The organism is Rhodovulum sp. PH10 (assembly GCF_000293785.1).
Lineage (GTDB): Bacteria > Pseudomonadota > Alphaproteobacteria > Rhizobiales > Xanthobacteraceae > Rhodoplanes.
The window spans coordinates 1-166,277 of the sequence record NZ_AKZI01000036.1 but is presented as its reverse complement, the minus strand read 5'-3'; the positions used below and the strand labels follow the sequence as shown (position 1 = coordinate 166,277).

Annotated in this window: 152 protein-coding genes and 1 riboswitch; of the genes, 110 read left to right on the top strand and 42 right to left on the bottom strand. The window is 69.0% G+C overall.

What is annotated here, in order from left to right:
- Both A33M_RS07745 and A33M_RS07740 read right to left on the bottom strand, forming a co-directional pair.
- Window positions 1-3,271 (bottom strand): two-partner secretion domain-containing protein (locus tag A33M_RS07745; protein WP_157223374.1); only part of this gene is annotated, 3,271 nt, incomplete at its 3' end.
- Between the two features lie 244 nt (window positions 3,272-3,515).
- A complete protein-coding gene (locus tag A33M_RS07740) occupies window positions 3,516-4,406 on the bottom strand; it encodes a polyphosphate kinase 2 family protein (RefSeq protein ID WP_008385458.1) in 891 nt (296 codons plus the stop codon).
- Between the two features lie 1,198 nt (window positions 4,407-5,604).
- Here A33M_RS07740 and rplJ point away from each other — a divergent pair.
- The 55 genes from rplJ to A33M_RS07465 all read left to right on the top strand — a co-directional run bounded on the left by rplJ (window position 5,605) and on the right by A33M_RS07465 (window position 59,287).
- Window positions 5,605-6,123, top strand: coding sequence for a 50S ribosomal protein L10 (rplJ, locus tag A33M_RS07735; RefSeq protein ID WP_008385456.1), 519 nt, complete (start codon window positions 5,605-5,607; stop codon window positions 6,121-6,123).
- Between the two features lie 48 nt (window positions 6,124-6,171).
- A complete protein-coding gene (rplL, locus tag A33M_RS07730; protein ID WP_008385454.1) occupies window positions 6,172-6,546 on the top strand; it encodes a 50S ribosomal protein L7/L12 in 375 nt (124 codons plus the stop codon).
- A gap of 270 nt (window positions 6,547-6,816) precedes the next feature.
- Complete coding sequence (gene rpoB / locus A33M_RS07725) at window positions 6,817-10,938, top strand: DNA-directed RNA polymerase subunit beta (RefSeq protein ID WP_008385451.1); 4,122 nt, start codon at window positions 6,817-6,819, stop codon at window positions 10,936-10,938.
- A gap of 162 nt (window positions 10,939-11,100) precedes the next feature.
- Window positions 11,101-15,312, top strand: coding sequence for a DNA-directed RNA polymerase subunit beta' (gene rpoC / locus A33M_RS07720; RefSeq protein WP_008385450.1), 4,212 nt, complete (start codon window positions 11,101-11,103; stop codon window positions 15,310-15,312).
- Between the two features lie 177 nt (window positions 15,313-15,489).
- Complete coding sequence (gene bla / locus A33M_RS07715; RefSeq protein ID WP_008385448.1) at window positions 15,490-16,434, top strand: class A beta-lactamase; 945 nt, start codon at window positions 15,490-15,492, stop codon at window positions 16,432-16,434.
- A gap of 126 nt (window positions 16,435-16,560) precedes the next feature.
- Window positions 16,561-18,168 (top strand): alpha-amylase family glycosyl hydrolase, encoded by a 1,608-nt coding sequence (locus A33M_RS07710; RefSeq protein WP_008385446.1) that lies wholly within the window; start codon window positions 16,561-16,563, stop codon window positions 18,166-18,168.
- A gap of 395 nt (window positions 18,169-18,563) precedes the next feature.
- The gene (rpsL, locus tag A33M_RS07705; RefSeq protein WP_008385443.1) at window positions 18,564-18,935 is read left to right on the top strand and encodes a 30S ribosomal protein S12; all 372 of its coding nucleotides are present in this window, start codon (window positions 18,564-18,566) and stop codon (window positions 18,933-18,935) included.
- Window positions 18,936-18,950: 15 nt separating this feature from the next.
- Window positions 18,951-19,421, top strand: coding sequence for a 30S ribosomal protein S7 (rpsG, locus tag A33M_RS07700; protein WP_008385440.1), 471 nt, complete (start codon window positions 18,951-18,953; stop codon window positions 19,419-19,421).
- A 43-nt stretch (window positions 19,422-19,464) separates the two neighbouring features.
- Complete coding sequence (fusA, locus tag A33M_RS07695; protein ID WP_008385438.1) at window positions 19,465-21,537, top strand: elongation factor G; 2,073 nt, start codon at window positions 19,465-19,467, stop codon at window positions 21,535-21,537.
- 59 nt (window positions 21,538-21,596) lie between these two features.
- On the top strand, window positions 21,597-22,787 hold the full coding sequence (gene tuf / locus A33M_RS07690) for an elongation factor Tu (protein ID WP_008385435.1): 1,191 nt from the start codon (window positions 21,597-21,599) through the stop codon (window positions 22,785-22,787).
- Between the two features lie 123 nt (window positions 22,788-22,910).
- Window positions 22,911-23,219, top strand: coding sequence for a 30S ribosomal protein S10 (rpsJ, locus tag A33M_RS07685; protein WP_008385434.1), 309 nt, complete (start codon window positions 22,911-22,913; stop codon window positions 23,217-23,219).
- A 38-nt stretch (window positions 23,220-23,257) separates the two neighbouring features.
- Complete coding sequence (gene rplC, locus A33M_RS07680) at window positions 23,258-24,001, top strand: 50S ribosomal protein L3 (protein WP_008385431.1); 744 nt, start codon at window positions 23,258-23,260, stop codon at window positions 23,999-24,001.
- A gap of 1 nt (window position 24,002) precedes the next feature.
- The gene (rplD, locus tag A33M_RS07675; protein WP_008385429.1) at window positions 24,003-24,623 is read left to right on the top strand and encodes a 50S ribosomal protein L4; all 621 of its coding nucleotides are present in this window, start codon (window positions 24,003-24,005) and stop codon (window positions 24,621-24,623) included.
- On the top strand, window positions 24,620-24,919 hold the full coding sequence (locus A33M_RS07670; protein WP_008385427.1) for a 50S ribosomal protein L23: 300 nt from the start codon (window positions 24,620-24,622) through the stop codon (window positions 24,917-24,919). Before rplD ends, A33M_RS07670 begins: the two co-directional genes overlap by 4 nt.
- Before the next feature lie 10 nt (window positions 24,920-24,929).
- Entirely contained in the window at window positions 24,930-25,766 is an 837-nt protein-coding gene (gene rplB, locus A33M_RS07665; RefSeq protein ID WP_008385425.1) for a 50S ribosomal protein L2, read from the top strand.
- A gap of 11 nt (window positions 25,767-25,777) precedes the next feature.
- Window positions 25,778-26,056, top strand: a complete 279-nt coding sequence (gene rpsS / locus A33M_RS07660) for a 30S ribosomal protein S19 (RefSeq protein ID WP_040619652.1) — start codon at window positions 25,778-25,780, stop codon at window positions 26,054-26,056.
- A gap of 19 nt (window positions 26,057-26,075) precedes the next feature.
- Complete coding sequence (rplV, locus tag A33M_RS07655) at window positions 26,076-26,459, top strand: 50S ribosomal protein L22 (protein WP_008385420.1); 384 nt, start codon at window positions 26,076-26,078, stop codon at window positions 26,457-26,459.
- 11 nt (window positions 26,460-26,470) lie between these two features.
- Window positions 26,471-27,172, top strand: coding sequence for a 30S ribosomal protein S3 (rpsC, locus tag A33M_RS07650; protein WP_008385417.1), 702 nt, complete (start codon window positions 26,471-26,473; stop codon window positions 27,170-27,172).
- A gap of 37 nt (window positions 27,173-27,209) precedes the next feature.
- Window positions 27,210-27,623: a 50S ribosomal protein L16 gene (rplP, locus tag A33M_RS07645; RefSeq protein WP_008385415.1), complete on the top strand. Its 414-nt coding sequence runs from the start codon at window positions 27,210-27,212 to the stop codon at window positions 27,621-27,623.
- A gap of 10 nt (window positions 27,624-27,633) precedes the next feature.
- Window positions 27,634-27,840 carry a 50S ribosomal protein L29 gene (gene rpmC, locus A33M_RS07640; protein WP_008385414.1) on the top strand — a complete coding sequence of 69 codons (207 nt, stop codon included), beginning with the start codon at window positions 27,634-27,636 and terminating at the stop codon, window positions 27,838-27,840.
- Window positions 27,841-27,853: 13 nt separating this feature from the next.
- On the top strand, window positions 27,854-28,099 hold the full coding sequence (gene rpsQ / locus A33M_RS07635; RefSeq protein WP_008385412.1) for a 30S ribosomal protein S17: 246 nt from the start codon (window positions 27,854-27,856) through the stop codon (window positions 28,097-28,099).
- Between the two features lie 37 nt (window positions 28,100-28,136).
- Window positions 28,137-28,505 (top strand): 50S ribosomal protein L14, encoded by a 369-nt coding sequence (gene rplN, locus A33M_RS07630; RefSeq protein ID WP_008385410.1) that lies wholly within the window; start codon window positions 28,137-28,139, stop codon window positions 28,503-28,505.
- Complete coding sequence (gene rplX, locus A33M_RS07625; protein ID WP_008385408.1) at window positions 28,505-28,822, top strand: 50S ribosomal protein L24; 318 nt, start codon at window positions 28,505-28,507, stop codon at window positions 28,820-28,822. Before rplN ends, rplX begins: the two co-directional genes overlap by 1 nt.
- The gene (gene rplE / locus A33M_RS07620; protein WP_008385407.1) at window positions 28,815-29,501 is read left to right on the top strand and encodes a 50S ribosomal protein L5; all 687 of its coding nucleotides are present in this window, start codon (window positions 28,815-28,817) and stop codon (window positions 29,499-29,501) included. Before rplX ends, rplE begins: the two co-directional genes overlap by 8 nt.
- Window positions 29,502-29,545: 44 nt before the next feature.
- A complete protein-coding gene (rpsN, locus tag A33M_RS07615; RefSeq protein ID WP_008385405.1) occupies window positions 29,546-29,851 on the top strand; it encodes a 30S ribosomal protein S14 in 306 nt (101 codons plus the stop codon).
- Window positions 29,852-29,864: 13 nt separating this feature from the next.
- The gene (rpsH, locus tag A33M_RS07610) at window positions 29,865-30,257 is read left to right on the top strand and encodes a 30S ribosomal protein S8 (RefSeq protein WP_008385403.1); all 393 of its coding nucleotides are present in this window, start codon (window positions 29,865-29,867) and stop codon (window positions 30,255-30,257) included.
- An 11-nt stretch (window positions 30,258-30,268) separates the two neighbouring features.
- On the top strand, window positions 30,269-30,802 hold the full coding sequence (rplF, locus tag A33M_RS07605; RefSeq protein WP_008385401.1) for a 50S ribosomal protein L6: 534 nt from the start codon (window positions 30,269-30,271) through the stop codon (window positions 30,800-30,802).
- Between the two features lie 11 nt (window positions 30,803-30,813).
- A complete protein-coding gene (rplR, locus tag A33M_RS07600; protein WP_008385399.1) occupies window positions 30,814-31,176 on the top strand; it encodes a 50S ribosomal protein L18 in 363 nt (120 codons plus the stop codon).
- Window positions 31,177-31,213: 37 nt separating this feature from the next.
- A complete protein-coding gene (gene rpsE / locus A33M_RS07595; protein ID WP_008385397.1) occupies window positions 31,214-31,771 on the top strand; it encodes a 30S ribosomal protein S5 in 558 nt (185 codons plus the stop codon).
- 20 nt (window positions 31,772-31,791) lie between these two features.
- Window positions 31,792-31,992: a 50S ribosomal protein L30 gene (gene rpmD, locus A33M_RS07590; protein WP_008385395.1), complete on the top strand. Its 201-nt coding sequence runs from the start codon at window positions 31,792-31,794 to the stop codon at window positions 31,990-31,992.
- 114 nt (window positions 31,993-32,106) lie between these two features.
- Window positions 32,107-32,595, top strand: a complete 489-nt coding sequence (gene rplO / locus A33M_RS07585) for a 50S ribosomal protein L15 (RefSeq protein ID WP_008385393.1) — start codon at window positions 32,107-32,109, stop codon at window positions 32,593-32,595.
- A 93-nt stretch (window positions 32,596-32,688) separates the two neighbouring features.
- Window positions 32,689-34,020, top strand: coding sequence for a preprotein translocase subunit SecY (gene secY, locus A33M_RS07580; RefSeq protein ID WP_008385390.1), 1,332 nt, complete (start codon window positions 32,689-32,691; stop codon window positions 34,018-34,020).
- Entirely contained in the window at window positions 34,017-34,643 is a 627-nt protein-coding gene (locus tag A33M_RS07575; RefSeq protein ID WP_008385388.1) for an adenylate kinase, read from the top strand. Before secY ends, A33M_RS07575 begins: the two co-directional genes overlap by 4 nt.
- A gap of 242 nt (window positions 34,644-34,885) precedes the next feature.
- A complete protein-coding gene (rpsM, locus tag A33M_RS07570) occupies window positions 34,886-35,254 on the top strand; it encodes a 30S ribosomal protein S13 (RefSeq protein WP_040619651.1) in 369 nt (122 codons plus the stop codon).
- A gap of 87 nt (window positions 35,255-35,341) precedes the next feature.
- Window positions 35,342-35,731, top strand: a complete 390-nt coding sequence (gene rpsK, locus A33M_RS07565) for a 30S ribosomal protein S11 (RefSeq protein ID WP_008385385.1) — start codon at window positions 35,342-35,344, stop codon at window positions 35,729-35,731.
- 109 nt (window positions 35,732-35,840) lie between these two features.
- Complete coding sequence (locus A33M_RS07560; protein WP_040619650.1) at window positions 35,841-36,878, top strand: DNA-directed RNA polymerase subunit alpha; 1,038 nt, start codon at window positions 35,841-35,843, stop codon at window positions 36,876-36,878.
- A 128-nt stretch (window positions 36,879-37,006) separates the two neighbouring features.
- Window positions 37,007-37,426 carry a 50S ribosomal protein L17 gene (gene rplQ / locus A33M_RS07555; protein WP_008385380.1) on the top strand — a complete coding sequence of 140 codons (420 nt, stop codon included), beginning with the start codon at window positions 37,007-37,009 and terminating at the stop codon, window positions 37,424-37,426.
- A 214-nt stretch (window positions 37,427-37,640) separates the two neighbouring features.
- Window positions 37,641-39,038 carry a DegQ family serine endoprotease gene (locus tag A33M_RS07550; protein ID WP_008385379.1) on the top strand — a complete coding sequence of 466 codons (1,398 nt, stop codon included), beginning with the start codon at window positions 37,641-37,643 and terminating at the stop codon, window positions 39,036-39,038.
- A 13-nt stretch (window positions 39,039-39,051) separates the two neighbouring features.
- Window positions 39,052-40,392 (top strand): replication-associated recombination protein A, encoded by a 1,341-nt coding sequence (locus A33M_RS07545; RefSeq protein WP_008385376.1) that lies wholly within the window; start codon window positions 39,052-39,054, stop codon window positions 40,390-40,392.
- A 97-nt stretch (window positions 40,393-40,489) separates the two neighbouring features.
- Window positions 40,490-40,708, top strand: coding sequence for a hypothetical protein (locus A33M_RS07540; protein WP_008385374.1), 219 nt, complete (start codon window positions 40,490-40,492; stop codon window positions 40,706-40,708).
- Window positions 40,705-40,980, top strand: a complete 276-nt coding sequence (locus A33M_RS07535; protein ID WP_040619649.1) for a type II toxin-antitoxin system RelE/ParE family toxin — start codon at window positions 40,705-40,707, stop codon at window positions 40,978-40,980. Before A33M_RS07540 ends, A33M_RS07535 begins: the two co-directional genes overlap by 4 nt.
- A gap of 8 nt (window positions 40,981-40,988) precedes the next feature.
- Window positions 40,989-42,902 carry an RluA family pseudouridine synthase gene (locus A33M_RS24820; RefSeq protein WP_008385371.1) on the top strand — a complete coding sequence of 638 codons (1,914 nt, stop codon included), beginning with the start codon at window positions 40,989-40,991 and terminating at the stop codon, window positions 42,900-42,902.
- Between the two features lie 317 nt (window positions 42,903-43,219).
- Window positions 43,220-43,501: a hypothetical protein gene (locus A33M_RS07525; RefSeq protein ID WP_040619648.1), complete on the top strand. Its 282-nt coding sequence runs from the start codon at window positions 43,220-43,222 to the stop codon at window positions 43,499-43,501.
- A gap of 169 nt (window positions 43,502-43,670) precedes the next feature.
- The gene (locus A33M_RS07520) at window positions 43,671-44,663 is read left to right on the top strand and encodes a sensor histidine kinase (protein ID WP_008385365.1); all 993 of its coding nucleotides are present in this window, start codon (window positions 43,671-43,673) and stop codon (window positions 44,661-44,663) included.
- Between the two features lies 1 nt (window position 44,664).
- Complete coding sequence (locus A33M_RS07515; protein WP_008385364.1) at window positions 44,665-45,054, top strand: response regulator; 390 nt, start codon at window positions 44,665-44,667, stop codon at window positions 45,052-45,054.
- A gap of 248 nt (window positions 45,055-45,302) precedes the next feature.
- Window positions 45,303-48,152, top strand: a complete 2,850-nt coding sequence (locus A33M_RS07510; RefSeq protein WP_040619647.1) for a bifunctional transaldolase/phosoglucose isomerase — start codon at window positions 45,303-45,305, stop codon at window positions 48,150-48,152.
- A 10-nt stretch (window positions 48,153-48,162) separates the two neighbouring features.
- Complete coding sequence (gene gnd, locus A33M_RS07505; protein WP_008385357.1) at window positions 48,163-49,182, top strand: phosphogluconate dehydrogenase (NAD(+)-dependent, decarboxylating); 1,020 nt, start codon at window positions 48,163-48,165, stop codon at window positions 49,180-49,182.
- 24 nt (window positions 49,183-49,206) lie between these two features.
- Entirely contained in the window at window positions 49,207-50,742 is a 1,536-nt protein-coding gene (zwf, locus tag A33M_RS07500; RefSeq protein ID WP_008385355.1) for a glucose-6-phosphate dehydrogenase, read from the top strand.
- 13 nt (window positions 50,743-50,755) lie between these two features.
- A complete protein-coding gene (gene pgl / locus A33M_RS07495; RefSeq protein WP_040619678.1) occupies window positions 50,756-51,538 on the top strand; it encodes a 6-phosphogluconolactonase in 783 nt (260 codons plus the stop codon).
- Window positions 51,535-52,173: an MBL fold metallo-hydrolase gene (locus A33M_RS07490; protein WP_008385351.1), complete on the top strand. Its 639-nt coding sequence runs from the start codon at window positions 51,535-51,537 to the stop codon at window positions 52,171-52,173. Before pgl ends, A33M_RS07490 begins: the two co-directional genes overlap by 4 nt.
- Before the next feature lie 221 nt (window positions 52,174-52,394).
- The gene (locus tag A33M_RS07485; RefSeq protein WP_008385349.1) at window positions 52,395-53,063 is read left to right on the top strand and encodes a protein-L-isoaspartate O-methyltransferase family protein; all 669 of its coding nucleotides are present in this window, start codon (window positions 52,395-52,397) and stop codon (window positions 53,061-53,063) included.
- 193 nt (window positions 53,064-53,256) lie between these two features.
- On the top strand, window positions 53,257-54,642 hold the full coding sequence (locus A33M_RS07480; protein ID WP_008385347.1) for a TolC family outer membrane protein: 1,386 nt from the start codon (window positions 53,257-53,259) through the stop codon (window positions 54,640-54,642).
- A gap of 403 nt (window positions 54,643-55,045) precedes the next feature.
- A complete protein-coding gene (locus A33M_RS07475) occupies window positions 55,046-55,840 on the top strand; it encodes a PopZ family protein (RefSeq protein ID WP_040619646.1) in 795 nt (264 codons plus the stop codon).
- 146 nt (window positions 55,841-55,986) lie between these two features.
- Window positions 55,987-58,755, top strand: coding sequence for a valine--tRNA ligase (locus A33M_RS07470; protein ID WP_008385343.1), 2,769 nt, complete (start codon window positions 55,987-55,989; stop codon window positions 58,753-58,755).
- Window positions 58,756-58,948: 193 nt separating this feature from the next.
- The gene (locus A33M_RS07465; protein ID WP_008385339.1) at window positions 58,949-59,287 is read left to right on the top strand and encodes a P-II family nitrogen regulator; all 339 of its coding nucleotides are present in this window, start codon (window positions 58,949-58,951) and stop codon (window positions 59,285-59,287) included.
- Between the two features lie 122 nt (window positions 59,288-59,409).
- Here A33M_RS07465 and A33M_RS07460 read toward each other — a convergent pair whose 3' ends face one another.
- Window positions 59,410-60,075, bottom strand: coding sequence for a DNA-3-methyladenine glycosylase (locus A33M_RS07460; protein ID WP_083850355.1), 666 nt, complete (start codon window positions 60,073-60,075; stop codon window positions 59,410-59,412).
- Between the two features lie 893 nt (window positions 60,076-60,968).
- On the opposite strand from A33M_RS07460, the gene A33M_RS07455 reads away from it, so the two are divergent.
- The 4 genes from A33M_RS07455 to A33M_RS07440 all read left to right on the top strand — a co-directional run bounded on the left by A33M_RS07455 (window position 60,969) and on the right by A33M_RS07440 (window position 63,239).
- A complete protein-coding gene (locus tag A33M_RS07455; RefSeq protein ID WP_008385332.1) occupies window positions 60,969-61,856 on the top strand; it encodes a tetratricopeptide repeat protein in 888 nt (295 codons plus the stop codon).
- 134 nt (window positions 61,857-61,990) lie between these two features.
- Window positions 61,991-62,293 carry a hypothetical protein gene (locus tag A33M_RS07450; protein WP_008385330.1) on the top strand — a complete coding sequence of 101 codons (303 nt, stop codon included), beginning with the start codon at window positions 61,991-61,993 and terminating at the stop codon, window positions 62,291-62,293.
- Between the two features lie 110 nt (window positions 62,294-62,403).
- A complete protein-coding gene (locus tag A33M_RS07445; protein ID WP_008385328.1) occupies window positions 62,404-62,772 on the top strand; it encodes a hypothetical protein in 369 nt (122 codons plus the stop codon).
- A 110-nt stretch (window positions 62,773-62,882) separates the two neighbouring features.
- Window positions 62,883-63,239 (top strand): hypothetical protein, encoded by a 357-nt coding sequence (locus A33M_RS07440; RefSeq protein WP_008385325.1) that lies wholly within the window; start codon window positions 62,883-62,885, stop codon window positions 63,237-63,239.
- Window positions 63,240-63,266: 27 nt separating this feature from the next.
- Here the strand turns inward: A33M_RS07440 and xth are convergent, their stop codons facing one another.
- Window positions 63,267-64,061 (bottom strand): exodeoxyribonuclease III, encoded by a 795-nt coding sequence (gene xth / locus A33M_RS07435; RefSeq protein WP_008385322.1) that lies wholly within the window; start codon window positions 64,059-64,061, stop codon window positions 63,267-63,269.
- 269 nt (window positions 64,062-64,330) lie between these two features.
- On the opposite strand from xth, the gene A33M_RS07430 reads away from it, so the two are divergent.
- Both A33M_RS07430 and A33M_RS07425 read left to right on the top strand, forming a co-directional pair.
- On the top strand, window positions 64,331-65,482 hold the full coding sequence (locus A33M_RS07430) for an efflux RND transporter periplasmic adaptor subunit (RefSeq protein WP_040619645.1): 1,152 nt from the start codon (window positions 64,331-64,333) through the stop codon (window positions 65,480-65,482).
- Window positions 65,479-68,679, top strand: coding sequence for an efflux RND transporter permease subunit (locus A33M_RS07425; protein WP_008385317.1), 3,201 nt, complete (start codon window positions 65,479-65,481; stop codon window positions 68,677-68,679). Before A33M_RS07430 ends, A33M_RS07425 begins: the two co-directional genes overlap by 4 nt.
- A 195-nt stretch (window positions 68,680-68,874) precedes the next feature.
- Here A33M_RS07425 and erpA read toward each other — a convergent pair whose 3' ends face one another.
- Complete coding sequence (gene erpA, locus A33M_RS07420; RefSeq protein WP_008385315.1) at window positions 68,875-69,249, bottom strand: iron-sulfur cluster insertion protein ErpA; 375 nt, start codon at window positions 69,247-69,249, stop codon at window positions 68,875-68,877.
- 151 nt (window positions 69,250-69,400) lie between these two features.
- Between erpA and A33M_RS07415 the strand changes: the two genes are divergently transcribed.
- From A33M_RS07415 to surE, 11 genes are all read left to right on the top strand, one after another.
- Complete coding sequence (locus A33M_RS07415) at window positions 69,401-70,642, top strand: deoxyguanosinetriphosphate triphosphohydrolase (RefSeq protein ID WP_040619673.1); 1,242 nt, start codon at window positions 69,401-69,403, stop codon at window positions 70,640-70,642.
- Window positions 70,643-70,737: 95 nt separating this feature from the next.
- Window positions 70,738-72,537, top strand: a complete 1,800-nt coding sequence (gene argS / locus A33M_RS07410) for an arginine--tRNA ligase (protein ID WP_008385311.1) — start codon at window positions 70,738-70,740, stop codon at window positions 72,535-72,537.
- A 90-nt stretch (window positions 72,538-72,627) separates the two neighbouring features.
- Window positions 72,628-74,568: an SPOR domain-containing protein gene (locus A33M_RS22225; RefSeq protein WP_008385309.1), complete on the top strand. Its 1,941-nt coding sequence runs from the start codon at window positions 72,628-72,630 to the stop codon at window positions 74,566-74,568.
- 193 nt (window positions 74,569-74,761) lie between these two features.
- Window positions 74,762-75,790 carry a beta-N-acetylhexosaminidase gene (gene nagZ / locus A33M_RS07400; RefSeq protein WP_008385307.1) on the top strand — a complete coding sequence of 343 codons (1,029 nt, stop codon included), beginning with the start codon at window positions 74,762-74,764 and terminating at the stop codon, window positions 75,788-75,790.
- A complete protein-coding gene (locus tag A33M_RS07395; protein ID WP_008385305.1) occupies window positions 75,787-76,788 on the top strand; it encodes a segregation and condensation protein A in 1,002 nt (333 codons plus the stop codon). The genes nagZ and A33M_RS07395 overlap by 4 nt, the downstream gene beginning before the upstream one ends.
- A gap of 11 nt (window positions 76,789-76,799) precedes the next feature.
- The gene (gene scpB / locus A33M_RS07390; protein ID WP_237718311.1) at window positions 76,800-77,867 is read left to right on the top strand and encodes an SMC-Scp complex subunit ScpB; all 1,068 of its coding nucleotides are present in this window, start codon (window positions 76,800-76,802) and stop codon (window positions 77,865-77,867) included.
- A gap of 177 nt (window positions 77,868-78,044) precedes the next feature.
- A complete protein-coding gene (locus A33M_RS07385) occupies window positions 78,045-78,296 on the top strand; it encodes a twin-arginine translocase TatA/TatE family subunit (protein ID WP_040619644.1) in 252 nt (83 codons plus the stop codon).
- A gap of 192 nt (window positions 78,297-78,488) precedes the next feature.
- On the top strand, window positions 78,489-79,148 hold the full coding sequence (tatB, locus tag A33M_RS24570; protein ID WP_008385300.1) for a Sec-independent protein translocase protein TatB: 660 nt from the start codon (window positions 78,489-78,491) through the stop codon (window positions 79,146-79,148).
- Complete coding sequence (gene tatC / locus A33M_RS07375; protein ID WP_008385298.1) at window positions 79,145-79,966, top strand: twin-arginine translocase subunit TatC; 822 nt, start codon at window positions 79,145-79,147, stop codon at window positions 79,964-79,966. Before tatB ends, tatC begins: the two co-directional genes overlap by 4 nt.
- Before the next feature lie 137 nt (window positions 79,967-80,103).
- Window positions 80,104-81,525, top strand: coding sequence for a serine--tRNA ligase (serS, locus tag A33M_RS07370; RefSeq protein ID WP_008385296.1), 1,422 nt, complete (start codon window positions 80,104-80,106; stop codon window positions 81,523-81,525).
- A 216-nt stretch (window positions 81,526-81,741) separates the two neighbouring features.
- Window positions 81,742-82,524: a 5'/3'-nucleotidase SurE gene (surE, locus tag A33M_RS07365; RefSeq protein WP_008385294.1), complete on the top strand. Its 783-nt coding sequence runs from the start codon at window positions 81,742-81,744 to the stop codon at window positions 82,522-82,524.
- A 236-nt stretch (window positions 82,525-82,760) separates the two neighbouring features.
- Here the strand turns inward: surE and A33M_RS07360 are convergent, their stop codons facing one another.
- Entirely contained in the window at window positions 82,761-83,150 is a 390-nt protein-coding gene (locus A33M_RS07360) for a response regulator (protein ID WP_202801814.1), read from the bottom strand.
- 388 nt (window positions 83,151-83,538) lie between these two features.
- On the opposite strand from A33M_RS07360, the gene A33M_RS07355 reads away from it, so the two are divergent.
- The 4 genes from A33M_RS07355 to A33M_RS07340 all read left to right on the top strand — a co-directional run bounded on the left by A33M_RS07355 (window position 83,539) and on the right by A33M_RS07340 (window position 87,811).
- On the top strand, window positions 83,539-84,192 hold the full coding sequence (locus A33M_RS07355) for a protein-L-isoaspartate(D-aspartate) O-methyltransferase (RefSeq protein ID WP_008385290.1): 654 nt from the start codon (window positions 83,539-83,541) through the stop codon (window positions 84,190-84,192).
- Window positions 84,193-84,327: 135 nt separating this feature from the next.
- Window positions 84,328-85,269 (top strand): ABC transporter ATP-binding protein, encoded by a 942-nt coding sequence (locus A33M_RS07350; protein ID WP_008385288.1) that lies wholly within the window; start codon window positions 84,328-84,330, stop codon window positions 85,267-85,269.
- Window positions 85,266-86,033 carry an ABC transporter permease gene (locus tag A33M_RS07345; protein ID WP_008385287.1) on the top strand — a complete coding sequence of 256 codons (768 nt, stop codon included), beginning with the start codon at window positions 85,266-85,268 and terminating at the stop codon, window positions 86,031-86,033. Before A33M_RS07350 ends, A33M_RS07345 begins: the two co-directional genes overlap by 4 nt.
- 233 nt (window positions 86,034-86,266) lie before the next feature.
- Window positions 86,267-87,811 carry a peptidoglycan DD-metalloendopeptidase family protein gene (locus A33M_RS07340; protein WP_008385284.1) on the top strand — a complete coding sequence of 515 codons (1,545 nt, stop codon included), beginning with the start codon at window positions 86,267-86,269 and terminating at the stop codon, window positions 87,809-87,811.
- 287 nt (window positions 87,812-88,098) lie between these two features.
- On the opposite strand, the gene A33M_RS07335 is transcribed toward A33M_RS07340, so the two are convergent.
- Window positions 88,099-89,004 (bottom strand): ATP-binding protein, encoded by a 906-nt coding sequence (locus tag A33M_RS07335; protein WP_008385282.1) that lies wholly within the window; start codon window positions 89,002-89,004, stop codon window positions 88,099-88,101.
- A 228-nt stretch (window positions 89,005-89,232) separates the two neighbouring features.
- Between A33M_RS07335 and yajC the strand changes: the two genes are divergently transcribed.
- The 4 genes from yajC (at window position 89,233) to A33M_RS07315 (ending at window position 92,687) form a co-directional block, all read left to right on the top strand.
- Window positions 89,233-89,580 carry a preprotein translocase subunit YajC gene (gene yajC / locus A33M_RS07330; RefSeq protein WP_008385281.1) on the top strand — a complete coding sequence of 116 codons (348 nt, stop codon included), beginning with the start codon at window positions 89,233-89,235 and terminating at the stop codon, window positions 89,578-89,580.
- Between the two features lie 75 nt (window positions 89,581-89,655).
- On the top strand, window positions 89,656-91,263 hold the full coding sequence (gene secD / locus A33M_RS07325) for a protein translocase subunit SecD (RefSeq protein ID WP_008385279.1): 1,608 nt from the start codon (window positions 89,656-89,658) through the stop codon (window positions 91,261-91,263).
- A gap of 16 nt (window positions 91,264-91,279) precedes the next feature.
- Complete coding sequence (secF, locus tag A33M_RS07320) at window positions 91,280-92,278, top strand: protein translocase subunit SecF (RefSeq protein WP_008385277.1); 999 nt, start codon at window positions 91,280-91,282, stop codon at window positions 92,276-92,278.
- Window positions 92,279-92,303: 25 nt separating this feature from the next.
- On the top strand, window positions 92,304-92,687 hold the full coding sequence (locus tag A33M_RS07315) for an Mth938-like domain-containing protein (protein WP_008385275.1): 384 nt from the start codon (window positions 92,304-92,306) through the stop codon (window positions 92,685-92,687).
- A gap of 17 nt (window positions 92,688-92,704) precedes the next feature.
- On the opposite strand, the gene A33M_RS07310 is transcribed toward A33M_RS07315, so the two are convergent.
- The 4 genes from A33M_RS07310 to gltX all read right to left on the bottom strand — a co-directional run bounded on the left by A33M_RS07310 (window position 92,705) and on the right by gltX (window position 97,928).
- Entirely contained in the window at window positions 92,705-93,496 is a 792-nt protein-coding gene (locus tag A33M_RS07310; protein WP_008385273.1) for a DUF2189 domain-containing protein, read from the bottom strand.
- Window positions 93,497-93,780: 284 nt separating this feature from the next.
- On the bottom strand, window positions 93,781-94,635 hold the full coding sequence (locus A33M_RS07305; RefSeq protein WP_083850353.1) for a HAMP domain-containing protein: 855 nt from the start codon (window positions 94,633-94,635) through the stop codon (window positions 93,781-93,783).
- 339 nt (window positions 94,636-94,974) lie between these two features.
- Window positions 94,975-96,282, bottom strand: a complete 1,308-nt coding sequence (gltA, locus tag A33M_RS07300; RefSeq protein ID WP_008385264.1) for a citrate synthase — start codon at window positions 96,280-96,282, stop codon at window positions 94,975-94,977.
- A gap of 173 nt (window positions 96,283-96,455) precedes the next feature.
- Window positions 96,456-97,928 (bottom strand): glutamate--tRNA ligase, encoded by a 1,473-nt coding sequence (gene gltX / locus A33M_RS07295; RefSeq protein WP_008385260.1) that lies wholly within the window; start codon window positions 97,926-97,928, stop codon window positions 96,456-96,458.
- Window positions 97,929-98,206: 278 nt separating this feature from the next.
- On the opposite strand from gltX, the gene A33M_RS07290 reads away from it, so the two are divergent.
- From A33M_RS07290 to A33M_RS07275, 4 genes are all read left to right on the top strand, one after another.
- Window positions 98,207-99,217 (top strand): daunorubicin resistance protein DrrA family ABC transporter ATP-binding protein, encoded by a 1,011-nt coding sequence (locus tag A33M_RS07290; protein ID WP_040619665.1) that lies wholly within the window; start codon window positions 98,207-98,209, stop codon window positions 99,215-99,217.
- Complete coding sequence (locus A33M_RS07285) at window positions 99,214-100,038, top strand: ABC transporter permease (RefSeq protein ID WP_008385255.1); 825 nt, start codon at window positions 99,214-99,216, stop codon at window positions 100,036-100,038. The genes A33M_RS07290 and A33M_RS07285 overlap by 4 nt, the downstream gene beginning before the upstream one ends.
- 165 nt (window positions 100,039-100,203) lie before the next feature.
- Entirely contained in the window at window positions 100,204-101,883 is a 1,680-nt protein-coding gene (locus A33M_RS07280; RefSeq protein ID WP_008385253.1) for a glutamine--tRNA ligase/YqeY domain fusion protein, read from the top strand.
- Window positions 101,884-102,114: 231 nt separating this feature from the next.
- Window positions 102,115-104,496: a ComEC/Rec2 family competence protein gene (locus tag A33M_RS07275; RefSeq protein ID WP_008385251.1), complete on the top strand. Its 2,382-nt coding sequence runs from the start codon at window positions 102,115-102,117 to the stop codon at window positions 104,494-104,496.
- A 488-nt stretch (window positions 104,497-104,984) separates the two neighbouring features.
- Here A33M_RS07275 and lexA read toward each other — a convergent pair whose 3' ends face one another.
- From lexA to A33M_RS07230, 9 genes are all read right to left on the bottom strand, one after another.
- The gene (gene lexA, locus A33M_RS07270) at window positions 104,985-105,692 is read right to left on the bottom strand and encodes a transcriptional repressor LexA (RefSeq protein WP_008385249.1); all 708 of its coding nucleotides are present in this window, start codon (window positions 105,690-105,692) and stop codon (window positions 104,985-104,987) included.
- A 199-nt stretch (window positions 105,693-105,891) separates the two neighbouring features.
- Window positions 105,892-107,109, bottom strand: a complete 1,218-nt coding sequence (locus A33M_RS07265; protein ID WP_237718312.1) for a molybdopterin molybdotransferase MoeA — start codon at window positions 107,107-107,109, stop codon at window positions 105,892-105,894.
- A gap of 5 nt (window positions 107,110-107,114) precedes the next feature.
- A complete protein-coding gene (gene moaC / locus A33M_RS07260) occupies window positions 107,115-107,642 on the bottom strand; it encodes a cyclic pyranopterin monophosphate synthase MoaC (RefSeq protein ID WP_040619663.1) in 528 nt (175 codons plus the stop codon).
- Between the two features lie 17 nt (window positions 107,643-107,659).
- A complete protein-coding gene (gene trpC / locus A33M_RS07255) occupies window positions 107,660-108,469 on the bottom strand; it encodes an indole-3-glycerol phosphate synthase TrpC (protein WP_008385242.1) in 810 nt (269 codons plus the stop codon).
- Between the two features lie 8 nt (window positions 108,470-108,477).
- Window positions 108,478-109,494, bottom strand: coding sequence for an anthranilate phosphoribosyltransferase (gene trpD, locus A33M_RS07250; protein WP_008385239.1), 1,017 nt, complete (start codon window positions 109,492-109,494; stop codon window positions 108,478-108,480).
- A gap of 10 nt (window positions 109,495-109,504) precedes the next feature.
- Window positions 109,505-110,119: an anthranilate synthase component II gene (locus A33M_RS07245; RefSeq protein ID WP_008385237.1), complete on the bottom strand. Its 615-nt coding sequence runs from the start codon at window positions 110,117-110,119 to the stop codon at window positions 109,505-109,507.
- A gap of 50 nt (window positions 110,120-110,169) precedes the next feature.
- Window positions 110,170-110,577 carry a PIN domain-containing protein gene (locus A33M_RS07240; protein ID WP_008385235.1) on the bottom strand — a complete coding sequence of 136 codons (408 nt, stop codon included), beginning with the start codon at window positions 110,575-110,577 and terminating at the stop codon, window positions 110,170-110,172.
- Window positions 110,564-110,797 carry an AbrB/MazE/SpoVT family DNA-binding domain-containing protein gene (locus A33M_RS07235; protein ID WP_008385234.1) on the bottom strand — a complete coding sequence of 78 codons (234 nt, stop codon included), beginning with the start codon at window positions 110,795-110,797 and terminating at the stop codon, window positions 110,564-110,566. The genes A33M_RS07240 and A33M_RS07235 overlap by 14 nt, the downstream gene beginning before the upstream one ends.
- A 79-nt stretch (window positions 110,798-110,876) precedes the next feature.
- Window positions 110,877-111,989 carry a calcium:proton antiporter gene (locus A33M_RS07230; RefSeq protein WP_008385231.1) on the bottom strand — a complete coding sequence of 371 codons (1,113 nt, stop codon included), beginning with the start codon at window positions 111,987-111,989 and terminating at the stop codon, window positions 110,877-110,879.
- Window positions 111,990-112,310: 321 nt separating this feature from the next.
- Here A33M_RS07230 and icmF point away from each other — a divergent pair, with 321 nt between their 5' ends.
- Both icmF and A33M_RS07220 read left to right on the top strand, forming a co-directional pair.
- Window positions 112,311-115,616 carry a fused isobutyryl-CoA mutase/GTPase IcmF gene (gene icmF / locus A33M_RS07225; RefSeq protein ID WP_083850352.1) on the top strand — a complete coding sequence of 1,102 codons (3,306 nt, stop codon included), beginning with the start codon at window positions 112,311-112,313 and terminating at the stop codon, window positions 115,614-115,616.
- Window positions 115,617-115,753: 137 nt separating this feature from the next.
- The gene (locus A33M_RS07220) at window positions 115,754-116,092 is read left to right on the top strand and encodes a hypothetical protein (RefSeq protein WP_040619643.1); all 339 of its coding nucleotides are present in this window, start codon (window positions 115,754-115,756) and stop codon (window positions 116,090-116,092) included.
- A gap of 150 nt (window positions 116,093-116,242) precedes the next feature.
- Here the strand turns inward: A33M_RS07220 and A33M_RS23755 are convergent, their stop codons facing one another.
- The 3 genes from A33M_RS23755 to A33M_RS07210 form a co-directional block, all read right to left on the bottom strand.
- Window positions 116,243-116,467 (bottom strand): hypothetical protein, encoded by a 225-nt coding sequence (locus A33M_RS23755; RefSeq protein WP_157223372.1) that lies wholly within the window; start codon window positions 116,465-116,467, stop codon window positions 116,243-116,245.
- A gap of 44 nt (window positions 116,468-116,511) precedes the next feature.
- Window positions 116,512-118,029 (bottom strand): anthranilate synthase component I, encoded by a 1,518-nt coding sequence (gene trpE / locus A33M_RS07215; RefSeq protein WP_008385222.1) that lies wholly within the window; start codon window positions 118,027-118,029, stop codon window positions 116,512-116,514.
- A gap of 136 nt (window positions 118,030-118,165) precedes the next feature.
- Window positions 118,166-120,076, bottom strand: a complete 1,911-nt coding sequence (locus A33M_RS07210; protein ID WP_040619660.1) for a SurA N-terminal domain-containing protein — start codon at window positions 120,074-120,076, stop codon at window positions 118,166-118,168.
- A 390-nt stretch (window positions 120,077-120,466) separates the two neighbouring features.
- On the opposite strand from A33M_RS07210, the gene tpiA reads away from it, so the two are divergent.
- The 10 genes from tpiA to A33M_RS07160 all read left to right on the top strand — a co-directional run bounded on the left by tpiA (window position 120,467) and on the right by A33M_RS07160 (window position 131,040).
- Window positions 120,467-121,219 (top strand): triose-phosphate isomerase, encoded by a 753-nt coding sequence (gene tpiA / locus A33M_RS07205; RefSeq protein WP_008385217.1) that lies wholly within the window; start codon window positions 120,467-120,469, stop codon window positions 121,217-121,219.
- Window positions 121,220-121,549: 330 nt separating this feature from the next.
- Window positions 121,550-121,954, top strand: coding sequence for a preprotein translocase subunit SecG (gene secG / locus A33M_RS07200; protein WP_008385215.1), 405 nt, complete (start codon window positions 121,550-121,552; stop codon window positions 121,952-121,954).
- A gap of 221 nt (window positions 121,955-122,175) precedes the next feature.
- Window positions 122,176-123,804, top strand: coding sequence for a CTP synthase (locus A33M_RS07195; RefSeq protein ID WP_008385213.1), 1,629 nt, complete (start codon window positions 122,176-122,178; stop codon window positions 123,802-123,804).
- Between the two features lie 126 nt (window positions 123,805-123,930).
- Window positions 123,931-124,428 carry a DUF29 domain-containing protein gene (locus A33M_RS07190; protein WP_008385211.1) on the top strand — a complete coding sequence of 166 codons (498 nt, stop codon included), beginning with the start codon at window positions 123,931-123,933 and terminating at the stop codon, window positions 124,426-124,428.
- 981 nt (window positions 124,429-125,409) lie between these two features.
- Complete coding sequence (kdsA, locus tag A33M_RS07185) at window positions 125,410-126,336, top strand: 3-deoxy-8-phosphooctulonate synthase (RefSeq protein WP_008385209.1); 927 nt, start codon at window positions 125,410-125,412, stop codon at window positions 126,334-126,336.
- A 55-nt stretch (window positions 126,337-126,391) separates the two neighbouring features.
- Window positions 126,392-127,597 carry an MFS transporter gene (locus A33M_RS07180; protein WP_040619642.1) on the top strand — a complete coding sequence of 402 codons (1,206 nt, stop codon included), beginning with the start codon at window positions 126,392-126,394 and terminating at the stop codon, window positions 127,595-127,597.
- Window positions 127,598-127,691: 94 nt separating this feature from the next.
- Window positions 127,692-127,791, top strand: a riboswitch (TPP riboswitch).
- On the top strand, window positions 127,780-128,958 hold the full coding sequence (gene thiO / locus A33M_RS07175; protein WP_008385205.1) for a glycine oxidase ThiO: 1,179 nt from the start codon (window positions 127,780-127,782) through the stop codon (window positions 128,956-128,958). It overlaps the preceding riboswitch by 12 nt.
- Before the next feature lie 30 nt (window positions 128,959-128,988).
- The gene (gene thiS / locus A33M_RS07170; protein ID WP_008385203.1) at window positions 128,989-129,213 is read left to right on the top strand and encodes a sulfur carrier protein ThiS; all 225 of its coding nucleotides are present in this window, start codon (window positions 128,989-128,991) and stop codon (window positions 129,211-129,213) included.
- Window positions 129,214-129,218: 5 nt separating this feature from the next.
- Window positions 129,219-130,022 carry a thiazole synthase gene (locus tag A33M_RS07165; protein WP_008385201.1) on the top strand — a complete coding sequence of 268 codons (804 nt, stop codon included), beginning with the start codon at window positions 129,219-129,221 and terminating at the stop codon, window positions 130,020-130,022.
- Between the two features lie 307 nt (window positions 130,023-130,329).
- On the top strand, window positions 130,330-131,040 hold the full coding sequence (locus A33M_RS07160) for a thiamine phosphate synthase (protein WP_052026919.1): 711 nt from the start codon (window positions 130,330-130,332) through the stop codon (window positions 131,038-131,040).
- A gap of 64 nt (window positions 131,041-131,104) precedes the next feature.
- On the opposite strand, the gene queF is transcribed toward A33M_RS07160, so the two are convergent.
- Window positions 131,105-131,578 carry a preQ(1) synthase gene (queF, locus tag A33M_RS07155; protein WP_008385196.1) on the bottom strand — a complete coding sequence of 158 codons (474 nt, stop codon included), beginning with the start codon at window positions 131,576-131,578 and terminating at the stop codon, window positions 131,105-131,107.
- A gap of 135 nt (window positions 131,579-131,713) precedes the next feature.
- Between queF and eno the strand changes: the two genes are divergently transcribed.
- The 8 genes from eno to A33M_RS07115 all read left to right on the top strand — a co-directional run bounded on the left by eno (window position 131,714) and on the right by A33M_RS07115 (window position 140,017).
- A complete protein-coding gene (gene eno / locus A33M_RS07150; protein WP_008385194.1) occupies window positions 131,714-132,997 on the top strand; it encodes a phosphopyruvate hydratase in 1,284 nt (427 codons plus the stop codon).
- 305 nt (window positions 132,998-133,302) lie between these two features.
- A complete protein-coding gene (locus A33M_RS07145) occupies window positions 133,303-133,620 on the top strand; it encodes an FtsB family cell division protein (protein WP_008385192.1) in 318 nt (105 codons plus the stop codon).
- Between the two features lie 173 nt (window positions 133,621-133,793).
- Window positions 133,794-134,858, top strand: a complete 1,065-nt coding sequence (gene pdhA, locus A33M_RS07140) for a pyruvate dehydrogenase (acetyl-transferring) E1 component subunit alpha (RefSeq protein WP_008385188.1) — start codon at window positions 133,794-133,796, stop codon at window positions 134,856-134,858.
- 57 nt (window positions 134,859-134,915) lie between these two features.
- A complete protein-coding gene (locus tag A33M_RS07135) occupies window positions 134,916-136,340 on the top strand; it encodes a pyruvate dehydrogenase complex E1 component subunit beta (RefSeq protein ID WP_040619640.1) in 1,425 nt (474 codons plus the stop codon).
- Window positions 136,341-136,432: 92 nt separating this feature from the next.
- On the top strand, window positions 136,433-137,836 hold the full coding sequence (locus A33M_RS07130) for a pyruvate dehydrogenase complex dihydrolipoamide acetyltransferase (protein WP_008385185.1): 1,404 nt from the start codon (window positions 136,433-136,435) through the stop codon (window positions 137,834-137,836).
- Between the two features lie 63 nt (window positions 137,837-137,899).
- Complete coding sequence (locus tag A33M_RS07125; RefSeq protein ID WP_040619639.1) at window positions 137,900-138,184, top strand: hypothetical protein; 285 nt, start codon at window positions 137,900-137,902, stop codon at window positions 138,182-138,184.
- 72 nt (window positions 138,185-138,256) lie between these two features.
- Window positions 138,257-139,693: a dihydrolipoyl dehydrogenase gene (gene lpdA / locus A33M_RS07120; protein ID WP_008385181.1), complete on the top strand. Its 1,437-nt coding sequence runs from the start codon at window positions 138,257-138,259 to the stop codon at window positions 139,691-139,693.
- A gap of 108 nt (window positions 139,694-139,801) precedes the next feature.
- The gene (locus tag A33M_RS07115; RefSeq protein ID WP_008385178.1) at window positions 139,802-140,017 is read left to right on the top strand and encodes a dodecin; all 216 of its coding nucleotides are present in this window, start codon (window positions 139,802-139,804) and stop codon (window positions 140,015-140,017) included.
- A gap of 150 nt (window positions 140,018-140,167) precedes the next feature.
- Here the strand turns inward: A33M_RS07115 and A33M_RS07110 are convergent, their stop codons facing one another.
- Entirely contained in the window at window positions 140,168-140,728 is a 561-nt protein-coding gene (locus A33M_RS07110) for a CinA family protein (RefSeq protein WP_008385177.1), read from the bottom strand.
- A 424-nt stretch (window positions 140,729-141,152) separates the two neighbouring features.
- On the opposite strand from A33M_RS07110, the gene A33M_RS07105 reads away from it, so the two are divergent.
- Both A33M_RS07105 and mazG read left to right on the top strand, forming a co-directional pair.
- Complete coding sequence (locus tag A33M_RS07105; protein ID WP_008385175.1) at window positions 141,153-141,683, top strand: MaoC family dehydratase; 531 nt, start codon at window positions 141,153-141,155, stop codon at window positions 141,681-141,683.
- A complete protein-coding gene (gene mazG / locus A33M_RS07100; RefSeq protein WP_008385173.1) occupies window positions 141,680-142,492 on the top strand; it encodes a nucleoside triphosphate pyrophosphohydrolase in 813 nt (270 codons plus the stop codon). The genes A33M_RS07105 and mazG overlap by 4 nt, the downstream gene beginning before the upstream one ends.
- A gap of 151 nt (window positions 142,493-142,643) precedes the next feature.
- On the opposite strand, the gene hflX is transcribed toward mazG, so the two are convergent.
- From hflX to dusB, 8 genes are all read right to left on the bottom strand, one after another.
- Complete coding sequence (gene hflX, locus A33M_RS07095; RefSeq protein ID WP_008385170.1) at window positions 142,644-144,041, bottom strand: GTPase HflX; 1,398 nt, start codon at window positions 144,039-144,041, stop codon at window positions 142,644-142,646.
- Complete coding sequence (hfq, locus tag A33M_RS07090; RefSeq protein ID WP_008385166.1) at window positions 144,042-144,296, bottom strand: RNA chaperone Hfq; 255 nt, start codon at window positions 144,294-144,296, stop codon at window positions 144,042-144,044.
- A 179-nt stretch (window positions 144,297-144,475) separates the two neighbouring features.
- Entirely contained in the window at window positions 144,476-145,333 is an 858-nt protein-coding gene (locus A33M_RS07085; protein ID WP_008385164.1) for a D-amino-acid transaminase, read from the bottom strand.
- A gap of 18 nt (window positions 145,334-145,351) precedes the next feature.
- On the bottom strand, window positions 145,352-146,719 hold the full coding sequence (ntrX, locus tag A33M_RS07080; protein WP_008385162.1) for a nitrogen assimilation response regulator NtrX: 1,368 nt from the start codon (window positions 146,717-146,719) through the stop codon (window positions 145,352-145,354).
- On the bottom strand, window positions 146,709-148,973 hold the full coding sequence (locus A33M_RS07075) for a sensor histidine kinase NtrY-like (RefSeq protein WP_008385160.1): 2,265 nt from the start codon (window positions 148,971-148,973) through the stop codon (window positions 146,709-146,711). Before A33M_RS07075 ends, ntrX begins: the two co-directional genes overlap by 11 nt.
- Window positions 148,974-149,154: 181 nt before the next feature.
- On the bottom strand, window positions 149,155-150,597 hold the full coding sequence (gene ntrC / locus A33M_RS07070) for a nitrogen regulation protein NR(I) (protein WP_008385158.1): 1,443 nt from the start codon (window positions 150,595-150,597) through the stop codon (window positions 149,155-149,157).
- A 2-nt stretch (window positions 150,598-150,599) separates the two neighbouring features.
- Window positions 150,600-151,787, bottom strand: coding sequence for a two-component system sensor histidine kinase NtrB (locus tag A33M_RS07065; RefSeq protein WP_040619638.1), 1,188 nt, complete (start codon window positions 151,785-151,787; stop codon window positions 150,600-150,602).
- On the bottom strand, window positions 151,784-152,770 hold the full coding sequence (gene dusB, locus A33M_RS07060) for a tRNA dihydrouridine synthase DusB (protein WP_008385154.1): 987 nt from the start codon (window positions 152,768-152,770) through the stop codon (window positions 151,784-151,786). The genes A33M_RS07065 and dusB overlap by 4 nt, the downstream gene beginning before the upstream one ends.
- Window positions 152,771-153,022: 252 nt before the next feature.
- Between dusB and A33M_RS07055 the strand changes: the two genes are divergently transcribed.
- Both A33M_RS07055 and A33M_RS07050 read left to right on the top strand, forming a co-directional pair.
- Entirely contained in the window at window positions 153,023-154,201 is a 1,179-nt protein-coding gene (locus A33M_RS07055; RefSeq protein ID WP_008385152.1) for a bifunctional 2-C-methyl-D-erythritol 4-phosphate cytidylyltransferase/2-C-methyl-D-erythritol 2,4-cyclodiphosphate synthase, read from the top strand.
- Window positions 154,198-154,710, top strand: a complete 513-nt coding sequence (locus A33M_RS07050) for a CinA family protein (protein WP_008385150.1) — start codon at window positions 154,198-154,200, stop codon at window positions 154,708-154,710. The genes A33M_RS07055 and A33M_RS07050 overlap by 4 nt, the downstream gene beginning before the upstream one ends.
- Window positions 154,711-154,864: 154 nt before the next feature.
- On the opposite strand, the gene A33M_RS07045 is transcribed toward A33M_RS07050, so the two are convergent.
- Window positions 154,865-155,353, bottom strand: a complete 489-nt coding sequence (locus tag A33M_RS07045) for a type II toxin-antitoxin system RatA family toxin (RefSeq protein ID WP_008385148.1) — start codon at window positions 155,351-155,353, stop codon at window positions 154,865-154,867.
- Between the two features lie 2 nt (window positions 155,354-155,355).
- Complete coding sequence (lipA, locus tag A33M_RS07040; protein ID WP_008385146.1) at window positions 155,356-156,312, bottom strand: lipoyl synthase; 957 nt, start codon at window positions 156,310-156,312, stop codon at window positions 155,356-155,358.
- A gap of 165 nt (window positions 156,313-156,477) precedes the next feature.
- Here lipA and A33M_RS07035 point away from each other — a divergent pair, with 165 nt between their 5' ends.
- A complete protein-coding gene (locus A33M_RS07035; RefSeq protein ID WP_008385142.1) occupies window positions 156,478-157,941 on the top strand; it encodes an ATP-binding cassette domain-containing protein in 1,464 nt (487 codons plus the stop codon).
- A 28-nt stretch (window positions 157,942-157,969) separates the two neighbouring features.
- Here A33M_RS07035 and A33M_RS07030 read toward each other — a convergent pair whose 3' ends face one another.
- From A33M_RS07030 to A33M_RS07000, 7 genes are all read right to left on the bottom strand, one after another.
- On the bottom strand, window positions 157,970-158,221 hold the full coding sequence (locus tag A33M_RS07030) for a hypothetical protein (RefSeq protein ID WP_008385140.1): 252 nt from the start codon (window positions 158,219-158,221) through the stop codon (window positions 157,970-157,972).
- Window positions 158,218-159,072 (bottom strand): MBL fold metallo-hydrolase, encoded by an 855-nt coding sequence (locus tag A33M_RS07025; RefSeq protein ID WP_008385138.1) that lies wholly within the window; start codon window positions 159,070-159,072, stop codon window positions 158,218-158,220. The genes A33M_RS07030 and A33M_RS07025 overlap by 4 nt, the downstream gene beginning before the upstream one ends.
- A 76-nt stretch (window positions 159,073-159,148) precedes the next feature.
- Window positions 159,149-159,943, bottom strand: a complete 795-nt coding sequence (locus A33M_RS07020; RefSeq protein WP_008385137.1) for a TatD family hydrolase — start codon at window positions 159,941-159,943, stop codon at window positions 159,149-159,151.
- A gap of 283 nt (window positions 159,944-160,226) precedes the next feature.
- Window positions 160,227-162,131 carry a TRAP transporter permease gene (locus tag A33M_RS07015; protein ID WP_008385135.1) on the bottom strand — a complete coding sequence of 635 codons (1,905 nt, stop codon included), beginning with the start codon at window positions 162,129-162,131 and terminating at the stop codon, window positions 160,227-160,229.
- Between the two features lie 25 nt (window positions 162,132-162,156).
- Window positions 162,157-163,095 carry a TAXI family TRAP transporter solute-binding subunit gene (locus A33M_RS07010; RefSeq protein ID WP_008385133.1) on the bottom strand — a complete coding sequence of 313 codons (939 nt, stop codon included), beginning with the start codon at window positions 163,093-163,095 and terminating at the stop codon, window positions 162,157-162,159.
- Between the two features lie 197 nt (window positions 163,096-163,292).
- Window positions 163,293-164,168 (bottom strand): polysaccharide deacetylase family protein, encoded by an 876-nt coding sequence (locus A33M_RS07005; RefSeq protein ID WP_008385131.1) that lies wholly within the window; start codon window positions 164,166-164,168, stop codon window positions 163,293-163,295.
- Between the two features lie 29 nt (window positions 164,169-164,197).
- Window positions 164,198-164,980 carry an SDR family oxidoreductase gene (locus tag A33M_RS07000; RefSeq protein WP_008385129.1) on the bottom strand — a complete coding sequence of 261 codons (783 nt, stop codon included), beginning with the start codon at window positions 164,978-164,980 and terminating at the stop codon, window positions 164,198-164,200.
- A gap of 317 nt (window positions 164,981-165,297) precedes the next feature.
- Here A33M_RS07000 and A33M_RS06995 point away from each other — a divergent pair, with 317 nt between their 5' ends.
- A complete protein-coding gene (locus A33M_RS06995; RefSeq protein ID WP_008385128.1) occupies window positions 165,298-166,083 on the top strand; it encodes a GntR family transcriptional regulator in 786 nt (261 codons plus the stop codon).
- Window positions 166,084-166,277: the final 194 nt, after the last annotated feature.

Genomic DNA, 166,277 nt, shown 5'->3' with positions numbered 1-166,277 from the left:
GCCCCGGCGGGGGAGGCGGCGGAGGTGGTGGCGGAGGTGGTGGCGGCGGAGGTGGTGGTGGCGGCGGAGGCGGAGGTGGTGGCGGGTCCGGATCGTCCGGCGGCACCGGCACGTAAGGATAAGGGGTGCCGGCGAGGAAGGGATAGCTCTGGCCCGGCAGCGAGCCCCAGGTGGCGGGGTCGAAGCCCGCCGGCAAACCCTGCACCAGCGCTGCGGTGGTCATCGGCGTGCCGGCGGCGCTCGTCGAAAGGCCGCTCGTTCGAGTGTCCCAATAGGAGTTTTGGACGTCGCCGACAAAAAGGCCGCTGCCCTCGACCGGTGTGATGGCGTTGCGGCCGATCAGCCCGCCCGCCGTGCCGCCCTCGCCGCTGCTCACGGCGCCGACCGCATAGGTCTGGTCGACAAACCCGCCATTGGTGCCGATCAGCCCGCCGGCGACCGCGCTGCCGGTGCCTGTCACCGCCGCGGTGGCGTAGGACTGCGAGACGGTCGCCTCGGCGGCGTACCAGGGCGTGCCGTTGATGCCGACGAGGCCGCCGATGGTGGTGCCGTCGTCGCCGGACACCGGGCCGGCGCCGAACGACTGCGAGACGCTGCCGATGTTCTGGCCGACCAGCCCGCCGGCCGCGCCGCCCGGCCCGGTGGTCGACACCGCCGCGAAGGCGCCGGAGGTCTCGACCGTGCCGTCGTTCAGGCCGACCAGCCCGCCGACCGTGCTGCCTGACCCTCCGCTCGCGGCGCCGTAGGCGAGCGAGCCCGTGACCGTGCCGAAATTGGACCCCGCGATCCCACCGACCCGCGAGAAGGCGCCGCCCGACACGTCGCCCCAGGCGAGCGCGAGATCGATGGTGCCCTCGTTGGCGCCGACCAGCCCGCCGAGTGTCGCGCCGCTCGCATCCTCTCCGGCAGAAATGTCGCCGAGCGCGACGCTGCCGGTGATGGTGCCCTCGTTGCGGCCGACCAGCCCGCCCACGGTGCCGTATGCGCTGTCGGCGGCGATCGCCACCAAGGCGTTGGAGAGACGAATGTCGCCGGTGTTGAGCCCGACCAGCCCGCCGGCGGTCGCCTCCTCGGCGGTGCCGGTCGCGAGCGTGCCATAGGCGTGGACGTTGTCCACGAGGCCTTCATTGGTGCCGGCGAGCATGCCGACCGGATTTGCGCCGTTGCCGGTGACCGTGCCGGTCAGCACGAGATTCTGGACGAGGCCTCCGGTGCCGATCGTCTCGAACAGGCCGGCGCTCGGCGTGCCCGAGCCGAGCCCGGTGATCGCATGGACCGGGCCGACCTCGCCGCCGTAGCCGTCGAACAGGCCGGTGAAGGTGCCGGCGATGCCGGCGAAATCGGTGACGCCGGAAAGGTCGATGTCGCGGCCGAGCGCATAGGTGCCGGCGAGGTTTTGCGAGATCGCCGCGAGATCTCGGGCGTCGTTCACCAGCATGGAGGCGGTCAGGGCCGTGCCCGGCGCCACCAGCGTGGCGAACGACTGCGGCTCGGCATAGCCGTCGGTCGGATTGTAATAGATCGAGACCGACCGGCTGCCGTCGGAAAAATCGATCACCGGGGCGGTGCCGTCGTAGACCACGGTTCCCGTGCCGGTGCCGGTGTTGTCGGCCCGCAGCACCAGCGCGCCGCCGCCGCTGCCGGTGATCAGTGCGCCGCTCTCGAACACGATGTTGCGGTAGGCGCTGAAGATCAGCGTCGCGCTGGTGCTCCAAGCGATGGAGACGTTTTCCTCGACGCGGATGTCACCGTCGCCGACGACGCCGTCGACATAGGTGGTCTGGATGACGTCGGTGCCGGCCTGGAGGCTCGCCTCGATGCTCTCCGCGAGCGACGGCCCGATCACCAGATCGGCGGGGTCCAGCAGCCAGGTGCCGCCGAGCCCCGCATTCACCCGGCCGGACACGGCGAGCGTATGGCCGGAGGTTTCGACGAAACCGCCGCCGGCGGTGCCGGTCGCGGAGATGGTGCCGTCGAAGCGGGTGGCTCCGTCCGACCACAGGACGACGCTGCCGCCGCTGCCCGCCATGCCGTCGGCGCGGATGGTGGCGCCCGCCGCGACGGTCACCGTCTCGGCGGCCGGGATGGCGTAGTCGAGGAGGCGGGTCGTAAAATCGTGGCCGCCGGTGCGGTCGCCGCCGATCAGCACGAGGCCGCCTGTGGTGCCGCTGGCGTCCAGCGCCGCGACCGGCTCGAGCGCGATCGTCCTGCCGGCGACGACGATTTTTCCGCCGGCGTCGCCGTCGCCCGCCGCGTCGAGCGTGCCGGATATCGAAACCGCGTCGGCCTCGATCAAGATGTCGCCGCCGGCGACAGGGAGGCTGGCGCCGCTCGCGGTTTTGGTCGACCCTTTCCGCGCGACCATCCGCTGGGTCGCCGTGACCTTGCCGCCCTCGGCGGTGAGGAAGATGCGGCCGCCCTTGTTGGCGACCCCGGTCGCCTTGACGATGCCGTTGGTGTTGCCGGCGAGCGCATAGACGTTGCCGCCATTGGCGCGCAGCTCCACCTCGGCGGCGGCGATGGTTCCGCGGTTCACCACCTTGCCGCCGGGGCCGGCGACCCGCACCTGCACCTTGCCCTGGCCGAGCGAGCCGTCGCTCACCAAGACCTCGCGGCCGGCGGCGAGCGCGACGGTGCCGTTCGGGGCGGTGAGGGCGCCGTCGTTCTCGACGGTGCGGCCGATCAGGATCACGTCGCCGCGGGCCGAGCCGATCCGGCCGAGATTGACCACCGCTGCGGTGCTTCCGCCGTCGAAGGTCAGCGCGCCGCCGGCGAGGAAGTCGGCGTCCGGCACGTCGAGGGTCGATCCGACGAAGCTACCGCCGGTCTCGATCACGCCGGTCGGGCCGACGGTGATGCCGGCCGGGTTGATCAGGTAGACGCTGCCGGTGGCGGTCAGAAGGCCGTCGATCGACGAGGGCAGGGGGCCGGTCACCCGGTTCAAGGTGGCGCCGCTGCCGTTGTCGAAATGCACCTGGTGGCCGGCGCCGATCGAGAAGGAGCTCCAGCCGACGATGCCGGTCGGGCTGGTCTGGGTGACCAGGAGGCCGGTCGGCGAGGGCTGGCCGATCGAGACGGTGCCGGCGGTCGGCGTGCCGCCGGTCGGCAGCGACTGGGCGGCGGCGGGAGTTGTCGGGGCTGTCGGGGCGGCGAGGAGGGCGAGGCCGGCGGCGAGGCACCCCGCCGTCCGAAGAGCGCGCGCAAAGAACGGCAGTGGCCCCCGGCGGGACCGAACCGTGCGCTGCGTCCCGTCGGCGGCTCCTCTCGTCATTCCGGCATCGTCCTGCTGCGTGCGCCCCGTCGTCGATCGCCCGCCGATGCCGGGCACACCCCGGCGCGGGTAAACGAGATGTAAACGCTAGCAGACGCGGTTTCCGGCCGCCAAGGAAGCGGGCGCCGAAATGGTCGCAAAACGACGGATTTACGGGCCGGCGTTGCGGAACTGCCGCATGGTCTCGGCCGGCCTGTTCTTTCGGGATCCGAAGAAGGGCGGTGTCACCGGCCGCCCGTCTTTCTCACTTCTTCTCTTTCAGGAGCTTGGTGCGGGCCTTTTCCAGCTCGGCGCGCTGCGCCTTCGAGACCTTCGGGAAATGCAGGTCGAGCTTGTCGAGCGCCTCGACGATGGTCTCGACGATCACCAGCCGGGCGAACCACTTGTCGTCGGCCGGCACCACGTGCCAGGGCGCATACGGGGTGGCGGTCGCGCGGATCGCGTCCTCGTAGGCCTGCATATAGTCCTTCCAGTGAGCGCGCTCGGCGATGTCCGCGGCGGAGAACTTCCAGTTCTTCGCCGGCTCCTCGAGGCGGTCGAGGAAGCGCTTCTTCTGCTCGTCCTTGGAGACGTGCAGGAAGAATTTCAGGATCAGCGTGCCGTTGCGGGAGAGGTACCGCTCGAAGGCGGCGATGTCCTCGTAGCGCTCCTCGAACAAATGCCGTCCGACCAGCTTCTGCGGCAGCTTCTGCTTCTCGATCACCTCCTGGTGGACGCGGGCGACCAGCACCTCCTCGTAATAGGAGCGGTTGAAGATGCCGATCCGGCCGCGCTCGGGCAGGCGGATCGCGCAGCGCCACATGAAGTCGTGGTCGAGCTCGTTGGCGGACGGCTGCTTGAAGGAAAACACCTGGCAGCCCTGCGGGTTGATGCCCGACATCACGTGCTTGATGGCGCCGTCCTTGCCGGCCGCGTCCATCGCCTGGAAGATCAGCAGCACCGACCAGCGATCCTGGGCGTAGAGCTTCTCCTGCAGCTCGGAGAGGCGGGTCACCCCGGCGGCGACGAAGACCTTCGCCTCCTCCTTCTCGAGGTCGATGCCGCGGGTGTCGTCGGGGGCGATCTCCGACAGCTTGAACCGGCTGCCCTTGGTGATGCGGTAGGGGGCGGTCAGCGCGGTCGGCTTCAGCGACATGGGAGGTCTCCGGCGGGAATGGACGACACGGCAATCGGCGGCGCGACGATCGGCGGGGCGACCGGCGCCGAGCCGATGCGAAGAATCCGCCTTTTATAGCAGAGGTCTTTCCGCATCGTATCGGCCCAGCGGCGGGTTCCTCCCGGCGATCGGCCAGGCAGGCACCGGAGCGGGCGACCGGCGCGGAAGAGAGCGCGGAAAAAAGACGCGGGATCGAATCGATTTCGACCGGCCGGCTTAAGACGACCGTGAGAGCCGGAAGGTAAGGTCGTCGACGAACGATCGAGAGGGCACTGCCGGCCCGCGATCGTCGGGTCGCATCGTCCTGAGCGTGCGGTCCGTGGCTGCCGGACGTCCGGGTCCCACGCCCCCGGATACGGTCTGAACCATGGTGGCACCGGCGTTCGGGTCCCTGCTCCGGGACGCCGGATGCCGCCATGGCCGTTTTTTTCCCCGGCCGAGCCCCGTCCGGCTCCCCCCGTCCGTCTGCGCCGTCCGCTTCCCTCGCGATCACTTCGCCGGTCGACCGCCTCGTTGGTCGCCGTGCTTCGCTGTTCGTCGCCGCGCTTCGCTTCCCGGCCGATCCGTGCTATCGACGGTGCACCGCAACTGCAACCGAAACGCGTGCCGGCGCCGCGCCGACGCTCCGCCGCCTTCCCTGGCCGCCCGACCACCCTCGGGCTTGGCAAACGACTTGCAAGGAAAACTCGCGCGGGGGGTTGGCAAACGGTTTGCAGCGGGCTACATAGCGAGAACGGGCGTGCCGGCCCTCTGCCGGCGCGCCCTTGCGTGCTCTCGGAAAACACGGTGGTACAGGACTCTGTTCCTTTTAGGCATCCGATCGGATCGATCTGAAGGGAACCGGGACCGACGCTGCCGCTCCGCTGGCACGTGGCCGCCCCTCGTGGGCGGTCGGTCCTGTCCGAGACTGCAGGTGCCCGCGCCCGAACGCCCAGTGCCCACGGCAACGGCTTAATTCCTGGATCGGCTTCCGGTTCCAAGGGCCTGCACAGACGGGGAAGATCGATACGGGGGAGACCCCGCATGGTTCCGACTCGGGTTCGACCCGCGAGCGTTCGCGCGCTTTCGGGGGACAGGGCATGAGGCGTCGTTCTCCGGCGGGCTCCGGCCCCAGGGAGAATGGCTCGACGCAACCGGCGGCTCCTTACCGGGGGTCGCCAACCAGAAAGAGCAAGACGTGGATCGAGCGGCAAAGAAGGAGCTCGTCACGACCCTGAACGAGGTGTTCAAGGCCTCGAACGTGGTCGTGGTGGCCCACTATGCCGGCCTCACCGTCGCCCAGATGCAGACCCTGCGCAGGCAGGCGAAGCAGGCCGGCGCGTCGGTGAAGGTCGCCAAGAACCGTCTCGCCAAGATCGCTCTCGACGGCACCGACGCGGCGATCGTCGCGCCCCTCCTCAAGGGGCCGACCGTTCTCACCTATTCGGGTGATCCGATCGCTGCACCCAAGGTCGTTTCCGACTTCGCCAAGGCCAACGACAAGCTCGTGATCCTCGGTGGGGCGATGGGGACGACCGCCCTGAACCCCGACGGCGTCAAGGCACTCGCCTCGCTGCCGTCGCTCGACGAACTGCGCGCCAAGATCGTCGGCCTGATCCAGGCCCCGGCGACCAAGGTGGCCCAGATCGTCGTCGCCCCGGCGGGCAAGCTCGCTCGGGTGGTTCAGGCCCATGCCGACAAGGGCGAGGCGGCGTGACGCCCTCGCAAACCCGAACTATCGCGAACCGAGAAGGAATTATCGCAAATGGCTGATCTCCAGAAGATCGTCGACGACCTGTCGAGCCTCACCGTTCTCGAGGCGGCCGAGCTGGCCAAGCTGCTCGAGGAGAAGTGGGGCGTGTCGGCGGCCGCCGCCGTCGCCGTCGCCGCCGCTCCGGGCGCCGCCGCCGCGGCTCCGGCCGAGGAGAAGACCGAGTTCACCGTCGTTCTCGCCGCCGCCGGCGACAAGAAGATCGAGGTGATCAAGGAAGTCCGCGCGCTCACCGGCCTCGGCCTCAAGGAAGCCAAGGACCTCGTCGAGGGTGCTCCGAAGCCGGTCAAGGAAGGCGTCAGCAAGGACGAGGCCGAGAAGGTCAAGGCCCAGCTGGAGAAGGCCGGCGCCAAGGTCGAGCTCAAGTAAGCGGTGGAACTCGAGTAAACGTGAGCTTTTGCTCGGCGATTCCGCACCCATATTGCGGAATCGTCGCCGCCGCCTCAGGGTGAGCGGCCGCAGTGCGGTCCGGGTCCGCCCGGATCGCCGAATTTCGGACGGTGGACCCGCCGGATCCGGCCGCAGTGCGGCACCGGATCGTGCGAGGGTCGCCGAGATGCCTGCTTCCGGCCCGCGGTCCTGCACCCGTCGGAAGCCCCCCGCTGCCGTTTTGGCCGGCGGAGGAAGCGAGAGGCCACGATGGCAGAGACGTTCACCGGTCGCAAACGGGTCCGCAAGTTCTTCGGTAAAATCCAGGAAGTCGCAGAGATGCCGAACCTCATCGAGGTTCAGAAGGCGTCCTACGACCAGTTCCTGCTGGTTCAGGAACCGAAAGGCGGGCGGCCCGACGAGGGGCTGCAGGCCGTCTTCAAGTCGGTTTTCCCGATCTCGGACTTCTCCAACACGGCCCAGCTCGAATTCGTCCGCTACGAGTTCGAGCCGCCGAAATACGACGTCGACGAGTGCCGCCAGCGGGGCATGACCTATGCCGCGCCGCTGAAGGTGACGCTGCGCCTCATCGTGTTCGACGTCGACGAGGAGACCGGTGCCAAGTCCGTCAAGGACATCAAGGAGCAGGACGTCTACATGGGCGACATCCCGCTCATGACGAACAACGGCACCTTCATCGTCAACGGCACCGAGCGCGTCATCGTCTCGCAGATGCACCGCTCGCCGGGCGTGTTCTTCGACCACGACAAGGGCAAGACCCACTCCTCGGGCAAGCTCCTGTTCGCCGCCCGCATCATCCCGTATCGCGGCTCCTGGCTCGACATCGAGTTCGACGCCAAGGACATCGTCTATGCCCGCATCGACCGCCGCCGGAAGATCCCGGTGACGTCGCTGATGTATGCGCTCGGCATGGACGGCGAGGAGATCCTCAACACCTTCTACAGCCAGGTGCTCTACAAGCGCACCAAGGACGGCTGGCGCGTGCCGTTCGACGCCAACCGGATGAAGGGCTACAAGGCGATCAACGACCTGGTCGACGCCGACACCGGTAACGTGGTGGTCGAGGCCGGCAAGAAGATCACCGTGCGGCAGGCGCGCCTCCTTCAGGAGAAGGGGCTGCAGGCGCTGCGCATGACCGACGACGAGCTGCTCGGCGCCTACATCGCCGAGGACCTCGTCAACGTGAACACCGGCGAGATCTATGTCGAGGCCGGCGAGGAGATCACCGAGAAGACCCTCAAGCTGCTGGCCGAGGTCGGCTACAACGAGGTTCCGGTGCTCGACATCGACCACGTCAATGTCGGCCCCTACATCCGCAACACGCTCGCGGTCGACAAGAACATGCGGCGCGAGGACGCCCTGTTCGACATCTACCGGGTGATGCGGCCGGGCGAGCCGCCGACCATCGACACCGCGAGCGCGATGTTCGAGTCGCTGTTCTTCGACAGCGAGCGCTACGACCTCTCCGCGGTCGGCCGCGTGAAGATGAACATGCGCCTCGACATGCAGTGCCCCGACACCATCCGGGTGCTGCGCAAGGACGACATCCTCGGCGTCATCAAGACGCTGGTAGATCTGCGCGACGGCAAGGGCCAGATCGACGACATCGACCATCTCGGCAACCGCCGGGTGCGCTCGGTCGGCGAGCTGATGGAGAACCAGTACCGCATCGGCCTTTTGCGCATGGAGCGCGCCATCAAGGAGCGGATGTCGTCGGTCGACATCGGCACCGTGATGCCGCAGGACCTGATCAACGCGAAGCCGGCGGCCGCCGCCGTGCGCGAGTTCTTCGGCTCGTCGCAGCTCTCGCAGTTCATGGACCAGACCAACCCGCTGTCGGAGATCACCCACAAGCGCCGCCTGTCGGCGCTCGGCCCGGGCGGCCTGACGCGCGAGCGCGCCGGCTTCGAGGTGCGCGACGTGCACCCGACCCATTACGGCCGCATCTGCCCGATCGAGACGCCGGAAGGCCCGAACATCGGCCTGATCAACTCGCTCGCCACCTATGCGCGCGTCAACAAGTACGGCTTCATCGAGGCGCCGTATCGCCGCGTGCGCGAAGGCTGCGTGACCGACGAGGTGGTCTATCTCTCCGCCATGGAGGAGGGCCGCTACTACGTCGCCCAGGCCAACCAGACGGTCGACGGCGAGGGCAAGTTCACGGAAGACCTGATCGTCTGTCGCCACGCCGGCGACGTCTTGATGATGCCGCCGGACCGCGTCGACTACATGGACGTGTCGCCCAAGCAGCTGGTCTCGGTCGCCGCGGCGCTGATCCCGTTCCTCGAGAACGACGACGCCAACCGCGCGCTGATGGGCTCGAACATGCAGCGCCAGGCGGTGCCGCTGGTTCGCGCCGAGGCGCCGTTCGTCGGCACCGGCATGGAAGGCGTGGTCGCCCGCGACTCGGGCGCCGCCATCGCCGCCCGCCGCACCGGCGTCATCGACCAGGTGGACGCCACCCGCGTCGTCATCCGGGCCACCGAGGATCTCGATCCGACCAAGTCGGGCGTCGACATCTATCGGCTGCAGAAATTCCAGCGGTCGAACCAGTCGACCTGCGTCAACCAGCGCCCGCTGGTGAAGGTCGGTGATCACGTCGCCAAGGGCGACATCATCGCCGACGGTCCGTCGACCGAGCTCGGCGAGCTGGCGCTCGGCCGCAACGTGCTGGTCGCGTTCATGCCGTGGAACGGCTACAACTTCGAGGACTCCATCCTCCTCTCCGAGCGGATCGTGAAGGACGACGTCTTCACCTCGATCCACATCGAGGAGTTCGAGGTGATGGCCCGCGACACCAAGCTCGGGCCGGAGGAGATCACGCGCGACATTCCGAACGTGTCGGAAGAGGCGCTGAAGAACCTCGACGAGGCGGGCATCGTCTATATCGGCGCCGAGGTGCATGCCGGCGACATCCTGGTCGGCAAGATCACCCCGAAGGGCGAGAGCCCGATGACGCCGGAGGAGAAGCTCCTGCGCGCCATCTTCGGCGAGAAGGCCTCGGACGTGCGCGACACGTCGCTCCGCGTGCCGCCCGGCGTGCAGGGCACCATCGTCGAGGTGCGGGTGTTCAACCGGCACGGCGTCGAGAAGGACGAGCGTGCGCTGGCGATCGAGCGCGAGGAGATCGAGCGGCTCGCCAAGGACCGCGACGACGAGCAGGCGATCCTCGACCGCAACGTCTACGGCCGTCTCGCCGAGCTGCTCGACGGCAAGGTCGGCATCGCCGGCCCGAAGACCTTCAAGAAGGACTCGACGATCACCCGCGCGGCGCTCGACGAGTATCCCCGCTCGCAGTGGTGGCTGTTCGCCACCGACGACGACCGGCTGATGACCGAGATCGAGGCCATCCGCAAGTCGTACGAGGAGAGCAAGAAGGGCCTCGAGCAGCGCTTCCTCGACAAGGTCGAGAAGCTGCAGCGCGGTGACGAGCTGCCGCCCGGCGTGATGAAGATGGTCAAGGTCTTCATCGCCGTGAAGCGCAAGATCCAGCCGGGCGACAAGATGGCCGGCCGGCACGGCAACAAGGGCGTGGTGTCGAAGATCGTGCCCGCCGAGGACATGCCGTTCCTGGAGGACGGCCAGCCGGTCGACATCGTGCTGAACCCGCTCGGCGTGCCGAGCCGCATGAATGTCGGCCAGATTCTCGAGACGCATCTCGGCTGGGCCTGCTCGGGCCTCGGCAAGAAGATCGGCCAAGCGATCGACGCCTATTACGGCGGCGGCGGCCTCAAGCCGCTCCAGACCACGCTGCACGAGGTCTACGGCGAGGAGGAGACCATCCAGTCGATGGGCGAGGGCGAGCTGGTCGAGCTCGGCTCCAACCTGCGCAAGGGCGTGCCGATCGCCACCCCGGTGTTCGACGGCGCCAAGGAGCAGGACATCGAGCGGTTCCTCAACATGGCGGGGCTCGATCGCTCCGGCCAGGTGACGCTGTTCGACGGCCGCACCGGTGATCAGTTCGATCGCAAGGTGACGGTGGGCTACATCTACATGCTGAAGCTCCACCACCTGGTCGACGACAAGATCCACGCCCGCTCGATCGGCCCGTACTCGCTGGTCACCCAGCAGCCGCTCGGCGGCAAGGCGCAGTTCGGCGGCCAGCGCTTCGGCGAGATGGAGGTGTGGGCGCTCGAGGCGTACGGCGCGGCCTACACCCTGCAGGAGATGCTCACCGTGAAGTCGGACGACGTCGCCGGCCGCACCAAGGCGTACGAGTCGATCGTGCGCGGCGACGACACCTTCGAGGCCGGCATCCCGGAGAGCTTCAACGTGCTGGTGAAGGAGATGCGCTCGCTCGGCCTCAATGTCGACCTGCACAACTCCAAGCAGTCGCGCGGTCCGGGCGACACGGCGGAGGCGGCCGAGTAAGCCGATGCGGGCCGGGCACGACCCGGCCCTCCCGCCGCGGCTCCCCGGCCGCGGACGGGATCGCGCGACGCCACCCCGCGGCGCGAACGAGAAACGAGACGGCTGCGCGAAGTTTCAGCGCGTGAAGTTCGGCGGTCGCACCCACCAAGCGTGGAGATGAGTATGAATCAAGAGGTCATGAACCTTTTCGGGCCGCAGGCGCCGGCCCAGGTGTTCGATCAGATCCGCATCTCGATCGCCAGCCCGGAAAAGATTCTGTCGTGGTCGTACGGCGAGATCAAGAAGCCGGAGACGATCAACTACCGCACCTTCAAGCCGGAGCGCGACGGCCTGTTTTGCGCCCGCATCTTCGGCCCGATCAAGGACTACGAGTGCTTGTGCGGCAAGTACAAGCGCATGAAGTACAAGGGCATCATCTGCGAGAAGTGCGGCGTCGAGGTCACCCTCTCGCGGGTGCGCCGCGAGCGCATGGGCCATATCGAGCTCGCCGCTCCGGTCGCCCACATCTGGTTCCTGAAGTCGCTGCCGAGCCGCATCGGTCTCTTGATGGACATGACCCTCAAGGACCTCGAGCGGATCCTGTACTTCGAATACTACGTGGTGCTCGAGCCCGGCCTGACGCCGCTGCAGAACCGGCAGCTGCTCTCCGAGGAGGAGTATCTGCGGGCGCAGGACGAGTACGGCGCCGACAGCTTCACCGCGATGATCGGCGCCGAGGCGATCCGCGAGATGCTCAAGGCGATGGATCTCGAGAAGATCGCCGCCGATCTGCGCAAGGAGATCGCCGAGTCGACTTCGGACCTGAAGCCGAAGAAGCTCGCCAAGCGCCTCAAGCTGATCGAGGCCTTCGTCCAGTCCGGCAACCGGCCGGAATGGATGATCCTCACCGTCGTGCCGGTGATCCCGCCGGACCTGCGCCCGCTCGTCCCGCTCGACGGCGGCCGCTTCGCGACGTCCGATCTGAACGACCTCTATCGCCGCGTCATCAACCGTAACAACCGCCTCAAGCGGCTGATCGAGCTGCGCGCGCCCGACATCATCATCCGCAACGAGAAGCGGATGCTGCAGGAGGCGGTCGACGCGCTGTTCGACAACGGCCGGCGCGGCCGCGTCATCACCGGCGCCAACAAGCGTCCGCTGAAGTCGCTCGCCGACATGCTGAAGGGCAAGCAGGGCCGGTTCCGTCAGAACCTGCTCGGCAAGCGCGTCGACTATTCCGGCCGCTCGGTGATCGTGGTCGGTCCGGAGCTGAAGCTGCACCAGTGCGGCCTGCCGAAGAAGATGGCGCTCGAGCTGTTCAAGCCGTTCATCTATTCGCGGCTCGACGCCAAGGGCCTGTCGACCACGGTGAAGCAGGCGAAGAAGCTGGTCGAGAAGGAGAAGCCGGAGGTCTGGGACATCCTGGACGAGGTGATCCGCGAGCATCCGGTGCTGCTCAACCGCGCGCCGACGCTGCACCGCCTCGGCATCCAGGCGTTCGAGCCGACGCTGATCGAGGGCAAGGCGATCCAGCTGCATCCGCTGGTGTGCGCGGCCTTCAACGCCGACTTCGACGGCGACCAGATGGCGGTCCACGTGCCGCTGTCGATCGAGTCGCAGCTCGAGGCCCGCGTGCTGATGATGTCGACCAACAACATCCTGCACCCGGCCAACGGCTCGCCGATCATCGTGCCGTCGCAGGACATCGTGCTCGGCCTCTATTATCTCTCGATCGTTCGCGAGAACGAGCCGGGGCAGGGCAAGGCGTTCGGCAATCTCGCCGAGATCGATCACGCGCTGGGCCAGAAGGTCCTCACGCTGCACTCCAAGATCCGGTATCGCTGGGAAGGTCTCGACGAGAACGGCGAGGAGGTGTCGCGGGTGATCGAGACGACGCCGGGCCGCGTCGTGCTCGCCCAGGTGCTGCCGCGCCACAAGAAGATCCCCTTCGAGGTCGTCAACAAGCTGATGACCAAGAAAGAGATCTCCAACATGATCGACACCGTCTACCGCCACTGCGGTCAGAAGGAGACGGTGATCTTCTGCGATCGCATCATGGCGCTCGGCTTCTATCACGCGTTCAAGGCCGGCATCTCGTTCGGCAAGGACGACATGGTGGTGCCGAGCTCGAAGTGGCAGATCGTCGAGAAGACCCGCACGCTCGCGAAGGAGTTCGAGCAGCAGTTCCTCGAGGGTCTGATCACCCAGGGCGAGAAGTACAACAAGGTGGTCGATGCCTGGTCCAAGTGCACCGAGCAGATCGCCGACGAGATGATGCGCGAGATCTCGGCCGTGCGTAAGGTCGAGGACGGCTCGGGCCGCGAGGTGCCGATCAACTCGATCTACATGATGGCCCACTCCGGGGCGCGCGGTTCGCCGGCCCAGATGCGCCAGCTCGCCGGCATGCGCGGCCTGATGGCCAAGCCGTCGGGCGAGATCATCGAGAGCCCGATCATCTCGAACTTCAAGGAGGGCCTGTCGGTTCTGGAATACTTCAACTCGACCCACGGCGCCCGCAAGGGCCTCGCGGACACCGCGTTGAAGACCGCGAACTCGGGCTATCTCACGCGGCGTCTGGTCGACGTGGCGCAGGATTGCATCATCACGAGCAACGACTGCGGCACCGAGAGGGGCATCAAGGTCCGGGCGATCATCGACTCCGGTCAGGTGGTGGCCTCGCTCGGCAGCCGCATCCTCGGCCGCACCGTGGCGGAGGACGTGCGGGCGCCGGCGACCGGCGAGCTGATCGTGCCGCGCAACACGCTGCTCGACGAGCGCGACGTCGATCGCATCGTCAAGGGCGGCGTGCAGGAGCTGAAGATCCGCTCGGTGCTGACCTGCGAGAACACCTCGGGCGTGTGCGGCGCCTGCTACGGGCGCGATCTCGCCCGCGGCACGCCGGTCAACATGGGCGAGGCGGTCGGCGTCATCGCGGCGCAGTCGATCGGCGAGCCGGGCACCCAGCTCACGATGCGCACGTTCCACATCGGCGGCGCGGCGCAGATCTCGGAGCAGTCGTTCGTCGAGTCGAACTTCGACGGCACGATCCGGATCAAGAACCGCAACATGATGCGCAACTCCGATGGCGACATGATCGCCATGGCGCGCAACATGGCGGTGATCGTGGTGGATCAGGACGGCACCGAGCGCGCCATCCATCGGATCCAGTACGGCTCGCGCGTGAAGGTGGACGAGGGCGCCAAGATCACCCGCGGCGACCGCATCGCCGAGTGGGATCCCTACACCCGGCCGATCCTCACCGAGGCGGAGGGCGTGGTCGACTTCGAGGATCTGGTCGAAGGCCAGTCGATGTCGGAAACGCTCGACGAGTCGACCGGCATCGCCAAGCGCGTGGTGATCGACTGGCGTGGTGCGGGCTCGGGACGGGGCCCGGATCTGCGCCCCTCGATCGTCATCAAGGACGACCAGGGCCACATCCTGAAACTCGCCCGCGGCGGCGACGCACGTTATCAGCTCGCGGTCGACTGCATCCTGTCGGTCGATCCGGGCACGCGGGTGAAGGCGGGCGACACCATCGCCCGCATGCCGACCGAGAGCGCCAAGACGCGCGACATCACCGGCGGTCTGCCGCGGGTGGCGGAGCTGTTCGAGGCGCGGCGGCCGAAGGAGGCGGCGGTGATCGCCGAGATCTCCGGCACCGTGCGGTTCGGGCGCGACTACAAGAACAAGCGTCGCCTCACCATCGAGCCGAGCGAGAAGGACGAGGAGGCCAAGGAGTATCTGATCCCGAAGGGCAAGCACATCCACTTGCAGGACGGCGATCTGATCGAGAAGGGCGACTACATCGTCGAGGGCAACCCGGCGCCGCACGACATCCTGGCGGTCAAGGGCGTCGAGGAGCTCGCCGCCTATCTCGTCAACGAGATCCAGGAGGTCTACCGGCTCCAGGGCGTCGGCATCAACGACAAGCACATCGAGGTGATCGTTCGCCAGATGCTGCAGAAGGTCGAGGTCGACGACGCCGGCGAGACCGATCTGATCCAGGGCGAGCAGATCGACTGGGTCGAGCTCGCCGCCGTCAACGAGCGGGCCCGCGAGGAGGGCAAGCGGGAAGCGAAGGGGCATCCGGTGCTGCTCGGCATCACCAAGGCCTCGCTGCAGACCCGCTCCTTCATCTCGGCGGCGTCGTTCCAGGAGACCACGCGGGTGCTCACCGAGGCCGCCGTCGGCGGCAAGTGCGACACCCTCGACGGCCTCAAGGAGAACGTCATCGTCGGCCGGCTGATCCCGGCGGGCACCGGCGCGCAGATGAACACGCTGCGTGAGGTCGCTTCCAAGCGCGACTCGCTCATCCTCGAGGAGCGCGAGAAGGAGCGGGTGGAGCAGCCGCCGGAGCCCACCGAGCCGCCGCCGGCGCTGCCCGCCGCGGAGTGACGGACGCCCGCGTGACGGACGCCGTGTGAGGACTCGCCCGGGCCGCGTCTTCGAGCGTGCGGGCCTCGAACAAACATTGGAAGGCCGCCTTCGGGCGGCCTTCTTGCCGTGTGGCGAGGAGCGGTCACGGACGTCGGCGGCGCTGTCGTCGGTCGTCGTGCCGTGGAGGAGGCGACCATGCCGAGCCGAGCCCTTCCGAGCCTGCTGCGCCCGAGCCTGCCGTCACCGAGCCTGTCGTCACCGAGCCGGCGACGTGTGCTGACCGGGCTCGCCGCGGCCGCCGGCTGGTTAGTCGGGGGGCGGGGCAGGGCGGGTGCCGCCGCCTTTCCGGGGCCGCTCGCCGAAACGTTCGCCGCGCTCGAGCAACAGAGCGGCGGCCGTCTCGGCGTCGCGCTCTTGGACACGCGCACCGGCGCACGCGCGGGCCACCGTGCCGACGAGCGCTTTCCGATGTGCAGCACCGTCAAGCTGCTCGTCACCGGCGCCACCTTGGCAAAGGTCGACCGCGGCGACGACCGGCTCGACCGCACGATCCCGGTCGCCGAGAGCGATCTCCTCGCTCATGCCCCGGTCACCCGGCGGCACGCGGGCGGCGACATGACGGTCGAGGCGCTGTGCGCGGCGGCGATGACCGTGAGCGACAACACGGCGGCCAACCTTTTGCTCGACGCGCTCGGCGGGCCGGCGGGCGCGACCGCCTTCGTCCGCTCGCTCGGCGACACGGTCACGCGGCTGGATCGCAAGGAGCCCGCGCTCAACGAGGCGCTGCCGGGCGATCCGCGCGACACCACGACGCCGAAGGCGATGCTCGCCGATCTCGATGCGCTCGCTCTCGGCAACGCACTGGCACCGCCCTCGCGCGAAAAGCTGGTGGGCTGGATGGTCGCCAACGAGACCGGCGGGGCGCGGCTGCGGGCCGGCGTGCCGGACGGCTGGCGGGTCGGCGACAAGACCGGCGCCGGCGGCAACGGCACCAGCAACGACGTCGCGATCTTTTGGCCGCCGGGGCGGCCGCCGGTTCTGGTCGCCGTCTTTCTCACCGGCTCGTCGGCTCCACCGGCGCGGCGCGACGAGATCATCGCCGCGGTCGGCCGGGCGATCGCTGGCCTCATCCGCGACTGAGAAACCATTTTCCCCGTGAGCGGTTTATGCCCCCGGGGGGTGGCCGCCTGGCGGCGTCGGCCGGCGTGGCGGGCGGGCGGACGAGGGCGGCGAGCAAAAGCCCCTGGACAAGACGCGAGGGGCAAGATGGCCGATCGGTGGTGGCAGGCCGGCATTCTCTATCAGGTGTATCCGCGCTCGTTTCAGGATTCCGACGGCGACGGCATCGGCGATCTTCCGGGCATTCTCGCGCGCCTGCCGCATCTCGTCGAGCTCGGCGTCGACGCCTTGTGGCTGTCGCCGATCTATCCCTCGCCGATGGCCGACTTCGGCTACGACATCTCCGACTACACGGCGATCGACCCGGTCTTCGGCACCATGGCGGACTTCGACGCGCTGTTGTCGGCCGCCCACGCGCACGGCATCAAGGTTTTGCTCGACCTCGTGCCGAACCACACCTCCGACCGGCATCCGTGGTTCGAGGAGAGCCGCGCCTCGCTGCACAACCCGAAGCGCGAGTGGTACATCTGGCGCGACCCGGCTCCCGACGGCGGGCCGCCCAACAACTGGCTGTCGGAGTTCGGCGGCAGCGCCTGGGAGTTCGACCCGGCGACCGGCCAGTACTACTACCACGCCTTCCTCGACAAGCAGCCGGACCTCAATTGGCGCAACCCCGCGGTGCGCGAGGCGATGCACGATGTGATGCGCTTCTGGCTGCGCCGCGGCGTCGACGGCTTTCGCGTCGACGTGATCTGGCATTTGATCAAGGACGACCAGTTCCGCGAAAACCCGCCCAACCCGGACTGGCATCCGGGCCGCCCGCCGGCGGAAAAGGTGATCCCCCTCTACACCGCCGACCGGCCGGAGGTGCACGACGTCATCGCCGAGATGCGCAAGGTGATCGAGGAGTTCGACGAGCGGGTGCTGATCGGCGAGATCTACCTGCCGATCGAGCGGCTCGTCACGTATTACGGCGCGGACCTCTCGGGCGCCCATCTGCCGTTCAATTTCGCACTGCTCAACGCCGAGTGGCACGCGGAAACCCTCGCCCGGCTGATCGAGGAGTACGAGACGGCGCTGCCGGAGGGCGGCTGGCCGAACTGGGTGCTCGGGAATCACGACCGGCCGCGGGTCGGCACGCGAGTCGGCCGCGACCAGGTGCGAGTCGCGGCGATGCTGCTGCTCACGCTGCGCGGCACGCCGACACTCTATTATGGCGAGGAGATCGGCATGGCCGACGTCGCGGTGCCGCCCGAGCGGGTGCGCGACCCCTACGAGAAGAACGTGCCGGGGATCGGCGTCGGCCGCGATCCCTGCCGCACGCCGATGCAGTGGGAGCCGGCGCCCCACGGCGGATTCTCGACCACCGAGCCGTGGCTGCCGCTGGCCGCCGACTTTCGCCAGGAAAACGTGGCGAATCAGCAGGATGATTCGACCTCGGTGCTCAATTTGTACCGCCGGCTGATCGCGCTGCGGCGGCAGAATCGGGTGCTGACGCAGGGAAGCTACGAAAAGATCGCCGCCACGGGCGATATTCTCGTTTATGTACGTACACTTTCCGGTGATCGCGTGTTGGTGGCCCTGAATCTGTCCGGCGAGCCGGTCTCGATGGCCCTGGAGGGCCGTGCGACTCGGGGCAGGGTGCTGGTTTCGGCCTTCGGTGACCGCGACGGCGAGTCGGTGGACGGCGAAATCGCCTTGCGAGGACACGAAGGAGTGGTGATCGCCCTCGACCGCACCCCCGCCGGCGCCTAACGGCTGCGCGCGCTGCCACGAAAATGGCCGCATCCGGTAGGGGCGCTTGACTTCCCCGACTGTGGCCGCTAAAACCCGCCCACTTTTCGGCAGGCGGTGAGCTTCGCTGGTCGGTACGGCTCGTCTCGCGACACGGTTTTTTCGCAGCCCCGGTGCTGCAAGAAAATCAGCGGGACACCAGCAGCCTCGACGAATGATGCTCAAACGCTGCCTCTGACACACGACTGTCAGGTTTGGTGTACACGAGCGCGGGACCTCTTTGTCTCGTGTTCCTCTGTCGACGGTGCGCCACCTCCTCGGGGGATGGCGCACGGTGCGTTTTCGCGTGTGAGCGCGACGCGCAGCGGAATTCGGCGCGACGGGCGAGAGCCCGCACAGGAGACTGAAGGCGAGCGATGCCGACCATCAATCAGCTGATCCGTAATCCGCGGGTCCCGCAGCGGGCGCGCAAGAAAGTTCCGGCCCTTCAGCAGAGCCCGCAGAAGCGGGGCGTCTGCACGCGCGTCTACACGACTACGCCGAAGAAGCCGAACTCGGCGCTCCGCAAGGTCGCCAAGGTCCGGCTGACCAACGGGTTCGAGGTGATCGGCTACATCCCCGGCGAGGGCCACAATCTGCAGGAGCACTCGGTGGTGATGATCCGCGGCGGCCGCGTGAAGGACCTGCCCGGCGTTCGCTATCACATCCTGCGTGGCGTCCTCGACACCCAGGGCGTCAAGAACCGCAAGCAGCGCCGGTCCAAGTACGGCGCCAAGCGCCCGAAGTAATCGCGGAGAACGATCATGTCCCGCCGTCACCGTGCAGACAAGCGCGAGATCTTGCCGGATCCGAAGTTCGGCAACGTCGTCGTCACCAAGTTCATGAACTCGATCATGTATGCCGGCAAGAAGTCGGCGGCCGAGGCGATCGTCTATGGTGCCTTCGACATCATCGAGGGCAAGACCAAGACCAACCCGCTGTCGGTGTTCCAGTCGGCGCTCGACAACGTGATGCCGGCCATCGAGGTGCGCTCCCGCCGCGTTGGCGGCGCCACCTATCAGGTGCCCGTCGAGGTGCGCACCGACCGCCGTCAGGCGCTCGGCATCCGCTGGCTGATCTCGGCCGCGCGCGCCCGTAACGAGAAGACCATGACCGAGCGCCTCTCCTCCGAGCTGCTCGACGCCTCCAACAACCGCGGCAACGCCGTGAAGAAGCGCGAGGACACGCACCGCATGGCGGAAGCGAACCGCGCCTTCTCGCACTATCGCTGGTAGCCCTGCGACCTGCCGCTCGCACGACATCGAAGGAAGACCCCCCATGCCCCGCGCGCATCCCATCGAGGACTACCGCAACTTCGGCATCATGGCCCACATCGACGCGGGCAAGACGACGACGACCGAGCGGATCCTCTATTACACGGGCAAGAGCCACAAGATCGGCGAGGTCCACGAGGGCGCCGCCACGATGGATTGGATGACGCAGGAGCAAGAGCGCGGCATCACCATCACCTCGGCGGCGACGACGGCCTTCTGGAAGGGCAAGCGGCTCAACATCATCGACACCCCCGGGCACGTCGACTTCACGATCGAGGTGGAGCGTTCGCTGCGCGTGCTCGACGGTGCGGTATGCGTGCTCGACTCCAACCAGGGCGTCGAGCCGCAGACCGAGACGGTCTGGCGCCAGGGCGACAAGTACAAGGTTCCGCGGATCGTCTTCTGCAACAAGATGGACAAGATCGGGGCCGACTTCTTCAAGTGCCTCGAGGACATCAAGACCCGCCTCGGCGCCCGCCCGGTCGCGATCCAGCTGCCGATCGGCTCGGAGAGCAATTTCAAGGGCGTGATCGACCTCATCCGCATGGTCGCGGTGTTCTGGGACGACGACGCACTCGGCGCGCACTATCGTGACGACGCGATCCCGGCCGACCTCGCCGACAAGGCGAAGGAATATCGCGAGTACATGATCGAGGCCGCCGTCGAGCTCGACGACGAGGTGATGACCGCGTACCTCGAGGGCAACGAGCCCGACGAGGCGACGCTGCGCCGCCTGCTGCGCAAGGCGGTGGTCACCGGCGCCTTCTATCCGGTGCTGTGCGGCTCGGCCTTCAAGAACAAGGGCGTGCAGCCGCTGCTCGACGCCGTGGTCGATTTCCTGCCGTCGCCGCTCGACGTGCCGGCGATCAAGGGCGTCGACGCCGACGGCAACGAGGTCGTTCGTCATCCCGACGACAACGAGCCGATGGCGCTGCTCGCCTTCAAGATCATGGACGACCCCTTCGTCGGCACCATCACCTTCTGCCGCATCTATTCGGGCATCCTGCAGAGCGGCACCGGCGTGATCAACTCCACGCGCGAGCGCAAGGAGCGGATCGGCCGCATGCTGCTGATGCACGCGAACAACCGCGAGGACATCAAGGAAGCCTATGCGGGCGACATCGTCGCGCTGGCCGGCCTGAAAGAGGCCCGCACCGGCGACACGCTGTGCGACCCGAACAAGCCGGTCATCCTCGAGAAGATGGAGTTCCCGGACCCCGTCATCGAGATCGCGATCGAGCCGAAGTCGAAGGCCGACCAGGAGAAGCTGGGCGTGGCGCTGGCCAAGCTCGCGGCCGAGGATCCGTCCTTCCGCGTGTCGACCGACACCGAGTCCGGCCAGACCATCCTCAAGGGGATGGGCGAGCTGCATCTCGACATCAAGGTCGACATCCTCAAGCGCACCTACAAGGTCGACGCCAATATCGGCGCGCCGCAGGTGGCCTATCGCGAGAAGCTCACCAAGTCGGTGACGATCGACTACGTCCACAAGAAGCAGACGGGCGGCTCCGGCCAGTTCGCCGGCGTCAAGATCGTGGTCGAGCCGGCCGAGCCGGGCACCGGGTTCGTGTTCGAGAACGCGATCATCGGCGGCGCGGTGCCGAAGGAATACATCCCCGGCGTCGAGAAGGGCCTGAACTCGGTCCTCGGCTCGGGCGTCATCGCCGGCTTCCCGGTGGTGGACCTGAAGGTCACGCTGGTGGACGGCAAGTTCCACGATGTCGACTCGTCGGCGCTGGCCTTCGAGATCGCGTCGCGGGCGGCGCTGCGCGAGGCGCTGCAGAAGGGCGGCTCCGTGCTGCTCGAGCCGATCATGAAGGTCGAGGTGGTCACTCCCGAGGAGTACACCGGCTCGGTGATCGGCGACCTCAATTCGCGTCGCGGCCAGATCCAGGGCCAGGACATGCGGGGGAACGCCAACGTGGTGAACGCCATGGTGCCGCTCGCCAACATGTTCGGGTACGTCAATACGCTGCGGTCGATGTCGCAGGGACGTGCCACCTTCACCATGCAGTTCGACCATTACGAGCAAGTTCCGCAGAACGTGGCTCAGGAGGTTCAGGCGAAGTTCGCCTGACCTCAGCCTGACCGTCACGACCGCAACGCCAAAACGACTGAAGGCAACGGAGAGTCCCGATGGCCAAAGAGAAGTTCGAACGTAACAAGCCGCACTGCAATATCGGCACGATCGGACACGTGGATCACGGCAAGACGACGCTGACCGCCGCGATCACCAAGGTCCTCGCCGAGGCGGGTGGCGCGACCTTCACGGCCTACGACCAGATCGACAAGGCTCCGGAAGAGAAGGCCCGCGGCATCACCATCTCGACCGCGCACGTCGAATATCAGACCGCGACCCGCCACTACGCGCACGTCGACTGCCCCGGGCACGCCGACTACGTGAAGAACATGATCACCGGCGCGGCGCAGATGGACGGCGCCATCCTGGTGGTGTCCGCTGCCGACGGCCCGATGCCGCAGACCCGCGAGCACATCCTGCTCGCCCGTCAGGTCGGCGTGCCGGCGCTGGTCGTGTTCATGAACAAGGTCGACATGGTCGACGATCCGGAGCTGCTCGAGCTCGTCGAGCTCGAGGTACGCGAGCTCCTGTCGAAGTACAACTTTCCCGGCGACAAGATCCCGATCGTCAAGGGCTCGGCCCTGATGGCGCTCGAGGGCAAGGAAGACAAGATCGGCCGCGAGGCGATCCTCGAGCTGATGAAGCAGGTCGACGACTACATCCCGCAGCCGGATCGTCCGAAGGATCAACCCTTCCTGATGCCGGTCGAGGACGTGTTCTCGATCTCCGGCCGCGGCACCGTGGTGACCGGCCGTATCGAGCGCGGCGTGATCAAGGTCGGCGAGGAAGTCGAGATCGTCGGCATCAAGCCGACCGTCAAGACCACCGTGACCGGCGTCGAGATGTTCCGCAAGCTGCTCGACCAGGGCGAGGCGGGCGACAATGTCGGCTGCCTGCTGCGCGGCACCAAGCGCGAGGACGTGGAGCGCGGCCAGGTGCTGTGCAAGCCCGGCTCCGTCAAGCCGCACACCAAGTTCAAGGCCGAGGCCTACATCCTGACGAAGGAGGAGGGCGGTCGTCACACCCCGTTCTTCACCAACTATCGTCCGCAGTTCTACTTCCGCACCACCGACGTGACCGGCGTCGTTCATCTCCCCGAGGGCACGGAGATGGTGATGCCGGGCGACAACTGCGCGATGACCGTCGAGCTCATCGTGCCGATCGCCATGGAGGAGAAGCTCCGCTTCGCCATCCGTGAGGGCGGCCGCACGGTCGGCGCCGGCGTCGTGGCGAGCATCATCGAGTAAGTTCGAACGGCGAGCAGGGGCGGCGCGCGGAATTGTCCGCTCGCCGCTTCCCGCTCCCTTCGGCCCTACTCACCATTCGCTATTCGCTATTCGCCCGTAGCGACGGCGATCGAGGCAGAAGACATGAACGGCCAGAACATCAGAATTCGCCTCAAGGCGTTCGATCACCGCATTCTCGATGCCTCGACGCGCGAGATCGTGGCGACGGCGAAGCGGACCGGCGCGCAGGTGCGCGGTCCGATTCCGCTGCCGACCAAGATCGAGAAGTTCACGGTCAATCGCTCGCCGCACGTCGACAAGAAGAGCCGCGAGCAGTTCGAGATGCGCACCCACAAGCGGCTGCTCGACATCGTCGATCCCACTCCGCAGACCGTCGACGCCCTGATGAAACTCGACCTCGCCGCCGGCGTGGACGTCGAGATCAAGCTCTGAGGGCGCTGCCGGGCACGGCGCAGAAAAGGACGAGAACGATGCGTTCCGGTGTGATCGCACAGAAGGTCGGGATGACGCGCGTCTACACGGACGCGGGAGAGCACGTGCCCGTCACGGTGCTCCGGCTGGCGAATTGCCAGGTCGTCGCCCACCGCACCAAGGAAAAGAACGGCTACGTCGCGATGCAGCTCGGCGCGGGTGTCCGCAAGCCGAAGAACACGCCGAAGGCCGAGCGCGGACATTTCGCGGTCGCCAAGGTGGAGCCGAAGCGCGAGGTGGTCGAGTTTCGGGTCGACGACGGCGGGCTGATCCCCGTCGGCGCCGAGATCACGGCGGACCATTTCGTCGTCGGCCAGTTCGTCGACGTGACCGGCACCTCGGTCGGTAAAGGCTATGCCGGCCCGATGAAGCGCTGGAACTTCGGCGGTCTGCGGGCCACCCACGGCGTGTCGATCTCGCATCGCTCGCACGGGTCGACCGGTGGCCGTCAGGATCCCGGCAAGACCTTCAAGAACAAGAAGATGGCCGGCCACATGGGCGTCGAGCGCGTCACCACCCTGAACCTCAAGGTGGTGCAGACCGACGTGACGCGTGGGCTGATCCTGGTCGAAGGTGCGGTGCCGGGCGCCAAGGGCGGCTGGATCACGGTGCGCGACGCCGTGAAGAAGTCGCTGCCGAAGGACGTCCCGATGCCCGGTAAGTTCCGTCTGCCGAACGGCGACGGCGCAGCGGGTGGCGTGGCGGCCGAGACGGCCCCGGAAGCGCCGGCCGAGGGAGCGTGACATGCAGCTCGACGTCAAAACCCTTGAAGGCGAGGCCGCCGGGTCGATCGATCTCGACCAGGAGATCTTCGGTCTCGAGCCGCGCGCGGATCTGATCCAGCGCTGCATCGTCTGGCAGCTCTCGCGCCGTCAGCGCGGCACTCACGCGGTCAAGAACCGCGCGGAGATCTGGCGCACCGGCAAGAAGATGTACAAGCAGAAGGGCACCGGCAGTGCCCGCCACGGCTCGGCGCGCGCGCCGCAGTTCCGCGGCGGCGGCCGCGCCTTCGGCCCGCAGGTTCGCAGCCACGCGATCGACCTGCCGAAGAAGGTGCGCGCGCTGGCGCTCCGTCACGCGCTGTCGGCCAAGGCGAAGGACGGCGGCATCGTCGTGCTCGACAAGGCGGCGCTCGACGACGGCAAGACCAAGACGCTGAAGACGCGGTTCGCCGCGCTCGGCCTCGACAACGCGCTGATCATCGACGGGGCCGAGCTCGAAGCGAAGTTCTCGATGGCGGCTCGCAACATCCCGAACATCGACGTGCTGCCGGTGCAGGGGATCAACGTCTACGACATCCTGCGGCGGACCAAGCTCGTTCTGACCCGGGCCGCGCTCGATGCGCTGGAGGCGCGCTTCAAATGACGACGAGGGATCCGCGCCACTACGACGTCATCGTCAGCCCGATCATCACCGAGAAGGCGACCCAGGCGTCCGAGCACAATCAGGTGCTGTTCAAGGTCCGCAAGACCGCCACCAAGCCGCAGATCAAGGAGGCGGTGGAGAAGCTGTTCGACGTCAAGGTGAAGGCGGTGAACACGCTGATCCGCAAGGGCAAGACGCGACGCTTCAAGGGCGTCAAGGGCGAGCTCTCGGACGTCAAGAAGGCGATCGTGACCCTCGAAGAGGGCCACCGCATCGACGTGACGACGGGGCTCTAGGGGAACCGCGATGGCACTCAAGACTTTCAAGCCGACGACGCCGGGCCAGCGCCAGCTGGTCATCGTCGATCGCTCGGCCCTCTGGTCGGGCAAGCCGGTCAAGGCGCTCACGGTCGGCAAATCGTCGAGCGGCGGCCGCAACAACACCGGCCGCACCACGGTTCGTTTCCGCGGCGGCGGCCACAAGCAGGCGCTGCGTCTGGTCGACTTCAAGCGTCGCAAGGCCGACGTGCCGGCGTCCGTCGAGCGGATCGAGTACGATCCCAACCGCTCGGCGTTCATCGCGCTGATCAAGTACGAGGACGGCGAGCTCGCCTACATTCTCGCGCCGCAGCGGCTCGCCATCGGCGACACCGTGGTGTCGGGCGAGAAGGTCGACGTGAAGCCGGGCAACGCGATGCCGCTGGCCAGCATGCCGATCGGCACGATCGTGCACAATATCGAGCTGAAGATGGGCAAGGGCGGTCAGCTCGCCCGCTCGGCCGGTACCTACGCACAGATCGTCGGTCGCGACCGCGACTACGTGATCCTGCGTCTGAGCTCCGGCGAGCAGCGCCTGGTGCACGGCCGCTGCATGGCCACCGTCGGTGCGGTGTCGAACCCGGACCACATGAACACCTCGATCGGCAAGGCCGGTCGCTCCCGCTGGCTCGGCCAGCGCCCGCACAATCGCGGCGTGACGATGAACCCGGTCGATCATCCGCACGGCGGCGGCGAAGGCCGCAGCTCGGGCGGTCGGCATCCGGTGTCCCCGTGGGGTTTCCCCACCAAGGGCAAGCGGACCCGCAAGAACAAGACCACGACCAAGTTCATCGTTTCCAGCCGCCACGTGCGGAAGAAGAAATAAGGAAGCACGAGATGGCGCGCTCCGTGTGGAAGGGTCCGTTCGTCGACGGCTATCTGCTGAAGAAGGCGGATACCGCCCGCTCGTCCGGCCGGCACGACGTGATCAAGACGTGGTCGCGTCGTTCGACGATCCTGCCGCAGTTCGTGGGCCTCACGTTCGGGGTCCACAATGGGCACAAGCACGTCCCCGTGCTGGTGACCGAGGAAATGGTCGGGCACAAGTTCGGCGAGTTCTCGCCGACCCGGACCTTCCACGGCCACTCCGGCGACAAGAAGGCCAAGCGGGGCTGAGGCGAGGAGCCTGGACATCATGAGCAAGAATTCGCATCCGCGCAGCCTCGCCGACAACGAGGCCAAGGCGGTCGCCCGGATGCTCCGGGTTTCACCGCAGAAGCTCAATCTCGTCGCACAGCTCATTCGCGGCAAGAAGGTGCAGACTGCGCTCGCCGACCTCGAGTTCTCGCGCAAGCGGATTGCCCGCGACGTGCGCAAGTGCCTGCAGTCGGCCATCGCCAACGCCGAGAACAACCACGATCTCGATATCGACGATCTGGTGGTGGCGCAGGCGCACGTGGGCAAGGGGCTGGTGATCAAGCGCTACGTGCCGCGCGGCCGGGGCCGCTCCGGCAAGATCATGAAACCGTTCTCGCACCTGACGATCGTCGTTCGTCAGGTCGAAGCCAGCGCATCCTAAGGAGGCCTTTCATGGGTCAGAAGGTCAATCCGATCGGCCTCAGGCTCGGCATCAACCGGACCTGGGATTCGCGCTGGTACGCGGGCAAGACCGAGTACGGCAAGCTGATGCACGAGGACATGGCGATCCGGCGCGAGCTGATGAAGCAGCTCAAGCAGGCGGCGGTGTCGCGCATCGTCATCGAGCGCCCGCACAAGAAGTGCCGCGTCACCATCCACTCGGCCCGACCGGGCGTGGTGATCGGCAAGAAGGGCGCCGACATCGAGAAGCTGCGCCGCAAGGTCGCCGCGCTGACGCATTCCGACGTGGTGCTGAACATCGTCGAGATCCGCAAGCCCGAGCTCGACGCGCAGCTCGTCGCGGAATCGATCGCCCAACAGCTCGAGCGTCGCGTCGCCTTCCGCCGCGCGATGAAGCGCGCCGTGCAGTCGGCGATGCGTCTCGGCGCCGAGGGCATCCGCATCAACTGCTCCGGTCGGCTCGGCGGCGCCGAGATCGCCCGCATGGAGTGGTATCGGGAGGGCCGGGTGCCGCTGCACACGCTGCGCGCCGACGTCGACTACGGCGTCGCCACCGCCTTCACGACCTACGGCACGTGCGGCTGCAAGGTGTGGATCTTCAAGGGTGAGATCCTCGAGCACGACCCGATGGCGCAGGACAAGCGCGCGGCCGAGGCCGACGCGGGCGGCCGTCCGCCGCGTCATGCGGCCTGAGGTCGGCGGCGCGAGAGAGAACAGGAAGGGTTGATCCATGCTGCAACCGACCCGCACGAAATTCCGCAAGGCGCACAAGGGTCGCATCAAGGGCGTCGCGACCAGCGGGACGACCCTGGCGTTCGGCCAGTTCGGCCTGAAGGCGATGGCCCCGGAGCGGATCACGGCTCGTCAGATCGAGGCCGCCCGCCGGGCGATGACGCGCCACATGAAGCGCGCCGGCCGCGTCTGGATCCGGATCTTCCCGGACGTGCCGATCTCCAAGAAGCCCCTCGAGGTGCGCATGGGATCGGGCAAGGGCGCGCCGGAATACTGGGTGGCCCGGGTGAAGCCCGGCCGCGTGCTGTTCGAGGTGGACGGCGTGACCAGCGAGATCGCGCGCGAGGCGCTGACGCTCGCGGCCGCCAAGCTGCCGATCAAGACGCGCTTCGTCGAGCGCCTCGGGGAATAAGGAGCGAACGATGGCGAAGCTCGACGACATGCGCACGATGACGGTCGACCAGCTCGACGACGAGCTGCTGAAGCTGAAGAAGGAGCAGTTCAACCTGCGCTTTCAGAAGGCGACCGGTCAGCTCGAGAACACGTCGCGCGTGCGCCAGGTGCGCCGCGACATCGCCCGGATCAAGACGGTCGCGCAGGGCAAGCGCGCTGCCGGCGAGACCAAGTGAGGAGACGACAGCGATGCCGAAGCGCATGCTGCAAGGGACCGTCGTGAGCGACAAGCTCGACAAGACCGTGGTGGTCAGGGTCGATCGTCGATTCACCCATCCGGTGATGAAGAAGACGGTCCGGCGGTCGAAGAAGTATCACGCTCACGACGAGCAGAACGAGTACGCGGTCGGCGACACCGTGTGGATCGAGGAGCATCGCCCGATCTCCAAGCTGAAGCGGTGGGCGGTCGTCCAAGGCGAGAAGCGCGCGAAATAGCCGCGCGCTCCAACAGGAAAAAACAAGGCGGCTCATCATGATCCAGATGCAGACCAATCTCGACGTGGCGGACAATTCCGGCGCGCGCCGCGTCATGTGCATCAAGGTGCTGGGCGGCTCGAAGCGCAAGTACGCGACCATCGGGGACGTCATCGTGGTGTCCGTGAAGGAGGCGATTCCGCGCGGCCGCGTGAAGAAGGGCGACGTCATGAAGGCGGTCGTCGTGCGGGTGGCCAAGGACATCCGCCGTGCCGACGGCTCGGTGATCCGGTTCGACCGCAACGCCGCGGTCCTGATCAACAATCAGGCCGAGCCGGTCGGCACTCGCATCTTCGGCCCGGTGCCGCGCGAGCTGCGCGCCCGCAACCACATGAAGATCATCTCGCTCGCCCCGGAGGTGTTGTGATGGCTGCGAAGATCCGCAAGGGCGACAAGGTCGTCGTGCTCACCGGACGTGACAAGGGCCGCACCGGCGAGGTGATCGCGGTGCGCCCGTCCGAGAATCGCGCGCTGGTGCGCGGCGTCAACATCGTCAAGCGTCACCAGCGCCAGACCGCCCAGCAGGAGGGCGGCATCATCTCCAAGGAAGCGCCGATCCACCTGTCGAACCTCGCGCTCGCCGATCCCAAGGACGGCAAGCCGACCCGTGTCGGGTTCAAGATTCTGGAGAACGGCACCAAGGTGCGGATCGCCAAGCGTTCGGGAGCCGAGATCAATGGCTGACAAGGACAAGAAGGCCGACGCCAAGAAGCCCGAGAAGGGCGCCAAGGGCGCGCCGGCCGCGGCCGACAAGGCCGTGCAGGCCAAGGCCAAGCCGAAGGCGAAGGCAGCGCCGACCGTCGCGTTCGACGAGCCGAAGGGTCCGTCGCGGCTGCGCGTGCAGTACGACGAGGTGGTCAAGAAGAAGCTGACCGAGGAATTCGGCTACAAGAACCAGTTCCAGGTCCCCAAGATCACCAAGATCGTGATCAACATGGGCGTGGGCGAGGGCGTGGCCGACCGCAAGAAGGTCGAGCAGGCGGCCGACGACCTCGCGCTGATCTCCGGCCAGAAGCCGGTGATCACCAAGGCGCGCAAGTCGATCGCCACCTTCAAGGTGCGCGAGGGCCAGGCGATCGGCTGCAAGGTGACGCTGCGCAAGGACCGGATGTACGAGTTCGTCGACCGGCTGATCAACATCGCGCTGCCGCGCGTGCGCGACTTCCGCGGGCTCAACCCGAAGAGCTTCGACGGCGGCGGCAACTACACGCTCGGCATCAAGGAGCACATCATCTTCCCGGAGATCGACTACGACCAGGTGGCCGAGGTCTGGGGCATGGACATCACGGTCTGCACCACGGCGCGTTCCGATGCGGAAGGGCGCGCGCTGCTGCAGGCTTTCAATTTCCCGTTCCGGCAGTGAGCCGGGTCGAACGACCGGCTCAGACGCGGAGTTAGGAGCAGCGAATGGCGAAGAAGAGTGCTGTCGAGAAGAACGAGCACCGGCGCAAGCTCGTGTCGCAGCAGGCAGCGAAGCGGGCGCGCCTGAAGGCCGCCGCGAGCGACAAGAACAGCCCGATGGAGGAGCGCTTCGCCGCGGCGCTCAAGCTCGCCGAGATGCCGCGCAACGGCTCGGCGACCCGCATCCGCAACCGCTGCGACGTGACCGGCCGCCCGCGGGCGTTCTACCGCAAGCTCAAGATGAGCCGTATCGCGCTGCGCGAGCTGGGGTCCAAGGGCTTGATCCCGGGCCTCCTGAAGTCGAGCTGGTGAGAGGGTCGAGACGATGAACGATCCGATCGGTGACATGATCACCCGCATCCGCAACGCGCAGATGCGCTCCAAGACGCGGGTCTCGACCCCCGGCTCGAAGCTGCGCGCGAGCGTGCTCGAGGTCCTCAAGACCGAAGGCTACATCCGCGACTACTCGATGACCGAGCACGCCGACGGGCGCACCGAGTTCGACATCGAGCTGAAGTATTTCGACGGCGCTCCGGTGATCCGCGAGATCGCCCGCGTGTCGAAGCCCGGCCGGCGGGTCTATGCGTCGGTCAAGACGCTGCCGCGGGTCAACAACGGCCTCGGCGTCGCGATCGTGTCGACCCCCAAGGGCGTGATGGCGGACCATGCGGCCCGCGACGCCAATGTGGGCGGCGAAGTTCTCTGCACGGTGTTCTAACGAGGGCCAGCATGTCTCGCATCGGCAAGAGGGCGGTGCCGGTCCCCTCCGGAACCACCGCCGACATCAAGGGCCAGACGGTCAAGGCCAAGGGGCCGAAGGGTACGCTCGATCTCGTGCTGCCCGACGAGATCGTCATCGCCATGGAAGAGGGCGCCATCAAGGTGACGCCGCGTCACGAGACCAAGCGGGCCCGCTCCATGTGGGGCACCTCGCGCACGCTCGTGTCGAACCTCGTCACCGGGGTCTCGAAGGGCTTCGAGGAGAAGCTGGAGATCACCGGCGTCGGCTACCGCGCCCAGGTGCAGGGCAAGAACCTGCAGCTCGCGCTCGGCTACAGCCACGACGTGGTCTATCCGATCCCCGAGGGGATCGTGATCACGACGCCGAAGCCCACCGAGGTGGTGATCGCCGGCATCGACAAGCAGCGGGTCGGCCAGGTGGCCGCCGAAATTCGCGCGTTCCGCGGTCCGGAGCCCTACAAGGGCAAGGGCATCAAGTACGCGGGCGAATACATCTTCCGCAAGGAAGGCAAGAAGAAATAACGGGGCGCACGATGTCCAGGCTCAGCATCAAGACGGCACGGCGCGCCGGCCGCGTGCGGCGTGCCCTCAAGGCGGTGGCGGGCGATCGGCTTCGGCTGTCCGTCCACCGGTCCTCCAAGCACATCTACGCCCAGGTGATCGACGACCTGAAGGGCGAGACGATCGCGGCCGCCTCCTCGCTGGAGAAGGCGCTGCGCGAAAGCCTCAAGACGGGCGCCGACAAGGAAGCCGCCAAGACGGTCGGCAAGCTGCTCGCCGAGCGGGCGGCCGCCAAGGGTGTCAAGGACGTGGTCTTCGACCGCGGCGGCTACATCTATCACGGCCGCGTCAAGGCGCTGGCCGACGGCGCCCGCGAGGGCGGGCTGAATTTCTGACGGGGCAGCGGGCGCGCGCCCGAACGGAGATTATGACATGGCACGTGAGCGCGAACGCGATCGGGACGAGCGCGACAACGAGTTCACCGATAAGCTCGTTCACATCAACCGCGTCGCGAAGGTCGTGAAGGGCGGCCGCCGGTTCGGCTTCGCCGCGCTGGTGGTGGTCGGCGACCAGAAGGGCCGCGTCGGCTTCGGCCACGGCAAGGCCCGCGAGGTGCCGGAGGCGATCCGCAAGGCGACCGATGCGGCCAAGCGCGGCCTCATCCGGGTGCCGCTGCGCGAGGGCCGCACCCTCCATCACGACGTCACCGGCCATCACGGCGCCGGCAAGGTGCAGCTGCGTGCGGCGCCCGCCGGTACCGGCATCATCGCCGGCGGCCCGATGCGCGCCGTGTTCGAGACGCTCGGCATGCAGGACGTGGTGGCGAAGTCGCTCGGCTCGTCGAACCCGTACAACATGGTGCGGGCGACCTTCGATGCGCTGAAGAACCAGGATTCGCCGCGCTCGGTCGCGGCGCGCCGCAACATCAAGGTCTCGGCGCTGCAGTCGCGCCGGCGCGAAGGCGCCGACGCCGAGGCGGCGTCCGAGTGAGCCCCGCCGGGAGAAGCGAGATGGCGAGCGAGACCAAGACCCTCCGGGTCCAGCAGATCGGCAGCCCGATCCGCCGCCGGCACGATCAGCGCGAGACGCTGGTCGGGCTCGGCCTCAACAAGATCGGGCGCGTGTCCGAGCTGCCGGACACGCCGTCCGTGCAGGGCATGATCAGCAAGGTGCATCACCTCGTCCGCGTGCTCGAGCGCGAGGGCGAATAAGCGTTCGTCGCGGCCGGGCTCGGCCCGGCCGGTCGTCCGGCGGCCGCACGCGGTGCGGCGCGGAGACTGCGGCCGCCAGGGCCGGGCGACCCGTCTAGACCCGAGGAATTCGACATGAAGCTCAACGAGATCGCGGACAAGCCAGGGGCCCGCAAGGCGCGCATGCGGATCGGCCGCGGCATCGGGTCCGGCAAGGGCAAGACCGGCGGGCGCGGCGGCAAGGGCCAGACCGCGCGCACCGGCGTCGCCATCAAGGGGTTCGAGGGTGGCCAGATGCCGCTGCATCGGCGTCTGCCGAAGCGCGGCTTCAAGAATATCTTCGCGCTCGACCTCAACGAGGTGAACATCGGTCGCGTCCAGGCGGCGATCGACAAGGGCACGCTCAAGACCGACGCGGTGATCGACTGCGCGGCGCTGGTGAATGCCGGCGTGCTGCGGCGCGCCCGCGACGGCGTCCGGCTCTTGGGCGGCGGCGAGCTCACCGCCAAGGTCGATTTCGAGGTGCACGGCGCTTCGCAGTCGGCGATCGCCGCCGTCGAGAAGCTCGGCGGCACCGTGAAGGTGCTGGCCGTCCGCAAAGAGACGGGCGAACAGGCCGGCTGATCCCCATATCGGGGTCTGCGCCGGCTCGGCGACGCCGGCTCGGCGCCGCCGATCGGGGGCGACGCCGACCAGGGCGGCAACCGGAGCTTCGACATGGTCTCTGCAGCAGAGCAACTGGCAGCCAATCTCAACTTCTCGGCCCTCGCCAAGGCCGAGGAGCTCAAGAAGCGTATCTGGTTCACGCTGGGGGCGCTGCTGGTCTACCGGCTCGGCACCTACATCCCGCTGCCGGGCATCGATCCCGGCCAGTGGGAGCAGATCTTCCGCACCCAGGCGGGCGGCATTCTCGGCATGTTCAACATGTTCGCGGGAGGCGGCATCCATCGGATGGCGATCTTCGCGCTGAACATCATGCCGTACATCTCCGCGTCGATCATCATCCAGCTGATGACGACGGTGTCGCCCCAGCTCGAGGCCCTCAAGAAGGAGGGCGAGGCGGGCCGGAAGATCATCAACCAGTACACCCGCTATCTCACGGTGATCCTGGCCGGCTTCCAGGCCTACGGCATCTCGGTCGGCCTGCAGGGCGCGGGCTCGGTGGTCGCCGATCCGGGCCCGACCTTCATCATCTCGACGGTGATCACGCTGACCGGCGGCACCATGTTCCTGATGTGGCTCGGTGAGCAGATCACCGCGCGCGGCATCGGCAACGGCATCTCGCTGATCATCCTCGCCGGCATCGTCGCCGAGCTGCCGAGCGCGATCGCCGGCATGCTCGAACTCGGTCGCCAGGGCGCGCTGTCGACCGGCCTGATCCTCGGCATCATCGTCATGGCGATCGCGGTCATCGCCTTCATCGTGTTCATGGAGCGGGCGCAGCGCCGGTTGCTGATCCAGTACCCGAAGCGCCAGGTCGGCAACCGCATGTTCGAGGGCCAGACCTCGCACCTGCCGCTCAAGCTGAACACGTCGGGCGTCATTCCGCCGATCTTCGCCTCCTCGCTCCTCCTGTTGCCGACCACCGTCGCCAACCTGAACGCGGGGCAGGGGCCGGAGTGGCTGTCGACCATCACCACCCAGCTCGGCCACGGCCGTCCGCTGTTCCTGGTGTTCTATATCGGCATGATCGTCTTCTTCGCCTTCTTCTACACGGCGATCGTGTTCAATCCGACCGAGACCGCCGACAATCTCAAGAAGCACGGCGGCTTCATCCCCGGCATTCGTCCGGGCGAGCGCACCGCGGAGTACATCGATTACGTGCTCACGCGCATCACCGTGATCGGCGCGGCCTATCTCGCGATCGTCTGCCTGATCCCGGAAATCCTCATTTCATACGCGGCGGTGCCGTTCTACTTCGGCGGCACGTCGCTCCTGATCGTGGTCAGCGTGACGATGGATACGGTGGCGCAGGTGCAGGGTTACCTGCTCGCTCATCAGTACGAAGGCCTGATCAAGAAATCCAAGCTGAGGGGCCGTCGTCGATGAGACTGATCCTGCTCGGACCGCCGGGTGCCGGCAAGGGCACCCAGGCCCAGCGCCTGGTGCAGAGCCACGGCATCGTCCAGCTCTCGACCGGCGACATGCTGCGCGCCGCGGTCAAGGCGGAGACGCCGGTCGGCCTGAAGGCCAAGGACATCATGGCGCGTGGCGAGCTGGTGCCGGACGCGGTGGTGGTGGCGATCGTGTCCGACCGGATCGACCAGCCCGACGCCGCCAACGGCTTCATCCTCGACGGCTTTCCGCGCACCGTGCCGCAGGCCGAGGCGCTCGAGGCGATGCTCGCCGACAAGGGCCTTGCGCTCGATGCGGTGGTCGAGCTGAAGGTCGACGAGGCGGCGCTGCTCGCGCGGGTCGAGAATCGTGTACGGGAGATGACCGCGAAAGGCGAGGCGGTGCGACCGGACGACAACCCCGAGGCGCTGAAGACGCGCCTTTCGGCGTACCGGTCCCAGACCGCGCCGCTGACGGCGTATTACGACGGCAAGGGCATGCTCCGAACCGTCGACGGAATGGCCTCGATCGACCGGGTGACCGCGTCGATCGAGGAGGTGCTTGAGACGGCCAAGGCGGCGGGCGGCCGGTCCGCGTCGGCGGCGGCCGCACGGTGATCGTGTCCGAACCGTCCGGCGCACGCCGCGGCGGGAGCCGGACAGGAGATCACGGCGACTCGAGGGCGCAGAGGTTGACGGGTCCGAAGGGAATCCGTAAATACTGCGTTCCCTGTCGGAGTGAACTCATGGACGGCGCCGGGCCCCCGAAATCGGGGAGTGGCGTCGTTTTCGCGCGTATCGGCAGCGCATAGAGGCGAACAACCGGCGACGACGGCCGGGGGGAAGAAGGAGCTGCGGCTTTGGCCCGTATTGCTGGCGTGAACATTCCGACCAATAAGCGCGTGCTCATTGGTCTTCAGTACATCCACGGGATCGGGCCGGCGAAGGCCCTGGAGATCGTCGAGAAGGTCGGCATCCCGGTCGAGCGCCGCGTGTCGCAGCTGACCGACAACGAGGTGCTGCAGATCCGCGAGATGATCGACCGCGACTATCTGGTCGAAGGCGATCTGCGCCGCGAGACCTCGATGAACATCAAGCGGCTGATGGACCTCGGCTGCTACCGCGGCCTGCGCCATCGTCGCGGCCTGCCGGTGCGCGGCCAGCGCACCCACACCAATGCCCGCACCCGGAAGGGTCCGGCCAAGCCGATCGCCGGCAAGAAGAAGTAAGAGTATCAACGGGCCGCCGGCACTCGGCCGCAGGTCTTCAGGTCAGAGGCGGAACGGTGCGACATCCGGACCGCAAAAGGGTCGACAATGGCAAAGGAAACCACCCGCGTCCGCCGCCGTGAGCGCAAGAACATCGCCTCCGGCGTCGCACACGTGAACGCGTCCTTCAACAACACGATGGTGACCATCACCGATGCCCAGGGCAATGCCATCGCCTGGTCGTCGGCCGGCACCATGGGCTTCAAGGGCTCGCGCAAGTCGACCCCCTACGCCGCTCAGATCGCCGCCGAGGATTGCGCCCGCAAGGCGCAGGAGCACGGCATGCGTACGCTCGAGGTCGAGGTGGCGGGGCCCGGCTCCGGCCGCGAATCGGCCCTTCGCGCGCTGCAGTCCGCCGGCTTCACCATCACCTCGATCCGCGACGTGACGCCGATCCCGCACAACGGCTGCCGTCCGCGCAAGCGCCGCCGCGTGTGATTTTCGAGAGTACGACTTCGTTGCCGGCGGACCCCGGGTCCGCCGCCGCTTTTCGGTCTCGCGGGCGGAGCGGGACGCGCGGCTCGACCAACCCCCGCGCCACTCGATCATGGGTGATGACGTGACCATTCAGAAGAACTGGCAAGAATTGATTCGGCCTAACAAGCTGAACGTGCTCCCGGGTCACGACCCCAAGCGCCTCGCGACCGTGGTCGCCGAGCCGCTGGAGCGTGGCTTCGGCCTGACGCTCGGCAACGCGCTGCGCCGGATCCTGCTGTCGTCGCTCCAGGGTGCCGCCGTGCAGTCGGTCCATATCGACGGCGTCCTCCACGAGTTCTCCTCGATCGGCGGCGTGCGTGAGGACGTCACCGACATCGTCCTGAACATCAAGGACATCGCCATCAAGATGCAGGGCGAAGGCCCGAAGCGGATGGTGGTGAAGAAGCAGGGCCCGTCGGTCGTCACCGCCGCCGACATCCAGACCGTCGGCGACGTGGTGATCCTCAATCCGGAGCTGACCTTGTGCCATCTCGACGAGGGCGCCGAGATCCGCATGGAGTTCACGGTCGACACCGGCAAGGGCTACGTCCCGGCCGAGCGCAACCGTCCGGAGGACGCGCCGATCGGGCTCATCCCGGTCGACAGCCTCTACTCGCCGGTCAAGAAGGTCTCCTACAAGGTCGAGAACACCCGTGAGGGCCAGATCCTCGACTACGACAAGCTGACCATGCAGATCGAGACCAACGGCGCGGTGAGCCCGGACGATGCGCTCGCTTATGCCGCGCGCATCCTGCAGGACCAGCTCAACGTGTTCGTCAATTTCGAGGAGCCGAAGCGGGCCGAGCAGCCGATGCTGCTCGCCGACGATCTCGGCGGCATCCCGCCGGCCTTCCTCAAGAAGGTCGACGAGCTCGAGCTGTCGGTGCGCTCCGCCAACTGCCTGAAGAACGACAACATCGTCTATATCGGCGACCTCGTTCAGAAGACCGAGGCGGAGATGCTCCGCACGCCGAACTTCGGGCGGAAATCGCTCAACGAGATCAAGGAGGTGCTGGCGCAGATGGGCCTGCATCTCGGCATGGAGGTGCCCGGCTGGCCCCCCGAGAACATCGAAGAGCTGGCCAAGCGCTTCGAAGACCACTACTGAGGCCCGGCGTGCCCGGCGCGCCCGCGCGGCGCGCGCCCGGCACCCGTCGCCGAGGGCATTGTTTGTGACAGGATTCCGGCTCGCCGTGGTGCGCTCCCCGGAATGACCGGCAGGAAGAGGAAACGGCCATGCGCCACGGTTTCGCCCACCGCAAGCTCAACCGCACGTCCGAGCATCGGCGCGCCATGTTCGCCAACATGGCGGCGGCGCTGATCAAGCACGAGCAGATCGTCACCACCCTGCCGAAGGCGAAGGATCTCCGTCCGATCGTCGAGAAGCTGGTCACCCTCGGCAAGCGCGGCGACCTGCACGCGCGCCGCCAGGCGGTCGCCGAGCTGCGCGACATCGCGATGGTCAAGAAGCTCTTCGAGGTGATCGGCCCGCGCTACAAGGACCGCCAGGGCGGCTACACCCGGGTCCTCAAGGCCGGCTATCGCTACGGCGATTCCGCGCCGGTCGGCGTGATCGAGTTCGTCGATCGCGACGTCGACGCCAAGGGCAAGGATTCCGGCCCGACCGCCGAGGGCGGCGAGGCCGAGGCGGCCTGATTCGTCCGCCCGCCAGGCAAGCGACGGCCGGCCGCCCGAGATGCGGCGGCGCGCCGCCGCCGACAAGCAAGAGTTCGACGACGCGCCCTGGCGAAAGCCTGCGGCGCGTTTTTCGTCGCGGAGGCCGGGCAACGCGCGGCCAGGGGTGCGCGGCCGCCCTTCTATTGCCGCGGTGAAGGCCCTATAAGGCGCGGAAAATCACGAGGAGTTCACCATGCGGCCATTCGTGCGCGCGGTTCTCGGGTGCGCGGCGCTGCTCGCCGCGGTGTCGGTTGCGACCGTCGGCGAGGCCGACCAGGCACGGGTGCCGACCTCGCCCGCCGAGGTGCGGCTCACCTACGCCCCGATCGTCAAGCGGATCACCCCGAGCGTCGTCAACGTCTATGCGGCGCGGGTCGTCGAGAACCGCAATCCACTGATGGACGATCCGGTGTTTCGGCGCTTCTTCGGCGGCCCGCAGAACCAGGTGCAACGCTCGCTCGGCTCCGGCGTGATCGTCGATTCGAGCGGCCTCGTGATCACCAACAACCATGTCGTCGAGAACATGGATCAGGTGAAGGTGGCGCTCTCCGACAAGCGCGAGTTCGAGGCCGAGATCGTGCTGAAGGACGCGCGCTCCGACCTCGCCGTGCTGCGCCTGAAGGAGGCGACCGAAAAATTCCCGGCGATCGCGCTCGGCGATTCCGACGGGCTCGAGGTCGGCGACATCGTGCTGGCGATCGGCAACCCGTTCGGCGTCGGCCAGACGGTGACGCACGGCATCGTCTCGGCGGTCGCCCGCACCCAGATCGGCATCACCGACTATCACTTCTTCATCCAGACCGACGCCGCCATCAATCCCGGCAATTCGGGCGGCGCGCTGGTCGACCTGACGGGCCGGCTGGTCGGCATCAACACGGCGATCTTCTCGCGCTCCGGCGGCTCGCAGGGCATCGGCTTTGCGATCCCCGTCAACATGGTTCGCAGCGTGATCGCCTCGGCGCAGGGCGGCTCGAGCGTGGTGCGGCGGCCCTGGCTCGGCGCCAAGCTGCAGGCGGTGACGGCGGAGATTTCCGAGGCGTTCGGGCTCAAGCGGCCGGCCGGCGCGCTGGTCGCGACCATCGTGCCGGACAGCCCGGCGGCGCGTGCGGGGCTGCGCACCGGCGACCTGATCGTCACCATCGACGGCACCGAGGTGGAGGATCCGAACGCCTTCGACTACCGCTTCGCCACCAAGGCGATGGGCGGCAAGGCGCAGGTCGACGTGCTGCGCTCGGGCCGCACGGTGTCGCTGATGGTGCCGCTCGAGGCGGTGCCGGACGGGCCCCGCGACGAGCGGGTGATCCGCTCGCGCTCGCCCTTCCTCGGCGCCAAGGTCGCGAACCTCTCGCCGGCGCTGGCCGACGAGCTGCGGCTCGATCTGTCGCTGAAGGGCTGCGCGATCGTCGGCATCGAGCAGGGATCGCCGGCGGGCAATCTCGGCTTCCGCAAGGGCGACGTGGTGGTCGCCGTGAACGGCGAGAAGATCAAGACGAGCCACGATCTCGACCAGATCGCCCGCGAGCGCTTCCGCCTGTGGCGCATCACCATTCTGCGCGACGGCCAGCCGATCTCGGTCGTGTTCGGAGGGTAGCCCGCCGGCCGCCATGGCACCGCGCGCAAAGAAGCCGGACGCATCGCCTTCGCTGTTCGCCGCCGCCGGGCTCGAGCACGAGGCGCCGCGTCCGCTCGCCGACCGCTTGCGGCCGACCGCGCTCGCCGAGGTGGTCGGGCAGGACCATCTGCTCGGGCCGGACGGCGCGCTGACGCGGATGATCGAGACGCATTCGCTGGGCTCGCTGGTCTTCTGGGGGCCGCCGGGCACCGGCAAGACCACCGTCGCGCGGCTGCTCGCGCATGCGACCGACCTCGAATTCGCCCAGCTCTCCGCCGTCTTCTCCGGCGTCGCCGACCTGAAGAAGGCGTTCGACACCGCCCGGGCCCGCCGCGAGACGGGGCAGGGTACGCTTCTGTTCGTCGACGAGGTGCACCGCTTCAACCGCGCCCAGCAGGACTCCTTCCTGCCGGTGATGGAGGACGGCACCGTGGTGCTGGTCGGCGCCACCACGGAAAACCCGTCGTTCGAGCTGAACGCCGCGCTTCTGTCGCGGGCGCGCGTGCTGGTGTTTCGCCCGCTCGACGGCCCGGCGCTCGAAAAGCTCCTGGCGCGTGCCGAGGAGGTCGAGGGCAAGCCGCTGCCGCTCGACGAGGAGGCGCGCGGCGTGCTGGTGCGGATGGCCGACGGCGACGGCCGCGCCGCCCTGACGCTCGCCGAGGAGATTTGGCGCGCCGCGCGGGCGGGCGAGAGGTTCGACGCGAAGACGCTGCAGGACATCGTGCAGCGGCGCGCGCCGATCTACGACAAGAGCCGGGACGGGCACTACAATTTGATCTCGGCGCTGCACAAGTCGGTGCGCGGCTCCGACCCCGACGCGGCGCTCTACTGGCTCTGCCGCATGCTCGACGCCGGCGAGGACCCGCTGTTTCTCGCCCGCCGGCTCGTGCGGATGGCGTCGGAGGACATCGGGCTCGCCGACCCGCAGGCGCTGGTGATCGCCAACGCCGCCAAGGACGCCTACGACTTTCTCGGCAGCCCCGAAGGGGAGCTGGCGATTGCCGAGGCCGTGATCTACATGGCGACCGCGCCGAAATCGAACGCCACCTATGTCGCGTTCGGTGCTGCGATGCGCACTGCCAAGCAAGGGGGCTCGCTGGTGCCGCCCAAGCACATCCTCAACGCGCCGACCAAGCTGATGAAGCAGGAAGGCTACTCGGCCGGCTACGAGTACGACCACGCGACCGAGAACGCCTTCTCCGGCCAGGACTATTTCCCCGAGGAGCTGGGCCGCCAGAGCTTTTATCACCCGGTCGAGCGCGGCTTCGAGCGCGAGATCAGGAAACGTCTCGACTACTGGGAGAAGCTGCGCCGCGAGCGCAACGGGGCCTGAGTCGCGCAGGCGCGGGGGGTCGGGAGGGGAGGCTCGCCCGCCCGTCCGGCCCGCGCTAGACTGCGGATGCGACCACAAGCGCGCCGAGGACGGGTCGATGAACGAGGCACTCCGTGACGTTATCGCGCGGCTCGAAGCCTTGCCGGACGACCGGCAGCAGCAGGCCGCCTTCCTGCTTCTCGATTTCCTCGAGGCCGACCAGGAGCCGCTGCTCACGCCCGAGCAGGTGGCGGAGGTGAAACGCCGGCTCGCGGCGGAGCCGATATTCGCGAGCGACGAGGAGGTTCGGTCCGTGTTCGACGGGCCGGCCGAATGATGCTGCGATATCGCGCGGAAGCGGTTGCGGACTTGCAAAAAATCCGCGACTACATCGCGCACGACGATCCGGCGGCAGCGCGTTCGGTCGTCCAACGAATAGAACAATCCATCGATCGCCTTCGCACACTGCCGTGGTCCGGTCGGCCGGGCGCTTCGGGGACACGCATCCTGGTCGTACCCGGTCTCCCTTATGTGGCGATCTATCGGGTCGGCGAGGACGGCGTGGAGATCGTGGCCGTCTTCCACACGGCCCGGAACCGCCGGATGTGAGGTGAGACATGGCACGAGGCGGCAGCGGCCCGAGACAGCCGGGCGGCGGACGGCGGATCGCCGGGCCGCGCGATCACGATCGCAGCGGTTTTTCCGGCGGGCCGCCGCGCGGCGCCGGCAAGGGGCCCAAGGGATTCGGAAAGCCTGGCAGCCGCGGGCCGGACAGGGGGCCGAAGGCCGGGTCGGACAGGGGGCCGAAGGCCGGGCCGCGTTTTGCATCGGAAGGCGGCGCCGCCGAGCGCGGCGGCAAGCGGTTCGGAAAGCCGTTCGGCAAGCGCTTCGACGAGGTCGGCGGGGCGAGCGGTCGCGGCGAGAGCCGGGGCGAGGGCCGCAGCGAAGGCCGCGGCTTCGGCAAGAGTTTCGGCAAGAGTTTTGGAGCCTCCGCCGAGCGCGGCGAGGGCCGGCGCTTCGGCAAGCCGGACGGCGGATTCGGCAAGAGAGCCGCCGGTGGCGGCACGGGGGGTGGCAAGGGGGGCGGCAAGCGGTTCGGTGAAGGCGCCGGCAGGGGCGAGGCGCGCGGGCGCTTCGAGGACCGCGGGCGGTCCGAGGGACGTTTCGAGGATAGCGCCGACCGGCGGCCGCAAGCGCGGGCAGGGCGCCCGGAGCGGCCGGCATCGTTTCGCGGCAAGCGGCGCGACGACGGCGTGTCCGACGAGCGGCCGCCGCGGGACCGTTTCGCCGACGACCGGCTGCAGGACCGTTTCTACGACGATCCCTTCGCCGACGAGAATTTTTCGGGCGACCGCTTTGCCGACGACCGGCTGACCGACGACGACCTTTTCGACGACGCGCCGGCCGGCGATTCGAGCGAGGAGCATCGGTCCGACGAGCCGCGCTCCGACGAGCCGCGCTCCGGCGCGCGATCGCGTGACGACCGCCCGGCTCGTTGCCGCCGGGCCGAGCCCGAGCCGGCGCAGGACGACACCCCCGCGACCGCCGTGCAGACCATCGTGGTGTCGGCCGACGAGGCCGGCATGCGGGTCGATCGCTTCTTCGAGGCGCATTTCCCGAGCCTGTCGTTCAGCCACATCCAGCGAATCGTCCGCAAGGGCGAGGTGCGGGTGAACGGCAAGCGGGTCGACACCAAGGACCGGCTCGAGGAAGGCCAGAGCGTCCGCGTCCCGCCGCTGCGGCTCGCGGCGCCGGCGGCCCGCGAGAACCCGGAGCGCGACGCGGAAACCCGCGCCTTCCTGAAGTCGATCACGCTGCTCGAGGACGACGACATTTTGGTGCTGAACAAGCCGATGGGCCTCGCGGTGCAGGGCGGCTCGGGCACCAAGAAGCACGTCGACGGCATGCTGGAGGTTCTGCGCGACGCGCGCGGGCAAAAACCGCGGCTGGTGCACCGGCTCGACAAGGACACGTCCGGCTGCCTGCTGGTGGCGAAAACCCGGTTCGCCGCCTCGACGCTGGCAAAGAGTTTTCGCGCGCGCGAAACGCGAAAAATCTACTGGGCGCTCGCCGCCGGCGTTCCGAAGCCCAAGCAGGGCCGGATCTCGACCTTTCTCGCCAAGGAGGAGCGCGAGGAGGAGAGCTTCATGCGGATCGCCAAGCACGGCGAGGAGGGGGCGATTCACGCCGTCACCTATTACGCCGTGGTGGAGACCGCGGCGCAGCGCCTCGCATGGCTGTCGCTCAAGCCGGTCACCGGGCGCACCCACCAGCTGCGTGCGCACCTCGCCCATATCGGCCATCCGATCGTCGGCGACCCGAAATATTTCTCCATCGAGAACTGGCAGTTGCCGGGGGGAATTCAGAACAGGCTTCACCTGATGGCGCGCCGCCTGGTGATCCCGCATCCGCGCGGCGGCACGATCGACGTGACGGCGCCGCTGCCGCCGCACATGGTGCAGTCGTTCAATCTGCTCGGCTTCGACGCCGCCCGCTACGACCCGATCACCGACGCGCCGGACGAGGACTGAGAGCCCCGCACGGTCGGCGGACAATGGTGCCGAAAGGTATTCGGGCTTTGCGGTGGCGGAGTCCGGAAACCCGGACATTTACGAACGGGGCTTGCCCGAACTGTTCGTGATGGAACCTTTCATTAACCTCGATGACGCCGATGCGGTGAAAGATTCGCTTTTCGATGGCTCGCCTCGAGGAGCGAATGCCGCGGCGTCCGAACAACGACAAGGCGACCGGGCGTGGTCCGCGTCGCCGAAAAGCGGGGAGATTCGTGATGGGCAGTCACGATCCGCGTGCCGGTTCGCAGCGTGCATCGGGGTCGAGGTCGTCGGAGATGGTGTCCCGGATCACCCTGGCGGTCGGTTGCCTCCGGCTGCGGGCGGAGACCCGCGAGGCGACCACCGGCTCGCCGCCTCTGGCCGCCACGCCGGTCCGCGTCCGGATCGTCGGCGCCGCATCGCCCGCGCCGCAGCCGGCGAACGACGTTCCTCCGCCCGGGGCTTCTTCCTCCCGCTTGCGAAGCCGTCTGGCGACGCTGCTCGCCGGGCTTTCGGTCGGGGCCTTCGTCCCGGGCCGCTCCGCATCCGAGCGCTGGCGCGGCCGCGACCCGAGTTGACGCGCTCGTGACCATCCGCCATTCCCCATGGCGGTACCGCGCCGGAACCAAACCCCGCATCGCGCGTTTTCGTTCCAATTGAAGGTGTCGTCGATTGCCCTCCCGCCAAGGTTCGGTGATGGATAGTCTCGCCCATGGACCCGCGGATCTCACCGCGACGTCCTGCCAGATGCCCGGTAAGCTGAAATCCTGGAAGGACATGCTCGACGTTCTTCCGGTTCCGGCTTACCTGTGCGACGAGGCCGGCGCGATCGTGCACTGCAATCGCCGGGCAGCCGAGCTGTGGGGGCGATCGCCGATCGTCGCCGAGGATGCGCTCGATCCTTGGCACACCTACGCCTCCCGCGAAGGGCACCGCCTGTCGCTCACCGACACCCCGGTCGGCGACTTCATGCGCAATGCCGCCGGCTCCGTCCGTGATTGCGAGATCGTGATCGAGCGGTTCGACGGCGGCCGCGCCATCGCCCTCGCCAATATCGAGCCGATCACCGACGAGGACGGCGCCCTGATCGGCGCCGTCGGCTGCTTTCAGGACATCACCGACCGCAAGCGCGCCGACCACCAGCAGCGGACGCTCCTCAACGAGCTCAATCACCGGGTGAAGAACACGCTGGCGACGGTGCAGTCGTTCGCCGACCACACGATCCGCACCTGCGGCCTGCCGAAAGGCGCCCAGGACGACTTCGAGGGTCGGCTGATCGCGCTGAGCCGGGCGCACGACCAGCTGAGCCGCGGCCGGTGGGAGCCGATCGACCTGAAGAGCCTGATCGAGAGCGCGGTCGCGCCCTACCTGAAGGCGGCGGACGGCCGGATCGAGCTGCGCGGCGACGCGATCCGGCTCGGCGCGCAATCCTCGCTGACGCTGGCGATGATCTTTCACGAGCTGGCCAGCAACGCGGCGAAATACGGCGCATTGTCGAACGAGGCCGGCCGGCTGTCGGTGAGCTGGTCGGTGTCGAACGGCTACCGCCCGCCGACCCTGGTGCTGCACTGGACCGAGAGCGACGGCCCGCCGGTCGCCAAGCCCGCGCATCTCGGCTTCGGCAGCCGGCTGGTCCAGCAGGGCGTGTCGCGCCAGCTGCGCGGGATGGCCACGCTTGACTACGATCCGTCCGGACTGCGATGTACGATGGATATTCCATTGTCGTCGACGCCGGGATGACGTGAGCGAGAACGGGGACCAGCCGCTACCGAGTTTCGACCGCCTCAACGTCCTCGTCGTCGAGGACGAAGCGATCATCTCGTTCCTGATCGAGGACATGCTGCGCGAGTTCGGCTGTGCCGGCGTGACCAATGTCGCCGGTGTCGCCGAGGCGCTCGCCGCGATCGCCGAGCAGCGGCCGGACGTCGCCGTGCTCGACGTCAATCTCGACGGCGAGGAAGTCTATCCGGTCGCCGAGCGGCTGAAGGCCGAGGGCGTGCCCTTCGTGTTCACCACCGGTTACGGAGTCGACGGCCTGGCGCCCGCCTGGGCCCACCGTCCGGTGGTGCAAAAACCGTTTCGCGCGGAGATGCTGGCGCGCGCCCTGTCGGCGGTGCTCGCCACCGTCTGACCGGCCGGCCGGCCCCAGGCTCCGGACCCCGGCTTCGCCGTCTCGCCTCCGTCCGCCACCCCCGTCCACCGGACGCGAAACCGCCGGTATCGTGGACTGTCGTACCGCCGTCGTTGTCGCCGCCGCTCGAAGGGTTAAGATCGGGACCGCATCGCCGGCCCGCGCGCCGGCGCCCGGAACATCCCGCAGGGCGCGGCGTTCGCCCCCGGCCCCCGCCCGCGGCCAGCAACCCGAAACCGGTGACGACCATGAATCCACTCAAAGCGCTGCAGGACCACGGACAGGCCGTGTGGCTCGATTTTCTCGCCCGCGGCTTCGTCGAGAGCGGGGGCTTGCAGCGGATGGTCGAGGAGGACGGGGTGCGGGGCGTCACCTCCAACCCGTCGATCTTCGAGAAGGCGATCGGCGGCTCGGACGAGTACGACGGCGCCATCCGCCAGATGCTGGCGCAGGGCGACGCGGGCGTCGGCGCGCTCTACGAGAAGGTCGCCGTCACCGACATCAAGCGCGCCGCCGACGTGCTGCGCCCGGTCTACGACGCGACGAAGGGCGAGGACGGCTTCGTCAGCCTCGAGGTGTCGCCCTATCTCGCGATGGACACCGAGGGCACGGTGGCCGAGGCGCGCCGCCTGTGGCGCGACGTCGACCGGCCGAACCTGATGATCAAGGTGCCCGGCACCGCTGCCGGCCTGCCGGCGATCCGCTCGCTGATCGCCGAGGGCATCAACGTCAACGTGACGCTTTTGTTCTCGCGCGCCGTCTACGAGCAGGTGGTCGACGCCTACATGGCGGGCCTCGAGGCCTATGCCGCCGAGGGCGGCGACGTGTCGAAGGTCGCGAGCGTCGCGAGCTTCTTCGTCAGCCGGATCGACAGCGCGGTCGACAAGCTGCTCGACGAGAAGATCGCCGCCGCCAACGACCCCGAGGAGAAGGCCAAGCTCGAGGCCCTGAAGGGCGAGATCGCCATCGCCAACGCCAAGCTCGCCTATCGCAGCTACCAGGCGATCGTCGAGGGTGCCCGCTGGGCGGCGCTCGACGCCAAGGGGGCAAAGCCGCAGCGGCTCCTGTGGGCTTCGACCGGCACCAAGAACAAGGCCTACAGCGACGTCCTCTATGTCGACGAGCTGATCGGCCCGCACACCGTCAACACCGTGCCGCCGGCGACGCTCGACGCGTTCCGCGACCACGGCCATCCGGCGAAGACGCTGACCCGCGGCGTCGACGAGGCGGAAGCCGCGCTCGCCGAGCTGGCGCGCGCCGGTATCTCGCTCGACGCGGTGACCGAGAAGCTGGTGGAGGAGGGCGTCGCGCTGTTCGCCGATGCCTTCGACAAGCTGCTCGGCGCGGTCGCCGACAAGCGCGCGCTGGTGCTCGGCGAGCGCGCCAACCGGCAGAGCATCGCGATGCCGGCCGATCTCGCCGAGGCGACGGCCCGCGAGATCGAGGCGTGGCGCACCGGCGGGCTGATCCGCCGCCTGTGGGCGAAGGACGCCACGGTGTGGACCGGCACCGACGAGGCGAAATGGCTCGGCTGGCTCGACTGCACCGAGGCGGCGCGGGCAAAACTCTCCGAGTACCAGGACTTTGCCGCCGACGTGAAGGCGAGCGGGTTTTCCGACGTGCTGCTGCTCGGCATGGGCGGCTCGAGCCTCGGCCCGGAGGTCCTTGCCGAGACGTTCGGCCAGCAGCCGGGCTTTCCGAAACTGCGCGTTCTCGATTCGACCGATCCCGAACAGGTCCGCGCCACCGAAGCCGCGGTGAACCTCGAGAAGACGCTGGTGATCGTGGCCTCGAAGTCCGGCTCGACCACCGAGCCGAACGTGATGCTCGCCCACTTCCTCGAGCGCTTGCGCCAGACGGTGGGGGACGCCGCCGGCAAGCACGTGGTGGCGATCACCGATCCGGGCTCGTCGATGCAGAAGGTCGCCGAGCGCGACGGCTTTCGAAAGATCTTCTTCGGCGAGCCGACGATCGGCGGGCGCTACTCGATCCTGTCGCCGTTCGGGCTGGTGCCGGCGGCCGCCGCCGGCATCGACGTCGCCCGCTTCGTCGCCGCCGCCGAGCTGATGGTGAACGCCTGCGGGCCCGAGGTGCCGCCGGCTTCCAATCCCGGCGTCCGTCTCGGCCTGGTGCTCGGCGCTGCCGCAAAAGCGGGCCGCGACAAGGTGACCATGCTGGCGCCGGCCGCGCTCGCCGATTTCGGTGCCTGGGCCGAGCAGCTGATCGCCGAATCGACCGGCAAGAACGGCAAGGCGATCATCCCGGTCGACGGCGAGCCGGTCGGCTCGCCGGTGCTCTACGGCAACGACCGCATTTTCGTCGACCTGCACCTCGGCTCCGACGTCACCGCCCCCTACGAGGCGGCGATCAAGGCGATCGAGGACGCCGGCCACCCGGTGGTGCGCATCGTGCTGCGGGCGCCGGAGGAGATCGCCCAGGAGTTCTTCCGGTTCGAGATCGCCACCGCGGTCGCCGGCAGCGTGCTCGGCATCAATCCGTTCGACCAGCCGGACGTCGAGGCCTCGAAGATCAAGACCCGCGAGCTGGTCGCAGCCTTCGAGCAGACCGGCACCTTGCCGCCCGAGACGCCGGTGGTGACCGATCCCTCGTTCGACATCTACACCGACCCCGAGAACGCCGCCGCGCTGCGTGCCGAGGGGGCGGGCGAGACGGTCGACTCCTGGCTCGGCGCCCATTTCGACCGGGTCCGCCCCGGCGACTACGTGGCGCTGCTCGCCTACATCGCCCGGAACCCGGCGCACATCGAGGCGCTGCAGCAGATGCGGATCGCCGTGCGGCTGCACCGCAAGGTCGCCACCTGCGTCGGCTTCGGCCCGCGCTTCCTGCACTCGACCGGCCAGGCCTACAAAGGCGGCCCGAACACCGGTGTCTTCCTGCAGATCACCGCCGAGGACCGGCCCGACCTGCCGGTGCCCGGCCAGACCGCGACCTTCGGCGTGATCAAGGCGGCGCAGGCACGCGGCGACCTCGGCGTGCTCGCCGAGCGCGGCCGGCGTCTTCTGCGGGTCCATCTCAAGACCGACGTGACGGCAGGCCTCGCCGCGCTCGCCGCGGCGGTCGATCGCTCGCTCGGCTGACGGAGGACACATGCAACTCGGGATGATCGGCCTCGGCCGCATGGGCGGCAACATCGTGCGCCGCCTCCTGCGGGCGGGCCACACGGCGGCGGTCTACGACCGCGACGAGCGGGCGGTGGCGGCTCTCGCCGCCGAGGGTGCGGTCGGGGCGAGCGACATCGAGGACCTGCTCCGCAAGCTCCCCGCGCCGCGCATCGTGTGGGTGATGCTGCCGGCCGGGCCGATCACCGAGACCACCATCGAGACGCTGTCGGGCCTGCTCGGCTCCGGCGACGTCGTGATCGACGGCGGCAACACCTTCTGGAAGGACGACATCCGCCGCGCGAAATGGCTGAAGCAGCGCGGCGTGCACTATGTCGACGTCGGCACCTCGGGCGGCATCTGGGGGCTCGAGCGCGGCTACTGCATGATGATCGGCGGCGAGAAGGAGGTCGTGGCGAAGCTCGACCCGATCTTCGCCGCGCTGGCGCCGGGCGAGGGCGACATCCCGAAGACGCCCGGCCGCGAGGGGCGCGACGACCGCCCGGTGCGCGGCTATCTGCACGCCGGCCCGAGCGGGGCCGGGCACTTCGTCAAGATGATCCACAACGGCATCGAGTACGGCCTGATGCAGGCCTATGCCGAGGGCTTCGACATCCTCCGCAACGCGTCGAGCGAGGGCTTGCCGAAGGAGGAGCGGTTCGACCTCGATCTGCCGGACATCGCGGAAGTGTGGCGGCGCGGCAGCGTGATCACCTCGTGGCTGCTCGACCTCACCGCGACCGCGCTCGCGAGCGACCGCGATCTCGCCGGCTACACCGGCTATGTCGAGGATTCCGGCGAGGGCCGCTGGACCATCAATGCGGCGATCGACGAGGCGGTGCCGGCCGACGTGCTCTCGGCCGCGCTCTATGCCCGCTTCCGCTCGCGCCGCGAGCACACCTTCGGCGAGAAGGTGCTGTCGGCGATGCGGCACGGCTTTGGCGGCCATGTCGAGCAGAAGCCGGCCGAGCGCAAAGCCTCCGATCCCCAGCCGAAGGGCGACGCATGACGGTGACCGCATGAAGGTGAACGGATGACGGCGAAGAACGACGGCCGGATCGTTCCGGCGGACCCCTGCTGCTTCGTCGTGTTCGGCGCCACCGGCGATCTCACCCACCGCCTGCTGGTGCCCGCGCTCTACAATCTCGCCGCCGGAAAGCTGCTGCCGGAGGCGTTTTCCATCGTCGGGGTGGGGCGGGGCGAGCACACGACCGACTCGTTTCGCGACGGCTTGCGCAAAGGCCTCGAGACATTCGCGACGCGCAAGACCGAGCCCGAGGTGATCGACCGGCTGCTCGCCTGCGTCAGCTTCGTGCAGGGCGGCCCGGAGGAGCCCGGCTCGTTCGACCGCTTGCGCGACAAGCTCGAGGCGATCGAGGAGCGCCGCGGCACCCGCGGCAACCGGCTCTTTTATCTCGCGACGCCGCCGACCGCGTTCGCGCCGATCGCCCGCGCGCTCGGCGAGGCCGGCCTCGCCCGGCAAGAGGAACGGGCCAACGGCGGCGACGGGCCGTGGCGCCGGCTGATCGTGGAAAAGCCGTTCGGCACCGACCTCGCCTCGGCGCAGGCGCTCAATCGCGAGCTTCTGGCGGTGTTCGACGAGGACCAGATCTTTCGCATCGACCACTATCTCGGCAAGGAGACGGTGCAGAACATCATGGTCATGCGGTTCGCCAACGGCCTGTTCGAGCCGATCTGGAACCGCGACCACGTCGACCAGGTGCAGATCACCGTCGCCGAGACCCTGCCGGTCGGCCGCCGCGGAAAATTCTACGACGCCACCGGCGCGCTGCGCGACATGGTGCCGAACCACCTGTTTCAGCTCCTGTCGCTGATCGCGATGGAGCCGCCCTCGCGGTTCGAATCGAAGTCGGTGCGCGGCGAGAAGGCGGCCGTGCTCGACGAGATCCAGGCGATCGGCCCGGAGGAGGCGCTGAAAAATTCCGTGCGCGCGCAGTATCTCGGCGGCCGGATCGGCGAGGAGGACGTCCCCGACTATCTGGCGACGCCGAACGTGAAGCCCGATTCCACCACCGAGACCTATGTCGCGATGCGGCTCGCGATCGACAACTGGCGCTGGGCCGGCGTGCCGTTCTTCCTGCGTACCGGCAAGGGTCTCTGCGCCCGCTCGAGCGAGGTGGCGATCAAGTTCAAGCAGGCGCCGCTCGCGATGTTCCGCCGGACGCCGGTGGAGCACCTCGCGGAAAACTTCCTCACGGTAAAAATCGCGCCGGAGGAGGGTATCTCGCTGCAGTTCAACGCCAAGGTCCCGGGTCCCACGGTGAACCTCGACGGCGTGCACATGCGGTTCCAGTACCGCGACTATTTCGACATCGCGCCCAGCACCGGCTACGAGACGCTGATCTACGACTGCATGATCGGCGACGCGATCCTGTTTCAGCGTGCCGACGCCATCGAGGCGGCATGGCGGGCGGTGCAGCCGTTCCTGGACGCCTGGAAGGAGGCCGGCGCGGACGGGCTCGCGAGCTACCGGGTCGGCAGCGACGGGCCGGAGGAGGCGCACCGCCTGATCGGCGACCACGGCCGCCGCTGGCGGCCGATCGAGTGAGCGGGTGTTTCCGATGAAGGCCGAAGACCTCGTCGTCCTCGACGACAAAACGGCGCTCGTGGAGGCTGCGGCGGAGCGGATCGCCGCGGCGCTCGAAAACGTGGGGGAGCGCGGCGCGGTGTGCCTCACCGGCGGCTCGACCATTTTGCCGGTCTATCGGCGGCTCGCCGAGGCGCCGTACCGGGCGCGCATCCCGGTCGCGCGACTGCACTGGTTCTTCGGCGACGAGCGGTTCGTGCCGGCCGACGATTCTCGCAGCAACGCCCGGCAGGCGCGAGAAACGCTGCTCGAGCCGCTCGGCGTGCCGGCCGAGCGCATCCACGCCGTTCCCACCGACGTGAAAAGCCTGGAGGCGGCGGCGAAGGCCTACCAGGACGACCTCGTTCGCTTCTACGCCTCGAGACACGGCGGGAGCGCTGGCGCTTGCGCGCGCGCCCTCGATCCGCAAAAACCGTTGTTCGACCTCGTGCTGATGGGGCTCGGCGGCGACGGCCACACCGCCTCGCTGTTTCCCGGCAAGCCCGCGGTGGAGGTCACCGACCGTTTGGTGGTCGGCGTGCCGGAGGCGGGGCTCGCCCCGTTCGTGCCGCGCGTCAGCCTCACGCTGCCGGCGCTCGCCTCGACGAAAGCGATGCTGTTCGTGGTATCGGGAGCCGACAAGCGCGACCCGCTCGCCCGCATCCTCGCCGGCGAAGACCTTCCGGCCGGACGGGCGCATGCGAACGGCGCGTTCACCGTTCTGGCCGACCGTGCCGCGGCGCCCGACCCGCCGCCTGCAAGCAAGGACCTTTCATGACCACGCTCCGTGCCGCCATCGTCCCGGTCACGCCGTTTCAGCAGAACTGCACGCTCCTGTGGACCGAGCCCTCCATGCGCGGCGTGGTGATCGATCCGGGCGGCGACCTCGACCAGATCGAGGCGGCGATCGCCGAGACCAAGATCGTGGTCGAACGCATTCTCCTCACCCACGGCCACATCGACCATGCCGGCGGGGCGGCGGAGCTGAAGGAAAAGCTCGGCGTGCCGATCGAGGGGCCGCACCGGGCCGACGATTTTCTGCTCGCGCGGCTCGTCGACCAGGGGCGGACCTACGGGCTGGAGGGCGTGCGCAACGTCGCGCCCGACCGCTGGCTGGGGGAGGGCGACGAGGTGACGGTCGGCGACATGGCGATGGACGTCTTGTTCTGTCCCGGCCATTCGCCCGGCAGCGTCGCCTTCGTCGCCGCGGACCAGCGATTCGCCATCACCGGCGACGTGCTGTTCCACGGCTCGATCGGCCGCACCGACCTGCCGGGCGGCGATTACGACACGCTGATGCGCTCGATCACCGAGAAGCTCTTGCCGCTCGGCGACGACGTCACCTTCATCTGCGGCCACGGCCCGGCCTCGACCATCGGGCAGGAGCGGGCGACCAATCCCTTCCTGCGCTGATTTTTTGGTCGCCCGAGACCTCGTCCCGAGACCGCGTCCCCAGACCTCGGGGCAGGCGAGGGCATCCGGACCCGAGGGAGAGGGCACGAGTGCCCACGAGTGCCCACGAGTGCCCGGCACTCGTGCCTGCCTTGCCTTTTGGGGGGGCGTGCTCCACAACACGGGCGTCACGTCCGGCGGGCGGACGTCGCGGAGCACTGGGCGGGCCGGAGCGAAACATCATGGACTTTGCAGCCGCGCGTCGAAAAATGGTCGACAATCAGGTGCGCCCGAACGGCGTCACCGACCTGCGGGTGATCGAGGCGATGCTGGCCGTGCCGCGCGAGCATTTCGTGCCGCCGGCCAAGGCGGCGCTCGCCTACATGGACGGCGACCTGCCGGTGGCGAGCCTCGGCCCGGGCGGCGCCCACCGCTGCGCCCTCAAGCCGATGGTGACCGCCCGCATGCTGCAGGCGCTCGACCTCGCCCCGACCGACCAGGTGCTCGAGGTGGCCTGCGGCACCGGCTACACCACCGCGCTGCTCGCCCGCACGACGGCGAAGGTGGTGGGGCTCGAGGAGAGCGAATCGGTGGCCGCCGCGGCAGCCAAGCTGCTCGGCGAAGCGGGCGTCACCAACGCGTCCGTGGTGTGCGGGCCGCTCGCCGACGGCTGGCCGGCGCAGGCGCCCTACGACGTGATCGTCGTCGAGGGAGCGGTCGAGGAGATGCCGCCGGCGTTGCTGTCGCAGCTGCGCGAGGGGGGGCGGCTGATCGCCATCGTGGGAATCGGTCCGGTCGGCCGTGCGACCCTTTGGCGGCGGGTCGGGCAGGATGTCGCGGGCGTTCCGGTGTTCGATGCCGTGGCCACCCCGCTGCCCGCCTTCTCCAAGCCTCCGGCCTTTGTTTTCTAGGGGATATTACCGCCCCGGCTGTGGCTCGAATGCGCCACCCTGCATCTTTTTGGAGAGTGGGGTTCCAAAGTCCTCCCGCAGTTTTTATCGTCCCGCCATCATCCCTGTGGCGTCGCTCGCTGGTAAAGCCGGCGGCACGGGACCGAGGGGCGTGTTTGCGTATTCGACGTTGGGGACCGTGATGATGGGGGGGATGACACAGCGGCGAGGTTTTGCCGCGGCAATCACACTGATGGCGGCGATCGGGATGGTGGGCCCTGCCCGCGCCGACACGCTGCCGGGGGCGCTCGCTCAGGCCTATCGCAACAATCCGCAGCTCAACGCGCAGCGGGCGATCGTGCGTGCGACGGACGAGAACGTGCCGTCGGCGCTGTCGGGCTACCGGCCCAACATCACCGCGACGGCGACCCTCGGCCAGCAGTACACGGACTACAAGGGCGTCAGCAGCGGTCAGTCCTATAAAATCGACGACAATTTCACGCCGCGCGGGATCGGCATCACCGGCACCCAGACGCTGTTCAACGGCTACCAGACCGGCAATCGCGTGCGGCAGGCGGAGGGCCAGGTGTCGGCCGCCCGCGAGACGCTGCGGCTGATCGAGCAGAACGTCCTGCTCAACGGCGCCACCGCCTACATGAACCTGTTGCGCGACAGCGCGATTCTCGATCTCCAGCGGCGCAACGTCGAGGTCTTGCAGGAGCAGCTGCGCCAGACCCGCGACCGCTTCTCGGTCGGCGAGGTGACCCGCACCGACGTCGCCCAATCGGAGTCGCGGCTGGCCGCCGGCCGCTCGCAGGTGTCGGCCGCCGAATCGAACTACGTCTCCTCCAAGGCGGCCTATCGCCAGGTGATCGGCGTGGAGCCGGGCAAGCTCGCCGCCGCCTCGCCGGTCGATCGGCTGTCGCCGCGCAGCCTGCCGGGGGCGATCGGCAGCGGCCGCGCGCAGAACCCGAACGTCACCGCGGCGATGTTCGGCATCGACGTGCAGGCGCTGCAGGTGAAGATCAACGAGGGCGCGCTGCTGCCGACCCTCACTGCGCAGGCCAACATCCAGAAGAATTGGGACGTCAGCCCGACCGTTTCGGAGCAGTATTCGGCCTCGGTGATCGGCCAGCTCTCGGTGCCGATCTATCAGGGCGGCCAGACCCACGCCGCGATCCGCGCCTCCAAGGAGACGCTGTCGCAGCGGCGGCTCGACCTCGAGACCGCGCGCGACCAGGCGCAGGCGACGGTGGTGCAGGCGTGGGGCCAGCTCGAGGCGGCCAAGGCGCAGATCGAGGCGACCCAGGCCCAGGTGTCGGCGGCCGAGATCGCCCTCAACGGCGTGCGCGAGGAGGCCCGGGTCGGCCAGCGCACCACGCTCGACGTGTTGAACGCCCAGCAGGAACTGGTGAATGCGCGGGTGGCGCTGGTGACGGCGCAGCGCGATCGGGTGGTGGCCTCCTATTCGCTGCTCGCGGCGGTCGGCCGGCTGTCGCCGCCGGTGCTCGGGCTGCCGACCTCGCTCTACGACCCGATGACGCACTATCAGCAGGTGCGCGACTCGTGGGCCGGCGTGCGCACCCCGGACGGGCGCTGAACGCGGGCCGGATCGGTCCGGCCCGGGCCCGGCGGGCAGAGGGCGGACCGAGCTTCGGGCGGGGCCGAGAACGGGCCCGCTCGGACGACGCAGGAGAAAAGCGGTCCACGAAACTCGCGCGAGTTTTTCGCGGACACAATGAAGTGGGCGTAAAACCTTTACTTTGCTTGCGTATCCTCGCCCCGTCTCCATACTCGGCAGAGCCGAGCGGCGATGATTCGTCGGATTCGGAGCGTTCTCGAGCGTCGTCGAACCGGGTCAAGGGTCGCGTGAGATACGCTTCGCGTCGAGGTCCGGAGCGTTTCGGGCGCAGGCGCCGTTCGAGTGACCGAGCGGGGTCGACGTCGAGGCGATCGTCCGGCCATCGGTACGTCCGGAGCGCCCGGGAGCGGGAACGAAGCGCATGAACCAACCGGCCAAGGCTCAAGAGCCGTCGATGGAGGAGATCCTCGCCTCCATCCGGCGGATCATCGCCGACGACGATACCGGCAAGGCCGCGGCGAAGCCCTCCGCGCCGGCGGCCGAGGCGCCCGCACCCGGTCCCGCACCCGGCGCGGCGTCCAAGCCGGCGGCCGTCAAGCCGGCGCCGCCGCCGACCGCCTCCGACCCGTCCGCCACCAACAGCCAGGACGACATCGACGCCCTGTTCGCGAGCTTCGACGCCGCGCCCGAGCCGGAGGAGCCGGAGCCCGCGCCCGCTCCGGAGCCCGAGCCGCCGAAGGCCGAGGAGCCCCCGCCGCCGTCCGAGGACATCCTGGAGCTGACCGAGGCGATGCGCACCCCCGGTCCGGCGTTCCGCACGATCGACGGCAAGCCGGACGTGATGTTCAGCGAGCCCGGCTGGGACGACAAGCCGGAGCCCGCGCCGCGCGCCGCCGAGCGGCCGGCGGAGCAGTCGTCCGAGCCTCGCCCGCACGCGGCGGAGGGCGGCCATTCGGGCGGGCATCCGGGTAGCCATTCGAGCGGCCGTTCGGGCAGCGACGGCCCGCTGTTGTCGGCCGCGAGCTCGGCGGCGATCGATTCCGCCTTCAACACGCTCGCCCAGACCGTCCTGGTGCAGAACGCCCGCACCCTCGAGGATTTGGTCCGCGAGATGCTGCGGCCGATGCTGAAGGCGTGGCTCGACGACAATCTGCCGCAGATGGTCGAGCGGATGGTGCGCGCCGAGATCGAGCGCGTGTCGCGCGGCCGCAGCTGACCGGCCGGAGGCTTCGAGCGGCCGCCGGCCCGCCACCGACACGAACCCACCGAACCCATGGACGCGACGCGAGCGACACGGGACCGGGCGTTGACACGCCGGGGGCCGCGGCGCTTTGTACCGCTCCTGCCACGGAAACCCGCGAGATGATCGAGAAGACCTACCAGCCCGCCGCCATCGAGGACCGCATCTCCGCCGCCTGGGAGGACGCCGAGGCGTTCCGCGCCGGCCGCCCCGAGCGCCGCAAGGCCGCGCCGTATTGCCTGGTCATTCCGCCGCCCAACGTCACCGGCTCGCTGCACATGGGCCACGCGCTCAACAACACGCTGCAGGACGTGCTGGTGCGGTTCGAGCGCATGCGCGGCAAGGACGTGCTGTGGCAGCCCGGCATGGACCATGCCGGCATCGCCACCCAGATGGTGGTCGAGCGCCAGCTCGCCGCCCGCCAGGAGCCGTCCCGCCGCGACATGGGGCGCGAAAAATTCCTCGAGCGGGTGTGGGCCTGGAAGGCGGAATCGGGCGGCACCATCGTCGAGCAGCTGCGCCGGCTCGGCGCCTCCTGCGACTGGTCGCGCGAGCGCTTCACCATGGACGAGGGCTTGTCCCGCGCCGTGCTGAAGGTGTTCGTCCGGCTCTACGAAGAGGGGCTGATCTACAAGGACAAGCGGCTGGTCAACTGGGACCCGAAGCTGCTCACCGCGATCTCCGATCTCGAGGTGCAGCAGGTCGAGGTGAAGGGCCATCTGTGGCACATTCAGTATCCGGTAGACGAGATGGAGGACACCTTCATCACCGTCGCCACCACCCGGCCGGAGACCATGCTGGGCGACACCGCGGTGGCGGTGCATCCGGACGACGAGCGTTACAAGCATCTGGTCGGTAAATACGTCGTGCTGCCGCTGGTCGGCCGCCGCATCCCGATCGTTGCCGACAGCTATTCCGATCCCGAGAAGGGCACCGGCGCGGTGAAGATCACCCCGGCGCACGACTTCAACGACTTCGAGGTCGGCCGCCGGCACCACCTGCCGCTGATCAGCGTGCTCGACACCGAGGCGCGGCTCGACCTCGCCGAGAACGAGGCGTTTCTCGACGGCGTGCCGGTCTCCGAGGCTTTGCGCGAGACGATCGCGCTGCACGGGCTCGACCGCTTCGAGGCGCGCAAGAAGATCGTCGAGCGGCTGGAGGCGATCGGCCTGCTCGAGAAGATCGAGCCGCACACCCACATGGTGCCGCACGGCGACCGCTCCGGCGCGGTGATCGAGCCGTTCCTCACCGACCAGTGGTACGTCAACGCCAAGGCGCTGGCGGTGCGCGCCATCGAGGCGGTGAAGAGCGGCGACACGGTGTTCGTGCCGAAGACCTGGGAAAAGACCTATTTCGAGTGGATGGAAAATATCCAGCCGTGGTGCATCTCGCGCCAGCTGTGGTGGGGCCATCAGATCCCGGCCTGGTATGGGCCGGACGGAAAGGTGTTCGTCGCCGAGACGGAGGAGGAGGCGGTCGCCCGCGCGCTCGCCTATTACGCCGAGACCGAGGCGATCACGCCGATGGAAGGCCACGACATGGCGCTCGATCCCGAGAGCCGTGCGCCCTTCCTGACGCGCGACGAGGACGTGCTCGACACCTGGTTCTCCTCGGCGCTGTGGCCGTTCTCCACGCTCGGCTGGCCGGACGACGTGCCGGAGGTGAAGCGCTATTACCCGACGAGCGTGCTCGTGACCGGGTTCGACATCATTTTCTTCTGGGTCGCCAGGATGATGATGATGGGTCTTCACTTCATGGACGAGGTCCCGTTCAAGACCGTCTACATCCATGCGCTGGTGCGCGACGAGCGCGGCCAGAAGATGTCGAAGTCCAAGGGCAACGTGATCGACCCGCTGGAGCTGATCGACGCCTACGGCGCCGACGCGCTGCGCTTCACGCTCGCCGCGATGGCGGCGCAGGGCCGCGACATCAAGCTCGCGAAGTCGCGCGTCGAGGGCTACCGCAACTTTGCGACCAAGCTCTGGAACGCCTGCCGGTTCGCCGAGCTGAACGGCTGCGCCACGGTAAAGGGCTTCGACCCGGCGAAGGCCGAGAGCACGCTCGACCGCTGGATCGGCCACGAGCTGTCGCGCGCGGTGCGCGAGACCACCGAGGCGCTCGAGGCCTACAAGTTCAACGAGGCGGCCGGAGCGGTCTATCGCTTCGTGTGGAACGTCTATTGCGACTGGTATCTCGAGCTGGCCAAGCCCGTGCTGACCGGGCCGGACGGGCCCGAGAAGGACGGCACGCGGGCGATGGTCGCCCATGTCCGCGACGAGATCCTGAAGCTCCTGCACCCGTTCATGCCGTTCGTGACGGAGGAGCTGTGGGCCGTCACGGCGGAAGGCAACGCCGCCCGCCAGAGCATGCTGGCGCTCGCCGACTGGCCGGCGCCGGAAGGGCTCGACGATCCGGAGGCGGAGGCCGAGATCGGCTGGGTGATCGACCTCGTCACGGCGATTCGCTCGGTGCGTGCCGAGATGAACGTGCCGCCGGCGACCCTGCTGCCGCTGGTGCTGACCGGCTCCGCCGCCACCGCGGAGCGGGCCGGGCGCTGGGGCGAGTTCATCCGGCGGCTGGCGCGGCTCTCCGAGATCGGCTCGGCGGCGGCGACCCCGCGCGGCTCGGTGCAGCTCGTGGTGCGCGGCGAGGTGGCGGCGATCCCGCTCGCCGGGGTGATCGACATCGCCGCCGAGCGCGCCCGCCTCGTCAAGGAGCAGGCCAAGGCCGAGGCGGACATCCGCCGCGTCGACGGCAAGCTCGGCAACCCGGACTTCGTTGCCCGTGCCCCCGACGAGGTGGTCGAGGGCGAGCGCGAGAAGCGCGAGGAGGCGGTCGCCCGCCGCGCCAAGTTCGTCGAGGCGCTGGAGCGGCTGAAGGACGCGGAATGACCCCGGCCGCTCCCTCCCGGCCCGCGAAAGGCGGGGAGGGGCGCCACATTTCGCTTAGGATTCTGCGGCGTTTGTCGCTATCGTGGTGGGCGGTATCGTTCGGATCGCCGCGCATTCGCGCCGGGAGCCGCCATTGGTCGGCGTCCCGCCTCCGGGATCCGACCCACCCGTTCGTGTTCGTGGAGCATCGCTCATGAAGCTCGTTATTGCCGTCATCAAGCCGTTCAAGCTCGACGATGTCCGCGACGCCCTCGGGGCGGCGGGCGTGCAGGGCATGACCGTCACCGAGGTCAAGGGTTACGGCCGCCAGAAGGGCCACAAGGAAATTTATCGCGGCACCGAATACACGGTGAGCTTCCTGCCGAAGGTGCGGATCGACGTGGTGGTCGAGGACGACCAGGTCGACACCATCATCGAGGCGATCCGCGGCTCGGCCCGCACCGAGCGGATCGGCGACGGCAAGATCTTCGTCGCCTCCGTCGAGCGTGCGATCCGCATCCGCACCGGCGAGACCGACGTCGCGGCGCTCTGATCCGGCGGCTTTTTTGCGCGCCGTGCGGTGAGGCGAGCGAGGGCAGGGGCGTCGGGCCCCTGGCGCCTCGGTGGCCGGGCGTGCGTGTTGGCGCGCCTGCGTAAAGACCGGCCGGTCGCTCGTCACCGCTCGTTCGGCGGGGCAGGTGCCGATCGGCGAGCCGGCTCGAACGGCCGTGAAAAGAACTTCGAGCCCTTCAGCCCGTAGCGCCACGGCAGCTCGGCCGCCTTGGTGATGCCGATTCGCGGCCCCGTCACGATCTCGACCGGTTTTTCGCGGGCGAGGACGACGAAGGGCGGCGCGTCGAGCGGATGGCCGTCGAGCGCCCGCGTGATGCCGAGCGCCTCGCAGATCCGCCCAGGACCCGCACACAGCAGCCGCACGTCCTCGCAGCCCCGCCGCTCGCGCATGCGGTCGAGCCCGACGGTCGGCGCGATCGCGCGGATCAGCACCGCGCTCGCCTCGCCCTCCGCCTCGCACACCGCGTTGACGCACCAGTGCATGCCGTAGGAGCGGTAGACATAGGCGTGGCCCGGCGGTCCGAACATCACCGCGTTGCGCGGGGTTTTTCCGCGAAAGCTGTGCGCCGCCGGGTCCGTATGGTGATACGCCTCGACCTCGACGATCGTCCCGCCGACGCCGTCGACCAGCAGCGTCGTGCCGATCAGGTCGGGCGCGACGAGATGCACGCTGCGATCGAAGAAGGCGCGGGAGAGCGGCACCGGAGAGCCCGGGATTCGGGCGGCCGCGCCGGGCGGCGCGATTCGGTTGATGGATGGTTTCGTCATCTCGTCGTTTACGCGCGGTGTGCTCGAGGGTTCGGAGAGCATTTCGCGCGAGACTGCTCGCAGTCCGAAGGCGGTTCGGCGAACATTCTCACCGGGGTCAGCGACGTGTATCCCCCGCCACAACGTGTGTCACACCGGCAACATCGTGCCAACATTTCCGTGAGCGGGGGTACGATCACGCGAAACGCCCATATTCCGCCACACCCGAACACGATCTCGAGCATGTCCGGAACGTGAAAGGGCCGACGGAATTCTCGTCGCACGGAGCACCGGATCGGGACGTGACGCGCATGGACGGCAGGACGATGGACGCCAGGACGGACGACATCGAGCTGCGTCGGCATTCGACCGAGAGCGGTCGCGTGCACGAAGCGCTCGTCGCCGGCGACACGTCCGCTCCGCCCGCGGCGGCCGGGAGCGGCCGGGCCGCGGCGCGCCCTTCGCACGCCGCCGTCTCCTACGACATCGATGATCGCGAATTTGTGACCGTCGACGACGGTCGAATCACGACGCAGGACATTGCGGCCGCGACCGCGAGGACCAATTCTGGGCTGCATCGGGACGGTGCGGCGGCTTCCGGTATCGAGGGCTTCGATCGGGATTTCGATCGGGTGGATCCAGTGTTCGAGCGTCATCCTTCCGGGCTCGCCGCACGTATGGCGCGCCGCCTCGCCGCCCGCAGCGCCGCCGAAGGCCGCGCCGCAGAGGGCCGCGCTGCCGAGTCGCCGATGCGGGAAACCTCCGCGCAGGAGGCCGTGCGGCAAGGACGGGTGCCGGCTCCGGTGTCCGCTCATTTGTGGAATTGTGCTCAGGATCTGGTCCGGCGTGCGGTGGTTCCGCCGGCGGGCCGGCAGTCGCGTTCGAGAAGTCGTGTCATGCGGACGGTGTGTGGTGTGGCCCTGCTGATTGCGGTGGGGCTCGGTGTCGGGCTCGGCGGTGCGCGGGCGTTCGATGGAAATCGGACCACGACGGCGGAGCTCGCGCCGGCCGTCAGCGTCGACCTGTTTCCGCGCGGCGTATCGCCTCTGCAAAACTCCTCGACGATCCGCCCGGACGTGCTGCAGCCGCCGACCGCGCAGCTCACCGCCGTCGAGGCGTTTCGCTCGGGCGCCCAGGCCCTGCTCGCCGGCGACACCAAGAGCGGCGTGCGCGCGCTCGAATACGCCGCCTCGAGCGGTCACCCGATCGCCCAGTGGAAGCTCGGCCGCATGTATGCCGACGGCGACGGCGTGAAGCGCGACGAGCTGCGTGCCTTCGAGTATTTCCGCGAGGTCGCCGACGCCCATGCGGACGAGGCCCCGGGCACGCCGCGCGCCCGCTTCGTCTCCAATTCCTTCGTCCAGCTCGGCACCTATTTCCTCGACGGCATCCCGAAGTCGAGCGTGAAGGCCGACCCCGACCGTGCCCGCGAGATGTTCACCTATGCCGCGTCCTATTTCGGCGACGCGGATGCGCAGTATCACCTCGGCCGGATGTATCTCGAGGGCACCGGCGGGGTGAAGGACTCGCGGCTCGCCGCGCGGTGGCTGCAGCTCGCCGCCAACAAGGGCCAGTATCAGGCGCAGGCGGTGCTCGGCGCGATGCTGTTCAAGGGCGAATCGCTGCCCCGCCAGGGCGCCCGCGGCCTGATGTGGCTGACGCTCGCGCGCGACGCGGCGAGCCCGCAGGAGACCTGGATCACCGACCTGCAGTCCGCCGCCTTCAAGCAGGCGACCGACGACGAGCGGGCGACCGCGCTGACCTACATCGAGCGCTGGATCCGCGGCGGCCGCCGGGAGTGATCGGGCGGCAGTCGAGCGGTCGGACCCGGTGACCGTTCGCGGTTTCGGCCGGTCGCTGCGGATGGCGCGCGAGCCGTTCTGCCAGCCGTGCTATTCTCGGGCGCATCGTCGTTTCGATGACCCGCGAGATTGAGATGGTGTTCGCTTTCGATACGCTCGGATATTCCAAGCGGCTGCGCGAAGCCGGGATGCCGGGAGAGCAGGCCGAGGCCCATGCCGAGGCGGCCCGAGACTTCATCATGGTCGAGCTCGTCACCAAGACCGACCTCGCCGCCGCACTCTCTGCGCTGGAGGGCCGGCTCGAGGCAAAGATCCGCGAGGGTGATGCTGCGCTGGAGGCAAAGATCGAGCGGCTGAGCCTGCAGCTCACCGTGCGGCTCGGCGCCTTGATGGTCGCCGGCATCGGCGCGCTGGCGCTGATCCAGCGGCTGCACTGATTTTTTGGCGACCACTCGGACGGGCGGCCGGCACCGACCACCGCTGCGGCCACCGGGCGAGCCGTGCTACTCTCGGGCACATCGCCGTTTCGATGACCCGCGAGATTGAGATGGTGTTCGCTTTCGATACGCTCGGATACTCCAAGCGGCTGCGCGAAGCCGGGATTCCGGGCGAGCAGGCCGAGGCCCATGCCGAGGCGGCCCGAGACTTCATCATGGTCGAGCTCGTCACCAAGACCGACCTCGCCGCGGCGCTCTCCGCACTGGAAGGCCGGCTCGAGGCAAAAATCCGTGAAGGCGATGCTGCCCTCGCCGGACGGATCGACGGCTTGGAATCGAGGCTCGAGGCAAAGATCCGCGAGGGCGACGCTGCGCTGGAGGCAAAAATCGAGCGGCTGAGCCTGCAGCTCACCGTGCGGCTCGGCGCCTTGATGGTCGCCGGCATCGGCGCGCTGGCGCTGATCCAGCGGCTGAACTGATTTTTTGGCGACCACTCGGAGGGGCGGCCGTCACCGACCACCGCTGCGGATGGCAGACGAGCCGTGCTACTCTCGGGCGCATCGTCGTTTCGATGACCCACGAGATTGCAATGGTGTTCGCTTTCGATACGCTCGGATTTTCCAAGCGGCTGCGCGAAGCCGGGATTCCGGGCGAGCAGGCCGAGGCCCATGCCGAGGCGGCCCGAGACTTCATCATGGTCGAGCTCGTCACCAAGACCGACCTCGCCGCTGCGCTATCGGCGCTGGAGGGCCGCCTCGACGGTCGAATCGAAAACCTGGAAACGAGGCTCGAGGCAAAGATCCGCGAGGGTGACGCTGCGCTCGCCGGCCGGATCGACGGCCTCGAGGCAAAAATCGAGCGGCTGAGCCTGCAGCTCACCGTGCGGCTCGGGGCCTTGATGGTCGCCGGCATCGGCGCGTTGGCGCTGATCCAGCGGCTGAACTGATCGCGCCCCCGCGCGGGGCGCTGCCGCTCAGGCCTTTCCCTGCATGTCCAGCTCGCACCACGCCGGCACGTGGTCGGACGGTTTCTCGCGTCCGCGCATCGGCTTGTCGATTCCGGTGCGGACCAGCCGGTCGGCCGCCTGCGGCGACAGCATCAGGTGGTCGATGCGAAGCCCCATGTTCTTCTGCCAGCAGCCGGCCTGGTAATCCCAGAAGGTGTAGAGGTCGGCGCGGTCGGACGAGGCTCGCACCGCATCGGTGAAGCCGAGCGCCCGCAGCGCAAAGAACCGCTCCCGGGTCTGCGGCAGAAACAGCGCGTCGTTGCTCCAGGCCTCGGGATTGGCCACATCGTCCGGCGTCGGCAGCACGTTGTAGTCGCCGGCCAGCACCAGCGGCTCCTCGAGCGCCAGCCGGTCCTCGGCATAACGGATCAGCCGGTCCATCCAGCGCAGCTTGTAGGGATATTTGGGCGTCTCCACCGGATTGCCGTTCGGCAGATAGAGGCAGGCTACTCGCAACACCCCGTCGGCGCTCGAGACCACGCCTTCCAGGAAGCGCGCGTGATCGTCCTCCGGCTCGCCGGGCAGCCCCGGCGTCACCTCGTCGAACGGCCGGCGGGAGAGCAGGGCGACGCCGTTGAACGTCTTCTGCCCGTGCACCGCGACATTGTAGCCGGCCGCCTCGATCGCCTCGCGTGGAAACGCGTCGTCGACGCACTTGATCTCCTGCAGGCAGACGATGTCGGGCTTGGTCTCGTCGAGCCAGCCGAGCAGGTGGTCGAGCCGCTGCTTGACCGAGTTGACGTTCCAGGTCGCGATCCGCATGGGTTGCCTTTTCGCCGCTTCACCGCCGGGAGTCGCCCGGTGCCGGCATTCTGGTCACAAGCTCCGGTAAATCAATTACATTTTGGCAATGTCCGCAGCCCGCCGCTGCGTTCGGCCGGGCGGCATGATATAGAACGCCGTTCGCTTCCCCGATGCGCGCCCGAGCGGTTCTCGCTCCGGTGGCCGCGCGATGCCGGCGGCAGCGGGCGGGCGGGCCGAACACGCCGGGCGCGGCAGCCGCTACCCTCCGGCACGAAAGACCGTTCGCGATGACCCGACGCCGTGTGCTGTGGGGCTGCGCCGCGCTGGTGGCACTCGCCGGTGCGGCCTTGGCCGTTCATCGCTGGGGCCCGGGCGGCAGCGCCACCATCCCGCCGCCGCGCGCGGTCGCCGCCCGCGTGGTGTCGGTCGAGACCGCGCCGGCCGTCCGCAAGCCGGTGCCGGTGACGATCGAGGCGCTCGGCTCGGTGACGCCGCTCGCCAGCGTCGCGGTACGCAGCCGGATCGACAGCGCGATCACCGGCATTCATTTCCAGGACGGCGCCACGGTGAAGCAGGGCGACCTCCTGGTCACGCTCGACGGCCGGGCGCTCGAGGCGCAGATCCGCCAGGCCGAAGGCCAGCTCGCCCGCGACCGGGCGCAGCTCGCCGGCGCCGAGCGCGACCTCAAGCGCTTCACCGAGCTGGTCGCCCGCGCCGCCACGCCGCAAATCAATCTCGACAACGCGCAGACCCAGGTGGACGTCTATCGCGCGGCGATCGCCACCAGCGAAGCGACGATCGACAATCTGAAGGTCCAGCTCGGCTACTGCACCATCCGTGCGCCGATCTCCGGCCGGGTGGGGCAGGCGAACGTCAAGGTCGGCAACGTGGTGCGCACCGCCGACCTCACGCCGATCGTCACCATCAATCAGATGGCGCCGCTCTACGTCTCCTTCACGGTGCCGCAAAAGGTCTTGCCGCAGGTGCGTGCGGCCCTGGCGGCGGGCGACTCGGCGGTCGAGGCGGTGATTCCGGGCGACCAACGGATCGCGCACGGCAGGATCGCGATGATCGAGAACACGGTCGATGCGACGACCGGCATGGCGACGGTGCGCGCGCTGATGCCGAACGACGACGAGCTGTTGTGGCCCGGCACGCTGGTGACGGCGCGCCTGACGCTGCGGGTGGAGAACGCCGTCACGGTGCCGTCGAGCGCGGTGGAGGTGAGCCAGCAGGGCAGCTTCGTCTATGTGGTCGAGGACGGCGTCGCCCGCGTGCGGCGGGTGACGATCGAGCGGGTCGCCGGCGGCGACAGCGTGATCGCCTCCGGGCTCGCCGGCGGCGAGACGGTCGTCACCGACGGCCAACTCCAGCTCACCGACGGCGCGGCGGTCAAAGTGCGGCCGGTGGCCGAGCGGCCGGACAGGGCGGGCGCATGACCCTCTCGGAAATCTGCATCCGCCGGCCGGTGCTGACGACGCTGATCACCGCGTCGATGATCGTGTTCGGCATCTTCGCCTATCGCCTGCTGGCGGTGGCGGCGCTGCCGACCGTCGACTATCCCACCATCTCGATCACCGCGACCCTGCCGGGCGCCAGCCCCGAGACGATGGCGGCCTCGGTCGCCTCGCCGATCGAGCGCCAGCTCTCGACCATCGCCGGCATCTCGTCGATGACCTCGATGTCGTCGCTCGGCACCACCCGCATCACCATCCAGTTCGAGCTCGGCCGCAACATCGACGGCGCCGCGCTCGACGTGCAGACCGCCCTGTCGGTCGCGCAACGCCGGCTGCCGGTCGAGATGACGACCCCGCCGAGCTTTCGCAAGGTCAATCCCGGCGACTTCCCGATCCTCTATATCAGCCTCGTCTCGCCGACCCTGCCGCTGTCGACCATCAACGACTACGGCGAGACCACGCTCGCCCAGCAGATCTCCCAGATCGACGGCGTCGCCCAGGTGCTGGTCTATGGCGCGCAGCGCTTCGCGGTCCGGGTGCAGGTCGATCCGGTGGCGGCGGCGGCGCGCAACATCTCGCTCGACGACATCCGCAACGTCGTCGCCAAGGCGAACTCCAACACGCCGGTCGGCACCATCACCGGCGACGAGCAGAACATCACGCTGACCGCCTCCGCGGCGATCCCGCGGGCGGCCGACTACCGCAACGTCGTGGTGGCCTATCGCAACGGCGCGCCGATCAAGCTGTCCGACGTCGCGAACGTCATCGACTCGGTCGAGAACGACCAGGTCGCCAGCTACTTCAACGACGAGCGGGCGATCGTGCTGGCGATCCAGCGCCAGCCCTCGGCCAATACGGTGGCGGTGGTCGACGCCATCCGCGAGCGGCTGCCGAGCTACCGCGCGCAAATTCCCGCCGCCATCCGCATGGAAGTGCTGATGGACCGCTCGGTGTCGATCCGCGACGCCGTGTTCGACGTGCAGGAGACCTTGGCGATCGCCATCGCGCTCGTCGTGCTGGTGATCTTCCTCTTTTTGCGCACGCTGCCGGCGACCTTCATTCCCGGCCTCGCGGTGCCGGTGTCGCTCATCGGCACCTTCGCGGCGATGTACGCGCTCGGCTTCTCGATCAACAACATGACCATGCTGGCGCTGACCCTCTCGGTCGGCTTCGTGGTCGACGACGCGATCGTGATGCTGGAGAACATCGTCCGCCACATCGAGGGCGGCATGCGGCCGTTCGAGGCGGCGCTGAAGGGCGCGCGCGAGATCGGCTTCACCATCGTCTCGATCACCTTCTCGCTGATCGCGGTGTTCATCCCGGTGCTCTTGATGGGCGGGCTGGTCGGCCGCGTCTTCCGCGAGTTCGCGGTGACCATCGCGGTGGCGATCCTGATCTCCGGCTTCGTCTCGCTGACGCTGACGCCGATGCTGTGCGCGCGCGTGCTGCGCGGGCCGCACGGCGACGGCGAGGCGAAGCAGGGCCGGCTGCTGCGCCTGTTCGAGCGCGGCTTTCAGATGATGCTGCGCGGCTACGAGACGAGCCTCGACGCGGTGCTGCGGCACAAGCCGGTGATCCTGATCGTCACCGCGCTCACCATGGTCGCCACCGTGTGGCTCTATCTGGTGATCCCCAAGGGCTTCTTCCCCATCGAGGACACCGGCTTCATCAGCGTCACCGTCGAGGGGCCGTCCGACATCTCGTTCAAGGCGATGCGCGAGCGCCAGCGCGAGGTCGCCGACATCGTCCGCACCGATCCGGCGGTCGCATACGTCAACTGGACGGTGGGGGTGAGCGGCCCCAATCCGACGCCGAACTACGGCCGCATGTTCGTCGCGCTGAAGCCCAAGGACGAGCGCGGCGAGAACGCCGGCGCGGTGATCCAGCGGCTACGCCGCAACACCGCCGGTGTGATCGGCATGCGGACCTATTTCCAGAACGTCCAGAACATCAACATCACCGGGCGGATGTCGAAGAGCGAGTTCCAGTACACGCTGCAGTCGAGCGACACCGACGCCCTGTACCGCTTCGCACCGATCCTCCAGGAGAAGATCCAGAAGCTGCCCGGCCTGCGCGACGTCGCCACCGACCTCGCGATCGACAATCCGCAGATGACGGTCGAGGTCGACCGCGAGCGCGCCGCCTTCTACGGCATCTCGGTCGATCAGGTGCGCCAGGAGCTGTTCAACGCCTTCGGCACCCGCCAGGTCGCGACCATCTACACGCCCTCGAACGACTATCAGGTGATCCTCGAAAGTCTGCCCGAGGTGCAGGCGGACCCGGCCGGGCTGTCGCGCATCTTCGTCAAGACCGGCAGCGGCGGCGGGGCGGGCGGCGTCACCACCGTGGGCGGCGGCATCACCGGCAACTCCTCCGCCAACGGCCCGGCGATCCCGCTGTCGGCGGTGACGAAGATCGTGCCGACGGTCGGGCCGCTGCAGGTCAACCACCAGGGCCAGCAGCCGGCCGTCACCATCTCGTTCAACCTCGCGCCCGGCTTCTCGCTCGGCCAGGCGGTCGACGCGGTCACCGCGATCGAGCGCGAGAGCAACCTGCCGGCCTCGATCTCGACCGGCTTCCAGGGCTCGGCGCAGGTGTTCCAGGACTCTTTGCGCGGGCAGGGGGTGCTGGTGCTCGCCGCCGTGTTCGCCGCCTATGTGGTGCTCGGCATCCTGTACGAGAGCTTCATCCATCCGATCACCATCATCTCCGGCCTGCCGTCGGCCGGCGTCGGCGCGCTCCTGGTGCTGATGGCGTTCGGCATGGAGCTGTCGGTGATCGCGATGATCGGCATCGTCATGCTGGTCGGCATCGTCAAGAAGAACGCCATCATGATGATCGACTTCGCGGTCGAGCGGCGGCGCGTCGGGCTCGGCGCCGAGGCGGCGATGCGCGAGGCGTGCCTGCTGCGCTTCCGCCCGATCATGATGACCACCTTCGCGGCGATCTTCGGCGCGCTGCCGATCGCGCTGGGCACCGGGGCGGGGGCGGAGCTGCGCCAGCCGCTCGGTGTGGCGGTGGTCGGCGGCCTCGTCTTCTCGCAGCTCCTGACGCTCTACATCACGCCGGTGATCTACATCTATCTCGACCGGGTGGACCGTCGCCTGAAGCGCCGCCTCGAGCCGCAGCTCGCCGAGGTGCCGGAAAAGCCGGACCGCCCGGTGGTCGCGGCGGAGTAGGCTTTTTTCTTTCGGCGCGCCGGACGGTCGCCCGTCCGACCGGTGCGCACTCGAGAGAATCTCTCTCCGTCCTCACCCTGAGGAGCACTCCGCAGGAGCGCGTCTCGAAGGGCGAGGGCGGCCTCATGGTTCGAGACGCGACCTGCCGCCGCTCCTCGGCGTGAGGAGAGAATCAATGCAATCGCTCGCCGCCCGTCAGATCGAAAAGCTCGTCCCGCAGCCGCACGAGGCGGTGGCGACCGGGTTCCTGATCTTGAACGCCGCGCCGATCAAGTCCTCGACATAGTCGATCTCGGCGCCCGCCATGTACTCGGCCGACACCGGGTCGATCAGCACGGTCGCGCCCTCGCCGGCAAGCACGAGGTCGTCCTCGGCGCGGGTCTTTTCCATGTCGTACTTGTATTGGAAGCCCGAGCAGCCGCCGCCCGCCACGCTGACGCGCAGCATGGTGCCTTCGGCCTCGGATTGCAGGATTTCCGCGATGCGTCTTGCCGCCCGCGCGGTCAGCGTCACGCCGGCAGGGGCGGGAGGGGTGTCGCCGGTCGGCACGTCGGGGGTGAGTGTGCTCATGTCCGTCGCAATTGCTTGTCGTGTCTCGAATAGTTAAGTCGGGACCGGGCCGGGGTCAATGCGACTCGGGGTCGGCGACGTTCGGCCGGCAATGCCGGGCGCGCCCGCCCGAACCCGGCAGGCGGATTTCATCGAGATCGACGAGGAGGCGATGGCGGTTCAGGAAGCGCGCCCCCGCGCGCCCTATGCGGCGGATGCCGCGGCGAGCCGCGGCCGCTTGCACGACGAGCCCGAGAGCCCGGGGCGCAGCGCGTTTCGGCGCGACTGCGACCGGGTGATCCATTCGAGCGCGTTTCGCCGGCTCGCCTACAAGACGCAGGTGTTCGTCTATCACGAGGGCGACCATTTTCGCACCCGGCTCACCCATACGCTCGAGGTCACCCAGGTCGCCCGCTCGATCGCCCGCCGCCTCGGCCTCGACGAGGATTTGTCCGAAGCCTGCGCGCTCGCCCACGATCTCGGCCATCCGCCATTCGGCCATGCCGGCGAGCGGGCGCTCGACCGCTGCCTCGCCGACCATGGCGGCTTCGACCACAATGCACAGACGCTCGCGGTTGTGACGCGGCTCGAGCGGCGCTACCCGGACTTCGACGGCCTCAATCTGAGCTGGGAGACCCTCGAAGGTCTCGTCAAGCACAATGGACCGCTGGTTGCCGCAACCGAAACCGGCCGTGCGTGCGATGCGGAATCGACATTGGTGCAATGCAGCATTTCCTTGCCCCACGAGATCGCCGACTATAGTGCGCTGCATCATCTCGATCTCGCCAGCCATCCGAGCCTCGAGGCGCAGGTCGGCGCGATCTCCGACGACGTCGCCTACGACGCCCACGACCTCGACGACGGGCTTCGCGCGCACCTGTTCTCGCTCGACGACCTGAAGGCGGCGCCCGATCCCGGCCTCGATCACCTACGCGACCTGCTGGCCGGGATCGACCGCGAGCACCCCGGGCTCGACCACGCCCGCGTCGTCCACGAGCTGGTGCGCCGGCTGATCACCACCATGATCGTCGACATCGTCACCGAGACCGAGCGGGCGCTCGCCGAGGCCCGTCCGGCGTCCGCCGACGCGGTGCGAAAACTCGGCCGGCCGCTGGTGACGTTCTCGCCGGCAATGGCCGCGACCGATCGGGCGGTGAAAAAGTTCCTGTTCGGCCGGATGTATCGCCACGAGCGGGTGATGCAGGTGATGCGCGACGCCGAGCGGGTGGTCGAGGACCTGTTCGCCCGCTACACCGACGATCCCGAAACGCTGCCCGCCGAGTGGCGGTGCGACCTGCCGGCCGGCAAGACGGCGCGGGCGCGGCGCATCGTCGACTTCATCGCCGGGCAGACCGACCGCTACGCGCTCGACGAGCACGCCCGCCTCTTCGACACGACCCCGCAACTGCGTTAGGAAAACCTCGAGCGTCGAGTCCGGCCCGGCCGCGGGGTCGCTCTCGACCACCGAAATCGCCTTGCGCGCCCGCCGAACTGCCACGAGACCGAAAAATGGCCGAAATCACCACCGACACCAGCCACGTCTTCGCGGCCGTGCTGTCCCGCGTCACCGCCGCGATCGAGGCGCTGGTCGCCGCCAAACGCTTGCCGCAAAACCTCGATCTCGGCCGCGTGCTGGTCGAGCCGCCGCGCGATCCGACCCATGGCGATCTCGCGACCAACGCCGCGATGGTGCTCGCCAAGGACGCCGGCAAGAAGCCGCGCGAGATCGCCGAGGCGATCGCCGAAACGCTGCGGGCGGACGATTGGGTCGAGGCGGTGGCGATCGCCGGGCCGGGATTCATCAATCTGACGCTGAAGCCCGCGGTGTGGCGCGACGCGCTGAAGGCGGCGATTCTCGCCGGCGCCGATTACGGCCGGATGCCGGTGCCGGAGGCCGCCAAGCCCGTGAACGTCGAGTACGTCTCGGCGAACCCGACCGGGCCGATGCATGTCGGCCACTGCCGTGGCGCCGTTTTCGGCGACGCGCTCGCCAACCTGCTGGCGTTTGCCGGCAAGCCCGTCACCCGCGAATATTACATCAACGACGCCGGCGCCCAGGTCGACGTGCTCGCCCGCTCGGCCTTCCTGCGCTACCGCGAGGCGCTGGGTGAAAACATCGGGCCGATCCCCGAGGGGCTCTATCCGGGCGACTATCTGGTGCCGGTCGGAAAGGAGCTCGCCGCCCGCTACGGCGACACGTTGCGCGACAAGCCGGAAGCCGAGTGGCTGCCGGACGTGCGAAAGATCGCGATCGACATGATGATGGCGATGATCCGCGCCGACCTCGAGGCCTTGAACGTCCGCCACGACGTCTTCTTCTCCGAGCGCTCGCTGGTCGAGGGCACCGCGGATGCGGTCGCACGCACGATCGTCGAGCTGCGCGACGCGGGCAAAGTCTACGAGGGCCGGCTGCCGCCGCCCAAGGGCGCGCCGCCGGAGGACTGGGAGGACCGCGAGCAGACGCTGTTTCGCTCGACCGATTTCGGCGACGACATCGACCGGCCGCTGCTGAAATCCGACGGCAGCTACACCTATTTCGCCTCCGACATCGCCTATCACCGCTCCAAGGTGGAGCGCGGCTTCTCCGACCTGATCGACGTGTGGGGCGCCGACCACGGCGGCTACATCAAGCGGATGCAGGCGGCGGTCGCCGCGGTGTCCGGCGGGCTCGCCGCGCTGGACGTCAAGATCGTCCAGCTCGTGAAGCTGTTGCGCGCCGGGCAGCCGGTAAAGATGTCCAAGCGGGCCGGGGACTTCGTGACGCTTCGTGACGTGGTGGACGAGGTCGGCAAGGATGCCGTCCGCTTCATGATGCTCAACCGCAAGAACGACGCGGTGCTCGACTTCGACCTCGCGAAAGTGATCGAGCAGTCGCGCGACAACCCGGTGTTCTACGTCCAGTACGGCCATGCCCGCGGCCGCTCGGTGTTTCGCCATGCCCGCGAGGTGGTGGGCGAGCTTCCGGAGAATCCGGGCGAGCAGGCGAAGGCGCTGGTCGCCGGGCCGCTCGAGCGGCTGGATGATCCGGGCGAAATCGCCATCATGCGCCAGATCGCGCAGTTCCCGCGGTTGATCGAGGCGGCGGCGGCGGCCCACGAGCCGCATCGCATCGCTTTCTACCTCTACGATTTGGCGAGCGCGTTCCACGCCCATTGGAATCGCGGAAACGACGCGCCATATTTACGTTTCATTATCCAGGATGATCCACAACTGACCTTGGCCCGGCTCGCACTGGTGCAAGGTGTGATCACGGTGCTCTCCGTGGGGCTCGGCCTTCTGGGAGTCGAGGCGCCCGACGAGATGCGGTGACCTCTCGGGCGCGGTTGTATGCGTTGCGGCCTGGTCGGGCCGGCAACGCAGCCTGGTTTCCAACGTGGCACCGCGATCGGGACGAGTTTTATGGCGGACGACCGGTATCGGCGAACGGACGGCGGCGCGGCACAGGCAGCGGCGCGGGCCGAGCCCGCGAACGACCCGCTGGTCGAGCTGGCCCGCCTGATCGGGCAGAGCGACCCCGGCCCCTACGAGCCGGTGCGTCCGGCGCGCCGGGCGGCGCCCGAGCCGCGCCTCTCCGAGCCCCGCTTCGATGCGCGCGAGCCGGCGCCTTCCGCCGCTGAGCCGCGGGTGCCCGAGCTGCGGGTGCCGGAGCTGCGCGCCGAGCCGTTTGATCCGTTCGCGGGCGACGCCGTGGCCTCGCCCGCGGCCGATCCCGCCGGCCGGGTCGAGCCGCCGATGACCGCGCGCCACACCGCCGGCTTCCGGACCACCGGGAGCCGCGCCACCGATTTCGGCACCAGTGCCTCGGGTACGGGTGCCTCGGGCACGCGTGCGTTCGGCACCAGCGGCTCGGGCGCGAGCGACCGCCGCGACGCCGGCTGGCCGGGGACCTCCGCCGACGACGAGGACCGCGCCGCCGAGCCGCGCTACAGCGGCTACACCGAGCCGCCGCGTCCCTCCGCCTCCTCTTCGCGCGCCGACACCGCCCTCGGCCGGCTCGCCGCCTCGCAGCTCGCGGCCGACGCGCAGGCCGCCACGGCCGCAGCCGCAGCCGACCCGTACGCCGCCGATCCCTATGCCCGCAGCGACGGCTGGCCGCAGTCCTACCCGGCCGAGCAGCCGGCGGCCGGCGGCCGTCAGGAGCCGCGGCTCGACGCTCCCGACTATCAGGAGCAGGCTTTTCAGGCGCCGGTCCACACCGCCGCCCCCGATCCCCATGCCGAAGCGGATTCCTACGGCGCCCCCGGTTCTGCCGCCTATGGGGCCGCGGCCTATGGCGCCACCCCGCAGGTGCCGGCCTATCCGCAGGCCGAGGCCGCCCGAGATCCGCGCTACGACGCGCGTTACGATCCGCGCTACGCCCCGGCGGCGGACGGCGCCTACGAGGCCGGCGAGTATGCCGAGCCCGAGCAGGCCTATGCCTACGGCTCCGGCGCGCCCTACGGCACCCATGCCGAGCAGCGCCCGTCCGGCGGGCGGCGCAAGCTGATGGCCGCGGCCGCGATCCTCGCGCTCGCGGTGGTCGGCACCGCCGGCGCCTATGGCGTGCGGATGCTGCGCGGCGAGGGCCACAGCGGCGCGCCGCCGGTGATCCACGCCGATGCCGGGCCGAAGAAGATCGCCTCCGCCGGCCAGAACGGCGACAAGCAGATCTACGAGCGGGTGCAGCCCGCCCAGGACGAACGCATCGTGCCGCGCGAGGAGGAGCCCGTCAGCCTGCAGAGCCAGTCGGGGGCGACCGGCTCCGCCTCGTTCCCCGACACCACGGCGAACCTGCCGCCTTCGGTCAGCGCGCCGGCGACCGTCCCGGCTACGCCGCCGACCGGCAGCGCCGGCAGCGCGACCGCACCGAAGACGATCCGCACCGTCACCATCCGGCCGGACGGCGAGCGGGTGGAATCCTCGGTGCCGGCGGCCCGGCCGCTGTCGTCGAGCAATGCCCGCAACGTCCATTCCGCCCCGGCGGCCGAGCCCGCGAACAACGGCAATGCCCCGCTGTCGATCGTGCCGCAGCCGGCGCCTTCGGGCCGGGACGCCGCCGCCCCGAGCCGGCAGCAGCGCACCGCCATGGTGACGCCGGAGCCGGTGACCCGCGGCGGCTTCGTGGTGCAGCTCGCCGCTCAGAAATCGGAGAGCGACGCCCGCGCCTCGTTCCGCATTCTCCAGCGCAAGTATCCGTCGGTGCTCGGCGGGCGCGACGTCCTGGTGAAGCGCAAGGATCTCGGCTCGCGCGGGGTGTTCTACGGCACCCAGGTCGGCCCGTTCGCGAGCCGCGGCGACGCCGTGCAGCTGTGCGAGAACTTGAAGTCGATCGGCGGCAACTGCATCGTCCAGCGCAACTGACCGGGTCTTCGCCGGTCGGCCGCCGCCCTGTCGAAGCCCGTCGTCCCGGCCTCGCGCCGGGACGTGCGGTTTTCGCAGTCCTCTACCTTTCGTTCGTGTTCGCGTCTCGTGGCGTCGCGTCCTGCGGGGGATAAGTGCGCCGGGACGGCCCGCGCGCTTTGACCTCGTCGTCCGGACCGGGATAAACGGCCCCATGACGGCTCGCGCGTTCATCACCGGGGTGAGCGGCCTCACGCTGTCCGAGGCCGAGCGGAGCTTTCTCCGCGCGGCTCGGCCGTGGGGGTTCATCCTGTTCAAGCGAAATATCGACACGCCGGCGCAAGTCGCTGCGCTGGTCGCGGAATTTCGGTCGGAGGTCGGCGCCGAGGCGGCCGTGCTGGTCGACCAGGAGGGCGGCCGGGTGCAGCGGCTCGGGCCGCCGCACTGGCCGAAATATCCGCCGGCGGCGCGGTTCGGCGCGCTGTACGAGCTCGACCGGCAGGCCGGGCTCGACGCGGCGCGGATCGGCGCCCGGCTGATCGCCGCCGATCTCGAAGCGCTCGGCATCACCGTCGACTGCCTGCCGCTCGCCGACGTGCCGGCGCCCGAGGGCGACCCGGTGATCGGCAACCGGGCCTACGGCGTCACCCCCGACAAGGTGTCCGCGCTGGCGGCGGCTGCCGCAGAAGGGCTCGCCGCCGGCGGCGTGCTGCCGGTGCTCAAGCATTTGCCGGGGCACGGGCGGGCGGCGTGCGACAGCCACCTCGCGCTGCCGGTGGTCGGCTGCGACCGCGACACGCTGGAGGCGACCGATTTCGCCGCTTTTCGCCCGCTCGCCGGCCAGCCGCTCGGCATGACCGCGCACGTGGTGTTCTCGAGCATCGACCCGGATCGGCCGGCGACGCTGTCGCAGGCTATGATTTCCGACGTGATTCGCACGGCGATCGGCTTTTCGGGAGCCCTGATGAGCGACGACCTCTCGATGGGCGCCCTCTCGGGAGACCTCGCCTGGCGCACCCGGGCGGCGCTCGCGGCGGGCTGTGACCTCGCGCTGCACTGCAACGGCCGGCTCGGCGAGATGGAGCAGGTGGCCGCCGAATCGCCCGAGCTTTCGGGGGAGGCGGCGGCGCGCTGCGCGGCGGCGCTCGCGGCGCGCAAGACGCCGGACGGGGCCGACCTCGCTGCATTGCGTGAAGAATTCGCGGCACTGCTGGCGCGTCTGCCTGCCGAGGTGTCGTCGTGAGCGGCGCCGAGGACGACGATCGCGTGCCGGACGGCACCGAGCCCGAGCATTCGGAGCCCGAGCACACCGAACCGGAGCAGGGCGCCGGACCGGACGAGTCCCGCTCGGACGAGTCCAGGCCGGGCGAGCCCGTGCTGTCGGAGAGCGCCACCACCGAGGCGGTGGCCGAGGCGATCGTCGCCGAGACCGGCCAGTATCCGACCGAAGTCGTCGACCGGGCGACCACCGAGCCGGCGCTGATCGTCGACGTCGACGGCTTCGAAGGGCCGCTCGACCTTCTGCTTGCGCTCGCCCGCCAGCAGAAGGTCGACCTGCACCGCATCTCGATCCTGGCGCTCGCCGAGCAGTACCTCTCCTTCATCGAGGAGGCGCGAAAGCTGCGGCTGGAGCTCGCCGCCGACTATCTCGTCATGGCCGCATGGCTCGCCTTCCTGAAGTCGCGGCTGCTGCTGCCGGCGGGTTCCGAGCCAGAAGGCATGAGCGCGAGCGACATGGCCGCCGCCCTGGCGCTGCGCCTGAAGCGGCTCGAGGCGATCCGCGACGTCGCCGCCAAGCTGATGGGGCGGCCGCAGCTCGGCCGCGAGGTCTTTGGACGCGGCGATCCGGAGCCGATCGAGGAGATCAAGCGGCCGGAATGGTCGGCGACGCTCTATGACCTCCTCTCCGCCTATGCCTCGCAGCGCCAGCGCCTTGCCCTCGCCCGAGTCCGGATGAAGAAACGGAACGTCTGGTCGCTCGCCGAGGCGCGCGCGGTGCTGCAGCGGCTGGTCGGCAACGTCGCCGACGACTGGAGCGCGCTCGACGCCTATCTCACGACCTATCTGGTCGAGCCGTCGATGCGGCCGACCGTGCTCGCCTCGAGCCTGGCGGCGCTGCTCGAGCTGGTGCGGGAGGGCATCATGGACGTCCATCAGCCGACCGCATTCGCGCCGATCTATGTGCGCAAGCACGCGCTCGGGCCGGACACCGCGCCGCCCGCGGCGAACGAGACCGTGTGAGGGAGGCCGACATGAGCCGCGAGGGTTGGCGCATCGCCAGGCTGTCCGAAGAGGCGACCATGATCCCCGAGACCGACGAGGGTGACCGGACCGCCCGCGCGCACGACGAGACGCCGGCGCAAAACGACGTGCCCGGCGCCGACGCTCGGGAGGAGGAATCCCAGGGGGAGACGGAACCCGTCGCCGAGGAAGAGGCCGCGGAGGAGGGGGGCGCGGAGCCCGCGGGGGAGTCCGCGGAGCAGCCCGAGGCTCGAGAGCCCGAGGGGGAAGACTCCGAGGCCGAAGAATCCGCAGCCCAGCTCGAAAGGGACGAGTCCGCCGCGGACGAGTCCGTCCCGGACGAGTCCGCCACGGACGAGTCCGCGGAGGATCCGAACGCGCGGCCCGAGGCGCTGCGGCTTCTGGAGGCGCTGCTGTTCGCCGCCACTGAGCCGGTCGAGGAAAAGGTCCTCGGTAAGCGGCTGCCGTCCGGCACCGACGTGCATGCGAGCCTGCGCCGGCTGCAGCTCGAATACGCCCCGCGCGGCATCAATCTGGTGCGGATCGGCACCCGCTGGGCGTTTCGCACGGCCAACGATCTCGCCTGGCTGCTCACCCACCAGGCGACCGAGCCGAAGAAGCTGTCGCGCGCAGCGGTGGAGACCCTGGCGATCATCGCCTATCACCAGCCGGTCACCCGGGCCGAGATCGAGGACGTGCGCGGCGTCGCGGTCGCCAAGGGCACGCTCGACGTGCTGCTCGAGACCGGCTGGATCCGTCCGCGCGGCCGCCGCAAGGCGCCGGGCCGGCCGCTGACCTACGGCACCACCGACCAGTTCCTCTCGCATTTCGGCCTCGAGGCCCTGAACGACCTGCCGGGGCTCGACGAGCTGAAGGGCGCCGGCCTGTTCGACGGCCAGCTTCCTCCCGGTTTTGCCGTGCCGTCGCCGTCCGACGATCCGGCGCTGCATGCCGACGAGGAAGCGATCGACGACACGCCCGATCTCGATCTCGGTCTCGCGCCGCGGCCGGAGGAGCCGCCGGCCGAAAACGAGAACGAAGGCGAGGGCAAAGCCGAAGGCAACGGCGAGGTCGACTGAGGTATCGCGGTGTCCTCGAGGCGCGTCCACGTGATTGCGCGTCGGCGGCGAAAAGCCTGCGGGGGCGCGCGGAATTGGCGCAGCGGGGCGCTTGTCTTTGGTCTGCGCACCCCCTAGTTTCGGGACAAAACCGAAGGCGTGGCCCGGTTGGAGGCCCGTCCGTTGGAGGGTAGTCCGATGGGTTCAATGAGCATCTGGCACTGGATCATCGTCATCGGCGTGGTCTTTCTGCTGTTCGGCCGCGGCAAGATCTCGGACATGATGGGCGACGTCGCCCAGGGCATCAAAGCCTTCAAGAAGGGCATGTCCGACGACGACACCGCCGAGACCAAGGAGCCGGTTCGGCCGGAGCCGGTGAAGTCGATCGACCACCAGGTTCAGACGCCGCAGCCGGTGCAGCCGCGCACCGAGGATCACAAGGTCGGCTGAGCGGTTTCGCCGCGTCGTCGCCCGGCCTCCCGGTCGGCTCTCGATCGATCGTCCCGCCCTGCGATCCCCTACGCGATCTGCTTGAACGGCGACGGGTTCTGCGGCACACCGCTGGCATCGCGCCGGCGGCCGGCCGGCGTCTTCATTCGGGGCGGCGAGCCCGTACGGGCCGTCCGTCGTTCGGAGCGCTGAATGTTCGATATCGGCTGGAGCGAGCTCCTGGTCGTCGGCGTGGTCGCGCTGATCGCGATCGGGCCGAAGGAGCTGCCCGGCGTGCTTCGCATGGTCGGACAGTGGTACGGCAAGCTGCGCCGCATGGGTGCGGAGTTCCAGGGCCAGTTCCAGGAGGCTTTGCGCGAGGCCGAGATGGCCGACCTCAAGAAGCAGGTCGACGAGCTGAGTGACGCCGCCCGCTCGATCGGCCGCTACGATCCGTTGGCCGAGACCAATTCCTCCCGCGCGACACCGGTGAAGGTGACGCCCGAGCTGGTCGCCGGGCCCGGCAGCGAGGCGGCCGCAGCCGCCGCAGCCGCGGCGACGGCCGGTGCCGCCGCCAAGACCGAGGCGCTCACGGCGATCGGCGACGCCGCGAAGGACGAGCCCGAAGGCATCGGCGCCGGCACGCCCGCAGCGACGGGCGCGCCCGAGACGCCGCCGGTTCCGCCGATGACGCCGGCCTCCGGCGAGCCGGCCCCCGTGTCGCCGACCACACCCGCCGACACTGCCGCGTCCGCTGCGCTCCCGCTGGAAACGCCCGCGCTGGAAACGCCCGCAGCGGAGGCGTCCGTCTCGGGAGCCGACGGCGCGGACAAGTCCGCGGCGAAAGAAGAATCCGCGGAGCGGCCGGCATGACCCAAGAGGACATCGAGGCCACCAAGGCGCCGCTGATGGACCATCTGATCGAGCTGCGGGCGCGGCTCATCAAGTCGGTCATCGCTTTCGCGCTGATGTTCGTGCTGTGCTTCGTCTTCGCCAAGCAGATCTACAACGTGCTGGTGTGGCCGTTCGTGTGGGTCGCGGGCGTCGAGCACACCAAGTTCATCTACACCGCGCTGCTGGAGTATTTCGTCACCCAGCTGAAGCTCGCGATGTTCGGGGCGGTCTTCCTCGCCTTTCCGGTGATCGCCTCGCAGATCTACATGTTCGTGGCGCCCGGGCTCTATCGCCACGAGCGCCAGGCCTTCCTGCCGTATCTCGTCGCGACGCCGGTCTTCTTCGTGTTCGGCGCGGCGGTGGTCTATTTCATCGTCATGCCGATGATCGTGCGCTTCTCGCTCGGCATGCAGCAGACCGCGCCGGGCGACGCCGAGATCGCGCTGTTGCCCAAGGTCGGCGAGTATCTGTCGCTGATGATGAGCCTGGTGCTCGCCTTCGGCGTCGCCTTCCAGCTTCCGGTGATCCTGACGCTGCTCGGCCGGATCGGCGTGCTCACCTCCGACACGCTGAAGACCAAGCGGCGCTACTTCATCGTCGGCGCCTTCGTCATCGCCGCGGTGCTGACGCCCCCCGACGTGCTGTCGCAGCTCTCGCTCGCAGTGCCGCTTTTGGTGCTCTACGAGGGCTCGATCTGGGCGGTGCGGCTGGTCGAGAAGCGGGCGGCGGCGCAGGCGGCCGCAACCGGCTCCACCCCCGACGGAGGGTCGGGCTCCTCCTCGACGCCCGCCGAATGAGCCGCGTCCCGACCTCCGGTCTCCATCCCGCGGACGACGGGCGGCGTCGGCCGGTCCGTCGCGCCGCGAGGGTGCTATAAGGGCGTTCCGATTCCGCAAATGCCCGTCCGCCCGCCGTTTCCGAGAGCTTTTTCCCCATGTACGACATCCGTTGGATCCGCGAGAACCGCCAAGCCTTCGACGACGGGCTCGCCCGCCGCGGCATCGAGGTCTTCTCCGACGAGCTGATCGCCCTCGACGAGCGCCGCCGTAGCGCGATCGCCGCGCTCGAGGCGGCGCAGGCGCGCCGCAACGCCGCCTCCAAGGAGATCGGCGAGGCCAAGAAGAGGAAGGACGAGGCGGCCGCCAAGAGCCTGATGGACGAGGTGGCCGGGCTGAAGGCAAAGATCCCGGCGCTGGAGGAGGAGGAGAAGGCCGCCTCCGCCGCGCTGGAGACCGCGCTCGCCCAGGTGCCGAACCTGCCGCTCGACGACGTCCCCGACGGCAAGGACGAGGAGGACAATGTCGAGCACCACCGGTTCGGCGCCAAGCGCGACTACGATTTCACGCCGAAGCAGCATTTCGAGCTCGGCGAGGCGCTCCGCCAGATGGACTTCGAGGCGGCGGCAAAACTCTCCGGCTCGCGCTTCGTGGTGTTGCGCGCAAAGCTCGCGCGGCTCGAGCGGGCGCTCGCCCAGTTCATGCTCGACCTCCACACCACCGAGCACGGCTACACCGAGGTGTCGCCGCCCCTGATGGTGCGCGACGACGCGATGTTCGGCACCGCGCAGCTTCCGAAGTTCAAGGAGGACCAGTTCGCGGTCTATCGCGAGACGACGATCGAGGATCGCGAGAACCGCGCGGTCGAGCGCACGCTGAACGAGCTGGCCGAGCGCGGCATCGCCAAGGAGTGGGTGGGCGAGAAGCTCGACCGGCTGCATGCCACGGCCACCGAGGAGGCGCGCCAGCAGCGCATGTGGCTGATCCCGACCGCCGAGGTGCCGCTGACCAATCTGGTGCGCGAAAAAATCCTCGACGAGGAGGTCTTGCCGCTGCGGCTCACCGCCGGCACCTACTGCTTCCGCGCCGAGGCGGGCGCGGCCGGGCGCGACACCCGCGGCATGATCCGCCAGCACCAGTTCTACAAGGTCGAGCTGGTGTCGGTGACGACGCCGGAGGCGAGCCGCGACGAGCACGAGCGCCTGCTCGCCTGCGCCGAGGAGGTGCTGAAGCGGCTCGGCCTGCACTACCGGGTCGTCACCTTGTGCACCGGCGACATGGGCTTCGCTTCGCAAAAGACCTACGACATCGAGGTGTGGCTGCCGGGGCAGGGGCTGTTTCGCGAGATCTCGTCCTGCTCGGTGTGCGGCGAGTTCCAGGCGCGCCGGATGGGCGCCCGCTACCGCACCAAGGAAGGCCGGGCGATCCGCCCCGTCCATACGCTGAACGGCTCGGGCGTCGCGGTCGGCCGGGCGATGATCGCGGTGATGGAAAACTACCAGCAGGCGGACGGCTCGATCGTCGTCCCCGACGTTCTGCGGCCCTATATGGGCGGGCTGGACGTCATAAAGAGCGAGTAGCGAGTGGGGAGTAGCGAGTAGTGAGTAGCGAGTGGGGAGTAGGGGGTTCGATCGAGAACCATTCGCCATTCGCCATTCGCCACTCGCTGGAAAGAGCGAGTAGCGAGTGGGGAGTAGCGAGTAGGGAAGAGGTCGCGAGGCCGGCACCATTCGCCATTCGCCATTCGCCATTCGCCACTCACCACCACTCGCCAAGAAAAAAGGACCGACGCCACCGTGCGCATTCTCGTCACCAACGACGACGGCATCCATGCCCCGGGGCTCGATGTCTGCGAAACCATCGCCCGCGCGCTGTCCGACGACGTGTGGGTGGTCGCCCCCGAGTTCGACCAGTCCGGCGTGTCGCATTCGCTGTCGCTCAACGATCCCTTGCGGCTGCGCGCGATCGACGAGCGGCGCTTCGCCGTCAAGGGCACGCCGACCGACTGCGTGATCATGGGCGTGCGCCACATCCTGAACGGCAAGGGCGGCGGCCCGGACCTCATACTGTCGGGGGTCAATCGCGGGGCGAACGCGGCCGACGACGTGACCTATTCCGGCACCATCGCCGGCGCCATCGAAGGCACCATTCTCGGCGTTCCGTCGATCGCTCTGTCGCAGGCCTACGGGCCGGAGAGCAAGAAGAAGCCGTTCTGGGACACGGCGGCGAAATTCGCCCCCGACGTGATCCGCAAGGTCTTGGACACCGGCATCCCGCGCGACGTGGTGGTCAACGTCAATTTTCCGGACTGTGCGCCGGACGGCGTGAAGGGGGTCGCGGTCGCAGCCCAGGGCAAGCGGGCGCAGGAGTGGATCCGCATCGATCCGCGCCAGGACGGCCGCGGCAATCCCTATTACTGGATCGCCTTCGGCCGCGGCCTTTACGATGCGCAGCCCTCGCTCGGCACCGACCTCGCGGCGCTCGCCGACCAGCGCATCACCGTCACGCCGCTGCGCCTCGACATGACCGACGAGCCGTTCATGACGAAACTCGCGGCGGTGTTCGGGAGGGGCGAATAGGGAATAGCGAGCGGGGAATAGCGAGTAGGGAGTAGCGAGTAGGGAGTAGCGAGTAGGGAGTAGCGAGTGGGGAGTAGCACCCGCCGTGTCTACAACTACTCGCCACTCGCCATTCGCTACTCGCCATTCGCGCCGATAGCGGATGCCGCATGGGCGCTACCGAATCGAAAACGGCGGGCTTCCACCCGCCGTTTCTTCGACCATTGGCTACTCGCCATTCGCCATTCGCGGGCTCGTCAGGCCGGCGTGCCGGCACCGGCAAAGGCCTGCGAGAGAATCTTGCTCAGATTTTCCTGCTGGAACGGCTTTTGGAGCGTCGGGCGACCGGCGAACTTTTCCGGCAGGCCGCGCTCGCCGTAGCCGGTGGCGAACACGAAGGGCAGGCCGCGTCCCTCGATGATTTCGGCGACCGGGCCGACCGTCTGGCCGTTCAGGTTGACGTCGAGGATGGCGATGTCGAACTCGCCCGTCTCGGCGAGCTTCATGGCGTCGTCGATACGGCCGACCGCGCCCGCGATCGTGTAGCCGAGGTCCCCGAGCATGTCCTCGAGCAGCATCCGGATCATGATCTCGTCCTCGACGACGAGGATGTTTTTCGTTCCGGCCCCGTTTGCGGGCATGTCCATGATACTCCGTCCTGATCTTCGCGCTCCGGGAGCCGGTGCGCCGTGCTCCCGACATCCGGGGGCACGCTGGAGAGGTTTTCGCCGCGAGGCGGGCGATTCGTCCGGATACGCCCGATCCTCGGGCGTCCCGTCCGCATTGTCTTTCGTGCGGTGCGAGGTCGGCTGTCCCGCATCGGTCGGCCGTCCGCCCCGGCTGCCGAGGCGACCTACACCGACCCGCAAGACAATTCCCGCTGACCGACTTGGTTCCTCCCGCGCGGTGAGGAATCATCGGGGCCTGCGAATCCGCTGTTCGAGCGCGGAGGTCGAGTGCTAGAGGCCGATTGGGGCGGATTCTCGATCGCGCCGCACCACGGTTCGCGCCCGGAAACACGAGGTGGAGCCTGCCATGACGACGCTCGCGGATCAACGGATCGGGCGGATGGAGTTCCTGCTCAATCTCCGCCGCCGCGGCATCACCAACGCGGCGGTGCTGCGGGCGATGGACGAGGTGCCGCGCGAGCATTTCGTGCGGGCCGAGGACGTCGACGCCGCCTATTCCGACCAGGCGATGCCGATCCCGTGCGGCCAGACCATCAGCCAGCCCTATGTCGTCGCCTACATGACCGAGCGGCTCGCGGTCGAGCCGACCCATCGGGTGCTCGAGATCGGCACCGGCTCGGGCTATCAGGCGGCGGTGCTGTCGCGGATCGCCCGGGCGGTCACCACCGTCGAGCGCTACCGCACGCTCGCGGACGCGGCAAAAATCCGGTTCGAGACGCTGGGTTACGCCAATATCACGGTGGTGGTCGGCGACGGGCTGGAGGGGGTGCCGGAGAAGGCGCCGTTCGACCGGATTCTCGTCACCGCCGCGACCGAGACGGTGCCGGCGGCGCTCGTCGACCAGCTCGCCCAGGGCGGCGTGATGGTGCTGCCGCTCGGCGCCCCCGACAAGGTGCAGTCGATCGTCCGCCTCACCCGGGCGCCGACCGAGCTGGTTCGCGAGGATTTCATCCCGGTGCGCTTCGTGCCGCTGCTGCCCGGCAGAGCGCAGGAGCTGTGACGGGCGGGCGGGGCGTCGCGGCATACCGGTCGCGGGTTCGGCGTCGCCGGCGAGCCTCCCGGCCTTGCCCTGCGGGCCATACCGCCCATATCAGCCGGGGCGGGTCGGCCGCCGTCTGTTTCGGAACACCCGCCCATGAAGCCGCCCGATCGTCCCCCCGTCATCGCCATCCGTGGTCTCGCGAAAACCTATGCGACCGGGTTTCGGGCGCTGAAGGGCATCGACCTCGACATCCGCTCCGGCGAGATTTTTGCGCTGCTCGGCCCGAACGGCGCCGGCAAGACCACGCTGATCGGCACCGTGTGCGGCCTGGTGCGGCCGAGCGCCGGCACCGTCTCGGTCGACGGCCACGACATCGCCACCGACTACCGCGCCGCCCGCGCGTTGATCGGGCTGGTGCCGCAGGAGCTCACCACCGACGCCTTCGAGACCGTGTGGGCGACCGTCTCGTTCAGCCGCGGCCTGTTCGGCAAGCGCAAGGACCCGGCCCATGTCGAGAAGGTCCTCCGCTCGCTCTCGCTGTGGGACAAGAAGGACAGCAAGATCATGACGCTGTCCGGCGGGATGAAGCGCCGGGTGCTGATCGCGAAAGCGCTCGCCCACGAGCCGCGCATCCTCTTTCTCGACGAGCCGACCGCCGGCGTCGACGTCGCGCTGCGCAAGGACATGTGGGCGGTGGTGCGGCAGCTGCGCGACAGCGGCGTCACCATCATCCTCACCACCCACTATATCGAGGAGGCGGAGGAGATGGCCGACCGCATCGGCATCATCGATCACGGCGAGCTGGTGCTGGTGGAGGACAAGGCGACGCTGATGCGCAAGCTCGGCAAGAAGCAGCTTTTGGTCCGCCTCAACGAGCCGCTCGAAACGGTGCCCGAGGGCTTGTCCGGCTATCGGCTGGCGCTGTCCGACGAGGGCAGGGCGCTCGTCTACACCTACGACACCCGCGAGGAGCGCACCGGCATCACCCGGCTGCTCGGCGATCTGTCGGAGGCCGGCATCCGCTTTCACGACCTCGACACCGTGCAGAGCTCGCTCGAGGACATTTTCGTCGATCTGGTCGGGCAGCGCGCATGATCACCAATTTCCGGGCCGTCCGGGCCATCTACGTGTTCGAGATGGCGCGCGCCGGCCGCACGCTGTTGCAGAGCATCGTCTCGCCGGTGCTCTCGACCTCGCTCTACTTCATCGTGTTCGGCGCGGCGATCGGCCAGCGAATCAACGAGATCGACGGGGTTCCTTACGGCGCCTTCATCGTCCCCGGCCTGATCATGCTGCTGCTGCTGACCCAGAGCGTCGCCAACGCCTCGTTCGGCATCTATTTCCCGCGCTTCACCGGGACGATCTACGAGGTCCTGTCGGCGCCGGTGTCGTATGGCGAGATCGTGCTCGGCTATGTCGGGGCGGCGGCCACCAAGTCGATCGTGCTCGGGCTGATCGTGCTGGCCACCGCCGCGCTGTTCGTGCCGCTGCACATCGCCCATCCGGTGTGGATGCTCACGTTCCTCGTGCTCACCGCCGTCACCTTCAGCCTGCTCGGCTTCATCATCGGCATCTGGGCCGACGGCTTCGAGAAGCTGCAGCTGGTGCCGCTTCTGGTCATCACCCCGCTGACCTTCCTCGGCGGCACCTTCTACTCGATCGGCGTTCTGCCGCCGCCCTGGCAGACGGTCGCGCTGATCAACCCGGTCGTCTACCTGATCTCCGGGTTCCGCTGGAGCTTCTTCGAGACCGCGGACGTGCATGTCGGGGTGAGCCTCGGCATGACCCTCGCGTTCCTCGCCGCCTGCCTCGCGGTGATCGCCTGGATGTTCCGGACTGGTTACCGTCTGAAGACGTGAGGAGTGCCTCCTCAACCGAGGGTGGCGCCGGCGGAAACCCTGTTTTCGTGCCTCGATTCAAGCGCTTACGCCTTGTTTTTGAAGGCTTTCGAGAGGTCCGGCAGGGTCCGGCCGGGGCGTCGTCGTGCTTAAGCGACGGTATACCCCTTAAACCAATCTTTACTCGATCCGTGCTCAAGTCCCTCGCGTGTTCGTCGTCCTTGTAGCGTCCGTCGCGTAGAGTGGATCTGTCGATGCGTACGATCGTCGAGAAGCCGAGTCCGTACTCCGTCACGCGGGTGCTCGTGGTGCTGATGTTCGGCCTCGGGGTCGCCAATTGCAGCGGCGACGTCACGAGGCTCGCCGACAGCCCGCTCCAGAATCCCTACGCCTCGATGCGTGGCCCGGAGACCACCGGCTCGGTGCCGCGTGCGACCCCGGCGCCGGTGTCGCGAGTCGAGCAGCAGCCGCTGCCCACCCCGTCCTACGCGCCGTCCTCCTACAGCCCGCAGCCTGCCTATTCGCCGCCGCCGCAGCCGCAGGCGCAGTACGCACCGCCTCCGGCGCCCACGCGGGCGCCGAGCTACACGCCGGTGTCGAGCCGCGCGGTCGGCGGGCCGTCGACCGCGGCCTACCGGCCGGCCTCGTCGTCGCCGCCGATCCGGATGGCATCGGCCGACTACACCGGCGGGGTGCCGAGCATGCCGCCGCAGCCGGCGGCGGTCGCCACCGCCGCGAAATGGGACTGGGAGGGCGGCACTCCGGTGACCGTCGCGCCGGGCGACACGCTCGACAAGCTCGCGCGCCGCTGGGGCGTGCCGCCGAACGCGATCGCCGAGGCGAACGGCCTGTCGCCCTCGGCGCAGCTGCGCGCCGGCCGCCGGCTGGTGATCCCGCGCTATTCCGGCCGCGCCGCGCCGCAGGCCGCCTCGCCGACGACCGTCGCCGCCCCGCCGCCCGCACCCGCGCCGGCTCCGACCGCGCGGAGCGCCGCCGGCAGCCACGTCGTGGCGCCCGGCGAGACGCTGATCGGCATCGCGCGGCGCTACAAGGTGCCGCTGCGCGACCTCGCCAGGGCCAACAATCTCGCGCCCCACACCATGGTGAAGATGGGCGACACGCTGGTGATCCCGGGCCGCGGCGGCGGCCGCCAGGCGATGGTGCGACCGCCCGAGCCGGCACCCGCCGCTGCGCCGGCTCCGGTCGCCGCCCCGACGCCCACGCCGGCACCGGCTCCTGCGCCCGTTCGTCAGGCCGAGGCGCGCCCCGCGCCGGCCCCGGCCGCTCCGCCGCCGGCTTCCGCCGCGCGGCCCGAGCCGCAGCGCAACACCCAGGTCGCCTCGCTCGAGCCGGCCGCCACCGCCCGGAAGATCACGCCGGTGGAGGAGGCGGTCGAGGAGGATCGGGCCGAGCGCAACGGCGCGCTCGCCTTCCGCTGGCCGGTGCGCGGGCGGGTGATCACCCGGTTCGGCCGCAACAACGGGCAGCAGAACGACGGCATCAATCTCGCGGTCCCGGAAGGAACCGCGGTGCGGGCCGCCGAGGACGGCGTCGTCGCCTATGCCGGCAGCGAGCTGAAGGGCTACGGCAATCTCGTACTGATCCGGCACGCCGACGGCTTCGTCACGGCGTACGCCAACAACAGCGAGCTGATGGTCAAGCGCAACGACAAGGTCCGCCGCGGGCAGGTGATCGCGAAATCCGGCCAGACCGGCAACGTGACCTCGCCGCAGCTCCATTTCGAAATCCGCAAGGGCGCCGCGCCGATCGACCCGATGCAGCATCTGCCGGGCGCGTGACGGGCACGCGTGGGCACGCGTGCCCTTCGCGTGAAACGCGGATCGACCCGGCCGCCCGAGCGGCCGGCCGGTGTCGAAAACGATAGCCGAAAAGCTCGCGACCCGACGGCGACGGAGTTTCGCCTCGTCCGGAGGAGCACGCCGCGGGAGCGCGTCTCGAAGGACGAGGGCACGGACGAGCGCGAGCGTCGGGCCTCGTGGCTCGAGACGCCGGCTTCGGCGGCCCTCCGGACGAGGTCGATCGGACGAGGTCGATCGGACGAGGTCGAGCTCGGTCGTCCTCGGTATCAGCCTGCAGTCTCGGGCTTGCTCTCGTCGAGCATCACGCCCATCCGGCCGGCGAGATCCTGGATGAACTGCCAGGCGACGCGGCCGGAGCGCGAGCCGCGAGTGGTCGCCCATTCCAGCGCCTCGCGGCGCAGCACGTCGGCCGCGACCGGGATCCCGTGGTGATCCACGTAGCCCTGCACCATCGACAGATACTCGTCCTGGCTGCAGCGGTGGAAGCCGAGCCACAGGCCGAAGCGGTCGGACAGCGACACCTTCTCCTCGATCGCCTCGCCGGGATTGATCGCGGTCGAGCGCTCGTTCTCCATCATGTCGCGCGGCAGCAGGTGCCGGCGGTTGGAGGTGGCGTAGAGAATCACGTTCTCGGGCCGGCCCTCGATGCCGCCCTCCAGCACCGCCTTGAGCGACTTGTAGGAGGTGTCGGCGGCGTCGAACGACAGGTCGTCGCAGAACACCACGAACCGGCACGAGGTGCCGCGCAGAAGCCCCATCAGCTCGGGCAGGCTCTCGATGTCCTCGCGATGGATCTCGATCAGCTTGAGCGTGCCGGCCTTGTCGCCGAGGCGGGCATTGACGCCGGCATGCACCGCCTTGACGAGCGACGACTTGCCCATGCCGCGCGCGCCCCACAGGAGCGCGTTGTTGGCCGGCAGGCCGCGGGCGAACCGCTCGGTGTTGGCGAGCAGCAGGTCGCGCACGGCGTCGATGCCGCAAAGGAGCGACATGTCGACGCGATTGACCTTCGGCACCGGCGCCAGCCGATGCCCCTCGGGATGCCAGATGAAGGCGTCGGCGAGGGAGAAGTCGGGGGCGGCGGGCGCGGGCGGGGCGATCCGCTCGAGGGCGGCGGCGATGCGCTCGAGCACGTCGGGGGCGGGGAGTGAGGTGTTTGATTGCTGATGCATGGGTCCGTTTCCGGAGGTTCCCATAGCGAGGCGGACGGCGGCCCGCAAGGCGTCCGGCCGCAGGGCGACCGTCCGGCCGGCGCATCGCAGGCGGCGACGTCCACACGGCGGGCGGCGTTGCAATCGGCCCGACGGCCGTTATAGTCCCGGCGGTTTTTCCGGCGGGGGCTTTCCGAACGCCCCCGGGCCGCGCCGTGGCGGCCGGACCTTCCGATGGAGATTCGACCCATGATCGTCACGCCTGCGTACGCCCAGGCCGCGGGAGCGGCGGGCAGCGCCGACATGCTGATGTCCCTGCTGCCGTTCGTCCTCATTTTCGTCATCATGTACTTCCTGATCCTGCGGCCGCAGCAGCGGCGCCAGAAGCAGCACCAGGAGATGATCAAGAACATTCGCCGCGGCGACAGCGTCGTCACCAATGGCGGCCTGGTCGCCAAGGTGACCAAGGTGATCGACGACAACGAGATCGAGATCGAGCTCGGCGACGGCATGAAGGCGCGCCAGCTTCGCGGCATGGTGGCCGAGGTGCGGTCGCGCGGCGAGCCGGTGAAGGACAAGGACGACTCCGCCAAATAGGGCCGAGGCGCGGAACGAAACGACAGGGGCGGCGCGGGCCGCAACGGCGGCGCGACGATCGGAGCGACGAACTAGATGCTTTACTTCTCGCGGTGGAAGGCGGCGAGCATCGTCCTGCTGACGGTGTTCATCTGCCTATGCGCGGTGCCGAACTTCTTCCCCGAGTCGGTGTTCCAAAAGCTGCCGGCCTGGGCCCAGCGCCACGTGGTGCTGGGTCTCGACCTTCAGGGCGGCTCGCACATCCTGCTCGAGGTCGATTCGGGCGCGGTGCGCCGCGAGAAGGTCGACAATCTCCGTGACGACGTCCGCCGGGTGCTGCGCGACGCCCGCATCGGCTACACCGGCCTGTCGGCCCGCGGCGACACCGTCGAAGTGCGCATCCGCGAGGGCAGCGACCCGCAGGAGGCGCTGACCAAGCTCCGCACGCTGTCGCAGCCGCTCGGCGGCATTTTGGGCAGCTCCGGCAACCGCTCGGTCGACGTCTCGAACGCCGGCGACGGCCTGATCCGCCTCACCGTCACCGAGGCGGCGATGGCCGAGCGCATCCGCCAGTCGGTCGATCAGTCGATCCAGATCATCGAGCGCCGCGTCAACGAGCTCGGCACCGTCGAGCCGTCGATCCAGCGCCAGGGCGCCGACCGCATCCTGGTGCAGGTGCCCGGCCTGCAGGACCCGAGCCGCCTGAAGGCGTTGCTCGGCAAGACCGCCAAGCTCTCCTTCCGGCTGGTCGACATGACCACCAACGCCCAGGAGGCGGCGCAGACCGGCCTGGTGCCGCCCGACTCCGAGCTTCTGTTCGAGACCGAGCGCGGTCAGCGCGTGCCGATGGTGGTCGAGAAGCGGGCGATGGTGTCCGGCGAGGACCTCGTCGACGCCCAGCCGGGCTTCGACCAGCGCACCGGCGAGCCGATCGTCTCGTTCCGCTTCAACACCTCCGGCGCGCGGAAATTCGCCAACACCACCCAGGAGAACGTCGGCCGGCCGTTCGCCATCGTGCTCGACAACGAGGTGATCTCGGCCCCCGTGATCCGCGAGCCGATCCTCGGCGGATCGGGGCAGATCTCCGGCAGCTTCACCGTCGAATCGGCGAACGACCTCGCGATCCTGTTGCGCGCGGGCGCCTTGCCGGCACCGCTCACGATCGTCGAGGAGCGCACCGTCGGCGCCGGCCTCGGCCAGGACTCGATCGAGAAGGGCAAGATCGCCGCCTATGTCGGCTCCGGCCTGGTGATCGCCTACATCCTCGTGACCTACGGGCTGATGGGCGTGTTCGCCAACGTGGCGGTGGCGATCAACGTGTTCATGATCTTCGGCGTGCTGTCGCTCCTCAACGCGACGCTGACGCTGCCCGGCATCGCCGGCATCGTCCTCACCGTCGGCATGGCGGTCGACGCCAACGTGCTGATCTACGAGCGCATCCGCGAGGAGGCGCATGCCGGGCGATCGGCCATCAACGCGATCGACGCCGGCTTCAAGCACGCGCTCGCCACCATTCTCGACGCCAACATCACCACCCTGATCGCGGCCGCGGTGCTGTTCTTCCTCGGCTCCGGCCCGGTGCGCGGCTTCGCCCTCACGCTGATGATCGGCCTGTTCACCACCGTGTTCACGGCCTTCACCCTGTCGCGCCTGATCGTCGCCATGTGGGTGCGCGCGACCCGGCCCGCCGCCGTGCCGATCTGATCCTCGGAGCTCGCCCGTGAAGCTGCTGCGCCTCGTTCCCGACAACACCAACCTGCCGTTCATGAAATGGCGGCGGGTGACGTTCCCGCTGTCGGCTGCCTTGTCGCTCCTCGCCGTGGTGCTGTTCTTCACCGTGGGGCTGAATTTCGGCATCGACTTCCGCGGCGGCACCCTGATGGAGGTGCAGTCGAAGAGCGGCCCGGCCGATCTCGCGACGCTGCGCTCGACCCTGACGGCGCTCGATCTCGGCGAGGTGCAACTGCAGCGCTTCGGCGCCGACAACGACGTGCTGATCCGACTCGCCCAGCAGCCGGGCGGCGATGCCGCCCAGCAGGCCGCCGTCGCCAAGGTGAAGGGCACGCTCGGCGACGCCTACGACTACCGCCGCGTCGAGGTGGTGGGGCCGCGCGTCTCCGGGGAGCTGGTGCAGAGCGGCATCCTCGGCATGCTGGTGGCGATCATCGGCATCCTGATCTATCTGTGGTTCCGCTTCGAGTGGGAGTTCGCGGTCGGCGCGACCATCGCGACGCTGCACGACGTGGTGCTGACGATCGGCTTCTTCAGCCTGCTGCAGCTCGACTTCGACCTCTCCTCGGTGGCCGCCGTCCTGACCATCATGGGCTATTCGGTCAACGACACGGTGGTGATCTACGACCGTATTCGCGAGATGCTGCGCCGCTACAAGCGCATCCCGATCGAGGAGCTGCTCGATCTCGCGATGAACACCACGCTGGCCCGCACGGTGATCACCTCGACGACGGTCATCCTGTCGCTGCTCGGCCTGTTCTTCTTCGGTCCGGAGGCGATCCAGAGCTTCGTCCAGGCGATGCTGTTCGGCGCCGTGGTCGGCATCTACTCGTCGGCCTTCATCGCCGCGCCGCTGCTGATCTATTTCGGCCTGCGCACCCAGCGCGGCACCGACGCCGCCGAGGACGCCGCGACCGGCAACAAGAAGGCCGCCAAGGCGGCCGCGGGCGGCGCCGCCAAGCCGGGAACGACGCCGGCCGGCGCCTGACCCGCACCGGTTCGGGACACTGCCGATGGCGCTCGACCGCTCGAGCCCGCATCTGCCCCGGCCGGCGCTGATCGACGCCTATGGCGACGGCGGCTTCCGGCTCGGCGACCTGTCGCACCGCGGCTCGATCGCCTGCCTGCCGGACGGTGTGTGGGCGGTGCCCGCGGCCACGCCCGACGGGATCGGCGAGGAGGTGGTCGCGCTGGTGCTCGGCAGCGACCCGCCGGTCGAGATCCTTCTGATCGGCACCGGCCTCACGCCCTGGACCGTCCCCGAGGCGCTGCGCACACGCCTGCGGGAAAACGGCATCGTCGTCGAGGCGATGACCACCGGGGCGGCGGTGCGCACCTGGAACATGCTTCTGGCCGAGCGCCGCCGGGTCGGCGCCGTCCTGATCGCCGTTCCCTGAAGCAGACCTCGGCTCGGTCACTCCACGACGCGGCGATAGAGGTGCCAGGTGGCGTGCGCGAGCACCGGCAGCACCACCGCGAGCCCGACGAAGAACGGCAGCGAGCCGAGCGCGAGCGAGCCGGCGACGATCAGACCCCACACCGCGAACGGCCCCGGATTGGCGGCGACCGCCCGCACCGACGTCTGCACCGCGGTGACCGCGCCGACCTCGCGGTCGAGCAGCATCGGGAACGACACCACGCTGATCGTCAGCACCAGAAGGGCGAACAGGAAGCCGACGCCGTTGCCGATCAGGATCAGCCGGCGGCCGTGCGGCGTCCCGAACACGTCGGCGACGAAGGCGGACACCGAGGCCGGCGAGCCGTAGCCGAACAGCGAGACGTAGATCGCGTGGGCGATCGCGATCCACACGACGAAGACCGCCATGAGCACCGCGCCGAGCGCGACGATGGCGTCGATCGAGGGGGCGTTCAGCACCCGGAAGGCGTCGGTCCAGGCGGTCGACTGGCCGTGCTCGCGGCGGCGGCTGAGCTCGTAGAGGCCGAGCGCCACCACCGGGCCGAGCAGGGCGAACCCGGCCGCCAGCGGAAACAGGAGCGGCATCAGCTCGTAGCCGAAGCTCGCTCGGGCGAGCAGCAGCCCGACCACCGGATAGAGCAGAGCGAGAAAGATCACGTGGGTCGGCATGGCGCGAAAATCGTCGACCCCACGGGCGAGCGCGTCGCGCAGGTCGGACAGGTTTATCGTGCGGATCGCCGGGCGGACCGGCTCGTCGGTGGCTCCGGCAAAGACGTGCGGCGTTGCCATGAATACTCCCCGCGGGTCGGTGGTGGGTTTCGGCCGGCACCGGGGCGCCGGGGTGCGACCATCGGCAACCGGGACAATGCATGGGCCGCGCGACCGGGACGAGCGGCCGGGAGTCACGATCGTGCGAGAGGTTTTTCGACACCGTCGAGCGAAGCGATGAATGGAAGGCGCGAACGAAGGTTCGGCCTCCGGACGTCCCTGCATCGCGGTCGACGATCGCGCCGGCAAAAAAGAGAGCGCGCGAAAAACTCGCGCGCTCTCCGCATTTGGTCGTGGATGAACGTTCAGGCCGTGCGGGGCCGCACCGGCTTGCGATCGTCGGTCAACCAGGACTTGAACGAATCCCAATACGGCGATGCTTCGGCTTCGGATTTCTTCGCTGCCGGCCGGCCTCCACCGGATGTCTTCGCCGCTGGCCGGCCTTCACCGGCCATGCCGAACAGGCCGGCGAGCCCCGACCACATCTCGCGGAAGATCGCGGTCACCATGCCGCCGCCCGAGGCGCTCGCCGTCGGCGCCGTGGTCCCGCGCCGGGTGGCGAGCCGCTCCAGCTCGACGATGCGGTCCTCGAGCTTCATCGTCGCGCGGGCGAGCCGGCCGACCTCGTCGGTGCGGGTCCGCAGCGGCGCGGCGATTTTGATGCCGGTGTCGCCGGCGGCGAGCTTGTCGACCTGGGTCGCCAGCCGGCCGAGCGGCTCGGCGAAATTGCGCGCCATCTGCATGCCGACGAAGCCGACCACCAGGAGCACCAGCGCGCTCGCGACCATCAGCGTCTTGCGCATCTCGGCGATCGCGGTGGCGTCGGTCGCGGGCTCGACCGGAACGGCCGCCCGCTGCACCGAGCCCTGCGGCACCAGCGAGGCGGGGATCACCGCCGGCCCGGCGCCTTTCTGCATCACCACCATGCCGACCACCCGTCCGTCGGCGCCGATCACCGGGCTGACGGTGGCGCCGCCCTGGTCGACCAGCCGGTCGAGCGAGGCGAGGCCGCTCGGCAGCCGCGCCTGGGTCAGGTCGGTCTCCACCCGCTGCAGCATCATGTCGCCGATCGCGCCGACCGCGACCGCCACGAACACCGCGACGCCGAGCACCAGCATCGCGAGTCTCTGACCGAGACTTTGATTTCCGAACAGAGGCATCGTCGTTCTCCCACGATGAAAGGGACGCTCCCACGCTGACAGGGGACGCTGCCGCCGACGGGCGGCGACGGAACGAAAACCGAAAACACGCGCGACGATATCACGCTGCGCGCGGGCCGGAATTCACGGGATCGTAAAAGCGGTGAATCCGCAGCCTCGTCCCTCGCGTGTCGGTACGCCGTGGTGGCGGCGGCATGGCGCGCGCGGCGGCCGGCGGTATGCCGACGCGGGCGAGGGCGCCCCGAACGTCGAAGAGAGCAGACGAAAAAAGACGGAGCACTGGCGGTGCCCCGTCTTTTCGTCTTGTCGAGCGACGGCCGATGCCCGGCCGCCGAACCCTCAGTCGCGCTTGTCGATCTGCACGTACTCGCGGCGCGGCGAGCCGGTGTAGATCTGGCGCGGACGGCCGATCTTCTGGCTCGGATCCTCGATCATCTCCTTCCACTGGGCGATCCAGCCGACGGTGCGGGCGATCGCGAACAGCACGGTGAACATGCTGGTCGGGAAGCCCATCGCCTTGAGGGTGATGCCCGAATAGAAGTCGATGTTGGGATAGAGCTTCTTCTCGATGAAGTACTCGTCGTGCAGCGCCACGCGCTCGAGCTCCATCGCCACCTCGAGCAGGTCGTCGTTGACGCCCGTCTCCGCCAGAACCTTGTGGCAGGTGGTCTGCATGATCTTCGCACGCGGGTCGTAGTTCTTGTAGACGCGGTGACCGAAGCCCATCAGGCGGAACGAGTCGTTCGGGTCCTTGGCGCGCTTGATGAACTCGGGGATGCGCTCGGGCTTGCCGATCTCGGCCAGCATCTTCAGCGCCGCCTCGTTGGCGCCGCCGTGCGCCGGGCCCCACAGGCAGGCGATGCCGGCGGCGATGCAGGCGAACGGGTTGGCGCCCGACGAGCCGGCCAGCCGCACCGTCGAGGTGGAGGCGTTCTGCTCGTGGTCGGCGTGCAGGATGAAGATGCGGTCCATCGCACGGGCGAGAACCGGGTTCACCTTGTACTCCTCGCAGGGAATCGAGAAGCACATGCGCAGGAAGTTCGCCGAATAGGGCAGCTCGTTCTTCGGGAACACGAACGGCTGGCCGATCGTGTATTTGTAGGCCATCGCCGCGAGCGTCGGCATCTTGGCGATCATGCGGATCGAGGCGACCATCCGCTGGTGCGGATCGGAGATGTCGATCGAGTCGTGATAGAACGCCGACAGCGCACCGACACAGCCGACCATCACCGCCATCGGGTGAGCGTCCCGCCGGAACCCCTGATAGAACCGCACCATCTGCTCGTGCACCATGGTGTGGCGGGTGACCCGGTAGTCGAAGTCCTTCTTCTCGGCCGCGGTCGGCAGCTCGCCGTAGAGCAGAAGGTAGCAGGTCTCGAGGAAGTCGCCGTTCTCGGCCAGCTGCTCGATCGGGTAGCCGCGATAGAGCAGGATGCCTTCGTCGCCGTCGATATAGGTGATCTTCGACTCGCAGCTCGCGGTCGAGGTGAAGCCCGGATCGTAGGTGAAAATGCCGGTCCGGCCGTAGAGCTTGCTGATGTCCAGCACGTCGGGGCCGATGGTCCCTTCGTATACGGGGAAATCGTACTGGGTATTTCCGAGGCTCAGGGTCCCGCTCTTGGTAGAGGCGCTCGTCTTGGCGTCCATTGGATCCTCGATCGATGGGGGTCAGCCGAGCTTGCGCTCGCGTGGCCGGGGATGGACTGGGAGTCGTGCCGCTCGACCGCGATTGCGTAGCGCATCTGCCACGGTGCAGCAACCGGTGCCGCGATGGGCGGGGGTGTCGTGACGGAGGGCCGGCAGGCGGGGGCGAGGGGGTATCACGCCTCCGATATGGGAGCGGAGACGGCGTTCGGCGAGGGGGGCGCCGCCGGCGCGGCGCGATCGCGAAGGCGGGCGAGGCACTCGGCCTTGCCGAGCACGGCGAGCACGTCGAAGATTCCGGGCGAGGTGGCGCGTCCCGTCAGCGCCGCGCGCAGCGGCTGGGCGACCGCGCCGAGCTTGAGCGCGTGCGCCTCGGCGAAGCGGCGCACCGCCTCCTCGGTCGCCTGCGCCGTCCACGGCTCGACCGGCGTCAGTGCCTCGACCAGCCCTGCCAGCACGCCCTGCGCCTCCGGCGTGAGAATCTTCTTCGCCTTGTCGTCGAGCGCGAGCGGCCGGTCGGCATAGACCCAGCGCGCGAGGTCGATCAGGTCGACCAGCGTCTTGGCGCGCTCCTTCAGCCCGGGCATCGCCGCGATCAGCGTCGAACGAAGCTCCGGCGTCAGCTTGCCGGCGAGCTCGGCGCCCTCGGGGACGTAGGGCAGCACGCCCTCCAGCGCGGCGAGCAGGTCGGCGTCGGCGGTGGCGCGGATGTAATGGCCGTTCAGGTTTTCCAGCTTGGCGAAATCGAAGCGCGCCGCCGAGCGGCCGATCTGCGGCAGGTCGAACGCGGAGATCATCTCCTCGGTGGAGAAGATCTCCTGGTCGCCGTGGCTCCAGCCGAGCCGCACGAGATAATTGCGCATCGCCGCCGGCAAGTAGCCCATCGCCCGGTAGGCGTCGACGCCGAGCGCGCCGTGGCGCTTCGAGAGCTTGGCACCGTCCGGCCCGTGGATCAGCGGGATGTGGGCAAAGGTCGGCGCGGTCCAGCCGAGCGCGTCGTAGATCTGCTTCTGGCGGGCGGCGTTGGTGAGGTGGTCGTCGCCGCGGATCACGTGGGTGACGCCCATGTCGTAGTCGTCGACCACCACCGCCAGCATGTAGGTCGGCGTGCCGTCGGAGCGCAGCAGCACGAGGTCGTCGAGATTCTCGTTCTGCCACACGACCCGGCCCTGCACCGCGTCCTCGATCACCGTCTCGCCTGCGAGCGGCGCCTTGAGGCGGATCACCGGCTTCACGCCGGCCGGCGCCTCGGACGGGTCGCGGTCGCGCCAGGTGCCGTCGTAGAGCCGGGTGCGGCCCTCGGCGCGTGCCTTTTCCCGCATGGCGTCGAGCTCGCTCTGCGAGGCGTAGCAGTAATAGGCGCCGCCGTCGGCGACCAGGCTCTCGGCCACCTCGCGGTGCCGGTCGGCGCGGGAAAACTGATAGATCGGGTCGCCGTCGCAATCGAGGCCGAGCCAGGCGAGCCCGTCCAGGATGGCGTCGATCGCGGCCTGGGTGGAGCGCTCGCGGTCGGTGTCCTCGATGCGCAGGAGCATCTTGCCGCCGCGCGCTTTCGCATAGAGCCAGTTGAACAGCGCGGTGCGGGCCCCGCCGATGTGCAGGAATCCGGTGGGCGAGGGAGCGAAGCGGGTAACGACGGTGTCGGTCATGATCTCGGCGGGTGAGAGGCCGCGGCGGGCCGGTGACGACGGAAGGCCCCTCTGGCGCGGGCGCAGGCGCGGCCCCTCCTATCACAGTCTCGGCGGAGAGCAATCCGGCGTTCGGCCGGCGCTCCCACGGCGCCCCACAATGCCCACACCGGGGACCGAGCAGCGGGACACGCCGGGCGGCTCGGCGACGCGGTGCCCGGCCACCGCGCGGTGCGACCAAACGGATGCCGCCGGGCGGCTTGACGGGCCGTGTGATCCGGGCGAACGACACCGCCATCATGACCGACACGATTGCAGTGACGAGCCTGCCGGCGGGGGTGGCGTCGGCCGGAGCGCCGGCCGTTTTCGCGCGCGGGCTGACCAAGCGCTTCGGCGCGGTGACCGCGATCGACAGGGTCGATCTCGAGGTCCCGCACGGCACGATCTTCGCGATCCTCGGGCCGAACGGCGCCGGCAAGACGACGCTGATGCGCATGCTGGCGACGCTCGCGCGGCCCGATGCCGGCGCGGCCACCGTCATGGGCCACGACCTCCTCACGGCACCCGGCGAGGTTCGCGGCTGCATCGCCATGACCGGGCAGTTCGCCTCGCTCGACGAGGATTTGACCGGCCGCGAGAACCTCGTCCTGCTGGCGCGCCTGTGGGGGTTTCGCGGCCGGGCGGCATGGGCGCGGGCCGACGATCTGCTCGCCGCGTTCGACCTCGCCGACGCCGCGCGGCGGCAGGTCCGGACCTATTCCGGCGGCATGCGGCGGCGCCTCGACATCGCCGCCTCGCTGGTCGTCACGCCGGGGCTTCTCTTCCTCGACGAGCCGACCACCGGGCTCGACCCGAAAGCGCGACAGGGGGTGTGGCGGATGATCCGCGGCCTCGCATCGTCGGGGGTCACCATCCTGCTGACCACGCAGTATCTCGAGGAGGCCGACCAGCTCGCCGCGCGGATCGCCGTGATCGACCACGGGCGCAAGATCGCCGAAGGCACCAGCCGCGAGCTGAAGGCCGCGACCGGCTCGGGCTTCCTGCACGTCACGCTCGCCGATACCGGGCAGCTCGAGGCGGCCAGGGGGCAGCTCGCCCGCCTGCTCGGCGCGCCGGTGCAACACAGCCCCGAAGGGGGCGCGCTGTCCGGGCCGGTCGCCTCGGCGGTGGAGGCGAACCGTGTGCTCGGCGCGCTGACGGCGGCGGGCATCGAGATCGCCGGCTTCTCGATGGGGAGCCCGAGCCTCGAGGAGGTCTTTTTCGCGCTCACCGGCAATGCCGAAGCCGCGCCAGAGGAGGGGGGTCGATGAGCGAGCGATCGAACGAGCCCGTGTCGGCGGCGTGGGTGACGATCGCGCGAGTGGCGCGTCCGCCGCGGCCGTCGGCGCTGTCGAACGCGCTCGGCTTCGGGTGGCGTGCCGTGCTGAAGTTCAAGCACGTGCCGGAGCAGTTTTTCGACATCGTCATGTCGCCGGTGATGTTCACGCTGCTGTTCACCTTCGTGTTCGGGGGCGCGGTCGCGGGATCGGCGAGCGACTATCTGCAGTATCTGCTGCCCGGCATCCTGGTGCAGACGGTCGTCTTCAATTCGGTTTATTCCGGCATGGGCCTGTCGACCGACCTCGACAAGGGGCTGTTCGACCGGTTCCGCTCGCTGCCGATCTGGCCGCTCGCGCCGTTCGCCGGGCTGATGGTCGGCGACGTGCTGCGCCACCTGATCGCCGGCACCCTCATCCTGGCGATCGGTCTCGTGCTCGGCTACCGGCCGGAGAACGGCGTTCCCGGCGTCGTCGCCGGCTTCGCGCTGCTGGTCGCGATCGGCTTCGGGTTCGGCTGGATCTTCATCGTCCTGGGGCTCGTCATCCGGACCCCGACCACGGTGATGACGATGGGCTTCACGGTTCTCTTTCCGCTCGTCTTCGCCTCCAACATCATGGTCTATCCGACGACGATGCCGGCCTGGCTGCAGGCCTTCGTGGCGGTCAACCCGATCTCGCTGACGACCACCGCGCTGCGCGGCCTGATGGGCGGCGGCGCGACGCTCGGCGAGGTCGCGCTCGCGCTGATCGCGCCGGCGGTGCTGACCCTGCTGCTGGCGCCGCTGACGCTGTGGCTCTATCTCAGGCGATGAGCGGGGCGGCCGCCATCGGAACGCCGGCCGCCGGGCCAAAATCCCGGCTTCTAGGGCGAAGGTGGTCCTCGCCCCTTGGCGCACCGACACGAATTTGGCACATAGACACGGGCGACGGCGAGCGACCCGCCCCGTCGCGGTAACGGAACACGGACGCAAGCGAACATGACCGCAGTCGAAACGGCCACCACCAACGTGGGCCGTGACTTCATTCGCGACATCATCCAGTCCGATCTCGACGCGAAGCGCGTCTCGACCGTGGTCACCCGCTTCCCGCCCGAGCCGAACGGCTATCTGCACATCGGCCACGCCAAGTCGATCTGCCTGAATTTCGGCGTCGCCGGCGAGTTCGGCGGGCGCTGCCACCTGCGCTTCGACGACACCAACCCGGTGAAGGAGGAGCAGGAGTACATCGACGCGATCGAGCGCGACGTGCGCTGGCTCGGCTTCGACTGGGGGACCCACCTCTATCACGCGTCGGAATATTTCGAGCAGATCTACGCCTGGGCCGAGCATCTGATCCTGGCCGGCAAGGCCTATGTCGACGACCAGTCGCAGGACGAGATCCGGGCGACCCGCGGCACGCTGACCGAGCCCGGCACCGACAGCCCGTTCCGCACCCGCTCGGTCGACGAGAATCTCGACCTCTTCCGCCGCATGCGCGCCGGCGAGTTCCCGAACGGCGCCCGCGTGCTGCGGGCAAAGATCGACATGGCGTCGGGCAACATCAATCTGCGCGATCCGGTGATCTACCGGATTCTCCACGCGACGCACCCGCGCACCGGCAACGCCTGGTGCATCTATCCGAGCTACGATTTCGCGCACGGCCAGTCGGACGCGATCGAGGGCATCACCCACTCGATCTGCACCCTCGAGTTCGAGGATCACCGGCCGCTGTACGACTGGTTCATCGAGAATTTGCCGGTGCCGTCGCGGCCGCACCAGTACGAGTTCGCAAGGCTGAACCTCACCTACACCGTGCTCTCCAAGCGGGTGCTCACCACGCTGGTGCGCGACAAATTCGTCGACGGCTGGGACGATCCGCGGATGCCGACGCTCGCCGGCCTGCGCCGCCGCGGCGTGCCGGCGGAGGCCTTGCGCGAGTTCGCCAAGCGGATCGGCGTCGCCAAGGCGAACAGCGTGGTCGACATGGCGATGTTCGACTTCTCGGTGCGCGAGGTCCTGAACCGCGTCGCCGAGCGGCGGATGGCGGTGCTCGCGCCGCTGAAGATCGTGATCGAGAATTATCCCGAAGGGAGTAGCGAGGAGATCGACGCGATCGATCACCCCGACCACCCGGAAAAGACCCGAAAGATCCGGTTCGGCCGCGAGCTGTTCGTCGAGCGCGACGACTTCATGGAAGACCCGCCGAAGAAGTTCTTCCGCCTCTCGGTCGGCCGTGAGGTGCGGCTGCGCTGGGCCTATTTCGTCACCTGCCGCGAGGTGGTGAAGAACGAGGCCGGCGAGGTGATCGAGCTGCGCTGCACCTACGACCCGGAAACCCGCGGCGGCAACGCCCCGGACGGCCGCAAGGTGAAGGCGACCATTCACTGGGTCTCGGCCGCCGACGCGGTCGACGCCGAGGTGCGGCTCTACAATCCGCTGTTCAAGAGCCCGGCGCCGAACGCCGGCGACTTCGCCTCCGACATCAACCCCGACTCGCTCGAGGTGTTGCGCGGCTGCAAGCTCGAGCCGTCGCTGCTCGACGTCCCGGTCGGCACGGCGGTGCAGTTCGAGCGGCAGGGCTATTTTTGCCCGGATCCCGACTCGCGGCCCGGCGCGCCGGTGTTCGACCGCACCATCGGCCTGCGCGACACCTGGGCAAAGATGCAGGGCGGGAAGTAGGGCGACGCCGTAGGGCGACGCAAAGGCTCCGCACCTGCGATACGTCTGGAAAGACGCCCGCGTCCGCTCGTCCCCGCGAAAGCGGGGACCCAGGAACAACGCGGAACCTCGTTCTTTGCTGCCGTCCTGAAGGACCGAGCGAAACGAATGTCGCTGCCCCGTTTCCGTTGTGTTCATCGTGAACCACGCGCGGTAATGGCATAGCGTCGAAGCTCTCGCCGAGGGCTTTCGATGGAGACGCGCGAGCGGGACCCGGGCCGCGTCCGTGCCGGCGTCCTGCCGGTCGCCGGATCGGCGGGCCGGGCGATCGCACCGGCTCACCGCCTGCCGGATTTCGCTGCGCTCCTCGGCGCGCGGCTGGCCGGCTGGGCCGCGACGGAGGTCGCGCCGGGCCGGCTGTTCCCCTGGCTGCCGGTCGCCTTCGGTCTCGGCATCGTCCTCTATTTCACCGCCGAGCGGGAGCCTGCGCTGTGGGCCGCCGGCGCCGCCTTCGCTGCGGCCGCGGCGGCGGTGATCGCCACCCGCCGGCACGGCGGCGTGGCGGTCGCGCTCGGCTTTGCGGCGCTCGCCGCCGGCTTTCTCGCCGCCGGCGTGCGGGCGCAAAAGGTCGACGCCCCGGTGTTGCGAAAGCCGCTGTGGGGGGCGACGCTCACGGGGTTCGTCGAACGCCGCGAGGAGCGCGAGCGAAGCGACCGGATCGTCGTGCGCATCCACACGATGGAAGGGCGCGGCCTCGCCGCCCCGCACCCGACCCGCGTCCGGGTCGCGGTGCGCAAGGGCACCGCGCCGCCGGTCGGCGCCTTCGTCGCCATGAAAGCGCGGCTTTCGCCGCCGCTCGCGCCGATGCGCCCGGGCGGCTACGATTTTGCCCGCGACCTCTATTTCCAAGGCATTGGCGCGGTCGGCTTCGCCCTCGGCCGGATAAGCGTGTCCGCGCCGCCGGTGACGCCCGATTTTTCGCTGCGCGCGGTCGCGGCGATCGATCGCCTGCGCTCCGCGATCGACGCCCGCATCCGCGCCTCGGTGCCGGGCGATTCCGGCGCGATCGCCTCGGCGCTGATCACCGGGCAGCGCGACGCCATCTCCCGTCGTGTGAACGACGCGATGTATGTGTCGAGCCTCGCTCACGTTTTGTCGATCTCGGGCTATCACATGGCGGTCGTCGTCGGGGTGGTGTTCGTCGGCCTCAGGGCGGTCTTGGCACTGGTGCCCGGTCTCGCGCTGCGCCGGCCGATCAAGAGCTACGCCGCCGCGGCGGCGCTTCTCGCGGCGGCCTTCTATCTCGTCCTGTCGGGCGCGGAGGTCGCCACCCGGCGCGCCTTCGTGATGACGGCGATCGTGCTGGTGGGCGTGATCGCCGGCCGCCGGGCGCTGACGCTGCGCACGCTGTCGATCGCCGCCTTCGCGGTGATGCTGCTCTCCCCGGAGGCGGTGGTGCATCCGAGCTTTCAGATGTCGTTCGCGGCGACCCTGGCGCTGGTCGCCGCCTACGAGCACGGCTTGCCCTGGATGGCATCGGGCGGAAAAACCGCGCTCGGCGCTCGGCTGGCGCTGTGGGGGGCACGCGAAATTTTTGGGCTGCTGGTCGCCTCGCTGGTCGCCGGCTTCGCGACCACGCTGTTTGCCGCCTATCACTTTCACCGGCTGGCGCCCTACGGCGTCGTCGCCAATCTCTTGGTGATGCCGGTGGTTTCGGCCTTCGTCATGCCGATGGGGCTCGCCGCACTCGCCGCCCTGCCGTTCGGCTTCGACGGCCCCTTGTGGCGGGCGATGGGATACGGCATCGACTGGATGACCGGCGCGGCGGTATGGGTCGCCGATCTGCCGGGGGCGGTCGGACGGGTGGCGGCATTCGGCACCGGGCCGCTGCTCGTCGGCACGCTCGGGCTCGTGCTTCTCGCGCTGCTGCGCTCGCCGCTGCGCTGGAGCGGGGCCGCGGTCCTGGCGCTGGCCGTCGGCCTGATGGCAGCGGTGCAAAAGCCAGACGCGCTGATCGCCGCCGACGGCGGGGCGATCGCCGTGCGCGGGGCGGACGGCCGGCTCGCCGTCGCGCGCGCGGCCAAGACGAGCTTCGCCGTGCGCGAATGGCTTTCCGCCGATGCCGATGCGCGCGCGCCGGATTCGGCGGAGGTTTTGCGCGGCGTCTCGTGCGATCCGGCCGGCTGCGTCGCGCGGCTCGCCGACGGGACGGCGGTCGCTCTCGCGAAAACCGTCGAAGCGTTCGCCGACGACTGCGCCCGCGCCGCGCTGATCGTCGCCCGCCGCGAGCCGCCGCCCGGCTGCCGCGCCACGGTGATCGGCCGCGACACCTTGCGCCGCTACGGCGCGCTCGCGCTTTATCGAACCGGGGCAGGGTGGGCGATCGTGCCCGCCCGCGAAAAAAACCTCGATCGGCCGTGGGCCTCGGCCGACCCGGCGCTCGCGTCGGTGGAGCTGCCGAGGATCGGCACCGGCACCACGGCCCGGGAACCGTCTCCGCCATCGTCCCGCGCAACGCCCGCCGGCAATTCTCCTGCCGAGTTGTCTGGCACGTCTCCTGACAAGTCTGGCACCGATCCGGCCGTGACGCCCGACGCCACGCCGCTCCCGGACGATCTCGACGCCGACGACTGAACGGCGCCGACTGAACCGATTCCGCGCCGTCGCGTGTCGATCGGCGCGATCTTTCGCTGCCCCGAGTTTCGCCCCTCACCCGCCGTTCGCCCTGTCGGGTGAACGGCGACCTCTCCCCGCAGGCGGGGAGAGATAAAGGGCAGTCGACAACGTCGCCGCTTCGAGCCGATTGTTCACGACCGGCATCACTTCAGAGGCTCGCCGCCGAGCAGAGACGAGACCTCTTTTCTGGGTCCCCGCTTTCGCGGGGACGAGCGGACACCGTGGGCTCCGAACGGCCGAAGCACGTCACATCCGACGACACGATCTTCGAGGTCGCAATACCTCGGCACGGCACCGTGCGCCCGGCCGGCCCCTTAACAAGAATCTCGTTCCTCACCAGCCGTCCGCCTTTTCAGACGAACGTGACCTCTCCCGTGCGCGTCTCCCCGCGAGCGGAAAGAGTTGAAACGCGGTCCCCAGAATGCCACCGGCTCGGTGCCGCCTCCTCAGTATCGCCGCATCAGGCCGACCAGCTTGCCCTGGATGCGCACGCGGTTGGGGGGAAGGATGCGCACCTCGTAGGCGGCGTTGGCGGGCTCCAGGGCGATCGAGGCACCGCGGCGGCGAAACCGCTTGAGCGTCGCCTCCTCGTCGTCGACCAGCGCCACCACGATGTCGCCGGTGTCGGCGTTCTCGACCTTGCGGATCAGCGCGATGTCGCCGTCCAAAATGCCGGCCTCGATCATCGAGTCGCCGCGCACCTCGAGCGCGAAATGGTCGCCCGAGGCGAGCATCTCCGGCGGCACGTTGATCACCGAGCTCTTGGTCTGGATCGCCTCGATCGGCGTGCCGGCGGCGATCCGGCCCATCACCGGCACGGCGACCGGACGGGCCGGCTCGTCCTCCACCGGCATCGGTCTCACCCGGCCGAGATTGCCCTCGATCACGCTCGGGGTGAAGCCGCGCGCGCGCGGCTGCGCCATCATCCCGTGGCCGACCGATTCGGGCAGCTTGATCACCTCGATGGCGCGGGCGCGGTTGGGCAGGCGGCGGATGAAGCCGCGCTCCTCGAGCGCGGTGATCAGGCGGTGGATGCCCGACTTCGAGCGCAGGTCGAGCGCGTCCTTCATCTCGTCGAAGGAGGGGGGCACACCGGTCTCCTTCAGGCGCTCGTGAATGAACCGCAACAGCTCGAACTGCTTCCGCGTCAGCATGTCCCTACCCCCGGGGCGCGTTCAGGCAATCACTGTATGTCGCCTAAACAAATCATGAACATACACTATCTGTTCGATGTGTGTTCCGCAACCCTTTAATTTGGAGTGAAGAAGTCGAAGCTTTGGCCGCAGAAACGATTAGGCCTAAGCGACGGTAGCCCCGTACGGACCCGCTCCAGCACTCGATTTTCGCGAATTTTCAGTGAGGTAGTCGAATCACTTCACAGCGCGATCCAGCCGCGAGAGCGGGCGCGAAGGGGGCGCGGATCAACAGCCCGTCGGCGAGGCCGAGCGGCGCGAGGAGCGACGAATCCTGGTCGACCACCGGGGTCGCGACCAGCCGGCCCTCGTCGTCGCGCCCGAGTCGCGCCCGCATGTAGTCGGCGCGCTCGTCGTTGGCGGCAAGGTCGCGGCCGGCGATCGCCGGCTCGGCCTCGACCGCGAGATCGGCGCGGCCCTGCAGGCGGCGCAGCAGCGGCACCAGGAAGAGCACCGCCGCGACGAACGACGACACCGGGTTGCCCGGCAGGCCGAGCACCGGCACGGCGCCGAGCCGCCCGCTCATCAAAGGCTTGCCGGGCCGCATCGCGACCTTCCAGAAGGCGAGCCGCATGCCCTCCGAGGCGAGCGCCTGCTGCACGAGGTCGTAGTCGCCGACCGAGGCGCCGCCGGTGGTCACCAAAAGGTCGACGTTCTCGGCCTTTGCGCGCCGGATCGCGTCGACCGTCTCGTCGAGCCGGTCCGGCACGATGCCGAGATCGGTCACCACGGCGCCTTCGGCGCGGGCGAGGGCGGCGAGCGCGAAGCCGTTCGAATAGACGATCTGGCCGGGGCCGGGCTCCGTGCCGGGCGGCACCAGCTCGTCGCCGGTGGCGATCAGGCCGAGGCGTGGCCGGCGATGCACCGGAACCGAGGGATGGTTCATCGCGGCGGCGAGCGCGAGGTCACGCATGGTGAGCCGCTGCCCGCGCCGCAGCAGCACGTGACCGGCGGAAAAGTCGCGGCCGCGGGCGCGGACGTGCCGGTTCTGCGCGGTCGGGGCGGTGAAGCTCACCGTGTCGCCGTCGCGGCGGGCGACCTCCTGGATCACCACGGCGTCGGCGCCCTCCGGCACTGGCGCGCCGGTGAAGATGCGCACCGCCTCGCCCGGCGAAACGGTGCCGGCGAACGGCCGGCCGGCCGGCGCCTCGCCGATCACGGTCAGCGTGACCGGGGCGGCCTCGCTCGCGCCTGCCAGATCCGCGGCGCGCAGCGCGAAGCCGTCCATGGCGGAGAGGGCTTCCGGCGGCTGGGTACGGCGGGCGGCGACGTCGTCGGCCAGCACCCGCGTGTGGGCCTCGGCGAGGGGCACGGATTCGGGGGGAAGCGGCGCGACGCCGGCGAGCACCTGCGCCAGCGCATCGGCGACCGACAGCAGGGCCACTATGCGCCCTCCGCCGCGGGTGCTTCGGGCGCGGACTCGTCGGCGCGGAAATGGCCGGATTTTCCGCCCGTCTTCTCGAGGAGGCGAACGCCCTCGATCCGCATGCCGCGCTCGACCGCCTTCACCATGTCGTAGACCGTGAGGCAGGCGACCGAGACGGCGGTCAAGGCCTCCATCTCCACGCCGGTCTGGCCGGAGACCTCCACCGTCGCCCGCACGGTGATGCCGCTGTCGTCCGGCGACGGCGCGACCTCGACCTCGACCCGCGTGACGGGCAGCGGATGGCACAGCGGGATCAGCTCGTGGGTGCGCTTGGCCGCCATGATGCCGGCGACGCGCGCGACGCCGAGCACGTCGCCCTTCTTGGCGTCGCCGCGCTTCACGAGGTCGAGCGTTTGTGCGCTCATCAGCACGCGCCCCTCGGCGACGGCGATGCGCTTGGTCACCGGCTTGTCGCCGACGCCGACCATGCGGGCTTCGCCCTGCCGGCCGATATGGGTGAGCCGCGGCTCGTCGGTCTCTGACATGTTTTTGTTTTTGGAGGTCATTCGGCGGCGGCGCTGGTGCGGCCCAGGAGCGCGCGGGTCGCGGCGATGACGTCGGGCTGGCGCATCAAGCTCTCGCCGACCAGCACGGTGCCGATGCCCACCTTTGCGAGGCGGGCGAGGTCGTCTGGTGTGAAAATGCCGGATTCGCCGACCAGCACGCGATCCTTCGGCACCAGCGGCGCCAGCCGCTCGGCGGTTTCGAGGGTCGTCTCGAAGGTCTTCAGGTTGCGGTTGTTGATGCCGAGCAGGCGGGAGGAGAGCTTCATCGCGCGCTCCAGCTCGTGCTCGTCGTGGACCTCGATCAGCGCGTCCATGCCGAGCTCGTGGGCGGCCTCCTCGAGATCGAGCGCCGTCATGTCGTCGACCGCCGCCATGATGATCAGGATGCAGTCGGCGCCGAGCGCGCGCGCCTCGGTCACCTGATAGGTGTCGAAGAGGAAGTCCTTGCGCAGCACGGGGAGTGCCGCGGCGCCGCGGGCGGCGACCAGATACTCGTTGCGGCCCTGGAAGGAGGGGCCATCGGTGAGCACCGAGAGGCAAGTCGCGCCGCCCGCCTCGTAGGCCCGGGCGAGCGCCGGCGGGTCGAAGTCGGCGCGGATCAAGCCCTTGGAGGGGCTCGCCTTCTTGATCTCGGCGATGAGCGCGGTACGGCCGCGGGCGAGCCGGCGCTCGATCGCGCGGAGAAAGCCGCGGGGCGGCGGCTCGCTGCGGGCGATCGCCTCCAGCGCGGACAGCGGATGGGCCTTCTTGGCGGCGGCGATCTCGGTGCGCTTGTAGGCTTCGATCTTTGCGAGAATGTCCGCCATGGGCAAGGTCACGCTGCGTTGGAGACGGCGATCAGCCGCTCGAGACTGCCTTCGGCGGCGCCCGAATCGATCGACTGGGCGGCGAGCGCGACGCCGGAGACGAGATCCTTGGCCTTGCCGGCCACCACCAGCGCGCCGGCGGCGTTGAAGATCGCGACGTCGCGATACGGCCCCTTGCGGCCCTCGAGCACGGCCTTGAGGGCGGCCGCATTGGCGGTGGCGTCGCCGCCCTTGAGCGCCTCGGGCGCGACCCGCGCGAGGCCGACCTCTTCCGGGGTGATCTCGAAGACGGTGACCTCGCCCTTGTCGAGCGAGGCGACGGCGGTCGGGCCGGAGGTGGTGATCTCGTCGAGGCCGTCGGAGGCGTGCACCACATAGGCGCGCTCGGAGCCGAGATTCTTCAGCACGTGCGCCAGCGGCTCGACCCATTGCTTGGAGAAGACGCCCACCATCTGGCGCTTGACGCCCGCCGGATTCGACAGGGGGCCCAAGAGGTTGAATATCGTCCGGGTGCCCATCTCGACGCGCGTCGGGCCGACATGCTTCATCGCCGGGTGGTGCAGGGGGGCGAACATGAAGCCGATATTGGCGTCGCGGATGCAGGTGCCGATCTGCGCCGGGGCGAGGTCGATGTTCACCCCGAGCGCGGCCAGAACGTCGGCGGCGCCGCATTTGGAGGAGAGCGCGCGGTTGCCGTGCTTGGCGACCGGCACGCCGGCGCCCGCGACAATGAAAGCCGCACAGGTGGAGATGTTGTAGGAGCCCGAGGCGTCGCCGCCGGTGCCGACCACGTCGACCGCGCCGGCCGGCGCATCGACCGGCAGCATCTTGGAGCGCATCGCCGCGACCGCCCCGGTGATCTCCTCGATGGTTTCCCCGCGCACCCGGAGCGCCATCAGGAGGGCGCCCATCTGCGAGGGCGTCGCCTCGCCGGACATCATGCGGGCAAAGGCGTCGGCCGCCTGCTCGCGCGACAGCGGCGCGCCGGTGGCGACCTGGGCGATCAGCGTCTTCAACTCGACCATGGAAAAAGCCTCATTGCGCGCGCGCCGGCCGGGCGACGCGGCCGTGCGCGTCGTTCCAGGCCCGGGCGAGATCGAGAAAATTCTTCAGCATCAAATGGCCGTGCTCGGACGCGATGCTTTCGGGATGAAACTGCACGCCGTGGGCGGGCCGGGTCTTGTGCTGCATCGCCATGATCAGCCCGTCGGTCTCGGCAGTGACTTCGAGCGCATCCGGCAGGGTTTTTCTATCGACCACCAGCGAGTGGTAGCGGGTCGCCTTGAACGGCCCGTTGATGCCACGAAAGAGCCCCTGGCCCCGGTGGGTCATCTCGGAGAGCTTGCCGTGCACCGGCACCGGGGCGCGCACGACGTCGCCGCCGAACGCCTGGCCCATCGACTGGTGACCGAGGCAGACGCCGAGCATCGGGATGGTCTGCGACGCCTTGTCGATCAGGTCGAGGCAGATGCCCGCCTCGTTCGGCGTGCAGGGCCCCGGCGAGAGCACGATCGCCTCCGGGTCGGCGGCGACCACCGCCTCGGCGGAAATCTTGTCGTTGCGGTGGACGACCACCTCCGCCCCGAGCCCACCCAGATAGTGGACGAGGTTGAAGGTGAAGCTGTCGTAGTTGTCGATCAGGACGATCATGGCGGCCTTTACCCGGCTCCACGGGTCTTAGAACGGGCGGAGGAGGGGGGTCAAGGTTCATCCCGGAACGGGTTCCGGACGGTGAGATCGGCGATGGCGAGACCGTTGCAAAAATCCTCCGACCAGAGAATCCGGCAGCCGGCCTCGAGGGCGGCGGCGACGATCATCGCATCGTAGATCGGGAGCCGGTGGCGCTCGGCGAGCGCGAGGCCGAGGTCGTGCACCGCGACGTCGACCGGCACCACGGTGCACAGCCCGCGAAAGCCCGCCAGCACGCTGCGCACCTCCGGCACGGTGAGCCCGAACTTTCGCGACGTCACCGAGGCGAACTCGTTCAAAACCTGGACGCTGACGACCCCGCCGCCGGCGAGCAGCCGCTCGGCCCGGTCTGCCTTTCGGGCGTCGGCCGAGATCGCGTATACGAGCACGTTGTTGTCGAAGAAGTCAGCCCCGCTCATCGGCGTCGCGCCGGTCGAAGCGGTAGCCCACCGGCACCCGGCCGCGGAATTTTCTGATCTGCGCCAGCATGTCCTCGATGGTCGGCGCCCTGGCGACGTCGAAGGTACGCGGGCCGGCGACCCGGATCTCGACGGCGTCGCCTTCCTTCAGGCCGAGCGCCTCGACCACCTCCTTGGGCAGCCGGACGGCGAGGCTGTTTCCCCACCTGGCGACCTGCATGGCGTCCTCCGGATATACGTGGCGAAAACGTATATCCTAAGGGTTTTGCGGGCGTTCACAACCCGTCGTCGTCCAGTCGCTACCCCTCGACGATCAGCAGGACGTAGACGCCGAACAAGATGAGGTGGACGAGGCCCTGCAGCACGTTGGTGCGGCCGCTGGCGAAGGTGATGATGCTGACGGCGAGCGTGAGCAGCAGCAGCACGAGGTCGGCGTGCTCGACCCCGAGCACGAGGTTTTGGCCGGTCATCTGCCCGACCAGGATCATTGCCGGGATGGTGAGGCCGATGGTGGACAGCACCGAGCCGAGAAAGATGTTGGTCGCCCGCTGCAGCCGGTTCGCCACCGCCGCCCGGATGGCGCCGATCGCCTCCGGCGTCGCCACCAGCACGGCGATGATCGCGCCGCCGAGCGCGGCGGGCGCATCCAGCGTCTCGACCAGGTAGTCGACCGGCCGGGCGAGGTGCTCGGCGAGAAACACGATCGGCGCCATGTAGAGCAGCAGCAGCACCGCGTGCCCGGCGCCGGCGTCGAGCCCGACATGCGCGGCGCGGTGCTCGTCCTCGCCCATCGTGAAGAAGCCACGGTGGCGACCGGTCTGCATCGACAGGAACGCCGCATAGAGGCCGAGCGACACCAGCACCAAAAACGCCTGCTGCGGACCCGCCAGCGTGGGGCCGGGGGTGGAGGTGGTGAAGTCGGGCATCACCAGGCTGAGCACGACCAGCGGCACGATGACGCCGAGATAGGCATTGGCCCCCTGCAGGTTGTAGGCCTGCTCGCGGTGCCGCCAGCCGCCGATCAAAAGCGAAAGGCCGACCATCGCGCCGAGAATGATCATCACCACCGAGAACAGGGTGTCGCGCACCAGCGTCGGATTGCTCTCGCCGTGCAGCATCACCGCCGAGATGCTGAACACCTCGATCATCGTCACCGACAGGGTGAGGACCAGCGTGCCGGCCGGCTCGCCGATCGCGGTGGCGACCGCTTCCGCATGCCGCACCACCGAGATCGCCGAGCCGAGGATGACGCCGAACAGCCAGACGAACACGACCGCGAACCACAAGGGGTTCGACAGATCCTTCGAGATCGCGTCGCCGGCGACCAGGAAGGTCGCGGCGGTGGTGATGCCGACGAGGAGGAAGCCCTCGGTGCGCACGAGCGCGGCAAGGCGAAGCGGGTTTGCTGTCATCGGACTGCGGTGGGTGAAAGGGACTGGCGGGACGATCGATCGGTGCTGAAGTCGTGTCCGGCCGGGGTGGCCGAATCGGGGCGGTGCGGCGCGCGCCGCAACCCCTCGTGATGCAACCATACACCGCCTGTCCAGGCCATGAACGGCCACATGCGCGGTTTTATTCGCACATGCAGCAAAACGCGAACAGGTTGATGGATGCGCGCGGGACTTGCCTTCCTCGCCATCCCTCGTTGTATGCTACCGCTTTCGACCACCGTTCCCGTATTTCGTTGTCATCACGGCGCCGCCGCCAGGGTGGGCGCCCGAGGGGTCCGCGCCATGAACCGACCCGTCCCCCCGACCACCGCCGGAACGACGCCCGTGCCGGACGGGCTGGTGCCGACCGGGCATCCCTACCGGCCGCGCCACAAGGTGCGGTTCGTCACCGCCGCCAGCCTGTTCGACGGCCACGACGCCTCGATCAACGTGATGCGGCGGATTCTCCAGTCGACCGGCGCCGAGGTGATCCATCTCGGCCACAACCGCTCGGTCGAGGAGATCGTCGGCGCAGCGCTGCAGGAGGATGCCAACGGCATCGCCATCACCTCCTACCAGGGCGGCCACATCGAGTTCTTCGGCTACATGCTCGAGCTGTTGCGCCGCGCCGGTGCGGACGACGTCAAGGTGTTCGGCGGCGGCGGCGGGGTGATCGTGCCGGACGAGGTGGCCGCCCTGCACGCGATGGGCGTCACCCGCATCTACACGCCGCAGGACGGCCAGGCGATGGGCCTGCAGGGCATGATCGACGACGTGATGACGCGCGCCGATTTCGACCTCGCCGCCCGGCCGCCGGCCGATCCGCTCGCTTTCACCCGCGGCGACCGAAGGGCGCTCGCCCGCGTGATCACCGCCTGCGAAAGCGGCGTCTGCCCGCCGGAAATCTCGCGGGTGATCGCCGAGGCGGCAGGACGCACGGTGCCGGTGCTCGGCCTCACCGGCACCGGCGGATCGGGCAAGTCGAGCCTCACCGACGAGCTCCTACGCCGGTTCCGCATCGACCACGCGGACGGGCTGAAGATCGCAGTGCTGGCGGTGGACCCGTCGCGGCGGCGCACCGGCGGCGCGCTGCTCGGCGACCGCATCCGGATGAACGCGATCGACCATCCGAACGTGTTCATGCGCTCGATGGCGACCCGCGACGCCGGCAGCGAGCTCGCCCGCGCGGTGCCGGACGCGATCGCCGCCTGCAAGGCGGCCGGCTTCGACCTGATCGTGGTTGAAACCTCCGGCATCGGCCAGGGCGACGCGGCGATCACCGAGGTGGCCGATCTCGCGCTCTATGTGATGACGCCGGAGTTCGGCGCCGCCACCCAGCTCGAGAAGATCGACATGCTCGACTTCGCCGACCTCGTCGCGATCAACAAGTTCGAGCGGCGCGGCGCCGAGGACGCGCTGCACGACGTGCGCAAGCAGGTGCAGCGCAATCGCGGGCTGTTCGGGCAAAAGCCGGAGGAGATGCCGGTGTTCGGCACCATCGCCGCGCGCTTCAACGACGACGGTGTCACCGCGCTCTATCACGCGATCGCGGAAAAACTCGAGGGGTTCGGGCTGTCACGCGGCGGCCGGCTGGCGCCGGTGACGGTGAAGCACTCGACCGCGAGCCGCGCCGTGGTGCCGCCGGAGCGGGTGCGCTATCTCGCCGAGATCGCCGAGACGGTGCGGGCGCATCACCGCCGCGCCGAGGCCGAGAGCGAGGCCGCGCGCGACCGCCAGGCTTTGCGCCGCACCAGAGACAAGCTCGCGGAGGCGGGACGCGACGAGGCGGCCGCCGCGCTCGACCCGCTGATCGCCGAGGCCGACGCAAAACTCTCGGCGGAGAGCCGGGCGCTGCTCGCCGACTGGCCGGAGACGGTGGCGCGCTACGCCGCACCCGAGCTGATCACGTCGGTGCGCGGCCGCGAGAGCCGGACGAAACTCGTGCACACCACGCTGTCGGGCACGCCGGTGCGCAAGGTGGTGCCGCCGCGCTTTCGCGACGAGGGGGAGATCCTCTCCTTTCTGATGCGCGAGAACTTGCCCGGAAAATTTCCGTTCACCGCCGGCGTGTTTCCGGTGAAGCGCGAGAACGAGGACCCGACGCGGATGTTCGCCGGCGAAGGCGACTGCTTTCGCACCAATCGCCGCTTCCACATGCTGTCGGCCGGCATGCCGGCAAAACGCCTGTCGACCGCGTTCGACTCCGTGACGCTGTACGGCTCCGACCCCGACGAGCGTCCGGACATTTTCGGCAAGATCGGAAATTCGGGCGTCTCGATCGCGACGCTCGACGACATGAAGGCGCTCTATGCCGGCTTCGACCTGTGCGATCCGGCGACCTCGGTGTCGATGACCATCAACGGCCCGGCACCGATGATCCTCGCGATGTTTCTCGACACCGCGATCGATCAGCAGGTGGAGAAATTCCGCGAGGTGCAGGGGCGGGAGCCGAGCGAGGACGAGCGGGCAAAACTGCGCTGCCTCGCGCTGTCGCGCGTGCGCGGCACCGTGCAGGCCGACATCCTGAAGGAGGACCAGGGGCAGAACACCTGCATCTTCTCGACCGACTTCGCGCTGCGCCTGATGGGCGACGTGCAGCAGTATTTCGTCACCCACGACGTGCGCAACTTCTACTCGGTGTCGATCTCCGGCTATCACATCGCCGAAGCCGGCGCGAACCCGATCTCTCAGCTCGCCTTCACGCTGGCCAACGGCTTCACCTATGTCGAGGCCTATCTCGCGCGCGGCATGGCGATCGACGAATTCGCGCCGAACCTCTCGTTCTTCTTCTCGAACGGGATGGACCCGGAATACGCGGTGATCGGCCGGGTGGCGCGGCGCATCTGGGCGGTGGCGATGAAGCACCGCTACCGCGCCGCCGAGCGGTCGCAGAAGCTCAAATATCACGTCCAGACGTCGGGCCGCTCGCTGCATGCCCAGGAGATGGCGTTCAACGACATCCGCACCACGCTGCAGGCGCTGATCGCCGTCTACGACAACTGCAACTCGCTGCACACCAACGCCTTCGACGAGGCGGTGACGACGCCGACCGAGGAGTCGGTGCGCCGCGCGCTGGCGATTCAGCTGATCCTCAATCGCGAGTGGGGGGTGGCGAAGAACGAGAACCCGAACCAGGGTGCGTTCGTGATCGAGGAGCTGACCGATCTCGTCGAAGAGGCGGTGCTGAAGGAGTTCGAGGCGATCGCCGCGCGCGGCGGTGTGCTCGGCGCGATGGAGACCGGCTATCAGCGCAGCAAGATTCAAGACGAGTCGCTGACCTACGAGCACAGAAAGCACGACGGCTCGCTGCCGATCGTCGGCGTGAACACGTTTCTCGCGCCGGCCGGCGCAGACGGCCACGAAGCGCCGCCGCCGTGCGGTCTGGTGCGGTCGACCGACGAGGAGAAGCGCTCGCAGATTTCTCGGCTGCGCGATTTCCAGGCTCGGCACCGCGAGGAGTCCGGCCCGGCGCTGGCGCGACTGAAGGCGGCGGCAACCCGCGACGAAAATTTGTTCGCCGTGCTGATGGACGTGGTGCGCTGCTGCTCGCTCGGCGAGATTTCGCGGGCGCTGTTCGAGGTCGGCGGCCAGTACCGGCGCAGTCTCTGATCCGCCGTGGCGCGCGGAGGTTTCGGGGTGCGTGCCGCGCCGGTATCGGTCATGATGGCGGGGTCGGGGGGGGGTGGGGGGGCGGCGATGGGCCTCTCGGCACGAGGGCAGCCGAGGCGAGGCGGCATGGGAGTGACATGGGACAGGTGAGCACGACGGCCGACCTGATCTTCGCCATCGCGCTCCTGGTGATGGTCGGCTGCAATCTTTGGCTCGGGCCGCGCATCCGCACCGCGACGGCACCCATTCAGTGGGGCTTCGACGGACATCCGACCAAATTCGCCCCGCGCACGGTGGCGATCTGGCTCGGCCCGACGCTCGCCGTCGCCGTACGGCTTCTGATCGGCGTTTTGGCGGAGCTCGTGCCCGACAGCGTGCACGGCACGAACGAGGCGGTGCTGATGCTGGCGGTGGTCACGGCGGTGGCCCAGGTCGGCCACCTCCTCGCCGTCGTCCGGTGGGCGCGCCGGCAGTGACCGGCGCTACCGCAGGAGAGGGCGGTCAGGCAAACGCTCACGGTGCCCGGCCGTGCTCGTCGCGGCTGTACTTGACCCACCACCACGCCGCGAGAGCGGCCACGATCAGGACGACGACCGGGGCAGCGAGAATATAGATTTGCAGCCCTGTCATTCGCGGAGCCTCCCGAGAACGAGTTGCGCAACCAGATGTAGGCCAATTCCGACCAGGAACCAAACGGCTCCCATGACCGGCCACCAGGAACGCGGGGTGGCGACGGCGCCGTACAGAAATCCGGCAATCGGGGCAATGATCGCGGTGACAACTGTCGCGACCGCGAGATTGTTCAGCGCAGTCGCAAAAAGCTTCGTTCGTTCATTCGGCACGAGGCCCATGACGGTCCGCCCTCCGGCCGGACCATCATACCACAACCAAAGGTTCACTGCCCCCGCTTGGCGGCGCTGGCGAAGCGGCGCGCCTCGTCGGCGGCGCGGAACAAGGCCTTGGCCTTGTTGACGCACTCCTGCTGCTCGGAGGCCGGGTCGGAATCGGCGACGATGCCGGCGCCGGCCTGCACGTACATGGTGCCGTCCTTCACCAGCGCGGTGCGCAGCACGATGCACGAATCCATCTCGCCGGCGGCGGAAAAGTAGCCGACGCAGCCGGCATAGAGCCCGCGCTTCTCCTTCTCCAGCTCGTCGATGATCTCCATCGCCCGTACTTTCGGCGCCCCAGACACGGTGCCGGCGGGAAAGCCGGCGGCGAGCGCGTCGAGCGTGTCGCAGCGCGCGTCGAGCACGCCTTCGACATTCGAGACGATGTGCATCACCTGGCTGTAGCGCTCGATGAAGAACTGGTCGGTCACCGTCACGGTGCCGATCTTCGCCACCCGGCCGACATCGTTGCGGCCGAGATCGAGCAGCATCAGATGCTCGGCGCGCTCCTTGGGATCGGCCAGAAGCTCCTCCTCGAGCGCCTTGTCCTCGTGCGGCGTGGGCCCGCGCGGGCGGGTGCCGGCGATCGGGCGGATCGTCACGGTGTCGGCGCGCAGGCGCACCAGGATTTCGGGGCTCGAGCCGACCACGGCAAAGCCGCCGTAGTCGAGAAAGAACAGGTAGGGCGCGGGGTTCACCCGGCGCAGCGCGCGATAGAGCGCGAACGGCGGCAGGGCGAACGGCGTGGTGAAGCGCTGGCCGAGCACCACCTGAAAGATGTCGCCGGCGGCGATGTACTCCTTCGCCCGCCGCACCATCGCCGCGTACTCCTCCGGCGTGGTGTTGGAGGCGGGCGGCACGTCGAGCGCCTCGGCGACGTCCTCGATCGGCTCCTTGAGGAGCGGGCGGTCGAGCGCGTCGACCACCGCGGTGAGCCGCTCCACCGCGCGGGCGTGCGCGATCTTTGCCGGCACCGCCGGGGCGGGCCGCACCGGGGTGACGACCGTGATGGCGTCCTTCACCGCATCGAACACGATGACGACGGTTGGCCGCACCAACATCGCGTCGGGAATGCCGATCGGGTCGGGATTGGGGGCGGGCAGCTCCTCCATCAGCCGCACCATGTCGTAGCCGAGATAGCCGAACACGCCGGCCGCCATCGGCGGCAGGGTGTCGGGCAGATCGATGCGGCTCTCGGCGATCACCGTGCGCAGCGCCTGGAGCGGCGGCTCGGGGCAGGGGACGAACGCCTCATCCGAGGCGGCGCCGCCGCGGGCGATCGCCGCCTTGCCGTCGACCACCCGGAACACCAGGTCGGGGTCGAGCCCGATGATCGAGTAGCGGCCGCGCACGGCCCCGCCCTCGACCGATTCGAGAAGGAAGCTCAGGGGCTTGCCCTCGGCGACCTTGATGAAGGCGGAGACCGCGGTCTCGAGGTCGGCGACCAGCGTGGTGGAGACCACCTGGGCGATCCCGCGTCCATGCGCCTCGATGAAGGGGCCGGCGGGCGGTTCGATCTGCATCGGCTGACGTCACGTTCTCGGCGGGCGGCGCGCCGGACCGGCCGGAGCGATGCCCGAAATGGTTTTGGTCGATCCCCGTGTCGGCGGCCGCGCGGGCCGCCGAAGAATGGTATCCTACGCCGGTCTCCCGTGCGCTCTAAAAAGAATCCGATCCGCTGCGGCCGGTCGCCTGGGCGAAGGCCGCCTGATTGATCTCGACCCCGAGATCGCTCTGCAGCTGGGCGATGTACTGGGTCATCAGGTCGTCGGCATAGGCGCGCTTCAGGGCGTCGAGCTGCTTCTTGGTCTCGGCGCCGTCCGGATCGAAGGTCGGCTCGGTGATCGCCGTCACCTGGAAGACGACGTGCTGCGTCTGGCTCGCGCCTTCGGCGGAGGCGACGCCGTCCTTCGGCGTCTCGAACACCACCGACACCACCGAGGCCGGCACCGGGGCGGTCGCGTTGCGCTCGAGGCCCCAGGCGGTCGCGACCGCCAGATTGTCGGCCTGAGCGGCCTCGGCGAGCGGCGTGCCGGCCTTCACCTTGCCGACGATCTCGCTCGCCTTGGCGGCGACCCGCTCGGCGGTCTTGTCGAGCCGCCAGCGTTCTTCCACCTTGTCCTTCACCTCGTCGAAGGTGCGGTCGCGCGAGGGGGTGACGCCGGCGACCTCGTACCAGAGATAGCCGCCGGAGGGCAGCCGCACCGCCTCGTTCTCGACGCCGGCCTGGGTCTGGAACGCCGGGCCGATCACGTCGACCTCCTTCGGCAGCTCGACCGGCTGGCCGTCCGGCGCGCGGCCCGAGCGGTCGACCGCATCGATCACCTCGACCGGCAGCTTCAGCTTGGCGGCGATCTCGTCGAGCCGCGAGCCGGCGGCGAGCTCGTCCTCCACCTTGTCGCGCAAATCGCCGACCTGCGCCTTGGCGCGCTCCAGCGCGAGGTCGGCCTTGATCTTGGCCTCGACCTCCGGGAACGGGGTGACGCTCGCCGGCTGGATCGCCGTGACCTCGACGATCGCATTGGTGAAGCGGCCCTCGACCGGCCCGCTGACCTCGCCCTCCTTCAGCGCGAAGGCGGCGTCGGCGATCGCCGGGTCGAGCATGTCGGACTTCGCCACCAGGCCGAGATCGAGATCGGTCGGCGCCACGTTGCGCTCGGCGGCGAGCGCCTCGAAGGAGAGGCCACCGGCGAGCCGGTCGGCCGCGGCCTTGGCCTCCTCGGCGGAGGGGAAGGAAATTTGCTGCACCCGCCGCTTCTCCGGCACGCGATACTGGGCGGCGCGCGCCTCGTAGGCCTGCTTGGCGTCGGCGTCGGTCACCTCGATCGATTTCGCGACCGCCTCCGGCGACACCGTGAGCAGCAGCACCTTGCGGTACTCCGGCGCGCGGAACAGGAACTTCTTGTCGGTGTAGAGCTTCTGCAGCTCCTCATCGGTCGGCGCCGGCAGCTCGCCGACCGCCGCGGCATCGACCGTCACGTAAGCGATGTCGCGCTTCTCGTGGGCGAAACGGTCGAGCGCCATGGCGGCGGTCTTGGGGGCGGCGATCTCGCCGGCGACGGAGCCGGCGAGCTGGCGGCGCAGCGTCACCCGGCGCTGCTCCTCGATGAAGCGCTGCTCGGAAAAGCCGGCCTGGCGGATCAGATAGAGGAAGCGCTGCTGGTCGAACCGGCCGTTGATGCCGGCGAATGCCGGGTCCTTGGTGATCTGCTGGACGATCTCGTCGGTCGACACCGCGAGGCCGAGCTGGCGGGCGCGCTCGTCGAGCGCCGCCTCGGCGATCTGCGCGGCGAGGATCTGCTGGTCGAGGCCGGCGGCGCGGGCCTGCTCGGGCGGGATCGGCCGGCCGAGCCGGCGCGCATATTGCTGCAGCTGGTCGTTGTAGATCTGCCGGAACTGCTCGATCGAGATCTCGCTCTTGCCGATGGTCGCGACCGTGGAGTGGCCGAACCCGCGAAAAATGTCGCCGATGCCCCAGATGACGAAGCTGAGGACCAGGAAGGTCACCACCGCTCCCATCACCAGCTTGCCGATCCAGTTCGAGGTGGCCTGTCGCAATCCGCGGAGCATGATCCAGTTCGCAGGGTTCCGGAGCGTCCTCGCCGACCGGGACACCCGGGTCGCGAAAGCACGATCCATCGGAATGGAGATCGCGCACGCCGGGCCACGGCGGGCCGGCAGCGTGCCGAAGGCGACGGCCGCGAGCGGCCGGCCGACCGGACCGTCCGAGCGCTCCGTCCGAGCGTTCGAGGGGGCCGCGAAGGCGGCGCGCATCATAGGCAGGGGCTCGAGACCCCGCAACACGTGCGCGCGAGCGCCGTACCGCCGGAATTTGTCGCACCGACGCGATCGTGCCATAACCCGATGACGCATTTCACGAGACCGCTTCCGCGGCAGCCGCTCGCGCGCATCGCGCCGACCCGGCAGGCGGCGGCCATCGTTTCCGGGGGGAGACTTCACATGACGGCACGGCGCCCGCTGGTGGCGGGGAACTGGAAGATGAACGGCCTGTCGGCCTCGATCGCCGAGCTCGACGCGGTGATCGCCGCCGCACCCGACCTCGCCGGCAAGACCGACCTGATGGTCTGCCCGCCGGCGACCCTGGTCGCGGTGTTCGTGGCGCGGGCGAAGGGCAGCCCGGTCGCGATCGGCGGGCAGGACTGCCATGCCGAGGTGTCGGGCGCCTTCACCGGCGACATCGCCGCAGAAATGCTGTTCGACGCCGGCGCCAGCGCGGTGATCGTCGGCCATTCGGAGCGGCGCACGTATCACAAGGAGACCGACGCCGAGGTGTGCGCCAAGGCGAAGGCCGCCTGGCGGGCGCGCCTTCTGGCGATCGTCTGCATCGGCGAGACCAAGGACGAGCGAGTCGGCGGCAAGACGCTCGACGTGCTCGCCACCCAGCTCGCGGGCTCCTTGCCGGACGGCTGCACCGCCAAGAATCTCGTGGTCGCCTACGAGCCGGTGTGGGCGATCGGCACCGGCCTCACGCCGACGACGGCCGACGTCGCCGAGGCGCACGGCTTCATCCGCGAAAAGCTCACCGCCCGGTTCGGCGGCGAGGGGGAGGGCGTGCGCGTCCTCTATGGCGGCTCGGTGAAGCCGTCCAACGCGGCCGAGCTGATGGCGGTCGCCAATGTCGACGGTGCCCTGGTCGGTGGCGCGAGCCTCAAGGCCAACGATTTCCTCGGCATCGCCGGGGTCTATCGGTAGTTTCGCACCCCCGCGCGGGGGCGCCGAGGGACGTGAACGGCGACAGTGAGGGCAGGGCCGGGGGCACGCTCCCGCCCGCCGGATCGCCAGCCGATCGCCGCCCGGTCGCGCCGGGCGGTAAACCGGGCGGTAAAATCGACCGCCGCAGCGCTGCTTTTCGTCTCGACCGGTAGAAATACGACGCGGGATCGTGTAGACGCGGCGCCGACCCCATATGTCGCCCGAACGGCCGGTGCCGATCCGGGCGGGCCGACCCCGAATCACCACGGCGGAGCGCCGAGGTCCGACACGACCGGGCCGATCGCGCGCGCCCCGAGCGGATTGTCCGACATGCATACCGTCGTCCTCGTTCTCCATCTGATGATCGTCCTGGCGCTGATCGGGCTGGTGCTGCTGCAGCGCTCCGAGGGCGGGGCGTTGGGGATCGGCGGCGGCGGCGGCTTCATGGCCGGGCGCGGCAGCGGCAACCCGATGACCCGGGCGACCGCCTATCTGGCCGCGGCGTTCTTCGCCACCAGCCTCGGACTGTCCTGGCTCGCCGGCATGTCGCACCGGCCGACCACCATCGTTCCCGTCGAGGGACCGTCCGCCCCGGCCCCGAGCGCGCCGGCGCCGCTCGGCGGCGGCAGCGGCGGCCTGCTCGACCAGATTCCGGGCGGCGGCCAGCCGGCCGCGCCGGCAGCCCCCGCCGCTCCGGCGGTGCCGTCGGGGCCGCAGGTGCCGCAGTCGCAATAAGCCCGGACCGACACGTCATTCGGATCGTACCGATGCAGGCGTCCGACCGACCCGGCCTCCGAGCCGGGTCGGTTTTGCCGTGCGAATTCAACAAATGGAGTCAATCCATTGAACACCGGCCCATTTTCTCGATCCTACCCGCCCCCGGAAGAGTCCCGCGGACCAGCCTTGCGGCGAAAGACCTCGTCGAATCGAGCCGCCCGGGCTAGAGGTCGGGTCCCATGACGCGGTATATCTTCATCACCGGCGGCGTGGTCTCGTCTCTCGGCAAGGGTCTCGCATCGGCCGCTCTCGGCGCGCTTCTCCAGGCGCGTGGCTATTCGGTGCGGCTGCGCAAGCTCGACCCCTATCTCAACGTCGATCCGGGCACCATGTCGCCGTACCAGCACGGCGAGGTGTTCGTCACCGACGACGGCGCCGAGACGGACCTCGATCTCGGCCATTACGAGCGGTTCACCGGACGCCCGGCGAGCCGCCAGGACAACATCACCACCGGGCGGATCTACCAGGAGATCCTCGCCAAGGAGCGGCACGGCGACTATCTCGGCGCCACCATCCAGGTGATCCCGCACGTCACCAACGCCATCAAGGACTTCGTCCGCGACGGCAGCGACGGCTACGACTTCGTGCTGGTCGAGATCGGCGGCACGGTGGGCGACATCGAGGGCCTGCCGTTCTTCGAGGCGATCCGCCAGTTCGGCATCGAGGTGCCGCGCGGCAGCGCGATCTACATCCACCTGACGCTGCTGCCCTTCATCGCGTCGGCCGGCGAGCTGAAGACCAAGCCGACCCAGCACTCGGTGAAGGAGCTGCGCTCGATCGGCATCCAGCCCGACATCCTGCTGTGCCGCACCGACCGGCCGATCCCCAAGGAGGAGCGCCGCAAGCTCGCGCTGTTCTGCAACGTGCGCGAGACGGCGGTGATCGAGGCGCGCGACGCCGACAATATCTATGCCGTGCCGGAGGCCTATCACGACGCCGGGCTCGACACCGAGGTGTTGGCGGCGTTCGGCCTGCCGACCGCCGGCGAGCCCGATCTCGGCCGCTGGCGCTTCATCAACGACCGCGTCCACAACCCCGAAGGCGAGGTGACGATCGCCATCGTCGGCAAGTACACGGGGATGAAGGACGCCTATAAATCGCTCACCGAGGCGCTGACCCATGGCGGCATCGCCAACAAGGTGCGGGTGAACTTCGACTGGATCGAGAGCGAGGTGTTCGAGCGCGAGGACCCCGCGCCGTTCCTCGAGCACGTCCACGGCATCCTGGTGCCCGGCGGTTTCGGCCAGCGCGGCGCCGAGGGAAAAATCCGGGCGGCGCGGTTCGCACGCGAGCGCAAGGTGCCGTATCTCGGCATCTGCTTCGGCATGCAGATGGCGGTGATCGAGGCGGTGCGCAACCTGTGCGGGGTCGCCGACGCGAATTCCACGGAATTCGGCCCGACCGACCAGCCGGTGGTCGGCCTGATGACCGAGTGGATGCGTGGCAACGAGCTGGAGCAGCGCGCGCACGACGGCGACCTCGGTGGCACCATGAGGCTCGGTGCCTATGCGGCGCAGCTCGGCGAGGGCTCGAAGGTGAGCGCCGTCTACGGCACCACCAAGATCTCCGAGCGCCACCGCCACCGCTACGAGGTCAACACCCGCTATCGCGAAACGCTCGAGCAGCACGGCATGCGCTTCTCCGGCATGTCACCGGACGGCCTCTTGCCGGAGATCGTCGAGTATGTCGACCACCCGTGGTTCATCGGCGTGCAGTTCCACCCGGAGCTGAAGTCGCGCCCGTTCGCCCCGCACCCGCTGTTCGCCTCCTTCATCGGCGCCGCGGTGGAGCAGAGCCGGCTGGTATAGGCCGGCCTCGGCCGGCGACCGACCTTTTTACCCGTCTCGAACGGCGAGCGCCCGTGACCTGCCGGCCTCGGCAGGTCGGGGGCGCTTTGCTATATTTTTTGCGGGCCGAGGGGAGACGGAGCAGGCATGACCGACGACCGCACGCTCTACGACGACGACATTCTCCTGTGGTCCGAGCAGCAGGCAGCGGTGATCCGCGCGCTCGGCCGCCGGCCCGACCTCCCGAACGACCTCGACATCGCGAACGTGGCCGAGGAGATCGAAAGCGTGGGACGCTCGGAACTCGCTGCGGTCGAGAGCAGTATCGAGCGGATCTTTCTGCATCTGCACAAGCTGACGCTGGAGCCGGGTGCCGAGCCGGCCCGTCATTGGCGCGTCGAGATCGCGGCATTCCACATGCAGCTCCGGCGGCGCTATGCCCCGTCGATGCGCCAGCGGATCGACCTCGACGCGCTGTGGCGCTCCACCCGGGAGCTGACAGGCCTCGCCTGTGAGGGCACGGCCCTGCAGGACGCGGCGGAAAGCCTGCCGGCCAGTGCGCCGGTCGCGCTCGACGACCTTTTGGGCGAGCGGATCGACCCCAGGACGCTGGTCGAGCGGATCGAGGTGACGTCGCGGACATGATCTCCGCGGCGTGGCGGTGCCCGAGACAGCCGTCTGGCCCATCGCGCTTTTATTCGCCGAATTTCGCCGTCGCGAATTGGGGAACATATGCGTATCGGCGCAACGCGGGCCGACCGCATCGGCTCGACAACCTATTGTACCAATTGAAATCAACCTATAAGTCACATAACGTACATAAATTGGAGCGCTGGATCATAACCCGCCATCCGGGTTGATCTCGATACCATCCATGGTTACATTGACAAAGCTCTTCCTCGTTGTCGGAGGTTCGAGCGATATCGCAACATTCAGCACAGGCAACATTCAGCACAGGGGTGTCGGAAATGGAACCGATGTACGTCTGGGTTGGAATTCTCGGCGGGCTGTTCGTCGCCACGCTGGTGATCAACAGCATGTATTCGCCCAAGAAGGGCTGAGGCCCGCGGAGAGCGCATCGGCGCGGGCTCGGAATTGCCCCGCGCCGGGCGCAGTCCGGCCTGTTGGCGCCGCGACTTTTGCGGCATGACCCGACCCCACTCCGAATGAGGTCGCCAGGCATTCGCCGGACGAACCGCGAGTTCGGACGAACGACGACCATCGACCGGTCGATCCGGAGGCGGCGCTCCGGAAGCCATCGAGTTGTGCATCTCACCAACCCCCAGGGGCCATTTTACGTAAACCATCCTTTCTGAACCAGCCGAGCGAACAATCAACGATCGAAGGTTTTATCCGTTATATCGTATCGAGGAATTATCACCTCGAAGAATCCCTGCCGGCGGACCGGCGTGGTTTCTCGTTTTGCGGGCAAGCCCGACTATAAACCTCGTCCGAGCTCGTCGGTCGGGGTTTCTTTTCTGTTCCCGCTCCTATTCCCATCGAACGCGCGAATCCGGCTGCCGCGACCGTCGTCGCACGAGGCCGCATTCGGCCGGCGGCGGGCGGTGATCGTACCCGCATCCCGAGATTGACCCTGCCTGTCTGCAGCGCCATGGTCCGCGGGCCATGAACGCCCCGATCACGCCTCCCCCCGATTCCGTCGTCACTCTCGGCGCCACCCGGTCCGGGCAAGCCTGCGCCGGACAAGTCCGCGCCGGACAAGTCCGGTCCGGACAAGTCCGGTTCGGCAATGCGTTGCCGCTCACGGTGATCGCCGGCCCGTGCCAGATGGAGAGCCGGGCGCACGCGCTGGAAACCGCCGCCGCGATCCAGGAGATCGCCGCGCGGGCAGGGGTCGGGCTCGTCTACAAGACCTCGTTCGACAAGGCGAATCGCACCAGCCTGTCCGGCATCCGCGGGGTCGGCCTGAGCGCGGCGCTGCCGGTGTTTGCCGAGATCCGGGAAACGCTCGGGCTGCCGGTCCTGACCGACGTGCACGAGGCGGCGCAGTGCGGGCCGGTCGCCGAGGTTGTGGACATTCTGCAGATTCCCGCCTTCCTGTGCCGCCAGACCGATTTGCTCGTGGCCGCTGCGAAGACCGGCAAAGTGGTCAATGTGAAGAAGGGCCAGTTCCTCGCCCCGTGGGACATGGCGAACGTGGTCGCCAAGGTCACCGGTGCCGGCAATTCGCGCGTCCTGGTCACCGAGCGGGGCGCCTCGTTCGGCTACAACACCTTGGTCACCGACATGCGCGCGCTGCCGATCCTCGCAAGAACGGGCGCACCGGTGATCTTCGATGCCACCCATTCGGTGCAGCAGCCGGGCGGGCAGGGGACCTCCTCAGGCGGCGACCGCAGCTTCGTGCCGGTGCTGGCGCGCGCGGCGGTGGCGGTCGGCGTCGCCGGCGTCTTCATCGAGACCCACCCCGATCCCGACCATGCCCCCTCCGATGGCCCCAACATGGTGCCGCTCGCCGACCTCGAATCCCTCCTGAAGACGCTCCTCGCCTTCGATATGCTCGCGAAGGGCATCCCGGCCGCCGATTCGCCGTGAGAACCGGAAGACCCCGCCAGGGGCCGCGTCACCTCGAGTCCGGGTGCCGAGCATCATGAGCGAACCGATATCGTCGACCGCGGCCTCCGACCCCCCGGAGAACCGGCGGCTGCTCGCCATCTGCGCGCTCGCGCTGTTCGCCACCAGCCTGTTCATGCGGGCGATCGACCCGGTGGTTCCGCAGATCGCCGGCGAGTTCTCGCTCGACGTGCGCACCGTCGCGCTGCTGTCGACCGCCTACACGCTGCCCTATGCGCTGATCCAGCCGGTGCTCGGCAGCTTTGCCGACACGCTGGGGAAGTCGCTGGTGCTGAAAGTCTCGCTGGTGACGACCGCGGTCGCCGGGCTGATGGGCGCACTCGCGCCCGATTTCTCCGTGCTGTTCGCCTCGCGCATCATGACCGGCGTGGTGTCGGGCGGCATCTTTCCGATCTCGCTGGCGATCGCCGGTGATCTCGTGCCGGTGTCGCGCCGGCAGATCGCCTTCGGGCACATGCTGGCCGCCTCGATGCTCGGCAATCTGCTCGGCTCGCCGCTCGCCGGCGTGATCGCCGATCTGGTCGGCTGGCGCGGCATTTTTGCGGTGATCGGCTGCTTCGCCTTCGTGGTGTACGTCGCGGTCGAGATCGGCTTTCGCGGCGTGTTCGTCGAGCGGCGCGGCCGGTTCGACCTGCCGACCATCCTCGCCGGCTACGGCGCGGTAATGAAGAACCCGCTGGCCAAGATCTGCTTTTTCACGGTGTTCGTGGAAGGTGCCGTCGTGTTCGGCTTCTTCCCCTATGTCGCGGCGCTGCTGGCGATGCGCGGCGAGGCGAGTGCCACCATCGCCGGCATCGTCATCGCCGCCTTCGCGGTCGGCGGCATCGTCTATTCGAGCTCGGTATCGCGCCTGCTGAACCTGGTCGGCGAGCGGCCGATGATGGCGGGCGGCAGCCTGTTCATGGCGACCGGCTTGATGGTGACGGCGATCGGCTTCTCCTGGCCGGTCGACGTCGTGGCCTTCATGGTGCTCGGCTTCGGCTTCTACTCGATGCACGGCGTGGTCCAGATCTACGCGACCGAGCTCGCCCCGGCCTCGCGGGGCCTGGCGATGGCGCTGCACTCGTTCTGCTTCTTCATGGGGCAGGCGGTCGGCCCGGTGGCCTATCGCTACGGGATCGCCGGGCTCGGCACGGTCGGAGCGGTGGCGCTGGCCGGCGCCGGGCTGGTCGCGGTCGGCGTCCTGTGCGCCGCGACGCTGCGGCGGACTGCCCGCGCCTGACGCCCGACCGACTTTTGGCGCATGCCTGCCCGCCGGCCGCCGCCGGAACGGGGCGAACGGCGCTTGCGGCGCGCCGGCAAATCGGCAATCATCGGCTCACGGCCTGGGGTGCCACGCATGGTGCGTGGCTGAGATCACACCCGTCGAACCTGTCTGGGTCATGCCAGCGAAGGGAGCCGCCGATGGCAGCTTTTTCACGTCCGGATTCCACCTCCAACTCTGCGGGGGCGTCGCCCGACGTCGTCGTGATCGGCGCCGGCATCGTCGGCCTCGGGGTCGCCTGGCGGCTGCGCCAGCGCGGCGTCGCGGTCACCGTGCTCGACCAAGGCGAGATCGCCCGCGGGGCGAGCCACGTTGCCGGCGGCATGCTGGCGGCCTGCGCCGAGGCCGAGCCCGGCGAGGAGGCTTTGGTTCGGCTCGGCCGCTACGCCCAGTCGCTGTGGCCGTCGTTCGCCGCCGAGCTCGAGAGCATCGCCGGCCACTCGGTCGAGCTGCGCACCGAGGGCACCATGGTGATGGCGGTGACCGCCGACGACCGGGCGACGCTCGGCCATCATCTCGCCTTCCAGCAATCGCTCGGCCTGCCGGTCGAGTGGCTGTCCGGAGCGGAGGCCCGCAAGCGCGAGCCGCATCTCGCGCCGGGCATGATCGGCGCCGCCTTCAGCCCGGAGGACCATCAGGTCGAGACGCGCAAGCTGGTCGCGGCGATCAGGGTCGCGGCGGAGCGGGCGGGCGCGGTGATCCGGCCGAACACGCCGGTCGCGAGCCTGGTGATCGAGGGCGAGCGCGTCACCGGCGTGCGGCTCGCCGACGGGTCGGTGCTCCCGGCCGGCAAGGTGGTGCTCGCGGCGGGCGCCTGGGCGCGCACCATCGAGGGCTTGCCGCCGACCCAGCGGCCGCCGGTGCGGCCGATCAAGGGGCAGGTGATCGTGCTGGCGATGGACCCGGCGGCGCCGCTGCTGCACCACGTCGTGTGGGCGCCCGGCTGCTATCTGGTGCCGCGGCGCGACGGCCGTCTGCTGGTCGGCGCGACGGTCGAGGAGAAGGGCTTCGACACGACGCTCACCGCCGGCGGCATCATGTCGGTGCTGCAGAACGGCTGGCGGGCGCTGCCCGGCATCGAGGAGCTGCCGATCGTCGAGTTCATGGTCGGCCATCGGCCGGGCTGCCGCGACGACGCGCCGGTGCTCGGGCCGGCGGCGGTGGACGGGCTCGTCTACGCGACCGGCCACCACCGCAACGGCATTCTGCTCGCGCCGGTGACGGCCGACTCGATCGCCCGGCTGGTGATCGACGGCGTGGTCGATCCGGAGATCGCGCCGTTCGGCATGGAGCGTTTCGCGACCGCCCGCGCGCACTGATCTTTTCCGAACCCGTCGAGGAGGGCCGCCATGACGGACGCGTCCGTCGCGACCATCACGGTCAACGGCGCCGCCGAGCCTTTCGTGGCCGCCGGCACGCTGACCACGCTCCTGTCCATCAAGGGGATCGATCCCGACGCTCGAGGCGTCGCGGTCGCCCTCAACGGCCGGGTGGTGCCACGCGCCGCCTGGGCCGACACACCGCTCGCCGCCGGCGACGCGGTCGAGATCGTACGGGCCCGGCCCGGAGGCTGACACGAATGACCACCACGACCATCGAAACCACCGACACGACCGACACCGACGCGCTGGAGATCGCCGGCCGCACATTTCGCTCGCGGTTGTTTCTCGGCACCTCGAACTATCCGAACCGGCAGGTGATGCTGGACGCGATCGCCGCGAGCGGCACCGCGATGGTGACCGCCGCGATCCGCCGCATCAGCCTCGCGGGCGACGAGAGCTTGGTCGACCTGATCGGCGACACCGCCCACATTTTGCCGAACACCGCCGGCTGCCAGACCGCGCGCGACGCGGTGCTGACCGCCGAGCTCGCCCGCGAAGCGCTCGCCACCGACTGGGTGAAGCTCGAGGTGATCGGCGACCGCGAGCTGCTCTATCCCGACATCGACGAGACCCTGAAGGCGACCGAGATTTTGGTGGGGAAGGGGTTCGTCGTGCTGCCCTACTGCAACGACGACCCGGTGAGCTGCAAAAAGCTCGCGGACGCCGGGGCGGCGGCGGTGATGCCGCTCGGCGCGCCGATCGGCTCCGGGCTCGGCATCTCCAACCCGCACATGATCGAGACGATCTGCGCGCGCTCGACCGTCCCGGTGGTGCTCGACGCCGGGATCGGCACCGCCTCCGACGCGACGCTGGCGATGGAGCTCGGCTGCGCCGCCGTGCTGGTCGCCTCGGCGGTGTCGAAGTCGAACGACCCGGTGAAGATGGCGAAGGCGATGCGGGCGGGCGTCGAGGCCGGCCGCTTCGCTTTCCGGGCGGGGCGAATCCCGCGCCGCCGGTTCGCCGAGCCGTCGAGCCCGCAGCTCGGCCTCGTGGGGTCGTGAGGGCAGGGGGCCGCGCCCGAGGACGATCGAAGGCCGGCCCCGCACTCCGCTCGTTCCCGCGCAGGCGGGAACCCGGCTCTTTGGGCCGCCTTCTTCTGGGTTCCCGTTTTCCGCAGGATGTCGAGAATCGATCTCCGGTCGGTCCGGAGCCGGTCCATCCACATGAATTCGACCGGGGTCATGGGTTCCGGACAGCCGCTTCGCGGCTTCCGGAACGACCAGGAGTGTTTTTCACCATCCTTCTGGCGGGGACGGCGGACGTGACGAATTCGACCGTTTCGGTTCCACCATCGCCGCGAGCCGACCGATGTCCGCAACGGGCTTGAACGAGAAGAGGCTTCCCCATCCGCCGCTGCTGCTGGTCACCGACCGGCGGCAGGCCGCACGGCCTCTCGCCGAGGTGGTCGCGGCGGCGCTCGCGGCCGGCTGCCGCTGGGTGTCGCTGCGGGAGAAGGATCTCGGCGAGGCCGAGCAGGCCGCGCTGATCGCCGAGCTCCGCCCGAGGGTGGAGCAAGTCCAGGGCGTCCTGTCGCTGCACGGCGACCCGGCGCTCGCGGCCCGCTGTGGCGTCGGCGTCCATCTCCCGGCGACCGGCGAGCCACGAGTGGCGCGCGACATTTTGGGAGCCGGGCAGGGCGAGGCCCCCCGACTGCCGGTGGGAGTATCCGTCCATTCGCCGGCCGAGGCGGCGCGGCTCGATCCGCGGCTGGTCGACTACGCGATCGCCGGCCCGGCCTTTGCGACCGCCAGCAAGCCCGGTTACGGACCGGCGCTCGGACCAGCAGGCGTTTCGGCGATCGTGCGCGCCTCGGCGGTGCCGGTGGTGGCGATCGGCGGCGTCACCGCCGAGACGATCCCGTCGCTTCTGGCGGCCGGCGCCGCCGGCGTCGCGGTGATGGGCGGCGTGATGCGGGCCAACAATCCGGCGGCCGAGGTGCGGCGGCTGCTGGACGCCATCGAGACCCACCGACCGGGCGGCGAGAGGAAGGAACGAGCCGTCCTCCTCCCGTCTCGCTGAAACAGGGGGGACTGGTCCCCTCGGGACTGGTCCCCTCGGGACGAGTCCCCTCGGGACGAGTCCCTCAGCCGCGGCCGCGATAGGTCGGCACGCCCTGGTCGGGCACCCAGACGCCGGCGGGCAGGCGGCCCACCTGGAAGAACACGTCGATCGGCATGCCGCCGCGGGGGTAGAAGTAGCCGCCGATCCGCAGCCAGTGCGGCTTCAGCAGGGCGCCCAGCCGCTTGCCGATCCCGACGGTACAATCCTCATGGAATGCACCGTGATTGCGGAAACTGTTCAAGTAGAGCTTCAACGACTTCGACTCGACGAGATACGCCTTCGGCACGTAGTCGATGACGAGCGTCGCGAAATCCGGCTGGCCGGTCACCGGGCACAGCGAGGTGAACTCGGGAAAGGTGAAGCGGGCGACATAGGGCGTGTCGAGGTGCGGGTTCGGCACCCGGTCGAGCGTCGCCTCCTCGGGCGAGGCCGGGATCGCGACGGCGTGGCCGAGTTGCAGCGTTTCGTTTTTTCTCGGCGTGACTTTTCTCGGCATGACGAACTCCGGTCGCAAGCGCGGGCGATGATGGCCCCCTCGAATCGATCGACCGGAGCCGCCTGTGGTCTTGGCCCGTCCGGCACGGCCTGTTAAGACACCGCCACCCCCCTTCAGGCAATTCAGGAGCCCTTGATGACCGCCATCGTGGACATAATCGGCCGCGAGATTCTCGACAGCCGCGGCAATCCGACCGTCGAGGTCGACGTCGTGCTCGACGACGGCTCCAAGGGCCGCGCCGCCGTTCCGTCGGGAGCCTCCACCGGCGCCCACGAGGCCGTCGAGCTGCGCGACGGCGACAAGTCGCGCTACTCCGGCAAGGGCGTGACCAAGGCGGTGGAAGCCGTCAACGGCGAGATTTACGACGCGATCTCCGGCTTCGACGCCGAGGAGCAGGTCCAGATCGACGACACGATGCTCAAGCTGGACGGCACCGCCAACAAGGGCCGGCTCGGCGCCAACGCGATTCTCGGCGTGTCGCTCGCGGTCGCCAAGGCCGCCGCCGCCGCCAAGGGTTTGCCGCTCTACCGCTATGTCGGCGGCACCTCGGCCCGCACTTTGCCGGTGCCGATGATGAACATCGTCAACGGCGGCGTGCATGCCGACAACCCGATCGACTTCCAGGAATTCATGATCATGCCGGTCGGCGCCGACTCGTTCGCCGAGGCGCTGCGCTACGGGGCGGAGATCTTCCACGTCCTCAAGGCCGGTCTCAAGGAGGCCGGGCTCAACACCAATGTCGGCGACGAGGGCGGCTTCGCCCCCAACCTGCCGTCGGCCGACGCCGCGCTCGGCTTCATCATGAAGGCGATCGAGAAGGCCGGCTTCGAGCCCGGCGAGGACGTCTGCATCGCGCTCGATCCGGCCTCCAGCGAGTTCTTCAAGAACGGCGTCTACGACTATGCCGGTGAAGGCAAAAAGCGCACGCCGGCGCAGCAGGCCGAGTACCTCGCCGAGCTGGTGTCGAACTATCCGATCGTGTCGATCGAGGACGGCATGGCGGAGGACGACTGGGAGGGCTGGAAGCTCGTCACCGACAAGATCGGCGGCAAGTGCCAGCTGGTCGGCGACGATCTGTTCGTCACCAATGTCGAGCGGCTCTCGAAGGGCATCAAGGCCGGCGTCGGCAACTCGATCCTGATCAAGGTCAACCAGATCGGCTCGCTCACCGAGACGCTGGCGGCGGTCGAGATGGCCCACAAGGCGGGCTACACCGCGGTGATGTCGCATCGCTCGGGCGAGACCGAGGATTCGACCATCGCGGATCTGGCGGTCGCCACCAATTGCGGGCAGATCAAGACCGGCTCGCTCGCCCGCTCCGACCGGATCGCCAAGTACAACCAGCTCCTGCGCATCGAGGAGGAGCTCGGCTCGCAGGCGCTGTTCGGTGGCCGCGCGGCGATCAAGGGCCTGGCCTGAGTCGTCCGGCTTCGCGCGCCCGGCTTCGGCCGGAACGCTCGCGGGCACGTAAAAAAATCGACACGGGTGAGCGGGCCACGGCCCGCTCGCCGATCGTGCGGCTGCAGCCGGGTCGCCTGTGCGGCACGGGAAAGCCGGCCGTGCACGACACGGCGGTAATTCGATCGGGTCGGACCGTCCGAAGCCCGGCGAATTCGCCCCGCCGGGTGCTGCCCGAACGCCACGCCACAAAACTTCGCGGCGCCGCGAACGGCCGATATCGCACTGTTAAAGCGGCTTTAACGGGACCGGCGCCCTATGGCTGCATGGTCTCTCGCCCCCGTCTCCGCTCGATCGTCACGGCGCTCTGCCTGCATCTCCTGGCAGCGCTGGCGATCGGCTATTTCGGGGTGAACGCCTATTCCGGCAATCACGGCATCGAGGCGCGCAAGCGCCTGGAGCGCGAGATGACCGAGCTGACCGACCAGCTCGCCGCCGCCAAGGCCGAGCGCGAGCACTGGCAGCGCCGCGTGTCGCTCCTCAAGTCCGACAAGCTCGACCCCGACCTGCTCGACGAGCGGGCGCGCGAGCTTTTGAACTATGTCGACCGCCGCGATGTTGTGCTCCTGGAGCCGGCGCGCTAATCGGTGCAGACCCGCCATGCGGCAGCGCCGGAACACCCCCGCAAGTTTCCGACAGTAATGAGAAAATCGCTTCTGCCCGCTTCCTGTACGGGTTCTTTCGTAGTCGAGGGAATTCGGCTATGGGGAGACGGAGACGCGAGGCTGATCCATCCGCTGCCAAGCCCGAGGTGATGATGGCTTCCCACAAGAAAGTCGCCGATGCGCCGGACCGTGCCCGCACCGATCCGCCGGCGAGCGAGCACCATTCGATCCTCCCGATCGACGCAGGCCCGGTGCCGGAGCTCGGCAAGGACGCGGAGCTGAAGGCCTTCCACGACATGCTGCTGATCCGCCGCTTCGAGGAGAAGGCGGGCCAGCTCTACGGCATGGGGCTGATCGGCGGCTTCTGCCACCTCTATATCGGCCAGGAGGCCGTGGTGGTCGGCATGCAGATGGCGATGAAGCCGGGCGACGAGGTGATCACCGGCTATCGCGATCACGGCCACATGCTGGCGACCGGAATGGATCCGCGCGGCGTGATGGCCGAGCTGACCGGGCGCCGCGGCGGCTACTCCAAGGGCAAGGGCGGCTCGATGCACATGTTCAGCCGCGAGAAGAGCTTCTTCGGCGGCCACGGCATCGTCGGCGCGCAGGTATCGCTCGGCACCGGGCTCGCCTTCGCCAACAAGTACCGCAAGACCGACCATGTCAGCCTGACCTATTTCGGCGACGGCGCCGCCAATCAGGGGCAGGTCTACGAAAGCTTCAACATGGCGGCGCTGTGGAAGCTGCCGGTCGTCTACATCGTCGAGAACAACCGCTACGCCATGGGCACCTCGCTGGCGCGCTCCTCGGCGCAGCCGGACCTCTCCAAGCGCGGCGCCTCGTTCAACATTCCGGGCGAGCTGGTCGACGGCATGGACGTCCGCGCGGTCAAGGCGGCCGGCGAGCGCACCCTCGAATGGTGCCGCAGCGGGCAGGGGCCCTACATCCTCGAGATGAAGACCTACCGCTATCGCGGCCACTCGATGTCGGATCCGGCCAAATATCGCACCCGCGAGGAGGTCGAGAAGATCCGCGTCGAGAGCGACCCGATCGAGCAGTCCCGCGCCCGCATCCTGAAGAACGGCTGGGCGAGCGAGGACGAGCTGAAGAAGCGCGACGCCGACGTCCGCAAGGTCGTCAACGAGGCCGCCGAGTTCGCGACCTACGATCCGGAGCCGGACGCCTCCGAGCTCTACACCGACATCCTGCGCTGAGCTTTTTCGAAGCTTTACACGCGCGACCCTCGAGCGGACGAAGAGGCCCAGATTCCCATGCCAACCCAGGTGCTGATGCCGGCTCTCTCCCCCACCATGGAGAAGGGAAACCTCGCCAAGTGGGTCAAGCAGGAGGGTGACACCGTCAAGGCGGGCGACGTCATCGCCGAGATCGAGACCGACAAGGCCACCATGGAGGTGGAGGCGGTCGACGAAGGCACGCTCGGCAAGATCCTGGTGCCGGCCGGCACCAACGACGTCGCCGTCAACACGCCGATCGCGGTGATCCTCGCCGAGGGCGAGGACGCCAGCGCCGCCGACGTCGCCCCCGCCGAGCAGCAGAAGGCGGCGCAATCGGCACCGCCCGCCGCCGCGCCGGAGACGACCAAGGTGCCGCCGTCGGCGAAGAAGCCGTCCTACATCCCCGAGCTCGGCGACGACGACGAGGCGCCCGCCGCCGCGCAGGTCGCCCCCGAGCAGGAGCTGCCGGCCGACGTCGAGATGGTCACCATCACGGTGCGCGAAGCGTTGCGCGACGCGATGGCCGAGGAGATGCGCCGCGACGGCGACGTCTTCATCATGGGCGAGGAGGTCGCCGAGTATCAGGGCGCCTACAAGGTCTCCCAGGGCATGCTGCAGGAGTTCGGCGCCGACCGGGTGGTCGACACGCCGATCACCGAGCACGGCTTCACCGGCCTCGGCGTCGGCGCGGCGCTCGCCGGGCTGAAGCCGATCGTCGAGTTCATGACGTTCAACTTCGCCATGCAGGCGATCGATCAGATCATCAACTCGGCCGCCAAGACGCTCTACATGTCGGGCGGGCAGATGGGGTGCTCGATCGTCTTCCGCGGACCGAACGGCCCGGCCGCCCGCGTCGCCGCCCAGCACAGCCAGGACTACACCGCCTGGTACTCGCACGTGCCGGGCCTGATCGTGGTCGCCCCCTTCACGGCGGCGGACGCCAAGGGCCTTCTGAAATCGGCGATCCGCAACCCGAACCCGGTGATCTTCCTCGAGAACGAGATTCTCTACGGCCACTCCTTCCCGGTCCCGAAGGTCGACGACTGGCTGGTGCCGATCGGCAAGGCGCGGATCGCACGGGCCGGCAAGGACGTCACGCTGGTCGCCTGGTCGATGGGCATGACCTATGCGCTGGCCGCCGCCGAGAAGCTGGCGGAGCAGGGCATCGAGGCCGAGGTGATCGACCTGCGCACCATCCGCCCGATGGACACCGAGACGATCGTCGCGTCGGTCAAGAAGACCGGCCGCTGCGTGGTGGTCGAGGAGTGCTGGCCGCAGTCCGGCGTCGGTGCGGAAATTTCCGCGCGGATCATGGAGCACGCCTTCGATTGGCTCGATGCGCCGGTCGCCCGCGTCTCCGGCAAGGACGTGCCGATGCCCTACGCCGCCAATCTCGAAAAGCTCGCGCTGCCGTCGGCGGACGAGGTGGTCGAGGCGGCGCGCGCGGTCGCCTACCGGTAGGCGCAACACAGGATCCCCGGAGGCCGCCCGGCGGCCGACGCTGCATGACCGGCGCGAACGAACCGCCGCGCCCAACTCAAAAGGCCGTCCTCATGCCGATCAACATTCTCATGCCGGCGCTCTCGCCCACCATGGAGAAGGGCAACCTCGCCAAGTGGCTGAAGAAGGAGGGCGACGCGGTCAAGTCCGGCGACATCATCGCCGAGATCGAGACCGACAAGGCGACGATGGAGTACGAGGCGGTCGACGAGGGGACGCTGGCGAAGATCCTCGTTCCCGAAGGCAGTGCCGACGTCGCCGTCAACGCTCCGATCGCGGTGTTGGCGGTGGAAGGCGAGGTGGTGACCCAGGTCGCCGAGCAGGCCGGCTCGGCGCCGCCCGCCGCTGCTCCGGCCAAGGCCGAACCGAAGGCCGAGGCGCCGAAAGAGGCGGCGAAGCCCGCGGCGGCGCCGGCAAAGGCCGAGCCGGCAAAGGGGCAGGGCGCATCCGCACCGGCGGCCGAGACGGCCAATGGCCATTCGGCGGACGGCGCCCGCGTCTTTGCCTCGCCGCTCGCCCGCCGGCTCGCCAAGGAGGCCGGCATCGAGCTCGGCCGCATCGAGGGCAGCGGCCCGCACGGCCGGGTGGTCGCCCGCGACGTCGCCGCCGCCAAGGACGGCAAGGGCCTTCGCCCGCAGGCGGCCGGGGGTGCGGGGGCTGCGTCGGCCGGCGCGAGCGTTGGGGCGCTTCCGGCGACCCCGCAACCGGTGCTCACCCCCTCCGACGAGGCCGTCAAGGCGCTCTATGCCGAGGGCTCCTACGACGTGGTGCCGCACGACCAGATGCGGCGGGTGATCGCCCAGCGCCTGGTGCAGGCGAAGCAGACCATCCCGCATTTCTATCTCACCGTCACCTGCACGATCGACGGCCTTCTGGCCGCGCGCGAGGCGGTGAATGCCGCCGCGCCCAAGGGCGAGAACGGCAAGCCGGCCTGGAAGGTCTCGGTCAACGACTTCGTCATCAAGGCGCTCGCGATGGGCCTGAAGAAGGTGCCGGAGGCGAACGTCACCTGGACCGAAGGCGGCATGCTGAAGCACAAGGTGTGCGACGTCGCGGTGGCGGTGGCGATCCCCGGCGGCCTGATCACCCCGGTGGTTCGCAACGTCGACACCAAGCCCCTGTCGGTGCTCTCCGCCGAGATGAAGGACTTTGCCGTGCGTGCGCGGGCTCGCCGGCTGAAGCCGGAGGAGTATCAGGGCGGCTCGACCGCGGTCTCCAATCTCGGCATGTTCGGGATCGACGAGTTCGCCGCGGTGATCAACCCGCCGCACGCGACCATCCTCGCGGTCGGCACCGCGAACCGGGTGCCGGTCGTCAAGGGCAACGCGATCGAGATCGCCACCCAGATGAAGCTGACGCTCTCGACCGACCACCGTGCCGTCGACGGCGCGCTCGGCGCCGAGCTGTTGGGCGCCGTGAAGAGCTTCCTCGAGAACCCGGTGATGATGCTGGTGTGAGCGGCCCGTTTGCGCCCGCCGGGAGGCGTGCCCACCTTTAGGCGTGGTGGACAGGAGATCCGCATGCCCGAGCCGACCGATATGATCGTCCCGATGCTCCGCGAGATGCGCGAGGAGACGCGCCGGGGTTTTACCGAAATGCGCGAGGAGATGGGGCGGCGGTTCGACCAGACCGACGCCCGCATCGATGCCATCGATGCACGGCTGAGCACCGTCGAGAAAATCGTGAGGGCTCAGCGCGCAGCGTTCGAGGGCGAGAGCGTGCTCGGACGGTACGCCGCCAAGGAGGTCGAGGAGCGCCTCGCAGCGCTCGAACGCAAGGTCGAGGCTTTGGAAGCGAAGTCGTGAACCCCGTTCGCCGATCCGGCGGCGCTTCGCCTCGTGAGCCTCGGAATCACAACCGCTGAACAGAGAACAAGAATGTCCGACACCTCCTTCGACGTCATCGTCATCGGCTCGGGTCCGGGTGGCTACGTCACCGCGATCCGCGCGGCGCAGCTCGGCTTCAAGACCGCGATCGTCGAGAAGAGTCATCTCGGCGGCATCTGCCTGAACTGGGGCTGCATCCCGACCAAGGCGCTCCTTCGCTCGGCGGAGATCTATCACTACATGCAGCACGCCGAGGCCTACGGGCTGAAGGCGGAAAAGATCTCGTTCGATCCGACGGCGGTGGTGAAGCGCTCGCGCGGCGTCTCCAAGCGGCTCACCGACGGCGTCGCCTTCCTGATGAAGAAGAACAAGATTCAGGTGATCTGGGGCAGGGCGGAGATCACCGCCCCCGGCAAGATCACCGTGAAGGAGCAGAAGCCCGACGCCAAGCGCACCGACCCGCCCAAGGGCGCGCTCGGCCCCGGCGACTATCGGGCCGAGCACATCATCCTCGCGACCGGCGCCCGCCCGCGCGTGCTGCCCGGCCTCGAGACGGACGGCAGGCTGATCTGGACCTATTTCGAGGCGATGGTGCCGGAGAAGATGCCGAAGTCGCTGCTGGTCGTCGGCTCGGGCGCGATCGGCATCGAGTTCGCCTCGTTCTACAACACCATGGGCACCGACGTGACGGTGGTCGAGATATTGCCGCAGATCATGCCGGTGGAAGACGCCGAGATCGCCGGCATCGCGAGGAAGCAGCTCGAGAAGCACGGCCTGAAGATCTTCACCGGCGCCAAGGTGACCAAGCTCGACAAGAAGGCCGACAGCGTGGTCGCCACCATCGACGACGGCAAGGGCGGCACCAAGACGCTCGAGGTCGACCGGGTGATCTCCGCGGTCGGCGTGGTCGGCAACATCGAGAATCTCGGGCTCGAGACGCTCGGCGTGAAGACCGAGCGCGGCACCATCGTCACCGACGGCTTCTGCAAGACCAACGTGCCCGGCCTCTATGCGATCGGCGACGTCGCCGGCCCGCCGATGCTCGCCCACAAGGCCGAGCACGAGGGCGTCGTCTGCGTCGAGGCGATCAAGGGCCTTCACCCGCACCCGATGAACAAGGGGATGATTCCGGGCTGCACCTACTGCTCGCCGCAGGTGGCCTCCGTCGGCCTCACCGAGGCGAAAGCGAAGGAGCAGAAGCGCGACATCCGCGTCGGCCGCTTCCCGTTCGTCGGCAACGGCAAGGCGATCGCGCTCGGCGAGGACCAGGGCCTCGTCAAGGTGATCTTCGACAAGCAGACCGGCCAGCTGCTCGGCGCCCACATGGTCGGCGCGGAGGTCACCGAGCTGATCCAGGGCTACGTGGTGGCGATGAACCTCGAGACCACCGAGCAGGAGCTGATGCACACGATCTTCCCGCACCCGACGTTGTCGGAGATGATGAAGGAAGCCGTGCTCGACGCCTACGGGCAAGTCTTGAACATGTGACGTGGATCCGATGGCCGGCGACGGCCGTTGGACGAGGGTGCGGTCCGCCGCCGCTCCGCCGGAGCAACGGCCCCGCGAGGACAATGCCGAGGGCAGGGGAAACACGACATGAGCACCCACACCTACAAGGTCGTCGAGCTGGTCGGCTCGTCCGAGGTCGGCATCGAGGACGCGATCAAGAACGCCATCGCCCGCGCCAGCAAGACCATCCGCAACATGCGGTGGTTCGAGGTGGTCGAGACCCGCGGCCACATCGAGAACGACACCGTGAAGCATTTTCAGGTCACCCTGAAGGTCGGCTTCACAATGGACGACGCCGCCTGACCAGACCGGGCTCGCTTGGATCAGGCCAGCCTGGACCGGACTCGTCCGGACCGGACTCGTCTGGACCCACCGGGCCGGCCCGGAGCGATCCGGCACCGACCCGGTCGACGACACCCGGCTCGCACGAGCCGAGCCGCTCTATGGCTCCCGTCAATCGGTCGTCGGTCGTGAAGGCGTCCTCCCGTCGTCCCGGTCGGTCGCGCCGACGGCCTCCAGAAGGAGCGCCAGCGCGGCCTCGACGGTGCGATAGCGGATGTCGCCGCGGCCGAGCGCGCCGAACCGGTGGACGCGTGGGAGCGCCACGCCGTCGCGCCGGACCGCCGCGAGATGCACGAGGCCGACCGGATTGCCGTCCTCGTCGCACGCCGGCCCGGCGACCCCGGTCACCGCGATCGCCACGTCCGCCGTGGAGCGCGCCAGCGCACCTTCGGCCATCGCCCGGGCGACCGCAGGGCTCACCGCCGTCTCACGCGCCAGAAGCTCGGCCGAGACGCCGAGCGCGACCGTCTTCTGGGCTTTGGTGTAGACCACGAAGCCGCCCTGGAACCAGCGGCCGGCACCCGGCGCCTCCGACAGCACGGCAGCCAGCAGCCCGCCGGTGCATGATTCCGCAGTCGCCAGTGCGAGGCCATCACGGCCGGCACGCGCGATCACCTCGGCGGCGCGGCGGACCAGCGACAGGTCGATCGGCGTGACTTCGAGTGGCGGCATGGCGATGTCCCGCGGCTCGAACGCGGCGACCGTGGCGGATGTTCCGGGGCTCGCATGGCCGGCCGCCGTGGGACGGCGCTTGACCCGAGGCGCAGCGCCGCTGCATCGACGGCTGCATCGACGGCCGCGCCGACCATCGGCCAACAGCCTGATCGCACGAGCGAATTCCCTCGTGTCCGCATGCAAATAAATATTCCATAATATCCCTTATGCGAATCGTGACATGGAGCGTGGCCGCGTCGGCGTCTCGCGCTCCGGCGGTCGACTGCCGATCCCCCGGCATGCCAGCGGTTCACGTCGGCGGTTTCCCGAGCCCTGTCGCCGGACCGCGTGGCTGGCGGGACCATCGTCGTCGGCGCGCCGGATGCGGGTCGCAAAGCACGGCCCGAGACGCTACATCGGGTCCATCGAGGAGAAAGCCTGCATGAGCCAATTGGACTTCGCGGTCCCGGTCGAGGACCGCTGCTTCGAGGACTACGTGCCCGGGATCGAGGCCGTGTACGGCAGCATCCCGGTGACCGCGGACGAGATCGTCGCCTTCGCGAAGCGCTACGACCCGCAGCCGATGCACACCGATCCGGCCTGGGCGGCCACCGGGCCGTTCGGCGGGCTGATCTCCTCGGGCTGGCTGACCACCAGCCTCGCCACCCGCCTCTATATCGACCACTACCTGTCGCCGCACGCGAGCCTCGCGAGCCCCGGCGTCGACGAGATCCGCTGGCTGAAGCCGGTGCGTCCGGGCGACGCCCTGAGCATCCGGGTGAAGATCGTGGACGCGCGGCGGTCGCGCTCGAAGCCCGACCGCGGGCTGGTCCGCACCGAGGTGCAGGTGCTCGACCAGACCGGCGCCGTGGTGATGACGATGAAGGCGATGAATTTCATCCGCTGCCGCGATGCCGGCGGCGCCGACGGCGACGCGACCGAAGATCGGCAGCGTCAGGGAGCGTCGGCATGACCCCGTCGCGCGACGTCGGACGGCTTCTGGAGATCATGGCCGCGCTGCGCACGCCGGGCACCGGCTGCGCCTGGGATCTGGCGCAAAACTTCGACTCGATCGCGCCCTACACGATCGAGGAAGCCTACGAGGTGGCCGACGCGATCGGCCGCGGCGACCGCGCCGACCTCAAGGACGAGCTCGGCGACCTGCTGCTGCAGGTCGCCTTCCACGCCCGCATGGCCGAGGAGGAAGGCGCGTTCGATTTCGGCGACGTGGTCGAGGCGATCTGCCGAAAAATGATCCGGCGGCATCCGCACGTCTTTGACGACGCCGAAGGCCGCACGCCGCAGGACGTGGCGGGCCTGTGGGAGCGCATCAAGGCGGCCGAGAAGGCGGAGCGCGCGGCGCGCGGCTCGACGCCACCCGAGGGCGTCCTGTCGGGGGTGCCGGCCACCCTGCCCGCCCTCACCCGCGCGCTGAAGCTGCAGCAGAAGGCCGGACGGGTCGGCTTCGACTGGAACGACCCACGGGCGGTGATCGCAAAGATTCGCGAGGAGACCGACGAGGTCGAGGCGGCGCTCGACGCCGGCGACCGTTTGCACGCGGGCTCCGAGGTCGGCGACCTTTTGTTCGCGGTGGTCAATCTCGCCCGCCATCTCGACGCCGACCCGGAACGGGTTCTGCGCGAGACCAACCAAAAGTTCGAGCGCCGCTTCGGGCACATCGAGCGCTCGCTCGCACAGGCCGGCAAGCCATTGCAGGACGCCACGCTCGACGAGATGGAGGCGCTGTGGGTGGAGGCGAAGGCGGAGGAACGGGAAGGCTGAACCCGTAGCGTGTGCAAAGGCGCGGAACGCGCCGTGCGCACATTGCCGATGAAGACGTGCGCACGCTTCGCGGTGCGCACCCTACGGGCTACCCGACCGGCGGCGGGGAAGAATCGATCGGCGCAATACGCTTCGCTGTTGCGCCCTACGCCTACGGGGTCTCCGTCCCCTGCACCCGGTCGCCGAATTTTGCCCGCACCTGCCCTTCCCGGCTCGGATGCACGCGCAGCTGCACGGTGGTGACGCCGTCCTCCGAGGTCGAGGTCTCCAACACGTCGCCGTGGCGATGCAGCCAGCCGAACCCGGCGCCATCGGCGGCGTCGAGCGTCACCGTGAGCGGCACCCGCGTTTTCGCCACCCGCTCGGAGATGTCGCGGATCAGCGCGTCGAGCCCCTGCCCGGTCGTCGCCGAGACGAGCTGCGGCCGCTTCTCCGGCGGCCTGCGGGACGCCAGATTCTCCAGCCGCTCGCGCTCCTCGGCCGACACATTGTCGATCTTGTTCCACACCTCGAGGAGCCGCGGGTCCTCGGGCGGAATGCCGAGCTCGGCGAGCACGGTGTCGACGTCCTTCGACTGCGCTTGCGTATCGCCGTGCGAGACGTCGCGGACGTGCAGGATCAAGTCGGCCTCGATCACCTCCTCCAGCGTCGCGCGGAAGGCGGCGACCAGCATGGTCGGCAGGTCGGAGACGAAGCCGACGGTGTCGGACAGGATCACGCGAGGGCCGTCCGGCAGGTCGACCGCGCGCAGCGTCGGGTCGAGGGTGGCGAACAGCATGTCGGTCGCCAGCACGCCCGAGCGGGTCAGCCGGTTGAACAGCGTCGACTTGCCGGCATTGGTGTAGCCGACCAGCGCGACGATCGGATACGGCACGCGCTTGCGGCTCGTGCGATGCAGTGCGCGGGTGCGCTTGACCGTGTCGAGGTCGTGCTCGATGCGGCGGATGCGGTCCTGGATGATGCGGCGGTCGGTCTCGAGCTGGGTCTCGCCGGGGCCGCCGAGAAAGCCGAAGCCGCCGCGCTGCCGCTCGAGGTGGGTCCAGGAGCGCACCAGCCGGCTCTTCTGATAGGTCAGATGCGCGAGCTCGACCTGCAGCGTGCCCTCACGGGTGGCGGCGCGCCGGCCGAAGATCTCCAGGATCAGCCCGGTGCGGTCGACCACCTTGGCGTTCCAGGCCTTCTCGAGATTGCGCTGCTGCACTGGCGACAGCGCGCAGTCCATCACCACGAGCGAGGCCTCGGTGCTCTTCACGAGGCCCGCGATCTCCTCGACCTTGCCCTTGCCGAGATAGGTCGACGGCCGCACCGCGCCGAGCAGCACGATGCCGCTCTCGACCACGTCGAGATCGATCGCGCGGGCGAGCCCGGTCGCCTCGTCGAGGCGCGCCTCGGGCGAGCGGGTGTCGGCCTCGTGGCCGGGCGCCGTGGCGCCGGCCGAGCGCGGCTCGGGGTTGCGCAGATAGGGTCCGAGAACGACGCACCGCGCCGTCGCCGAGCCCGTGGGTGGGCTCGGACGGTCGGCCGAGCGATCCTGTCGACGTGGCTCCAATCAGGCTTTTTCCGCTGCTTCCTCGGCGCCTTCGAACAGTTGGATCGGATGACCCGGCATGATGGTCGAGATCGCGTGCTTGTAGACGAGCTGCGAATGTCCGTCGCGTCGCAGAAGTACGCAGAAATTGTCGAACCAGGTCACGACGCCCTGCAGCTTGACGCCGTTCACGAGGAAGATGGTGAGCGGAGTCTTGTTCTTGCGGACGTAATTCAGAAAGGTGTCTTGTAGATTTTGTGAGCGATCGGCTGCCATGGCCGTTTGTTCCATTGTACTCGCGGTCCCCGTCGCGAGGCGGCGTTCGTTTTCGCGCGGGCCACCGTCCGGAGAGTCGGGCGACCCGCGTGGGCGGTCGGTATTAGATTGCACCAATGAAAGGAGCGCAAGCCCAAGCTTCGCGATAACCTGCGGATTCTACGTATATCTTTCCCAAGTCAAGACAATTCGGCGAAGTCGTGGAACCGGCGGCGTAGCGCTCGGGCTATCGGTCCGGGCACCCCCTGCCCGACCGGTCGGCCGTCGATCCTGACCACCGGCATGACGAGCTGGCTCGCCGCCGTCACGAAGGCTTCGCACGCCGCGAGCGCCTCGTCGACCCTGAACGGACGCTCCTCGAAACGGAGATGCTCGGCGTTCAGCACGTCCTGCACCACCGCGCGCGAAATGCCGGGAAGGATCTCCGGGCCGAGCGGCCTTGTGACCACCGCGCCGGCGGCGGTGACGATCCAGGCATTGGACGACGCGCCCTCGGTGACGAAGCCCTCCCGATCGACGAACCACGCTTCTCGCGCGCCCGCCTCCCGCGCGGCCTGCTTGGCGAGCACGTTCGGCAACAGCGCGATCGATTTGATGTCGACCCGCGCCCACCGCGTCTCCGGCACGGTGATCACGGCGATGCCGGCGCCCGCGATGCGCTCGCCCTCGGCGGGATCGAGCCGGCGGGTGGTGACGACCACGGTCGGCCGGGTGCCGGCCGGCGGAAAGCCGTGGTCGCGCCGGGCGGCGCCGCGGGTGACCTGGAGATAGACGATGCCATCGACCAGCCGGTTGCGGCGGACGGTCTCGTGCAGCACGACGTCCAGCGCCGCGAGCGGCATCGGCAGCGGGATGCGCAACTCGTCGAGCGAGCGCGTCAGCCGCGCGAGGTGCCGGCGCTGGTCGACGATGCGCCCGCCTTTCACCTCGCACACCTCGTAGACGCCGTCGGCGAACTGGTAGCCACGATCCTCGATGTGGACGGCCGCCTCCCGGTGGGGAACGTAGAGGCCGTCGACGTAAGCGACGCGGGACATTTCTTCTTTCTTTTCCGGTCAGTCCATTCCCAGCGCCTTGAGCTTGCGGTGGAGCGCCGAGCGCTCCATCCCGACGAACTCGGCGGTGCGTGAGATGTTGCCGCCGAAGCGGCTGATCTGAGCGCGCAGATATTCGCGCTCGAAGGCTTCGCGCGCCTCGCGCAGCGGCATGCCCATCAAATGCTCGCCGCCGTTGCCGCGCGGCATCGCCGGCACCATCGAGCCGACGTCGGGCGGCAGCATGCTGGCGGTGATGATGGCGTCGGGGTCGCCGCCGGCGAGGATCATCAGGCGCTCGACATTGTTGCGCAGCTGGCGGACGTTGCCGGGCCAGTCGTGCGACTGCAGCACGGCGAGCGCGTCGTCGCCGATCCGCCGCTTCGGCAGGCCGGTCGCCTGGGAGATCTGCTCCTGGAAATAGTCGACCAGCTCCGGCACGTCCTCCCGCCGCTCGGCGAGCGGCGGCACCCGGATCGGCACCACCGACAGGCGGTGATAGAGGTCCTCGCGGAACCGCCCGGCGCCGATCTCCTCCTCGAGATTGCGCGCGGTGGAGGAGACGATGCGCACGTCGACCGCCACCTTGGTGGTGCCGCCGACCCGCAGGAACTGCTGATCGACCAGAACCCGGAGAATCTTGCTCTGGGTCTCCTTCGGCATGTCGGCGATCTCGTCGATGAACAGCGTGCCGCCATGCGCCTCCTCGAGCGCGCCGACCTTGCGCGTCTCGCTGCCGTTCGCCTCGACGCCGAACAGCTCGACCTCCATCCGGTCCGGCGTGATGGCGGCGGCGTTGATCACCACGAACGGCCCGCCCGATCGCGCCGACAGAGCGTGCACGGTGCGCGCGGTGAGCTCCTTGCCGGCGCCGGAGGGGCCGACGATCAAGATGCGGCTGTTGGTCGGTGCGACCTTCTCGATGGTCTGGCGCAGGTGGTTGAGCGACGCCGAGCGGCCGACCAGGCTCGACGGGAACGGGGTGAGCTGCTTCAGCTCCTTCACCTCGCGCTTGAGGCGCGAGGTCTCGAGCGCGCGGTCGGCGACCAGCACCAGCCGGTCGGCCTTGAACGGCTTCTCGATGAAGTCGTACGCGCCCTGCTTGATCGCGGCGACCGCGGTCTCGATGTTGCCGTGGCCGGAGATCATCACCACCGGCAGCTCGGGATGCTCGCCCTTGATCAGCGCGAGCAGCTGGAGCCCGTCGAGCTTGGAGCCCTGCAGCCAGATGTCGAGGAAGACCAGGCTCGGGCGTCGCGCCTGGATCGCTTTCATGGCGTCGTCGGAGTCGCGCGCGGTGCGGGTGCCGTAGCCTTCGTCCTCGAGAATGCCGGCCACCAGCTCGCGAATGTCGGCCTCGTCGTCGACGATCAAGATGTCAGACGCCATGTCGTTGCTCGCTTTGTTGTTGTGCCGTGTCGGCGACGTCGCTGTCCGGCTCCGGGTCGGCGGCGAAGCGCAGTCGCATCCAGGCGCCGCGCGCGCCGGGCTCGCGCTCGGCCGCATCGTGCAGCTCGATGCGACCGCCGTGCTCCTCGAGGATTTTTCCGACGATCGCGAGGCCGAGCCCGGTGCCCTTCTCGCGGGTGGTGACGTACGGCTCGAGCAGCCGCCGCCGGTTCTCCTTCGGCAGGCCGATGCCGTTGTCGATCACGTCGATCGTCACGTCCGGCCCGTCGCGGGCGACCGCGACGTGGATGTGGCCGTGCTCGGCCTCCTCGGCCGGCACCGCGGCGATCGCCTCGGTGGCGTTCTTGATGATGTTGGTGAGCCCCTGCGAGATCAGCCGCCGGTCGAACTTTGCCGGCAGCGGCCCGTCCGGGATGTCGGCGGTGATCTCGATGTCGGCGTGCCCGACCCGCATCAGGAAGACCGCCTGGCGCACGGTGTCGGCGACGTCCTCGGCGGCGATCACGGGCTTGGGCATCCGGGCGAAGCGGGAGAACTCGTCGACCATCCGGCGGATGTCCTCGACCTGCCGGACGATGGTGTCCGTGCACTGCTCGAACACCTGCTTGTCCTCGACGATCACCTTGCCGTACTTGCGGCGCAGCCGCTCGGCCGAGAGCTGAATGGGCGTCAGCGGGTTCTTGATCTCGTGGGCGATGCGCCGGGCGACGTCGGCCCAGGCCGAGGTGCGCTGCGCCGTCACCAGTTCGGTGATGTCGTCGAGCGTGAAGACCCAGCCGTGCTCGGGGGCGGCGGTCTGCTCGGTGGTGAGCCGCACCGAGACGGTGCGCTCGCGCCCGTTGCGGGTGATCGAGGCCTGCCCCTGCGCGAACCGCTGGCCGGTCGAGCGGGCATTGTCGAACATTTCCGCGAGCTCCGGCACCACCGTCGCGATCGGCTGGCCGAGCACGGACGCGTCCTGCGCGCCGATCAGCTTTTCCGCCGAGCGGTTGAGGATGGCGACGCGGCCCTCCGGGTCGACGCCGATCACCCCGGCACTCGCGCCCGCCAGCACGGCTTCCATGAACCGGCGGCGGCTGTCGATCAGGTCGCGCGCCCGCACGATGTCGTCGCGCTGGGTCCGCAGCTCCTGGGTCATCTTGTTGAAGGTCTCGCCGAGCTGGGCGAGGTCGCCCTCGGACGGCCGCACCGGCACCTGGACGTGAAGGTTGCCGGTCGAGACGACGTTCGCCGCGCCGATCAGCCGGCGGATCGGGGCGACCAGCCGGTTGGCGAAGGCGAAGCCGATCCACACGGCCGACAGCAGCACGGTCAGGGCGATCACGGTGAACATCAGCGCGAAGGCGATCTGCACGCCGAGCCGGCGCGCCTCGAGCGCGGCGAACTCGGACACGGTCGTCTGCGTCTCGCGGAACTGCGACACCACCAAGGGGTTGAGCGGACGGGCGACATAGAGATAGAGGTCGTCGTAGCCGCGCAGCTTCATCACCGCCGCGACATAGCTCGCGTCCGGATTGATGATCACCTGCGGCTCGGCGTCGGTCGCCTTGGCCATCACCGCCTCGCCCGGCGGCGGGATCGGCTGCGCCACCTTGATGTCGGCCCGGAGCAGCTCGCTGCGGTCGCGGTTCAGCATCACGGCGACCGGCAGGCCGCGCACCGACGCCTGGGCGGTGAAGAACTGGCGGAAGCGGTCGCGGTCCTGATCGAACAGCGGACGGGCGCGACCGACGTCGAACGCCATCGCCTGGGTCTCGCTGCGCAGCGACTGGGCGTGCTCGGAGAGATAGGCCTCGGCGACGATCAGCGAGTTGGCGATCACGCCGCGCGTGCGCTCGGTGAAGAAGCGGTCGAGGCCGCGATCCAGCGTGATCGAGGCGACCACCGCGACCAAGATCGCGGGTGCCGCGGCGATCACCGAGAACAGGCCGACGATCCGCACGTGCAGCCGGGCGCCGGCGGTGCCGCGGCGGCGCGCCTGGACAATCTGCCAGACCTCGCGGCCGATCACGCCGAGCAGCAACGCGACGGCGACGCCGTTCGCCAGGAGACAGCTGACGACGACATTGTGGGTCGGGACGATCGGTGTCAGCCCGGCGAGCACGAGGAAGGTGACCAGCGCCGACAACAGCGCCGCCACCACGCCGATCGGGCCGATGATGCGGGTCGCGCTTCCGCCGCCGGGCTTGGTGCCCGCGAGCTCGGCGGCCGTCGCCTCCTCGACCGATGCCATGACCCCTCCCCGCGGCCGCCGCGCGTGCGGCCTCCGTCACCGGCGACGACCGGTGTCTGCCTCTCGCAATGAGGCGTTTGTACAACAATGTTGCCGAATTGAGACGAATCGACGGCGGCGTGGCCGAAACGACTCCGTACGGAAATCGGGTGGTGGAAATCCTATCGTCCGAACGGGCGGGTCAGGTGCTCGTCCGGATCACCCGGATGTCGAGATCGCGGATCTTCTTGCGCAAGGTGTTGCGGTTGACGCCCAAAAGCTCGGCGGCCCGGATCTGATTACCACGGGTGGCGACGAGGGCGGCCGACAACAACGGATGCTCCACTTCCCGCAGCACGCGGTGATAGAGGCCGGGCGGCGGCAGGGTGTCGTTGAAGCCGCCGAAATAGCGGGTGAGGTGCCGCTCGACCGCCGAGGACAGGCTCTCGTCGAGCCGCGGCTCGTCGGTCGGCGCGTTGGTCGCGGGCTGCGCCAGCTCGCCGTCGATCACCGCGGCGGTGATGGTCTCCTGCGGATAGAGCGCGGCGAGCCTCCGGGCGAGATTTTCCAGCTCGCGGACATTGCCGGGCCAGCGGTAGCGTTTCAGGCGGTCGAGCGCGGCCTTCTCGATCTGCTTGGCCGGCAACCCTTCGCGCTCGGCGGTCGCGAAGAAGTGGTGGATGAGGTCCGGAATGTCCTCGGTGCGCTCGCGCAAGGGCGGCAGGCGCAGTGGCACCACGTTGAGGCGAAAGAACAGGTCCTCGCGGAAGAGGCCCTGCTGGATGAGGATGCGCAAATCCTTGTTGGTCGCGGCGATGATGCGCACGTCGGTCTTGATCGCGGTGCGGCCGCCGACGGTGGTGTACTCGCCCTGCTGCAGCACGCGCAGGAGGCGGGTCTGCGCCTCCATCGGCATGTCGCCGATCTCGTCGAGAAAGAGCGTGCCGCCCTCGGCCTGCTCGAAGCGGCCGGCGCTGCGCGCATTGGCGCCGGTGAAGGCGCCCTTCTCGTGGCCGAACAGCTCGGACTCGATCAGGTCGCGCGGGATCGCCGCCATGTTGATGGCGACGAAGGTGCCGGAGCGGCGCTTGCCGTAGTCGTGCAACGCGCGGGCGACCAATTCCTTGCCGGTGCCGGACTCGCCGGTGATCATCACCGTGAGGTCGGTCTGCATCAGGCGGGCGAGCAGGCGGTAGATGTCCTGCATCGCCGACGAGCGGCCGACCAGCGGGATCGCCTCGATCTCGTCGGGCGGCGGCGCCTTGGAGGCGACCTCCTTCGGCTCGGCGAGCGCGCGGCCGACGATCGAGATCAGCTCCTTGAGGTCGAAGGGCTTGGGCAGATACTCGTAAGCGCCGCGCTCGGACGCCCGGATCGCCGTCATGAAGGTGTTCTGCGCGCTCATGACGATGACCGGCAGGTCGGGCCTGAGCTTCTTGATGCGCGGCAAAAAGTCGAAGGCGTTCTCGTCCGGCATCACCACGTCGGTGATCACCAGGTCGCCCTCCCCCTGGCTCACCCAGCGCCACAGGGTCGCGGCGTTGCCGGTGGATCGGACCTCGTAGCCGGCGCGCGACAGCGCCTGGTTCAGCACCGTGCGGATGGCCGCATCGTCGTCGGCGACCAGAACTCGACCCGTCGGCATCGTCATCCCCTCGAAGCGGCGCCGTCGCGCGCGGCGCCCCCGCGCCCGCCGTCGTCGCCCGTGTAGTCGCCCGTGTACATGGGCATCAGCACGCAGAACGATGTCCGGTGCGGTTGCGATTCGCATTCGACGATCCCACCGTGATCGCCGATGATCTTCGCCACCAATGCAAGCCCGAGGCCGGTTCCGGTCGGCTTGGTGGTGACGAACGGATCGAACAGATGGGGCCGCAGATCCTCGGGCACGCCGGGGCCGTTGTCCTTGACGCAGAATTCCAAGGGCAGCGACACCCGCGCCTTGCTGCCGGGCAGCGACAGCCGCACGCCGGGGCGGAAGGCGGTGGTGAGCTGGATCTCGCCGTCGGTCGCGTCCGAGCCGATCGCCTCGGCGGCGTTCTTCACGAGATTGAGGAAGACCTGGACGAGCTGGTCGCGGTTGGCGAAGATCGCCGGCAGCGAGGGATCGTACTCCTCGACGAAGCGGATGTGGCGGGCAAAGCCCGACTGGGCGAGCCGCTTCACGTGCTCGAGCACCACATGGATGTTGATCGGCTCGCGGTCGACCGGCCGCTTGTCGGCAAACACCTCCATGCGGTCGACCAGCTTCACGATGCGGTCGGCCTCGTCGCAGATCAGCCGGGTGAGCGCGCGGTCGTCGTCGCCGACCGACTGCTCGAGCAGCTGCGCCGCGCCGCGGATGCCGGACAGCGGGTTCTTGATCTCGTGGGCGAGCATGGCGGCGAGCGCGGTGACCGAGCGGGCGGCGCCGCGATGGGTGAGCTGGCGATCCATCTTGTCGGCGATCGAGCGGCGCTGCAGCATCACCACGACGTGGCCGGGCTGCTCGGGCACCGGAGCGACGTGCAGGTCGACGATGCGCTCGCTCGGCATGCGCGGCGTGGTGAGGTCGACCTTGTACTCGTTGACCGCCCCGCCCCGCTGGCGCACCTGCTCGATCAGCTCGAGCAGGGGACTTCCGAACGGCACCAGCTCGCGCAGCTTGTAGCGGCGCAAGAGCGGCGCCGAGATGTCGAAGAAATGCTCGGCGGCGGTGTTGGCGTCGCGGATGTCGCCGTCCGGGCCGATCACGATCACCGAATGCGGCAGCGAGTTGAGCACGGCCTCGGCCGGGGCCCCGAACGAGCCCTGGGCGGACCAGCGCGTGCGCCTTTCCAACGGTACGGACGTCATGCGGCCACCTTCCACTCGAGCGCGGCGAATGCCTCGCGCAGTCGCCCGGCCACCTGGGTCGGGTCGTCGGTCGTGAGAACGTGCTTGCGCTGGCGCTTCAGCGCCTCCGCCGGCGCGCCGGCCGTGCGGGCGACGGTGTCGAGCGTCCAGCCGAGATGCTTCCTGGCGTGGCGCGCGCCGACCTCGCGGCCGTGATGCACCAGCATGTCGTCGAACAGCTCGAGCATCAGCGCGAGCTGCTCGGCCGGCGGCGGATCGCTTTCACGGCGGCCCGTGGCGAAAAAACGGGCGATTCTCCCGGGCAGCCACGGACGGCCCTGGGCCCCGCGGCCGACCATCACCGCATCTGCCCCCGACTGCGCCAGCGCCGCCACCGCGTCGTCCTCGCCACAGATGTCGCCGTTGACCACCACCGGGATCGTCACCGCGTCCTTCACGGCCCGCACGGCCGCCCAGTCGGCCCGGCCGCCGTAAAACTGGTTGCGGGTGCGCCCGTGCACGGTGACGAGCTGGACGCCCGCCTGCTCGGCCCGCCTGGCGAGGTCGGGTGCGACGATCGAGCGAGAATCCCAGCCGAGCCGCATCTTCAGCGTCACCGGCAGCGACACCGCCGCGACGGTCGCCTCGATCAGCCGGGTGGCGTGGTCGAGATTCTGCATCAGCGCCGCCCCGGCGGCGCCGGTCGTCACGTTGCGGGCCGGGCAGCCCATATTGATGTCGACGATGTCGGCGCCGGCGTCGGCGGCGATCCTTGCGCCCTCCGCCATCCAGTGCGCCTCGCGCCCGGCGATCTGCACCACGTGCAGCCCGACACCCTGGCTTTCGAGCCGCAGCCGTGCCACGGTGCGACCCTCGGCGAGCGCCGCGCACGCGGTCATTTCCGACACCACGACACCGGCCCCGAGCCGCGCCGCCAAGCGGCGGAACGGGGCGTCGGTGATGCCGCACATCGGGGCGAGGAAGACCGGATTCGGCAGGGCCACGGCTCCTACCGCGAGAGGGCGACGCGGCAGCGGTCCGGGGGAGTGTGGATCACCAGTGAGCATACGTGCCTAGGGAATGGGCGAATTCTCTGTTTGCATAGACCCTAGCCAAATCCGCGGCCGATGCAAGCCTTTCGCAGACGCGAGATCGATCACCGAAGCGGTCGTGCCGAGCGGCCGATTGCGCTTTGCGTGCGATCGCTCTCACGTTAAACCGAACTATGAAGATTTCCATGTCAGGAGTTTGAAATCATGCACGGGGGAGTGGCAGCGATCGTGGTGGCGGGGGGCCGCGGCACGCGCGCCGGTGGTGGCCTGCCGAAGCAGTACCGTTGCGTCGGCGGAATGCCCGTCGTTCGCCGGACGCTGCTCGCCTTCACTGCCCATCCCGGCATCGCCCTGGTGCAACCGGTGATCCATCGCGACGACGAGGCGCTGTTTCGTGAGGCATCGAGCGGCCTCGACGTGCTGCAGCCCGCCCATGGCGGCGCCACCCGGCAGAGCTCGGTGCGCGCCGGCCTGGAAGCGCTCGCCGAGCGGGCGCCGGAGATCGTGCTGGTGCACGACGCCGCCCGCCCGTTCGCCACGCCCGCTTTGCTCGACCGGGCGATCGAGGCCGGCCGGGCCGGTGCCGCGATCCCCGGGCTCGTGGTCAGCGACACCGTGAAGGCGGTCGACGGCGAGGGCCGCGTGGTCGAGACGCTCGACCGCAATCGTTTGCGCACCGTGCAGACCCCGCAGGCGTTCCGCTTCGACGCCCTCCTCGCCGCCCACCGCAAGGCGGCGGCCGCCGGCCGCGACGACTTCACCGACGACGCCGCGCTCGCCGAATGGGCGGGGCTACCGGTCGGCGTCTTTGCCGGCGAGGCCGGCAACGTCAAGCTCACCACCGCCGACGACTTTCGCCGGGCCGAGAGCGACCTTCTGGCGGCGCTCGGCGACGTGCGGGTCGGCTCCGGCTACGACGTCCACGCCTTTGCCGAGGACGGCGACCATGTCTGGCTCGGCGGCGTGAAAATCCCCAACGATCGCGGGGTGGTCGGGCATTCGGACGCCGACGTCGCGCTGCATGCCCTGGTCGACGCCATTCTGGGCGCGCTCGCCGAGGGCGACATCGGCGTGCATTTCCCGCCGAGCGACGAGCAGTGGCGGGGTGCCTCGTCCGACCGCTTCGTCGCCTACGCGGTCGAGCGGGTGCGGGCGCGCGGCGGCCGCATCGCCCATGTCGACATCACCGTGGTGGCGGAAACCCCGCGGCTCGGTCCGCACCGCGAGGCGATCCGGGCGCGGGTCGCCGAGATCACCGGCATTCCGGTCGAGCGGGTCGGCCTGCAGGCGACCACCAGCGAGAAGATGGGCTTCATCGGCCGCCGCGAGGGGTTGGTCGCCTACGCCACCGCCACCGTGCGGCTGCCGTGGGGAGCCGAATGAGCGGCGCGAGCGCCTTCCCTGCCCCGGTCGTCGACGCCGCGACGCGCGTGCTCGATGCCTGCCGGGCGAAGGGGCTGACGGTCGCGACCGCGGAATCCTGCACCGGCGGGCTGGTGGCCGGCGCGCTCACCGAGATCGCCGGCTCGTCCGACGTGGTGGCGTGCGGCTTCGTCACCTACTCGAACGACGCCAAGGAGCAGATGCTCGGCGTGCCGCACGGTGTCTTGGTGGCGCATGGCGCCGTCAGCCTGGAGACGGCGGAGGCGATGGCGCGCGGGGTGATCGCGAATACGCCGGCGGCGCTGTCGGTGGCGATCACCGGGATCGCCGGGCCGGGCGGCGGCTCGGTGGAAAAACCGGTCGGGCTGGTGCATTTCGCCGCCGCCGCGCGCGACGGCCGGCTGATCCACCGCGAAAGGCGGTTCGGCGACCGCGGCCGCGCCGCCGTCCGCCTCGCCTCGGTGGCCGAGGCGCTGGACATGCTTTTGGAGCTGGCGTCGCAACGTTGAGGCTCGTGCGAGAGGCCCCGGCCTCGACGGAATTCTCGTAGGGTGGGCAAAGGCGCATCGAAGGTGTGCCGTGCCCACACGTCGAGTAACGCTCGATTCAAGGTGTGGGCACGCTTCGCTCTGCCCACCCTACCATTCCGACCGGGCGAGGCCGCTACTCGTAGGCCACCGCGCCGGGGCTGCCGTTCCGGCGCTTGCCGTACACCACGTCGGCCCGCTTCTCGAAGGCGGTGGCGAAGCGGCGGAAGGCGGCGTCGAACACCGCGCCCATCAGGGTCGACAGCATCCGGCTCTTGAACTCGTAGTCGATATAGAACTCGACCTCGCACTCGTGCTCGCCGAGCGGCTTGAACGACCACCGGTTGGAAAGCACCTTCAGCGGCCCGTCGAGATAGTCGACGGTGATCCAGAACTCCGGCCGGTTCATCGTGACGCGGGTCGTGAAGTGCTCGTGGAACATCTTGTACGACACGGTCATCCGCGCGATCGCGACCGACACCCCCTCGTCCGTCTGCGACCGCCCCCGGATCTTCATGTCCGAGCACAGCGGCACGAATTTCGGATAGCTGTCCATGTCCGACACGAGGTCGAACATGTCCCCGGCCGGGTGATTCACCCGGCGCTTCGCGCGAAACCGCGGCATGGTCAGCGCTTTCCGGCGCGGGCGGCTTTCAGGCGGGCGAAATCCTCCCCGGCATGATGCGAGGAGCGGGTCAGAGGCGAGGATGCGACCATCAGGAATCCCTTCGCGTAAGCAATCGTCTCGAGCGCCTTGAATTCGTCGGGGGGAAGGAAGCGGGCCACCGGATGATGTTTTCGGGTGGGCTGAAGGTATTGGCCGATCGTCAGAAAATCGACGTCCGCCGAGCGCAGGTCGTCCATCACCTGGAGGATCTCGTTCCGCGTCTCGCCGAGCCCGACCATGATGCCGGACTTGGTGAACATGTCGGGATCGATCTCCTTGACGCTCTGCAGGAGCCGGATCGAGTGGAAGTAGCGCGCACCCGGCCGCACGTCGAGATAGAGCGACGGCACCGTCTCGAGATTGTGGTTGAACACGTCGGGTCTCGCCCGCACCACGGTCTCGACCGCGCCGGCTTTTCGCAGGAAATCGGGCGTCAGCACCTCGATGGTGCTCTGCGGCGCCCGCTCGCGGATGGCCCGGATGGTCGCGGCGAAATGCGCCGCGCCGCCGTCCGCGAGGTCGTCGCGGTCGACCGAGGTGATCACCACATGGGCGAGGCCGAGCGTCGCGGTCGCCTGCGCCGCGCGGGCCGGCTCGTCCGGGTCGAGCGGCTTCGGCACCCCGGTCGCGACGTTGCAAAAGGCGCAGGCGCGGGTGCACGTGTCGCCCATGATCATCATGGTGGCGTGCTTCTTCTCCCAGCACTCCCCGATATTGGGGCAGCCGGCCTCCTCGCACACCGTGTTGAGCCCGTGGGCGCGTACGATCGCGTGCGTCTCGCCGTATCCGGGCGAGCCCGGCGCCTTGACGCGAATCCAGCCCGGCTTCCGGACGACCGGACTCTCGGGGTTGGCTTCCTTCTCCGGGTGGCGCGGACGCGGGCGGTGGCCAGCGACCGTATCGAGCACGACGACCATGGTGAACCTTGACCTCGACGGTGCGGATTACTTACGCATGCCGCCGGGTCGCCGCAACCCGGCTCCGGCGAATCCCCTCGGCCGTCCCGCACCGTCGACCGGCGGCCGGCGGCTCCCGTCCTCGCCGGCGAGCGGCCTTCTTCCGTCCGCCACGGACTTTTCTCCATGACCCCCCCGCGAAAAACGATCACCCGGCTGACGCTCGTCGGTTACCTCCTGTGCCCGCAGCTCTACGCCATGATCACGCTGATGGTGGTGGAGGCGCTGCTGTCGGCGGTCACCACCTGGCTGATCATCCAGGCGGGCCGGGACGTGGCGACCGACGCCTTCGTCGTCTCCGACCTCGTGTGGATCGTGGTGACGCAGTCGGCCGCCTATGTCGCCGGCGCGGTGAGCTGGTACTTTGCCGAGCGGGCCGGCTTCCGCGCCTATGGGCGCTACATGCTGCGGTTCGCCCGCGACAATCGTGGGGGTGCCCGGCTGCTCGCCGACAAGGCGGCGCGCGAGCAGGTCGAGCCGTTCCTGGCCGGAACGACATTCGTCAACATCTTCAACCTGATGTACGAGGTGGAGGCGGAGCTGAAGCTGGCCCTCGGCCTCCTGTTCAACGGCATCGTGCTGGGGCTCGAGATCGATGCCGGCCTGCCCGCCGCCTATGCGGCCACGTTCGCGATCCTGATGGCGATTCAATGGGGGCTGCGTGGAAGAGTCGCGGACATCTATGTCGAGAACCAGCGCCAGAACAACCGCGTCTTTGCCCACGGCTATACCGCTTGGGACAATGTCTTCAGCGGCAACGCCTACAATCGCCGGCTCTGGCTCGGCGGCTTCAAGGCAAAGCTGCGCGACTGTTTCCAGGCGCAGGTCAAGGCGATCATGGCGCGCGAGGGCTTGGCGGCGCTCGGCGGCATCATCGGCCTCGGCATCGTCTTCTCGGCGATGGCGTACGTGGTGCTGACCAGCGCCGGCGACACCGCCACCCTGATCGCGCTCGCCGCCACCCTGCCCCGCCAGATCGAGATGACCAACAATGTCCACGAGCTGACCTCCGGCGTGAACGACGTGCTGGCGCTGTGGGCGCGGCTCGGCGGGGTGGTGACCAGCATGCGGCCGCAGGCCGACCCGGATTTCGACCGGCGGATCAAATTCGACCGGCTGGTGCTGCGCGACGGCGACGAGACGGTGGTGTGCGGCACGCTCGACGAGGCGTTGGCGGCGGTGCTGGAGAAGCCTACGGGACGGGTGCACGTGCGTGGCGGCAACGGCACCGGAAAGTCGACGCTGCTGGCGGCGCTGAAGGAGGAGCTGTCGCGGCGCGCCTATTACTGGCCGACCACCGACCGCCTCGCCTTCCGCTTCGCGCTCGCGGCCGGGCTCGGCGAGCCGGAAACGGACGACGACGACGAGGACGCCCCGCCGCGCCCGAAGGCGCCGGTCGGCTTCTCCTCGGGCGAGCGGCAGCTGAAATCGCTGGCCGAGATCGTCGACCACACGGCGGCCGCCGTCTATCTGCTCGACGAGTGGGACGCCAATCTCGACGCCGACAACCGCGCGACCGCCGACGCGATGGTCGAAACCCTCGCACGGCGCGCGCGGGTGGTGGAGATTTCCCACCGCGACAGGGGGTGAAACGATCGAAAGGCTCGCCCCGGCGCCCTCAGCGCCGCGCCGACCGTGGCACGGGCCGTCCCGTCGGGCGATCCGTCTGACGAGACGGCAAGCGGCCCTGCGGGCGAGCCCGCGGGCGCTCGGGACGACCCGCCGGGCCGCCTGCGGCGGCGTGCGCGGCCCGCATCGCGGCGATCCGCTCCCGGTCGTGCCGCTTGCCGAACGTCACGTACCACAGGCCGTAGAGCACCCCGCCGCCATAGAGCGCGAGCTCCATCAGATAGGGCGGCGGCCCGCTCATTCGGCCGCCTCCTCCACCTTGACCTCGCCGGCCTGCACCGTCACTCGCATGCCGTCGAAGGCCGGCTCGACGTGCGAGGGCAGCCGGCGGGCGAGCTCGGCATAATCGAGATCGGAGTGCAGGTTTGTGAGGATGGCGCGCTTCGGCTTCAGCCGGTCGATCCAGCCGAGCGCCTGCTCGACGGAAAAGTGGCTCGGATGCGGGCGGTCGCGCAGCGCGTCGACGATCCACAGGTCGAGCCCCTCGAGCATCGCCACGCTCTCGGCCGGCAGGTCGACGAGGTCGCTCGAATAGGCGACGCCGTCGAAGCGGAAGCCGAGCGAGGCGATGTCGCCGTGGTCCTGCAGATAGGGCAAGGCGGTGACCGGCCCGCCCTCGCCGGCGATCGTCACCGGGTGCCCGGCGGCGATCCGGTGCTCGGTGGCGATCGGTGGATAGTGGCTGCCGGGCGGGGTGACGAAGCAGTAGCCGAAGCGCGCCAGCATCACCCGCCAGGTCGGCTCGTCGAGATAGACGTCGAGCCGCCGGTGCTTGTGCATGAACAGCCCGCGCAGATCGTCGACGCCGTGGGTGTGGTCGGCATGCTCGTGCGTGTAGAGGACGCCGTCGACCCAGTCGACATCGGCATCGATCAGCTGCTCGCGAAGATCGGGCCCGGTGTCGACCAGCACGCGGGTGACCGGCGGACGGCCGTCCGCCCCCGGCGGGCCGCCGTTCGTGCGCTCGACCAGCAGCGAGCAGCGCCGCCGCCGGTTCTTCGGATTTTTCGGATCGCAGACGCCCCAGCCGAGCGCCGGGCGCGGCACGCCGCCGGACGATCCGCACCCGAGAATCGTGACCGTGAGGCTCATGCCGCTCTCCCTCTCGCAATGCGTCCGCCGGCATGCGCCCCGTGCCGGGGCGCTCTCCGCCCGATCTCCCGTCCCGTCAGGCCGCCGCGGCGGCGGGCCGCGGCGTCTTGGAGAACAGCCGGAAGAAGTTTTCGGTCGTCTCCCGCGCGATCGTCTCGAACGACACGCCGCGCGTCTCGGCCAACACCTTTGCGGTCTCGACCACATAAGCCGGCTCGTTGCGCTTGCCGCGCATTTTTCCCGGAGCGAGATAAGGCGAGTCGGTTTCGACCAGAATACGGTCGGCCGGCAGCTCCTTGGCGAGCGCCCGCAGGGCGTCCGACCGCTTGAAGGTCAAAATGCCGGTGAAGCCGACATAGTGGCCGAGCTCGACCGCGCGCAAGGCGAGCTCCCGCCCGCCGGTATAGCAGTGCAGCACCGCCGTGAACGGCCCCCGGCCCGCCTCCTCCTCGAGGATTTTTTGCATGTCGGCATCCGCCTCGCGGGTGTGGATGACGAGCGGCAGCCCGGTGCGGCGCGCCGCCTCGACATGGATGCGAAAGCTCGGCGCCTGCGCCTCGTGCGGGCCGTAGTCGTAGAAATAGTCGAGGCCGGCCTCGCCGATCGCCACCACCTTCGGATGCTTCGCGCGCTCCAGAAGATCGTCGAGGGTGACGTCCGCCTCCTCGCCGCAATGGTGCGGGTGGGTGCCGACCGAGCAGACGACGTCGTCGTACCTTTCGGCGATCGCCAAGAGCGCGTCGTGCTGCTTCACGCGCGTGGAAATCGACACCATGCGGCCGATGCCCGCGGCGCGGGCGCGGGCGACGATCGCGTCCAGCTCCGCGGAGAAGTCGGGAAAATCGAGATGGCAGTGGCTGTCGACGAGCATGGTTTCAGCGATCGGGTATCGGGTTCGGGACGGTTCCGGCCGGTGCGGCGGGAGGCGGCGGCGCCGTCCGTGGCCGCGGCGGCCGGCTTTTCCCTGGGGTAGCCGCCGGGGGCTCCCGAGGCAAGAACCAAGAGGCGGGCGTTCGGTGCCCGCCGGCTTCGATCGGAGCCGAGTCTCCCAGAAAAAACAGCGCGGCCGGCTCGCCCGTGGCACTCGCCACGCGAACCGGCCGCACCGCCCTTCGTCGCGAGCCGGCCCGGCGATGCCGGGCCGCCCCGCTCCCTCATCCTGCGATCGCTTCCTTCTTGCCGAACCGGCCCATGGCGAACCACATGGCGCCGAGGATGGCGAGGCCGACGAGATCGGTCGAGATCGTCTCGTAGAGCAGCAGCAACCCGGCGGCCAGCATCGCCAGCCGGCCGGGAATGCCGAGCGGATGGCGCAGCCAGCCGACGATCCCGGCGGCGAAGCAGAACACGCTGATCACGCCGCTCGCCGCGGTGACGACGATCTCCGGCACCGTTCCCTCCATCATCAGCGGCGGGCCGAAGAAGAACATGAACGGCAGCACGTAGCTCGTCAGCCCGTACCAGAAGGCGGTCCAGCTCACCTTGTTGATGTCCGACCCGGCGATGCCGGCGGCGACGTAGGAGGCGAGCGCGACCGGCGGGGTGATGGTCGAGATGCAGCCGTAGAAGAACACGAACATGTGCGCGGTGAGCACCGGCACGCCCATCTTCACCAGCGCCGGCGCGACCACGGTGGCGAGGATCAGATAGGCCGCGGTGGTGGGCAGGCCCATGCCGAGGATCACCGAGACGATCATGGTGAGAACCAGCGCCAGCAGCGGGATGCCGACCGAGGCGGCGATGATCAGCGCCGAGATCTTGGAGCCGAGGCCGGTGACCGCCAGCACGCCGGAGATGATGCCCGCCGCCGCGCACGCCACCGCGATCGGCACCACGCCGACGACGCCCTTCTCGATCGCGTCGAGCGCCTTCTTGACGAACACCTTCGGGTGCGGCCGGTGCATCACCGCGCACAGCACCAGGAGGACGCCGAGGGCGGCGAACGACGCCTTGAACGGCGAGTAGCCCCACACCATCAGCCCGACCAGCAGCAGGAACGGCACGATGAAGGGGATGCCGTTGAACAGCACGATGCCGAGCGGACGCGGCTCGGTCTCCTCCATCGGCTTCGTCACGATGCCGAGCTTGACCGCCTGCAGATGGACGATGATCAGGATCGACAGGAAGAACAGCAGCGCCGGGATCAGCGCCGCGGTCATGATGTCGGAATAGGGCCGGCCGATGATCTCGGCCATGATGAAGGCGGCGGCGCCCATCACCGGCGGCATGATCTGGCCACCGGTCGCGACCACCGCCTGGATGGCCCCCGCCTGATGCGCGGCATAGCCCTCGCGCTTCATCATCGGGATGGTCAGCGTGCCGGTCACCGCGACATTGGCGGCGGCCGAGCCCGAGATCATGCCGATCAGCGCCGAGAACGCCACCGCCGTCTTCGCCGAGGCGGCGCGCATCCGGCGGGTCAGCCGGCTCGACACCTGGAAGAAGAACTCGCCGGCGCCGAACTCGTCGAGGAAGGCGCCGAAGATCGTGAACATCACGATGTAGGTCGCCGACACGCCGAGCGGAATGCCGTAGATGCCTTCCGTGGTGGTGGCGAGGAAGATCGAGATCCGCTCGAGCCCGTAGCCGCGTCCGTAGAGCTGGCCCGGCAGATAGGGGCTGACGAACGGATAGACGAAGAACGCCACCGTGATCATCGCCAGCGCGAAGCCGACCCGCCGGCGTGCGCCCTCGAGAACGAGCAGGCACAGCGCGAGGCCGACCCAGGCGTCGAGGCGCGTGGTCATGCCACCCGAATAGGCGATCGGCTCCCAGCGGAGCATCAGATAGACGCTGGCCGCGATGGCGACCAGCGCCATCGTGTACCGCGTCACCAGATCGATCAGGCGGACGGCCTCGCTGGTCTTGCCCTCACGGACAGGCAAGGCCGCCGTCGTCGCGAACAGCAGGACGAGGATGGCTCCGAGATGGACGATTCGTATCTCCATCGTCGACATGACCAGCACGCCGCCGACATTGAGTAGATGAAACACACCGAGGCCGATGGCGATCCATCGTAGCGCCAAGGCATCGATCCGCCGCAGGATAGTCGTCGCCATCTCGGGCCTCCCCCGTCCTACGCTGTCACTTGTGCTCGTCGAAGTAGCGCTGGGCGCCCGGATGCAGCGGCACGGCCAGCTTGCGGGCGTCGCCCGCGACGATCTGCTTGGCGTTGGCGTTCATCGCGGCGAACTCGTCGAGATGGTCGTACACCGCCTTGGTGATCGCGTAGGCACGATCGTTCGGCATCGAGGTCGGGGCGATCAGCACGTTGTTGACGCCGAGCGCCTCGGCGTTCTTGTCGAGCGCGTAGACGTCCTTCGGCACGGTGATCTTCGAGTAGTAGGGATACTTCTCGAGGATCTGGTCGAACTTGCCGTCCTCGATCCGCACGAACTTCAGCTTGTTGGTGGCCTGCGCCTGCATCACCGCCGAGGCCGGATAGCCGGACAGCGCGAGCGCCGCGTCGACATTGCCGTCGGAGAGCTGGCTGAAGCCGTCCGAGTAGGACAGGAAGCTCGGCTTGATGTCGCTCATCGACATGCCGTGCGCCTCGAGCAGACGTTGCATGAAGCTCATGGTGCCGCCGCCGGGCGGGCCGACCGCGACGCGCTTGCCCTTCAGGTCGGCGAACGAGTCGATCGAGGAACCTGCCAGCGTGATGATGTGCAGGATGCTCGGATGCAGCGTGCCGAGCGGGGCGATCTTCAGTTGCTCGGAATAGGGGTCCTGCCCCTTCACCGCGAGATAGAGCAGGTTCGCGTTGGTGATGCCGACATCGGTCTCACCGCTCGCGACGAGGCGCGGATTCTCCACCGAGCCCTGGGTCACGATCGGCACCATCGACAGGCCGGGAGCGTGCTCCGTCACCAGATTGGCGATGCCCTGCCCCACCGGATAGAACGCCCCGCCGAGGCTCGCCGTGCCGATGCGGAGTTCCTGCTGGGCGTGCGCGGGCGCGGTGACGCCGAGCGCCATTGCGCATATCAAGCCCACGAGAAGCGGGCGGAGCTTTCGTCGCATTCCATTCCTCCGACTTTTTCCGGTGTAGGACTTCCCCGAACCCGGCGGGACGCCGGGGATCGGTCCGTGCGGTCGCACCCGCCCGGACCCGCGGTGAGGCGACGGCTCGCCGCCGCCTCGTCGGGAAACCGGTCGGGTGCGCTGCGTGGTCGTTTCCGTCTCCTTCGCCTCCGGCGTTCTGCGCGCCGGAAGGGTGGTCAGGCGTCGGCCCACATCTCGGCGAGCGAGGCGTGGTCGGTGAGCCAGGCATAGGCGGCGTGGGACTTCACCAGCGCCAGCGAGCGCGCGAACTCGATCGCGCCGGCCGGGCGGCCGAACACGTGCGCGTGGATCGTGACGTCGATGCAGCCGGGCCGGTTGCCGATCGCCGGCCAGCCGGTGACCAGGCGCTCGAGCACCGCGGTGTAGTCCTCGGGCTTGCCGCCGTGCTTGATGTAGAGCGGCATGTCGTTCACCTCCATGGTGAACGGCATGGCGACGATGGCGCCCTTCTCGGTCTTCAGGGTGCGCGGCAGATCGCGGTCGAAGAAGTCGGCGTGCCAGGCGAACCCCGAGCCGATCAGAAGGTCGGTGGTGCGGGCGCTCGGCGTGCAGCGCGGGCTCAGCCAGCCGCGCGGCTTCTTGCCGGCGGTTCGCTCGATCACCTCGATGCAGCGGGCGAGGTCGCGCGTCTCGTCCTCGGCCGACTGGGTGGCCGGGACGATGTTCTGACCCCAGGCGTGCGCGGCGATCTCGTGACCGGCGTCGACGATCGTCCTGATCAGATCGGGGTGGCGCTCGCACAAGATGCCGCTGGTGTAGAACACCGCCTTGACGCCGGCGGCGTCGAGAATGTCGAGGATGCGCAGCGCGCCGACCTCCGGCCCGTAGGCCGACCAGTTGCGCGCCTGCAGATCGAGCGTGCCGGACTTCAGCGGATTGCCCATCGGCCCGATGCCGGGCGCGGAATCGTCGGTCCACTGCTCCAGCATGATGCTGACCGACACCGCGAGCGTCTTGCGCTCCGGCCAGGCGGACGGCAGGCTCGGCCCCGACTCGACTCCCGACTTGGTGCCCGATTTGGCGAACGACATGTGATTGCTCCTGCTTCGGTCGGGTCGTGTCACATCAGGCCGGCGTACGAGCCGCCGTCGAGCTGAAGGTTCTGGCCGGAGATGTAGCCGGCCTGATCGCTGCACAGATAGGCGCAGGCGTCGCCGAACTCCTTCGGCGTGCCCATGCGGTTCGCGGCGATGGTGGCGACGATCTCGGCACGCGCGTCGGCGAAGGAGATGCCCTTCTCGCGCATGATCCGCTCGGCCATGAAGCGCTGGCGGTCGGTGTCGATCCGCTCGGGCAGCAAATTGTTGATCGTCACGTTGTCGGTGGCCACGGCGCGCGAGATCGCCTTGCTGGCCGCGGTGAGGCCGGCGCGGGCGGCGGTCGACAGCCCCATCATCGGCAGATGCGGCGACTTGACCATCGCCGAGGTGATGTTGACGATGCGGCCGAAGCGGCGCGCCTGCATGCCGGGGATCAGCGCCCGCATCAGCAGGAGGCCCGGCAGCATGTTGGCCTCGACCGCGCGGATCCAGGCGTCGTGATCCCAGTCCTCGAGTTTGCCGGGGGGCGGACCCGCATTGTTGGTGACGAGAATGTCCGCCTCCGGACAGGCCGCGACCAGGGCGGCGCGCCCCTGCTCGGTGGTGATGTCGGCGACGACGGGAACAACCTCCGCGCCGGTCTCGGCGGCGATCTCCGCCGCGGTCGTCTTCACCTTCTCGGCGGTGCGCCCGTTGACGATCACCCGGCAGCCTTCGCGCGCCAGCGCCGTGGCGCAGGCCCGCCCCAGTCCTTGCGAGGAGGCGCAGACGATCGCCGAACGCCCCTTGATTCCGAGATCCATGCTCCCCTCTCACCTTTCCTGTCGGCCGGGCACGGACCCCGCGAGGGCGCGCTCGACAGTCCGAGAAAATGTTCGAACATTATCGAGCGAACGCTAGCACAATCGAACATGCGTCCAACCACATATTTTGCTCGGACAGGCATGCAGGCGGCGGGAACGGATGATAAGAGGCGGTGAGGGCTGCGGTGGGAGCGGGCATCATCCGCGCCGCGCGCATGACGGGCATGCCGAGCATGCGGGTGCGCTGCACACAGCGCTTGCCGGCTTTACCGACAGGTCCTTTGGAATCGTTCGATCGACCGTGTTATAGGGCCAGCATGGCGGAAAAGACGTTCGAGCACATGAGCCGGCGCGCGGGAGAGACGCTCGCGTCGGCGACTTACGTGCAGCTGCGCCACGACATCATGAACGGTGCGCTGCCGCCCGGCAGCCCCCTGCGCATCCGGCAGCTGTGCGAGCGCTATGCGGTCGGCTTCAGCCCGATCCGCGAGGCGCTGAACCGGCTCTTGCGCGATCGTTTGGTGCGGCAGGTCGACCTGCGCGGCTTCGTGGTCGCGCCGCTCAGCAAGGACGAGCTCGAGGAGATCACCAAGACGCGGTGCTGGGTGAACGAGATCGCGCTGCGCGAATCGATCACCAACGGCGACAGCGCTTGGGAGGAGCAGGTGGTGATCGCCTTTCACCGCCTGTCGCGGGTTCCGGTCGATCCGCCCGAGGGGACCGACGCGCTCGAGAACGGGGTCAATCCGGCCTACGAGACCGCGCACCGGCATTTTCACGCGACGCTGATCGGCGCCTGCGGATCGGACCTGCTGCTGGACTTCTGCGAGCAGCTGTTCGACGTCGCCGACCGCTATCGCCGGCTGCGCACGCCGTCCGCCCGCCAGCAGCGCCAGCGCGACGAGCACCGGCTGATCATGGAGGCGACCATCGAGCGCGACACCGAGCGCGCGGTGGAGCTCTTGCGCGGGCACCTGATGAAGACGGCCGAGCTCGCCTACGGGGCGCTCGGCGACGCCGGCAGCGAGGCGTCACCGCGCAGCGCGAGCGACCGCGATCCGATCGGAACGCCGCCGATCGTGCCGGTCACCGCCAAGCCCTGAGCCCTGCCCCGAGCACCGAAGTCCGCATGTGATACCCACGGCGACAGAGTTCGACCTCGTCCTGAGAGCCCGTTTGAAAACTCCGACGGGGCTGCGCCGGAGCCGCTTTCGCCGATCCGGCAGGAGCCGATCGAAGCGCGTACCAGGGAGTACGTGCGAGATCGGCGACGAACCGGGCGGCCGAAAGCGGCCCG

Bases quoted from the DNA above. Each gene is read 5' to 3' on its own strand.
- gltA (WP_008385264.1), bottom strand. From the start codon at position 96,282: ATGGACGCCAAGACGAGCGCCTCTACCAAGAGCGGGACCCTGAGCCTC.
- hfq (WP_008385166.1), bottom strand. From the start codon at position 144,296: ATGGCAGCCGATCGCTCACAAAATCTACAAGACACCTTTCTGAATTAC.
- A33M_RS07350 (WP_008385288.1), top strand. From the start codon at position 84,328: ATGAAGCCGCCCGATCGTCCCCCCGTCATCGCCATCCGTGGTCTCGCG.
- A33M_RS22225 (WP_008385309.1), top strand. From the start codon at position 72,628: ATGGCGGACGACCGGTATCGGCGAACGGACGGCGGCGCGGCACAGGCA.
- A33M_RS07010 (WP_008385133.1), bottom strand. From the start codon at position 163,095: ATGCGACGAAAGCTCCGCCCGCTTCTCGTGGGCTTGATATGCGCAATG.
- scpB (WP_237718311.1), top strand. From the start codon at position 76,800: ATGAGCCGCGAGGGTTGGCGCATCGCCAGGCTGTCCGAAGAGGCGACC.
- pdhA (WP_008385188.1), top strand. From the start codon at position 133,794: ATGGCTTCCCACAAGAAAGTCGCCGATGCGCCGGACCGTGCCCGCACC.
- fusA (WP_008385438.1), top strand. From the start codon at position 19,465: ATGCCCCGCGCGCATCCCATCGAGGACTACCGCAACTTCGGCATCATG.
- secG (WP_008385215.1), top strand. From the start codon at position 121,550: ATGCATACCGTCGTCCTCGTTCTCCATCTGATGATCGTCCTGGCGCTG.
- bla (WP_008385448.1), top strand. From the start codon at position 15,490: ATGCCGAGCCGAGCCCTTCCGAGCCTGCTGCGCCCGAGCCTGCCGTCA.
- trpD (WP_008385239.1), bottom strand. From the start codon at position 109,494: ATGGTCGAGTTGAAGACGCTGATCGCCCAGGTCGCCACCGGCGCGCCG.
- A33M_RS07540 (WP_008385374.1), top strand. From the start codon at position 40,490: ATGAACGAGGCACTCCGTGACGTTATCGCGCGGCTCGAAGCCTTGCCG.
- lexA (WP_008385249.1), bottom strand. From the start codon at position 105,692: ATGCTGACGCGGAAGCAGTTCGAGCTGTTGCGGTTCATTCACGAGCGC.
- A33M_RS07115 (WP_008385178.1), top strand. From the start codon at position 139,802: ATGAGCACCCACACCTACAAGGTCGTCGAGCTGGTCGGCTCGTCCGAG.
- A33M_RS07045 (WP_008385148.1), bottom strand. From the start codon at position 155,353: ATGCCGCGGTTTCGCGCGAAGCGCCGGGTGAATCACCCGGCCGGGGAC.
- rpoC (WP_008385450.1), top strand. From the start codon at position 11,101: ATGAATCAAGAGGTCATGAACCTTTTCGGGCCGCAGGCGCCGGCCCAG.
- erpA (WP_008385315.1), bottom strand. From the start codon at position 69,249: ATGAGCACACTCACCCCCGACGTGCCGACCGGCGACACCCCTCCCGCC.
- rpmC (WP_008385414.1), top strand. From the start codon at position 27,634: ATGGCGAAGCTCGACGACATGCGCACGATGACGGTCGACCAGCTCGAC.
- A33M_RS07065 (WP_040619638.1), bottom strand. From the start codon at position 151,787: ATGACGTCCGTACCGTTGGAAAGGCGCACGCGCTGGTCCGCCCAGGGC.
- gltX (WP_008385260.1), bottom strand. From the start codon at position 97,928: ATGACCGACACCGTCGTTACCCGCTTCGCTCCCTCGCCCACCGGATTC.
- serS (WP_008385296.1), top strand. From the start codon at position 80,104: ATGTACGACATCCGTTGGATCCGCGAGAACCGCCAAGCCTTCGACGAC.
- A33M_RS07310 (WP_008385273.1), bottom strand. From the start codon at position 93,496: ATGGCAACGCCGCACGTCTTTGCCGGAGCCACCGACGAGCCGGTCCGC.
- A33M_RS24820 (WP_008385371.1), top strand. From the start codon at position 40,989: ATGGCACGAGGCGGCAGCGGCCCGAGACAGCCGGGCGGCGGACGGCGG.
- A33M_RS07220 (WP_040619643.1), top strand. From the start codon at position 115,754: ATGGGACAGGTGAGCACGACGGCCGACCTGATCTTCGCCATCGCGCTC.
- thiS (WP_008385203.1), top strand. From the start codon at position 128,989: ATGACGGACGCGTCCGTCGCGACCATCACGGTCAACGGCGCCGCCGAG.
- pgl (WP_040619678.1), top strand. From the start codon at position 50,756: ATGAAGGCCGAAGACCTCGTCGTCCTCGACGACAAAACGGCGCTCGTG.
- gnd (WP_008385357.1), top strand. From the start codon at position 48,163: ATGCAACTCGGGATGATCGGCCTCGGCCGCATGGGCGGCAACATCGTG.
- trpE (WP_008385222.1), bottom strand. From the start codon at position 118,029: ATGCAGATCGAACCGCCCGCCGGCCCCTTCATCGAGGCGCATGGACGC.
- rpsG (WP_008385440.1), top strand. From the start codon at position 18,951: ATGTCCCGCCGTCACCGTGCAGACAAGCGCGAGATCTTGCCGGATCCG.
- tatB (WP_008385300.1), top strand. From the start codon at position 78,489: ATGTTCGATATCGGCTGGAGCGAGCTCCTGGTCGTCGGCGTGGTCGCG.
- A33M_RS07415 (WP_040619673.1), top strand. From the start codon at position 69,401: ATGGCGGTTCAGGAAGCGCGCCCCCGCGCGCCCTATGCGGCGGATGCC.
- rpoB (WP_008385451.1), top strand. From the start codon at position 6,817: ATGGCAGAGACGTTCACCGGTCGCAAACGGGTCCGCAAGTTCTTCGGT.
- A33M_RS07055 (WP_008385152.1), top strand. From the start codon at position 153,023: ATGCACGGGGGAGTGGCAGCGATCGTGGTGGCGGGGGGCCGCGGCACG.
- A33M_RS07510 (WP_040619647.1), top strand. From the start codon at position 45,303: ATGAATCCACTCAAAGCGCTGCAGGACCACGGACAGGCCGTGTGGCTC.
- A33M_RS07005 (WP_008385131.1), bottom strand. From the start codon at position 164,168: ATGTCGTTCGCCAAATCGGGCACCAAGTCGGGAGTCGAGTCGGGGCCG.
- A33M_RS07475 (WP_040619646.1), top strand. From the start codon at position 55,046: ATGAACCAACCGGCCAAGGCTCAAGAGCCGTCGATGGAGGAGATCCTC.
- A33M_RS07440 (WP_008385325.1), top strand. From the start codon at position 62,883: ATGGTGTTCGCTTTCGATACGCTCGGATTTTCCAAGCGGCTGCGCGAA.
- rpsS (WP_040619652.1), top strand. From the start codon at position 25,778: ATGGCGCGCTCCGTGTGGAAGGGTCCGTTCGTCGACGGCTATCTGCTG.
- nagZ (WP_008385307.1), top strand. From the start codon at position 74,762: ATGACGGCTCGCGCGTTCATCACCGGGGTGAGCGGCCTCACGCTGTCC.
- A33M_RS07550 (WP_008385379.1), top strand. From the start codon at position 37,641: ATGCGGCCATTCGTGCGCGCGGTTCTCGGGTGCGCGGCGCTGCTCGCC.
- tatC (WP_008385298.1), top strand. From the start codon at position 79,145: ATGACCCAAGAGGACATCGAGGCCACCAAGGCGCCGCTGATGGACCAT.
- rplD (WP_008385429.1), top strand. From the start codon at position 24,003: ATGCAGCTCGACGTCAAAACCCTTGAAGGCGAGGCCGCCGGGTCGATC.
- A33M_RS07525 (WP_040619648.1), top strand. From the start codon at position 43,220: ATGGTGTCCCGGATCACCCTGGCGGTCGGTTGCCTCCGGCTGCGGGCG.
- trpC (WP_008385242.1), bottom strand. From the start codon at position 108,469: ATGGCGGACATTCTCGCAAAGATCGAAGCCTACAAGCGCACCGAGATC.
- xth (WP_008385322.1), bottom strand. From the start codon at position 64,061: ATGCGGATCGCGACCTGGAACGTCAACTCGGTCAAGCAGCGGCTCGAC.
- rpsC (WP_008385417.1), top strand. From the start codon at position 26,471: ATGGGTCAGAAGGTCAATCCGATCGGCCTCAGGCTCGGCATCAACCGG.
- ntrX (WP_008385162.1), bottom strand. From the start codon at position 146,719: ATGGCGTCTGACATCTTGATCGTCGACGACGAGGCCGACATTCGCGAG.
- rplE (WP_008385407.1), top strand. From the start codon at position 28,815: ATGGCTGACAAGGACAAGAAGGCCGACGCCAAGAAGCCCGAGAAGGGC.
- mazG (WP_008385173.1), top strand. From the start codon at position 141,680: ATGACCCCGTCGCGCGACGTCGGACGGCTTCTGGAGATCATGGCCGCG.
- rplL (WP_008385454.1), top strand. From the start codon at position 6,172: ATGGCTGATCTCCAGAAGATCGTCGACGACCTGTCGAGCCTCACCGTT.
- zwf (WP_008385355.1), top strand. From the start codon at position 49,207: ATGACGGCGAAGAACGACGGCCGGATCGTTCCGGCGGACCCCTGCTGC.
- moaC (WP_040619663.1), bottom strand. From the start codon at position 107,642: ATGTCAGAGACCGACGAGCCGCGGCTCACCCATATCGGCCGGCAGGGC.
- ntrC (WP_008385158.1), bottom strand. From the start codon at position 150,597: ATGCCGACGGGTCGAGTTCTGGTCGCCGACGACGATGCGGCCATCCGC.
- A33M_RS07165 (WP_008385201.1), top strand. From the start codon at position 129,219: ATGACCACCACGACCATCGAAACCACCGACACGACCGACACCGACGCG.
- rpsH (WP_008385403.1), top strand. From the start codon at position 29,865: ATGAACGATCCGATCGGTGACATGATCACCCGCATCCGCAACGCGCAG.
- A33M_RS07275 (WP_008385251.1), top strand. From the start codon at position 102,115: ATGGAGACGCGCGAGCGGGACCCGGGCCGCGTCCGTGCCGGCGTCCTG.
- A33M_RS07355 (WP_008385290.1), top strand. From the start codon at position 83,539: ATGACGACGCTCGCGGATCAACGGATCGGGCGGATGGAGTTCCTGCTC.
- A33M_RS07195 (WP_008385213.1), top strand. From the start codon at position 122,176: ATGACGCGGTATATCTTCATCACCGGCGGCGTGGTCTCGTCTCTCGGC.
- icmF (WP_083850352.1), top strand. From the start codon at position 112,311: ATGAACCGACCCGTCCCCCCGACCACCGCCGGAACGACGCCCGTGCCG.
- A33M_RS07560 (WP_040619650.1), top strand. From the start codon at position 35,841: ATGGGTGATGACGTGACCATTCAGAAGAACTGGCAAGAATTGATTCGG.
- rpmD (WP_008385395.1), top strand. From the start codon at position 31,792: ATGGCGAGCGAGACCAAGACCCTCCGGGTCCAGCAGATCGGCAGCCCG.
- A33M_RS07315 (WP_008385275.1), top strand. From the start codon at position 92,304: ATGGCGCTCGACCGCTCGAGCCCGCATCTGCCCCGGCCGGCGCTGATC.
- A33M_RS07030 (WP_008385140.1), bottom strand. From the start codon at position 158,221: ATGAGCGGGCCGCCGCCCTATCTGATGGAGCTCGCGCTCTATGGCGGC.
- A33M_RS07035 (WP_008385142.1), top strand. From the start codon at position 156,478: ATGACCCCCCCGCGAAAAACGATCACCCGGCTGACGCTCGTCGGTTAC.
- A33M_RS07710 (WP_008385446.1), top strand. From the start codon at position 16,561: ATGGCCGATCGGTGGTGGCAGGCCGGCATTCTCTATCAGGTGTATCCG.
- A33M_RS07235 (WP_008385234.1), bottom strand. From the start codon at position 110,797: ATGCAGGTCGCCAGGTGGGGAAACAGCCTCGCCGTCCGGCTGCCCAAG.
- rplF (WP_008385401.1), top strand. From the start codon at position 30,269: ATGTCTCGCATCGGCAAGAGGGCGGTGCCGGTCCCCTCCGGAACCACC.
- secD (WP_008385279.1), top strand. From the start codon at position 89,656: ATGCTTTACTTCTCGCGGTGGAAGGCGGCGAGCATCGTCCTGCTGACG.
- lpdA (WP_008385181.1), top strand. From the start codon at position 138,257: ATGTCCGACACCTCCTTCGACGTCATCGTCATCGGCTCGGGTCCGGGT.
- A33M_RS07075 (WP_008385160.1), bottom strand. From the start codon at position 148,973: ATGGCATCGGTCGAGGAGGCGACGGCCGCCGAGCTCGCGGGCACCAAG.
- rplV (WP_008385420.1), top strand. From the start codon at position 26,076: ATGAGCAAGAATTCGCATCCGCGCAGCCTCGCCGACAACGAGGCCAAG.
- A33M_RS07000 (WP_008385129.1), bottom strand. From the start codon at position 164,980: ATGGATCTCGGAATCAAGGGGCGTTCGGCGATCGTCTGCGCCTCCTCG.
- rpsJ (WP_008385434.1), top strand. From the start codon at position 22,911: ATGAACGGCCAGAACATCAGAATTCGCCTCAAGGCGTTCGATCACCGC.
- A33M_RS07160 (WP_052026919.1), top strand. From the start codon at position 130,330: ATGTCCGCAACGGGCTTGAACGAGAAGAGGCTTCCCCATCCGCCGCTG.
- rpsK (WP_008385385.1), top strand. From the start codon at position 35,342: ATGGCAAAGGAAACCACCCGCGTCCGCCGCCGTGAGCGCAAGAACATC.
- A33M_RS07480 (WP_008385347.1), top strand. From the start codon at position 53,257: ATGACACAGCGGCGAGGTTTTGCCGCGGCAATCACACTGATGGCGGCG.
- A33M_RS07290 (WP_040619665.1), top strand. From the start codon at position 98,207: ATGACCGACACGATTGCAGTGACGAGCCTGCCGGCGGGGGTGGCGTCG.
- thiO (WP_008385205.1), top strand. From the start codon at position 127,780: ATGGCAGCTTTTTCACGTCCGGATTCCACCTCCAACTCTGCGGGGGCG.
- eno (WP_008385194.1), top strand. From the start codon at position 131,714: ATGACCGCCATCGTGGACATAATCGGCCGCGAGATTCTCGACAGCCGC.
- A33M_RS07135 (WP_040619640.1), top strand. From the start codon at position 134,916: ATGCCAACCCAGGTGCTGATGCCGGCTCTCTCCCCCACCATGGAGAAG.
- rpsL (WP_008385443.1), top strand. From the start codon at position 18,564: ATGCCGACCATCAATCAGCTGATCCGTAATCCGCGGGTCCCGCAGCGG.
- A33M_RS07015 (WP_008385135.1), bottom strand. From the start codon at position 162,131: ATGGCGACGACTATCCTGCGGCGGATCGATGCCTTGGCGCTACGATGG.
- A33M_RS07360 (WP_202801814.1), bottom strand. From the start codon at position 83,150: ATGGACATGCCCGCAAACGGGGCCGGAACGAAAAACATCCTCGTCGTC.
- A33M_RS07180 (WP_040619642.1), top strand. From the start codon at position 126,392: ATGAGCGAACCGATATCGTCGACCGCGGCCTCCGACCCCCCGGAGAAC.
- A33M_RS07465 (WP_008385339.1), top strand. From the start codon at position 58,949: ATGAAGCTCGTTATTGCCGTCATCAAGCCGTTCAAGCTCGACGATGTC.
- A33M_RS07430 (WP_040619645.1), top strand. From the start codon at position 64,331: ATGACCCGACGCCGTGTGCTGTGGGGCTGCGCCGCGCTGGTGGCACTC.
- A33M_RS07245 (WP_008385237.1), bottom strand. From the start codon at position 110,119: ATGATCGTCCTGATCGACAACTACGACAGCTTCACCTTCAACCTCGTC.
- A33M_RS07025 (WP_008385138.1), bottom strand. From the start codon at position 159,072: ATGAGCCTCACGGTCACGATTCTCGGGTGCGGATCGTCCGGCGGCGTG.
- A33M_RS07145 (WP_008385192.1), top strand. From the start codon at position 133,303: ATGGTCTCTCGCCCCCGTCTCCGCTCGATCGTCACGGCGCTCTGCCTG.
- A33M_RS07020 (WP_008385137.1), bottom strand. From the start codon at position 159,943: ATGCTCGTCGACAGCCACTGCCATCTCGATTTTCCCGACTTCTCCGCG.
- kdsA (WP_008385209.1), top strand. From the start codon at position 125,410: ATGAACGCCCCGATCACGCCTCCCCCCGATTCCGTCGTCACTCTCGGC.
- rpsN (WP_008385405.1), top strand. From the start codon at position 29,546: ATGGCGAAGAAGAGTGCTGTCGAGAAGAACGAGCACCGGCGCAAGCTC.
- A33M_RS07230 (WP_008385231.1), bottom strand. From the start codon at position 111,989: ATGACAGCAAACCCGCTTCGCCTTGCCGCGCTCGTGCGCACCGAGGGC.
- A33M_RS06995 (WP_008385128.1), top strand. From the start codon at position 165,298: ATGGCGGAAAAGACGTTCGAGCACATGAGCCGGCGCGCGGGAGAGACG.
- A33M_RS07490 (WP_008385351.1), top strand. From the start codon at position 51,535: ATGACCACGCTCCGTGCCGCCATCGTCCCGGTCACGCCGTTTCAGCAG.
- A33M_RS07110 (WP_008385177.1), bottom strand. From the start codon at position 140,728: ATGCCGCCACTCGAAGTCACGCCGATCGACCTGTCGCTGGTCCGCCGC.
- A33M_RS07545 (WP_008385376.1), top strand. From the start codon at position 39,052: ATGGCACCGCGCGCAAAGAAGCCGGACGCATCGCCTTCGCTGTTCGCC.
- A33M_RS07190 (WP_008385211.1), top strand. From the start codon at position 123,931: ATGACCGACGACCGCACGCTCTACGACGACGACATTCTCCTGTGGTCC.
- rplX (WP_008385408.1), top strand. From the start codon at position 28,505: ATGGCTGCGAAGATCCGCAAGGGCGACAAGGTCGTCGTGCTCACCGGA.
- rpsE (WP_008385397.1), top strand. From the start codon at position 31,214: ATGGCACGTGAGCGCGAACGCGATCGGGACGAGCGCGACAACGAGTTC.
- yajC (WP_008385281.1), top strand. From the start codon at position 89,233: ATGATCGTCACGCCTGCGTACGCCCAGGCCGCGGGAGCGGCGGGCAGC.
- rplP (WP_008385415.1), top strand. From the start codon at position 27,210: ATGCTGCAACCGACCCGCACGAAATTCCGCAAGGCGCACAAGGGTCGC.
- A33M_RS07470 (WP_008385343.1), top strand. From the start codon at position 55,987: ATGATCGAGAAGACCTACCAGCCCGCCGCCATCGAGGACCGCATCTCC.
- A33M_RS07670 (WP_008385427.1), top strand. From the start codon at position 24,620: ATGACGACGAGGGATCCGCGCCACTACGACGTCATCGTCAGCCCGATC.
- rplB (WP_008385425.1), top strand. From the start codon at position 24,930: ATGGCACTCAAGACTTTCAAGCCGACGACGCCGGGCCAGCGCCAGCTG.
- A33M_RS07385 (WP_040619644.1), top strand. From the start codon at position 78,045: ATGGGTTCAATGAGCATCTGGCACTGGATCATCGTCATCGGCGTGGTC.
- A33M_RS07240 (WP_008385235.1), bottom strand. From the start codon at position 110,577: ATGAGCGGGGCTGACTTCTTCGACAACAACGTGCTCGTATACGCGATC.
- secY (WP_008385390.1), top strand. From the start codon at position 32,689: ATGGTCTCTGCAGCAGAGCAACTGGCAGCCAATCTCAACTTCTCGGCC.
- A33M_RS07520 (WP_008385365.1), top strand. From the start codon at position 43,671: ATGCCCGGTAAGCTGAAATCCTGGAAGGACATGCTCGACGTTCTTCCG.
- rplC (WP_008385431.1), top strand. From the start codon at position 23,258: ATGCGTTCCGGTGTGATCGCACAGAAGGTCGGGATGACGCGCGTCTAC.
- rplN (WP_008385410.1), top strand. From the start codon at position 28,137: ATGATCCAGATGCAGACCAATCTCGACGTGGCGGACAATTCCGGCGCG.
- A33M_RS07740 (WP_008385458.1), bottom strand. From the start codon at position 4,406: ATGTCGCTGAAGCCGACCGCGCTGACCGCCCCCTACCGCATCACCAAG.
- argS (WP_008385311.1), top strand. From the start codon at position 70,738: ATGGCCGAAATCACCACCGACACCAGCCACGTCTTCGCGGCCGTGCTG.
- A33M_RS07340 (WP_008385284.1), top strand. From the start codon at position 86,267: ATGCGTACGATCGTCGAGAAGCCGAGTCCGTACTCCGTCACGCGGGTG.
- A33M_RS07105 (WP_008385175.1), top strand. From the start codon at position 141,153: ATGAGCCAATTGGACTTCGCGGTCCCGGTCGAGGACCGCTGCTTCGAG.
- A33M_RS07445 (WP_008385328.1), top strand. From the start codon at position 62,404: ATGGTGTTCGCTTTCGATACGCTCGGATACTCCAAGCGGCTGCGCGAA.
- A33M_RS07450 (WP_008385330.1), top strand. From the start codon at position 61,991: ATGGTGTTCGCTTTCGATACGCTCGGATATTCCAAGCGGCTGCGCGAA.
- A33M_RS07535 (WP_040619649.1), top strand. From the start codon at position 40,705: ATGATGCTGCGATATCGCGCGGAAGCGGTTGCGGACTTGCAAAAAATC.
- A33M_RS07345 (WP_008385287.1), top strand. From the start codon at position 85,266: ATGATCACCAATTTCCGGGCCGTCCGGGCCATCTACGTGTTCGAGATG.
- rplR (WP_008385399.1), top strand. From the start codon at position 30,814: ATGTCCAGGCTCAGCATCAAGACGGCACGGCGCGCCGGCCGCGTGCGG.
- tuf (WP_008385435.1), top strand. From the start codon at position 21,597: ATGGCCAAAGAGAAGTTCGAACGTAACAAGCCGCACTGCAATATCGGC.
- A33M_RS07280 (WP_008385253.1), top strand. From the start codon at position 100,204: ATGACCGCAGTCGAAACGGCCACCACCAACGTGGGCCGTGACTTCATT.
- queF (WP_008385196.1), bottom strand. From the start codon at position 131,578: ATGCCGAGAAAAGTCACGCCGAGAAAAAACGAAACGCTGCAACTCGGC.
- A33M_RS07335 (WP_008385282.1), bottom strand. From the start codon at position 89,004: ATGCATCAGCAATCAAACACCTCACTCCCCGCCCCCGACGTGCTCGAG.
- tpiA (WP_008385217.1), top strand. From the start codon at position 120,467: ATGACGGCACGGCGCCCGCTGGTGGCGGGGAACTGGAAGATGAACGGC.
- A33M_RS23755 (WP_157223372.1), bottom strand. From the start codon at position 116,467: ATGGGCCTCGTGCCGAATGAACGAACGAAGCTTTTTGCGACTGCGCTG.
- A33M_RS07050 (WP_008385150.1), top strand. From the start codon at position 154,198: ATGAGCGGCGCGAGCGCCTTCCCTGCCCCGGTCGTCGACGCCGCGACG.
- A33M_RS07210 (WP_040619660.1), bottom strand. From the start codon at position 120,076: ATGCTCCGCGGATTGCGACAGGCCACCTCGAACTGGATCGGCAAGCTG.
- A33M_RS07460 (WP_083850355.1), bottom strand. From the start codon at position 60,075: ATGACGAAACCATCCATCAACCGAATCGCGCCGCCCGGCGCGGCCGCC.
- A33M_RS07575 (WP_008385388.1), top strand. From the start codon at position 34,017: ATGAGACTGATCCTGCTCGGACCGCCGGGTGCCGGCAAGGGCACCCAG.
- rplO (WP_008385393.1), top strand. From the start codon at position 32,107: ATGAAGCTCAACGAGATCGCGGACAAGCCAGGGGCCCGCAAGGCGCGC.
- A33M_RS07130 (WP_008385185.1), top strand. From the start codon at position 136,433: ATGCCGATCAACATTCTCATGCCGGCGCTCTCGCCCACCATGGAGAAG.
- A33M_RS07485 (WP_008385349.1), top strand. From the start codon at position 52,395: ATGGACTTTGCAGCCGCGCGTCGAAAAATGGTCGACAATCAGGTGCGC.
- A33M_RS07125 (WP_040619639.1), top strand. From the start codon at position 137,900: ATGCCCGAGCCGACCGATATGATCGTCCCGATGCTCCGCGAGATGCGC.
- A33M_RS07425 (WP_008385317.1), top strand. From the start codon at position 65,479: ATGACCCTCTCGGAAATCTGCATCCGCCGGCCGGTGCTGACGACGCTG.
- A33M_RS07285 (WP_008385255.1), top strand. From the start codon at position 99,214: ATGAGCGAGCGATCGAACGAGCCCGTGTCGGCGGCGTGGGTGACGATC.
- lipA (WP_008385146.1), bottom strand. From the start codon at position 156,312: ATGGTCGTCGTGCTCGATACGGTCGCTGGCCACCGCCCGCGTCCGCGC.
- rplQ (WP_008385380.1), top strand. From the start codon at position 37,007: ATGCGCCACGGTTTCGCCCACCGCAAGCTCAACCGCACGTCCGAGCAT.
- A33M_RS07305 (WP_083850353.1), bottom strand. From the start codon at position 94,635: ATGCCTCTGTTCGGAAATCAAAGTCTCGGTCAGAGACTCGCGATGCTG.
- rpsQ (WP_008385412.1), top strand. From the start codon at position 27,854: ATGCCGAAGCGCATGCTGCAAGGGACCGTCGTGAGCGACAAGCTCGAC.
- A33M_RS07085 (WP_008385164.1), bottom strand. From the start codon at position 145,333: ATGTCCCGCGTCGCTTACGTCGACGGCCTCTACGTTCCCCACCGGGAG.